Origin of the sequence: Arthrobacter jinronghuae, assembly GCF_025244825.1 — a bacterium.
GTDB classification, from domain to species: domain Bacteria; phylum Actinomycetota; class Actinomycetes; order Actinomycetales; family Micrococcaceae; genus Arthrobacter_B; species Arthrobacter_B jinronghuae.
In genome coordinates, this window is record NZ_CP104263.1 from 57,522 (window position 1) to 282,533 (window position 225,012).

The 225,012-nt window shown below is 65.3% G+C and carries 218 protein-coding genes, 5 tRNA genes, 4 rRNA genes, 1 other RNA gene and 1 riboswitch (1 of these 229 cut by a window edge); of the genes, 128 read left to right on the top strand and 100 right to left on the bottom strand.

The window, feature by feature from the left end; genetic code table 11:
• The first annotated feature begins 5 nt into the window (after positions 1 to 5).
• The 4 genes from N2K98_RS00285 to N2K98_RS00300 all read left to right on the top strand — a co-directional run bounded on the left by N2K98_RS00285 (position 6) and on the right by N2K98_RS00300 (position 3,227).
• Positions 6 to 764: an alpha/beta hydrolase family protein gene (locus N2K98_RS00285; protein ID WP_255864450.1), complete on the top strand. Its 759-nt coding sequence runs from the start codon at positions 6 to 8 to the stop codon at positions 762 to 764.
• 34 nt (positions 765 to 798) lie between these two features.
• Positions 799 to 1,713 (top strand): carbohydrate kinase family protein, encoded by a 915-nt coding sequence (locus tag N2K98_RS00290; protein ID WP_255864448.1) that lies wholly within the window; start codon positions 799 to 801, stop codon positions 1,711 to 1,713.
• Positions 1,714 to 1,761: 48 nt separating this feature from the next.
• Positions 1,762 to 2,298, top strand: a complete 537-nt coding sequence (locus N2K98_RS00295; protein ID WP_255864447.1) for a YbhB/YbcL family Raf kinase inhibitor-like protein — start codon at positions 1,762 to 1,764, stop codon at positions 2,296 to 2,298.
• A 77-nt stretch (positions 2,299 to 2,375) separates the two neighbouring features.
• On the top strand, positions 2,376 to 3,227 hold the full coding sequence (locus N2K98_RS00300; RefSeq protein WP_255796275.1) for an HAD family hydrolase: 852 nt from the start codon (positions 2,376 to 2,378) through the stop codon (positions 3,225 to 3,227).
• Here the strand turns inward: N2K98_RS00300 and N2K98_RS00305 are convergent.
• The 3 genes from N2K98_RS00305 to N2K98_RS00315 are packed head-to-tail and all read right to left on the bottom strand — an operon-like array spanning position 3,148 to position 7,773.
• Positions 3,148 to 3,927, bottom strand: a complete 780-nt coding sequence (locus N2K98_RS00305; protein WP_255796274.1) for a phosphatase PAP2 family protein — start codon at positions 3,925 to 3,927, stop codon at positions 3,148 to 3,150. The genes N2K98_RS00300 and N2K98_RS00305 overlap by 80 nt on opposite strands.
• On the bottom strand, positions 3,924 to 5,222 hold the full coding sequence (locus N2K98_RS00310; RefSeq protein WP_255864837.1) for an alpha/beta hydrolase: 1,299 nt from the start codon (positions 5,220 to 5,222) through the stop codon (positions 3,924 to 3,926). The genes N2K98_RS00305 and N2K98_RS00310 overlap by 4 nt, the downstream gene beginning before the upstream one ends.
• A gap of 16 nt (positions 5,223 to 5,238) precedes the next feature.
• Positions 5,239 to 7,773 carry a bifunctional lysylphosphatidylglycerol flippase/synthetase MprF gene (locus N2K98_RS00315; protein WP_255864446.1) on the bottom strand — a complete coding sequence of 845 codons (2,535 nt, stop codon included), beginning with the start codon at positions 7,771 to 7,773 and terminating at the stop codon, positions 5,239 to 5,241.
• A gap of 125 nt (positions 7,774 to 7,898) precedes the next feature.
• Here N2K98_RS00315 and N2K98_RS00320 point away from each other — a divergent pair, with 125 nt between their 5' ends.
• Both N2K98_RS00320 and N2K98_RS00325 read left to right on the top strand, forming a co-directional pair.
• Positions 7,899 to 8,708, top strand: a complete 810-nt coding sequence (locus tag N2K98_RS00320; protein ID WP_407079861.1) for a glycerophosphodiester phosphodiesterase family protein — start codon at positions 7,899 to 7,901, stop codon at positions 8,706 to 8,708.
• Between the two features lie 46 nt (positions 8,709 to 8,754).
• Positions 8,755 to 9,864, top strand: a complete 1,110-nt coding sequence (locus N2K98_RS00325) for a glycerate kinase (protein WP_255864444.1) — start codon at positions 8,755 to 8,757, stop codon at positions 9,862 to 9,864.
• An 18-nt stretch (positions 9,865 to 9,882) separates the two neighbouring features.
• On the opposite strand, the gene N2K98_RS00330 is transcribed toward N2K98_RS00325, so the two are convergent.
• Positions 9,883 to 11,196, bottom strand: coding sequence for a uracil-xanthine permease family protein (locus tag N2K98_RS00330; RefSeq protein ID WP_255796269.1), 1,314 nt, complete (start codon positions 11,194 to 11,196; stop codon positions 9,883 to 9,885).
• Between the two features lie 142 nt (positions 11,197 to 11,338).
• On the opposite strand from N2K98_RS00330, the gene N2K98_RS00335 reads away from it, so the two are divergent.
• Both N2K98_RS00335 and N2K98_RS00340 read left to right on the top strand, forming a co-directional pair.
• Complete coding sequence (locus tag N2K98_RS00335) at positions 11,339 to 12,211, top strand: SDR family NAD(P)-dependent oxidoreductase (protein WP_255796268.1); 873 nt, start codon at positions 11,339 to 11,341, stop codon at positions 12,209 to 12,211.
• Positions 12,208 to 13,644 (top strand): aldehyde dehydrogenase family protein, encoded by a 1,437-nt coding sequence (locus N2K98_RS00340; protein WP_255796267.1) that lies wholly within the window; start codon positions 12,208 to 12,210, stop codon positions 13,642 to 13,644. The genes N2K98_RS00335 and N2K98_RS00340 overlap by 4 nt, the downstream gene beginning before the upstream one ends.
• A 78-nt stretch (positions 13,645 to 13,722) precedes the next feature.
• On the opposite strand, the gene pgm is transcribed toward N2K98_RS00340, so the two are convergent.
• The 4 genes from pgm to N2K98_RS00360 form a co-directional block, all read right to left on the bottom strand.
• Complete coding sequence (gene pgm, locus N2K98_RS00345; protein ID WP_255864443.1) at positions 13,723 to 15,354, bottom strand: phosphoglucomutase (alpha-D-glucose-1,6-bisphosphate-dependent); 1,632 nt, start codon at positions 15,352 to 15,354, stop codon at positions 13,723 to 13,725.
• A 56-nt stretch (positions 15,355 to 15,410) separates the two neighbouring features.
• Positions 15,411 to 15,614, bottom strand: coding sequence for a hypothetical protein (locus N2K98_RS00350; protein WP_255796265.1), 204 nt, complete (start codon positions 15,612 to 15,614; stop codon positions 15,411 to 15,413).
• A 71-nt stretch (positions 15,615 to 15,685) separates the two neighbouring features.
• Positions 15,686 to 16,891 carry a cobalamin-independent methionine synthase II family protein gene (locus N2K98_RS00355; RefSeq protein WP_255864442.1) on the bottom strand — a complete coding sequence of 402 codons (1,206 nt, stop codon included), beginning with the start codon at positions 16,889 to 16,891 and terminating at the stop codon, positions 15,686 to 15,688.
• Between the two features lie 19 nt (positions 16,892 to 16,910).
• Positions 16,911 to 17,034: riboswitch (SAM riboswitch) on the bottom strand.
• Between the two features lie 122 nt (positions 17,035 to 17,156).
• Complete coding sequence (locus N2K98_RS00360) at positions 17,157 to 18,626, bottom strand: peptide MFS transporter (protein WP_255796263.1); 1,470 nt, start codon at positions 18,624 to 18,626, stop codon at positions 17,157 to 17,159.
• A gap of 203 nt (positions 18,627 to 18,829) precedes the next feature.
• On the opposite strand from N2K98_RS00360, the gene N2K98_RS00365 reads away from it, so the two are divergent.
• On the top strand, positions 18,830 to 19,822 hold the full coding sequence (locus N2K98_RS00365; protein WP_255864441.1) for an MsnO8 family LLM class oxidoreductase: 993 nt from the start codon (positions 18,830 to 18,832) through the stop codon (positions 19,820 to 19,822).
• A 1-nt stretch (position 19,823) separates the two neighbouring features.
• Here the strand turns inward: N2K98_RS00365 and N2K98_RS00370 are convergent, their stop codons facing one another.
• Complete coding sequence (locus N2K98_RS00370; protein ID WP_255864440.1) at positions 19,824 to 21,224, bottom strand: amidase; 1,401 nt, start codon at positions 21,222 to 21,224, stop codon at positions 19,824 to 19,826.
• Between the two features lie 151 nt (positions 21,225 to 21,375).
• Between N2K98_RS00370 and N2K98_RS00375 the strand changes: the two genes are divergently transcribed.
• The 4 genes from N2K98_RS00375 to N2K98_RS00390 all read left to right on the top strand — a co-directional run bounded on the left by N2K98_RS00375 (position 21,376) and on the right by N2K98_RS00390 (position 24,057).
• Positions 21,376 to 21,702, top strand: a complete 327-nt coding sequence (locus N2K98_RS00375) for a rhodanese-like domain-containing protein (protein ID WP_227920571.1) — start codon at positions 21,376 to 21,378, stop codon at positions 21,700 to 21,702.
• Complete coding sequence (gene pheA, locus N2K98_RS00380; RefSeq protein ID WP_255796260.1) at positions 21,699 to 22,679, top strand: prephenate dehydratase; 981 nt, start codon at positions 21,699 to 21,701, stop codon at positions 22,677 to 22,679. Before N2K98_RS00375 ends, pheA begins: the two co-directional genes overlap by 4 nt.
• Positions 22,680 to 22,729: 50 nt before the next feature.
• Positions 22,730 to 23,704, top strand: a complete 975-nt coding sequence (locus N2K98_RS00385; RefSeq protein ID WP_255864439.1) for a DNA topoisomerase IB — start codon at positions 22,730 to 22,732, stop codon at positions 23,702 to 23,704.
• A 95-nt stretch (positions 23,705 to 23,799) separates the two neighbouring features.
• Positions 23,800 to 24,057, top strand: coding sequence for a hypothetical protein (locus N2K98_RS00390; protein WP_260553820.1), 258 nt, complete (start codon positions 23,800 to 23,802; stop codon positions 24,055 to 24,057).
• A gap of 46 nt (positions 24,058 to 24,103) precedes the next feature.
• On the opposite strand, the gene N2K98_RS00395 is transcribed toward N2K98_RS00390, so the two are convergent.
• A complete protein-coding gene (locus N2K98_RS00395) occupies positions 24,104 to 25,177 on the bottom strand; it encodes a diacylglycerol/lipid kinase family protein (RefSeq protein WP_255864438.1) in 1,074 nt (357 codons plus the stop codon).
• Between the two features lie 67 nt (positions 25,178 to 25,244).
• On the opposite strand from N2K98_RS00395, the gene serS reads away from it, so the two are divergent.
• A complete protein-coding gene (gene serS / locus N2K98_RS00400) occupies positions 25,245 to 26,519 on the top strand; it encodes a serine--tRNA ligase (protein WP_255796256.1) in 1,275 nt (424 codons plus the stop codon).
• Positions 26,520 to 26,661: 142 nt separating this feature from the next.
• On the top strand, positions 26,662 to 27,510 hold the full coding sequence (locus tag N2K98_RS00405; RefSeq protein ID WP_255796255.1) for an HAD family hydrolase: 849 nt from the start codon (positions 26,662 to 26,664) through the stop codon (positions 27,508 to 27,510).
• Position 27,511: 1 nt separating this feature from the next.
• On the opposite strand, the gene N2K98_RS00410 is transcribed toward N2K98_RS00405, so the two are convergent.
• Positions 27,512 to 28,147 (bottom strand): hypothetical protein, encoded by a 636-nt coding sequence (locus tag N2K98_RS00410; protein WP_255864437.1) that lies wholly within the window; start codon positions 28,145 to 28,147, stop codon positions 27,512 to 27,514.
• 84 nt (positions 28,148 to 28,231) lie between these two features.
• On the opposite strand from N2K98_RS00410, the gene N2K98_RS00415 reads away from it, so the two are divergent.
• Positions 28,232 to 28,444 (top strand): hypothetical protein, encoded by a 213-nt coding sequence (locus N2K98_RS00415; RefSeq protein WP_255864436.1) that lies wholly within the window; start codon positions 28,232 to 28,234, stop codon positions 28,442 to 28,444.
• 80 nt (positions 28,445 to 28,524) lie between these two features.
• Here the strand turns inward: N2K98_RS00415 and N2K98_RS00420 are convergent, their stop codons facing one another.
• Entirely contained in the window at positions 28,525 to 29,070 is a 546-nt protein-coding gene (locus tag N2K98_RS00420) for an inorganic diphosphatase (RefSeq protein ID WP_255796740.1), read from the bottom strand.
• Positions 29,071 to 29,288: 218 nt separating this feature from the next.
• Here N2K98_RS00420 and dacB point away from each other — a divergent pair, with 218 nt between their 5' ends.
• From dacB to dhaM, 23 genes are all read left to right on the top strand, one after another.
• The gene (gene dacB / locus N2K98_RS00425) at positions 29,289 to 30,716 is read left to right on the top strand and encodes a D-alanyl-D-alanine carboxypeptidase/D-alanyl-D-alanine endopeptidase (RefSeq protein WP_255864435.1); all 1,428 of its coding nucleotides are present in this window, start codon (positions 29,289 to 29,291) and stop codon (positions 30,714 to 30,716) included.
• Between the two features lie 67 nt (positions 30,717 to 30,783).
• A complete protein-coding gene (locus tag N2K98_RS00430; RefSeq protein WP_255864434.1) occupies positions 30,784 to 31,968 on the top strand; it encodes a zinc-dependent metalloprotease in 1,185 nt (394 codons plus the stop codon).
• A 6-nt stretch (positions 31,969 to 31,974) separates the two neighbouring features.
• Positions 31,975 to 33,114, top strand: coding sequence for a tRNA lysidine(34) synthetase TilS (gene tilS, locus N2K98_RS00435; protein ID WP_407080000.1), 1,140 nt, complete (start codon positions 31,975 to 31,977; stop codon positions 33,112 to 33,114).
• A gap of 37 nt (positions 33,115 to 33,151) precedes the next feature.
• Positions 33,152 to 33,703: a hypoxanthine phosphoribosyltransferase gene (hpt, locus tag N2K98_RS00440; protein WP_227920598.1), complete on the top strand. Its 552-nt coding sequence runs from the start codon at positions 33,152 to 33,154 to the stop codon at positions 33,701 to 33,703.
• Positions 33,704 to 33,891: 188 nt separating this feature from the next.
• Positions 33,892 to 35,976 (top strand): ATP-dependent zinc metalloprotease FtsH, encoded by a 2,085-nt coding sequence (ftsH, locus tag N2K98_RS00445; RefSeq protein WP_255864433.1) that lies wholly within the window; start codon positions 33,892 to 33,894, stop codon positions 35,974 to 35,976.
• Positions 35,977 to 36,045: 69 nt separating this feature from the next.
• Complete coding sequence (folE, locus tag N2K98_RS00450; protein WP_255796249.1) at positions 36,046 to 36,660, top strand: GTP cyclohydrolase I FolE; 615 nt, start codon at positions 36,046 to 36,048, stop codon at positions 36,658 to 36,660.
• 7 nt (positions 36,661 to 36,667) lie between these two features.
• Positions 36,668 to 37,573 (top strand): dihydropteroate synthase, encoded by a 906-nt coding sequence (gene folP / locus N2K98_RS00455; RefSeq protein WP_255864432.1) that lies wholly within the window; start codon positions 36,668 to 36,670, stop codon positions 37,571 to 37,573.
• Between the two features lie 4 nt (positions 37,574 to 37,577).
• On the top strand, positions 37,578 to 37,973 hold the full coding sequence (gene folB / locus N2K98_RS00460; RefSeq protein WP_255796247.1) for a dihydroneopterin aldolase: 396 nt from the start codon (positions 37,578 to 37,580) through the stop codon (positions 37,971 to 37,973).
• The gene (folK, locus tag N2K98_RS00465) at positions 37,970 to 38,461 is read left to right on the top strand and encodes a 2-amino-4-hydroxy-6-hydroxymethyldihydropteridine diphosphokinase (protein WP_255864431.1); all 492 of its coding nucleotides are present in this window, start codon (positions 37,970 to 37,972) and stop codon (positions 38,459 to 38,461) included. Before folB ends, folK begins: the two co-directional genes overlap by 4 nt.
• A 4-nt stretch (positions 38,462 to 38,465) precedes the next feature.
• Entirely contained in the window at positions 38,466 to 39,002 is a 537-nt protein-coding gene (locus N2K98_RS00470; RefSeq protein ID WP_255864430.1) for a DUF3180 domain-containing protein, read from the top strand.
• A complete protein-coding gene (locus tag N2K98_RS00475) occupies positions 38,995 to 39,507 on the top strand; it encodes a PH domain-containing protein (RefSeq protein ID WP_229951393.1) in 513 nt (170 codons plus the stop codon). Before N2K98_RS00470 ends, N2K98_RS00475 begins: the two co-directional genes overlap by 8 nt.
• Positions 39,504 to 41,225, top strand: coding sequence for a PH domain-containing protein (locus tag N2K98_RS00480; protein ID WP_255864429.1), 1,722 nt, complete (start codon positions 39,504 to 39,506; stop codon positions 41,223 to 41,225). Before N2K98_RS00475 ends, N2K98_RS00480 begins: the two co-directional genes overlap by 4 nt.
• Positions 41,212 to 42,132 carry a Rossmann-like and DUF2520 domain-containing protein gene (locus N2K98_RS00485; protein ID WP_255796243.1) on the top strand — a complete coding sequence of 307 codons (921 nt, stop codon included), beginning with the start codon at positions 41,212 to 41,214 and terminating at the stop codon, positions 42,130 to 42,132. Before N2K98_RS00480 ends, N2K98_RS00485 begins: the two co-directional genes overlap by 14 nt.
• A 47-nt stretch (positions 42,133 to 42,179) precedes the next feature.
• Positions 42,180 to 43,079: a pantoate--beta-alanine ligase gene (gene panC, locus N2K98_RS00490; protein ID WP_255864428.1), complete on the top strand. Its 900-nt coding sequence runs from the start codon at positions 42,180 to 42,182 to the stop codon at positions 43,077 to 43,079.
• Positions 43,080 to 43,218: 139 nt separating this feature from the next.
• On the top strand, positions 43,219 to 44,673 hold the full coding sequence (gene lysS, locus N2K98_RS00495; protein WP_255864835.1) for a lysine--tRNA ligase: 1,455 nt from the start codon (positions 43,219 to 43,221) through the stop codon (positions 44,671 to 44,673).
• Between the two features lie 2 nt (positions 44,674 to 44,675).
• Positions 44,676 to 44,858 (top strand): hypothetical protein, encoded by a 183-nt coding sequence (locus N2K98_RS00500; protein ID WP_255796241.1) that lies wholly within the window; start codon positions 44,676 to 44,678, stop codon positions 44,856 to 44,858.
• A gap of 91 nt (positions 44,859 to 44,949) precedes the next feature.
• The gene (locus N2K98_RS00505; RefSeq protein WP_255796240.1) at positions 44,950 to 45,276 is read left to right on the top strand and encodes a histone-like nucleoid-structuring protein Lsr2; all 327 of its coding nucleotides are present in this window, start codon (positions 44,950 to 44,952) and stop codon (positions 45,274 to 45,276) included.
• A 96-nt stretch (positions 45,277 to 45,372) separates the two neighbouring features.
• A complete protein-coding gene (locus N2K98_RS00510; RefSeq protein ID WP_255796239.1) occupies positions 45,373 to 47,880 on the top strand; it encodes an ATP-dependent Clp protease ATP-binding subunit in 2,508 nt (835 codons plus the stop codon).
• Between the two features lie 147 nt (positions 47,881 to 48,027).
• Complete coding sequence (locus tag N2K98_RS00515; protein WP_407080001.1) at positions 48,028 to 48,543, top strand: amino-acid N-acetyltransferase; 516 nt, start codon at positions 48,028 to 48,030, stop codon at positions 48,541 to 48,543.
• A 194-nt stretch (positions 48,544 to 48,737) separates the two neighbouring features.
• Positions 48,738 to 48,914 (top strand): CsbD family protein, encoded by a 177-nt coding sequence (locus N2K98_RS00520; protein WP_227920630.1) that lies wholly within the window; start codon positions 48,738 to 48,740, stop codon positions 48,912 to 48,914.
• A gap of 201 nt (positions 48,915 to 49,115) precedes the next feature.
• Complete coding sequence (gene dhaK / locus N2K98_RS00525; protein ID WP_255864427.1) at positions 49,116 to 50,117, top strand: dihydroxyacetone kinase subunit DhaK; 1,002 nt, start codon at positions 49,116 to 49,118, stop codon at positions 50,115 to 50,117.
• 2 nt (positions 50,118 to 50,119) lie between these two features.
• Entirely contained in the window at positions 50,120 to 50,761 is a 642-nt protein-coding gene (gene dhaL, locus N2K98_RS00530; protein WP_255796236.1) for a dihydroxyacetone kinase subunit DhaL, read from the top strand.
• Positions 50,758 to 51,474 carry a dihydroxyacetone kinase phosphoryl donor subunit DhaM gene (gene dhaM, locus N2K98_RS00535; RefSeq protein ID WP_255864426.1) on the top strand — a complete coding sequence of 239 codons (717 nt, stop codon included), beginning with the start codon at positions 50,758 to 50,760 and terminating at the stop codon, positions 51,472 to 51,474. The genes dhaL and dhaM overlap by 4 nt, the downstream gene beginning before the upstream one ends.
• Before the next feature lie 11 nt (positions 51,475 to 51,485).
• Here the strand turns inward: dhaM and N2K98_RS00540 are convergent, their stop codons facing one another.
• Entirely contained in the window at positions 51,486 to 52,427 is a 942-nt protein-coding gene (locus N2K98_RS00540) for an HhH-GPD family protein (RefSeq protein ID WP_255864425.1), read from the bottom strand.
• Positions 52,428 to 52,524: 97 nt separating this feature from the next.
• On the opposite strand from N2K98_RS00540, the gene N2K98_RS00545 reads away from it, so the two are divergent.
• Complete coding sequence (locus N2K98_RS00545) at positions 52,525 to 53,187, top strand: hypothetical protein (protein ID WP_255864424.1); 663 nt, start codon at positions 52,525 to 52,527, stop codon at positions 53,185 to 53,187.
• A 2-nt stretch (positions 53,188 to 53,189) separates the two neighbouring features.
• On the opposite strand, the gene disA is transcribed toward N2K98_RS00545, so the two are convergent.
• The 3 genes from disA to N2K98_RS00560 all read right to left on the bottom strand — a co-directional run bounded on the left by disA (position 53,190) and on the right by N2K98_RS00560 (position 57,007).
• Complete coding sequence (gene disA, locus N2K98_RS00550; protein WP_255796232.1) at positions 53,190 to 54,266, bottom strand: DNA integrity scanning diadenylate cyclase DisA; 1,077 nt, start codon at positions 54,264 to 54,266, stop codon at positions 53,190 to 53,192.
• Positions 54,267 to 54,464: 198 nt separating this feature from the next.
• Entirely contained in the window at positions 54,465 to 55,832 is a 1,368-nt protein-coding gene (gene radA / locus N2K98_RS00555) for a DNA repair protein RadA (RefSeq protein ID WP_227920644.1), read from the bottom strand.
• A gap of 44 nt (positions 55,833 to 55,876) precedes the next feature.
• Entirely contained in the window at positions 55,877 to 57,007 is a 1,131-nt protein-coding gene (locus N2K98_RS00560; protein ID WP_255796231.1) for an FUSC family protein, read from the bottom strand.
• Between the two features lie 219 nt (positions 57,008 to 57,226).
• Here N2K98_RS00560 and pstS point away from each other — a divergent pair, with 219 nt between their 5' ends.
• The 4 genes from pstS (at position 57,227) to pstB (ending at position 61,311) form a co-directional block, all read left to right on the top strand.
• A complete protein-coding gene (pstS, locus tag N2K98_RS00565; protein WP_255796230.1) occupies positions 57,227 to 58,348 on the top strand; it encodes a phosphate ABC transporter substrate-binding protein PstS in 1,122 nt (373 codons plus the stop codon).
• A 116-nt stretch (positions 58,349 to 58,464) separates the two neighbouring features.
• Positions 58,465 to 59,397, top strand: coding sequence for a phosphate ABC transporter permease subunit PstC (gene pstC / locus N2K98_RS00570; RefSeq protein WP_255864423.1), 933 nt, complete (start codon positions 58,465 to 58,467; stop codon positions 59,395 to 59,397).
• Positions 59,397 to 60,506: a phosphate ABC transporter permease PstA gene (gene pstA, locus N2K98_RS00575; protein WP_255796228.1), complete on the top strand. Its 1,110-nt coding sequence runs from the start codon at positions 59,397 to 59,399 to the stop codon at positions 60,504 to 60,506. Before pstC ends, pstA begins: the two co-directional genes overlap by 1 nt.
• 25 nt (positions 60,507 to 60,531) lie before the next feature.
• Positions 60,532 to 61,311, top strand: coding sequence for a phosphate ABC transporter ATP-binding protein PstB (gene pstB / locus N2K98_RS00580; RefSeq protein ID WP_229951410.1), 780 nt, complete (start codon positions 60,532 to 60,534; stop codon positions 61,309 to 61,311).
• Positions 61,312 to 61,318: 7 nt separating this feature from the next.
• On the opposite strand, the gene N2K98_RS00585 is transcribed toward pstB, so the two are convergent.
• The 3 genes from N2K98_RS00585 to N2K98_RS00595 all read right to left on the bottom strand — a co-directional run bounded on the left by N2K98_RS00585 (position 61,319) and on the right by N2K98_RS00595 (position 63,911).
• Positions 61,319 to 62,329 (bottom strand): inorganic phosphate transporter, encoded by a 1,011-nt coding sequence (locus tag N2K98_RS00585; protein ID WP_255864422.1) that lies wholly within the window; start codon positions 62,327 to 62,329, stop codon positions 61,319 to 61,321.
• 1 nt (position 62,330) lies between these two features.
• Complete coding sequence (locus tag N2K98_RS00590) at positions 62,331 to 62,894, bottom strand: DUF47 domain-containing protein (protein WP_257794248.1); 564 nt, start codon at positions 62,892 to 62,894, stop codon at positions 62,331 to 62,333.
• A gap of 375 nt (positions 62,895 to 63,269) precedes the next feature.
• A complete protein-coding gene (locus N2K98_RS00595; RefSeq protein WP_229951413.1) occupies positions 63,270 to 63,911 on the bottom strand; it encodes a hypothetical protein in 642 nt (213 codons plus the stop codon).
• A 150-nt stretch (positions 63,912 to 64,061) separates the two neighbouring features.
• Between N2K98_RS00595 and N2K98_RS00600 the strand changes: the two genes are divergently transcribed.
• Positions 64,062 to 64,134, top strand: a tRNA-Lys gene (locus N2K98_RS00600).
• 67 nt (positions 64,135 to 64,201) lie between these two features.
• Here the strand turns inward: N2K98_RS00600 and N2K98_RS17250 are convergent.
• Together N2K98_RS17250 and N2K98_RS00610 are read right to left on the bottom strand one after the other, a co-directional pair.
• Positions 64,202 to 64,573, bottom strand: a complete 372-nt coding sequence (locus N2K98_RS17250; RefSeq protein ID WP_370646343.1) for a CDGSH iron-sulfur domain-containing protein — start codon at positions 64,571 to 64,573, stop codon at positions 64,202 to 64,204.
• The gene (locus N2K98_RS00610; protein ID WP_255864421.1) at positions 64,570 to 65,655 is read right to left on the bottom strand and encodes an iron-containing redox enzyme family protein; all 1,086 of its coding nucleotides are present in this window, start codon (positions 65,653 to 65,655) and stop codon (positions 64,570 to 64,572) included. Before N2K98_RS00610 ends, N2K98_RS17250 begins: the two co-directional genes overlap by 4 nt.
• Positions 65,656 to 65,871: 216 nt before the next feature.
• Here N2K98_RS00610 and N2K98_RS00615 point away from each other — a divergent pair, with 216 nt between their 5' ends.
• From N2K98_RS00615 to N2K98_RS00630, 4 genes are all read left to right on the top strand, one after another.
• Complete coding sequence (locus tag N2K98_RS00615; protein WP_255864420.1) at positions 65,872 to 66,435, top strand: hypothetical protein; 564 nt, start codon at positions 65,872 to 65,874, stop codon at positions 66,433 to 66,435.
• 45 nt (positions 66,436 to 66,480) lie between these two features.
• Positions 66,481 to 66,780 (top strand): GNAT family N-acetyltransferase, encoded by a 300-nt coding sequence (locus N2K98_RS00620; protein ID WP_255796223.1) that lies wholly within the window; start codon positions 66,481 to 66,483, stop codon positions 66,778 to 66,780.
• Positions 66,781 to 66,911: 131 nt separating this feature from the next.
• The gene (locus tag N2K98_RS00625; RefSeq protein WP_255864419.1) at positions 66,912 to 67,637 is read left to right on the top strand and encodes a hypothetical protein; all 726 of its coding nucleotides are present in this window, start codon (positions 66,912 to 66,914) and stop codon (positions 67,635 to 67,637) included.
• Positions 67,634 to 68,371 (top strand): hypothetical protein, encoded by a 738-nt coding sequence (locus tag N2K98_RS00630; protein ID WP_255864418.1) that lies wholly within the window; start codon positions 67,634 to 67,636, stop codon positions 68,369 to 68,371. The genes N2K98_RS00625 and N2K98_RS00630 overlap by 4 nt, the downstream gene beginning before the upstream one ends.
• A 207-nt stretch (positions 68,372 to 68,578) precedes the next feature.
• Here the strand turns inward: N2K98_RS00630 and N2K98_RS00635 are convergent, their stop codons facing one another.
• The 4 genes from N2K98_RS00635 to N2K98_RS00650 are packed head-to-tail and all read right to left on the bottom strand — an operon-like array spanning position 68,579 to position 73,879.
• Positions 68,579 to 68,857, bottom strand: coding sequence for an HPr family phosphocarrier protein (locus N2K98_RS00635; RefSeq protein ID WP_229951419.1), 279 nt, complete (start codon positions 68,855 to 68,857; stop codon positions 68,579 to 68,581).
• Between the two features lie 51 nt (positions 68,858 to 68,908).
• Positions 68,909 to 70,609, bottom strand: a complete 1,701-nt coding sequence (gene ptsP, locus N2K98_RS00640) for a phosphoenolpyruvate--protein phosphotransferase (RefSeq protein ID WP_255796737.1) — start codon at positions 70,607 to 70,609, stop codon at positions 68,909 to 68,911.
• A 31-nt stretch (positions 70,610 to 70,640) separates the two neighbouring features.
• Positions 70,641 to 72,830: a PTS fructose transporter subunit IIABC gene (locus tag N2K98_RS00645; protein ID WP_255864417.1), complete on the bottom strand. Its 2,190-nt coding sequence runs from the start codon at positions 72,828 to 72,830 to the stop codon at positions 70,641 to 70,643.
• Positions 72,830 to 73,879, bottom strand: a complete 1,050-nt coding sequence (locus tag N2K98_RS00650; RefSeq protein ID WP_255864416.1) for a 1-phosphofructokinase family hexose kinase — start codon at positions 73,877 to 73,879, stop codon at positions 72,830 to 72,832. The genes N2K98_RS00645 and N2K98_RS00650 overlap by 1 nt, the downstream gene beginning before the upstream one ends.
• 244 nt (positions 73,880 to 74,123) lie before the next feature.
• Between N2K98_RS00650 and N2K98_RS00655 the strand changes: the two genes are divergently transcribed.
• The 3 genes from N2K98_RS00655 (at position 74,124) to N2K98_RS00665 (ending at position 76,106) form a co-directional block, all read left to right on the top strand.
• Positions 74,124 to 74,756 (top strand): alpha/beta hydrolase, encoded by a 633-nt coding sequence (locus N2K98_RS00655; RefSeq protein WP_255864415.1) that lies wholly within the window; start codon positions 74,124 to 74,126, stop codon positions 74,754 to 74,756.
• A 170-nt stretch (positions 74,757 to 74,926) separates the two neighbouring features.
• Positions 74,927 to 75,196, top strand: coding sequence for a GlsB/YeaQ/YmgE family stress response membrane protein (locus tag N2K98_RS00660; RefSeq protein WP_255864414.1), 270 nt, complete (start codon positions 74,927 to 74,929; stop codon positions 75,194 to 75,196).
• Between the two features lie 157 nt (positions 75,197 to 75,353).
• Entirely contained in the window at positions 75,354 to 76,106 is a 753-nt protein-coding gene (locus N2K98_RS00665) for a hypothetical protein (protein WP_407079864.1), read from the top strand.
• An 89-nt stretch (positions 76,107 to 76,195) separates the two neighbouring features.
• Here N2K98_RS00665 and N2K98_RS00670 read toward each other — a convergent pair whose 3' ends face one another.
• A complete protein-coding gene (locus N2K98_RS00670; protein ID WP_255864832.1) occupies positions 76,196 to 77,401 on the bottom strand; it encodes a DUF445 domain-containing protein in 1,206 nt (401 codons plus the stop codon).
• 229 nt (positions 77,402 to 77,630) lie between these two features.
• Between N2K98_RS00670 and N2K98_RS00675 the strand changes: the two genes are divergently transcribed.
• Genes N2K98_RS00675 through N2K98_RS00685 form a run of 3 tightly spaced genes read left to right on the top strand, consistent with a single transcriptional unit; the run spans position 77,631 to position 80,404 of the window.
• Positions 77,631 to 79,490 carry a glycoside hydrolase family 15 protein gene (locus N2K98_RS00675; protein ID WP_255864413.1) on the top strand — a complete coding sequence of 620 codons (1,860 nt, stop codon included), beginning with the start codon at positions 77,631 to 77,633 and terminating at the stop codon, positions 79,488 to 79,490.
• Entirely contained in the window at positions 79,487 to 79,882 is a 396-nt protein-coding gene (locus N2K98_RS00680; protein WP_255796216.1) for a DoxX family protein, read from the top strand. The genes N2K98_RS00675 and N2K98_RS00680 overlap by 4 nt, the downstream gene beginning before the upstream one ends.
• Positions 79,883 to 79,885: 3 nt before the next feature.
• A complete protein-coding gene (locus N2K98_RS00685) occupies positions 79,886 to 80,404 on the top strand; it encodes a metallophosphoesterase family protein (RefSeq protein WP_255864412.1) in 519 nt (172 codons plus the stop codon).
• 7 nt (positions 80,405 to 80,411) lie between these two features.
• On the opposite strand, the gene N2K98_RS00690 is transcribed toward N2K98_RS00685, so the two are convergent.
• The 5 genes from N2K98_RS00690 to pta all read right to left on the bottom strand — a co-directional run bounded on the left by N2K98_RS00690 (position 80,412) and on the right by pta (position 87,136).
• The gene (locus tag N2K98_RS00690) at positions 80,412 to 81,758 is read right to left on the bottom strand and encodes an MFS transporter (protein WP_255864411.1); all 1,347 of its coding nucleotides are present in this window, start codon (positions 81,756 to 81,758) and stop codon (positions 80,412 to 80,414) included.
• A gap of 238 nt (positions 81,759 to 81,996) precedes the next feature.
• Entirely contained in the window at positions 81,997 to 83,184 is a 1,188-nt protein-coding gene (locus N2K98_RS00695; protein ID WP_255796213.1) for a zinc-dependent alcohol dehydrogenase, read from the bottom strand.
• Between the two features lie 140 nt (positions 83,185 to 83,324).
• Positions 83,325 to 83,798 (bottom strand): hypothetical protein, encoded by a 474-nt coding sequence (locus N2K98_RS00700; RefSeq protein WP_255864410.1) that lies wholly within the window; start codon positions 83,796 to 83,798, stop codon positions 83,325 to 83,327.
• Positions 83,799 to 83,917: 119 nt separating this feature from the next.
• On the bottom strand, positions 83,918 to 85,063 hold the full coding sequence (locus tag N2K98_RS00705) for an acetate/propionate family kinase (protein WP_255864409.1): 1,146 nt from the start codon (positions 85,061 to 85,063) through the stop codon (positions 83,918 to 83,920).
• Positions 85,064 to 87,136 (bottom strand): phosphate acetyltransferase, encoded by a 2,073-nt coding sequence (gene pta, locus N2K98_RS00710; protein ID WP_255796210.1) that lies wholly within the window; start codon positions 87,134 to 87,136, stop codon positions 85,064 to 85,066. It lies immediately after the preceding gene.
• Between the two features lie 245 nt (positions 87,137 to 87,381).
• On the opposite strand from pta, the gene N2K98_RS00715 reads away from it, so the two are divergent.
• The 6 genes from N2K98_RS00715 to N2K98_RS00740 all read left to right on the top strand — a co-directional run bounded on the left by N2K98_RS00715 (position 87,382) and on the right by N2K98_RS00740 (position 93,824).
• The gene (locus N2K98_RS00715) at positions 87,382 to 88,896 is read left to right on the top strand and encodes an amino acid permease (RefSeq protein WP_255864408.1); all 1,515 of its coding nucleotides are present in this window, start codon (positions 87,382 to 87,384) and stop codon (positions 88,894 to 88,896) included.
• A gap of 97 nt (positions 88,897 to 88,993) precedes the next feature.
• Positions 88,994 to 89,338 (top strand): thiamine-binding protein, encoded by a 345-nt coding sequence (locus N2K98_RS00720; RefSeq protein ID WP_255796208.1) that lies wholly within the window; start codon positions 88,994 to 88,996, stop codon positions 89,336 to 89,338.
• A gap of 41 nt (positions 89,339 to 89,379) precedes the next feature.
• Complete coding sequence (locus N2K98_RS00725; protein ID WP_255864407.1) at positions 89,380 to 90,030, top strand: O-methyltransferase; 651 nt, start codon at positions 89,380 to 89,382, stop codon at positions 90,028 to 90,030.
• A gap of 46 nt (positions 90,031 to 90,076) precedes the next feature.
• Positions 90,077 to 90,589 (top strand): GNAT family N-acetyltransferase, encoded by a 513-nt coding sequence (locus N2K98_RS00730; protein ID WP_255796206.1) that lies wholly within the window; start codon positions 90,077 to 90,079, stop codon positions 90,587 to 90,589.
• Positions 90,589 to 91,458: a spermidine synthase gene (locus tag N2K98_RS00735; protein ID WP_255864406.1), complete on the top strand. Its 870-nt coding sequence runs from the start codon at positions 90,589 to 90,591 to the stop codon at positions 91,456 to 91,458. Before N2K98_RS00730 ends, N2K98_RS00735 begins: the two co-directional genes overlap by 1 nt.
• 152 nt (positions 91,459 to 91,610) lie before the next feature.
• The gene (locus N2K98_RS00740; protein ID WP_255864405.1) at positions 91,611 to 93,824 is read left to right on the top strand and encodes a catalase; all 2,214 of its coding nucleotides are present in this window, start codon (positions 91,611 to 91,613) and stop codon (positions 93,822 to 93,824) included.
• A 99-nt stretch (positions 93,825 to 93,923) separates the two neighbouring features.
• Here N2K98_RS00740 and N2K98_RS00745 read toward each other — a convergent pair whose 3' ends face one another.
• On the bottom strand, positions 93,924 to 95,354 hold the full coding sequence (locus N2K98_RS00745) for an NCS2 family permease (RefSeq protein WP_255864404.1): 1,431 nt from the start codon (positions 95,352 to 95,354) through the stop codon (positions 93,924 to 93,926).
• Positions 95,355 to 95,464: 110 nt separating this feature from the next.
• Here N2K98_RS00745 and N2K98_RS00750 point away from each other — a divergent pair, with 110 nt between their 5' ends.
• Positions 95,465 to 96,061 (top strand): copper resistance CopC family protein, encoded by a 597-nt coding sequence (locus N2K98_RS00750; RefSeq protein ID WP_255864403.1) that lies wholly within the window; start codon positions 95,465 to 95,467, stop codon positions 96,059 to 96,061.
• Positions 96,062 to 96,064: 3 nt separating this feature from the next.
• On the opposite strand, the gene N2K98_RS00755 is transcribed toward N2K98_RS00750, so the two are convergent.
• Positions 96,065 to 96,706, bottom strand: coding sequence for an NAD(P)/FAD-dependent oxidoreductase (locus N2K98_RS00755; protein WP_255864402.1), 642 nt, complete (start codon positions 96,704 to 96,706; stop codon positions 96,065 to 96,067).
• Between the two features lie 168 nt (positions 96,707 to 96,874).
• On the opposite strand from N2K98_RS00755, the gene N2K98_RS00760 reads away from it, so the two are divergent.
• Complete coding sequence (locus tag N2K98_RS00760) at positions 96,875 to 97,879, top strand: universal stress protein (RefSeq protein WP_255796200.1); 1,005 nt, start codon at positions 96,875 to 96,877, stop codon at positions 97,877 to 97,879.
• A 15-nt stretch (positions 97,880 to 97,894) separates the two neighbouring features.
• Here the strand turns inward: N2K98_RS00760 and N2K98_RS00765 are convergent, their stop codons facing one another.
• Together N2K98_RS00765 and N2K98_RS00770 are read right to left on the bottom strand one after the other, a co-directional pair.
• Complete coding sequence (locus N2K98_RS00765; RefSeq protein ID WP_255796199.1) at positions 97,895 to 98,824, bottom strand: cation diffusion facilitator family transporter; 930 nt, start codon at positions 98,822 to 98,824, stop codon at positions 97,895 to 97,897.
• A gap of 9 nt (positions 98,825 to 98,833) precedes the next feature.
• The gene (locus N2K98_RS00770; RefSeq protein WP_229951535.1) at positions 98,834 to 99,193 is read right to left on the bottom strand and encodes a metallopeptidase family protein; all 360 of its coding nucleotides are present in this window, start codon (positions 99,191 to 99,193) and stop codon (positions 98,834 to 98,836) included.
• Between the two features lie 145 nt (positions 99,194 to 99,338).
• Here N2K98_RS00770 and N2K98_RS00775 point away from each other — a divergent pair.
• The 8 genes from N2K98_RS00775 (at position 99,339) to N2K98_RS00810 (ending at position 102,156) form a co-directional block, all read left to right on the top strand.
• Positions 99,339 to 99,411: transfer RNA gene (locus N2K98_RS00775), tRNA-Glu, on the top strand.
• Positions 99,412 to 99,470: 59 nt separating this feature from the next.
• Positions 99,471 to 99,544, top strand: a tRNA-Asp gene (locus N2K98_RS00780).
• A 56-nt stretch (positions 99,545 to 99,600) separates the two neighbouring features.
• Positions 99,601 to 99,676, top strand: a tRNA-Phe gene (locus N2K98_RS00785).
• Positions 99,677 to 99,827: 151 nt separating this feature from the next.
• A complete protein-coding gene (locus tag N2K98_RS00790) occupies positions 99,828 to 100,322 on the top strand; it encodes an Asp23/Gls24 family envelope stress response protein (RefSeq protein ID WP_255864401.1) in 495 nt (164 codons plus the stop codon).
• Between the two features lie 64 nt (positions 100,323 to 100,386).
• Positions 100,387 to 100,578 carry a DUF2273 domain-containing protein gene (locus tag N2K98_RS00795; RefSeq protein ID WP_229951443.1) on the top strand — a complete coding sequence of 64 codons (192 nt, stop codon included), beginning with the start codon at positions 100,387 to 100,389 and terminating at the stop codon, positions 100,576 to 100,578.
• Between the two features lie 11 nt (positions 100,579 to 100,589).
• The gene (locus N2K98_RS00800) at positions 100,590 to 100,964 is read left to right on the top strand and encodes a hypothetical protein (protein WP_255796734.1); all 375 of its coding nucleotides are present in this window, start codon (positions 100,590 to 100,592) and stop codon (positions 100,962 to 100,964) included.
• Positions 100,961 to 101,548, top strand: coding sequence for an Asp23/Gls24 family envelope stress response protein (locus N2K98_RS00805; RefSeq protein WP_255796197.1), 588 nt, complete (start codon positions 100,961 to 100,963; stop codon positions 101,546 to 101,548). The genes N2K98_RS00800 and N2K98_RS00805 overlap by 4 nt, the downstream gene beginning before the upstream one ends.
• Positions 101,545 to 102,156 (top strand): hypothetical protein, encoded by a 612-nt coding sequence (locus N2K98_RS00810; RefSeq protein ID WP_255864400.1) that lies wholly within the window; start codon positions 101,545 to 101,547, stop codon positions 102,154 to 102,156. The genes N2K98_RS00805 and N2K98_RS00810 overlap by 4 nt, the downstream gene beginning before the upstream one ends.
• Positions 102,157 to 102,161: 5 nt before the next feature.
• On the opposite strand, the gene N2K98_RS00815 is transcribed toward N2K98_RS00810, so the two are convergent.
• From N2K98_RS00815 to nadE, 3 genes are all read right to left on the bottom strand, one after another.
• Complete coding sequence (locus N2K98_RS00815; protein ID WP_255796195.1) at positions 102,162 to 103,016, bottom strand: hypothetical protein; 855 nt, start codon at positions 103,014 to 103,016, stop codon at positions 102,162 to 102,164.
• Positions 103,017 to 103,018: 2 nt separating this feature from the next.
• Positions 103,019 to 103,822, bottom strand: a complete 804-nt coding sequence (locus tag N2K98_RS00820) for an exodeoxyribonuclease III (RefSeq protein WP_255796194.1) — start codon at positions 103,820 to 103,822, stop codon at positions 103,019 to 103,021.
• 114 nt (positions 103,823 to 103,936) lie between these two features.
• Positions 103,937 to 104,758 carry an ammonia-dependent NAD(+) synthetase gene (gene nadE / locus N2K98_RS00825; protein ID WP_255864399.1) on the bottom strand — a complete coding sequence of 274 codons (822 nt, stop codon included), beginning with the start codon at positions 104,756 to 104,758 and terminating at the stop codon, positions 103,937 to 103,939.
• Between the two features lie 143 nt (positions 104,759 to 104,901).
• On the opposite strand from nadE, the gene pyrE reads away from it, so the two are divergent.
• Together pyrE and N2K98_RS00835 are read left to right on the top strand one after the other, a co-directional pair.
• Positions 104,902 to 105,471: an orotate phosphoribosyltransferase gene (gene pyrE, locus N2K98_RS00830; RefSeq protein WP_255796192.1), complete on the top strand. Its 570-nt coding sequence runs from the start codon at positions 104,902 to 104,904 to the stop codon at positions 105,469 to 105,471.
• Between the two features lie 28 nt (positions 105,472 to 105,499).
• Positions 105,500 to 106,510, top strand: coding sequence for a thioesterase domain-containing protein (locus tag N2K98_RS00835; RefSeq protein WP_255864397.1), 1,011 nt, complete (start codon positions 105,500 to 105,502; stop codon positions 106,508 to 106,510).
• A gap of 28 nt (positions 106,511 to 106,538) precedes the next feature.
• On the opposite strand, the gene N2K98_RS00840 is transcribed toward N2K98_RS00835, so the two are convergent.
• Positions 106,539 to 107,291 (bottom strand): HAD-IIA family hydrolase, encoded by a 753-nt coding sequence (locus tag N2K98_RS00840; protein ID WP_229951537.1) that lies wholly within the window; start codon positions 107,289 to 107,291, stop codon positions 106,539 to 106,541.
• Between the two features lie 162 nt (positions 107,292 to 107,453).
• On the opposite strand from N2K98_RS00840, the gene N2K98_RS00845 reads away from it, so the two are divergent.
• The 4 genes from N2K98_RS00845 to N2K98_RS00860 all read left to right on the top strand — a co-directional run bounded on the left by N2K98_RS00845 (position 107,454) and on the right by N2K98_RS00860 (position 110,491).
• Complete coding sequence (locus N2K98_RS00845) at positions 107,454 to 108,122, top strand: TrmH family RNA methyltransferase (RefSeq protein WP_227920975.1); 669 nt, start codon at positions 107,454 to 107,456, stop codon at positions 108,120 to 108,122.
• A gap of 124 nt (positions 108,123 to 108,246) precedes the next feature.
• Positions 108,247 to 109,266 carry a class II fructose-bisphosphate aldolase gene (gene fbaA / locus N2K98_RS00850; protein WP_255796190.1) on the top strand — a complete coding sequence of 340 codons (1,020 nt, stop codon included), beginning with the start codon at positions 108,247 to 108,249 and terminating at the stop codon, positions 109,264 to 109,266.
• Entirely contained in the window at positions 109,266 to 109,688 is a 423-nt protein-coding gene (locus tag N2K98_RS00855) for a DUF3151 domain-containing protein (RefSeq protein WP_255864396.1), read from the top strand. The genes fbaA and N2K98_RS00855 overlap by 1 nt, the downstream gene beginning before the upstream one ends.
• A gap of 179 nt (positions 109,689 to 109,867) precedes the next feature.
• A complete protein-coding gene (locus N2K98_RS00860; RefSeq protein ID WP_255864395.1) occupies positions 109,868 to 110,491 on the top strand; it encodes a GyrI-like domain-containing protein in 624 nt (207 codons plus the stop codon).
• Between the two features lies 1 nt (position 110,492).
• Here the strand turns inward: N2K98_RS00860 and N2K98_RS00865 are convergent, their stop codons facing one another.
• From N2K98_RS00865 to N2K98_RS00880, 4 genes are all read right to left on the bottom strand, one after another.
• Entirely contained in the window at positions 110,493 to 111,035 is a 543-nt protein-coding gene (locus tag N2K98_RS00865) for a DUF3592 domain-containing protein (RefSeq protein WP_255864394.1), read from the bottom strand.
• An 89-nt stretch (positions 111,036 to 111,124) separates the two neighbouring features.
• Positions 111,125 to 111,580 (bottom strand): class F sortase, encoded by a 456-nt coding sequence (locus N2K98_RS00870; RefSeq protein ID WP_255864393.1) that lies wholly within the window; start codon positions 111,578 to 111,580, stop codon positions 111,125 to 111,127.
• Positions 111,581 to 111,946: 366 nt separating this feature from the next.
• Complete coding sequence (locus N2K98_RS00875; protein ID WP_255796186.1) at positions 111,947 to 112,417, bottom strand: excalibur calcium-binding domain-containing protein; 471 nt, start codon at positions 112,415 to 112,417, stop codon at positions 111,947 to 111,949.
• 536 nt (positions 112,418 to 112,953) lie between these two features.
• A complete protein-coding gene (locus tag N2K98_RS00880) occupies positions 112,954 to 113,547 on the bottom strand; it encodes a hypothetical protein (RefSeq protein ID WP_255864392.1) in 594 nt (197 codons plus the stop codon).
• Positions 113,548 to 113,766: 219 nt separating this feature from the next.
• On the opposite strand from N2K98_RS00880, the gene N2K98_RS00885 reads away from it, so the two are divergent.
• From N2K98_RS00885 to N2K98_RS00895, 3 genes are all read left to right on the top strand, one after another.
• Positions 113,767 to 115,056, top strand: coding sequence for an adenylosuccinate synthase (locus tag N2K98_RS00885; RefSeq protein WP_229951460.1), 1,290 nt, complete (start codon positions 113,767 to 113,769; stop codon positions 115,054 to 115,056).
• A gap of 129 nt (positions 115,057 to 115,185) precedes the next feature.
• On the top strand, positions 115,186 to 116,511 hold the full coding sequence (locus N2K98_RS00890; protein WP_255864391.1) for an ATP-binding protein: 1,326 nt from the start codon (positions 115,186 to 115,188) through the stop codon (positions 116,509 to 116,511).
• On the top strand, positions 116,508 to 118,289 hold the full coding sequence (locus tag N2K98_RS00895; RefSeq protein WP_255864390.1) for a hypothetical protein: 1,782 nt from the start codon (positions 116,508 to 116,510) through the stop codon (positions 118,287 to 118,289). Before N2K98_RS00890 ends, N2K98_RS00895 begins: the two co-directional genes overlap by 4 nt.
• 10 nt (positions 118,290 to 118,299) lie before the next feature.
• Here the strand turns inward: N2K98_RS00895 and N2K98_RS00900 are convergent, their stop codons facing one another.
• Together N2K98_RS00900 and N2K98_RS00905 are read right to left on the bottom strand one after the other, a co-directional pair.
• The gene (locus tag N2K98_RS00900) at positions 118,300 to 119,295 is read right to left on the bottom strand and encodes a DUF2804 domain-containing protein (RefSeq protein ID WP_255864389.1); all 996 of its coding nucleotides are present in this window, start codon (positions 119,293 to 119,295) and stop codon (positions 118,300 to 118,302) included.
• 53 nt (positions 119,296 to 119,348) lie between these two features.
• Complete coding sequence (locus N2K98_RS00905) at positions 119,349 to 119,834, bottom strand: MarR family winged helix-turn-helix transcriptional regulator (RefSeq protein WP_255864388.1); 486 nt, start codon at positions 119,832 to 119,834, stop codon at positions 119,349 to 119,351.
• Between the two features lie 165 nt (positions 119,835 to 119,999).
• Between N2K98_RS00905 and N2K98_RS00910 the strand changes: the two genes are divergently transcribed.
• From N2K98_RS00910 to N2K98_RS00925, 4 genes are all read left to right on the top strand, one after another.
• A complete protein-coding gene (locus N2K98_RS00910; RefSeq protein WP_255864387.1) occupies positions 120,000 to 120,728 on the top strand; it encodes an alpha/beta fold hydrolase in 729 nt (242 codons plus the stop codon).
• A gap of 128 nt (positions 120,729 to 120,856) precedes the next feature.
• Complete coding sequence (locus N2K98_RS00915) at positions 120,857 to 121,663, top strand: carbon-nitrogen hydrolase family protein (protein WP_255864386.1); 807 nt, start codon at positions 120,857 to 120,859, stop codon at positions 121,661 to 121,663.
• 196 nt (positions 121,664 to 121,859) lie between these two features.
• A complete protein-coding gene (locus tag N2K98_RS00920; RefSeq protein WP_255796178.1) occupies positions 121,860 to 122,420 on the top strand; it encodes an RNA polymerase sigma factor in 561 nt (186 codons plus the stop codon).
• Complete coding sequence (locus tag N2K98_RS00925; RefSeq protein WP_255864385.1) at positions 122,404 to 123,192, top strand: hypothetical protein; 789 nt, start codon at positions 122,404 to 122,406, stop codon at positions 123,190 to 123,192. Before N2K98_RS00920 ends, N2K98_RS00925 begins: the two co-directional genes overlap by 17 nt.
• A 32-nt stretch (positions 123,193 to 123,224) precedes the next feature.
• On the opposite strand, the gene N2K98_RS00930 is transcribed toward N2K98_RS00925, so the two are convergent.
• Both N2K98_RS00930 and N2K98_RS00935 read right to left on the bottom strand, forming a co-directional pair.
• A complete protein-coding gene (locus N2K98_RS00930; RefSeq protein WP_255796176.1) occupies positions 123,225 to 123,731 on the bottom strand; it encodes a CoA-binding protein in 507 nt (168 codons plus the stop codon).
• Positions 123,721 to 125,058, bottom strand: a complete 1,338-nt coding sequence (locus N2K98_RS00935; RefSeq protein ID WP_255864383.1) for an O-acetylhomoserine aminocarboxypropyltransferase/cysteine synthase family protein — start codon at positions 125,056 to 125,058, stop codon at positions 123,721 to 123,723. The genes N2K98_RS00930 and N2K98_RS00935 overlap by 11 nt, the downstream gene beginning before the upstream one ends.
• 125 nt (positions 125,059 to 125,183) lie before the next feature.
• Here N2K98_RS00935 and N2K98_RS00940 point away from each other — a divergent pair, with 125 nt between their 5' ends.
• Positions 125,184 to 125,444 carry a hypothetical protein gene (locus tag N2K98_RS00940; protein WP_255864382.1) on the top strand — a complete coding sequence of 87 codons (261 nt, stop codon included), beginning with the start codon at positions 125,184 to 125,186 and terminating at the stop codon, positions 125,442 to 125,444.
• Here the strand turns inward: N2K98_RS00940 and acs are convergent.
• The 4 genes from acs to N2K98_RS00960 form a co-directional block, all read right to left on the bottom strand.
• Positions 125,441 to 127,414 (bottom strand): acetate--CoA ligase, encoded by a 1,974-nt coding sequence (gene acs, locus N2K98_RS00945; RefSeq protein WP_255864381.1) that lies wholly within the window; start codon positions 127,412 to 127,414, stop codon positions 125,441 to 125,443. The two genes, N2K98_RS00940 and acs, sit on opposite strands and share 4 nt — an antisense overlap.
• Positions 127,390 to 128,241, bottom strand: coding sequence for an ABC transporter permease (locus N2K98_RS00950; protein WP_255796170.1), 852 nt, complete (start codon positions 128,239 to 128,241; stop codon positions 127,390 to 127,392). Before N2K98_RS00950 ends, acs begins: the two co-directional genes overlap by 25 nt.
• Positions 128,238 to 129,287 (bottom strand): aliphatic sulfonate ABC transporter substrate-binding protein, encoded by a 1,050-nt coding sequence (locus N2K98_RS00955; RefSeq protein ID WP_255796169.1) that lies wholly within the window; start codon positions 129,285 to 129,287, stop codon positions 128,238 to 128,240. Before N2K98_RS00955 ends, N2K98_RS00950 begins: the two co-directional genes overlap by 4 nt.
• Before the next feature lie 143 nt (positions 129,288 to 129,430).
• Entirely contained in the window at positions 129,431 to 130,240 is an 810-nt protein-coding gene (locus N2K98_RS00960; RefSeq protein WP_255864380.1) for an ABC transporter ATP-binding protein, read from the bottom strand.
• A gap of 411 nt (positions 130,241 to 130,651) precedes the next feature.
• Between N2K98_RS00960 and N2K98_RS00965 the strand changes: the two genes are divergently transcribed.
• Both N2K98_RS00965 and N2K98_RS00970 read left to right on the top strand, forming a co-directional pair.
• On the top strand, positions 130,652 to 131,269 hold the full coding sequence (locus N2K98_RS00965; protein ID WP_255796166.1) for an alpha/beta fold hydrolase: 618 nt from the start codon (positions 130,652 to 130,654) through the stop codon (positions 131,267 to 131,269).
• A gap of 41 nt (positions 131,270 to 131,310) precedes the next feature.
• The gene (locus tag N2K98_RS00970; RefSeq protein WP_255864379.1) at positions 131,311 to 131,730 is read left to right on the top strand and encodes a CoA-binding protein; all 420 of its coding nucleotides are present in this window, start codon (positions 131,311 to 131,313) and stop codon (positions 131,728 to 131,730) included.
• On the opposite strand, the gene N2K98_RS00975 is transcribed toward N2K98_RS00970, so the two are convergent.
• Entirely contained in the window at positions 131,727 to 132,560 is an 834-nt protein-coding gene (locus tag N2K98_RS00975; RefSeq protein ID WP_255864378.1) for a DUF1206 domain-containing protein, read from the bottom strand. The genes N2K98_RS00970 and N2K98_RS00975 overlap by 4 nt on opposite strands.
• A gap of 118 nt (positions 132,561 to 132,678) precedes the next feature.
• Here N2K98_RS00975 and N2K98_RS00980 point away from each other — a divergent pair, with 118 nt between their 5' ends.
• Positions 132,679 to 133,065: an MmcQ/YjbR family DNA-binding protein gene (locus N2K98_RS00980; RefSeq protein WP_255864377.1), complete on the top strand. Its 387-nt coding sequence runs from the start codon at positions 132,679 to 132,681 to the stop codon at positions 133,063 to 133,065.
• Positions 133,062 to 133,637, top strand: coding sequence for a DUF1990 family protein (locus tag N2K98_RS00985; RefSeq protein ID WP_255864376.1), 576 nt, complete (start codon positions 133,062 to 133,064; stop codon positions 133,635 to 133,637). Before N2K98_RS00980 ends, N2K98_RS00985 begins: the two co-directional genes overlap by 4 nt.
• On the opposite strand, the gene N2K98_RS00990 is transcribed toward N2K98_RS00985, so the two are convergent.
• The 6 genes from N2K98_RS00990 to N2K98_RS01015 all read right to left on the bottom strand — a co-directional run bounded on the left by N2K98_RS00990 (position 133,613) and on the right by N2K98_RS01015 (position 138,350).
• A complete protein-coding gene (locus N2K98_RS00990; protein ID WP_255796159.1) occupies positions 133,613 to 134,146 on the bottom strand; it encodes a GNAT family N-acetyltransferase in 534 nt (177 codons plus the stop codon). The genes N2K98_RS00985 and N2K98_RS00990 overlap by 25 nt on opposite strands.
• Before the next feature lie 65 nt (positions 134,147 to 134,211).
• Complete coding sequence (locus tag N2K98_RS00995) at positions 134,212 to 134,601, bottom strand: hypothetical protein (RefSeq protein ID WP_255796158.1); 390 nt, start codon at positions 134,599 to 134,601, stop codon at positions 134,212 to 134,214.
• Between the two features lie 58 nt (positions 134,602 to 134,659).
• Complete coding sequence (gene purL / locus N2K98_RS01000) at positions 134,660 to 136,969, bottom strand: phosphoribosylformylglycinamidine synthase subunit PurL (protein ID WP_255864375.1); 2,310 nt, start codon at positions 136,967 to 136,969, stop codon at positions 134,660 to 134,662.
• Positions 136,966 to 137,745, bottom strand: coding sequence for a phosphoribosylformylglycinamidine synthase subunit PurQ (gene purQ, locus N2K98_RS01005; RefSeq protein ID WP_407080016.1), 780 nt, complete (start codon positions 137,743 to 137,745; stop codon positions 136,966 to 136,968). The genes purL and purQ overlap by 4 nt, the downstream gene beginning before the upstream one ends.
• On the bottom strand, positions 137,745 to 137,999 hold the full coding sequence (purS, locus tag N2K98_RS01010) for a phosphoribosylformylglycinamidine synthase subunit PurS (protein ID WP_227920839.1): 255 nt from the start codon (positions 137,997 to 137,999) through the stop codon (positions 137,745 to 137,747). The genes purQ and purS overlap by 1 nt, the downstream gene beginning before the upstream one ends.
• A gap of 123 nt (positions 138,000 to 138,122) precedes the next feature.
• Positions 138,123 to 138,350: a hypothetical protein gene (locus N2K98_RS01015; protein WP_255864374.1), complete on the bottom strand. Its 228-nt coding sequence runs from the start codon at positions 138,348 to 138,350 to the stop codon at positions 138,123 to 138,125.
• Between the two features lie 141 nt (positions 138,351 to 138,491).
• Between N2K98_RS01015 and N2K98_RS01020 the strand changes: the two genes are divergently transcribed.
• Both N2K98_RS01020 and N2K98_RS01025 read left to right on the top strand, forming a co-directional pair.
• Positions 138,492 to 138,998 carry a DUF4442 domain-containing protein gene (locus N2K98_RS01020; RefSeq protein ID WP_255796154.1) on the top strand — a complete coding sequence of 169 codons (507 nt, stop codon included), beginning with the start codon at positions 138,492 to 138,494 and terminating at the stop codon, positions 138,996 to 138,998.
• Positions 138,991 to 139,221 carry a hypothetical protein gene (locus N2K98_RS01025; protein WP_255864373.1) on the top strand — a complete coding sequence of 77 codons (231 nt, stop codon included), beginning with the start codon at positions 138,991 to 138,993 and terminating at the stop codon, positions 139,219 to 139,221. Before N2K98_RS01020 ends, N2K98_RS01025 begins: the two co-directional genes overlap by 8 nt.
• Here N2K98_RS01025 and N2K98_RS01030 read toward each other — a convergent pair whose 3' ends face one another.
• From N2K98_RS01030 to N2K98_RS01040, 3 genes are all read right to left on the bottom strand, one after another.
• The gene (locus N2K98_RS01030) at positions 139,222 to 139,752 is read right to left on the bottom strand and encodes a hypothetical protein (RefSeq protein ID WP_260553838.1); all 531 of its coding nucleotides are present in this window, start codon (positions 139,750 to 139,752) and stop codon (positions 139,222 to 139,224) included. It abuts the gene before it with no gap.
• A gap of 79 nt (positions 139,753 to 139,831) precedes the next feature.
• Positions 139,832 to 140,356: an SRPBCC domain-containing protein gene (locus tag N2K98_RS01035; RefSeq protein ID WP_255864371.1), complete on the bottom strand. Its 525-nt coding sequence runs from the start codon at positions 140,354 to 140,356 to the stop codon at positions 139,832 to 139,834.
• Entirely contained in the window at positions 140,299 to 141,276 is a 978-nt protein-coding gene (locus N2K98_RS01040) for a 3-methyladenine DNA glycosylase (protein ID WP_255864830.1), read from the bottom strand. The genes N2K98_RS01035 and N2K98_RS01040 overlap by 58 nt, the downstream gene beginning before the upstream one ends.
• 128 nt (positions 141,277 to 141,404) lie before the next feature.
• Between N2K98_RS01040 and N2K98_RS01045 the strand changes: the two genes are divergently transcribed.
• On the top strand, positions 141,405 to 141,620 hold the full coding sequence (locus N2K98_RS01045) for a hypothetical protein (protein ID WP_229951489.1): 216 nt from the start codon (positions 141,405 to 141,407) through the stop codon (positions 141,618 to 141,620).
• A 74-nt stretch (positions 141,621 to 141,694) separates the two neighbouring features.
• Here N2K98_RS01045 and N2K98_RS01050 read toward each other — a convergent pair whose 3' ends face one another.
• The 4 genes from N2K98_RS01050 to ffs form a co-directional block, all read right to left on the bottom strand.
• Entirely contained in the window at positions 141,695 to 142,981 is a 1,287-nt protein-coding gene (locus tag N2K98_RS01050; RefSeq protein ID WP_255796150.1) for an aspartate kinase, read from the bottom strand.
• 210 nt (positions 142,982 to 143,191) lie between these two features.
• The gene (recR, locus tag N2K98_RS01055) at positions 143,192 to 143,788 is read right to left on the bottom strand and encodes a recombination mediator RecR (RefSeq protein WP_255796148.1); all 597 of its coding nucleotides are present in this window, start codon (positions 143,786 to 143,788) and stop codon (positions 143,192 to 143,194) included.
• 102 nt (positions 143,789 to 143,890) lie between these two features.
• Entirely contained in the window at positions 143,891 to 147,004 is a 3,114-nt protein-coding gene (locus tag N2K98_RS01060; RefSeq protein ID WP_255864370.1) for a DNA polymerase III subunit gamma and tau, read from the bottom strand.
• 78 nt (positions 147,005 to 147,082) lie between these two features.
• Positions 147,083 to 147,178, bottom strand: an RNA gene (ffs, locus tag N2K98_RS01065) — signal recognition particle sRNA small type.
• Positions 147,179 to 147,301: 123 nt separating this feature from the next.
• Between ffs and N2K98_RS01070 the strand changes: the two genes are divergently transcribed.
• From N2K98_RS01070 to N2K98_RS01105, 8 genes are all read left to right on the top strand, one after another.
• Positions 147,302 to 147,463, top strand: a complete 162-nt coding sequence (locus N2K98_RS01070) for a hypothetical protein (RefSeq protein WP_255864369.1) — start codon at positions 147,302 to 147,304, stop codon at positions 147,461 to 147,463.
• On the top strand, positions 147,460 to 148,212 hold the full coding sequence (locus tag N2K98_RS01075; protein WP_255864368.1) for a glucosamine-6-phosphate deaminase: 753 nt from the start codon (positions 147,460 to 147,462) through the stop codon (positions 148,210 to 148,212). Before N2K98_RS01070 ends, N2K98_RS01075 begins: the two co-directional genes overlap by 4 nt.
• A 600-nt stretch (positions 148,213 to 148,812) precedes the next feature.
• A 16S ribosomal RNA gene (locus N2K98_RS01080) occupies positions 148,813 to 150,340 on the top strand.
• A 541-nt stretch (positions 150,341 to 150,881) separates the two neighbouring features.
• Positions 150,882 to 154,016: ribosomal RNA gene (locus N2K98_RS01085) — 23S ribosomal RNA — on the top strand.
• A gap of 265 nt (positions 154,017 to 154,281) precedes the next feature.
• Positions 154,282 to 154,398, top strand: a 5S ribosomal RNA gene (gene rrf / locus N2K98_RS01090).
• A 279-nt stretch (positions 154,399 to 154,677) separates the two neighbouring features.
• A 5S ribosomal RNA gene (rrf, locus tag N2K98_RS01095) occupies positions 154,678 to 154,794 on the top strand.
• Together the 16S, 23S and 5S rRNA genes form the textbook arrangement of a ribosomal RNA operon.
• Before the next feature lie 114 nt (positions 154,795 to 154,908).
• The gene (locus N2K98_RS01100) at positions 154,909 to 155,556 is read left to right on the top strand and encodes a TMEM175 family protein (protein WP_255866539.1); all 648 of its coding nucleotides are present in this window, start codon (positions 154,909 to 154,911) and stop codon (positions 155,554 to 155,556) included.
• A 79-nt stretch (positions 155,557 to 155,635) separates the two neighbouring features.
• Positions 155,636 to 155,723: transfer RNA gene (locus tag N2K98_RS01105), tRNA-Ser, on the top strand.
• Positions 155,724 to 155,777: 54 nt separating this feature from the next.
• Here N2K98_RS01105 and N2K98_RS01110 read toward each other — a convergent pair.
• Complete coding sequence (locus N2K98_RS01110; protein ID WP_255866538.1) at positions 155,778 to 158,252, bottom strand: FtsX-like permease family protein; 2,475 nt, start codon at positions 158,250 to 158,252, stop codon at positions 155,778 to 155,780.
• Position 158,253: 1 nt separating this feature from the next.
• Positions 158,254 to 159,009, bottom strand: a complete 756-nt coding sequence (locus N2K98_RS01115; RefSeq protein ID WP_255866537.1) for an ABC transporter ATP-binding protein — start codon at positions 159,007 to 159,009, stop codon at positions 158,254 to 158,256.
• A 155-nt stretch (positions 159,010 to 159,164) separates the two neighbouring features.
• Between N2K98_RS01115 and N2K98_RS01120 the strand changes: the two genes are divergently transcribed.
• From N2K98_RS01120 to fabF, 5 genes are all read left to right on the top strand, one after another.
• Positions 159,165 to 160,454, top strand: a complete 1,290-nt coding sequence (locus tag N2K98_RS01120) for a sensor histidine kinase (protein ID WP_255866536.1) — start codon at positions 159,165 to 159,167, stop codon at positions 160,452 to 160,454.
• On the top strand, positions 160,442 to 161,086 hold the full coding sequence (locus N2K98_RS01125; protein ID WP_255866535.1) for a response regulator: 645 nt from the start codon (positions 160,442 to 160,444) through the stop codon (positions 161,084 to 161,086). The genes N2K98_RS01120 and N2K98_RS01125 overlap by 13 nt, the downstream gene beginning before the upstream one ends.
• 95 nt (positions 161,087 to 161,181) lie before the next feature.
• Positions 161,182 to 162,021 (top strand): SDR family oxidoreductase, encoded by an 840-nt coding sequence (locus N2K98_RS01130; RefSeq protein ID WP_255866534.1) that lies wholly within the window; start codon positions 161,182 to 161,184, stop codon positions 162,019 to 162,021.
• A 19-nt stretch (positions 162,022 to 162,040) separates the two neighbouring features.
• Positions 162,041 to 163,720: a class I adenylate-forming enzyme family protein gene (locus N2K98_RS01135; RefSeq protein WP_255866533.1), complete on the top strand. Its 1,680-nt coding sequence runs from the start codon at positions 162,041 to 162,043 to the stop codon at positions 163,718 to 163,720.
• A complete protein-coding gene (gene fabF / locus N2K98_RS01140; protein WP_255866532.1) occupies positions 163,721 to 164,953 on the top strand; it encodes a beta-ketoacyl-ACP synthase II in 1,233 nt (410 codons plus the stop codon). It abuts the gene before it with no gap.
• On the opposite strand, the gene N2K98_RS01145 is transcribed toward fabF, so the two are convergent.
• From N2K98_RS01145 to N2K98_RS01155, 3 genes are all read right to left on the bottom strand, one after another.
• Positions 164,950 to 166,257, bottom strand: coding sequence for a hypothetical protein (locus N2K98_RS01145; RefSeq protein ID WP_255866531.1), 1,308 nt, complete (start codon positions 166,255 to 166,257; stop codon positions 164,950 to 164,952). The two genes, fabF and N2K98_RS01145, sit on opposite strands and share 4 nt — an antisense overlap.
• 41 nt (positions 166,258 to 166,298) lie before the next feature.
• Positions 166,299 to 167,363 carry a phosphatase PAP2 family protein gene (locus N2K98_RS01150; RefSeq protein ID WP_255798678.1) on the bottom strand — a complete coding sequence of 355 codons (1,065 nt, stop codon included), beginning with the start codon at positions 167,361 to 167,363 and terminating at the stop codon, positions 166,299 to 166,301.
• A gap of 217 nt (positions 167,364 to 167,580) precedes the next feature.
• Complete coding sequence (locus tag N2K98_RS01155) at positions 167,581 to 168,267, bottom strand: DsbA family protein (protein WP_255866530.1); 687 nt, start codon at positions 168,265 to 168,267, stop codon at positions 167,581 to 167,583.
• Positions 168,268 to 168,466: 199 nt separating this feature from the next.
• Between N2K98_RS01155 and N2K98_RS01160 the strand changes: the two genes are divergently transcribed.
• Complete coding sequence (locus N2K98_RS01160) at positions 168,467 to 169,360, top strand: LysR family transcriptional regulator (RefSeq protein WP_255866529.1); 894 nt, start codon at positions 168,467 to 168,469, stop codon at positions 169,358 to 169,360.
• 2 nt (positions 169,361 to 169,362) lie between these two features.
• On the opposite strand, the gene N2K98_RS01165 is transcribed toward N2K98_RS01160, so the two are convergent.
• The 8 genes from N2K98_RS01165 to N2K98_RS01200 form a co-directional block, all read right to left on the bottom strand.
• Positions 169,363 to 169,956, bottom strand: coding sequence for a GNAT family N-acetyltransferase (locus N2K98_RS01165; protein WP_255866528.1), 594 nt, complete (start codon positions 169,954 to 169,956; stop codon positions 169,363 to 169,365).
• Between the two features lie 32 nt (positions 169,957 to 169,988).
• On the bottom strand, positions 169,989 to 170,702 hold the full coding sequence (locus tag N2K98_RS01170) for a VOC family protein (RefSeq protein WP_255866542.1): 714 nt from the start codon (positions 170,700 to 170,702) through the stop codon (positions 169,989 to 169,991).
• Between the two features lie 300 nt (positions 170,703 to 171,002).
• Entirely contained in the window at positions 171,003 to 172,763 is a 1,761-nt protein-coding gene (locus N2K98_RS01175) for an HNH endonuclease (RefSeq protein WP_255866527.1), read from the bottom strand.
• Positions 172,764 to 173,030: 267 nt separating this feature from the next.
• Positions 173,031 to 173,951, bottom strand: a complete 921-nt coding sequence (locus N2K98_RS01180) for an oxygenase MpaB family protein (RefSeq protein ID WP_255866525.1) — start codon at positions 173,949 to 173,951, stop codon at positions 173,031 to 173,033.
• Positions 173,952 to 174,054: 103 nt separating this feature from the next.
• Entirely contained in the window at positions 174,055 to 174,249 is a 195-nt protein-coding gene (locus N2K98_RS01185) for a hypothetical protein (RefSeq protein ID WP_255866524.1), read from the bottom strand.
• 21 nt (positions 174,250 to 174,270) lie between these two features.
• Complete coding sequence (locus N2K98_RS01190) at positions 174,271 to 177,582, bottom strand: ATP-binding protein (protein WP_255866523.1); 3,312 nt, start codon at positions 177,580 to 177,582, stop codon at positions 174,271 to 174,273.
• Complete coding sequence (locus N2K98_RS01195; RefSeq protein WP_255866522.1) at positions 177,579 to 178,310, bottom strand: DUF4194 domain-containing protein; 732 nt, start codon at positions 178,308 to 178,310, stop codon at positions 177,579 to 177,581. Before N2K98_RS01195 ends, N2K98_RS01190 begins: the two co-directional genes overlap by 4 nt.
• Positions 178,307 to 179,752 (bottom strand): DUF3375 domain-containing protein, encoded by a 1,446-nt coding sequence (locus N2K98_RS01200; protein WP_227924160.1) that lies wholly within the window; start codon positions 179,750 to 179,752, stop codon positions 178,307 to 178,309. Before N2K98_RS01200 ends, N2K98_RS01195 begins: the two co-directional genes overlap by 4 nt.
• Before the next feature lie 451 nt (positions 179,753 to 180,203).
• Here N2K98_RS01200 and N2K98_RS01205 point away from each other — a divergent pair, with 451 nt between their 5' ends.
• The 4 genes from N2K98_RS01205 to N2K98_RS01220 all read left to right on the top strand — a co-directional run bounded on the left by N2K98_RS01205 (position 180,204) and on the right by N2K98_RS01220 (position 186,805).
• Positions 180,204 to 181,088, top strand: coding sequence for a hypothetical protein (locus N2K98_RS01205; RefSeq protein ID WP_255866521.1), 885 nt, complete (start codon positions 180,204 to 180,206; stop codon positions 181,086 to 181,088).
• A 539-nt stretch (positions 181,089 to 181,627) separates the two neighbouring features.
• A complete protein-coding gene (locus tag N2K98_RS01210; protein ID WP_255866520.1) occupies positions 181,628 to 183,403 on the top strand; it encodes a serine/threonine-protein kinase in 1,776 nt (591 codons plus the stop codon).
• Positions 183,404 to 183,691: 288 nt separating this feature from the next.
• Entirely contained in the window at positions 183,692 to 185,410 is a 1,719-nt protein-coding gene (poxB, locus tag N2K98_RS01215; RefSeq protein ID WP_255866519.1) for a ubiquinone-dependent pyruvate dehydrogenase, read from the top strand.
• An 852-nt stretch (positions 185,411 to 186,262) separates the two neighbouring features.
• The gene (locus N2K98_RS01220) at positions 186,263 to 186,805 is read left to right on the top strand and encodes a hypothetical protein (RefSeq protein ID WP_255866518.1); all 543 of its coding nucleotides are present in this window, start codon (positions 186,263 to 186,265) and stop codon (positions 186,803 to 186,805) included.
• Between the two features lie 152 nt (positions 186,806 to 186,957).
• Here N2K98_RS01220 and N2K98_RS01225 read toward each other — a convergent pair whose 3' ends face one another.
• Together N2K98_RS01225 and argE are read right to left on the bottom strand one after the other, a co-directional pair.
• Positions 186,958 to 188,232 carry an MFS transporter gene (locus N2K98_RS01225; protein WP_255866517.1) on the bottom strand — a complete coding sequence of 425 codons (1,275 nt, stop codon included), beginning with the start codon at positions 188,230 to 188,232 and terminating at the stop codon, positions 186,958 to 186,960.
• 33 nt (positions 188,233 to 188,265) lie between these two features.
• On the bottom strand, positions 188,266 to 189,438 hold the full coding sequence (argE, locus tag N2K98_RS01230; RefSeq protein WP_255866516.1) for an acetylornithine deacetylase: 1,173 nt from the start codon (positions 189,436 to 189,438) through the stop codon (positions 188,266 to 188,268).
• Between the two features lie 223 nt (positions 189,439 to 189,661).
• Here argE and N2K98_RS01235 point away from each other — a divergent pair, with 223 nt between their 5' ends.
• Entirely contained in the window at positions 189,662 to 190,144 is a 483-nt protein-coding gene (locus tag N2K98_RS01235) for a GNAT family N-acetyltransferase (protein ID WP_255866515.1), read from the top strand.
• 84 nt (positions 190,145 to 190,228) lie between these two features.
• Here the strand turns inward: N2K98_RS01235 and N2K98_RS01240 are convergent, their stop codons facing one another.
• Positions 190,229 to 190,588 carry a universal stress protein gene (locus N2K98_RS01240; protein ID WP_255798696.1) on the bottom strand — a complete coding sequence of 120 codons (360 nt, stop codon included), beginning with the start codon at positions 190,586 to 190,588 and terminating at the stop codon, positions 190,229 to 190,231.
• A 263-nt stretch (positions 190,589 to 190,851) separates the two neighbouring features.
• On the opposite strand from N2K98_RS01240, the gene N2K98_RS01245 reads away from it, so the two are divergent.
• From N2K98_RS01245 to N2K98_RS01255, 3 genes are read left to right on the top strand one after another with little or no spacing between them, the layout of a single operon-like run.
• The gene (locus tag N2K98_RS01245) at positions 190,852 to 191,808 is read left to right on the top strand and encodes a tripartite tricarboxylate transporter substrate binding protein (RefSeq protein WP_255866541.1); all 957 of its coding nucleotides are present in this window, start codon (positions 190,852 to 190,854) and stop codon (positions 191,806 to 191,808) included.
• Complete coding sequence (locus N2K98_RS01250) at positions 191,808 to 192,383, top strand: tripartite tricarboxylate transporter TctB family protein (protein ID WP_255866514.1); 576 nt, start codon at positions 191,808 to 191,810, stop codon at positions 192,381 to 192,383. The genes N2K98_RS01245 and N2K98_RS01250 overlap by 1 nt, the downstream gene beginning before the upstream one ends.
• A gap of 1 nt (position 192,384) precedes the next feature.
• Positions 192,385 to 193,890 (top strand): tripartite tricarboxylate transporter permease, encoded by a 1,506-nt coding sequence (locus N2K98_RS01255; RefSeq protein WP_255798698.1) that lies wholly within the window; start codon positions 192,385 to 192,387, stop codon positions 193,888 to 193,890.
• 77 nt (positions 193,891 to 193,967) lie between these two features.
• Here the strand turns inward: N2K98_RS01255 and N2K98_RS01260 are convergent, their stop codons facing one another.
• Genes N2K98_RS01260 through N2K98_RS01270 form a run of 3 tightly spaced genes read right to left on the bottom strand, consistent with a single transcriptional unit; the run spans position 193,968 to position 196,045 of the window.
• Positions 193,968 to 194,735, bottom strand: a complete 768-nt coding sequence (locus N2K98_RS01260; RefSeq protein ID WP_255866513.1) for an SCO1664 family protein — start codon at positions 194,733 to 194,735, stop codon at positions 193,968 to 193,970.
• On the bottom strand, positions 194,735 to 195,295 hold the full coding sequence (locus N2K98_RS01265; protein ID WP_255866512.1) for a DUF3090 family protein: 561 nt from the start codon (positions 195,293 to 195,295) through the stop codon (positions 194,735 to 194,737). Before N2K98_RS01265 ends, N2K98_RS01260 begins: the two co-directional genes overlap by 1 nt.
• Before the next feature lie 15 nt (positions 195,296 to 195,310).
• Positions 195,311 to 196,045, bottom strand: a complete 735-nt coding sequence (locus N2K98_RS01270) for an MSMEG_4193 family putative phosphomutase (protein WP_260553858.1) — start codon at positions 196,043 to 196,045, stop codon at positions 195,311 to 195,313.
• Positions 196,046 to 196,126: 81 nt separating this feature from the next.
• Here N2K98_RS01270 and N2K98_RS01275 point away from each other — a divergent pair, with 81 nt between their 5' ends.
• On the top strand, positions 196,127 to 196,468 hold the full coding sequence (locus N2K98_RS01275) for a PadR family transcriptional regulator (RefSeq protein WP_255866510.1): 342 nt from the start codon (positions 196,127 to 196,129) through the stop codon (positions 196,466 to 196,468).
• Complete coding sequence (locus tag N2K98_RS01280; RefSeq protein WP_255866509.1) at positions 196,465 to 196,944, top strand: HAAS signaling domain-containing protein; 480 nt, start codon at positions 196,465 to 196,467, stop codon at positions 196,942 to 196,944. Before N2K98_RS01275 ends, N2K98_RS01280 begins: the two co-directional genes overlap by 4 nt.
• A 30-nt stretch (positions 196,945 to 196,974) precedes the next feature.
• Here the strand turns inward: N2K98_RS01280 and N2K98_RS01285 are convergent, their stop codons facing one another.
• Together N2K98_RS01285 and N2K98_RS01290 are read right to left on the bottom strand one after the other, a co-directional pair.
• On the bottom strand, positions 196,975 to 197,259 hold the full coding sequence (locus N2K98_RS01285) for a hypothetical protein (RefSeq protein WP_255866508.1): 285 nt from the start codon (positions 197,257 to 197,259) through the stop codon (positions 196,975 to 196,977).
• 139 nt (positions 197,260 to 197,398) lie between these two features.
• Complete coding sequence (locus N2K98_RS01290) at positions 197,399 to 198,235, bottom strand: MerR family transcriptional regulator (protein WP_255866507.1); 837 nt, start codon at positions 198,233 to 198,235, stop codon at positions 197,399 to 197,401.
• 163 nt (positions 198,236 to 198,398) lie between these two features.
• Here N2K98_RS01290 and N2K98_RS01295 point away from each other — a divergent pair, with 163 nt between their 5' ends.
• Positions 198,399 to 198,821 (top strand): nucleoside 2-deoxyribosyltransferase, encoded by a 423-nt coding sequence (locus N2K98_RS01295; protein WP_255866506.1) that lies wholly within the window; start codon positions 198,399 to 198,401, stop codon positions 198,819 to 198,821.
• A 55-nt stretch (positions 198,822 to 198,876) separates the two neighbouring features.
• Here the strand turns inward: N2K98_RS01295 and N2K98_RS01300 are convergent, their stop codons facing one another.
• Positions 198,877 to 199,290, bottom strand: a complete 414-nt coding sequence (locus tag N2K98_RS01300; protein ID WP_255866505.1) for a VOC family protein — start codon at positions 199,288 to 199,290, stop codon at positions 198,877 to 198,879.
• A gap of 53 nt (positions 199,291 to 199,343) precedes the next feature.
• A complete protein-coding gene (locus tag N2K98_RS01305) occupies positions 199,344 to 200,306 on the bottom strand; it encodes a DMT family transporter (protein ID WP_255866504.1) in 963 nt (320 codons plus the stop codon).
• Positions 200,307 to 200,378: 72 nt separating this feature from the next.
• Here N2K98_RS01305 and N2K98_RS01310 point away from each other — a divergent pair, with 72 nt between their 5' ends.
• Both N2K98_RS01310 and N2K98_RS01315 read left to right on the top strand, forming a co-directional pair.
• The gene (locus N2K98_RS01310; protein ID WP_255866503.1) at positions 200,379 to 201,335 is read left to right on the top strand and encodes a LysR family transcriptional regulator; all 957 of its coding nucleotides are present in this window, start codon (positions 200,379 to 200,381) and stop codon (positions 201,333 to 201,335) included.
• A 91-nt stretch (positions 201,336 to 201,426) separates the two neighbouring features.
• On the top strand, positions 201,427 to 202,770 hold the full coding sequence (locus tag N2K98_RS01315; protein WP_255866502.1) for an APC family permease: 1,344 nt from the start codon (positions 201,427 to 201,429) through the stop codon (positions 202,768 to 202,770).
• A 33-nt stretch (positions 202,771 to 202,803) separates the two neighbouring features.
• On the opposite strand, the gene N2K98_RS01320 is transcribed toward N2K98_RS01315, so the two are convergent.
• The gene (locus tag N2K98_RS01320) at positions 202,804 to 203,736 is read right to left on the bottom strand and encodes a DUF3500 domain-containing protein (protein WP_255866501.1); all 933 of its coding nucleotides are present in this window, start codon (positions 203,734 to 203,736) and stop codon (positions 202,804 to 202,806) included.
• Entirely contained in the window at positions 203,733 to 203,987 is a 255-nt protein-coding gene (locus N2K98_RS01325; RefSeq protein WP_255866500.1) for a hypothetical protein, read from the bottom strand. Before N2K98_RS01325 ends, N2K98_RS01320 begins: the two co-directional genes overlap by 4 nt.
• Positions 203,988 to 204,294: 307 nt before the next feature.
• Between N2K98_RS01325 and N2K98_RS01330 the strand changes: the two genes are divergently transcribed.
• Both N2K98_RS01330 and N2K98_RS01335 read left to right on the top strand, forming a co-directional pair.
• On the top strand, positions 204,295 to 205,395 hold the full coding sequence (locus tag N2K98_RS01330; protein WP_255798713.1) for a fatty acid desaturase family protein: 1,101 nt from the start codon (positions 204,295 to 204,297) through the stop codon (positions 205,393 to 205,395).
• A gap of 117 nt (positions 205,396 to 205,512) precedes the next feature.
• A complete protein-coding gene (locus N2K98_RS01335) occupies positions 205,513 to 206,076 on the top strand; it encodes a GrpB family protein (RefSeq protein WP_255866499.1) in 564 nt (187 codons plus the stop codon).
• A 28-nt stretch (positions 206,077 to 206,104) separates the two neighbouring features.
• Here N2K98_RS01335 and N2K98_RS01340 read toward each other — a convergent pair whose 3' ends face one another.
• From N2K98_RS01340 to N2K98_RS01355, 4 genes are all read right to left on the bottom strand, one after another.
• On the bottom strand, positions 206,105 to 206,692 hold the full coding sequence (locus N2K98_RS01340) for a DUF3060 domain-containing protein (protein WP_255866498.1): 588 nt from the start codon (positions 206,690 to 206,692) through the stop codon (positions 206,105 to 206,107).
• A 161-nt stretch (positions 206,693 to 206,853) separates the two neighbouring features.
• Positions 206,854 to 207,681, bottom strand: coding sequence for an SDR family oxidoreductase (locus N2K98_RS01345; RefSeq protein ID WP_255866497.1), 828 nt, complete (start codon positions 207,679 to 207,681; stop codon positions 206,854 to 206,856).
• A 1-nt stretch (position 207,682) separates the two neighbouring features.
• Positions 207,683 to 209,068, bottom strand: a complete 1,386-nt coding sequence (locus tag N2K98_RS01350; protein WP_255866496.1) for a flavin-containing monooxygenase — start codon at positions 209,066 to 209,068, stop codon at positions 207,683 to 207,685.
• Positions 209,069 to 209,180: 112 nt separating this feature from the next.
• Entirely contained in the window at positions 209,181 to 209,960 is a 780-nt protein-coding gene (locus N2K98_RS01355; RefSeq protein ID WP_255866495.1) for a hypothetical protein, read from the bottom strand.
• Positions 209,961 to 210,195: 235 nt separating this feature from the next.
• Here N2K98_RS01355 and N2K98_RS01360 point away from each other — a divergent pair, with 235 nt between their 5' ends.
• Positions 210,196 to 211,032 carry a PhzF family phenazine biosynthesis protein gene (locus tag N2K98_RS01360; RefSeq protein WP_255866494.1) on the top strand — a complete coding sequence of 279 codons (837 nt, stop codon included), beginning with the start codon at positions 210,196 to 210,198 and terminating at the stop codon, positions 211,030 to 211,032.
• A gap of 403 nt (positions 211,033 to 211,435) precedes the next feature.
• Here the strand turns inward: N2K98_RS01360 and N2K98_RS01365 are convergent, their stop codons facing one another.
• On the bottom strand, positions 211,436 to 212,485 hold the full coding sequence (locus N2K98_RS01365) for a LacI family DNA-binding transcriptional regulator (protein ID WP_308219849.1): 1,050 nt from the start codon (positions 212,483 to 212,485) through the stop codon (positions 211,436 to 211,438).
• Positions 212,486 to 212,697: 212 nt separating this feature from the next.
• Here N2K98_RS01365 and N2K98_RS01370 point away from each other — a divergent pair, with 212 nt between their 5' ends.
• The 5 genes from N2K98_RS01370 to N2K98_RS01390 all read left to right on the top strand — a co-directional run bounded on the left by N2K98_RS01370 (position 212,698) and on the right by N2K98_RS01390 (position 217,399).
• A complete protein-coding gene (locus N2K98_RS01370; RefSeq protein WP_255866492.1) occupies positions 212,698 to 213,558 on the top strand; it encodes an ABC transporter substrate-binding protein in 861 nt (286 codons plus the stop codon).
• A gap of 94 nt (positions 213,559 to 213,652) precedes the next feature.
• Positions 213,653 to 214,441, top strand: a complete 789-nt coding sequence (locus tag N2K98_RS01375; RefSeq protein WP_255866491.1) for an amino acid ABC transporter permease — start codon at positions 213,653 to 213,655, stop codon at positions 214,439 to 214,441.
• Entirely contained in the window at positions 214,438 to 215,205 is a 768-nt protein-coding gene (locus tag N2K98_RS01380) for an amino acid ABC transporter ATP-binding protein (protein WP_255866490.1), read from the top strand. The genes N2K98_RS01375 and N2K98_RS01380 overlap by 4 nt, the downstream gene beginning before the upstream one ends.
• Positions 215,205 to 216,287 carry a Gfo/Idh/MocA family protein gene (locus N2K98_RS01385; protein ID WP_255866489.1) on the top strand — a complete coding sequence of 361 codons (1,083 nt, stop codon included), beginning with the start codon at positions 215,205 to 215,207 and terminating at the stop codon, positions 216,285 to 216,287. Before N2K98_RS01380 ends, N2K98_RS01385 begins: the two co-directional genes overlap by 1 nt.
• Positions 216,284 to 217,399, top strand: a complete 1,116-nt coding sequence (locus N2K98_RS01390; protein ID WP_255866488.1) for an NAD(P)/FAD-dependent oxidoreductase — start codon at positions 216,284 to 216,286, stop codon at positions 217,397 to 217,399. The genes N2K98_RS01385 and N2K98_RS01390 overlap by 4 nt, the downstream gene beginning before the upstream one ends.
• 432 nt (positions 217,400 to 217,831) lie before the next feature.
• On the opposite strand, the gene N2K98_RS01395 is transcribed toward N2K98_RS01390, so the two are convergent.
• The 3 genes from N2K98_RS01395 to N2K98_RS01405 form a co-directional block, all read right to left on the bottom strand.
• Positions 217,832 to 219,523: an FAD-dependent oxidoreductase gene (locus N2K98_RS01395; RefSeq protein ID WP_255866487.1), complete on the bottom strand. Its 1,692-nt coding sequence runs from the start codon at positions 219,521 to 219,523 to the stop codon at positions 217,832 to 217,834.
• Positions 219,524 to 219,645: 122 nt separating this feature from the next.
• Positions 219,646 to 221,121, bottom strand: coding sequence for an amino acid permease (locus tag N2K98_RS01400; protein ID WP_255866486.1), 1,476 nt, complete (start codon positions 221,119 to 221,121; stop codon positions 219,646 to 219,648).
• A gap of 479 nt (positions 221,122 to 221,600) precedes the next feature.
• Entirely contained in the window at positions 221,601 to 222,293 is a 693-nt protein-coding gene (locus N2K98_RS01405; protein WP_255866485.1) for an SDR family NAD(P)-dependent oxidoreductase, read from the bottom strand.
• 101 nt (positions 222,294 to 222,394) lie between these two features.
• On the opposite strand from N2K98_RS01405, the gene N2K98_RS01410 reads away from it, so the two are divergent.
• Positions 222,395 to 223,312 (top strand): helix-turn-helix transcriptional regulator, encoded by a 918-nt coding sequence (locus N2K98_RS01410; RefSeq protein WP_255866484.1) that lies wholly within the window; start codon positions 222,395 to 222,397, stop codon positions 223,310 to 223,312.
• On the opposite strand, the gene N2K98_RS01415 is transcribed toward N2K98_RS01410, so the two are convergent.
• Both N2K98_RS01415 and murJ read right to left on the bottom strand, forming a co-directional pair.
• Positions 223,285 to 224,358 carry a DNA polymerase IV gene (locus N2K98_RS01415; protein WP_455423606.1) on the bottom strand — a complete coding sequence of 358 codons (1,074 nt, stop codon included), beginning with the start codon at positions 224,356 to 224,358 and terminating at the stop codon, positions 223,285 to 223,287. The genes N2K98_RS01410 and N2K98_RS01415 overlap by 28 nt on opposite strands.
• A 77-nt stretch (positions 224,359 to 224,435) precedes the next feature.
• A protein-coding gene (gene murJ, locus N2K98_RS01420) for a murein biosynthesis integral membrane protein MurJ (RefSeq protein ID WP_255866483.1) crosses the window boundary here: on the bottom strand, positions 224,436 to 225,012 show its 3' portion. Its footprint extends 1,136 nt past the window's final position; 577 of the gene's 1,713 nt are visible here — the last part of the coding sequence; the start codon falls outside the window, past its right edge; the stop codon is at positions 224,436 to 224,438.

Below are 225,012 nucleotides of genomic sequence, written 5' to 3' on the forward strand. Positions count from 1 at the left end.
TCGTCATGCCAGCGCCTGCACTTCGTATCTCCTACGGGCCGCACCCGGACCAGTACGCCGAACTTACCCTTCCGGAAAGGGGTGCCGCGGCGCAGGCGGTGGTGGTCATCATCCACGGCGGATACTGGCGTGCAGCCTATGATGCGGAACTGGGCCGGCCGCTGGCGGCGGACCTGGCCGCCCGCGGGTTTGCCGCCTGGAACCTGGAATACCGCCGGGCCGGCAAAGGCGGCGGCTGGCCGGAAACGTTCGAGGATGTCTGCGCCGGAATCGACGCGCTGGCGCCGGCGGCACGGGAGTACGACGTCGACCTCTCCCGGGTGGTCCTCCTGGGCCACTCGGCCGGCGGCCACCTGGCCGCGCTGGCCGCGGCACGGACCAATCCGCACGTTCTACCGGCCGGCGTCGTCAGTTCCTCCGGAGTCCTGAACCTGGCCGAGGCTTACGAACTGGGCCTGAGCAACGGCGCGGTGCGGAACTTCCTCGGCTGCACGCCGGAAGAGGATCCCCGGCGTTACCGGGATGCGGATCCCATGTGTGCACTGCCGCTGCCGGTTCCGGTCTGGGCGCTGCACGGCGAGGAAGACACTACAGTGCCGCTCAGTTCTTCCAGCAGCTGGGTGGACGCTGCCCGGGCAAGCGGTACAGAGGCGCAGCTGCGCCTCATTCCCGGCGACCACTTCGCGATGATCACCCCCGGCACCCCGGCATGGGACGCCGTCGTCGAGGCGGTCCGTGAGGCGGCCGGAATACCTGTTCCTTAAGGCAACCGGGAGACTGCTCTGTTAGGTTGGCAGTGTGCTTACAGTTATTGGGGAAGCCCTTGTTGATGAAGTAGTCAGCGACACGGCGCCGCGGCGAACACACCCCGGCGGCAGCCCGCTGAATGTAGCTGTGGGCGTGGCGCGGCTGGGCCGGCCCGTGCAGTTTGTGGGCCGCTTCGGTTCGGATAGCTACGGGGCGATGATCGCCGAGCACCTCCGAACCAATTCCGTGCTGACCGCGTTCGAAGCCGATGACCTGCCGACCAGCGTGGCAACGGCCATGCTGGATCCGGTGGGCGGCGCCCGGTACACCTTTGACCTGGAATGGCAGCTTCCAGGCCTGGCGGAGGACCTTCCGGCCCTGCTGGACGGAACCACCATGCTGCACACCGGTTCCATCGCGTCCATGCTCTCGCCCGGTGCGAGCCACGTGCTGCGCGCCGTGGAACAGGCACGGCCCGGCTGCACCATCACCTACGATCCGAACTGCCGGCCGACCATCATCACCGACGTCTCCTACGCCCGTGAACAGGCCGAGAAATTCGTCGCCCTCGCCGACGTCGTCAAGGCCTCCGACGAAGACCTGCAGTGGCTGTATCCGAACGAACCTGCGGAGGAATCCGCCCGGCGCTGGCTCGCTGCGGGCCCGTCGCTGGTAGTGGTCACCCGGGGTTCGAAGGGACCGTGGGCCGTGGCCGCGGCTGGTGAATGCGAAGTCGCCGCGCCCACCGTCAGCGTGGTGGACACCGTGGGTGCCGGGGATTCGTTTATGTCCGCCCTCCTGGTGGGGCTGATGGACCGGGAGCTCGACGGCGGTGCCCGCCGCAGCGAGCTGGCCCGGATCGGCGTCGGCGAACTGCAGGAGCTGCTCTCCTTCGCCGCGCGCGCAGCTGCCGTCACCGTTTCCCGCGCCGGAGCCAACCCGCCCTACCGCCGCGAACTCTCCTGATCCCGCGGCACGCCGCGGCCCCGATGCCAACTACCCGAAAGGAAATCAGTGGAAAGCCGAGACCCGTACGAGGCACTGCCGCAGGTGCCGGAGTTCACCGTCGAGAGTGAAGAATTCGCGAACGGAGGCACGTTCGCACCGGCCCAGTACAGCGCCAAGATGGGCGTAGCCGACGGCAGCGATGCCTCGCCGCAGCTGACCTGGTCCGGTTTCCCGGAACAGACCCGCAGCTTTGCCGTGACGATGTATGACCCGGACGCACCCACCGCCAGCGGCTATTGGCACTGGGCGGCCTTCAACATCCCCGCGTCGGTCACGGGTCTCGCCGCAGATGCCGCCAATACGGGGCAGATGCCCGCCGGCACCGTGCAGTTGGCCAACGACGCCGGATTCCCCGGCTTCGTGGGCGCGGCCCCGCCCGCAGGACACGGACGGCACCGCTACTTCGTGGTGGTCCACGCCGTGGATACGGAGGAACTGGACGTGCCGCCGGACGCCACACCGGCTGCCTTGGGCTTCGCGCTCTTTACCCACACCCTGGCGCGCGCCACGATGATCGGCACCGCGGAAATCCGCGAGGACTAGCGTCCCGCAGGCAGTCCCAGTTGGGGAGGCTGCGCACCGTTCCGGTCCCTGCCAGAGCCGGAAGTAAGCTTGATGGCATGCAGGAACAGCGGCTGCCGGTACGGCTGATAGCAAGTGACTTAGACGGCACCATCGTGGGTGCGGACAACAGCATCAGCGACCGGACCGTGAGGGCTTTCCGTGCCTGCATGGCAGCAGGAATCGACGTCGTCTTCGTGACCGGGCGCCCGCCCCGCTGGCTGGATCCGCTGCGCGAGCGGATCGGACATGTTGGCACCGTGATCTGCTCCAACGGGGCCATCACGTATGACCTGGCCGCCGAGCGGGTCATCTCCACGCAGCTGCTCCCGCTGGAGCAGATGTTCGCCGCCGCGGAGGTCATCCGGGACCTGTTCCCGCGGGCACGTTTCGCGGCGGAGACGGTGGACGGCCTCCATCTGGAGGACGGCTTCGTGGACACCGGATCCGTGGAACTCCTCGGCGGCATAGTGCCCGGACCGCTGCGTGAATCCCTTGCGGGCCAGCCCGGTGTGGCGAAATTCCTCGCCCGGGGAACCGACATCTCCCCGGACGAGTTCCTGCGCCGGGTGGCGCCGGCGGTGGCCGAACTGGTGGAAACCACGCATTCGGCACCGCGGATGCCGCTGCTGGAAATGTCCCTGCCGGGACTGAACAAGGCCGCCACTCTGGCCGGTTACGCCAAGGGGAAGGGCATCAGCGCGGCGGAGACCATAGCTTTCGGCGACATGCCCAACGACATCTCCATGCTGGACTGGGCCGGCCGGGGCTACGCGATGGCAACCGGCCACCCGGATGCCCGCCAGGCGGCGGACTACACGGCACCGGGCTTCACGGACGACGGCGTGGCGGTGATCCTTGAGCGGCTGCTCGATGTTCGGGAAGCCTCCGCAGAAGCTGGTGCGCGGTAATCACCACCGCGAGCCAGGCCGCTCCGAGCGTCCAGGCCACCAGCACATCCGTCAGCCAGTGGTGGCCCAGATAGACCCGGCTCAGGCCCACGGCAAACGTGAAGACCGCTGCCGCCAGCCCTGCGAAGACCTTCGCCCAGCGGTTATGCACGTGCAGGATCACCAGGTAGGCCAGGATCCCCGCGATGACGATCGAGTTCAGGGTGTGTCCGCTCGGAAACGAGGCGGAGGATTCGTACGGCGGAACGGCATCCGCCAGTTCCGGCCGGGTACGCCCGATCAAAGCCTTTCCGGTGACCGTCATGAGCAGGGAACCGGCGGCTGCGGCCGCCGTGAGGATCAGCGGCGTCCAGGAGCGCCAGCGCAGGCACATAACGAGCACCACGAGCCCGGCGATGACGGGCATGCCGATGGTCCCGGCGAGGTTGGTGAAACCGGTGACCGCGGAATCCAGCGCGGGAGTGCGCAGCCCCAGCGCCGCTTCCAGTGCCGGCCGGTCCAGCCCGGCCACGCCGTCCGCGTCGGCGACCGAGTCATAGACCTCCGCGGACACGAGAGTCAGGGCCAATGCCGGCAGGAGGCCGACGGCCAGGATCACCAGCAGGGTCACATGCGGCGAGGTTGCGCGGCTGATTGCATGCAGCAGCCGCCTGAGCGGATTTGCGGCGGGGGAGGGATGTTGTGCGGGGTCCAGGCTCATGGCTCAAGTATGCCAAGCCGGCTGCACAGCCAGTCCAGGTTGTTCTCCAGCCCGGCCCGCCAGACCTGCCAGGAGTGTCCGCCCGGAAGCTCCTGGAACTGCACGTCCGCGCCGGCAGCCCGGGCCGCTTCGTACACCTGCCGGCCTTCCGGCGCGTAGACCTTGTCTTCGCGGCCGACGACGACGATCCCGGCAAGGTCCGGAAACGCCATCCGGTGAAACCGGTCCACGGCATTCTGTTCTGCAAAAGCGGCCTTGTCGCCGCCGAAGTAGGTGTCCAGCAGGGCCTGCTGCCCGTCCGCATCGGTGGGCTGGTTCTCTCCGGCGATATCCAGGAACGTGGGATAGACATCGGGGTGGTTCGCTGCCAGCTGCACTGCGCAGGTGCCGCCGAACGAATACCCCGCGATCGCCCACTGGTGCGCCCCGGACGTCCCGGCCCCGAGCTGCTGCTGCACCCAGGCGGGAAGGTCCCGGGCCAGATAGGTTGCGGAGTCGCTGACGGAAGTGTCCATGCACAGCGGCCAGTCGGGATTGGAAGCGTTGCTCGCATCGGGCATTACGACAACCGGTGCCAGGCCGGCGTGGCGGGCGGCAAAGTCATCCATCATTTCAGCTATGCGGCCGCTGATGAGCCAGTCGTTCGGGGATCCCGGCTGGCCGTGGATCAGGACCAGCACCGGCAGGCTGACGGCACCCGGGTCCGCCAGATAGGCCGGCGGAAGATAGATCAGCGCAGTGTTGGACGCGTACCCCGAGGCGGTAGCGGGGATTTCGTCGCGGTAGACAGTGCCCTCCCCGGGCATGTCCGACGGCGGGGACCAGCTGCTTTCGGAGGCAGCGGGGCGGTCCGCTCCTGCGTCGGCGGGAGCGGGAATGGGATCATCCGTGGCCGTGGGCGGGTTCAGGAGGGATCCAACCGTGGGGTATTGGTTGTAGGCGAGGTTCACCGTGCAGGCCAAACCCAGCAGTATTCCGAGCCCGGCCGCAATGCCCGCTACCCGGCGGGACAACGGGGTGCCTGGAGCTGCCATGAGCCCGGACGCCAACTGAAGCCCCAGGATTGCCAGGGCAGAGTAGAGGTAGAGCGTCCGTGGAAGCGAAGCATTCCACCAATGGAATATAACTTCTGCCAGCACATAAAGCAGTGCGGTGCAGACCGCCGCAACTACTGCGTAGACCAGGATCCGGCGCAGGCCCAGCCGCCTCCCCGCAATCCCGAGCCAGAGAAGCGAAGCCGCGCCCAGTGCCAGAGCGAGGACGGGAAGGATCCCGTCAACCAGGGACAGGGCCATCACGGCCGGGGCGTCCTCATGCGGTACGGTCCACGATCCGGCGGGCCAGCGACAGTCCCTGCCCCAAAGACAGGCCCGGAACATAGGCCCGCGCCAGTGCGTTGGCGATGGCGGGCAGGGACGCCGGGTCTCGGTAGGTCATAAACAACGGCAGGTACTCCGGGGCGAACTTGGCCTTGAAAGCCAGCAGGGACCGGAAGCCGTACACCGGTTTCAGGGTTTCGCCCAGCCGGTCCAGCAGCCGGTCCATCATGGGCTGTCCCTCCCCGGTTCCGTCGTGGTCGTCCGTCTCCCCGTAGGCGCGGGCCAAAGGTGCGCCGGAAAGGCTGAGGAAGGAAAAGCCCTCGTCCTGGAGCGACAGTGCCGCGGACGCGATGAGGAAGTCCATCCCCAACCGGAAGCCGCTGCTGCGCCGGCGCATAAAATCCAGTGTCCAGCCCTCTACCACCCCGTTCCGGTACACCGGGAGCCAGGACGTCACCGCATGCACGGTACCGTCTTCGTCGATGGCCAGCAGGCAGCGCACCTCCGGGTCATCCACTTCTTCCAGCCCGCCCAGGGTAAAGCCCATCTCGGGCATGTTCTTGTCCGCCACCCACTCCTCCGAAATGGCGTGAAGTTGGTCCTTCACGGCCAGCGGTGCCGCGGGATAACGTATCCACTGAGCACGGATGCCCTCCTTGCGGGCATGGTTCATGGCGGTGCGGATGTCCTGGAATCTCTTGCCCTTGAACGCGAGGGAGCCCAGTTGGAGTACGGTTTCCTCGGCCACCTGAAGGGACAAAAAGCCCAGCCTGCTGGTGAGGTCCCGCACCTGGATACCCACGGAGTAGAAACACGCAGTGATGCCGTTTGCGGTGCAGAAAGCCGAGAAGCCCTCGACGGCGCTGCGCACTTCATTCCGGGGTCCCACCGGCTCTCCGACGCTCAGCGCCACTCCGCTATCCATCCGGTAGGCCACATAGGAATTCCCGCTGGGGGAAAACCAGTAGTTGTTGCCCGACCAGAGGGTCATCCAGGCCATGGTGCTGCCGCCGTGGATTCGAAGCAGCGAACGGGCGCGGACCGCATCAGCGGTTGCCGGGCTGTAAGGCGGAACCAGGAAGGAACGCAGCAGCAGGACGCACACCAGGATCCAGAAGGCTACCCCGACGCCTTCATACAGCAGGACCGCCGGCAGGCTCTCCGGCACAATGCCCGGAGCCCGGCTGGTCACCTCGAGGACAGGAAGGAAGCGTCCGGGTAGATCGGCCGTGAGCAGCCCGGGGGTCGCGGCCGGCGAGAAACCGTTCCGGTTCACCAGGCCCACGCCCAGGTAAAGCGCGGCAAGCAAAACGGCCGCCAGGACGGCTGTGCCCGCCAGCCGCCGGTAGGTGCCGGCAGGCGCGGAAACGGTGAAGAGTCCGCGGGTCAAAGCCAGCAGCACCAGCACCGCCAACGGAACGGCCATGGGCAGTACCAGTGCGATGTAACTTCCGGTGCCGGGGGCCAGGGTGCCCGGTTCTTCCCCGGTCAATAGCCGGCCGATCCGCACCGCGGCCAGCACCGTCATAGCCCCCTGCAGCAGCAGTGCGGCCAGCCAGGCGAAGCGGCGCCCGCGTCGAAGTCCGTCGGAAAAAACAGCCAGCAGCACCAGGGGCAGGGTAGCCAGGAAGAATGCGGCCGGGCCGGCACGCAGTTGGACACGCGCGGCGATGCACCGCGCTGAATCCGCCGCTTCACCGCACAGTTGCTCCAGCTCTGCCGGAGTCCTCACCTCCACGTCCGTAAAGAGGTACCGCAGTACCGAAAGCGGTCCCACGGCCTGGCTGCTCAGGGCGCTGATCACCGGGCCCGCGGCGGAAGCCAGCACAACCAGGGCCACCAGCACCCGCGCCTCCCGCCTGCTGCTCACCAGCCTGTGTGGAATCGACGGCCGACGGCCCGCAAGGTAGGGCCCGGCCAGTGCGCCGGCAGTGGCCGCGCCCAGAACCGTCAGAGAGGAGAAGGTTCCTCCGTAGAGCGCCAGCAGTATCAGCAGCGTAAACAGGGTGAGCCGCAGGCGGCGGCGCCACAGGGTCCCGAGCCGGGCGCTGGCAGCAGCGGCCGCGGCGGCCAGGAAGGCCACCGGACCCACGAAGGACTCGGAGACAAGGGCGCGGGACCAGTCGCCGATGGAGGCGCTGGTCAGGTAGGCGAAGCCGGTGGTCAGCAGCAGCCCCGTGACTTGACCGCCGAAACCGGCCAGCAGGAACCGTCCGGTTCCCAGTTGCCGCTCGCCGGGTAACCCGGCCAGCAGCGCCAACAGGGTACCGCCGAGGTAGCCGGTCGGGCCTCCCGCCCAAAAGCAGCACAGGAGCAGGGGTGCCGGATTGCCGGCCACGGTGCTCACGGAAGCAGCCGCCCAGTCCAGCACCGGCCCCTCCGGGCCGCGGAAGAATGTGAACGCCCCCAGGATCCAGAACAAGGCAATAAAGGTGAGGGTGGCGGGAGCCCTGCCGGCACTTCTCAGCAGGCGCCGGAGCGGCCAACGTGCTCCGAAGCGGCGCCACACGGGAAGTTTGTCAGGCACGGTACTGACCTCCACGGAACAAGGCGGCTGCAGGGACTGCTGCCGGTCGAGGTGCTGCCAGTCTAGGCGCGTGCGGTCTGGCGCGGCCCGCCCCCGCACAGTCCGGCCCTTGGTAAGGTACGAATGTGTTGGCTACTTATCCATATTTCCGTGCGCCCCGCGACACCGAAACGGCGCACCCGGAGTCCCCGCCGGCACCCATCGCCCTGGCGCACCGCGGCTTTTCCCCCGACGGCTACGAAAATACGCTCTCGGCATTCCGCGCCGCCGCGGACCTGGGACTGAGCTACCTGGAAACGGATGTGCGCACCAGCCGCGACGGTATCCTGATGGCCTTCCACGACGAAACCGTGGACCGCCTTTCCGGCGGCGTGGTGGGCAAAATCAGCCGGCTCACCCGGAAAGAACTCGACGAGGTACTGGTGGGCGGGGCGGAACGGATCCCCACCTTCGAAGAACTCCTGACCGAGTGGCCCCAAATGCGGCTGAATGTAGACATCAAGGACGCTGCCGGAGCAGCACTGCTTGCGGACCTGATCGAAAAACACTCTGCCCATGACCGTGTCCTAGTGGCGTCCTTCTCGGACGTCCGCCGGCTTAGCGCCCTGCGCCGGTTGGGCCGGCCGGCTGCCAGCTCCGCCGGCAGTGCCCTGACTGCTGCGCTGCGTCTGCTCGCCCCGCTGGGCGTAGCCGCGGTCCTCGCCCGGGCGGGCCGTTTCCAGTGCGTCCAGGTTCCGCTGCGCTTCGGCCCTCTGCGCGTGGTGACGCCGGGTTTTGTCCGCAGCTGCCACCGCGCCGGCATCCAGGTCCACGTCTGGACGGTGAACGACGCGCCCACCATGAACCGGCTGCTGGACCTCGGGGTGGACGGCATCGTTTCGGACCGTTCGGACATTCTCGTGGACGTCCTCAAAGACCGCGGGCAGTGGAGGTAAGGACTACTTGGACGGTCTTGTCCGTCCCTGCTGGCAGGATGAGGGCATGCGTGTAGTTATTGCTCCGGACAAATTCAAAGGATCACTCAGCGCCGCGGAGGCCGCGGCAGCCATGGGTGAAGGTGTGCTGGCGGTCTACCCGGAAGCCAAGGTCACCGCTGTACCGGTGGCGGACGGCGGCGAGGGCACCCTTGACGCTGCACTGATTGCAGGGGCCGAGGCCCGCACCGCCCGGGTCCGGGGACCGCTTGGGCGGGAAATCACCGCCGTATGGGCGCTCAGCGGAGATACTGCCCTGATCGAAACCGCGCGGGCCAGCGGATTGACCCTGCTGGATCCCACACCCGAGACCGCGCTGGCGGCCACCAGCTACGGCAGCGGGCAGCTGATCACTGAGGCACTGGATGCAGGTGCGCGCACGATCATCCTTGGAATCGGCGGCTCGGCCATGACGGACGGCGGGTCCGGCGCCTTGACGGCCCTGGGATTGAAGATCCTCGACGACGCCGGAGCGCCGGTGCCTCCCGGGGGAGCTGCCCTGGCGCAGGCCGTCTCCCTGGACGCTGCCGGCCTGGATCCACGGCTGGCCGGCGTGGACCTGAAGATCGCCGCCGACGTAACGAACCCGCTGCTCGGCCCGGAAGGCACGGTGGCCGTGTTCAGCGGCCAGAAGGGCGCCGACTCCCCGGCGCAGGCGGTCCTCGAGGACGCACTGGGTAACTGGGCAAAACTGCTGAAGTCCGCGACCGGCGTCGACGTCGACATTCCCGGCGCCGGCGCGGCAGGCGGCTTTCCATCCGGGTTCCTGGCGTTCACCGGCGCGTCGCTGAACCCCGGGTTCGAACTGCTCAGCGCGTTCACCGGGCTGGACCTGGCGCTCACACGCTGCGACCTGGTGCTCACGGGCGAAGGCTCCCTGGATGAGCAGTCCCGCTACGGCAAGGCACCCCTGGAGGTGGCGGCCCGGGCCCGGGACGCCGGCATCCCCGTGGTGGCCGTGGCCGGCCGAATCACCCTGACCCCTGACCAGTTGCAGGAGTACGGAATTGTTGCGGCCGTCAGCCTGCTGGACATGGTCCAGCGGCCGCAGGATGCCATGGAACAGGCGGCAAAGTACTTGGCGCGGGCTACGCGCCAGGCACTGGAAGGAGCCTGATCCGGGCCGGCCGGCGGCTCAGCCGAGCCGGCTTGGCTTGGCCCCGGCGTCCTCCTGCGGCTCGTCCGGATCCGTCCCCCGCCAGCGGGCGATCGCCTGCATGCCGTGGTAGGCGATCAAGGTGGCGCCGGTGCCGAGGGCAATACCGCCGAATTCCAGCCCGGCCACTACCCAGGTGAAGTTCGCGATGGCAATGATCAGGCCCAGGCCGGCGGTGGAAAGGTTGATCGGGTTGGAGAAGTTGACCCGGTTATCCACCCAGATACGCACGCCGAGGATGCCGATCATGCCGTAGAGGACGACGCCGGCGCCGCCCAGCACGCCGCCCGGCACCGTGGCGATCATGGCCCCGAATTTCGGGAACAGGCTGAGCAGGATGGCCACGATGCCCGCGACCCAATACGCAGCCGTGGAGTACACGCGGGAGGCCGCCATCACACCGATATTCTCCGCGTAGGTGGTGGTGGCGGAACCGCCGCCGGAACCGGCCAGCATGGTGGCCAGGCCATCGGCCATCAGCGCCCGGCCCGCGTACGGGTCCAGGTCGCGGCCGGTCATCGCGGCAACGGATTTCACATGTCCGATGTTTTCGGCCACCAGTACCAGGACCACCGGAACAAAAAGGCCGATAACGGAGAAGTGGAAGGTGGGGGACATGAATTCGGGCAGCCCGATCCAGGCGGCATCGCCGATGGCCTGGAAATCCACCTCGCCCTGCAGCATGGCCGTGATGTAGCCGGCCACCACGCCAACCAGGATCGACAGCCGGCCCAGGAATCCCTTGAACAGGACCGTGGTCAGCAGGATCACCACCACGGTGACGGTGGCGGTGAGCGGCCCCTGCTCGTAGTTGTCCCGTGCCGAACCGGCCAGGTTGAGGCCGATCAGGGCCACTATGGTGCCGGTGACCACCGGCGGCATCAGGACCTGGATCCAGCGGGTGCCGGCAAGCTGCGCGGCGAGTCCGACCAGGAACAGGACAAAGCCCGCCATGATGATGCCGCCCAGGGCGCCGCCGGGACCGTGCTGGTTGGTGGCCGCTCCGATTGGAGCGATAAAGGCAAAGCTTGAACCCAGATAGCTGGGAACCCGTCCGGCGGTGATGATCAGGAACAGGATGGTCCCGATGCCGGAGAACAGCAGGGTGGTGGCGGGCGGAAAGCCGGTCAGGAGCGGCACGAGGAAGGTCGCGCCGAACATGGCCACCACGTGCTGGGAGCCGATGCTGATGGTCCGCGGCCAGCTCAGGCGTTCCTCGGGGGCAACGTAGCTGCCCGGCCGGATGGTCTTGCCGTCTCCGTGGAGGGTCCAGTCCGTACCGAATCTGCTCATGGTGGTGCCTTCCGGAAGACATGTGTGTGTTGGCTCGATTCTATCCGCCGGGGGATTCCCGGGATGTTACGTTGCATAAGAACAGTGCACGGTGCCGGGCCGGGCCGGGCCTGGACTACAACCGATCGGACGATGGAGCAGCATGAGCATTTCAGTTGCAGGACGCGTAGTTCTCATCACGGGGGCAGCCATGGGCATGGGCCGGCTCTACGCTGAGCGGGCCGTGCGTGAAGGCGCGGCATCAGTGGTGCTGTGGGACCTCAACGCCGAGGCCCTGGAGGACACCGCCGCGCAGCTGCGGGAACTGGGCGCGTCGGCCATCCACCCCTACGCGGTCGATGTTGCCTCCCTGCCGGACATCACGGCCACTGCCGATCAGGTCATCCGCGAGGTAGGTGTGCCGGACATCCTGATCAACAACGCCGGGATTGTGCGCGGCAAGTACTTCTGGGAGCACGCGCCGGAGGCTGACATCGACGCGGTGATGCAGGTCAACACGCTGGCGCCCATGCAGGTCACCCGGGCGTTCCTGCCCGGCATGATCGAGCGGCGCACCCCAGCGCGCATCCTCAACGTGGCTTCGGCCTCGGGAACGCTGTCCGTGCCGAAAATGAGTGTGTACACGGCGTCGAAGTGGGCCGTCATCGGCTGGAGCGACTCCATGCGGCTGGAACTCACCGAATCGGGCAACGGGCACGTTGCCGTAACCACCCTGATCCCCAGCTACATCAAGACCGGAATGTTCGAGGGGGCCAGGGGACCGCTGATGACTCCGTTGATGGAACCGGAATACGTGGTCGACAAGGCCTGGGAGGCGCTCCTCGCCGGGAAGGCGCGGATCCAGCTGCCGTGGACCGTGGCCCTGGGCAGTGCCCTGCGCAATGTGCTGCCCCAACCGGCGTGGGACGTGGTGGCCGGGCGCGTTTTCAAGGTCTACCAGTCCATGGACCACTTCACCGGCCGGAAACCGGCTTCTGCAGACGAAACCTCCCGCAAGGAAAGCACCCAGGCATGAGCGAGATGGTCTCCGCATTCTCCGAATCCTCCAGCGATTCCTCCACCGACGTCGCCGGGTCCCCCGCAGCAGTTCCCGCCGTGCTGGCCAGGGTGCGGGAAACCTACGACTCCGGCCGCACCCGCCCGCTCGCCTGGCGCCGGCAGCAGCTCGAGGGGCTGGTCCGGCTGTTTCACGAGCGGGAACAAGAACTAGCGGACGCGCTGGCCGCTGACCTGGGTAAAAATCCGCTCGAAAGCTACGTCACCGAGCTTTCACTGGTGCGGGCGGAGGCGGAACACGCTCTGAAGCATCTGGAGAAGTGGGCCCGCAGCCGGCGGGTTCCCGTTCCGCTGGGCCTGCAGCCGGCGTCGGCCCGGACCGAACCCCGGCCGCTGGGCGTGGTACTGATCATCGGTCCCTGGAACTATCCCGTGCAGCTGGTCCTGGCGCCGCTGGTCGGTGCCCTCGCCGCAGGCAACGCGGCGGTCCTCAAACCCAGCGAACTGGCCCCGGCGACGTCGGCCGTGCTGGCGGACCTGCTCCCGCGCTACGTGGACCCGGAAGCTGTAGCCGTGGTCGAGGGCGGGCAGGAGGCCAGCACCGCACTGCTGAAGGAGCGTTTCGATTCGATCTTCTTCACCGGCGGGGAGCGGGTGGGGCGGATTGTCCTGCAGGCGGCCGCTGAACACCTGACCCCGGTCACCCTCGAGCTGGGCGGGAAATCCCCGGCCGTGGTGCTGGACGGCAACTGGGCCGCCGTCGCGCGCCGGCTGGTCTTCGGGAAACTGCTCAACGCCGGCCAGACCTGCGTGGCCCCGGACTACGTCTTGGTGACGGAAGCGGCAGCGCCGGCGCTGAAGAAGCAGCTTGTGAAGGCGGTCGCGGAGCAGTTCGGCAAGGATCCGTCCCGAAGCAAGGATCTGGGCCGGATTGTCAATGAACAGCACTGGGAACGGCTGGTGGGGCTGCTGGACAGCGGCACGGTCCTGGCCGGCGGGCGCAGCGACCGCGGCAGCCTGTACCTGGAACCGACCATCCTCACCGACGTAGCCCCGGATTCACCGGTGATGCAGGAGGAAATCTTCGGCCCCATCCTGCCGATCATCGAGGTCCGGGACCTGGCGGAGGCAATGAAATTCATCAATTCCCGTCCGGTTCCGCTGGCCGCCTATCTCTACAGCAACTCCGCGGCGGACCGGAAGACCTTCGAAGAGGGCGTCCGGGCCGGCAGCATCAACCACAACGCCAGCACCGTCCAGCTGGCCGTACCCGGCCTGCCGTTCGGCGGTGCAGGTGCCAGCGGCACCGGGGCGTACCACGGCAAATTCAGCTTCGACACGTTCAGCCAGCTGCGGCCGGTCTTCACCAAGGGCACGCTGCTGGACACCCTCCGGTTCGCGTACCCGCCCTACACTGGGCTGAAGAAGCGGCTCCTGCGCCGGCTGCTGTAAGCGCTGCAGGATAAACAGAAGGGGGTGCACCTGCCGGTGCACCCCCTTCTGTTTACGGCGAACTGTTTACGGCGGAAGCTAGGAAATCACGCCGTCCACGATGGCTTTGGCCTCGGCCTGGACCTGGTGCAGGTGTTCCTCGCCCTTGAAGGACTCAGCGTAGATCTTGTAAACGTCTTCAGTGCCCGAGGGGCGCGCGGCGAACCACGCGTTTTCCGTCGTCACCTTCAGGCCGCCGATGGGCGCTCCGTTGCCCGGTTCCTCGGTCAGGCGCGCAGTGATCTCCTCGCCTGCCAGGGTGGTGGCAGTAACGTCCGACGGCGAGAGCTTGGCCAGCGCAGCCTTCTGCTCGCGGGTGGCGGGTGCGTCCACGCGTGCATATTCCGGATCGCCGAACTGATTGGTCAGTTCGCGGTACCGCTGGGACGGGGTCTTGCCGGTGACGGCCGTCATTTCAGAGGCCAGCAGCGCCAGCAGGATGCCGTCCTTGTCAGTGCTCCAGGGGCGGCCGTCGAGCCGGAGGAAGGATGCGCCGGCTGATTCCTCGCCGCCGAACGCGGTTTCGCCCGAGAGCAGACCCGGCACGAACCACTTGAAGCCCACCGGTACCTCCATGAGGACCCGCCCCAGATCCGCCGTGACGCGGTCGATCATGGAGGAGGAGACAAGGGTCTTGCCCACCATTGCGTCAGCGCTCCAGCCGGAGCGGTTGCGGTACAGGTAGTCAATGGCGGTCGCCAGGTAGTGGTTCGGGTTCATCAGTCCCGCATCCGGCGTGACAATGCCGTGCCGGTCGGCGTCGGCGTCGTTGCCGGTGGCAATGTCGTAGTCCCCGGCCCGGGAAATCAGCGATGCCATGGCGTACGGCGAGGAGCAGTCCATGCGGATCTTCTCGTCCCAGTCCAGCGTCATGAAGGCCCACTGCGGGTCCACGTTGGGATTGACCACGGTCAGGTTCAGTGAGTGCCGTTCCGCGATCGCGCCCCAGTAGTCCACGGAGGCGCCGCCGAGGGGGTCGGCGCCGATGTGGAGCCCGGCGCTGCGGATGGCATCCAGGTCCAGCACCGCGGGCAGGTCTTCCACGTAGTGTGCCAGGAAGTCATAGGTGCCCACCGAATCGGCCAGGCGTGCCTCGCCCAGCGGAATGCGCCGGACCCCGTCCAGGCCGTTCTCCAACAGCTGGTTGGCGCGGTCGGCAATCCAGTTGGTGATGTCCGATCCGGCGGGTCCGCCCGTGGGCGGGTTGTACTTGAAGCCGCCGTCTGCCGGGGGATTGTGCGAAGGGGTGACCACAATGCCGTCAGCCTGTTCCGTGCGCGTGGAATTGTGCACCAGAATGGCATGGCTCACGGCCGGGGTGGGGGTGAACCCGTTGCGTGCATCAATGAGCACATTCACGCCGTTGGCGGCCAGGACCTCCAGCGCGGTGTTCTGTGCCGGTTCGGACAGCGCATGCGTGTCCTTGCCCATGAACAGCGGTCCGGTGATTCCCGCAGACGTGCGGTATTCAACGATGGCCTGGGTGATCGCGGCGATGTGCTGCTCATTGAACGCCCCGTTGAGGGAGGATCCCCGGTGCCCGGAGGTGCCGAACACTACTCGCTGGGCGACATTGGAAGGATCCGGTACGACGTCGTAATAGGCGTCCAGAAGGGCAGTGAGATCTACAAGGTCGGAAGGTTCGGCACGCTGGCCGGCACGATTAGACATACCCCTAAGCATGCCAAAGAAACGGCGCCGGCGGCAGACGCACGCCTGCCCGCCGGTCAGCCCTTCTTTTCCTTGAAGTTCCCGTTGTCAGAGTTCAGGCCCTGCGCGAGGCTTGAGTGCACCTCGGTCCGCGGGTCGGAGTGGTCCTGGCTGCCGCTTCCGTCAGGGACTTCCTTCGAGGTCGACATCAGGTTCTCCACGGCGTTCTCGATCGGGTTCGTGGATTCCGTCTTGGGATCCTTCGCATTCTTGTCAGCCACGATGGCCTCCTCTGCGTTTAGTTACACCGTAAGTACCCTTACGATGCCACTCTATCCACCTGTTCCCTGGCCTACCAGAGCCGGCTGCTGGCCAGCCGGGCGCCTTCTCCCAGGGTCTCCAGCTTCGCCGCCGCGATCTGCGGGTGCACCCGGCCGCCCAGCCCGCAGTCGGTGGACGCAATAACGTTTTCCCGCCCCACCAGTCGGGCAAAGCGCTCGATCCGGTCCGCCACCAGTTCCGGATGTTCCACCACGTTGGTGGCGTGGGAGACCACGCCGGGAATGAGAACCTTCCCGTCCGGCAGCTTGGTATCTTCCCAGACCCGCCACTCGTGCTCATGCCGCACGTTGCCTGCCTCGAAGCTGTAGCCCCCGGCGTTAATCTGCAGCAGGGTGTCCACCAGGTGGCGGAACTCGATGTCCGTAGTGTGCGGCCCGTGCCAGGAACCCCAGCACAGGTGGAAGCGGATCTGTTCCTCAGGCAGCCCGCGCAGGGCGTAGTTCAGGGCCTCGACGCGGATCTGCGTGAACTTGAGGTAGTCGGCCACCGAAGGTTCGGGGTTGATCTGGTCCCAGTTCTCCGCAATGGACGGATCATCGATCTGGACGATCAGCCCGGCGTCCACGATGGCAAGATATTCCTCCCGCATGGCATCCGCGCAGGCGTAGATGAACTCCTCCTCCGTGGCGTAGTACTCGTTGGCAATCCGCGAACAGGAACCGGGGGAGAGCGAGGCGAGGAAACCTTCGGACAAACCTGCCGCGGCCAACCCGGACTTGAGGTTGGCAATGTCGCTGGCCACGGCGTCGTACCCGGTGTACTCCACCGGACCCGTGACCTTGGGGAAGACCTTCTGCGCCCCGGTGGTGATACCGGAGGTCGGGTCGGTGTAGGCATCGGAGAAGCGCTGACGGTCCCGGCGGTCACCGAAACTGGTGAGGACAACATTGCCCGGCTCCGAGCGGTGCGGTTCCATGTCCCAGATCCCGGTCTCGGCAACACTCAGGCCGCCAAGCCGCGCGAACGAATAGGACCACCAGGCCCCGTAGTCGACGTTCGCGGACATCGCATGCCCGTATTCGCCGTCGTTCGGGATATCGATGCCTGCCTGGCGCTGGCGCCGCACCAGGTCAGCGACGGCAGCCTGCAGCAGTTCCGCGTAGCCCCCGGTATCCGCGGGGTCGGTTTCACGGGCCGCGTTCGCGGCGATCAGTTCAGGGGTCCGGGGGAGGGAACCGGCGTGGGTGGTCAAAATGCGGTCAGTGCTTTTGCGCATGGCAGTGATCCTTTAGGAATCGGTGCTCTTGCCCGCACCGGATGCCCAAGAGGCGGTGCAGGCCGCTTCGTCATCCGAACCACCCGCGAAGCATGGGGTTGGTGCACGGCCAAGTCGGAGCTTGGCGGCCGTGTCTCCTGAAGCTGGCACCCATCCTAGCCATGCCGGCGGGGCGCCGCCAAGCAAATGACGCAACATAAAAAGGACGGCGGCACCGGAGAGTTCCGGTGCCGCCGTCCTGGTTGAAGCGCTTGGTGCCCGCCTGCTAGCGCACGCCGCCCATGAGCTTCTTGATCGACGGTGTGGCCGCAGCCAGGGCAATGCCCAGGATGATCGCGGTAACGCCGCTGAAGGTGAAGTAGCTGACTTCGGTTGCCGGGTCGTAGAACTGGGCCAGCCAGCCCGCCAGGGTGGTGCCCAGGGAGACGGACAGGAAGAACAGCGCCACCATCTGGGTCCGGAAGACTTCCGGGGCCAGCTTGGTTGCCACGGACAGGCCGATCGGGGACAGGAACAGTTCAGCGAACGTGAACAGCAGCAGGATCCCGGCCATGGCCAGCAGCGGGGTGCTGTTCGGTGCGCCGCCCGAGAACGGAATGAAGGCCAGGAAGGCGAGGCCCATGACGGCCAGGCCCATGGCGAACTTCAGCGGGGAGGACGGCTGGCGGTCGCCCATCTTGGTCCAGACGCCGGCGAAGACGGCTGCGAAGATGATGATGAAGACCGGGTTGATGGACTGCACCCAGCTCGGCGGCATTTCCCAGCCGAAGATGGTGCGGTTCAGCGAGCTGTCCGCGTACATTGCCACCACCGTGAACTGCTGCTGGAACAAGGCCCAGAAAGCAGCACTGGCAATAAAGAGCGGCATGAAGGAGTACACCCGGCGGCGTTCCACCTGGTTCACCTTCTTGCTGCTGAGGATGATCACGAAGTACGCGACGGAGGCCACGATGGCGAGGATCGCCATAACCACCGCAAGGTTCTTGGCGGTCAGCAGCTCGAAGACAACGGCCAGCACGATGACAACCAAGGCGGCAGCCGCGATGAGGCTGATCTTCATGTACTGCTGCTTCGGCAGCGGGTTGGCTACCTCGTGCGCGGATTCGGGCAGGTTCTTCCGGGTCACCCCGTACTGCACCAGGCCGATGGCCATGCCGATGGCGGCCAGGCCGAAGCCGTAGTGGAACCCGTATTCGGTCCAGGCGAGGCCGGTCAGGATCGGGCCGATCAGGGCGCCGATGTTGATGCCCATGTAGAAGATGGAGAAGCCGGCGTCGCGCCGCTGGTCCTTTTCGTCGTACAGGGTGCCGACGAGCGATGTCGCGTTGGCCTTCACACCGCCGGAGCCCAGGGCGATCAGGATCAGGCCGGCGGCCAGTCCGACGGCGCCCGGCAGGACAGCCAGGGAAATGTGGCCGAGCATGACCAGTGCGGCAGCGTAGAACAGCACTCGTTCGGCGCCGAAGACGCGGTCCGCCAGCCATGCACCGAGGATGGTGGAGAGGTACACGCCACCGCCATAGGCGCCGACCAGGGAGACGGCAATGGCTTCGTCGATGCCGAGGCCGCCGTCGGTGGTGCTGTAGTACATGTAGTACAGCAGGATGCCCTGCATGCCGTAGAAGGAGAATCGCTCCCACAGCTCAACGCTGAAGAGGTTGGCCAACATCCGGGGATGGCCGAAGAAGGTTTTACGCGCTTCTTTTACGCCTGAGGTACTGGGGGTATGGCTCACGAGTTTAATATTCCCACCCTCGGCAGGTGGTCAAGCAGCCAAATCCGAAAGAATCCGCCGGAGACAAGGAAGGTTGCCATCCCTGAGTGCCTAAGATCACAGGCAAAACGGATGCTTTTGCCCGCATTACATGCTTGTGGGCCTGCATGACGGAACGATTTGCGCGACCGGTCCGGAATTCCCTAAGCAGGCAGGGGGTTGGCATGGGTATGCCAAGCCTCAGTGTTCCCGTCTCAATCCTTGACCGCGCAAACTCCCGCGAAGGATTTCCCGAGTCGGATGCGCTTAGTGCCGTGCTTGAACGTGCCGAATCCGCAGACCGGCTGGGGTACCGGCGCTTTTGGGTTGCCGAGCACCACGCCGTGGCCGGGATCGCCGGCTCGGCGCCCGCCGTCCTGATGGCCGCGCTGGCGGCACGCACCCGCAGCATCCGGATCGGCTCCGGCGGTGTGATGCTCCCGAACCACCAGCCGCTGGTCGTAGCCGAGCAGGCAGCGACGCTGCAGGCCCTGTATCCCGGCCGGATCGATCTTGGCCTGGGCCGTTCCCTCGGGTTCACTCCGGCGGTGCGGACGGCACTGCGGGCGGGGCCGGCCGAGGCAGGGGAATTTGAAGCGCAGCTGGCGGAACTGCTCACCTATCTCGACGGCACTGCGCCGATCACCGCCCGCCCGCAGGACAACGGCCGAACGCCGGTGTTTGTGCTTGCCACCGGAGCAGGAGTGGAAATAGCAGCCCGGGCGGGTCTGGGCGTTGTCCTCGGCGGCCCGGCGCTGTTCCGGCAGAACAGCGCCGGGCAGACAGGTGCACTCGAACGCTACCGCTCGGCCTTCCGCCCCTCGGACCGTTTTCCCCGGCCCTACGTGCTTGCGGCGGTCAACGTCGCTGCGGCCGGCACCGAGGAAGGGGCAAGGGAACTGCTGCTGCCCGAGGCGCATGCCCTGGCCGATTCCCGGACCAAGGGGGTGTTTCCCGCCCTGTCAGCAGCGGAAAGCGCCGCCGAACTGTCCGGACGGCGGCAGGACCTGGTCCGCACTACCCTCGAGACCTCCGTCTACGGCACGGTGGAACAAGTGCACGGCAGGCTCGAGGACCTGGTGGCTTCCTCCGGTGCGGACGAGCTGCTCGTGACCGGCGGTGCCTTCGATGCCGAGGGGCAGCGGGAATCCGACCGGCTGCTGGCCGGCCTCTTCTAGGTCAGTACCCCAGCTGGGCTGCCACGGACAGCAGATCCGCCTCGGCGCCGGGCCGCCCGATCAGCTGGACACCCATCGGCAGGCCGGCCGCGGTATCCAGCACCGGAAGGGTAATCGCGGGAAGCCCGCAGACATTGACCATGGACGTGAACGGCGAGTACCGGCACTGCCGGGCATAATCCTCGTCCGCCCGGTCACCAGCGCCGGCGTCGTCGCTGGTGTACCAGCCGAGGGGGCGCGGCGTCATAGCCAGGGTGGGCGTCAGGATCATGTCGTAGCCGCTGTACTGCCGGATGGTCTCGGCCTCAAAGGAACGGAGGACGTCGACGGCGCCCACCAGGTCCGCGGCACTGCGCCGTAGAGCGCGCTGACGCATGACGGCGGCAAGATCGGTCAGCCGTTCTTCCCCGCCCGGTGCCAAGGGGGCGGTGGCCAGACCGGCCGTCCACACCACCTGGAAGGCGTCCGGATACCGTTCGTCATAAACCACGTCCGCGTCCAGCAGATCGTGGCCGGCGCCGGTCAGGGCCGCGATACCGGTTTCGAGCGCCTGCAGTGCCTCGGGATCAAGCCGGATCTCCAACCTGGATTCGAAGGGTGAACGGGTGCTGACGCCGATCCGGAACCTGCCCTCGGCCCGCAGCGCAGCCGCAAGGAACGTTCCGGTGACGGGAGCAGCACTGGTGGCACGGTAATGGGGTTCGGCGACCATCGCGTCCAGCAGCAGTGCCGCATCCGCTGCGTTCCGGGCCAGCGGGCCGGCCACCACGAACTGGCCCAGGTCCTGCTGTCCCGAGCCGGCCGGGATCCTTCCGCGGTTGGGCTTCAGGCCAACCAGGCCGGTAGCCGCCGCAGGGATGCGTACCGAGCCGCCGCCGTCGGTACCCGGAGCAAAGGGGATCAGCCCGGCGGCGACTGCTGCTGCGCTGCCGCCGGAGGATCCCCCGGGGCTGAGCCGCGGATCGCGCGGGTTCCGCGCCGGCGGGCCGACCCGGTTTTCGCTGTAACTGCTGAGTCCGAATTCGGGTACCTGCGTCTTGCCGAGGCTGATCGCACCGGCCCGGCGCAGGACGGCAGGCAGGGGCGCATCCTCCCTGGCTGTCCACGGGTCCAGGGCCGCGCTGCCCATGGTGGTGCGCACGCCCGCCACGTCGGTGAGGTCCTTGTGCGCCAACGGCATTCCGTGCAGCTGTCCCAGCTCTCCGCCCCGGGCGCGGTGTGCGTCCGCAGCCCTCGCCTCGGCGACGGCGAGTTCCGGCGTCGGCGTGAGGAAGGCCCCCAAAGTCGGGTTGAGCTCCTCGATGCGCCGCAGATAGTGGTCGGTGGCTTCCTCCGCGCCGAGCCCGCCGGAGGCCAGGGCGTCCCGGAGTTCGACGGCGGTCATCTCGTGGAGAGCGGGCATCGCGTGCCTTTCGGTGCGGGCGGCGTCCGGGCGTTTATTCTCTCGGACCGCGTCCCACTATAGGCTGGACAAAACGGCACCGTACGGCGGGCCCGGGCGCGCCCGGAAGCGTGGTGCGGAGCTTTCAACCCGTAGGACAGTGAGGGCAGCAATGAGTGAGATGCAGAGTGTAACCGTAGACACCATTCCCGAGGGCGCGAAGATCCTCGACGTGCGGGAAGACTACGAATGGGAGGCCGGCCATGTTGACGGCGCCCTCCACATTCCGCTTGACCGGCTGCCCGAGGCCCTTGATGATCTGGACCCGGACCAGGACCTTGCCGTCATCTGCCGCACCGGCGGCCGAAGCGCCCGGGCCACGCAGTGGCTGGAAGCCAACGGCTACTCGGCCGTCAACGTTAACGGCGGGATGGGTGCCTGGCTTGAGGCGGGGAAGCCCATGGTTTCCGACAACGGGCAGGAACCGACCGTTAAATGACGCATGCCGCCGACACCCAGGCCGCTCCGCACCACCGCGGCCCGCTGGGGGAAACCGTAGTTTACGCCTACCTGGGTCCGGAGGGCACCTTCACGGAGGCTGCTCTGCTGACCATCCCGGGTGCACAGGACGCCGTCCGCATTCCGGCGCCCAGCGTGAACTCCGCACTGGAAATGGTGCGCTCCGGGCAGGCCACGGCTGCCGTGGTGCCGATTGAAAACTCGGTGGAGGGCGGCGTCAGCGCCACCCTCGATGCGCTTTCCGCCGGTGCCTCGCTGCGGATCATGAGGGAAATCCTGGTCCCCATCACGTTTGTCCTGGCGGCGCGTCCGGGGGTGGCCCTGGCGGATATCCGTACAGTTTCCACCCATACCCATGCCTGGGCACAGTGCCGGGAATGGGCCGCAGGAAATATTCCCGAGGCGGAATATTTGCCTGCCTCCTCAACTGCGGCGGCAGCAGTGGAACTCAGCGAGCCGGATCCGTCCTTCGACGCCGCGATCTGCGCACCGCTGGTGGCGCAGCGGCTCGGGCTGGAAGTTCTGCGCGAGGACATCGGCGATGTGCGCGATGCCGTGACCAGGTTCGTGATGATCAGCCTGCCCGGCCTGCTTCCCGAACCGACCGGTTCCGACAAGACCACCCTGGTGGTTCCCCTGCCGGAGGACCACCCCGGCGCCCTGATGGAAATCCTGGACCAGTTTTCCACCCGCGGGGTGAACCTGAGCCGGATCGAGTCCCGTCCCACGGGTATGTTCCTTGGTGATTACTTCTTCAGCATCGACGCTGACGGCCACATTGCGGATGCCCGGATGGCGGATGCATTGAAGGGCCTGCACCGGATCAGCCCGGAACTGCGTTTCCTGGGCTCATATCCGCGCGCGGACCACCGCGAGTCGGAGATACCCCGGCACACCAGTGACGAGGCTTTTCGGGCCGCTGATATTTGGTTCGAGTCCCTGCTGAACGGATACTAGGGCTGGAACCTGCGGCCGAACCGGTCCGCAGCGGGTGAAAGGGACGCATCATGGGCCGTCTGCGGCGAAGCAACTGCGAACATCCCGGTTACTCCCGCCGCCGCTGGGGCAAGGGGTTCAGTTACCGGGACGTCCGCGGCAACGTCATCACCGACCGGACGGTCGTGGCCCGGATCCGTTCGCTGGCCATTCCGCCGGCCTGGACGGATGTCTGGATCAGCCCGTACCCCAACGGCCACATCCAGGCGACGGGAACCGACGCCGCCGGACGTAAGCAGTACATGTACCACCCGCAGTGGCGTGAGATGAAGGACCGGGAGAAATTCGACCGCGCCCTCGCCTTCGCCCAGTCCCTTCCGGCGGCCCGCCGCCTGATCACCAAGCATCTGCGCGCCGAGGGCTGCGGTTCGGAACGTGCCCTGGCGGCAGCCCTGCGGATTGTCGACGCCGGCGCGCTGCGCGTGGGCGGCACCCGCTATGCGGAGGCCAACGGTTCCTACGGCACCACCACCCTGCGGATCGAGCATGTGCGGCTGGACGGAACGGAAGTGCGCTTCGACTTCCCCGGCAAGAGCGGGCAGGAATGGCACACCTCCATCAAGGATGCCGACCTCGCGGCCGCCCTCGAACCGATGCTCCGCCGCCCGGATGCGGACACGGCGCTGGCCTACCTCGGGGCTGACGGTGCCTGGCACAGTGTCGATGCGGCCCAGCTGAACGCCTTCCTGAAGGAAGTCACGGGCGGAGAATTCAGTGCCAAGGACTTCCGCACCTGGCAGGCCACGGTGGTGGCGGCCATGTCCCTGGCCCGGATGGCGCCGGCAGCCGCCACCAATCGGGTGAAGCAGAAGGCCGTGGCGGCCACCGCACGCGACGTGGCGGAGCACTTGGGCAACACCCCGGCGATCGCCCGCAAGTCCTACATCGACCCCCGCGTGGTGGACCGTTTCTTCGACGACCAGGTCATCCCCGTGACGGGGTTCTCCGCTTCGGAGACCGCAACCCGGATGATGCTCGAGGATTAACCGGGTTTCCGCAGGCACCGGCGATAAGTATGCTGATGGAAGGCGCGCGCAGTATTGGCGCACTGGACAACCACCCCAAGAAGGAAGGTGCCGGCATGAGCGAGTACCCCAACGAACAAGAGCAGCTCAAGGACCCGAAGCCCAGCGGTGTTTCCACCAATGACGATAACTACCGCGGCGATGTCGGCGACCAGGGCAACGACATCCGCTTTGCCGAGGAAGAGGCGCTGATCCGCGAGCAGGCCTCCCCCAGCGAGGACGAAGGCAAGTACACCGCCGCAGACGGCGCCAAGACGGATAAGGACCGCGAAGGCGGTTACACCGACTCCGAGGGCACCCAGGACGGCAAGTAACGCCTTCCTGCGAAACGGCGCTGCACCCACCGGTGCGGCGCCGTTTCTATGCCTCCGGCGGCAGGACGGGCGAGGGCGGCACCCGGACCAGCAGGGCGCCGGCGTCCACCTCCACGGTGATGGTGGTGGCGGGTCCGGTCAGGTCGCCGTCGAGCTGCGTCTGGGTGGGTTCCGCGACGGTCACCGTGATTTTCCGGACCCGGTGGTGCCGGATCACCGGGAGGTCCTTGGGGTAGCGCGTCATTACTTTGCCCGCCACCCAGGCCCAGCCCAGGACGCTGCGCGGGCTGATGATGACGACGTCCAGGAGCCCGTCATCCACCACGGCGTCGGGAATGAAATCGATTCCGGCGGGCAGGCGTCCGGTGTTGGCCACCAGCACGCTGTGCACCTTCTGTGACTGCGCCGGACCGTCGTCTATGCTCACGGTCATCCGTGTCCGCCGCCCCGGCAGGAGGCGGACGCCGGCTTCGCTGTAGGCCAGCCAGCCCACGCGCTTCTTGAGCTCATCCCTGGTGGCGGCGATTACCTGGGCATCCAGGCCGATCCCGCCCATCACCAGGAATGCATTGTGGGAACGCCCGCCCGTGGAGGCGTCTTCGAGCACAATGTCGGCCATATCGATCCGCCGCACATCCCCGTGCAGCGAGTTGCGGATGTTTCCCGCCAGGTCCGCCACGGAGATATCCAGGTTCCTGGCAAGGAGGTTGCCGGTGCCCAGCGGGATCAGGCCCAGGGCGGCACCGGAATGCGCGACCGCGCGCGAGACCTCGCGGATGGTGCCGTCGCCGCCCGCGGCGAGGACGACGTCGGCCCCGGACTCCAGTGCCTGCAGCGCCTGCAGGTAGCCCGGGCTGTCCACTGTGGTTTCCAGGATCAGCGGCGGATCCCAGCCTGCGAGCTCGCAGGAAGCCCGCAGCAGCGCCTCGGCGTCGGCAGCAAGCGCCTTGACCGGGTTCACGACCATCGCCACCCGCTGGTGGGCCGCTCCGCGCGGGGCGAACACCGAAGCGTCCGCCGCCGCCCGCCGCCTGCTTCGGGTGCCGGCAATGGCCCAGGTTGCGGCGGAGGCCAACAGGGCGGCGACGAGGACAAGGAGGAGGGTAATTTCAACGGGCATGATGCCTCCCAGAATAGCCGCCGCCCCGCAGGGCAAAGGCCCGGCAGGTTTTGGGTACCCTTGAGACGTGATCGATGTAAATGAGCTCCGCGAAAACCCCGAAAAATTCCGAGCCTCGCAGCGCGCCCGGCTGGCCGACGAGAGCCTTGTGGACGCGATCATTTCCGCTGACGCCTCCCGCCGCGACGCCCGGACCCGCTACGAGACCCTGCGCGCCGAGCAGAACGCCTTCGGCAAGCGTGTCGCCGCCGCCAAGGGTGAAGAGAAGCAGGCCCTGCTGGCCGAGGTGAAGGAACTGGCTGCCGCGGTCAAGGCCGCCGGCGCCGAGGCTGACGCCATCCAGGCCGAATCCGACGCGCTGCTGCGCCGGATCCCGAACCTGGTGTCCGACGGTGTTCCGGTCGGAGGCGAGGACGATTTCGAGGTAGTCAAGACCGTCGGCAAGCCCCGCGACTTCGAGGCCGAGGGCTTCAAGCCCCGCGACCACCTGGAAATCGGCGAGCTGCTCGGCGCCATCGACATGGAACGCGGCGCCAAGGTCTCCGGCTCCCGCTTCTACTTCCTGCGCGGCGTCGGTGCCCGCCTCGAACTGGCACTGCTGAACATGGCGATGGACCAGGCTGTGAAGGCCGGATTCGTCCCGATGATCACCCCCACCCTGGTCCGCCCCGAGACGATGCAGGGTACCGGCTTCGACGTCGCGCACGACGCCGAGATCTACCGCCTGGCCGAAGACGACCTGTACCTCGTGGGCACCTCCGAGGTGCCGCTGGCCGGCTACCACGCAGACGAAATCCTCGAGCTGGACGGCGGCCCCGTCCGCTACGCCGGCTGGTCCTCCTGCTACCGCCGCGAAGCCGGCTCGCACGGCAAGGACACCCGCGGCATCATCCGCGTCCACCAGTTCAACAAAGTGGAAATGTTTGTCTACACCCGGCCGGAGGATGCAGCGGAAGAGCACCAGCGGCTGCTGGCCTGGGAAGAGGAAATGCTGGCCAAGGTCGAACTGCCCTACCGGGTCATCGACACGGCTGCCGGCGACCTGGGCATGTCCGCGGCACGGAAGTTCGACTGCGAGGCCTGGGTTCCCACCCAGAATGCCTACCGCGAGCTGACCTCCACCTCCAACTGCACCACTTTCCAGGCCCGGCGCCTGAACATCCGTGAACGGCAGGCTGAAGGCAAGGGCACCCGTGCCGTGGCCACCCTGAACGGAACGCTGGCCACCACCCGCTGGATCGTCGCCATTCTGGAACACCACCAGAACCCGGACGGCTCCGTTAATGTCCCGGCTGCGCTCCAGCCGTACCTGGGCGGCCTGGAAGTCCTTCCGGTCCTCTAGCTCCATGCAGCGACGGCGGGACCTCGGGCGTTGCCCGGGGTCCCGCCGTCGTTCGCCCGGCCGCGCATCAACCCTGTCCGCCGGTCCGGTCCTGTGGCAGCTGTCCTAGCCGCCTTCCTTGCCCATCTGCTTAGATAAAACGATGACAACTTTGAGTACCGCTGGCATCGAAGACCAGCGAACCCCTGACAAGCGACACCTGGTAGCCCTCGACGTAGACGGAACCCTCGTAGACCATGACGGCCACATGTCCCCGGGCGTGCGCGAGGCCGCCCGAAAGGCCTCGGAAGCAGGTCATCACCTGGTGGTGGCCACCGGCAGGTCTTACGGCGCCGCGCTGCCCATCCTCGAACTCCTGGGTCTGACCAAGGGATACTGCGTCTGCTCCAACGGTGCCGTAACCCTGCGCCTGGATCCCGCCCTCGAAGACGGCTACGAAGTTATGGACCGTGTGGTCTTCGACCCGAAACCGGCACTGGCCGCGCTGCGGGCAAAGCTTCCCACCGCAAAATTCGCCCTGGAGGATGCGGAAGGGCGCTTCCTGTCCACCGAACGGTTCCAGGACGCCAGCTTCGGCGCCGAAGCCCTCGCGGTGGACTTTGAGTCCATGCTGGAGGCACAGGCCGTCCGCGTGGTGGTTTTCAGCACCGACAGCACCGCAGAGGAATTCGGCGAGGCGGTGGAGGCGATCGGCCTGCACGGCGTGACCTATTCCGTGGGCTGGACCGCCTGGCTGGATATCGCAGCGTCCGGCGTCACCAAGGCCAGCGCGCTGGAGCAGGTCCGCCGCCGGCTGGAGGTCGACCCGACGCTGACCATTGGTCTGGGCGACGGCCGCAACGACATCGAGATGCTGGACTGGGCCGCCCGCGGCGTAGCCATGGGACAGGCACCGGACGAGGTCCTGGCAGCAGCATCCGAGGTCACCGGCACGGTCTACGAGGACGGTGCGGCGAGCGTGCTGTCCAGCGTGCTGGACGGCACGGCCTAGCTCACGCCCGGTAGGGGAGCGCTGCCGGCGGAAGCGAGGCCGGACCGTAGACCAGTCCCAGCAGCCGCGCGGCGGCCGGGCGGGTGGCCCATTCTTCACTCCAGTGGGACCGGACCACCGCCTTGCTCACGGCCTGTGCGGTGATTCCCAGTTCCTGGGCCACGAATTTCTGCTGCCCGCGCGCTCCCGGGGTCATGAGGTCCAGCACCTTCCACTCGGCCTCGGAGCGGGCGGCCACAATCAGGCCCAGCAGGCGCAGCACGGCTTCCGCCTCCGCCGCCAGTTCCGCATCCGGCCCCTCCACCGCCAGCGGCACACGGTCGCCGGTGCGCTGGGCGCGCTCCACGGCACGCCGGGAATAGACCAGTCCGTAGCCCCGCGCATCAGCCAGATTCTCCGGGAGGGGAACCTGGAGCTCGCCCACCCCCACGCCCACGTGCCAGCGGCGCTGCCGGATCGCTGTCAGCGCGGCTTCCACCGCGGTGGCCGCATCGGTCAGTACCCCTTGGGCTTCGTCACCGACGGTGCGCTGGAAGGGAACGGCAGCAGGCAGATGCCGAAGGGAGCGGATCAGGTCCGGAACCAGGTCCCCGACCTCCCGGGTGTCCCGCTGGTTGATGGTCAGCACAAAATGCATGGCATCAGCATGTCAGACTCCGGCGGAAAACAACCGAATGCGGTTGTGGCGCGCCCGGGCCGGCACCACGGTAGAGTCGGGCGCATGACCAGCCAGGAGCAAGCACCCCGCCCGGACCGCCGCCCGCTGCTTCCCCTGCTGTTCGGGGCAGGCATCGTCCTCCTGGGCCTGTGGGCGGCATGGCTGACCTCCAGCTGGATTGTCCTTGCCGTTGCCGTGCTGGTGGCGGTGGTCCCGGCCAGGACGCACGCGGGAGACCTGCGCGCATGGGCGCGGCGCAAGGCGGGCGGCAACTGAGATTTGCCGCGTTAAACGCCGACGGCGGCCGCCCCGTAAGGGACGCACCGCCGTCGTACCGGCAGGGCCGGCAGGAAGAACTAGTTGTTGACGGGGTTGGCGTCGACGTCGCGGCCCTGGGCCTCGTCCTCTTCGTGGCCTTCGCCGTGTGCCTGGTAGCGCTCCAGGGAGGCCTTGACCTCGGCTTCGGCGTCCTCGCGGCCGGCCCAGTCAGCGGCTTCGACCCACTTGCCCGGCTCCAGGTCCTTGTACTTCGTGAAGAAGTGCTTGATCTCGTCGAGCAGGAAGTCGGAGACGTCCGAGATGTCCTGGATGTGGTTAAAACGCGGGTCCACGGGAACGCAGAGGACCTTGGCGTCGCCGCCGCCGTCATCAACCATGTTGAACACGCCGATGGGGCGGGATTCCACCAGTACGCCGGGCATCAGGTCGAAGTCCTGGAGCATCACCAGCGCGTCCAGGGGATCGCCGTCCTCGCCGAGGGTGTTCTCGAAGTACCCGTAGTGGGTGGGGTAGGCCATGGACGTGAACAGGACCCGGTCCAGGCGCAGGCGGTGGGTTTCGTGGTCAATTTCGTACTTGACCCGGGATCCCTTGGGGATCTCGATGGTGACGTCGAGCGTCATGGGCGTTTCGGGCATTGCGACTCCTCACTGGCGTGGCCCGCTGAGGAACCACTGGAAAGATTTGGCTGACGATCATGCGCCGGCATGCCCCGCGACCGGAAAGATCGGGGCGGGCACCGGCGTCGGTCTAGTCTTAAAGATATATGTCCTGTGCACAGAACGTGTGCAGGGCCGAAACGGGCCGGGCAAGCCGGCGGAAATGAAAGAGTCGGTGGGACATGTCTCGGATGTTCTCCGGCACTCTGCTGGCCCTGGCCTTCGCAGTGCTGCTGGTCCCGTTGGCCTGCTATGCCCTCCCTCCGGTTGCCCAGTCCCTGACCGAACCCCGGGTGCAGCGCGCCGAGGTGGTTCCCCGCTACCAGCAGGCACCCGTGAAGCTTAAGGACAGCGCACTGGTAACTGCTCCGAAGGCGTCGGATCCGATGCCGGACGTCGAGCAGCTGGCCCGCCTGCTCGACGCCGAACTGGCCGTGGAGGGAAGCGGCACCTTCTCCGCCGTGGTGCAGGACGCGCTCACCGGCACCGTGCTTTATGAGCGCGACGGCGCCACCGGGCTGGCCCCCGCCTCAAGCCTCAAGGTCCTGACCGCCGCAGCGGCGCTGTCCGCGATGGACGGCGACACGCGCTTCCCCACCGCCGCCCTGCCGGGGGAAGACCCGGGCACGGTGGTCCTCCGCGGCGGCGGCGATGTGCTGCTGACCGCTGGGGATTCAGATCCCGAGTCCGTGGCCGGCCACGCCGGGCTGGCCACCCTGGCCGAACAGACCGCCGCGGCGCTTGCCGCAAAGGAAACCGCAGGACCAGTGAAGGTGCTGGTGGATGATTCGCTGTTCACCGGCCCGGCACTCTCGGACGCGTGGGGGGAAGCCGACGTCGCGGCGGGCGAGATCGCCCCGATCCATTCCCTTGCGGTGAGCTCGGCGTGGGCAGAGGAGGGCACCGGGCCGGGACCCCGCGTTGGCGACGCCGCCCTGTCCGCCGGAGAGTCCTACCGCACCGCGCTCGCCGCTGCCCTTGCACCCAAGGGCATCGACGTTGAGCTGTCTGTTGAACGCGGCACCGCTCCGGCAGGCGCTGTTGCCCTCGCCGAGGTCCGCTCCGCACCGCTGGCCGAACAGGTCGACTACATGCTGCTGAACTCGGACAACTACCTGGCGGAGGTGCTGGCCCGGCTCAGTGCGGCAGCCACGGACCGTGAGGCATCCTTTGCCGGCGGAATTGAAACAGTTAAGGCCGAGGTGGCCGCCCTCGGGGTGGATGCCGGAGCAATGGTGCTCGGGGATACCAGCGGCCTGTCCGGCGAAACTTCGGTGTCCGCCGCGCAGCTGACCTCGCTGATGCAGATCCTCCTCACCACTACGGACCCCGATCTGCGCGCCGTCGCCGGCGGACTGCCCGTTGCGGCCCTGAGCGGAACACTGGCCGGGCGGTATGACGAGACAGCCGATTCCGCAGCGGCGGGGATTGTGCGGGCCAAGACGGGAACCCTGCTGGCGGTCACCGCGCTGACCGGGTACGCCGCCGACGCGGATGGCCGGGTACTTGCCTTCACTTTCATAGCCAGCGGCCTGAACGGAAACACCCAGCAGGCACGGGACGCTGTGGATTCCGCGGCAGCCGTGCTGGCCGGATGCGGGTGCCGGTAACACCGGGCAGACGCTCCGTTCCCCCAAGGTGGTGTGGTGCCGGAAGGCAATGTGGTCGAATGGAGCAATGGAGAGCAACGAGCGAAGCCGTCCGACCCCTGTCCCGGCACCTTCCGCCCCTGCAGGGAAAAATACCGACACCCACCCGTCCGCCGGCGGGGCACCGTCGCTGGTGAACTGGGACCTGGCAGCTTCCACCGCAGCGGCCATGGTAGCGCCCGGACCGAAGATGTCCGCCCGCGAGATCCGCGACGCCGTGGCGGACCTGCGGGCCGCCGCTGACGCCTCCGTTGCGCACGTTCACCGCATCACCGGACTGGAAGCGGCCCGGGACCTGCGGGACTCGGACGTGCTGATTGTGGACCGGGCATCCTGGGCCCGAGCCAACTCGCAGAGCTTCTCGGTGCTGATGGGACCGGCCCTGCAGCATCTGGCTGAAACCCGCCCGGAACAGCTGGCCGCCGCCAACACGGCACTGGGCGGAACCATGACCGGCGCGCAGCTGGGCACCATCCTCGCCTTCCTCTCGAGCAAGGTCCTGGGCCAGTACGATCCCTTCGCCGCCCTGGGCGGCGTCGGCAAACCCGGCGGACGCCTGCTGCTGGTGGCCCCGAACATCGTCACGCTGGAACGTGAACTGAACGTGGACCCCGCCGACTTCCGGCTCTGGGTCTGCCTGCACGAGCAGACGCACCGGGTGCAGTTCGCAGCCGCGCCGTGGCTGCGGACCCACATGCTGGAGCAGATCAGCCAGCTCTCCAACGGCATGATGGACAAGGCGCAGACCATTTCCGAGCGGCTGGGCTCCGCCGTGAAGGCGCTGGCAGCACCCAAGGGCGGCGTGGATGCGGACGGCGTGCCGCACAAGTCCGTGGACCTGCTCTCCCTGCTGCAGGATCCGGAGGACAAGGAACGGCTCTCCCACCTGACGGCAGTGATGTCGCTCCTGGAAGGCCACGCAAATGTGGTCATGGACGCCGTGGATGCGAGCATCGTGCCCAGCGTCAAAACCATCCGGCAGCGGTTCAATAACCGCGGCGCCAAGCGCACCTGGATTGACCGCTTCTTCCGCCAGATCATGGGGCTGGATGCCAAGATGCGCCAGTACAGCGACGGCGCGCGCTTTGTCCGTGCCGTCACCGACCAGGTGGGCATGGAAGGCTTTAACCGGGTGTGGGAGCGCCCCGAAAACCTCCCGACCGAAGCGGAGATCCACTCCGCGGACCTATGGATCGCCCGGATGGGACTGTAACAAAACGTGCTCGACGAAAACCTCAACACCTCCGGCTCGGCAGAGGGAACAGCAGCATCTGCCCGACCGGCGCCGCGGGTACGCAAGCGGCTCCTTCCAACGCTGGGGGATGCCCGCAACAGCATCCGTGACACCCTGCGCGACGCCGGCCTGGCCCCGGGCGGAGACCATCCGCCGCTGATTCTGGTTGCCTGCAGCGGCGGCCCCGATTCCCTGGCACTGGCGCTGGCCGCCTCGTTCTTCTCCCGGCGGGGGGACTACCGGGTGGGCGCCGTCGTCGTTGATCACTCCCTGCAGCCGGGCAGTGCCGACGTCGCAGCCGCCGCGCGGGACAAGCTGGAAGGGATGGGCCTGGAACCCGTCCTTGTACGGAAGGTGGAGGTGCCGGCCTCCGGCATGGGACCCGAAGCGGCCGCACGCACTGTCCGTTATGCGGCACTGGACGCCGCAGTCGAGGAACTGGACGCCGACGCCGTCCTGCTGGGCCATACCCTCGACGATCAGGCCGAGCAGGTGCTGCTGGGCCTGATGCGCGGTTCCGGCACCCGGTCCCTCGCCGGCATGCCCGCCGTTCGCGGAAAATACCTGCGGCCTTTCCTGGGCCTGCGCCGGGAACAGACGGTGGAAATCTGCGAGCACGCCGGGCTGGATCCCTGGCACGACCCCAGCAACCAGGATCCTGCGTATGCCCGGTCCCGGGTCCGTACCGAAGTGCTGCCGTTCCTGGAAGAAAAACTGGGCCCCGGCATCGCCGAAGCGCTGTTCCGTTCCTCACGTATCCTCTCCGCCGACGCCGACTATCTCGACGCCGTCGCGGCGCAGGCGTTTGCGGAGCTGCGCGCCTGGGTTCCGGCCGGCAACGAACCGGATTCCGAGGAGCTGCTGCTGCCTGAAGAGCAGCTGCGGAACCTTGCCCCCGCCGTCCGCCAGCGTGTACTGGCCCTCGCCGCGCTTGAACTCGGCGGTGCCCAGCCGAGCTATGAACGCCTCGCGGCGGTCCAGGCGCTGCTGCGGCGCACCGGGTCGGCAGGACCCGTCCAACTGGTGGGGAAAGTCAGCGTGTACCGCCAGCCGCGCGCCAAATCGGTTCACCACGGCGCCCCAAGCTATGGCAATCTTGTTTTTAGGAAAAAGAGCAGCACCTAACATCCAAGCTGCAACACTTCGCACCCGGGAGTCATTCGTGGATTCACACGACGTCCAGTCAGATCTCAAGCACGTTCTCTACACCAAGGAACAGATCCAAACCCGGATCAATGAACTGGCGGCCGAAATTGACCGCGACTATGCCGGCCGCGACGTACTGCTGGTCGGCGTCCTCAAGGGAGCCGTGATGGTGATGGCTGACCTCTCCCGCGCCCTGCACAGCCACGTCACGATGGACTGGATGGCAGTGTCCTCCTACGGCTCCGGCACCCAGTCTTCCGGCGTCGTCCGTATCCTCAAGGACCTTGAGACGGACCTGCTGGGCAAGCATGTGCTGATTGTCGAGGACATTATCGACTCCGGCCTGACGCTCTCCTGGCTGCGCGCCAACCTGGAATCCCGCGGCCCTGCCAGCGTGGAAATCTGCACCCTGCTGCGCAAGCCGGATGCAGCCAAGGTGGAAATCGACGTTAAGTACGTCGGTTATGAAATCCCCAACGAGTTCGTGGTCGGTTTCGGCCTGGACTTTGCAGAGCGGTACCGCAACCTGGACTTCATCGGTACCCTCGCGCCGCACGTTTACGAATAACGGTTCCGGCCCCGTTTCTCCCCGTCCCTGCGAAGGGGACAGTCACGGACGCAATGCTCTACGCCCTGAGGGAACTAATCCCCTCCCCGGACCGTGTTCTTCTGGGGGACGGTGTATAGCTAGTAGGTAAATTCCGCGCATACCAGCGTTGTTGACCAGGAGGGACGGGGCATTAGCCCTGACGTCGAATGAAATCCAAGAACTTCTTCAAGGGCCCGCTCATTTGGATCGCGCTGGCAGTGGCCGCTCTTTTGATCCTCGTGCCGAGCCTTAGTACCACCAGGGCAACGCAGGTGGACACCAAGGAAGGCATAGAGCTTCTCGAGCAGGACAAAGTCTCGCAGGCGAAGATCTATGACGGCGAACAGCGTGTCGACCTGACATTGAATGACAGCGGCGTTGATGACAAGGGCGTCACTGACGTCCAGTTCTACTTCAGCACTGCGCGCGGCGAGGAAATAGTCGAGGCGGTTAACAATTCCGGGGCAAACTACACGGACCAGCCGGTGCAGACCAACTGGTTCACCAGCTTCCTCGGATTGTTCCTGCCGTTCATCATCATCGGCCTGATTTTCTGGTTCCTGATGTCCCGCATGCAGGGCGGCGGCTCGCAGGTCATGAAGTTCGGCAAGTCCAAGGCCAAGCTGACCAACAAGGACATGCCCCAGGTGACCTTCGACGACGTCGCGGGCGCCGACGAAGCCGTCGAGGAACTGCACGAGATCAAGGAATTCCTGCAGGATCCGGGCAAGTTCCAGGCCGTGGGCGCAAAGATCCCCAAGGGTGTGCTGCTCTACGGCCCTCCCGGCACCGGTAAGACCCTGCTGGCCCGCGCCGTCGCCGGCGAGGCCGGTGTGCCGTTCTACTCGATCTCCGGCTCCGACTTCGTTGAAATGTTCGTGGGTGTGGGCGCCTCCCGCGTCCGTGACCTCTTCGAACAGGCCAAGTCCAACGCCCCGGCCATCATTTTCGTGGACGAAATCGACGCCGTCGGGCGCCACCGCGGCGCCGGCGTCGGCGGCGGAAACGACGAACGCGAGCAGACGCTGAACCAGCTGCTGGTGGAAATGGACGGCTTCGACGGCAACACCAACGTCATCCTGATCGCTGCCACCAACCGGCCCGACGTCCTGGACCCGGCACTGCTGCGCCCGGGCCGCTTCGACCGCCAGATCGGTGTCGAGGCCCCCGACATGCAGGGCCGCCTGCACATTCTGCAGGTCCATGCCAAGGGCAAGCCAATGGCTCCCGGCGTGGACCTCGAAACCGTGGCACGGAAGACTCCGGGCTTCACCGGTGCGGACCTGGCCAACGTCCTGAACGAAGCAGCACTGCTGACCGCCCGCTCCAACGCGGACCTTATTGACGACCGCGCACTGGACGAAGCGATTGACCGCGTGATTGCCGGCCCGCAGAAGCGCAGCCGCGTGATGAAGGAACTTGAACGCAAGATCACCGCCTACCACGAAGGCGGACACGCGCTGGTGGCTGCGGCCCTGCGGAACACGGACCCGGTCACCAAGGTGACCATCCTGCCGCGCGGCCGGGCACTCGGCTACACCATGGTCCTGCCGCAGGATGACAAGTACTCGGTGACACGCAACGAGCTCCTGGACCAGCTCGCCTACGCAATGGGTGGCCGCGTCGCGGAGGAAATTGTCTTCCACGACCCTTCCACGGGTGCCTCCAATGACATCGAAAAGGCCACTTCCACGGCCCGCAAGATGGTCACCCAGTACGGCATGAGCGAGCGAATCGGTTCGGTCAAGCTCGGCTCGGGCGGCGGCGAGCCGTTCCTGGGCCGGGACATGAGCCAGGAACGTAACTACTCCGACCAGGTGGCCTACGTGGTCGACGAGGAGGTCCGGCGCCTGCTGGACAACGCGCATGACGAGGCGTACCAGATCCTCACCGAGAACCGCGACGTCCTCGACCGGCTCGCGCTGGAGCTGCTGGAGCGGGAGACGCTGAACCAGGCGGAGATCGCCGAGGTCTTCTCCGATGTGCGCAAGCGCGATGTCCGGGAGGTCTGGCTGTCCAAGCCCACCCGCCCCGTGCACAGCATGCCGCCGGTGGTCTCCCAGAAGGAACGGCGCCAGGCGAAGGAAATCGGTGCCCCGGATCCGGCCTCGGTTGCTCCCCAGGACCAGATTGCCGACGCCGACCTGCCGCAGGACTTCGATGTGTCCAGCAACGGCCTGCCCCAGGGCAGCGGGAACGGCAGCCATCCCGGCCGGAGCGGAAGCAACGGCAGCACGCCCCCCGAGGCGTAGGCCCGGGCGGCCCTGCGGGGCCGCCCGGCATCGCCGGGGAACGAAGTGCCGGCGCGATAGGATCGACCAGTGACGGATTTCGATGATGACCTACTGACCGCCGTAGCGGCAGCGGATTCCCCGGTGGATCGGCCAAGGATTGAACGGGCGGTCCGGGAGATCCTCCTCGCGATCGGGGAGGACCCGGACCGTGACGGTTTACGGGAAACCCCCAGCAGAGTGGCCAAGTCCTACACCGAGATTTTCGCCGGACTGCACCAGAGCCCCTCGGACCTGTTGGCCACCACGTTTGACCTGGACCATGAGGAAATGGTCCTGGTCAAGGACATTCCCTTTTATTCCACCTGCGAGCACCACCTCGTGCCCTTCCACGGCTCCGCGCACATCGGCTACATCCCCTCCCACGAGGGCAAAGTGACCGGACTGTCGAAGCTCGCCCGGCTGGTTGACATCTACGCCCGCCGGCCCCAGGTCCAGGAGCGGTTGACCACCCAGATCGTGGACGCACTGATGACCAATCTTTCCCCCCGCGGTGCCATAGTGGTTATTGAATGCGAGCACCTGTGCATGTCGATGCGCGGGGTACGCAAGCCAGGCGCCAAAACCGTGACCTCGGCGGTGCGCGGCCAGCTGCGCGAGACCGCGACCCGCGCAGAAGCAATGAGCCTGATACTAGGACGATAGGACCACCATGGATTCACTCGCTGCCGCACCCGGCACCGGCCCGGCAACCTCCCCGTTGCCCGTAGTGCGGCCCGCCCGCAGGGCGCGCAAGCTCTCCGACCTTCCCGCCGACCGCACCCTGGTCATGGGCGTCCTGAACGTCACCCCCGATTCCTTCAGTGACGGCGGGCAATTCGCCGATACTGACGCAGCCATCCGTGCGGGGCTGAAGATGCACTACGAAGGCGCAGACATCATCGACGTCGGCGGCGAATCCACCCGGCCTGACTCCGTGCGCATCTCCCCGGAGGAGGAGCAGGCACGGGTCTTGCCCGTGGTCGAGGCCATGGTCCGTGCAGGGGCACTCGTCAGCATCGACACCATGAATGCCGCCACGGCGGAAAAGGCGATTGAAGCCGGCGCCGCGATCATCAATGACGTGTCCGGCACCGAAACCGATCCTCAGATGCCCGGGCTTGTTGCGCGTACGGGGGTCTCCTACATCCTGATGCACAGCCGCGGCAATGTCCGCAGCAATGACCCCAACGCCAGCTACGCCGACGTCGTCGAAGAGGTGGCAGCGGAAATGCTGAAGGTCCGTGACCGGTTCTACGCCGCCGGTGCCGCCCCCGAACAGATCATCCTCGACCCCGGGCTGGGCTTCTCCAAGGACGGCGAACAGAACTGGGAGCTGCTGCGCGGAATCGGCCGTCTCAACGCCTTGGGCCACCGCGTGCTTATCGGTGCATCCCGCAAGCGTTTCCTCGGCTCGCTGCTCACCAGCTACGGGAAGGCGGCCCAGCCGCTGGAACGCGACAACGCCACGGTCGCGGTGTCCGCACTGGCGGCGTCCGCCGGCGCCTGGGCAGTGCGCGTGCACAACGTCCCGGCCAGCCTCGACGCCGTAAAAGTCGCCGCAGCCTGGAAAGGGTAGCCGGATGCTGAGCACGGGAGCTTCCGGACCGGCGCTGAGGGACCGGATCACCCTAAGCGGCATCACTGCCACCGGTTTCCACGGTGTCTTTCCCCACGAGCGGCGGGACGGGCAACCCTTCGTTGTGGATCTGGTCCTGTTCACCGATCTGGGGCCGGCAGCGGCCACGGATGACCTGACGCTGACGGCGCATTACGGCGAGGTTGCCGAACGCGTGGTGCAGATCATCACAGGGGAACCGTTGAACCTGATCGAGGCGCTGGCGGCCCGGATTGCGGACGCCGTCCTTGCTTCCTTCTCCGTCCTTGCCGCAGTCGAGGTCACCGTGCATAAGCCGAAGGCACCGATCACGGTGCAGTTCGGCGATGTTGCGGTCACTATCCACCGGGAGCGCGCATGAGTGCCGTCCATTCCGTCCTTGCCCTCGGAAGCAACCTCGGGGAAAGCCGGGACACTCTCTCCTCAGCGGTAGCGGAGCTGGCCGACCATCCGCAGGTACGGCTGAGCGCCGTTTCCCCCGTAGTCCGCACACGTCCGGTCGGCGGCCCTGAACAGCCTGACTACCTCAACCTCGTGGTGGCGATCGAAACCGACCTCGAACCGCACGCCCTGCTGGCGCACTGCCAGGCCGTCGAGGCACGCCACCACCGCGAACGCATTGTCCGGTGGGGCCCGAGGACCCTCGACGTCGACATCATCACGTACGGGGACCTGCACCTGAATGATGAGGACCTCATCATTCCGCACCCCCGTGCAGCGGCGAGGGCCTTCGTCCTGCAGCCCTGGGCCTGGATGGAACCCGACGCCCGGCTGGATTCGGTGCCCGTGGCCGAGTTGGCCGCCCGTGCCGAGGACCTTCCCGGACTCGAAGTCTTCGAAGGAGAATGAGCTCGTGAGCAGCATCCAATACCGGTGGCTGGCCGTCATCGGCCTCGTTGCCGGCGTTGTGGGCTGGGCCGCGAACTTCTTCCTGTCGGAAAACGGCTATCCAGCACCCGTGTTGAGCTCGGTGGCGCTGGTGGCCATCATCCTGGTGGCCGGTGCCACCCTCTTCCTCGGACTGCGGGTGCGCAGTTGGCGTAACGGCCGGCGGGACCGGAATCTGGATCCCCTTGCGGCCGCCCGTACGGTTGTCCTGGCGCAGGCACTCGCCTACGCCGGCGCCCTGCTGCTTGGCTGGCATGCCGCAATCTTCCTCACCCAGCTGCCCCTGTGGTCGCTGCGGCCGGGCCACGCGGGTACCTGGTCCGCCCTCGCGGTCAGCGTAGGCGGGATCCTGATGATTGCCACGGGGCTTATCGTAGAGCGGTTCTGTAAGCTGCCTCCTGTCGACAAGGACGGCACCGGGCCCGGCTCCGGAGGCGGAGCGGGGAACGGCACGGTGAATGGCACGGGGGATGGTTCGGGGGATGGTGGAGAATATGCCTAGCGAGGCTATTGACCCCTCAGCGGTGCAGTGGCAGCGCGTCTCGCCGAAGTACCTGCGGCTGAGGCTGCTGAGCTGGGGCATTGAAACCGTGATCACGCTGGTGGTGACCGGCCTTCCGCTGGTGCTGCGCCTCACCGGGATCTGGCCCGGGTATCCGGCGTGGCTGGCGTGGGGGCTGCCCATCTTCTTTGCCGTAACCCTGCTGTGGCGCGGACTCCTGCTTCCCCGCCAGGTCCGTGCGATCGGTTACGCCGAGCGCAACGAGGACCTGCTGCTTCGCCGGGGCATCTTCTTCCAGCGCACCCTGGTGGTTCCCTACGGCCGGATGCAGTACGTGGACGTCGCAGTGGGACCCCTGGAACGGGCCTTCGGGCTGTGCACGCTGAAACTCCATACCGCCGCCCCGGGCACCAACGCCGGCATTGCCGGGCTGCCGACCGACGAGGGTGCCCGCCTGCGGGAGCACTTGTCCGCCCGCGGCGAAGCGCAGCTGGCCGGGCTGTGACCGCCGGCGCCGCCCGCGTTCCGGGCGAGGATCCCGGAACCGCCGGCACCGATCCGGCAACCGGGACCGAACCCGAGTGGAAAAGGGTGCACCCGGTCTCCCCGCTGGTCCGCGGTTGGATAGCATTGGCCGCCCTCGCCTATTTCGTGGGCAGGGACCAGGTGGAGTCGTGGTTCTCCGGCGGCGGCATGGACCTGCCCGCAGGCAGGGCGCTGTTCTGGACAGTCCTGGCGCTGGGGATCGCCCTGGTGGTTATTGCCGGCGCCTTCTTCCTGTCCTGGTGGTTTACGCGCTACCAGCTCACCCATGATCACATCCGGGTACGTTCGGGCGTGGTGGTGCGCCGCCAACGCCAGGCCCGGCTGGACCGGGTGCAGGCCATCGACATTGTCCAGCCCTTGCTCGCACGGATTTTCGGGCTGGCCGAACTGCGTTTTGAGGTAGCCGACGCCGGTGAGTCCGCAGTGCGCCTGGCGTTCCTCCGCCTGCCGGACGCACAACAGCTTCGGGCACGGATCCTGAACGACGCCTCCGGTGCCGACGAAAAACAGTCCGACGGCGGCAGCGGCGCCGGTGACGACGCAACGGTGCCTGGCGAACAGCAGGTGCTGGCTCTGTCGGCCAGCCGCGTGATTGCCTCCGTATTGCTGTCCGGGACCACCGTCTTTTTGATGCTGGCCGTCGCGGCAGTAATTGTCCTGACCGCCCTCACGGGCGAGGCCGCGTCCATCGCCGCCATGGTGCCCATCATTTTCGGTTTCGGCAGCGCGTACTGGGGCCTGTTCAGTTCGGGGTTCAACTTCCGCGCCTCCGTGTCACGGGAGGGCATCAGGATTCGCTCCGGACTGCTGGACACCCGCGCGCAGACCGTACCGCCCGGCCGGATCCAGGCCCTGGCCGTTCGGCAGCCGCCGCTTTGGCGGATCACTGGGTGGTATTCGATTTCAGTGAATGTCGCCGGGTACGGAGCGGGTTCCGACGGCGAATCATCGGCGCGTACCCGGCTGCTGCCCGCGGGTACCTCGGAGGAGGTCCTGCGGATGCTGGCCCTGGTTGTGCCCGATCCCGGAACCGAGGATCCGGTGGGGGTGTTCACCGCAGGCATGAACGGGACCGGCCCGGCAGCGGGCTTCACCGTCTCGCCGCGGCGTGCCCGCTGGCTGTCCCCGCTTTCCCGGCGGCGGAACGGCTACCTGGTCACGGAGACCGCCCTCCTGTCCCGGCATGGATTCCTGTGGCGGTCACTTCAGGTGGTTCCGCACAGCAGGACCCAGTCACTCGCCCTGGAACAGGGCCCGGTGGCCCGCCGCCTGCGCCTGGCGGACCTGGTCCTGCACTCCACGCCCGGACCGGTTTCTCCTCGAGTGGTGGAAATCGATGCGGACACCGCCCGGCAACTGCTCCATGAACAGGCGCAGCGTGCCCGGACCGCGCGCCGCCGGGACCTCCCGGAGCAGTGGCTGCGCGGCACCGGCCCTTCCCTGGCAAAGTCCGCACCCGCCGCCACGAACCCGGCCCCAGCCGCCCCGCCGCCCGGCTCTGCCAACCCGCCGCCCGGCTCTGCCAACCCGCCGCCCGGCTCTGCCAACCCGCCGCCCGGCTCTGCCAACCCGCCGCCCGGCTCTGCCAACCCGCCGCCCGGCTCTGCCAACCCGCCGCCCACCCCGGTTAAGCCACCACCCGTCTCCAAGGAGGAGCCTCCCCATGAACACCGCTGATTCAGCCAGCGTCGAAGAACGCCGGCGCCGCGGCCGGCTGGGGGTCGGCGTCATCGGTGCAGGCCGTGTCGGCGCCGTCCTCGGTGCTGCCCTGCGCGCAGCCGAGCACGCCGTCGTCGGGGTTTCCGCGGTGTCCGACGCCAGCCGCGAACGGGCGGAAAACCTGCTTCCCGGAGTGCCGATCCTTGAGATTCCGGACATCGTGGAACGCTCGGAACTGGTCCTGCTCGCCGTTCCGGACGACGCCCTGGGTCCGCTGGTCTCCGGGCTGGCGAAAACCGGCGCCTGGCAGGCAGGGCAGTTGGTAGCCCACACCTCGGGGCGGTTCGGCACGGAAATCCTTGCCCCGGCCCGGGCAGCGGGCGCCATTCCCCTTGCACTGCACCCGGCCATGACCTTCACCGGGATGAGCCTGGACCTGACCCGGCTGGCGGACTGCTCCTTCGGCATCAGCGCCCCCGCCGCCGTCCTGCCGATCGCCCAGGCACTCGTGGTGGAGATGGGCGCCGAACCGGTCGTCATCGACGAAGCGGACCGGGTGCTCTACCACGCGGCCCTCGCCCACGCCTCCAACCACCTGGTCACCCTCGCCTCCCAGTCCACGCAGCTGCTGGCCGGCCTCGGCGTCGAACATCCGGACCGGCTCCTGGGCCCGCTCATGCGCGCGTCGCTGGAAAACGCGCTGGCCTCCGGCGAGGGGGCCCTCACCGGCCCGGTTGCCCGGGGCGACGTCGGCACCGTGTCCGCACATACCCGCGCCCTTGCCGAGGCAGGCACGGAGGACCTCCGCGCCGCCTACGCCGCGCTGTCCGCCGCAACCGCCTCCCGGGCCGTGGACCGCGGACTACTCACTCCCCAGCAGGGCGAAGCCATCCTGGCCGCCCTTCGGGACCCGCAGGAACCCTGAACATCCGAACGACCCCCCCATCGCACGAACCCCATAGAAGGACAGTTTTGAACACCCCCCGCCTCGTCACCACCGCTGCCGAACTGCGCTCCGCCACCGAGGAGCTGCTCGAAAAAGCGGCCGCAGCCAACTCCTCCCGCATTCCCTCCCTCGCACTGGTTCCCACCATGGGCGCCCTGCACGAAGGGCACGCCTCCCTGATGGGCGCCGCCCGGGCGGACAACGACGTCGTCACCGCCTCGGTGTTCGTCAATCCCCTCCAGTTCGACGACCCGGCGGACCTCCAGCGGTACCCCCGCACCCTCGATGCGGACCTGGAGCTTCTGGGCCGCGCCGGGGTGGACCTCGTCTTCGCCCCGTCCGAGGCCGAAATGTACCCCGGTGGAGCGCCGCGGGTCCGCGTGAGCGCCGGCACCATGGGTACCCGCTGGGAGGGTGCCGTCCGCCCGGGACACTTCGACGGCGTGCTGACCGTGGTTGCCAAGCTCTTCCACCTGGCAGCTCCGCGGGTACCGGCGCGCTTCCGGGCGTACTTCGGGCAGAAGGACGCCCAGCAGGTGGCCCTGATCCGGCGGATGGTCTCGGACCTCAACTTCGACGTGGAGGTCACCGGCGTGCCGATTGTCCGGGCGGCGGACGGGCTCGCCGAATCCAGCCGTAACCGCTTCCTCGACGCCGGCCAGCGGCAGGCGGCACTGGTGCTGTCCCGGGCGCTGAACCTGCTGAAGGAACGCGCTGCGGCGGGCCGGCCCCTGGACCTGCCCGACGCCGTCGAGCTCGTCTCGTCGCAGCCCGGAGTGGAACTGGACTACTTCGAGGTGGTGGACCCGCAGACCCTTGAACCGCTCGCTGGAACTGCCGGCGAACCACTGGCCGGAACCGCGCTGGCGCTGCTGGCTGCACGGGTAGGCCCGGTCCGCCTGATCGACAACACCCTGCTGCCGTAGCCAAAGTACCTGTGCTCCGTGCATGCCCGGGGGGCGGGTGCATGGAGCGCAGGAACCGGGAGCGGCGCTTTGCTCTGTAAACTTAATAACCGTGACCACATCTAACCCCGTTCCCGAAGCCGCAGACACCTCCGAACAGATGCGCATCCGTGCCGAGAAGCGTGCGCGGCTCATCGACCGGGGGGATGAGGCCTACCCGGTAGGGGTGGAACGCACCGCCTCCCTCAAGGAAGTACGCGAAAAGTTCGGCCACCTCGAGGCCGACGAAGCCAGCGGCGAGACCGTGGGCGTTACCGGCCGTGTGGTGTTCATCCGCAACACCGGAAAGCTCTGCTTCGCCACCCTGCAGGAAGGCGACGGAACCCGGCTGCAGGCCATGCTGAGCCTCGCCGTTGTCGGCGAGGAATCCCTGGCGGACTGGAAGTCGCTGGTGGACCTGGGCGACATCGTCTTTATCCGCGGAGAGGTTATCTCTTCCCGACGCGGTGAACTCTCGGTGATGGCCCAGTCCTGGTCGATGGCCTCCAAGGCCCTGCGCCCGCTGCCGGTGCTGCACGCCGGACTGAGCGAGGAAACCCGCGTCCGCCAGCGCTACGTGGACCTGATGGTGCGCGACGAAGCGCGGGACATGGTCTACAAGCGCGCGGCAGTCATCCGCGGAGTCCGCGACACCCTGCACGGACACGGCTATGTGGAGGTGGAAACCCCCATGCTGCAGCTGGTGCACGGCGGTGCCGCTGCCCGGCCGTTCGAAACTCACCTGAACGCCTTCGACCAGAAGATGACCCTGCGCATCGCCACGGAGCTGTACCTCAAGCGTGCAGTGGTGGGCGGGATTGAGCGGGTGTTCGAAATCGGGCGCATTTTCCGCAACGAGGGCGTGGACTCCACGCATTCCCCCGAATTCACCACGCTGGAATGCTACGAGGCCTACGCGGACCAGTTTGTGATGGCCGAGCGGATGAAGGAAATCATCCTGCACTGCGCGGACCTCATGGGCAGCCGGAAGATCGAAACCGCTGCCGGCACCATTGACCTGGACGGCGAGTGGCGCTGGCTGAGCGTCTACCCTGGCCTGTCCGAAGCAGTGGGCATGCAGATCACCCCGGATACCGACGCCGCCGTGCTCCGCGATGTTGCGGAAAAGCACGGCGTGAAGGTGGATCCGAAGTGGGACGCGGAAAAGCTGGTTATTGAACTATTCGGCGAAATTGTTGAGCCGACGCTGCTGCAGCCGACCTTCGTGTACGACTACCCGCCCTCGGCGCAGCCGCTCGCCCGTCCGAACCGCGAGGATCCCCGCCTGATCGAGGCCTGGGACCTCATTATCGGCGGCATGGAACGCGGTACGGCATTCTCGGAACTGATTGACCCGGTTATCCAGCGTGAACGCCTCACCGAGCAGTCCCTGCTGGCGGCCGGCGGCGATGACGAGGCCATGGCCCTGGACGAAGACTTCCTGCGGGCACTGGAATATGGTGCCCCTCCGATGGGCGGGATCGGCCTTGGAATTGACCGCCTTGTGATGCTTTTCACGAATACCGGAATCAGGGAAACAATTCTGTTCCCCCTCCTTAAGCCGGAAATGGGTTAGCCATGGAATATGTAGAAGTCCTCCTGCCGTCAATTTGTGTTGCAGCTCTCTTTTATTTCGTGATGCGGGCCCTGCTTAACTCGGACCGGTCGGAGCGGCAGGCCCTTGCCGAGGCAGAACGGGAAGCTGACCAGAGTGTAGACCATGAAGCTTTGGAAAAACCGAGTGAAGAAGAGAATAAATAGCCAAGTACTTTGACGGGGCTTTACCAATTGCGTCATACTCTAAGTGGTCTCATAATTAGTCTTCCCATTTTTAGCTGCTTAGGAGCCTGTCATGGCGCAAAAGGTAAAAATCATTCTCGTGGATGACGTCGACGGTGGAAGTGCGGATGAGACCGTACGGTTTGCCTTGGACGGGTCACAGTACGAGATTGATCTGTCGAAAGACAATGCGAAAACTCTCCGCGATGCATTGAAGCCGTACGTGGATGCCGGCCGCAAGGTCGGAGGCCGCACCGGGCGTCCGCGCGGCACCGGCGCAGCCCGCAGCAACGAGGCTGCACAGATCCGCGAATGGGCCCGCAAGAACGGCTACACCGTTTCCGAGCGCGGCCGCGTAAACAGCGAGATCATCGACGCCTACCGGGCCGCGCAGAGCTAGGCATACCGCCCGCCTCTCACGCCGACGGCGAACAAGCTCCTTAAGCACCCCCGGGGCACGTAGCATCGAATTACGCGTTAGCTAGGAGTGTGCCTCATGTTTGAAAGATTTACCGACCGTGCCCGTCGCGTTGTCGTGCTTGCCCAAGAAGAGGCCCGCATGCTCAACCACAACTACATCGGCACCGAGCATATTTTGCTTGGGCTCATTCATGAGGGTGAAGGTGTCGCTGCTAAGGCCCTTGAATCCCTGGGCATCTCGCTTGGTGCTGTCCGCGAGCAGGTGCAGGAGATCATCGGTCAGGGCCAGCAGGCCCCGACCGGCCACATCCCCTTCACCCCCCGCGCCAAGAAGGTGCTGGAGCTTTCGCTTCGTGAAGCCCTGCAGCTCGGCCATAACTACATCGGCACCGAACACATCCTGCTCGGCCTGATCCGTGAAGGTGAAGGCGTAGCCGCGCAGGTGCTGGTCAAGCTTGGTGCTGACCTGAACCGCGTCCGCCAGCAGGTCATCCAGTTGCTTTCCGGCTACCAGGGCAAAGAGCCCGTCTCCACCGGTGGCCAGCAGCAGGAAGGCCAGCCCGCCGGATCGGTGGTGCTGGACCAGTTCGGCCGCAACCTCACACAGGCCGCGCGTGAATCCAAGCTTGACCCGGTAATCGGGCGCGAGCATGAAATGGAACGCGTGATGCAGGTGCTTTCACGCAGGACCAAGAACAACCCTGTCCTGATCGGCGAGCCCGGCGTCGGCAAGACCGCCGTCGTAGAGGGGCTGGCCCAGGCGATCGTGCGCGGCGACGTGCCCGAGACCCTGAAGGACAAGCAGCTTTACACCTTGGACCTCGGTTCGTTGGTTGCCGGTTCGCGCTACCGCGGTGACTTTGAGGAACGCCTGAAGAAGGTCCTCAAGGAAATCCGCACCCGCGGCGACATCATCCTGTTCATCGACGAGATCCACACCCTCGTGGGTGCGGGTGCCGCCGAAGGTGCCATTGATGCGGCATCGATCCTGAAGCCGATGCTGGCCCGGGGCGAGCTGCAGACCATTGGTGCCACCACTCTGGACGAGTACCGCAAGCACATCGAGAAGGATGCCGCGCTGGAGCGCCGCTTCCAGCCGATCCAGGTTGCCGAGCCTTCGGTGGCACATGCCATCGAGATCCTCAAGGGCCTGCGTGACCGCTACGAAGCGCACCACCGCGTTTCCATCACCGATGCCGCACTGGCCTCCGCAGCGACGCTGGCCGAGCGGTACATCAGCGACCGGTTCCTGCCGGACAAGGCAATCGACCTGATTGACGAGGCCGGCGCCCGCCTGCGGATCCGCCGGATGACGGCCCCGCCGGAGCTGAAGGAAATCGACGAGCGGATTTCGGCGCTGAAGATGGAGAAGGAGTCGGCAATCGACTCCCAGGACTTCGAAGGTGCCGCCTCCCTGCGTGACAAGGAGCAGAAGCTCCAGGATCAGCGCGCGGAGAAGGAACGCCAGTGGAAGTCCGGCGGCCTGGATGACATTGCCGAGGTGGATGAGGAACTCATCGCCGAGGTGCTGGCCAACTCCACCGGCATCCCCGTGGTCAAGCTGAACGAGGAAGAATCCACCCGCCTGCTGCGGATGGAAGACGAACTGCACAAGCGCGTCATCGGCCAGGACCAGGCCATCAAGTCCATCTCGCAGGCCATGCGCCGTACGCGGGCCGGACTGAAAGACCCGAAGCGTCCGGGCGGTTCGTTCATCTTCGCCGGCCCCACCGGCGTCGGCAAGACCGAGCTCGCCAAGGCCCTTGCGGAGTTCCTGTTCGGTGACGAGGACGCCCTCATCACCCTGGACATGTCCGAGTACGCCGAGAAGCACACGGTCTCGCGCCTGTTTGGTGCTCCTCCCGGATACGTGGGCTACGAAGAAGGCGGGCAGCTGACCGAAAAGGTCCGTCGCCGTCCGTTCTCCGTGGTGCTGTTCGACGAAGTGGAGAAGGCCCACTCGGACCTCTTCAACTCGCTGCTGCAGATCCTGGAAGACGGTCGCCTGACCGACGCCCAGGGCCGCATGGTGGACTTCAAGAACACCATCATCATCATGACGACCAACCTTGGTACCAAGGACATCTCCAAGGGCGTCATGACCGGCTTCCAGTCCGGCACGGACACCAAGACCGGTTACGACCGGATGCGGGCACGGGTTACGGAAGAGCTGCGCCAGCACTTCCGCCCCGAGTTCCTCAACCGTGTTGATGACACGGTGGTCTTCCCGCAGCTGACCCAGGAAGAGATTGTCCAGATTGTGGACCTGTTCCTGAACCGTCTGAGCCAGCGCCTGGCCGAGAAGGGCATGACCATCGAGCTCACCCCGGCCGCCAAGGTGCTGCTGGCAACGCGCGGCTACGATCCCGCAATGGGTGCCCGGCCGCTGCGCCGGACCATCCAGCGCGAAATCGAGGACCAGCTCTCCGAGAAGATCCTCTTCGGGGAACTCAAGCCCGGCGAGGCCATCTCGGTGGACGTCGAGGGCGAAGGCGACGAAGCGAAGTTCACATTCGTCGGCAGCGGTGTTCCGAAGGCGATTGAGGAAGCTACCTCGGCAATCGAAGCCGGCGTCAGCGACTAACAGCCGCTCAGTACAACCAATGCACGGGTAAAGGACCCGGCGGGCAGACAGCCCGCCGGGTCCTTTCGCGTTAAACGGCGGCCGTCCGGCGTCGAACGGAGAAACGAAGTTTGGGTGCGGCCGCCCCGACGGTCCTAGACTGGGCCGGTGACTTCCATACCCGCCATCACCATCCGCCGCGCACGCACTTCCGATGTTCCCCGCATCCGCGCCCTCGTTGCGCCGCTGGCCGAGGAGCGGATCCTGGTGGCCAAGGAGGCGGTGGCCTACTACGAGGCGCTGCAGGAATTCCGGGTTGCGGAGGACGCCGACGGGCGGATTGTGGGCTGCGGTGCACTGCACGTGATGTGGGAAGACCTTGCGGAAGTACGCACCCTGGCCGCTGATCCTGCACTGCGGGGCAGTGGAATCGGCCATCTCCTGCTGGAACAGCTTCTCGCTGATGCGGTGGAAATAGGTGTGCGGCGGGTTTTCTGCCTGACCTTTGAAGTGGAGTTTTTCCGCCGGCATGGATTCGCCGTCATGGCCAATCAATCAGCCGTGGATCCGGAGGTTTATTCCGAACTGCTGCGTTCCTCCGATGAGGGCGTTGCCGAGTTCCTGGACCTCGCCCGGGTAAAGCCGAACACCCTGGGAAACACCCGGATGATCCGCTCGTTCTAATCCGGCGGCCGTCCCGGGGCGCGTTCGCAGAGAGAGTAACCGGGAGGGCCGTGCTGGCCTTTTGTCTTCAAAGCTGGATAAGCTCAGGATACTTAGCATCATCAAGGGTCCCGACGGAACGCATCAGTAAACAGTTGCCTAAGCAGCAGCAGTTTCGCGTTTGCACGGGCCACGATCAGAAAGCGGGTTCAGCAATGGGCGCAGATGACAAGATGCAGAACAAGGCCGAAAATCTTGGCGGCAAGGTTAAGGAAGGCGTAGGCAAGGCCACCGGCAATGAGCGCATGGAGGCCGAAGGCCACGGCGACCAGGCCAAGTCGAGCCTGAAGGACGCCGGAGAGAACGTCAAGGACGCTTTCAAGGGCAAGTAAGGCTTTATTAAAGAAGCGGGAGGGGTTCGCCCCTCCCGCTTTTTCATGCCCGGGCGGCTTTTCGATCTAAGGCGCTGTCGGTGCAGCTGGCACGCCGGCACTCTGTTGCACTGCCTGCTGCGCGGGTAGGGTCGTTTGGGGAGAGGGAGCCTTGGCGTGCTCGCGGGGCTCGGCAGTCCGACCGCTAAGGAGCCCGGCGTCATGAAGAAACTCATCAACAATCCCCGCTCGGTGGTGGCCGAATCACTCGAAGGATTCGGGTTGGCCCACCATGACCTGGTCCAGATCCATTTGGACCCGGACTACGTCCTCCGGCGCGACGTTCCGGTACAGGGAAAGGTAGGCCTGGTCTCCGGCGGCGGCAGCGGCCACGAGCCCCTGCACAGCGGCTATGTGGGGCAGGGCATGCTCACGGCCGCCGTTCCGGGGGCCGTGTTCACGTCGCCTACCCCGGACCAGATATTGCCGGCCATCGTGAAGAGCGACTCGGGCTCCGGCGTCCTGCTCGTGGTGAAGAACTACACCGGCGACATCCTGAACTTCGAGACGGCCGCCGAACTTGCCGGCGTCGAAGGCATCGACATCCGCACAGTCGTGGTGAACGACGACGTCGCGGTGGAAGACTCGACCTACACAGCAGGAAGGCGCGGCGTGGCCGGGACCGTGCTGCTGGAGCGGATTGCCGGCGGCGCCGCGGACCGCGGGGATGTCCTTGCCAAGGTGGCGGAGATCGCCGAGCGCGTCAATGCGAACGTCCGGTCCATGGGCGTTGCGCTGGCACCCTGTACGGTGCCGCATGCCGGTGAGCCCAGCTTCACCCTGGCAGAAGACGAGATTGAAATGGGTGTGGGGATCCACGGCGAGCCCGGCCGGCACCGGGTGCCAATGACGACGGCGGATTCCATTACGGACCAGTTGATGGAACCGGTGCTCAGCGATCTCGGGGTCGCCTCCGGAGACCGGGTGCTGCTCTTCGTGAACGGCATGGGCGGCACTCCGCTGAGCGAGTTGTACATTGTGTACCGCCGGGCGGCCCAAATCCTGGCAGACCGAGGTGCCCGGGTGGAGCGTTCCCTGGTGGGCAATTACATCACCGCCCTGGAAATGGAAGGGGCATCAGTGACCGTCCTGCGGCTGGATGATGAACTTACGGACCTCTGGGACTCGCCGGTGAACACACCGGCCCTGCGGTGGGGAGTATAGGCATGGAACTGGACGCAGCCTGGGCAGATCGGTGGATGCGCCTCAGCGCCGCTGCCCTGAGCGGGAACCGCCAGCGGTTGACCACCCTGGACCGGGAGATCGGCGACGCCGACCACGGGGAGAACATGGAACGCGGATTCAGCGCGGTGGTGGAGAAACTGGACGCCGACGGCGTGCCGGAGACACCCGGAGCGGTATTCAAAACGGTCGCCATGACCCTCATGTCGAAGGTGGGCGGCGCCGCCGGGCCGCTGTACGGAACGGCATTCCTGCGTGCCTCCACCGCGGCGGGCAGCGCGTCCGCCCTTGGACCGGCCGAGCTGGTGGCCGTGCTGACGGCCGCCCGGGACGGAATAGTTGCCCGCGGCAAGGCCGAACCCGGAGACAAAACCATGATCGATGCCTGGACCCCCGCAGTGGATGCCGCTGTCACGGCGGAGGCGGCGGGTTCAGGTCCGGTGGAGATCCTGACGGCGGCCGCGAACGCAGCCGACGCCGGGCTGGCCGGCACTGAGCCGCTTGTCGCCCGCAAGGGCCGCGCCAGCTACCTGGGGGAGCGCAGCGCGGGGCACCTCGATCCCGGGGCCGCATCCACGGCGCTGATCCTGCAGGCGGCGGTTTCGGCGGCGGAGACGGCAGCGTGAGCGTCGGCCTGGTGGTGGTTTCGCACAGCCGGAAGCTGGCCGAGGGCGTCTGCGAGCTGGCGGCTCAGATGGCCGCAGACGTTCGGATAGTTCCGGCAGGGGGAACTGACGACGACGGCATCGGCACCAGCCTGGAAAAAATCATGGCCGGTATTGCCGCCACGGACTCCGGCGAGGGCACGGTCCTGCTGACGGACCTTGGCTCCGCAGTGATGACGGCGGAATCGGCGCTGGAATTCCTCGAACCGGAGCAGCAGCAGCGGGTGCTGATGGCCGATGCGCCGTTGGTCGAGGGTACGGTGGCCGCAGCCGTAGCGGCACAGACCGGAAGGAACGTTGCCGAGGTTTCGGCCGCCGCGGAGTCGGCGGGGGCGTCCTACACTCCGGATAGTGCAGCACCCGGCGAAGCCGCCGGAGGCCCGCCTGCCTCCGGGGAGCCGGCGCCCGATGCTGCGGACTCCGCCAGCGGCGCGTGGACCCTGATAAACCCGATGGGCCTGCACGCCCGTCCGGCCTCAGCCGTGGCGCAGGCACTGGCGGACCTGGACGCAGAGATCACCATCAACGGCGTGGACGGCAAATCGGTCATGATGCTTATGACGCTGGGCCTGCGGCCCGGCGAAACGCTCAGTGTCACCGCCACCGGACCAGACGCGGCCAGGGCGGTGGAACTCGTGGCCGAGCAGGTGCGGAACGGGTTCGGAGAAATCTGAGCCTGCGCCGGTCAAAGCGGCAGCGACACTCCGTTGGCGTCTTCTGCCGCCAGCCTGTCCGCGATCAGGCCGGCCAAAGCGCGCTCCATTTGTTCCTGCGGTGCCTGAAGCCGGTGCAGGGTGCCCAGCGGATCCAGTTCGGCGGCCAGCTCCGGGCCGGCCAGATCCACCGGCGCATGGAGCAGCAGTTCCCGGCGGACCGGACCTTCCGCGGAGCGCAGCACCGCCATCATGGCCCCGCGGACCTGGCGGTCCGTTCCGGCCCAGGCCTGGCCCTTCGCTGTGTAATGGGCTTCCGGCCTGCCCGCTGCCACCCAGGCGCAGCGGTCCAATATCGGACACTCCTGGCATCGAGGGCTGCGGGCGGTGCAGACCAGTGCGCCGAGTTCCATGACAGAGGCATTCCAGGCCACGGAGTCACTGGTGTCGAGGGGCAGCAGGGAAGCGGCCAGCCGCATCTCGGCAGCGGTAAGGGACGGTGAGGGCAAGGCGTTCCCGGTTACTGCCCGGGCATGCACCCGGCGGATATTGGTGTCCACCACTGTTTCCCGCCGTCCGAACGCAAACGCAGCGACTGCGGCGGCGGTGTAGTCGCCCACTCCCGGCAACTGCAGCAGCTCCGGATAGGTGGACGGCACCTTGCCGGCGAACTCCTCGACAATGGCCTTCGCTGCCGCATGCAGCCGCAGGGCCCGCCGGGGATAGCCCAGCCTGCCCCAGGCCCGGACGGCTTCCCCGCTGGGCTCCGACGCCAATCCGGCCGGCGTCGGCCAGCGCTGCAGCCATTCAGTCCAGACGGGGAGCACCCGTGCCACCGGCGTCTGCTGGAGCATGATTTCGCTGACCAGGACACCCCAGGGTGTGCGCTCGGCGTCCCGCCAGGGCAGCTCGCGGGCATTGCCGGCGAACCACCGGGTAATCCGGCGGTGCAGGTCTTCCACCTGTGAATCCATGCTGCACTCCCTTGCATATGACCAGCAATACTCTACTAACCGGCGTGGTGCGGCCCGTAATCGCGGTCCTCATCTCTAGCCTTGAACCATGGATGGGATGGGAAGACAGCAGCCGGCCGGACCACGCCCCGGCCCGCGCCGTCCGAGCCCCGCCGTCTACCGCCGGCGGCGGCTGGTTGCAGGCGTCCTCGCGGTGCTGCTCCTGGTGGGGCTCGGGTTCGGGGTCGCCGCCGTGATTGGTGCTTTGACACCGGAGAAACAGACCGTAGCCGACGCCACCGTCCCGTCTCCCGTACTTACTGCCCCGGCTGCCACGCCTGCGGCCGAGACGAAAACGCCGAAGGCTCCGAAACCCGCGGCGACCCCGTCGGAATCCGCCTGCCCCGCAGAGTCCGTGTTGGTTACTGCCGCCACCGATGCCCAGGTCTACCCGGCCGGTGCGGCGCCGGTCCTGGCGCTGACGGTCACAAACACCGGGGAATCCGCCTGTGAGATCAACGTGGGAACTTCGCAGATGGAGTTTTCGGTAGCCAGCGGCTCCGACCGGATCTTCTCCTCCACCGACTGCCAGGACGGCGGCGAGGACTACCTCAAGACGGTGGAGCCGGGCGCGTCGGAGACGGCCAACTTCACCTGGGACCGGAACCGGTCGGCCCCGGGCTGCGCCGCCGTGGCTTCCAACCCGAACCCCGGCTACTACGTGTTCACCGCCAGGCTCGGCGAAGTCACCAGCGAAACGGCTGTTTTCGAACTGGAATAGGCCTACATAAACCGGTCGAGGAGGCTGGTCTCCGCGATCCGGGAGAGACCTTCACGGACGGTCCGGGCGCGCTGCTCGCCGATGCCGTCGACGGTCATCAGGTCATCGATGTTCGCAGCCATCAGGTTCTGCAGGCCGCCGAAGTGGTCCACCAACCGGTTGGATACCGCTGGCGGAACCGACTTGATATTGCTCAGGAGCCGGTAGCCGCGCGGCTGCACCACGGCTTCGAGTGAATCCTGGCCCGGTTGGAAGCCGACCACCGAGGCAATCTTGCCCAGGTCCACCATTTCGGACGAGCTCATGTTCTGCAGCGTGGAGATCTGTTCCTCGATGTTGCGCTTTCCGTCATTCAGATCCGCATAGTCGCGCAGGATCATTTCGCTGCCCGGGCCGAGGCCGGTGGTCAGTTCCTCCAGCTGGAGGGACAGCAGGCGGCCGTCGACCCCGAGTTCGAGGACGTACTGCGAGATTTCCTCGGAAATGCGGCGGACCATTTCCTGGCGCTGCAGCGTGACCGCTACGTCGCGGACCGTCACCATCGCCTCGATTTCCAATGCGGAGAGGGAGTTGGTGACCTGGTCCAGCCGGGCGCGGTAACGCTCCAGGGTTGCCAGTGCCTGGTTGGCACGTGCCAGCACCGGCTCGGATCCTTCCAGCACGTGGCGGAGTCCGCCTACGTAGAGCTGGATGATCCGCATGGACTGGCTGACCGAAATCACGGGGAAGCCGGTCTGGATGGCCACGCGTTCGGCGGTCCTGTGCCGGGTGCCGGATTCATGCGTTTCGATGGTGTGGTCGGGGACCAGCTGCACCGCCGCGCGCAGGATGTTCCTGGCGTCGCGGTCGCAGACGATCGCGCCGTCCATTTTGGCCAGCTCCCGGAGTCTGGTGGGGGAGAAGTCGATGCCGATATCGAACCCGCCGGAGCAGATGCTGTCCACCGCACGGTCAAAGCCGAGGACGATCAGGGCGCCGGTGCGGCCCCGTAGAATGCGCTCGAGTCCGTCGCGGAGCTCGGTCCCGGGTGCGACCCGCGCCAGGGTTGCTTTAAGCGCGTCTTCGGGACTGCGGGCCATGGTCACTTCCTTCCGGCCCGGGGGCCTGGGCGATCTGGGCTGAGGCTTGCCCGTCCCTATACTAGTGGGAGATCGCGGCAGACCATCCAACTCGTGAACCACGGCACGTCCCCGCCCGAGCCCGGCATGTAACCCGCTTCGAACAGCTTCGGTGATGCCGCTCACCGCCGGCTGCCCGGGGCTTCGGAAACGGCAGTGCTAGAAGAGCAGTTCCAGTGCCTCGGCCAACGTGGAGACTTCCCGGACCTTGAAGCCGGAGGGGACGTTCCCCGGTCCGTTCGGGGAAGCCGGAACGACGGCGTGGGTGAAGCCGAGGCGTTCGGCCTCGTTGATCCGCCGCGCAATACCGGGTACCGGACGCACTTCCCCGGCCAGTCCAACCTCACCGAAAGCAATGAGCTGCGCCGGCAGCGGTTTGTTCATCTTCGCCGACGCCACAGCCAGTGCCACCGCCAGGTCCGTGGCCGGCTCGCCCAGTTTTACGCCGCCTACGGTGGAGACGTAACTGTCATCCTTGGCCAGGCTCATGGAGGCCCGCTGCTGCAGGACCGCCAGCAGCATGGCTACCCGGGAGGCGTCAACGCCGCTGGTGGCACGGCGGGCCTGGGCATTTCCGGTTTCAGCGACCAGGGACTGGACCTCGGCGACCAACGGCCGCTTGCCCTCCAGCGTCACGGTGATGCAGGTGCCCGAGACCGGGTCCTTGGTGCGGGAAACGAACAGTCCGCTGGGATCTGCGAGCCCTTCGATGCCGTCTTCGGTCAGGTCGAAGCAGCCTACCTCGTCCGTGGGTCCGTAGCGGTTCTTGACCGCACGCAGCAGCCGCAGCCTCGAGTGCCTGTCGCCGTCGAACTGGCACACCACGTCCACCAGGTGCTCCAGCAGCCGGGGGCCGGCGATGGAACCGTCCTTGGTGACGTGGCCGACCAGCAGGGTGGTCATGTTCCGGGTCTTCGCGGCATTGATCAAAGACGCGGCTACCTCGCGGACCTGGCTGACGCCGCCGGCGCTGCCGTCCACGGCGGTACTGCTCAGGGTCTGGACGGAGTCGACAATGAGCAGCCCGGGGGAGACCTGCTCCACCTGGCCCAGGGCCTGGCTGAGGTCCGTTTCCGCACTGAGATAGAGGTTCTCCGATACGGCGCCGATGCGCTCGGCGCGCAGTTTCACCTGCGCCGTGGATTCCTCCCCGGTGACGTACAGGACGTCGCGGCCCAGGCCGGCGACGCGGGCGGCGACGTCGAGGAGCAGGGTGGACTTACCCACTCCGGGCTCACCGGCCAGCAGGATGACCGCACCGGGCACCAGTCCTCCACCCAGGACGCGGTCCAGTTCACCTACCCCGGTGGCCTGGTACGCGGCGGTGGTCGCGTCTACCTCGCCGATCCGCAGGGCCGGACGGGCAACCACGGCGGCGGCGGTGGTCCGGGCCAGGACTTCGCCGGATTCCTCCACCGTTCCCCAGGCCTGGCACTCGCCGCAGCGTCCAACCCATTTGGCCGTGGTCCAGCCGCATTCCGAGCAGCGGAAGTTGGCGGTCTTGGGCCGTGCAGTCTTTGTTGCCATGGAATCAGGCTATCCCGCGGCACTGACACTTTTTTCCGCGGGGCTCAGACCTCTGAGAGGTAGGTAACCGCCTCTTCGTGGGTGACTCCGGTGGATTCCAGCAGGTCCACCACGAGGGGGCGGAAGAGCATGATGAGCGCGTCGCCCTGCAGGTCCGTGATGCCCAGTGATTTCGGGTGCAGGCGGGTCCCCACCGCCGCCAGCTCGTTGCGGGCCTGGCGAAGGTGTCGGAGCCGGGCGTCCGGGCCCTCACCGCCGCCCAGCGCGCGGGCCAGGACGTCCACGGCATCGGCGGTCTCGTTCAGCACTTCCGACACGTTCTCGATGGCCTCGTCATCCAGCGATGCATGGTTAATGACCGACGTCGTGCGGCGGGCGAAAACCCGGCTGTTGCGGACCGCCAGGTCCAGATAGCCGATGGAGCCGCGCAGATCGCCCAGTTCCGCCAGGTACCGCCGGTAGGCGGGCGAAATCCGGGCGACTTCCCGTGCGTCCCGGACGCTGCGGGCCAGGGTGTCCAGCTGGGGCTGTGTGTTGCGGGCCCGGACCAGGGCATGCCAGGCAATGGTGGAATCGCTCTTGGCGATGGCTTCGGAACACTGCCGCAGCACGGCAGACAGTTCGTGCAGGAGCTCGCGGATGTTGGACTTCGGTTCCCGGCGCGGATCCCGCGGCGCCAGCATGGTCACCACCAGGGCAAAAACACCGCCGACTATGGCGTCCACGCTGCGGGTAAAGACACCGCCGTCCGGGGCTGGCAGGAGTACCACCAGCAGGGACTGCAGCCCCAGCTGAGTGGTGAAAATGACGCCTCGGTCCAAAAAGCGGGCCAGCATCACGGAGAAAAAGAGGACGACGGCGGCCTGGGCCAGGCCGTTGCCCAGCAGGGTGAGCAGGATTTCACCGATGGTGATGCCCAGTGTGCAGCCGATTCCCACCTCCAACACCCGGCGGGTCCGCGGTTCCCGGGAGAACCCCAGCGATATCAGGGCGGCCGTCGCGGCGAACAGCGGGCCCTCGTGTCCGAGCACGTACTCGGCGAAGGCATACGCCCCGACGGCGCAGATGGTCATTTGCAGGGCCGGAACCACGGAATTGCGGCTGCGCTGCAGCCCTACGCGGGCCCGGTTTAGCAGGAAACCCCGGCTTTTGGCGAAGGAGCTGCGTTGGGGCATGGAACCAGTCTAGGGGGAGCTGAGGGCAACCTGTATCCGGCGTTACATTCGGCGGCAAGCGGATGTTCCGCCGCCGCCCGGCCGGCGTTAACTTTCCGTTCACCTTGGTTCGCCACCCTAGGACAGGAACGTGTTGGAGGTTCCACGTGCTCGACTGCTTTCCGCAATCAGCTTCCCGGCGCACCAGTGCCGAACAAACCCCTTGAAAGGGATCCGATGGTGAAGGTTTCGAATTTCGGCCGCACTGCATCCGTTCTAACCGTTTCCGCTGCCGTTGCCCTGGGCCTCGCGGCCTGCGGCACCGACAGTGCGGCGCCGGCCCCGGCCGGTACCGGTGCGGAAAGCTCCGTCACCGGCACGCTTTCCGGTGCCGGTGCGTCCTCCCAGGACGCGGCCATGCAGGCTTGGATTGCGGGCTTTGGCGCCGCCAATCCGCAGGCATCCGTGCAGTATTCACCGGACGGCTCGGGTGCCGGCAGGGAAGCGCTGCTGGCCGGGGGTGTCCAGTTTGCCGGGTCCGATGCCTACCTTGATGAAGAAGAAAGCGTTGCGGCCGCGGAGGTCTGCGGTCCCGACGGCGCCATCCACGTTCCCGTCTACATCTCGCCGATCGCCGTGGCCTTCAATCTTCCCGGCATAACGGACCTGAACCTCGACGCAGCCACCATTGCAGCGATCTTCCGCGGCGAGGTCACCACCTGGAATGACCCGGCCATCACCGCGCAGAACGAAGCAGCGGAGCTGCCGGACACTGCCATCACGGCGGTGCACCGCGGTGACGAATCCGGCACCACCAAGAACTTCACCGAGTACCTGGCCGAAGCAGCACCCGAAAAGTGGACGGATAAGGCATCAGGTGAATGGCCGGCCGGGCTGCCGAACGGGGAAAGCGCCTCCGGCACCGGCGGCGTCATTTCCACGGTGGCCTCCACCGAGGGCGGCATCACCTATGCCGACGCGTCGGCGGCCGGGTCCCTGGGCGAGGTCAGCGTCTTGGTGGGCGATACCTACGTACCGTTCAGTGCCGACGCCGCCGCACTCGCCGTCGAATCGTCCACAGCAGTGACAGGGGAGGGTCGTCCGGAAGCGGATATGGCCATGGACCTGGACCGTGACACGGCGGAGTCGGGTGCCTATCCCGTGGTGCTGGTGAGTTACCACGTGTTCTGCACCAGCTACGAGGACCAGCAGACCGTGGACCTGGTCCGTGCCTTCGGCAACTACGTAGTCAGCGACGAAGGCCAGGCTGCCGCGTCCGACGCCGCGGGCAGCGCGCCGCTCTCCGAGAGCCTCCGGAGCCGGGCCCAAGCGGCACTGGAAACCATCCAGGTGCGTTCCTAGCCCGGCCACTATCCTGTCCTCCCCGGCTCCCTGCAGGGGAGGACAGGGGTCCGCTCCAAGGCGGAGTACCTACACTGATAAAGAGTCTGCACCAACGCATTTCGAAGGGTTGAGCAGTGTCCAGCAAGTCCATAACGGGAGAAGGCGGCGCGGGCCGCGCCGGAGACAAGATCTTCTCCGGCATTACGGTGACAGCCGGCTGCCTGATCCTGTTCGTCCTGTTCTGCGTGGCGGTTTTCCTGATGTGGCAGGCGCTGCCCACGTTCATGGCCGATCCGGCGGACATCTCCGGCGGCGGCGGGTTCGGCCAGTACATCCTGCCGCTGGTCATCGGAACCGTCATTGCGGCACTTATCGCGCTGCTGATCGCCACACCGGTGGGAATCGGCGTCGCCCTGTTTATCTCCCACTATGCCCCGCGGCGGCTCGCGCAGGGACTGGGTTACCTGGTGGACCTGCTCGCCGCCATCCCGTCGGTGGTCTACGGCGCCTGGGGCATGACTGTGCTGGCCCCGGCGCTGGTGGGTCCGTACAACTGGCTGGCTGAAAACGTCGGGTGGATTCCGATTTTCGCCGGTCCGGCCAGCCAGACCGGCAAAACCATGCTCACGGCCGGAATTGTGCTTTCCGTGATGGTGCTGCCGATCATTACCTCCCTTACCCGGGAAATCTTCCTGCAGACGCCAAAGCTGCACGAGGAAGCGGCCCTGGCCATGGGCGCCACCCGCTGGGAAATGATCCGGATGGCTGTTTTCCCGTTCGCCCGTCCCGGCGTCATCAGTGCCGTCATGCTGGGGTTGGGCCGGGCGCTGGGCGAAACCATGGCGGTGGCTTTGGTGCTCTCCTCCGGCGGGCTGATCGCCAGCCTGATCCGGCCGGGGAACCAGACCATCGCCGCCGAGATCGCCCTGAACTTCCCTGAAGCGTTCGGGCTCCGGCTCTCGGAACTGATCGCTGCCGGGCTCGTGCTGTTCCTGATCACGCTGGCGGTCAACGTGGTTGCCCGTTGGATCATCAGCCGCCACAAAGAATTCTCGGGAGCCAACTGATGCTCGATACAACCTCCGCCCTCAGCCGTCCGGGGTCCCTGCTGACCAAGAACAGGCTGCCCCGCTATACGCCCTGGATCGTGCTCGCCGCTGCCTTGATCCTGGGTGCGGCACTGTCCGCGCTCATCGGTTTCTCCGTCACGTCCTTCGCAATCTTCACCGCCGTGCTTTTCGTCATCGGCGGCACGGTTGTCACCTGGGTCGTCGAGGGCAAGCGGCACGCAGTGGACCGCCTCGCCACGAACCTGGTCTGCGGTGCCTTCCTGCTGGCGCTGCTGCCGCTGGTATCGGTGATCTTCACCGTCCTGGTCCGCGGCCTGCCCGGCCTCAGCCCGGACTTCCTGCTCACCTCCATGGGCGGCATGACCGGCGCCGTGGACAACGCCACGGTGGACAACGGGACCGCGGTGCTGGGCGGCGCCTACCACGGCATTGTGGGCACCCTGCTGATCACCTTCTGGGCCACGGTCATCTCGGTGCCCGTGGGGCTGCTGGCCGCTGTCTACCTGGTGGAATACAGCCGTGGCGGAACACTTTCGCGGGCCATAACGTTCTTTGTGGATGTGATGACCGGTATCCCCTCGATTGTGGCGGGCCTGTTTGCCGCCGCGTTCTTCGGGCTCGTCTTCGGACCGGGCACCCGCACCGGCTTCGTTGCCGCCGTCGCCCTCTCCGTGCTGATGATCCCGGTGGTGGTCCGCTCCACCGAGGAAATGCTCAAGATCGTGCCCAACGAACTCCGGGAGGCCTCCTACGCCCTGGGCGTGCGTAAGTGGCGGACCATCCTGAAGGTAGTGGTGCCCACCGCGATTTCCGGCATTGCCTCGGGCGTCACCCTGGCGATTGCCCGCGTGATCGGGGAAACGGCACCGCTGCTGGTCACCGCCGGTTTCGTCAACACCATCAACTTCAACGCGTTTGCGGGCTGGATGAGCACGCTGCCCACCTTTATCTACCGGCAGTTGATGAGCCCCACCTCCCCGACCAATACAGATCCGAGTACCCAGCGGGCCTGGGCGGCCGCACTGATCCTGATCATCATGGTGATGCTGCTGAACCTGGGCGCCCGCCTGATCGCCCGGATCTTCGCCCCCCGGACCTCCCGCTAGCCCTGTAAAGCGATTTAAGGAAACCATGTCCAAGCGCATCGACGTCAAAGACCTGAATGTCTATTACGGCAATTTCCTTGCCGTCCAGGACGTCAACATCAACATTGAACCCCGCTCCGTGACCGCCTTCATCGGCCCCTCGGGCTGCGGCAAGTCCACCTTCCTGCGCACCCTGAACCGGATGCACGAGGTGCTTCCCGGCGCACGTGTCGAAGGTGAAGTGCTGCTGGACGGGGAGAACCTCTACGGCCCCGGCGTTGACCCTGTGACCGTTCGCAGCCACGTGGGCATGGTGTTCCAGCGGCCCAACCCGTTCCCCACCATGTCCATCCGGGACAACGTCCTGGCAGGCGTGAAGCTGAACAACAAGCGCATCTCGAAATCCGACGCCGATGACCTGGTGGAAAAGTCCCTGACCGGCGCCAACCTCTGGAAAGAGGTCCGTGACCGCCTGGACAAGCCCGGCTCCGGGCTCTCCGGCGGCCAGCAACAGCGCCTGTGCATAGCCCGCGCCATAGCGGTGTCCCCGGAGGTGATCCTGATGGACGAGCCGTGCTCCGCCCTGGACCCCATCTCGACGCTGGCCATTGAGGACCTCATCGAGGAACTCAAGAGTGACTACACGGTGGTTATCGTCACGCACAACATGCAGCAGGCGGCGCGGGTGTCGGACAAGACGGCGTTCTTCAACATCGCCGGCACCGGCAAGCCCGGCCGGCTGATCGAATACGCCGATACCCCGGTCATCTTCAGCAACCCCGCCGAGCAGGCCACGGAAGACTACGTTTCCGGACGCTTCGGATAAGCGGTGCCTACAGGAGCGGGCTGAGGGCCAGCAGCAGGATCCCGCCGAGCAGTGCGGTTACGGGCGCCGTGACCAGCCAGGTGACGAGGATTTCCCGCAGCGGGATGAAGCGGACGGTGGAAAAGCGCTGGTTGGTACCGGCGCCGACGATGGCGGACGTCATGGTCTGGGTGCTCGAAAGCGGAATGTGCAGCCAGAGCGCCCCAAGGAACAGCATGGCGGAGCTGACCGCCTGGGCGCTCATGCCCCGCAGCGGGTCCATCCGGACCAGTCGGTACCCCAGCGTGTGCGTGATCCGCCAGCCGCCGAAGAGCGTGCCGCCGGCCAGGGCCAGCGCCGCAAACAGCTGCACCCAGAAGGGAATGCCGGTTTCAACGGTCTGCCCTGCGGCCAGCAGGGCAAGCACCACCACGGCCATGGTCCGCTGCCCGTCCTGGATTCCGTGCCCCAGGGAGAAGGCGGAGGTGAAGACGGACTGCGCTATCCGGTTTCCGGCGTCCCCGCGGCGCGGAGAGCTGTAACGCATCAGCCACGTGGCCGGGAAAACCAGGAGGTAAGCCAGTACAAAGGCGATCACGGGGGACAGCAGCAGCGGCAGGGCTATCTGCTCCCAGATCAGCCGGTAGGACTCGGCTATGTTCTGCCCGCCCACCAGGGTTGAGGCCGCGCCGGAACCCACCAGCCCGCCCACCAGGGCGGAAGTGGATGACGACGGCATCCGCCGCCACCAGGTCCACACGCCCCATCCGCAGGCCGCCAGCAGCCCGGCAATCAGAATGCCGAGGCCCTCGGGTCCGGCCGGAAGATCCACGAACCGGACGGTCAGGGCAACGGCCAGTGTGGTGCTCACCAGCGCACCCAGGAGATTGAAGCCGGCGGCCAGCACAATGGCCACGGTGGGGGTCAGTGCCCGTGTACGAACGGAGGTGGCCACCGAGTTGGAGGCGTCATGGAAGCCGTTGAGGAAGGCATAGGCTCCGGCGAGCAGGACGACGCCGGCCAGGAGGAGGGCCGCCACCCTAGGATTCCCGGACGAGGACGCCGCCCACGAATGTGGCCGCCAGACGCAGTTGCACCGAGGTTCCCGAAAGCTGGTCGGCGAGGTCCCGGTGCCGGGCATAGGCCATGGGCTTGTACTCACGCATCAGTTCCGCCACCCAGATCCGGCGGGACCGCTCGGCCCGCCGGGCCAGCCGAAGCATTTCGATCCAGTACTCTTCCAGGTCCTCCAGCGAAGCGAGCCGGCGCATGGCAGCGGCGGTCAGCTCAGCCTGCCGGCCGATGACTTCCAGCTGCTCGGAAGCCCGCCGGGAAACCCCTGTGAGCTTGTAGAGGGAAATGGTTTCCGCTGAGGCGTCCAGGCACTCCATGGCGGACATCAGGAGCAGGGAAAGCTCATAGAGGTCTTCACGGGGGAGCGGGTTGATGAAGCTGGTCCGCATCTGCGTCATCAGCGCAAAGTGCAGATCGGTGGTTTCGGCATCGATCTGATGCAGCTGCTCGGTGAGACGCTCGAACTCATCCGGCTCGGCCCCGAGGATCTCCGCCAGCACGCCGGTGCCGCGCAGCAGTTGTGACGCCATGCGGGAGAGCAGCTCAAGGCCTGCATTCTCTTGGGGGAAGAGTTGAAGCTTCACGCTGGACGCACATCGGCCGGGGAAGTATCGAGGGTGCTCACAGGCCCAAGAATATCCGATGGCTGGGCTGGAATTGCGGGAAAGCCCGCGAAAGAATCCCGCTGAGAACCAGCTGGGGAAAAGTAACGGTGCCGGACCGGGAGCGCCTCTCGGCGGAAGGCCGCTCGAAGCGGCTCAGAGTTGAAGCCCGGGGGTTCCGCAGTCCGACACCGATTTCAGTTTTCTACGCTCGGCCGGTGATGTCAACACGGCCATGCGGGCCGGGGCGGCACTGTGAGGAGCGCCACCGTGGGCCTTGCCACTGTGCACGGCACGTCATGGCTAGTCGAGCTCTCCGCGCCGCCAGGCGGCTGCCGAGTGCTCCAGGTCCTCGGCCGTGTGTACCAGCTGGCGTGCGTTGCGGGTCAGCAGGGTGGCGCGGTCCCCGTTGGAGGCCTCCGAGGAATCGGCATGATTGGCCTGGCCGAGGGCCACCACACGGCAGAATGCGGCAAAACGCTCCAGTGCGACGTCGAAGTCCCCCTCGAAGGCACCGGAAAGAATGGTGTCCGCCATAGCCCGCACTTCATCCGCCCCCAGGGGCTCGGCTACTCCGGCGACTACCTTGGACACCTGTGCAACGTCTTTGCCTGCCGCGTAGTAGGCGGCGATCCGTTCCGGATTCCGCTGGATGGACGCCCGGAGGGCATACAGGCGCCAGAGGGCGCCGGGCAGGGACCGGGCGGGGCTTTCAGCCCACATCTCGGCCACGGCTTCCACCCCCTGCTGGTCGGTCAGTTCCACGAGCCGGCGGGTGACTTCCGGATCGGTGCTCTCGCGGCCGTGGTGGACCAGCGCCTGGGCGGCGAGATGGGCCGCCTCCGAAACGCGTGCCGGATCGGCACCGCCGGGGAAGTTGGCGAAGTCCACAGGTGCAAGAGGCTTTGGCTTGTGATGGCGCGGCGTTGAATTGGACTCACTCATACTGGAAGAATACTCCGGGATTTACGCGGAATCGAGGCGGTCTCAGGGGTGCCGGGCGGTGCCCCCGGACCGGGGTTTTCCACGATCTGTGTGGTGTGCGATAAAGTGGGACAGTCGGTCCGTGCGCTGTCAAAAGCCACGGCCGGTGGAGCGCCTATAGCTCAGTTGGTAGAGCAACGTCCTTTTAAGTCGTGGGTCGCAGGTTCGAGCCCTGCTGGGCGCACCGAATAAGAATAAGAATGGCTTGCCTTCAGTGAAGGCAAGCCATTCTTATATCCGGCAGCGCCGGGTTACGCTTCTTCCGCCGCCTTGCGCGCCGGTGCCGGAACCGGACGACGGCGGGCGGTATCGAACTTCATCAACTTATGGGTGCCGTCGCAGTACGGCTTGATGGCCGAACCGCCGCACCGGCACAGGGCAACGGTTTCCCGGTCACGGGGTACGGGAACCCCGTCAGGCGTGACAATCTCAAAGTCGCCGCGGACCAGCAGGGGACCGTTGGGGCAGGCCACGATGGAAGCGGGAGCGGCTCCTTCCCGCGTCTTCCACGCGTCGGTCTCCTCCTCCTCCGCCTGGACGTCCGCTTGCTCGGCGTCCGCCTCCGTCAGCGCATCCTGCGTGGCGTCCTCGGCGTCTACCGGGCCGGCTGCCGGAGCCGTCACGAGGTTACTCCGCCGGCCGCAGCCGTTACGGCCGGCGCTGCCGGCCCGCCGTCGTTCACCAGGGGCAGCAGCGCGGACTCGCCTGCCTGCCAGGCATTCAGCTGCTCCTCGCCGAGCAAGGCATCGATGGCCAGTACGGTCGCGGCACCGAAGATGATGTCGGCGAGCAGGTCGGGCTCAGCCTCGGCCAAACCGCCGGCGAGGTCCCTGGCGGCAATCTGTTCGTGCACGGCATCCGCTTCCACGTGTTCGTCGAAGTAGTAGGTGACATCGTCGCTGAAGCCGTGCCGGCGGAACCCGCGGGCGTAGAACGAGTTGGGGATCGAGGACGTCATCTCGAACGCCGCCAGATGCCCCGCAATGGCGCCGCGCAGCCGGCGGTTCAGCCCGAAGAGCGACATGGCGTTGGAGGACGCCAGGGTCAGGGCGGGAACCTGGTCAATGTAGTATCCGTAGCCGGAATCCAGGCCCAGGCCCTCCATGGTGGTGCCGAACAGCTTCGAGTGCATCCGTTCCACTCGCCCGCCGCCGTACTCATCGGCCTGGATTTCGATCAGCGCTGCCTTTGCGCGGCCCACCGGCAGGCGCGGAATGGCCCAGCTGTGCGGATCCGCTTCCTTCAGTTGGTAGACCGAGCGCAGGATCAGGAACTCACGAAGCTGTTCCACGCTGGCCTTGCTGGCGACAAACCGGGAAACGCTGGGGCCGTCGTCGTCGGCTGCCAGACGGAAGAGGGTCTCCGCTACGGCCTCGCTCTCGGGCGCGGGCAGCTCGGGGACGGGCACCGCGCGGCGCAGCACATCCTCGAAGGCCGTCTCCAGCCGTGCCCGCACGCGGATCAGTTCGGGATCCCACTCGGCGGCATCCTCAACTCCGTCCAGTCCGCTGTAATGCAGCTCGTACAGGCAGAACAGGGTCAGCTGGAGGTCTTCATCACGGAGCAGATCCGCAGTGGCAGCCAGTGCTTCGTCCAACAGCAGGTTCAATGAACCGTAGGCGTTGGCGTGACCTGTTCCGCCGCGGTTCCGGAGGAGGTCGATCAAGGTGGCGCTGACAGGCCCTCTCGGGGCGGGAATCTTCATTGCTTTCCTTACAACGCACTACAGGGCGCTTTTCCGGCGGTTTCATGGGGTGGTTGGAACGAATCCAAACCGTCAGCATACTTGGTGCAGCCCCAAGGGGCCCGTTTGCCGGGCGGGGAGGGCCGGCATTGACCTTTGCCGCCGGGTTCGGTGCAATGGAGGCAAGGACGGCCAATACAAAGACGGCCAATATGCAGGAGGGTGGAAATGCCCGGTATGGATCCTTCAACGGTTCTGCCGTTGCTGGTGCTGGCGGCAGTGCTCGTGGCCGGGTCTGCCGGTGTAGACCGGGCGCTTGCTACCCGGGACGGGGAAGGTCTCTTCTGGGTCGGGTTCTCCGCCTTTTTGGGAGTGCTCCTGACCGCCGCTTGGGCCTTGGCTGCCACGTCGGCCGCGTCCGCCGCTGTCGGGGCAGTTGTGGTGGCGGGCAGCATCGCCGCGTCGCTTTGGGTGGGGCGACGGGACCGCCGTCGTCGTCGGAACCGCGAACGCCAACAGCTGAAGGCCGCGGTAAATGCCACCGCCGCCCGGCACCGGGAAGTCCTGGCCCGCTGGAGTGCCTATGAACTGGACCCTTGGCTCGCGGCGGAAAACCCGCAGCTGCTGGACGTACGCACCCCGGAAACGCGGACCTTTATCCGGGCGCTGAAGGTCGCCGAGCAACTGCGCCCCGAAGCGGGCACCGCGGCGGAGGCCGCTGCCTACGCCGAAGCTGTGACCACGCTGGAAGATTCGCTTCGCCGTGCGGAAGCGGCAGCTGACGGCGGGCAGGCGGCCTGACTGCGGGGGCTGGACCGTGGTGGGAATGCGTGGCAGTCTCGGGCCATGACTAGCAAAGACATCAGCTTCACGCGCAATGAGGCGCTGAACCGGTACGAGCTGCGGCTGGACGGCACGCTCGTGGGCATGGCCGATTATCAGGAACAGCCGGACGGCGTTGCTTTGACCCATACGGAGATGGAGCCGGCTTTCCGGCATCAGGGCTACTCGTCACGCCTGGCCCGATATGCCGTGGAGGACATCGTGAGCGGCGGGCGGCGGGTCAAGCCGTACTGCTCCTACATGGCCGCCTACCTCGGCAAGCATCCGGAATACAGCCACCACGTGTCCTGGCCGCAGGAGTAGTCAGGGCGGCAAGCCGGGCGTTAATTGAAGCTGGCTTCCCGCTCTGCATATGGGGGGAACGCAGAAGGGGAAGCCAGTTCCAACAGTATAATTCCATTTGTCCGGGTAAATCCAATCGAGGGGGGCCGAAGATGGCGGTGTCTGCCAAGGCTTTCCAGAATTGGCGCACCGCAGTGGCTCCGGGCGAATCCAACGCGGACGTTTGCCGCCGGACGGGCATCAAGCGCTCCACTCTGGCCCAGCAGGTTGTCCGCGGCAAAGTTGCGGAGATTACCGTGGTCCGGGTAGCCCGGGCGTACGGGAAAAATCCGGTAGAGGCACTTTCTGACTTCGAGGAATACTCCGATCTGCTGGGCGGGCCATGGCGGCCCAGCCCCGCGGAACTCATCAGCCAGGTTTCCTACATCTGCATCCTGCAGATGATCCTGGCCAGGGCCACCCAGACCGGGCCGCCGGAATGCCCGGACCTGGCCAGGCATCCGCACCGGAACGCGATTCGTTCCTGGTTCGAGGCAGTAGACCCGGGGGACCTGCGCCAGCAGCTCAGCGCCAGGACCGGCGTCGCGCCGCAGAATATTTCGGCGCAGCTTTCAGCCGGCCGGCTGGCACCCGAATTGGCTGTGGAGGCCGCGCGGATTGCGGGTGCCTCGCTGCCGGGCGGACTGGTGGCCACCGGCCTGGTCACGCCGGGCGAGGCCGGGTGGCCCCAGAAGGGCCAGCAGGAGGCTCTGGCTGCGCTCACTGATTCGGAACTGCTGTTTCTGGCCCGGGACCGCTTGGACGGGGTGGGAAAGCAACTAAAGAAGTTTGAACACGATGTGGAAAATGATCTAACGCTCTTGGAGAACCTGGGATGAATATAGCCTCTGCCATTCAGTTTGGCGCGCTGGTCGTGGTGGCCGTCTTTACCCTGGTTCGGCTGCCGCTGGCTGTGCAGGGCCGCAATCCCATGCTCTTTTGGGGGCTTGCTGCTACCACTGTCGGAGTGGCCCTGAGCATTCCGTCGATTTACCTGCCTGTGGACGCTTGGCTGGGCGGAGAAAACCATGCAAACCTGATTCTCCGTTATGCCACCTACGGAGTCGTAGCGCTTATTGGCGGCAGTGCTGCTGCAGCCTTCCGGGCTCCCCAGGTACAGAAAATCATTCTGGGGTTGCCGGGACTCGTAGTGCTGGCTGCAACCGTTACAGCCACCACCGTGCTGTTCAGCATGGGAGACATGCCTGTGTCTTCGCCGGGCCTCAACGGCTACATGCACCAGGAGCATATCTGGGCCTACTCGGTGCTGGGACGGATCTATCCGGCTTATATAGCCGCCTGCCTGATCATCCCGGCTTTCCGTGTCGCCGCGACGGCGGGGCGGCCTGCCCTCCTGCGGGTCGGATCGGCACTGATAGGCGTTGCCCTTGCCGAGATCCTGACGTGGTCTGTGCTGTGGGTGACCGGCCGGCAGACCGGCGTTTGGGACTACATCCTTCCGCATTCCTCGGTCATTGTTCTCACAGCGGGGCTCGCTGCCGTGGCTTATTACGGTATCGCCGCAAGAAACAAGCAAAAGCAAAGCTTGCTGACTCCCAACTACACAAGGTGACAATTAGGTAAAGTTGTCCACATTTTCATGTTTGTATGCCAGAATAATGAATATGTAACGTCCGCTGCCTGTGGGGGGTCAGCGTGAAGTTACAACGAAGCCAGCGGCACTGCCGTTGGCTTCGTCATTTCCGGAAGTAGCCGGTGCTGAAAGCAAGGGCGGGACATTCATGGAACGGATGAGTGCCCCGCCTCTTGCCTGGTCTGCCTAGGTCGCATCCAGATCTGTTTCGAGAATCTTTGCCAGTTCCTCCAGGGCCGTTTCCGCACCCTCGCCGTCCGAGCGCAGCACCACCACATCTCCGTGCGACGCGCCCAGGCTCATCAGGGAGAGCATGCTTGAGGCGTCCATTGCCTCTTCGGCCGGGTCCCCTTCCATCGCTATGGTCACGTCAACGGGCTGGGCCGCTGCCGCTTCCGCGAAGATCGATGCCGGCCGGGCATGGAGTCCCACCCGGCTGGCCACTGTGGCTTTGCGCTCTGCCATTTTTGATTCCTTCCGTGGTTTAGCTGCTGGCTTTCGTTCCGCCTTGACCACCTACAGGCCGAGCTCTTCGAGGATGGGCAGCCGGCTGCGGACAATGGTCCGGGCTTCGGCGGCGGAGTGTGCTGCCAGGGCCCGCGCTGACAGCTCCTTGGCCTGCTCCAGGCTCACGGAAGCCAGTACCACCCCCACGCTGGACAGTGCCCGGGGCGTCATCGACAACGTGTTGACTCCCATGCCGGCCAGGACGACGGCGAGTGCGGGGTCAGCGGCTGCCTCACCGCAAACCCCCACGGTCCTGGCGCCGGCCGCCGGTTCCAGGGCCGTAGCCCGGGAGGCACCGGCCACGGTGGCGGAAATCAACTGCAGGACAGCCGGCTGCCACGGGTCGTTCAGTGCTGCCAGCGAACCCAGCTGCCGGTCCGAGGCCATGGTGTACTGCGTCAGGTCATTGGTGCCGAGGCTGGCAAACCGCACCCGCGAAAGGATGGCTTCGGACATAATGGCCGCTGAGGGCACTTCCACCATCACTCCGGGCATGCCAAGTCCGGCTGCCGCGCACATCACGGCGAAGTCGGCGGCTTCCTCTGCGGTGGAGACCATCGGGGCCATCACCCAGACATCGGCAGTGTGGGCTCCGGCAGCCGCGGCGATAGCCTCCAGCTGGCGGGCGAGGACACCGGGGGTGGTCCGGTCGGTCCGGAATCCGCGTACCCCCAGCGCCGGGTTGGGTTCCGTTGCGTCCGTCAGGAACGGGAGCGGCTTATCCGCACCGGCGTCGAGGGTCCGGATCACTACCTTCCGGCCGGGAAATGCTTCGAACACCGCACCGTACGCGGCAACCTGTTCGTCGATGGTGGGTTCGGTGTCCCTGCCGAGGAAACAGAACTCCGTGCGGAGCAACCCGATTCCCTCGGCACCTGCTTCCGCCGCGGCCCGGGCGTCCTTCCCGGAGCCGACGTTCGCCAGCAACGGGACCCTGTGGCCGTCCGAGGTTGTCCCCGTGCCGTTGAATACCGGGAGTGCGGAGCGTGCTGCGTATTTATGCGCGGCCTCCCGTTCCTCTTCCCCGGGTTCCACCACCACGGTGCCGGCAGCGCCGTCGAGAAAGATTTCAGCGCCATCAGGCACCTCGTCCGCGCCGGGCGCTCCGACGACGGCGGGCAGGCCCAGGGAGCGGGCGAGGATTGCCGTGTGGGACTGCGGGCCGCCCTCGCTGGTGACCAGTCCGATCACCATTGCCGGGTCCAACGTTGCCGTATCCGCCGGTGCCAGCTCCACGGCCGTGAGGATAAAGGGGACATCGGAAGCCGGAATCCCCGGAGCCGGCAGTCCGTTCAGCTCGGCGACAATCCGGGCGCGGACATCGAGCACGTCCTGGGTTCGTTCAGCCATGTAGCCGCCGAGGCTCTGGAGCATGGCGGCCACCTCCATGCCCGCTTCCCAGATGGCCCGGTCCGTGGCCATGCCTGCGTTGATGTGTTTGCCCGCCGCTTTGAGCAGCATCGGATCGGAAGCCATCATGGCCGTGGCGTCCAACACGGCTTTCGCGTCGCCCGAGGCGGTTTCCGCCCGGTGCTTGAGGTCCCCCCGAACTGCTTCAGCGGCATCCTTGAGGCGGCTTTTTTCCCCGTCCACGGTGCTGCCCGGTGCGGGTTTCGCCTCGGCATCAGGCTCGGCCACCGGAGGCGGCATCCGGCGTGAGGGGCCGAGGACGCGTCCGGCACTGACTCCGATTCCCTGGATGGTCCGCATCATCTAAGCCTTCCTCTTCATCGACTGTGCGTTAGGCAATTGCTGGTTCCTCCGCCTTTTTCCGGGGCTTTACGTACCGCTTCAAAGCGACATAGACGAAGCCGGTAACTGCTGCTCCTGCCAGTATGGCGACGATGAACATGAGCAGGTTGCCGATGGCGAAGAACACGAAGATACCGCCGTGCGGTGCCTGTGAGGTTACTCCGGTGCCCAGGCAGATCGCACCTGCCACCGCACCGCCCAGCATGGTGGACGGAATGACCCGGAAGAAATCGGAAGCGGCAAACGGGATGGCGCCCTCCGAGATGAAGGCCGCGCCCAGCAGCCACGCCGCCTTTCCGTTCTCGCGCAGCGCCATGCTGAACTGGTTCTTTGCCAGCACAGTGGAGGCAAATGCCATGCCCAGCGGCGGGACCATGCCGGCGGCCATGACCGCTGCCATGATTTCCCACGGCACCTGGTTCTCGAAGCTGCCTTCCCCGAGCCCGGCCACGGCAAACGCGTAGGCCACCTTGTTGATCGGACCACCCAGATCGGAACCCATCATCAGGCCAAGGATGATGCCCAGCCCGATCGCTGCCACCCCGGTGAGGCCGGTCAACCAGTTGTTCAGACCCATGGTCAAGGCAGCTATGGGTCCGCCCAGGACCAGCATCATCAGGCCGGAGGCGATGATCGACGCCAAAAGGGGAATGATGACCACGGGCATCAGCCCCCGCATCCACGACGGAACGTTCCAGCCGCCGATCCACCGGGCCGCGTAGCCGGCCAGCAGGCCGCCGATGATGCCGCCGATGAAGCCGGCATCCATGAACACCGCCACGGCTCCCGCAGTGAAGCCGGGGGCTATGCCGGGTCGGTCAGCCAGGGCATAGGCAATGTAGCCGGCCAGAGCAGGTACCAGGAAGCCCATCGACAGGGAGCCGATTTTCCAGAACACGGCCCCGAGATAGGGGATTACGCCTTCCGGCGGCGGATTCAGGATCGAGGTACCGTCCAGCATCCGGTCGCCGTTGGCGACGTCGTCGACCGACAGGGCGAGCTCATAGCCGCCCAAGAGGAAGCCGAGGGCAATGAGCAGGCCGCCGCCGGCAACAAACGGAATCATGTAGCTGACGCCGGTAAGCAGCGCCCGCTTGAGTTGTCCGCCGAAGCCTTCCCCGCCGGAGCCGGAGCCGCCGTCGTTCTCCTCTCCGCCGCCTCCACCCCCGGACACGCGTCGGGCATTCGGGTCATTGACGGCGTTGAGTGCTTCGTCGATCATCACGCCCGGCTCGTCGATGCCGCGTTTCACCGGTCCGCTGATCAACGGCTTCCCTGCGAAGCGCCCCTTGTCCCGGACATCGACGTCGACGGCAAAGATCACCGCTTCCGCGTTGCGGATCACCGAGGGGTCCAAGGGAGTGGATTTGGCGGAACCCTGCGTTTCGACCTGCAGGTCGACGCCGCGCTCGGCAGCCGCCGCGGCGAGGGAATCGGCGGCCATGTAGGTGTGCGCAATGCCGGTGGGGCATGCGGTGACGGCGACCAGATGCCGGGACCTCGAGGTGTCCGTGTGGGTCGCCCCGGTGCCGCCGGCGGAGGCAGGAGCGTCGGCTCCGTGTCCGCCGTCGGCGGTTCCGCCCGCTTGGCCCCCGTCGCGGGAGCCGGCGTTGCTGCCTCCGTCGCGGGAGCCGGCGTTGCTGCCCACGGCCGTGGCGCCGGTGGCCGTGCCCGCCGCAGCGGCGCCGCCCGAACCGGCAGCGCTTCCGGCGCTCTCAGGTGCGGGGCCGAGCCCGAGGGCTCCGTCGACCAGTTCCACGATCTGTACCGGCGAAGTAGCCGCACGCAGGGAGGCGGTGAAGTCCTTACGGATGAGGGACCGGGCCAGCTTTGCGAGCAGTTGGAGGTGCTCCTGGTCCGCTCCTTCCGGAGCAGCAATGAAAAAGACGATGTCGGCGGGGCCGTCCTTCGCTCCCCAGTCCACAGCGGGACGAATCCGTGCCATGGCGAGCGTCGGTCTGGTGACCGCCGCGGATCGGCAGTGCGGAATCGCAATGCCGCCGGGCACACCGGTGGCGGTCTTCGATTCGCGGCCCATCGCATCCGCATAGAGGTCTTCGTAGCTGGTCGCCCGGCCCGCGGCTACCACTCCCCGGGCCAGATGGGCGATGACAGTGCTCTTGTCCGTGCCTAGATCCTCGTCCAACGTGACCAGGTCCGGCGTAATGAGGTCCGACATCAGCTTTCCTCCTTAGAAGACGACGGCGGAGCGGTGGCGCTCCCGGCGGCCGCGGGCCCCCGCGGGGTACCGCCGCCTGTGCCGTCGAGGGTGGTGACCGTTACCGCTCCGGGATCAGTAGCTGCCACGGCGGGAACAGTGGTTCCGGGAAGGGAGGCCGCAGCAGCCCCGTGGGCCACCGCCTGCCTGAGGCAGTCCGGCGGGGCCGCACCGGCGACCTCGGCCAGCAGGTACCCGGCCAGGGCCGAATCCCCGGCGCCAACCGTCGAGCGGGCCTGCACGGGCGGCCGGGTGGCCAGCCAGCTTCCGGAGGCGGTGACCAGCAGTGCCCCCCTCGCGCCCAGGGTGGCAAGCACGGCGCCGACGCCGCGTTCAATCAGCATCCCCGCCGCCCGCGCCGCCAGCAGGGGGTCCGCTTCCAGTTCCGCTTCGGAGGAGAACCCCGTGGCTTCGGCGAGTTCCTCGGCATTGGGTTTAAGCAGGTCCGGCTCCGCTCCGTGCAGCAGCGCGCCCATGAGGGGCGGTCCGGAGGAGTCGATGGCTATGCGCGGTGCCTGGGCCCCCAGCCGGTCCCTCACAGTGTGGGCCACCGAAGCGTAAAAGTCCGGCGGTACTTCCGGGGGGAGCGACCCGGCCAGCACCAGCCAGGAACCCGGGCCGCTGTCGCCGGCAGTGCAGGCCCCTACCAGGAGGGCGATCAGTGCTTCCTGCTCCACCGGCTTCAGCGGCGGACCGGGAGCATTGATCTTGGTGGTGGTGCCGTCCGGCTCCGTGAGCGTGATGTTGCTGCGCAGCGGCGCCTCGATGGGCAGGTTCAGGTACTCGACTCCGGCCTGCCGCAATCCGGTCATGACCGGATCGGCGTCGGCGCCGGGAAGGACGGCGACGGACCGGACGCCGGAGACGGTCAAGGCCCGGGAGACGTTTACGCCCTTGCCTCCCGGTTCTTCCCCCGCGGCAACGGCACGCTGGACGGCTCCCCGCTCCAGTACGCCGGGAAGCGAAACGGTGCGGTCGAGGCTGGGATTGGCAGTAAGCGTGAGGATCATGAAGGGGATCCGTCCAGGCCGTGCCTGCCAGGGCCGGCCGCTGTAGGGAGTGGAACTGCTGGCCGGTGCGGTTCCCGGTACTTTAGGTGGCTTCTGCTTGGATACATGAACGCCCGCGATCTGTGGCGATGGCCACGTTTATGCGCTGATGCGACTTTACTTTTGCCGCACCACCCGTGGCAATGGCCGCCGGGCGAGGCCGCGCCGACGGCCTGTAAACGGGGTGCGGCGCTACGCTGAACCGATGGAAAACGTAACGTGGTCCGAGCCGGCAGAGCGACGCCGGGGGCGCGAACTGGTGGTCTTTCTGCACGGCTACGGGTCCGGCGAGCAGGCAATGGAGCGGCTCTTCATTGCCCTGCCGGCTTCTGCTGTCGGAGCCGCCGTGCGGGGGCCATTGGACGTGGGCGGAGCCAGCGGATGGTTTCTGCTGGATCCGCTCCTGAACTCGGACACCACCGAAGTCCTGGAATCGGCCCTCTCGCTGCTGGCCTGGCTGGACCGGATCCGGGCGGAATACGGGTTCACCGGAGTCTCTCTGGTGGGATTCTCCCAGGGCATGGCCATGGCGGGCACGCTGCTGCGGCTGAGGCCGCAGGATTTCCGCGCCGTCGTCGGCCTTTCCGGTTTTATTGCCCGCAACGAACTCCTCGCCGCCGCGGAACCGCTGCCCGTCCGGGTGCCGTTCTTCTGGGGGCGGGACCGGCAGGACTGGGTGATTAACGCAGACGCCGTGGATTACACCGCGCAATGGCTTGACGAGAATGCGGCCCTGACGGCGCGGACCTATTCGGGAATGGGGCATTCCATCGGCGCGCGGGAAATCACCGATGTAGCGGTCTTCCTCCGGCGGTACCTTGCCTCCGACACGCCGTGAGGCAGAATAGGCAGAATCGGCACACGCCCGCGGTACCTAACACACACCCAGTTGAAGAGGAATTCCCCTCGGACTACGAGCTAAGGGTGCTGATCAAGTAGGCTGGAGGAAAGCGTGGCCCACAAGGCCGTGCTTCAAATCACTGTCACTCACACAGCAAGGAGAATCAAATGGGTTTCATTGCGTTCCTTATTCTTGGTCTCATCGCAGGTGCAATTGCAAAGATGGTCCTCCCGGGTCGTCAGGGCGGCGGCTGGATCGCCACCCTGGTTCTGGGTGTCATCGGCGCCCTTCTGGGCGGCTGGCTCGGCGGGCTTCTGTTCGACGTTCCGCTCGAGAACTTCTGGTCGATCCAGACCTGGCTCGTTGCAATCGTCGGCGCACTCATCGTTCTGGTGATCTACGGCTTCGTTACCCGCAAGAGCGGCAACCGCGCCTAATTAGCGCGTAAGCGCCGCTGACGCGGCGTTGATTTAGAGGGCGGGGCCCCGGCGGAATCTTCCGCCGGACCCCGCCCTTTGCTTTAGGTAAAACCGTTGGCGTTGAAGTAATACCGTAGGCGTGTAGCCCGTACCGGATTTCCCCAAGGAGAGTTCTGTGAAGCGACGTAAGTTCAATCCCGCAGCCAAACTGGCCGGACGAGCCACTATGGGTGCGGACGGCAAGCCCAAGCCGCAGGTCGTGAAGGCCATCGAGCGTGCCGTCGAAGTGCAGCGGCCTCTGGTGCTGGCGAACATCCGCAGGATGCAGCGCAAGAACCCGTCCGCCAACGCCGCCGAGCTGATCAGCATCCTGGACCGGCACTACCTCAACGCGGTGACCGGCGGCGGCGCAGCCATCGGTGCCACCGCCGTGGTTCCAGGCGTGGGAACCGTCGCGGCACTTGGCCTGTCAGCAGCAGCGACGGTTGGTTTCCTCGAGGCGACAGCCCTGTACGCACAGTCTGTGGCTGAGCTGCACGGAGTCCGGCTGGCCGATCCGGAGAAGTCCCGGACCATGGTCATGGCCATCATGCTGGGCGAGGAAGGGACGTCCATGATGCAGTCCCTTTCCGGCCGCGGAACCGCACAGGCCTGGGGCAGCAGCATGGGCAGCATGCCTTCCGGCCTGATGGGCTCGGTGGGCGGCAGCATCCGCAAGCAGTTCCTCAAGCGGGTTATGGCCAAGCAGGGCACAGCCCTGCTCGGACGTGCCCTGCCGCTGGGTGTGGGCGCCGTCGTCGGCGGCGTGGGCAACCGGGCCATGGGCAAGGGTGTTATCAAGGCGACCCGGGCCGCCTTCGGTGAACCGCCGACGTCGATCCCCGGACAGCTGGCAGGAGAACTGGACCAGCTGGAGAAGTCAGCCTAGGCGCAGCCTCCCCGGAACTGCGAAAGGCCCGCCGGCATGCCGGCGGGCCTTTCCTGGCTAAAGCGTGCCTGCTTACCCGAATACGGGGTTCAGCCGAACACAGCCGTGGCGATGGTGAAGATTGCCAGCCCGGCCAGCGAACCAACCACTGTGCCGTTGATTCGAATGAACTGCAGGTCCTTGCCGACCTGCAGTTCGATCTTCTCCGAGGTTTCCTGCGCATCCCAGTTCTCGACCGTCTCGGTAATGACGGCGGCAATGTCGTTGCTGTACGTGCGGACGAGGTATCCCGCGGCGTCTGCCACGTAACCGTTCACCTTGGCCGCGAGCTCCGGCTCGTTGATCAGCCGCGTGCCGAAGTCCTGCAGTGCGGACTTGAAGTTCCGGGTGAGTTCGCTGTCCGGGTCATCCGCGGCCGTCATCAGCGCGTTCTTGATGGTGGTCCAGGTGGAGGTCATCAACTCGCGCACCCGCGGGTCATCCAGCACCTGCTCCTTCACTGCATCGGCCTTGGCCATGGTCTTGGGATCCTCCTGCAGGTCCCGGGCCACTCCGGTGAGGTAGTTGTCCAATGCCACGCGCAGCTGGTGGTTGGGGTTTTCCTGCACGTCGATCAGGAACCGTTCAGCCTGGATCTGCACGCGGTCGCCGACCAGGTCATCGACGAAGGCGGGAACCCACGACGGCGAACGCTCGGTTACCAGCCGGCCGATCACTTCAGGGTTGGCCAGGACCCAGTCAGCGAGGCTGTCCACAATCAGGTTTACCAGCTGGTGGTGGTGGCCCTCTTCGAAGATCCGCTGGGCCATTTTGCCGGCCGGCGGCCCCCACTGCGGATCCACCACATGGCGGCGGAACATGGATTCCAGGACGTCGCGGACCGCGTCGTCGTCGAGTACCCGCAGGGCCCCGCGGATGGCGGCGGCACCTTCGGTGGCGACGCGTTCGGCCCCCTCCGGCCGGGCCAGCCAGGCGCCTGCCTTCGCAGCGACGTGCATGGAATCGAGCTTGGCCCGGATGATGTCCTCGGCCAGGAAGTTCTGTTCAACGAACTGGCCCAGCGACGCCCCGATCTGGTCCTTCTTCTCGGGGATGATGGCCGTGTGCGGGATCTTCACACCCATCGGATGCTTGAACAGGGCGGTAACCGCGAACCAGTCGGCAAGGGCGCCCACCATGCCGCCCTCCGCTGCTGCGCGGACGTATTCCAGCCACGGGTACCTGTCCTGCAGTGCGAAGGAAAAGAGGAAGATAACGGCCAGGAGGATCAGCAGGCCGGTGGCGAGCATCTTCATGCGCCGCAGGGCATAGGCGCGCTGCTCATCGGTGGGCTGGGCAACCACGCTCACGCGTGCACCTCCTTCACGGAGAAGGACATCTTCGAGGTTGACGCGTGTTCCAATACCGCTCCCTAATCCAGTGCCGGTCCCGCTTGCCGATCCGCCGTAAGGAACCTCCGTGCGGGACCACCCCAATCTAACCAGTGATTGCCGCAGCTGCGCTACGAGCCGAGGACTCGGCACCGTGTGGTTGAGTAGTGCCATGGCATCCCCCATAGAGGATTATGCGCTGGTTTCGGACCTGCATACCGGAGCCCTCATCTCGCGGACCGGCAGCATGGACTGGCTCTGCCTGCCGCGGTTCGATTCGCCGTCGGTGTTCGGTGCGCTACTCGGGAGCAGCGACCACGGCCGGTGGCTGCTGGCCCCGGAAGATGCCGCTGCGACCGTAACGCACCGCGGGTATGTGGAGTCCACCTTCGTGTTGCGGACCCATTGGCAGACGCCCACCGGTGCGGTTCGGGTCACGGATTTCATGCCGGTGAAGGACCGGCGGGCGTCCCTTATCAGGCGGATCGAGGGCCTGAGCGGCAGTGTGGAGATGCGGCAGGAACTGGAAATCCGCTTTGATTACGGCACGGTCATTCCCTGGGTTTTCCGGGGCTGGGACGACGGCGGCGAGCACCTTTCCGCCATAGCCGGCCCCGGTGCCCTGGTCCTGCGCGGGCCGAGCCTGCCGGACGCGGACAACCACCGCCACGTAGGGCGCTTCATCGTCCGGGCGGGAGAATGCGTGGACCTGGACCTCACCTGGTACCCCTCGCACCGGCCGGTGCCGCCCAAAATGGATGTGGACGCCGCCCTGATCAGGACCACCGCCTACTGGCAGGACTGGGACGGACGCTTCCTGCGGGACGTCCCCTATGAGAAGGCGGTGCGGCGTTCCCTGCTGGTCCTGCGTGCCCTGACCCATGAGGACACCGGCGGGATTGTCGCCGCTCCCACCACCTCCCTGCCCGAGGCGGCGGGAGGGGACCGGAACTGGGACTACCGGTACTGCTGGCTGCGGGATGCCGCCCTGACGCTCGAAGCCATGATGACCCACGGCTACCAGGACGAGGCCCTGCAGTGGCGCAGCTGGCTCCTGCGCGCCGTCGCCGGAGATCCGGAGGACCTGCAGATCATGTACGCCGTGGACGGGGGCCGGGAACTGCCCGAGCGGATACTCCCGCAGTTTCCCGGCTATGGCGGAGCCGCACCCGTGCGCATCGGCAACGGGGCGGTGGGGCAGTACCAGGCGGACGTCGTGGGCGAAGTGATGGTGGCCCTGGACCGGCTGCGGGACAGGGGCGTGCCGGAGGACCATTTTTCCTGGCCCCTGCAGCGGGCGCTGCTGACCTTCCTGGAAAGACACCTGGAAGAGCCGGACCGCGGCATCTGGGAGATGCGCGGGACGCCCCGGCACTTCACCCACTCACGGGTGATGATGTGGGCTGCCTTTGACCGGGCCGCCAAGGCCGCAAGGGCCTACGGGCTCGACGGTCCGGTGGAGGTCTGGGAGGGCCTGCGGGACGGGCTGCGCGATGAAGTGATGGAACGAGGCTGGGATCCCGCCCTGAACTCCTTCACCCAGTTCTACGGCAGCGGCACCGTAGATGCTTCCCTGCTCCAGCTGCCGCATGTGGGTTTCGTGGCTTACGACGACGAGAAAATGCTGGGCACGGTTGCCCGGCTGGAGGCGGAGCTGCTCAACGGCTCCGGACTCCTGCTGCGTTACGCCACCGATAGCGGGGTGGACGGACTGGCGGCGGGGGAGAACCCCTTCCTGGCGTGCAGCTTCTGGCTGGTGGAGCAGTACGCCCACACGGGGCGGCTGCCCTCTGCTCGGCGGCTGATGGACCAGTTGGTGGGGTACGCCAACGAGCTTGGGCTGCTCAGTGAGGAATATGATGCAGAAAACAACACCATGGCCGGGAACTTCCCGCAGGCGTTTTCCCACCTGGCCCTGGTCCGTGCAGCCGATGCGATCGCCGTCGCCGTCGCTGCAGCGCCGCCCGCACCATCCCGGCACGCGGCCGTCCCCACAACCGAAGGAACCCGATGAACCGACAGACGCTCTCAGCAGCGGCCATGGCGGCCCTGCTGACCACCAGCGCGGTCAACCACTTCCGCAACCCGCGCTTCTACAACGCGGTGGTTCCGCGCAGCATCAGCACCGATACCGAGGGGAAGTTCGGGCTGCTGACCCGGCGGCAGTGGACGCACGTCAGCGGAGTCATTGAGTTTGCAGCCGCGGCCGGACTGCTGCTGCCGGGCACCCGGCGGCTGGCGGCAACGGGGACGGCGGCCATGTACGTTGCCTTCATCGCGGGGCATATCTCTGCCCTGCAGCGTGCCTTCGGCCCCCGCGGCGGGGACAAAGAGAAACTGATCCACAGTATCCGGCTCCCGCTCCAGCTGCCGTTGATCCTCTGGGCATGGAACCTGCGGAAATAGCGGATGGCCACTCAACTCCTGCTGCTTTCGGATACGCATCTGCCCAAGCGGGCGAAGGTGCTTCCCGAGGTCCTCTGGGCGGACATTGAAGCCGCCGACATTGTGGTGCACGCCGGTGACTGGGTGAACGAGGAGCTGCTCGACCAGCTCGAGTCCCGCTCGCGGCGGCTGATTGCCTGTTACGGCAACAACGACGGCACCGGGCTGCGTAAGCGGCTGCCGCTGGTGGCCCGGGCCGTGGTCGAGGAGGTGCGGCTCGCCGTCGTGCATGAGACAGGTACCGCCGCAAAGCGCGGAGAGCGGATGGACGCCCAGTTCCCGGACACGGACCTGCTGGTCTTCGGCCACAGCCATATCCCGTGGGACTCCGTAACACCTGCGGGGATGCGCCTGCTGAACCCCGGGTCCCCCACGGACCGTCGGCGGCAGCCGTTCTGCACCTATCTGCGGCTGGAAATTGACGGGAAAACAATAATGCCCGATCTCCAGCGGCTTCCACCGCGGGAGATCGGGCGTTCCTAGGGGCAGGTCAGGCCGGGACGGTGTCCTTGCGGAGGGCCGCCGGTGCGGCCGCCTTGCTTCGGCTGGTGCGCAGGCAGGCGATCGCTCCGCCGCCCACAAGCATCGGAACGATGAAGAGGAAGTAAAGGTTGCCGGGTTCCCAGCCGCCGTCAATCAGGGAGCCGGCCACGATCGGGGAGATGATGGCACCTACCCGGCCCATGCCGGTAATGAACCCGACCGCCGTGGCGCGTACATCCGAGGAGTAGTACACGGGACCGATGGAGAACATGCCGGCGATGCCTGCGTTCACCAGGAAGCCCAGGAGGGCCGCCGCCAGCAGGGCCGTGGGCAGTGCGCCGGTGGAGACCGCGTACACGCCGAAGCCGCCTGCGGCGAGGACAAAGAACGTGACCAGGACCCACTTGACGGCGAAGCGGGCGGCGATGAGTCCGAAGACAATGGAACCGATGATCGCGCCGAGGCTGAAGAGCACGCCGGCGTCGATGCCGTCCTGCGCCGTGAAGCCGCTGGCAGCGACCAGCTTGGGCGTCCAGGAGTTCGCGAAGTAGAAGCTGGCCATCAGCATCATGAATGCGATGGACAGGAAGACGGTGGTCGCCGCGTACTTGCCGGAGAACAGGGACTTCCAGCGTGAGCCGACGGTCAGTGCCGTGCCCTTGGGGATGAGGGGCAGTTCGGTGATCTGCGGCTGGTCCAGGCGGGCCAGGATGCGGTTGGTCTTGTCCAGCGCGCCGTCAGGACGCCGGGTCATGAGGTAGTCCAGGGATTCGGGCAGCAGCTTCAGGATGAACGGAATCATGGCCAGCGTGATGATGCCGCCGAAAATGAACGCCGCATGCCAGCTGTAGGCCGCGATCAGGATGCCCGCAATGATGCCGCCCAGCATGCCGCCGATAGGCTGCCCCGCGCTGTAGAAGCTGATGGAGGTGGAACGCCGTTTGGCCGAGGAGTACTCAGAGACGAAGACGTTGAGGCTCGCCTGCATGGTGCCGATGGCCAGGCCGGTGATGAAGCGCAGGACAAAGAGGACTTCGTAGGAGGGAGCGAACGCGGAGGCGAACATGCCCGCGGAAATCACCAGGGCGCAGATCAGGATGGTCTTCTGCCGGCCGATGATGTCAGCCACCTGGGCCACCAGGATGGATCCCACGGCCATGCCGAAGAGGGCCGAGGAGAGCAGCATGCCCAGCTGGGCACCGCTGAGGTCCCAGTGCTCGCTGATCGAATTGGCGCTGAAAGCCATGACCAGGACATCAAAGCCGTCGATCATGTTCAGGGCGACGCAGATGGCGACAATGCCGACCTGCATGCGCTTCATGGGAGCCGCTTCGATGCGTTCCTTGATTTCCATGGGTCTTACCTAACTTGCTCTTGAGGTGGGGGTGCCCGGCCGTGCTGTACGCATACCGAACGCGTGTTCGTTTTTGGAACCTCAATGAGTGTAGGGCCACAGGGGTGTGTGGTGCGAATTACATCTGCGAGCCTTCCCGGCGGGCACTCCGGGCGGGGTGCCCGGGGCGGTTAACCGCAAAAGCCAGGACCCGCACCTTGCGGCGGGTCCTGGCTTTTCAGGGCGGATCCGGTATCCGTTAGTTCTGGATGCCGGGCTGGAAAACAACCTTGATGCAGCCGTCTTCCTTCTGCTGGAACTTCCGGTACAGCTCCGGTGCGTCCTCGAGGCCGGCCTGGTGGGTCACCAGGTTGGTCACGCCCAGCGGGTCGGCCGGATCCTCGACCAGCGGAATCAGGTCATCAACCCAGCGCTTGACGTTGCACTGGCCCATCCGCAGGTTCAGCTGCTTGTCGAACATGTTCATCAGCGGCATCGGGCTGGCCGTGCCGCCGTACACGCCGCTGAGTGAGACCGTTCCGCCGCGGCGGACGGCGTCGAGTGCGCCGTGCAGGGCGGAGAGCCGGTCGGTCCCGGCCGTTTCCATGGCCTTCTGCGCCAGCTTGTCCGGGAGGAGGCCAACCGCAGTCTGCGCAGCCTTGCCGACCGGGGAGCCGTGTGCTTCCATGCCGACGGCATCCACTACGGAATCCGGGCCGCGGCCGTCGGTCATTTCACGCAGCTCGTCGGCTACGTCCTTGTGCAGGTCCAGCACCTCGACGCCGTACTGTGCAGCGAGCTTCCGGCGCTCCTCCTCGGGCTCCACGGCGATGACGCGGTAGCCGAGGTGGGTGCCGATGCGGGCAGCAAACTGGCCAACCGGTCCCAGGCCGTAGACGGCCAGGGTGCCGCCGTCGGGCACGTTGGCGTACTGCACGCCCTGCCAGGCGGTGGGCAGGATGTCGGAGAGGAACAGGTAACGGTGGTCCGGCAGTTCCGAGCCGACCTTGATGGGGCCGTAGTCAGCATGCGGCACGCGCAGGTATTCAGCCTGGCCGCCCGGGACGGAACCGTAGAGCTCCGAGAAGCCGAACAGCTGGGCACCCATTCCCTTTTCGCGGACCTGGGTGACTTCACACTGGGTCTGCAGGCCCTGGCGGCACATGAAACAGCTGCCGCAGGCAATCTGGAAGGGGATGACCACCCGGTCGCCCTTCTTCAGATTGGTGACTGCCGAGCCGACCTCTTCCACGATGCCCATGGACTCATGGCCCAGGATGTCACCCGGCTTCATGTACGGCATCAGCACGCCGTAAAGGTGGAGGTCTGATCCACAGACCGCGGTGGAGGTGACGCGGATGATCGCGTCGGTGGGTTCCTGGATCACCGGATCCGGAACTACCTCGACGCTGACGGACTCTTTACCCTGCCATGTAACTGCTTTCACGTGCGATCCTCCTGCTGGTTGCATTCTGAAGTGCGTTGAAAGAACTAACTCCCATTGTGTCAATTCATAAGCGTACTGACAAAACAGGTGTTTTCTCGGGCAGAATGCCTTCGGCGGGGCGGAAGGGGTTTGCGGGCAGGCTAGGAGGGCCGGGCCGGCAGGCTACGCCACCGCGGAGCGGTTCCGGCGGGTACCGCGGTGTCCCTGGGGGCGGTTTCGCGGGGTCCGGCAAGGACCCGGGTATCCCGGCGCAGGATCATTTCCAGTGCAGTCTCGTTATCCAGTGCTTCCTGGCTCCCCGGGGGAAGGCTGCCGGCGGCTGGATGGCCGGGCAGGGCATCCGGTGGAAGCTGGATGTGCACGCGCAGCTGCAGGTGGGCGGGCGCCGAGCGCTCGACGTCGTCCGCGACCCCGGCAAGCACCTCCAAGGCAGCGGCTTCGATCCGGGCGGTGCGCGTGAGGTTCACGCAGATATCGGCGCCGAGGGTGGCGGTGTGCTGGAGGATGTTCAGCAGGGTCCCGCAGCTGGCGCCTGTGAGTGCTCCGCGGACTTCAATCGAGGCTGCTGCATTCCGCGTATCTATCCGGACCAGGACACGAAGCGGCTTTTCCATGTCTTCTCCACGCCGACAGGTATTCCCGGCCGCTGCTTAACCGGGTCTGCAACCGTACCAACGCGGATGTCCCGCTGTCTGCCGTTCTTTCCTTTTTAGCTGATTTCGGTTGCAAACGCTTAGAACGTAGCAGCGGATTCCGTGTGGCGTTCGACGACGGCGGCGGTCGCCTCCGCAATGGCTTCCTCTTCGTCGGTGGGCACTACGAGGACGGGAATGGCGGAGTCGGGCGTGCTGATCCGCCGGGCCTGCTTGCCGGTTGCAAGGTTGGCTTCGGTGTCGAGCCGGATGCCGAGGGGACCCAGCTGGTCCACCACCAGCTGGCGGAAACTCCAGCCGTTTTCGCCGATCCCCGCAGTGAAAACCACCGCCTGCGCGCCGCCGACGGCCACGTGGTAGCCGCCGATGTACTTGGCCAGCCGGTAGGCGGCCACGGTCAGGGCCAGCCGGGCCTGCTCATTACCGTTGTCGGCCGCTTCCTCGATGCCGCGCATGTCCGACTCGCCGGCCAGGGCCCGCAGCCCGGACTCCCGGTTGAGCAGGTTGTCCAGGGCATCGGCGTCGTACCCCTGGCGGGCCAGGAAAATGAGGATCGACGGGTCAACGTCTCCGCTGCGGGTGCCCATCACCAGGCCCTCCAGCGGGGTGAATCCCATGGACGTGTCGATGCTCCTGCCGCCCTTGATGGCCGCCACCGAGGCTCCGTTGCCCAGATGGGCGATCACGCCGTCGAACTCTGCAGGCTCAATGCCCAGGAACCGTGCAGCGGCCGGTGCCACGTAGGCGTAGCTGGTGCCGTGGAAGCCGTAGCGACGGATGCCGTGGCGCCGGTACAGGCTGTCGGGCAGCGCGTAGCGCCAGGCGTGTTCGGGCAGGGTGCGGTGGAAAGCGGTGTCGAAGACGGCCACCTGCGGGATCTTCGGCCACTTGTCATGGACGGCGCGGATACCCATGGCGCTCGCGGGGTTGTGCAGCGGGGCCAGCGGGCTGAGCCGTTCAATTGAGCGGACAATTTCGTTGTTGACCAGTACGGGTTCGCTGAAGCGTTCCCCGCCGTGCACCACCCGATGCCCCACGGCGTCGATTGTGCGTCCGTCCAGCTCGTCGCGGAGCCGGCTGCTGAGTTCTTCCAGTGCGGAGGCGTGGTCCGGAACCACGTCGCCGATCCGGTCAATGATGCCCTTGGCCAGCAGCTCCTGGGTGTTGGTCTCCCGAACCTGGTACTTCAGCGAAGAGGAACCGGAATTGATGACAAGAACCAGCATTTAATCCTCCTGTGCCTGCACCGCGGTGATGGCTACGGTGTTCACGATGTCCTCAACGGTGCAGCCGCGGCTGAGGTCGTTGACCGGTTTGCGCAGGCCCTGCAGGATCGGGCCCACGGCCACGGCTCCGGCGGACTGCTGGACGGCCTTATAGGTGTTATTTCCGGTATTCAGGTCGGGGAAGATGAACACCGTGGCCTGTCCCGCCACCGAGGAGCCCGGCGCCTTGGAGGCGGCTACGGAGGCGTCGACGGCGGCATCGTACTGGATGGGTCCTTCCACCGGGAGGTCCGGGCGGGCACGGCGGACCAGCTCGGTGGCCTGCCGTACGCGTTCCACCGAGCCACCCGTTCCGGAGGAGCCGGTGGAGTAGGAGAGCATGGCGACCCGCGGCGTGACTCCGAACTGTTCGGCGGTTGCGGCGGAGGCCAAGGCGATGTCCGCCAGCTGCTCGGCGTCCGGGTCCGGGTTTACGGCGCAGTCGCCGTAAACAAGGACGCGGTCTTCCAGCAGCATCAGGAACACCGAGGAGACAATCTTGACGCCTTCCCGGGTCCGGATGAACTCCAGTGCGGGCCGGATGGTGTTGGCAGTGGTGTGGGCTGCGCCGGAGACCATGCCGTCCATCCTGCCCAGCTGCACCATCATGGTGCCGAAATATGCCCCGTGGAGCATACGTTCGTTGGCGTCTTCCAGGGATACGCCCTTGTGCTTACGGAGTGTGGCGTATTCCCTGGCGAATTCTTCGCGCAGGGCACTGGTCGCCGGGTTGATGAGGTTGATGTTGGAAAGGTCAACGCCTTGGCTTGCTGCCAGCTCGCGGATCTGGCCCTCCGGTCCCAGTACCGTCAGGGCACAGACGTCCCGCCGGCTGAGGATCTCCGCCGCCTGCAGCACCCGCAGGTCCAACCCTTCCGGCAGTACGATCCGCTGCCGGCTTGTACGTGCCCGCACGATCAGCTCGTTGAGGAAGCGCAGGGGAGTGGTGGTGGCCGGACGGGGTAGTGCCAGGCGTTCCAGCATCTCTGCCTCATCCACATGTCGAGACCAGGTGCCCAGCGCTGCAGCGACCTTCCGCCGGTTTCCACTGGAAATCTCGCCGCGGACCCGGCTGACCCGGCGAGCGGTGACATAGGTGTCCGTCCCGACTTCAAAGACGGGAAAGGGTGCCGAGGCCAGCAGTCCCAGAATGGCCGGTTCCACGTCGATGCCGCCGGTGAGGATCATGCCGCTGGCGACGGGAAAGTCGGAGGAGAAGGAGGACGCCAGAGTGGCGACCATAACGTCCGCGCGGTCGGCGGGGACGATCACCAGAGTCCCGTCCGAGAGCTGGGGGATGAAATTCCCCACGGTCATGGCGGCCACCTTGACGGCGGAAACGTCGCGTTCAAGGTTGGCGCTGCCGGCCACCTGGCGGGCCTGCAGCGCCGTCTGCACTTCGGCGATCGACGGCTGGGAGATTTCACTCTGTTCGGGAATGACGTAGACCGGCCGGCCGCTCTGTCCGGGCCGGATGGCGGCGGTGATGGCCTCGACGTCGGACGGTGCTGCCCGGTTGACCATCACGGCCAGCAGGTCGCACTTCGCGTCGGCCAATTGGCGGCGGGCCACGTCGACGGCGTCGGCCGTCTCCGCCGCCGTGGTTTCCTGGGCGTTGACGACGGCGAGCACGACAGTGCCCAGGTCATTGGCCAGCCGGGCGTTGAGATCGAACTCCAGGGCGACGTCGTGCCCGGAGAGGTCGGTGCCTTCGACAATGACGACATCGCAGTTCGCGGCAATTTCGCTGTAGACGGCCAGGCAGCGGGCATCGACCTCGCCCCGCTCCCCGGCAACCAGCAGCGCACGCAGCTGTGCCCGGGTGAGGCCGCCGCGGCAGGTGGCCGGACCAAGGTTGAAGCGGCGCTGCATCAGCTCCACCATGGGATCCTGCGCCGGATGGTCGCCCTCGACGATCGGCCGGAAGAAGCCAACCCGGTCTGCATGCCGGCCGAGCATGTCCGCCAGCCCCAGACTGATCAGGGATTTGCCGGATCCGGGCGTCATGGCGCTTACATAGATTCCACGGGCCATAGCTGCTTGTCCGTTCGTTGCCGGGATGAAACCTGGGTTAGCCGCCCCTGACAAGCGAGTGGCGTACGTCATATCCATCCTCCCAAAAGGCTGCGGCACTTGCCAGCCAGAGCCCCGGCGCCGGTTCCCCAGGGGGTGCTTCTTGGACTCGGTTGTCTCAGCATGTGAGACTAAAATAAGAGCCGCACGGCGCTCAGCCTACGATTGATCGGTTAGTTTTTCCCTCAGATAAGGCGAGGATCCACGTGAGTCTCTTCCGTACCAAACCCATCGAGAGTTCCCTTGCGGACGCCGACGAGCCCGGCCGTCGGCTAAAGCGCTCACTCACCACCTGGGACCTCATGATCATGGGCGTCGCGGTGGCCGTAGGCGCCGGTATCTTCTCGGTAGGCGCCCGGGCGGCGGGGCAGTTCTCCGGCCCGGCCGTAACCCTTTCGTTCGTACTGGCGGCAATCACCTGCGCGCTCGCCATTATGTGTTACGCCGAGTTCGCCACGGCCATTCCGGTGGCAGGCTCCGCCTACGTGTTCACCTACGCCACGATGGGCGAGCTGGCCGCCTGGATCATCGGCTGGAACCTCATCCTGGAGCTGTTCACCGCAGCGGCGGTTATTGCAAAGTACTGGGGCATCTACCTCAGCGAGGTTTTTGCACTTATCGGCTGGGATATACCGGCAACGCTGGAACTGGGCGTGATTTCGCTGACCTGGGGCCCGTTCCTGATCGTTGCAGTCTTTACCTTCCTGCTGGTCATGGGCACCAAGCTTTCCGCCCAGGTGAGCAACGTTTTCACCATCATCAAGGTGGGCGTGGTGCTCTTCGTGATCGTCGCCGGTTTCTTCTACGTCAAGGCGGAGAACTACACGCCGTTTATTCCGGATCCGGTCTCCACCGCCACTGATGGAAGCTCCGGGGTCCTTCAGCAGTCCCTGTTCTCCTTCATGACCGGTGCCGCTCCTGCGCAGTACGGATTGTTCGGTGTCTTTGCCGGCGCCGCCATTGTTTTCTTCGCTTTCATCGGATTCGACGTGGTGGCCACCTCTGCCGAAGAGGTCAAGGACCCTGGCAAGACGCTGCCGCGGGGCATCTTCGCCGGCCTGGCCGTGGTCACGCTGCTTTATATCGGCGTCTCCCTGGCCCTGACGGGCATGGTCCCCTACACCGAACTGGCCGCAGCCGAAGACCCCAACCTCGCCACGGCCTTTGCCCTTGTGGGGAACACGGGAGCGGCATCGGTCATCGCCGTCGGATCCCTGATCGGCCTGACCACGGTGATCATGGTGCTGCTGATGGGCCTGGCCCGCGTGGTGCTGGCGATGTCCCGGGACGGCCTGCTGCCCCGCTCGCTCTCCCGGACCAGCGACAAGCACTCGACGCCGGCCCGGCTGCAGATCATCCTCGGTGTCCTGGTTGCGGTGGTGGCAGGGTTCACGCGGGTGGACGTACTCGAGGAAATGATCAACATCGGCACGCTCTCCGCGTTCGTGGTGGTGAGCCTGGGCATCCTCGTGCTGCGGAAGAAGCGTCCGGACCTGCGCCCCGCCTTCCGGGTGCCCTTCGGTCCGGTGATCCCGGTCCTTTCCGCAGTGCTGTGCCTGTACCTGATGACCAACCTTGCAGTTGAGACCTGGATCTACTTCGCGGGCTGGCTGGTTATCGGCTTCCTGCTGTACTTCGCCTACGGCCAGCGGCATTCACGTCTGAACGAGAAGTTCCAGGACGTGGCCGCCGCAGGTGCGAACCAGGACACGGCAGTCTGAGTCCGGCGGGCCGGACGGTCCTCCAGTAAACCTCTAAACCCGCGCCGGCTGGCAGCCTGCGCGGGTTTTTTGGTGCCTGCGGTGGCACACTGGGCAGATGCTTGTAGCTTTTTCCGTCGCTCCCTCCGGTACCGGCCCGCAGACCCCCGCCGCCGGTCCTTCGGCCTCGGTGCACGACGCCGTGGCCGCCGCAGTTCAAATCGTCAGGGAATCCGGCCTGCCGAATTCCACGGACGCCATGTTCACCACCCTGGAGGGTGAGTGGGACGAAGTGATGGATGTAATCCGCCGGGCCACGGAAGCGGTTGGCCAGTATGGCAGCCGGGTTTCGCTGGTGCTCAAGGCGGATATCCGGCCGGGGCACACCGGCGAGTTGACCGGCAAGGTGGAACGGCTGGAAAAGGCACTCGGCGAACTGGACGAGTACAGCGGGCACGCCTAGGCATGCAGCGGCCGGACGCACCGGCGGAACGGGAGCAGGAGATGTCGCAGTGGGAGCAGGTCGAGGAGTACTTCAGCAGCCGGGTGGTGCAGCCGGATGACCAGCTGAAGGCCATTGTCGCCGCGACCGGGGCCGCCGGGCTTCCGCCCATCGAGGTATCCGCCGCGCAGGGAAAGTTCCTGATGCTGCTGGCCCGCATCGCCGGTGCCCGGCGGATACTCGAGATCGGTACCCTGGGCGGGTTCAGTACTGCCTGGCTGGCCCGGGCACTGCCCGACGACGGCGAACTGATCACGTGTGAATACGAACCCCGCCATGCGGAGGTGGCCCGCGCCAATCTTGCCGCGGCCGGGCTTCTGGACCGGGTGACCATTCGGGTAGGCGCAGCCTTGGACACCCTGCCGGATCTTGCCGGCGGGGAGCCGTTCGATCTGTTTTTCATTGACGCAGATAAGGTCAACAACCCCGCCTACCTGGAGTGGGCGGTGAAGCTGTCCCGGCCGGGGAGTGTGATTGTGGTGGACAATGTGGTCCGCGGCGGCAGCGTCCTGGACCCCGGCGGCGACGAAGCGGTGCAGGGCACCCGTGCCGCCGTGGACATTCTTGGCTCGCATCCGCGGCTGGACACCACGGCACTGCAGACAGTAGGGAGCAAGGGGTGGGACGGCTTCGCGCTCGCACTGGTGCTGTGACTGCTCGCCGTCCGGGACGCAGCCTGTGCCGACTTAAGCTGGAGACATGAGCTTTACTATCCGGCGCGCACTCCCCGGCGATGCCGAGGACTTTGTGTCCGTCCATCTGCAGTCCTGGCGGGAGAGTTACGCCCATGTACTGGGGGATGAGGTGTTCCAGCGCCGGGAAGCGGACCGCAGCGCCGCCGTCGAACACCGGCGGGCAGCCCTGGCAGAACAGGCAGTGGACCCGGCCATTCGGAACTGGCTGGCCCATTCGGAAGACGGCCGGCTCCTGGGTTTCGCGTCCGCCGGCCCCGCACGGGACAGCGACGCGGACGTTCCGCTGGAACTGTGGTCCATTTACATTCTGGCTGAAGCGTACGGGAAGGGTGTTGGACAGGCTTTGCTGGAGCACGCCGTCGAAACGGAACCCGCGTATGTCTGGGTGTTGGAGGACAACGCACGCGCCCAGGCGTTCTACCGGCGCAACGGTTTCGCGGCAGACGGAACGTCCAAGGACCTGCCGCAGGTCTGGGCCGGCACCGGCATGGTGGAAATCCGGATGGTGAGGCACTGATGGGACGCAAGCGCCCCGGCAAGGATCCGGTGGACGCCGTGGCGGGCAACGGCCCGGTGGCCGGCACTTATCCGATCGACACGGGAACATGTGAACTGGTTCCGGACTCTTTCAGCCCCGACGGTTGGATCCTGATGGTGAACGGAGTGCACAGTTCGCATATCGACCTTGCCGACCCGCGCCACCTGGACTTTGAATACATGCGCTGGATCGCCGCCCTGGTGGAATCGCGCTGGCGTGCGGATGCCTCGCTGCGTGCCCTGCACCTGGGTGCAGCGGCGTGTTCGCTGGCCCGGTACCTGGCCGCCGTATATCCCGGTGCCCGTCAGGTTGCCGTGGAACTGGACGGCAGGCTGGCGGAGCTGGTCCGCGGGTGGTTTGACCTGCCCCGGGCACCCCTGCTGCGGCTGCGGGTGGGGGAGGCGCGTGCCGTGACTGAAACCCTGCATGAGGACAGCCGCGACCTGGTGATCCGCGATGTCTTTGCCGGCGCCAAGACACCGGTGCCGCTGACGACGGCGGAATTCACCGCGCAGGTGGCCCGGGTGCTCGCTCCGGGCGGCGTCTATGTGGTGAACTGCGGCGACACGCCGGACCTGCGCGGCGCCCGGGCCGAAGCCGCCACCATCTGTGCGGCGTTTGCGTACACCGCGGCGATAGCCGATCCGGCCATGCTGAAGGGCCGTCGTTACGGCAATATCATCCTGGCCGGCAGTGACACCCCGTTTGCGGAGGATCCGTCCCTGCCCCGCGCCCTGCTGGGGGGAGCGGTTCCCGCCCATCTGTGGGCGGACGAAAAGGTGCGCAGCTTTGCTGCCGGTTCCAGGCCCCTCCATGACGACCCTGTCCAGGAAGTGCCGGCGGGATAGGCGGTCCGGACCCGCCGCGTGAAGCGCCACGCGGAGCCGAAGGCTGCCAGCCCGACAGCCTCGGGTTAACAGTCAGCATGCTTACTTCAGTAGGGTGGTGAGGACGGCCGCGGCCTTCGGGCGGCGGTTGGACCAACCACGATGGAGGCTACATGTTCAGCAAGAACACATCCGATCCCGACCCGCTCGTCCCCGGCGCCCCGGCTCCGCAGGCCCCGGAACTGGCCGAACCGACGGAACCCCGCGATCCGCTGCCGCCCAAGCCGGATCAGGACGGACCGGAGACCGTTACCGCTACAGGCGTGGCCACCGGGGCACCGAAATCCTCCACCTCCCAGAGTGGAAAGTTCCTCACCACCGCGCAGGGCGCACGGCTGCGGGACACAGACCACTCCCTGAAGGCCGGCCCCCGCGGCCCCGTGCTGCTGCAGGACCACCACCTCCGTGAAAAGATCACCCACTTCGACCACGAGCGCATTCCCGAGCGCGTGGTCCACGCCCGCGGCGCTGCAGCCCACGGTGTGTTTACGGCCAACGGCGCTGCCGAAGGAGTCACGCAGGCCGGCTTCCTGGCCAAGGGCGTGGAAACCCCCGTCTTTGTTCGCTTCTCCACCGTGCTCGGCTCCCGCGGTTCCGCGGACACCGTCCGGGACACCCGCGGATTCAGCACCAAGTTCTATACCGCCGAGGGCAACTATGACCTGGTCGGCAATAACATTCCGGTGTTCTTTATCCAGGACGCCATCAAGTTCCCCGACGTAATCCACGCCGGGAAGCCGCACCCGGACCGTGAGATTCCGCAGGCCCAGAGCGCCCACGACACCTTCTGGGACTTCGTCTCGCTCCACACCGAAGCGCAGCACCACACCATGTGGAACATGTCCGACCGGGGCATCCCCCGCTCCTACCGCACCATGGAAGGCTTCGGCGTCCACACCTTCCGGCTGATTAACGCCGCCGGTCAAACCACGCTGGTGAAGTTCCACTGGAAGCCCCGCCAGGGCGTGCACTCCCTTGTCTGGGAAGAAGCGCAGATCATTAACGGCATGGATCCGGACTTCCACCGGCGCGACCTCGCAGACGCGATTGAAGCCGGTGCGTTCCCGCAGTGGGATCTGGGTATCCAGGTCTTCCCCGACACCGAAGACGAAATGTTTGAGGGCATCGACCTGCTGGACCCGACCAAGCTCGTCCCCGAGGAACTGGCACCGGTGCAGGTCATCGGCACCATGACCCTGAACGCCAACGTCACGAACTACTTCGCGGAAACCGAACAGGTGGCCTTCCACCCCGGACACCTGGTGCCGGGCATCGACGTCACCAATGACCCGCTGCTGCAGGGCCGGTTGTTCTCCTACATCGATACGCAGCTGACCCGGCTGGGTGGCCCGAACTTCAGCCAGATTCCCATCAACCGCCCGCATGCACCGGTCAACGACATGCTTCGGGACGGGTTCCACCAGAGTGCGGACCATTCCGGCGTGGCGCCGTACCAGCCCAACTCGCTCGACGGCGGCTGCCCCTTTATGGCCGGAGCAGACATGAGTGCCTTCATTGATGTTCCCGTCGAGGTGCCCGCGGCCCGTAAAGTGCGCGAGAATCCCGCCACCTTTGATGACCACTACAGCCAGGCGCGGATGTTCTTCCGTTCCCTGACTCCGGTGGAGCAGGACCACGTAGTCCAGGCCTACACATTTGAACTGGGCAAGTGCTATGAGGAGAACATCCGGCTGCGCCAGCTCCAGTCGCTTGCGAATATCGACAAGCGCCTTGCCGACGACGTGGCCGCCGGCCTGGGCCTCACGGCGCCGGCTCCTGCCCTCGACGTTGCCAACACCGCCCCCAGCCCTGCGCTCAGCCAGCTCGGCGGCTCTTGGCCGGTGGCAGGTCGGGTGGTCGGTGTTGTCGCCGATGAAGCGTCCGATCTTGCCTCGGTTTCCGAGGTCCTGGCTGCTATCCACGCGGAGGGCATGGTTCCGCTGGTTATTGCCCCGCACGGCGGCAAGCTGGGTGCGGAAATCACTGTCCAGCGGACCTACCTGACGGCCCGCTCCACCGAATTCGACGCCGTGATCGTGGCGGCTTCGGGTGCCGCGGCACCGGATGCGGCGGACAGCCTGGATGCCAAGGCGGGCAACCCCGGCGGGCACCCCTCGCTTGACCCGAGGGTCACCCTGCTCCTGGCCGAAGCCTTCCGCCACGCCAAGGCCCTGGGTGCCTGGGGCGATGGAGGTTCGGTTCTTGCGGCTGCCGGCATCCCCGCGGAAACGGCCGGCGTTGTTGTAGGCGGAGCCACCGAGGTTGCGTCCGGCGTTACCGCGCTCCTGGCCAACCACCGGGTGTGGGAGCGTTTTCCAACCGCCTAGCTGACGCGGTTGCCGGTGCCCAAACCGGATAAAACGAGAAGGGATCCGCAGCCGCGGATCCCTTCTTGTTTAGCAGTGCTGGGGGGAATAGCTCCCTGCCTAGATTCCCACAATCTCCCTGATGGGACCTATGCCGAAGAACAGGGCGAATGCCGCTGCCACCACGTACATCAGGGGGTGGACCTCACGGCCCCGGCCCTGGAAGACGCGGATGATGGTGAAGGAGATGAACCCGGCACCCAGGCCGTCAGCGATCGAGTAGGTGAACGGCATCAGCGTGAAGGTGAGGAAGGACGGCAGGGCCAGCCCGATGTCGCTCCAGTCGATCTTGCCCACCTGGGAGACCATCAGGTAGCCCACGACCACTAGGGCAGGGGCCACGGCCTCGAACGGCACCAGGTAGATCAGCGGCGTCAGGAACATGGCCACGATGAACAGCAGGCCGGTCACCACGGAGGCGAGCCCGGTGCGCGCACCTTCGCCGATGCCGGCGCCGGACTCCACGAAAATCTGGTTGGAGGAAACACCGGCACCGCCGCCGGCCACCGCACCTGCGGCATCCACAAGGAGGACGCGCTCCACGCGGGGGATGTTGCCGTCCTTGTCGATGCTGCCGGCCTCGGTGGCGAGGCCCACCATGGTACCCATCGCGTCGAAGAAGATGCTGAGCAGGATCACGAAGACCAGCAGCGAGGCGGCAACTCCGCCCAGGGTCTGGAAGGACCCTACGAGGCTGACATCGCCGATCAGGGAGAGATCCGGAGCAGCCCATTGGGGCATGCTCGGTGTCACCAGCGACCAGCCGGTAGCCACTCCGGCACCCTGGCTGCCCGGATCGGCCAGCCATTCGATAAGGACAGCGAAAGCGGTCGAGGCGACGATGCCGATGAGGATCGCGCCCCGGACCTTGCGGGACATCAGCACGATGGTCAGCAGCAGGCCGAAGACGAACACCAGCGTGGGCCACCCCAGCAACTGGCCGCCGTTGCCCAGGCCCAGCGGAACAGTGGTGCCGGCGGCATCCGGATTGCGCCGGACAAAGCCCGCGTTGACCAGGCCGACCAGCGCTATGAACAGGCCGATACCGACCACGATCGCGGTTTTCAGGCTGGGCGGAACGGCCCGGAAAACGGCGGTACGGAATCCGGTGAGGACCAGGATCACCATCGCCAGGCCCGCGATGACTACCAGGCCCATCACGTCAGGCCAGGTCAATCCGTCGTTGGAGGCAACCGTCACGGCCACAAAGGCGTTGACACCCAATCCTGTGGCAATCGCGAACGGGTGCTTGGCCCAGATGCCCATAATCAGGGTCAGGACGCCTGCCACCAGGGCGGTGCCCGCGGCAATTGCCGGGCCGGGCATGGTGTTGCCCATCGAGTCCTCACCGCCGAGGATCAGGGGGTTAAGGACCACGATGTAACTCATGGCGAAGAAAGTGGCCAGGCCACCGCGCACTTCGGCGGATACGGAGGAACCCCGCTTGGTGATTTCGAAGTAACGGTCCAGCTTTGAACCTTGTTTGAGCATGACGCGTCCTCTGAACTGACCAGTGGGGGGATGGTGAGGGAATCCTGCACTTAGATCTTATCGTTTCGGACATGGCGGTGCCCGGAACGGCGCTCCGTTAGGCTGAAACGGTGACGATTTCTGTGCGCTCTTACCTCTCCCGGTCAGCTTTCGCCCCCGTGGCCGCTGTCTTCCTACTCGCCCTCTGCGCGGTGCTGCTGGTATCTGCTCCGCCCGCCGCGGCGCATGATGAACTGACGGGCAGCACTCCGGGCAGCGGCTCGGTGCTGGATGCGGCTCCGGAATCCGTGGAGCTGACCTTTTCGAGTGTTCCGGCCGCCATCGGCTCCGAGGTACGGGTCCTGGATGAGGAGGGAACAGACTGGGCGCAGGGCCCGGTGCGGATCCTGGACAACACCGCCACCCAGCAGCTCCGCACCGGAGCGCCCGCCGGCAGCTACACGGTTCAGTGGCGCGTGGTGTCCTCTGACGCCCACCCGATCGAGGGGACATTCGGGTTTACGGTGGCAGGCGGCGGCACCGGCACCGGCACCCCCGCTCCGTCTACTGCTGCGCCCCTGCCGCCCGCAGCAAGTCAAAGCCCGGTGCTGAACCAGTCCGACGACGCCGGATCCCCGTGGCCGGTGATCGTGCCGGCAGCGGTGGTGATTCTCGCCGTGGCAGTGCTGATCGCCTTGATCGTGCGCCGGCGGCTGCGCGAGGACTAGCGCTCACCCCTGGGTAGGGGCTTGCGGGGTAGGTGACCCCGCGTCCGCGATTGCCTCACCGGCTGCCTTCGCTTGGCGCATAAGCCCGCGGAGGGACGGCAGCAGGTTTTCGCCGACGCCGACCAGATATACGCCGATTCCACGCAACGCCTCCACTGCTTCCGGTCCGGCGCCCACGCCCAGCGCCCGGGCCAGCTTCCGCAGATCCGATCTGGAGCAACTGGTGAGCACCACATAGTCGGCCAGGAGCAGTTCCCTGCCGGTGCGGATGGCCCATTTGCCGCTGGCAGCCGCCGGCGACGGAAGCAGGCCGGCGGGAGCCGCCAAGGTCATTTCCTGCGCTTCCGAATCCTCCCGGACGTCCAGCCGGTGGCTGGCAGCATAGGCGTGCAGCACGCGCAGCACCTCCAACCGTTCCGGGAACACCTCCGGCTCTGACGCGGCTTCCCTGATGGTGGCTGCGGCCGGTGCCGGTCCGTGGACCACTATCGAGTCCACGCCCTGGCGGCATAGTTCGGTGGCCACCGCCAACCCGCTGAGGCCGCAGCCGATCACCACGGCCCCGGTCAGCTCCGTTGCCGCTTCATCTTGCTTTGTTTCCTCATGCCCGGTGGAACCGGTTTGCGCGTTCGGAGAAGAATCCACGCAGTCGTTCCTTCCGACGGTCTTGGTAACCCTCCCCACAGGCTTCAAGGCGGCACCCTATAGGCACTTGCCCTGCAGCGGTAGCGTGACCGGGCACCCGGCGCGGTACGCTACTGCCAACGACAGCCGGAAGGGGACTTGCCGGTTGGGGACCCGAAGGAGCGGCATATGACTGATTCGACCTGGGGTACAGGGCCCGGCGCTGAGGGGCCTGCGGGCATCGTCGTCGGCGTGGACGGATCCGACCAAAGCATCTGCGCCCTGTTCTGGGCTGCCCGGGAGGCGCGGCGGCGGCAGTGCCCGCTGCACGTAGTGACGGCGTACACGGTGCCCATTTTCGCCGCTTCCTCGATGGACGCCGGCTACACCACGGTTGATGACGCAATGATCCGGGACGGCGCCCAGCAGGTGCTGGATGAAGCCGTGGAGCGGATCAGCCACTACGGGGTTGAAGTAATTCCCCGGGTGGAGACCGGAGATGCGGCCGCAGTCCTGCTGGAGCTTTCCGAAGACGCGGACCTCATGGTCGTGGGTTCACGCGGCCGCGGCGGTTTTGTCGGGCGCCTGCTGGGTTCGGTCTCCAGTGCCCTCCCCGCGCACGCGAAGTGCCCTACCGTCGTGGTGCCGCTGCGGACCGCCGGACGGCTTCCCGACTCGGGAGTGCGGCCCCCGGCAAACTCGCCGGACCCGGATGCCGTGCACCGCGCCGTCGTCGTCGGAGTGGACGGCTCGGAACAGGGCCGCGCCGCATCGCTCGTTGCGGCCGAACAGGCGCGGAGTATGGGCCTGCCGCTGCGTATTCTGTGCGCGCTGCCGCCGTTCACCGGCTCGCTGGCCTGGGTGCCTGCCCCGCTGGACATCGAGGCGCTGCATGCGGAACTGCATGAACAGCTCGACGCCGGCCGGGACTGGCTGCAGAGCCACTTCCCGGGACTGGAAATGACCGTTGAACTGGTTGACGGGTCCCCGGGCGAGATCCTGATTGAACGCACCGCAAAGGTTGAACTCCTGGTGCTGGGCACCCGCGGCCGCGGCGGCTTTGCCGGCATGCTGATGGGGTCCACCAGCCAGAGCGTGCTGCACCACGCCAAGGGTCCGCTGATGGTGGTGCCGGACCACGAGGATCCGAGGCTGCTGGACCGGCCTGACTTCGGCCCCATGGTTGCGGAGTAGCAGCCTCCCGCGTACTTAGGCGTGCTGCTGGCCCTCGTGCACGGCATGGCTGGCGGGCTCCAGCTGGAAGGTGCAGTGCTCGGTGTCGAAATGGCTGCTCAGGCACCTGGTCAGCCGGTCCAGTACGGTGTCCAGGCCGTCCGGAGTGAGGTGCTCCTCCTCCACCACCACGTGTGCGGAGAACACCGGAACGCCGGAGGTGATGGTCCAGATGTGGATGTCGTGCGCGTCGGACACCCCGTCCACAGACACAATGTGGTTGCGGATCATGCCCACGTCCACGCCCTGCGGGGTGGCCTCCAGCAGCACATCGATCACTTCCCGCAGCAGCGACCAGGCCCGCGGGGCAATCATCAGGGCAATCAGGAACGAGGCCCAGGTATCCGCCTGCTGATAGCCGGTGGTCATGATGACGACGGCGGAAACCACCACGGCAGCCGAGCCCAGGAGATCCCCCAGCACTTCCAGGTAGGCGCCTCGCACATTCAGGGATTCCTTGCGTCCGGCATGCAGGACCAGCAGGGAAATGAGGTTGGCCAGGCCGCCGACGACGGCGAACGGCAGCATCAGCCCCGTGTCGACGTCGGGCTCGCTGCCCAGGCGGCGGACCGCCTCGACGAAGATCACTACGGCAATCACGATCAGCAGCACGGCATTGGCCAAGGCGGCCAGGACTTCGGCCCGCTGGTAGCCGTAGGTCCGCCGGTTTGTGGCCGGCCGGGCGGCAATCCAGGCCGCGAACAGCGCAATGGAAACGCCTGCTGCGTCGGAAAGCATGTGGCCGGCGTCGGCAAGCAGCGCCAGCGACCCCGAAAGCAGGGCGCCGGCAACCTGGATCAGGACCACCGAGATGGTGATGAGGAAAACGATCAGGAGGCGCCGCCGGTGCTTACCGGTAGCGGTGACTGTGCCCAGTCCGTGGCTGTGCCCGTGATGTTCACCCATGCTTAAAGGCTAGCCCCAGCCCAGTTCGTGCAGCCGCTCGTCGTCGATGCCGAAGTGATGGGCCACCTCATGGATGACGGTGATGCGGACCTCGTCCACTACTTCCTCCCGGCTGTCGCACATCCGCAGCAAGGGCCCGCGGAACACCACAATCCGGTCCGGCAGGGAACCCGCATCCCACCAGGAATCCCGCTCGGTCAGCGGGGTCCCTTCGTAGACCCCCAGCAGTTCCGTGTCCGGATCTTCGTGCGGGCCCGGCACATACTCGTCCTCAATGAAGACCGCCACGTTGTTCATGGCGCGGGACAGGTCCGCTGGAATGGAGTCGAGGGCGGCTTCCACGCAGGCGTCGAACTCATCCGGATTCATCTCGATTGGCACCCCTCCACTGTAGTGGCGCAGGCCTCACCGGAAGCGTTTTGGATATTCCGGAAATAAGCCCTATAGTTTTAGAGTCCACAACGGAGCGAAACGACTGGTTCACCAGCCGCTTCAATCCATGTGTGTTCTGTTGGCCCCCATCGTCTAGCGGCCTAGGACACCGCCCTTTCACGGCGGCGGCACGGGTTCGAATCCCGTTGGGGGTACTCAGGAGTGGTAAATGAGCCGGTGAGAATCTGGTAGAGTTTACACTCGTGAAATGCAAGGCCCTGTAGCGCAGCTGGTTAGCGCGCCGCCCTGTCACGGCGGAGGTCGCGGGTTCAAGTCCCGTCAGGGTCGCTCAGATTTTCTGAAGCGATTTGGAAGATCTCGGTGATCATCGGTTGATGATGCCAGGCTCTGTAGCTCAGTTGGTAGAGCGTTCGACTGAAAATCGAAAGGTCACCGGATCGACGCCGGTCGGAGCCACCAGCTAAAACCCCGTAGCTGTCTCGCAGGAGACAGGACGGGGTTTTTCTTTTTGACCGTTGTGAGCTGCCCGGCCGGCCCGGCGCGCACGCAGCGCTGACAGCCCGGCTGCTGCGCCCTGCAAAACGTCCGGCTGCCGGGATACGCTGAACCCATGGATGAGCCCCGGAACACATCAGCGAACGCTCCCGTCACTGCGCCACCACTCGCCCCCGCGCCGGCAAGCCCGGCGCACGCCGTGGCCGGTGCCGGTGATGCGGCCGCGATCGGCGGCCGCAATTCCATCAGCGAGCAGGCCGTGGCCAAGGTTGCCGCGATTGCTGCCCGGGCAGTTCCGGGCGTCTTCAACCTCGGCAACAGTTCGGGGCGGGCGCTGGGTGCCGTCCGCGACGCCGTCGGCGGAACGAGCGCCACCTCCGGTGTGCATGTGGAAGTCGGCGAACGGGAAGTTGCCGTCGATATCAGCTTGATCGCCGTCTACGGCAATGCACTGATGGTTGTCGCGAACAATGTCCGTGCCGCGGTCTACGGTGCCGTGGAGAAACTCGTGGGCCTTCGCGTGGTGGAAGTCAACGTGGAAATTTCGGACGTACACCTTCCCACCGATCCAGCCGGTACCGCACCGGTTGGCGGCGCGAAAGCGGTATAGGCTTCATAGCACGTTCCTCGCAGGACGCACCGGGTTATGTGGAGCAGGTATTAAGGCAGGGGAAATGAAACCAACAGTGGTGGGAATGGCAGTCGGGGCCGTATTGGCTTTCGCCGCACTGATATTCGATTTTTGGGGCTTTCTGCTGACCGCCCTGTTCATTGCAGTCGGAGCGCTGCTGGGCCGCGCTGCTGAAGGCAAGATCGACTTCCGCAGCGTTTCCGATGCGCTGACCGGCCGCCGCTCCTCTTCGTGAGCGCCGCCGGGATGACCGCGCCTCCGGCGATCCAGACCGGGGCGGGGCTGGCCGGGCATAACCGGATCAGTACCCAGGCGCTGACCAGCACCGCCAAGGCCGCCGCGTCCGAATACTTCGGCGTGCCGGCACAGCAGGTGCGCGTGCAGTGGACCGATGACCGCGGGCTGCTGGCGCTCTCGGTATCCCTGCCCATCGCCCTGCCACCGCTGCAGGCCCTTACACCGGCCATGCTGCAGCACGCCGGCGGGACAGTCTGGGAGCGCGCACACGCCGCCAAACCGGTCCTGCTCCGACGGGTGGCAGACCTTACCGGGTCCCGTCTTTCCCGTGTCGACATCCGCATCACCGGCGCGCTGCCGGTTGAAGGAAGGCGGGTGCAATGAAGCAGGCGGACCTGGACGTAACCAACAGAATCCTCCGACGGGAAACCCATTCAGCCCGCACTGCCGCATCGGCCTTTGCTGCCGTCCTTGGCATTCTCTTTTTCGCGTACGTGCTGCTGGAATCCGTGCTCCAGGCGCTGGGCCAGGAGGCGTGGCTGATCGATCCGCCTACCTTCGGGCGGTGGCTGGCGGACCTTCCCGCAGGCTCGGACCCGTTGATCCTCGGGTTGTCCGGCGCGCTGATCTTCCTTGCCGGCCTGCTGTTCTTCCTGCCGGCCGTGCTGCCCGGACGCCGCGCCCGTTATGCGCTGCCCAACCCGCGTGCCGCCGTCGTCGTGGACGGCGAAGTCCTGGCCGCGTCGTTGGCCCGGTGCGCCCGGATGCGCGCTGACGTCACGCCGCAGCAGGTGCTCGTCACGGTGGGAAGGACCCTGGTGGAGGTGCAAATCCGCCCGACGTCGGGCACTCCCGTGGATGCCGAGGCGGTGCGGGGTGCAGTGGAGGACGAGTTGCTGCTGACCAAACTGGATCCGCAGCCGGCCGTCCGCGTCCGGGTCGCCGAAGCCGGGGTGATTGGACAGTGAATGCCACACCGCGGGCACTGAACCGTTTCCTGCTTGGGCTTCTTGGGCTCGTGCTGATGTGCATCGGCGCCGGGCTGGTGCTCATTTCCGCCTGGCCTGCTGCGGCACGGGCCTGGCACGGGTTCGCCGCCGATGCCGGGCAGGCCATCGCTGCCACGCTCTCCGCCACGGCACTGCCCGGGGGCGGCGGCAGCTGGATCTGGGTGGCCCTGGCCGTGCTTAGCTTCCTGGGCATCGTGCTGATGGCGGTGTGGATGGCCGGCCAGGGCGGCGGGCGGACGGGAACACTTCTCTCCGAGTACGACGACGACGGCGCCCCCGGCCGGGTCGCGATCAGCGGAACCGTGGCCGAGCAGGCCCTGCGCAGCGCCCTTCAGGAGAACCCGGACGTTGCAGCCTCCGCCGTCAGCACCTACTCCGTGAAGGGGCGCAGCGCCCTGCGCGTGCGGATTACCCCGCGGCAGGGAGCCGCCCCGCACCTGATTGCTGCCGACGCCACAGCCCTGGTGGAAACCCTGGACACCGTCCTCGGACACCAGACACCGGTGCTGCTGAGCCTGGAGGCCGGACGCCGGCTGCGCTTCAACCGCGAGGACCGGGTCCGCTAGGAGTCCTAGGAGGCCCTGGCCAGCTGCCGGATGGGAATCCACCGCGACGCCAGCCGGCGGTACGCGGCCGCAGCGCCGGTCATGTCGCCGTCGGCCAGGGACTCGATTCCCAGCCGCACGTCGGAAGGGGAGTCGTCCGGGAAGACGAGGTCCGCCACCGGGCCGTAGTCCAGTTCCAGCACGGCGTCCGGGTCAAAGACCTCCAGCCAGGCGGTCAGCTCGGCCAGTTCATCCAGCAGGTCCAGTTCCGGAGCGGCTATGGCCAGGGCGGCCGAGGCTGCGCGCGCCCGGTCAATACACTGCAGCACCGGCGCGGAGAGGCGGACGGTCTGGACATGGCCGTCATCCTCCACCACCTCGGTGTGGTCCTCTTCGTGCAGCAGGACAAACCAGCCGAAGGGCACGCCCCAGGTGGCGGAGCGGGTGTGGAGCTTCGCCAGCGAGTCGGCAAAGGAATCCGGATCCAGCCGCGCGGCGTGGGCCTCGCGGGCTACTTCCGGGACCAGCACGTCCACCAGGGGGCCGCGGATGGACTCGCCCAGGGATTCCGCCGCCAGGGAGGTGCGCACGGCCAGCTGGTTGGGGCAGTACAACCGGTTGGTGACCCCTTCCTGCGCCGGATAATGCAGCACCCGGACCAAGTCCGTGGCGTTGTGCGGGAAGGGGTCCGAGACCACCCGGACCAGCCGGCGGACGGCGTCCGTGCGTTCCAGGACCTCGGTTTCATGGCGTCCGCGGGCGCGCTGCTCCATGATTGCCAGCTGCTGGCTGTCATCAAAGGCGTCCAGCGGCTCGTAGACGCGGAGGTAGGAGACAAACGGGAAGGTGCGGTACAGCGACTGCTGCGGATGCCGCGTCACGGCTAGTCCAGTTCCACAATCACGGGTGCGTGGTCCGAAGCGCCCTTGCCCTTGCGTTCTTCCCGGTCGATCACGGCTCCGGTTACGCGCTTGGCCAGGGCCGGGGAGCCCAGGACGAAGTCGATGCGCATGCCCTGGCGCTTGGGGAACCGCAGCTGGGTGTAGTCCCAGTAGGTGTAGACGCCGGGGCCGGGATGGAAGGGCCGGACGACGTCGGTGAACCCGGCGTCAAGGAACTCGTTGAAGGCCTGCCGCTCGGGTTCGGTGATGTGCGTGGCATTCTGGGCGCGGAACCAGTCGATGTCCCACACGTCGTCATCCTGCGGAGCAATGTTCCAGTCGCCCATCAGGGCCAGTTCCAGGGACGGATCCTTGGTGATCCACTCCGCTGCGTGGTCCTTGAGCGTCTTGAGCCACTGCAGCTTGTAGGGCATGTGCGGATCATCCACGGCCCGGCCGTTGGGTACGTACAGGCTCCACACCCGCACGCCGCCGCAGGTGGCACCGATGGCGCGGGCCTCGGCCACCGTGGTTTCTTCGGTTTTGCCGAACATCGGCTGGTCCGGGAAGGTGCGTTCGACGTCGTCGAGCCCCACGCGGGACGCGATCGCGACACCGTTCCACTGGCTCAGCCCGAAGTGGGCCACCTCGTAACCGTTCTTTTCGAACAGTTCCCAGGGGAAATTGTCGTCTTTCGCCTTGGTTTCCTGAATGGCAAGGACGTCGACGTCGGAGCGCTGCAGCCAGGCCTCAATGCGGTCGGCTCGGGCGCGGATGGAGTTCACGTTCCAGGTAGCTATCTTCACACTGCTACGTTACCGAATCCCGTCCGGCTCCACACTGCGCCCCGCACCACAACGGGTAAGCGGGCGGCCGGGATGGACCGCCCGCTTAGGCGGGCTCGGGGTAGGGAAAGGGAGCTATTTCCACCAGGTGTCGGAAACAGTGACGGGTACGGTGCGCTTGTGCCGGGTCATCACAAAGCGTGCCTCGATCTTTTCGGCGTCTTCGGCGGGGGTGTCCCCGCCTTCCAGATAGCCGTCGATGGTGTCGTAGCTCAGGCCCAGCTCGGTTTCATCGGTCTGGCCGGGCTTGTCGTCCAGCAGGTCGGCGGTGGGTGCCTTGCCGATGAGCTTTTCCGGGGCGCCCAGCTCCGTCAGCAGGGCCCGGTTCTGGCGCTTGTCCAGGCCGGAGAGCGGCAGCAGGTCCGCGCCGCCGTCGCCGAACTTCGTGAAGAATCCGGTGACGGATTCGGCGCCGTGGTCGGTGCCGATCACCAGGAGGTTGTGCTGGCCCGCCACTGCATACTGCGCGGTCATGCGCACCCGGGCCTTGATGTTGCCCTTGTTGAAGTCGGTGATTTTCTCGCCGGTCATTTTCACGTATTCGTCTTCGAAGCCGTCCACCGCCGGTCCGACGTTGTAGACCAGGGACTTGGACGGCGCGATGAACTCGAGGGCAGCCTGGGCATCCGCTTCGTCATGCTGGACCCGATACGGCAGCCGCAGGGCAATGAACTGCGCGTCGGTGCCCTCGGCTTTCAGCTCGTCCACGGCCAACTGGGCGAGCTTGCCCGCAAGCGTGGAATCCACGCCGCCGCTGATGCCCAGAACGTACCCCGAGGTATGCGAGGCGTGCAGGTAGTCCTTGAGGAAGTCCACCCGGCGGCGGATTTCCGCGGCCGCATCAATGGTGGGGTGAACTCCCAGTTCGGCAATGATTTCCGCTTGTAGTTTCCGCATGGATCACAGCCTATATCCGTCTGCCGCGCCGTGCCCGGGAAGGGCAGTGCGAGTTGGGCCGCCCCGGGCCCGGATTGACCGGTGTCACGTCGCATAAGGGACCAAAGCCCTGTCCTCCCGTTGCCCGTAGCTAGGATTGAGCCATGACTTCGCCCGCGATCGCCCCGTCCCGCGCCCGGCTGCTCGAACTGATCATGGAGTTGGCGGTGGTGCGCGGCAAAGTGGTGCTTTCCTCCGGCGCCGAGGCGGATTACTACATTGACCTGCGCCGTGTCACGCTGCAGCACGAAGCGTCCGTGCTTGTCGGCGACGTGATGCTGGAACTGCTGGAGCGTGCAGGCATTGAGTTCACCAACGCGGGCGGACTGACCATGGGAGCTGATCCGGTGGGCACCGCCGTGATGCACGCGGCCACCCGCGCCGGCCGGGCCGTGGACGCCTTTGTTGTCCGCAAGGCACAGAAGTCCTACGGCATGGGCCGCCAGGTGGAAGGCCCCGACGTCGCCGGCCGCAACGTGGTGGTCCTGGAGGACACTTCCACCACCGGCGGGTCGGCGCTGACCGCCGTCGAGGGTGTGCGCAACGCCGGCGGCAACGTGGTGGCCGTGGCTGTGATCGTGGACCGGGACACCGGAGCCAAGGAGCGTATCGAGGCCGAGGCCGGCGTTCCCTATCTGTTTGCGTTCGGCAAGGATGAACTCGGCCTCGGATAGCGGCAGCAACCGCCGCGGCACCGGTTCGATGGAACCGGAACCTACCGCTCCCGGGGATCTCCTTCGGACCACGGCAGACCTCCACCGGGTATCCCGACGCCGGTTCCTGGCCGGTTCGCTTGCGGGGATCCTGCTCAGCACCGATCTCGTTGTCACCGACCGCGTCCAGCACTACCGGGAAGAGCTGGAAATCCTGCGGGTGCCCGACGAGGACGCCGAACGGCGGTTTCCCCATGCCATGTGGTTCCTGTTCCCCGGCTACAAGACCAGTTGGGAGGAAACCGCCTGGCTCCTGCGCTCCCTGCGTCCGGCTTTGGCCACGCGGGGACAGCTGGCCGGGATCGGATATTCCAATCTGGGCCTGAAAGTCCCGGCAATCCTTGAGGCTGTGCACGCTTCCATCCGGGAACACTCGCTGACGCGCGTCTACTTTTACGGGCACAGCTTCGGCGGAATGCTGGCGGTACAGGTGGCCGCCGGTCTGGCCGGCCGCGGGGTCGCCGTCGACCTGATTATCCTGGATTCCAGTCCGTCCGGCCGGAATGCAGTCCGCGACCAGACCATGTTCAAGGGAGCGGTGTTCCTGTACGACAACGGCTACCGGATCACCACCGGGCTGCGCGGCGGCTACGAACTGGGGGAGCGCGTACTGCACCGGAACGAACGGTCCTGGCGGACGGTTGCGGAACAAACCCTGGAACAGCTTTCACCGTTGGCTCCGTCCAGCCGGCTCATCCAGTCCCAGGCGTCCTACATCTACCACTTCACGGCTCCCCGGTTCTCCGGATCACTGGGCGGGACAAAGCTGGCATTCATCGGAAATCCGGAGGACGGGACGGTGGACTACGGCGCGGCCCGGGCCGGCTGGGAGACAGCGTTCCCGGCGAACCTGCTGACCAGCTCGCTGGTCACCGAAGGAGCACGTCCCGCCCATGCCAGCCCGCAGTGGAACCCCGCGGTCTATCAGGACATAGTGCTGGAGGTATTGCGGCTCTTCGACCCGCCCGAAGCCGCAGGAGGTCACCGGGCGGAGGAATAACCCCCGCCCGGGCCGGTTCCGGGAGCACTCAGATGGTGTTGATCAGGTCCGCCACGGAGTTCATGATCTGCGTGGGCCGGAACGGATACCGGTTGATGTCCTCGCGCTGGGTGATGCCGCTGAGCACCAGCACGGTGTGCAGTCCCGCCTCGATGCCTGCCACGATGTCGGTGTCCATCCGGTCGCCGATCATGGCGGTGGTTTCGGAGTGGGCGTCGATCTTGCGCATGGCGGACCGGAACATCATCGGGTTCGGCTTGCCGACAATGTAGGGCTCCATCTTGGTGGCCGCCGTGATCAGTGCGGCAATGGCGCCGGTCGCCGGGAGCGGTCCCTCCTGCGAGGGGCCCGTGACGTCCGGGTTGGTGGCGATGAAACGCGCGCCGTCCAGGATGAGCCGGATCGCCTTGGTAATGGTGCCAAAGGAATAGGTGCGGGTCTCGCCCAGCACCACGTAGTCCGGAGCGGTGTCGGTGAGGATCATGCCTGCCTCGTGCAGCGCCGTCGTAAGTCCGGCCTCGCCCACCACAAAGCAGCGTCCGGGAGTGCCGGAGTTCTTCACCTGGTCCTTGAGGAACTCGGCCGTGGCCAGCGCGGACGTCCAGAGGTTTTCTTCCGGGACTTCCAGTCCCGAGGCACGCAGGCGTGCGGCGAGGTCCCGCGGGGTGTAGATGGAATTGTTGGTCAGCACCAGGAACCGCTTGGATGTGGCAACCCAGCGGTCAATGAGCTCAGCGGCACCGGGAATCGGGTGGTTTTCGTGGACCAGGACCCCGTCCATGTCTGTCAGCCAGCATTCAATGTTCTCGTTTTCGCCCACGGTCTCCCATTTCTCGCATACTGCATTTACTGCCTCGACTCACAGGGCACGCACGGCCGGGAACCTGTCCCGGAGGCGCCGGAAGCGGGCGTTGCCAGTCTTTCACCTTAGGCTGGAAGGGTGATAGACAGCCCCGAAGAAGTCAGCGATGACACCGTAGATGAAGCCGCCGCACCGTTGCACCAGGTGGGTGTGGGCCCCTGGGAGGGGCCGTTGCCGGAAGGGGATCACTGGGACCCGGAACTGCTGGCCAACGGGGACGCCCGCAACGTGGTTGACGAATACCGTTACTGGAAGCATGACGCGATTGTGGCGGACCTGGACACCCGGCGGCATCCGTTCCACGTTGCCATCGAGAACTGGCAGCATGATTTCAACATCGGCACCGTGGTGCGCACCGCCAATGCCTTCATGGCCAAGGAAGTGCACATCATCGGACGACGCCGGTGGAACCGCCGCGGTGCCATGGTCACCGACCGTTACCAGCACATCCGCAACCACCCCACCGTTGAGGACTTTGTGCAGTGGGCCCGCAGCGAAGGCCTGCACATCATCGGGATCGACAACTTTCCGGACTCCGTGCCGCTGGAAACCTATGAACTTCCGGAGAACTGCGTGCTGGTCTTCGGGCAGGAGGGCCCCGGCCTAAGCCCTGAAGTCCACGCCGCAGCGGATGCCACCCTGTCCATTGCCCAGTTCGGCTCCACCCGTTCCATCAACGCCGGCTCCGCTGCGGCCATCGCCATGCATGGCTGGATCCGCCGGCACGTCTTCGGCCAGAAGGTGGGCTAAGGACGGGCGCCGGAAGCCGCCGTCGTAATCGGCGGCGGCACCTGATGTCTCGGGGACACTTGTGGCTAGGATGTAAGGAGCCAACGAGGGCTGAAGGCCCTGCCGTATCGACCTTGGAGTCAGCATGCCTATTGCAACCCCGGAGATTTATGCCGAGATGATTGACCGAGCCAAGGCAGGGGGCTTCGCGTATCCGGCAGTCAATGTCACCTCCTCGCAGACGCTCAACGCTGCGCTCGCAGGTTTCGCCGAAGCAGGTTCGGACGGCATTGTGCAGGTGTCCACCGGCGGTGCAGCCTACTGGTCCGGCGCCACCGTGAAGAACATGGTCGCCGGTTCCCTCGCGTTTGCGGCTTACGCCAAGGAAGTGGCCAAGAGCTACAACGTGAACATTGCGCTGCACACCGACCACTGCCCCAAGGACAAGCTGGACGACTTTGTCCTGCCGCTGCTGGCCGCCTCCGAAGCCGCCGTCAAGCGCGGCGAGGATCCGATCTTCAACTCGCACATGTGGGACGGCTCGGCCGAAACCCTGGAAGACAACCTGCGCATCGCGCAGGAGCTGCTGGCCCGCACGGCCGCCGCCAAGATCATCCTCGAGGTCGAGATCGGCACCGTGGGCGGTGAAGAGGACGGCGTGGAAAACGCCATCAATGACAAGCTCTACACCACGGTCCAGGACGGCATGGCCACCATCGAAGCCCTCGGCGACGGCAGCAAGGGCCGCTACATCACTGCCCTGACCTTCGGCAACGTGCACGGCGTGTACAAGCCCGGCGGCGTAAAGCTGCGCCCGGAAATCCTCAAGGAAATCCAGGACTCCGTGGGTGGATCCATCGGCAAGGACCGGCCGTTCGACCTGGTCTTCCACGGCGGCTCGGGTTCCTCCGCCCAGGAGATCGCCGACGCCGTCTCCTACGGCGTCGTGAAGATGAACATCGACACCGACACCCAGTACGCCTACACGCGTCCGGTGGCGGACCACATGCTGCGCAACTACGACGGTGTGCTGAAGGTGGACGGCGAAGTGGGCAACAAGAAGCAGTACGATCCGCGCGTCTGGGGTGCAGCCGCTGAAAAGGGCATGGCCGCCCGCGTGGTGGAAGCAGCACAGAACCTTGGATCGGCAGGTAAGGCACTCTAATGTCAGACGAATTCCGCAAGAACCTCCTCGGCCCGGATGCCACCTACCTGCCGGAGGAGACCGACGTCGTCGCCCGCCTGGAGGCAGGCGACGAACCGGTGGATCTCGCCGCGAAGTTCCCCACCTCCTCGCAGGTGTGGGCCGCGCTCGCGGACGAGGCGTTCGAAGAGGGCCGCAACATCGAGTCCTACGCGTACGCCCGGGTGGGTTACCACCGCGGACTTGATTCCCTGCGCCGTGCCGGCTGGCGCGGCATCGGCCCCATCCCGTGGTCGCACGTGCCCAACCGCGGTTTCCTGCGCTCGCTGTACGCGCTCGGCCGCGCTGCCGCGGCGATCGGCGAGACCGAGGAAGTGGACCGGATCCGGAAGTTCCTCGACGATTCCGATCCGCAGGCCAAGGCAGCCATCGAAGGGCTGTAGGCTCCCGGCTTCATCACAACGACGGCGGTCCCCGGTCTTGCTGGGGGCCGCCGTTTTGGTGCCCGTTGCTTTTTGGTCCGGCCGGTTGCCCCTTCACCGGCCGGGCCTCCCGGTATTCGGGCGCAAACGCCTACGCTGGAAAGCCGCTCGAAAGGTGGCGCTCGAAAGGTGGACGGCGCATGGAAAAGTTCGACCTGAAACGGTCCTATCCGGAACTGTATGCGCCCGGCGGCGGCGACTTTACGCTGGTGGATGTGCCGATCATGCACTACCTGGCCGTGGACGGGCACGGTGACCCCAACACCTCCCCTGAATACACCCGGGCGCTCGAGTGCCTGTATCCGGTGGCGTATTCGCTGAAGTTCGCCTCCAAGGATGAATTGGAGGCGGACTTCACGGTCGGCCCGCTGGAAGGTCTGTGGCGGGCGGAGGATCCGGAGGCCTTTGTCCACCGCGACAAAAGCGCCTGGGACTGGACCATGCTGATTGCCCAGCCGGAGTGGATCACCCCGGAAATGGTGGACGCAGCTGTTGCCTCCGTTGAGGCTAAAAAGAAGCTTCCCGGCCTGGAGCAGGTGCGGCTGCAGACACTTACGGAGGGCTTGGCGGCGCAGATCCTTTTTATCGGGCCCTACGACGCCGAGGGGCCGGTCCTGGCCCGCCTGCACGACTCCTGGATGCCCGAACGTCACCTGACCTTCAACGGCGACCACCACGAGGTGTACCTCAGCGACCCGCGGCGGGCGGCTCCGGAGAAGCTGCGGACGGTGCTGCGCCAACCGGTGCGTAGCACCGCACCGTGATCTAGAGCGGCTTTTCCGCTGGCTTTCGGCGTCTCCTAATTAATCCCCTAATAATGGAGCGCGTACTCACCACCAAGGCGAAGCCACCCCCGGCCAAAAACAGGACTGCCGCCACGGTCATCCAGTCGTACTCGTCACGCCATTCTTCGACAACAGCTTCGGAAGGGTCAGCCGGGTTGTAGAACAGGGTTACCTCTTGGTCCTCAAGTCCCTCGGTTGGTGAATTCCGCACCGTATGGGTGATTGCGACCTCGTCCCCAGCGGAGGGCGAATAAATGATCGACGCGACGGTCTCGTCGGACCCGTACCGTGCTGTTCCGTGCCGTTCCACGTAAGTGCGCGTGACAACGCCCTGAGCGTGCACGCCCTCTGCAAGAAGGCGCCTGTCGTCCCTGACTCCGGCAATGTCCCAGTGGAGGGAAATACCACCGAGTGCCAGACAGATCAGAGCGGCTAAAAACGTCGATGCCTCATGCGGGGCACTCTTGCTCTTATCTTTGGACCTTGATTGGGTGCCGCCGGAACGCATAGTTGGTTTACCCATTGTTTCCCCCTGAAACTCTGCGCCACCGTGCCGGTTCCACGAACGGAGCCGCTGTTACTCCAAGACCCTAGTGCAGCAGCAGGCTGGCATCAGGGGACCATCGCGGCGTACACCACGTAATTGTCATCAAAGTGTCCGGTCTTCGGGTCATAGCCATCGCAGGTAATCATGCGAAGTTCCGGACCGGCGGTATTTCCGTACACCTTGGACGTGGGGAATTCGTCCTTGGGATACTGCTCCCCGCCGCGCACTGTGAAGACCGCTGTGCTGCCGTCCTCCCGGACCACCTCAATGCGGTCACCGGGGGAGAGCCGGCGGAGGCCGGCGAAAATCCCGGGACCGCCTCCCTCGGCATTGACATGCCCCAGCAGCACGGCCGGACCCGTCTCGCCCGGTGTGGGGGAGTGCTCGTACCAGCCCGCAGGCGAACCCGGTTTGCCCGAAGGGACCTGCAGCGCGCCGTCGGCGTCCAGGCCCAGGCGAATAAGTCTGGACGTCGCCCCGATCGAGGGAATGCGCAGCATCGCCGGTGCGGATTCCGGCATTCCCGCGGGCTGGGCATTCGGTGCCGCGGAAGGCGCGGCCGGCAGCGAGGACGACGGCGCGGGCACCGGTGCGGCCGTTACGGGGCTGTCTGGTGTCGGGCTGGTTGGTACGGGGACTGTTGGTGCAGGGACACCTGGGGTAGGAGAGTTCTGTGCCGAGGAGCTTGGGATGGGGGAATCCGGAATGGAGGCAGCGGGAACGGGAGTCGGGACGAACGCTGTTGCCGACGGAGTGCCGCCAATGCTGATCGGCCCGGCGCTGCTGACCCCCGCGAGGAGGAGAAGCGCGGCCGCCGCAGCCGCACCAAGGCTTCTGCGGCGGCCGCCCGGAGTGTTCCTCATGTCGATCCGCTCACCGGAATCCGCTTATTCCTGGCCGGCGAGACGCCGCCGAACCACGAAGGTGCCGCCTGCTGCCGCCGCTAGCACCAGTCCGCCGCCAAGGGCCAAGACTCCTGCGTTGGACTCCTCCGGCTCCTGCGGAATGCCGGTGTTGGCGCCGCCCGAGGGCACCCTGCCTACCTGCGCGGGCATCTGTTCCACATAAGACGGAATCCAGGTCCCGTTGCTGTCCATATGTCCCTGCGGCTGGGGCATGGGCCGGGAGGAGTCCTCACATCCGATGCCGTCCATGTCATTGTCCAGCCAGGCCCCGTAACGGGGATGGGTGGAGGGGATGTTGTAAGCGTCGTCCGCGGCTGCCTCGGTGCAGTTCGCGTACGGCATGGGCTGAGGATCCGGAGGTACCGGCGGCTGCGCGGCCAGCGCCGGTGTTGCCGAAAGGAGCCCGAATCCGGTGATGGCCGTCAATGTGAGGCCAGCTGTCGTCTTTTTCATGTGATTCCCTGCTTCCTGAGTAAAGGAGGGCATCCAGGTGGTGGATGACTCTGAAAGCGTAGGTATCCGGGTAATCGCACCGCTTCCCCCGGGTAGGAAATTGGGCACGGCAGAGCCGAAATAGTTCGCCGGGGCAAAGGTTGCTCTCACGCAACAGCTTTCGTCGGACTGATTCGGACTGATTCGGACTCATACGGGCTGGGATGGCACCGGATGGTGTCGAATCCCGTCAAATTCCTGCGCTTTGTCCTAATCCCTGCAGTTTGTGTCAATCCCCTCGCTGCGCGGCGCAGGGATCCCGACAAAGCGCGGGGATCCGGACAGACCGCGGGGATCCCGCGCAGGATCCCGACAAAGCGTGGGGACCCCGCGCGGGGATCCGGACAGACCGCAGGGATCCCGACAAAGCGCGGGGATCCGGACAGACCGCGGGGATCCCGACAAAGCGCAGGGGCCTATCTACTCAAACTGGAGGAATCCGGCGGGCAGGTTCGGCGTATCTCGCCACAAGACGGCAGGAGCCCCGGCGTACCTGCTCAGGGCTGGATGGTTGTAGTGACGGCGACAATCTGCGGGGCAGCCGGAACGGAACTGAACCCGAATTTCACCGGCGGCTCGACCGGACGCAACCCGCCCAGATCGGAACCGTCCCACGCTGCTGTCGCACCCGTCAGCGTGCGGATGGACCGGACGCCGTAGAACTCCCGCCGCCCGCCGCCGGCTGACCCGGCAGTTCGAACCCCCGGAACCAGCAGACCGGCCACGGGATTGATCAACCGCAGCCACCACGGAGCCACGGCCAGCGGCCCCGGCACGTGTTCCAATACCCGGCCCAGGAAGGTCACCGGCCCCAGCACCGCCTCCAACCGCAGCGGTCCGGCGGCGACCCGGAGCGTCTCCGGGGAAAGGACTGCGTCCACGGGTGCCACCACGGTCCGGTCGAAACTGTAGGTTTCACCGATATACCGGGCCGCCGCGTCGGACGGGGCCAGCAGTGTGCGTACACCGGCGTCGTCCTCGGCCATCACATCGGTGAAGGCGCCCAGCGGGGAATCGAGCCAGTGCCCAACCACGAGCCTCGTGCCGGAGGCAGTGCCCAGCCCTGCAATGTATCCCCGGAATCGGTCCATCCGGCCACGCTACCTGCGAAGCGCCGCAGATGGATGCCCCTGCAGCGCATTCTCGAGTGAGGAACAGCATGATCGGCTAAACTTGGCAGGTAAGAGCCCCGCAAACTTGCGCCGAGGTACGCCGTGAGGCATGACGGTCCAAGTTCAGGGGCGTTCTCATGCACGGTAGCGGATCTGCAACCAAGCAGCTCCGTCCCGTATCTAATGGGGGAGGATCCCATGCCAGCTATTGTCATCGTCGGCGCCCAGTGGGGCGACGAAGGTAAAGGTAAGGCCACCGACCTGCTCGGCGGGCGCGTCGACTACGTCGTCAAACCCAACGGCGGAAACAATGCCGGCCACACCGTCGTCGTCGGCGGTGAAAAATACGAACTCAAGCTGCTGCCCGCAGGCATCCTCAGCCCCAACGCGATTCCGGTGATCGGCAACGGCTGCGTGGTGAACCTTGAGGCACTCTTCGCCGAGATCGACGGCCTCGAATCCCGCGGTGCGGATACGTCCAAGCTCCGGATTTCCGCCAACGCGCACCTGGTGGCCCCGTTCCACCAGGTGATGGACAAGGTCACCGAGCGCTTCCTGGGCAAGCGTGCCATCGGCACCACCGGACGCGGTATCGGCCCGGCCTACATGGACAAGGTGGCCCGGCTGGGTATCCGCGTGCAGGACATTTTCGACGAGTCCATCCTGCGCCAGAAGGTCGAAGGCTCCCTGAAGCAGAAGAACCAGCTGCTGCTGAAGGTCTACAACCGCCGCGACATCGACGCCGAAGAAGTGGTCCAGTACTTCCTCTCCTACGCGGACCGGCTGCGCCCCATGGTCATCGACTCCACCTACGAGCTGAACTCCGCCCTGGACGAGGGCAAGGTCATCCTCATGGAGGGCGGCCAGGCAACCTTCCTGGACGTGGACCACGGCACTTACCCGTTCGTCACGTCCTCCAACCCGACCGCGGGCGGCGCATCCGTGGGCTCGGGTATCGGCCCCACCCGGATCACCCGCTCCGTAGGCATCATCAAGGCCTACACCACCCGCGTCGGTGCCGGTCCGTTCCCCACCGAACTGTTTGATGACATGGGCCTGTACCTGCAGAAGACCGGCGGCGAGTTCGGAGTGAACACCGGCCGTCCGCGCCGCTGCGGCTGGTACGACGCCGTCCTGGCCCGCCACGCTTCCCGCGTCAACGGCTTCACGGACTACTTCGTGACCAAGCTGGACGTGCTGACCGGCATCGAGAAGATCCCGGTGTGCGTGGCGTACGACGTCGACGGCGTCCGGTTCGACGAGATGCCGATGACGCAGACCGACTTCCACCACGCCAAGCCGATCTTCGAGTACTTCGACGGCTGGACCGAGGACATCACCGGGGCCAAGAGCCTCGAGGACCTGCCGGACAACGCCCGGAACTACGTGCTGGCGCTGGAAAAGATGTCCGGCACGCGCTTCTCCGCCATCGGCGTGGGCCCGGACCGCGACCAGACCATCGTGGTGCGGGACCTCATCAACGAGTAGCTTTTCCCGCGGTCAGGGACGGTGCCGGCGACGGCATCGTCCCTGACGCGTTTAACGTCCCGGGAGCCCGGCGTAACACCTGCAGGACAGGTGCGGGGAACCCCTGTGGGGTGAATTAGGATTTTTCCCATGGGGGGAATCAGCGAAGAACTTGTCAGCAGTCTGCAGCGCGCCGTCGAGGCCAACCCGCAGGAAACCACGCTCCGGCTGCACCTGGCCGAGCTGCTGCTGCAGGCGGGCCGGGCCGTGGAAGCACTCGGACAGATCAACGCGGCCCTTGGCCAAGAGCCGGGTAACGCCGCCGCGCTGGCACTGTTAGGCAGGACGGCAGCTGCCCTGAACCCGGGCACTCCGCCCGCCCCCGGGCCGGATCCCGCTCCCGGGCCGGATCCCGCGGCCGCCCCGGGAGAAGCACGGGAGCCGGAGCCGGAGCCGGAGCCGGAAGCGGGAAACAACGACGACGGCGACCGCGGTTTCGACTGGGCTGCGGCAGAGTCTGACCTCGGGGCGGAGCTCCCGCCGCCCTTCGTCGAAACACGGAACGGAGATCCGGGCACGCCGGCGGCCCCGCCGCTGGAACCGTCGGCCCCGGCGGTGACCCTCGCCGACGTCGGCGGACTGCGTGACGTGAAGCAACGCCTGCACGAATCCTTCCTGCAGCCGATGAAACACGCGGAAATAGCCAAGGCATTCGGCAAGTCGCTGCGCGGCGGCCTGCTGCTGTACGGACCTCCGGGGTGCGGCAAGACCTTCCTGGCCCGGGCCGTCGCCGGGGAACTCGGTGCCTCGTTCATCAACGTCACGATGACGGATGTGCTGGATGCCTACGTGGGCGGCACGGAGCGGAACCTGCACGAGGTCTTCACTGAGGCCCGCCGCCGGTCCCCGGCCGTGCTGTTCCTCGACGAGGTGGACGCGCTGGGTATGCGGCGCAGCAGCCTGACCGGCGGCTCCGCCTGGCTGCGGCAGATGGTCAACCAGATGCTGCTCGAAATGGACTCCACCTCCGGGGAAAACGACGGCCTCTACATCCTCGCTGCGACGAACCACCCGTGGGACCTGGACGACGCATTGCTGCGCCCCGGACGCCTGGACCGGATGGTCCTGGTCAGCCCGCCGGACCCGGAGGCCCGGGATGCCATCCTGCGCTACCACCTATCCAACCGGCCGATCGCCGGCATCGACATCCCCGCCATTGTCCACCGCACCGAAGGCTTTTCAGGGGCCGATCTGGAACACATCTGCGTCACTGCTGCCGAAAAGGCCATGACCGTGTCGATCGCGGACGGAGAGCTGCGGCCCATCGGGATGGACCACATTGAAGATGCGCTGGCGGAGGTCAACGCGTCCACCCGGACGTGGCTGGAACAGTCCCGCAACGTTGTTCGGTTCGCCAACCGGGACGGCCGCTACAACGACCTCGCCGAGTACCTGCGCTCGCGGAAGATGCTGTGAGCCCACTGCTGCACCGGGAGGCCATCCGCGCGCGGGTCGAGGTGCTGGCCTCTTCCGGCCGGAAAGCCGATGCCCTGGCCCTGCTGCAGGAGCAGGCTCCCCACCATCTGGACGAACCGTGGCTCCACGCGGATCTGGCCCAGCTGTACGTCAGCCTGGAACGCTACGCGGAGGGCGAGCAGGCCGCCCGCCAAAGTCTGTCCCTTGACCCGGAGGGGCGGGAGGCGCTGCTTCTGCTCGCCATTGCCCAGCAGGAGCTGGAACGTTCGGCGGAAGCCAGGGATACGGCCGCGACCGCCGTCGCGCTCTACCCCGACGACGCCGTCGCGCACCGGATTGCCGCGGCCGTCTATGTAGGCTCCGACGACGAGGCGGACCGGAAACAGGGTTGGGCGCACATCCAGCGCGCGTTGGAACTGAATCCGCACGATCCCGAGCAGTACGTGGTTGCCGTTTATGCCAATACAGCGGTCAGCGGTCCCGTCGCGCTGAGTCGGCGGTTCCTGGAAGAGGGGCTCTCGCTCGATCCCGGAAACCGTCAGCTGATTCTGGCCAGCGCGGCCCTCCAGGAATCCCCGGCCGGGATCGACCCCGCCGCCCTCGTGTCGTCGCTCCTGGCGGTCAATCCGCAGGACCGGGTAGCCCTCGACTCTCTGCGCGGTGAGTTCTTCCGGCGGCTCACCAGCCTCGCCTTTATCCCGTGGCTGCAGGTTCTGGTGTTCGGTTTCCTGGCCACGTCCCTGGCCAATCAGGGAAACATCGCCTTCGTGGCCCTGGTCCTGGTGGTCCTGTTCGGGGCGGTGGCTTTTGTGCAGCGGCTGCGGCACGGACATCGCTACGCGCTGGGCCTGGATGGTGTCCGTATTGATGACAAACGGGGGATGGCGGGAGCAGCCGCGGCACTGGCAGCTCTGGCCGGTGCCGGCTTCGCATCCCGCTGGCTGACGCCGGATGCCGCAGCGAGCGCCGTCCTCGCCCTGGTCCTGGCGGGTGTGCTGCTGGCTGTTGCCGGCGTCCGGCTGCTGCTGCATCTGCGGCGTTTTCCGCCCGGATACGCTATTGACCTCCTCCGTGGGAACCGGCGTGCGGGAGGCGGGGCGGCTGCCGCCTTCGCGGCCTTCGGTGCCGCCACCGCGGGCACCCTGTGGACTGCGGGGGACAGCAGCGGTGCGGCCGGAGGGTTCCTGTTGCTGGCCGCGGTCATTATGGCGGCTGCCGCCGTCCATCTGCTGGAAGGAGCCGAGCGGGAAACCGTGCCGAAATGGCGAGCCGACGGTTTCGAGGACTATCGGGAATGGCGGATCAAGATAGGCCTCCGTCCGTTCTGGTACCTGGTTGTCGGCGTTGTCCTGGGTTTCCTCCCGCTCCCTTCCGATCCGCTCGGCGCCAACCCGCTGACCGGCGTGATGGCGGTTGCTGCCGGCGGGTTCGTCCTGGTCCGCGGCATCTACACGACCGCCCTGCTGCTTGCCGCCCCGGACGAGCACCGCGAGGCGGGTCAGCGCCTGGCCATCCGTGCCGAAGGCGCAGGGACCCGGGTCCTGATTCCCGGGAACGTGGTTGTTACCGCCGTGCTGCTGGTTCCCCTGGCCCTGGTGGGCCTCGGTGCGGGCATGCTGTTCACCGGGTCCGGTCCCTCCGTCTGGGTGGACTCCGTCGATCTGCCGCAGGCACCGGACTTTCTCCGCGGCGGGGACACCCCGGAAATCCCGGACGTCCCGGGGCTCACGCCCGAACCGGCCCCCACCTGGCGCGTCCCGGGCCCTGAAGACCACTGACCGGCCCGGGCTACCAGCGGTTCCGGGCCTCCTCGATCCAGCCGCCCAGCCCGTCCAGGGAATACTCGGTGCCGTCCGGGGTGCGCGCGGTTCCGGTCCAGGTGCCGAAAGCCTGCCAGGTCCGGGCACTGATCACGACGGCGTTGGTCACCGCGGTGCGGCGGTGGAAGGGGGTCAGGGTGGCATCGATCCACGGTCCGTGCACCCGCCAGGCCGACGCCGGATCGGCGAGATCGTACGCAAACTCCAGTTCGCCGTCGTAGTGGTGCAGCCGCCCGTCCACTATCAGGGCGTTCTCCGTAGCCGGCGTGCCGGCGGTCCACTTCCCTCCGATCTGCAGGCCCAGCCGGGTGCCGTCCACCGTGCCCGAGCCCACGCCCCAGTTCCAGCGCTGCGAGTACGGCCAGCGCCCGCGGCCGCGGTCCAGCACCGCAAAGGAATCCGCTCCGCCTACCGGATACGTCCGTCCATCCACGGTGACGGTGCCGGAAACCCGGCGGGCCACGTCCTTGAGGGTGTACTGGTAACGGCTCGCTGACCACGGCACCACCACCCCGAGGACGTCTCCGTCCGCTTCAGCGAACAGGTCCGCCGAGATCCGGGAAGACGAGGCCTGCAGGCGGGTGCCGCCGTCGGCGTCGTGGAAACGCAGGCCGGCACCGCCGAAGGCTCCAAACGCTGTCAGCGGCGGCAGCGTATCCGGCAGGGAGACGTCCGCGTAGGAGGGCAGGATCTTCAGCGGATCCAGGCTGGTCTCCTTGCCCGTGCCGCGTTCGAACACGTACAGCTGCAGGGTGGAGGCGTAATCCAGGTGGGCAATGGTCAGGCCGACGGCAAGCTCGGGGGTAAGGATGCCCCAGTACTCCCAGCGCTTGGTCCGCCACCCGCCCTTGGCGCCCGAGGGAACCACGGGACGGTGCAGGGCGCTGCGGGCAAAGCCCACGGCTGCCGGATTCAGCACCCCGGCAGCCGAGCCGAGGTCAACGGGGGCGGTGATTTCATCCATGTGGCCCAAGTCTAGGGGGCGCGAGCGGTCCGCCTTGCCGCCGCAGCCTTGGTCTATCGGTTGCCGGCACGCCGCCGGGTTGCATCCAGAATGTCCTGGAGAGTCCACATTGCTGCTTCGAAGTGTTGCTCTCCCGCGTATGTTCCCCACAGGTGTTCCAATTCACGGACTTTGTCCGAAGCTTCGCTGAGCATCTGCAGACCCCGCGGGGTTGGCAGGATCAGTTTTGCCCGCGCGTCAGCGGGGTCGGGAACGCGCATCAGGTATCCCAGAGCCTGCAGCTCATTCACCAGTTCCGACGTGGCGGCGAGGCTGAGCTGTGCCCTTGCGGCGAGGGCCGTCAGACGGATGCCCTTTGTGCCGATATTGCCGGTGATCTGCAGGTGGGCGGGGCGGAGATCCCCGTATCCGCGCAGGTCTGCCTCTTCCAGCAGTTCACGCCGGAATTCGGCCAGGAGCCGGACTAGGAGCTGGCCGACGGGGAGCCGCCTCCGAGCGGAATTTTCGGTAGCGGAATCTCTTGACGGCGGCAGTGACATGGTGGAGAGTCTATGCCATAAGCTTCGGAATCCGAAGCATTCTAAGGGTTCATCTTAGGAGGCGTCATGGATACGAAAACAACGTCGACCGTGGTCCCTACAGCCGTAGGACCCCTCAGAATCCGCCGGATCGGCGCGGGTCCACCGACGTTCCTTTGGCACAGCATGTTCGTTGATTCGGAGACTTTTGCCTCCGTCACGCAGGAGCTCGGGCGCGGGCGTGAGCTCTTCCTGGTGGACGGTCCAGGGCATGGAGACAGTCCAGGCCCCCGACGGCTCTATTCATTGCAGGACTGCGCGGCAGCGGCGGTGCAGGTGATGGACGCCCTTCAGGTTGCCGCCCCGGTTGATTGGGTGGGTAACGCGTGGGGCGGACACATGGGCATACTCCTGGCAGATAGCTCTCCGGCCCGCATCAGGACCTTGGTGACCATCGGAACGCCGGCCTATCCGCTGTCCGGGGCCGATCGCCGGAAGACCGCACTCCTGGTCCCGCTGTACCGGATTGTGGGCCCGCGGCCACTCAGCAAAGTTGTGGTGGACGCGCTGGTTGGGCAGGGAGCCGCCAAGAGCGCGCCTTCTGCTGCATCCGTTGTTGCCGCCGCCTTTCAACGCGGCGACAGGCAGGGAAAATACTGGGCCATGCGCTCGCTGATGCTCCGCCGTCCGGATCTTCGCCCGGTCCTGCCGCGGCTGCAGGTGCCAACTCTGATGATGTCCGGCCGGGATGATCCCATGAACGACGTCGGTGAGGCGGAACGGGCGGCCCGTTCCATGCCTGCCGGTCGGTTCGTTCCTGTGACGGGCGGTGGACACGTCGCGCCGCTGCTCGTGGCTCCGGATGAGGTCACCCGGACCATCCTGGAGTTCTGGGCCGCTCAGGACGGCGGATAGCCTCCGGGCTTGGTGCGGCCGCTGCACTGGCCCAGTCACCGATCTGCCGCTTCACGGAGGATCCTGCAGAACAACGCTGACCTGCTCTAGGCTGGGGACAAGCGAGCCCGAAACGAAGGTGGTCGAAAGTGTTAGTCAGCGTCGGTCAGTTCAGCCCCTCCGGTGAGGTCCGGGAGAACCTGGACACCATGCGTTCCCTGGCCGGCAAGGCCCGCGCCGAGGGCTCGGAGCTGATCATTTTCCCCGAAGAATCCATGTTCAGCATCGGCAAGGTGGAAGGATCGCTGGCCGCCGCCGTCGACGCCTCCTGGACCACCTTCGTCTCCCAGCTGTCCCTGCTCGCCGCCGAGCTGGAAATCGCGGTGATCGCCGGCGGCTACGAGTCCAGCGGCGAGGAACGGCCGTTCAACACCCTGGTCCTCATCGATTCCACCGGACGGATTGTGGACACGTACCGCAAGCTTCACCTCTACGACGCGTTTTCCTACGCCGAATCGACCCGGATCAAACCGGGCGACGGCGGCGTGAAGGTTATGCAGGTAGGGGACCTCCGGGTGGGGGTCATGACCTGCTATGACCTGCGCTTCCCGGAACTGGCACGGGCGCTCGCCGACCTCGACGCGGATTTGCTGGCTGTGCCGGCGGCCTGGTTCAAGGGTGAGCACAAGATCGACCACTGGGAAACCCTGCTCAAGGCGCGTGCCATTGAAAACACGCTGTGGGTTGCCGCGGCGGGAACCTCCAGCCGGCATACCGTGGGCCACTCCGCCATTTTGGACCCCATGGGAGTGCCGCAGGCCGCGCTGGAGGACGAGCGTGAGGCCGTAGTGACGGCGGACGTCACCCGCCAGCGGATCGACGACGTACGGCAGTTCCTGCCGGTGTTGAGGAACCGCCGCTTTGCCGGAAATGCGCGGATTGTGGAGGCGCACTAGGTCTGGGCCGCCCTGCCGAAAAAATTTCCCAGGAGCTGCGTAACCTTTTCGTACCCGTCCGCGATTACCTGTTTGTAACGGCCGCGCCGAGGCTTATCCCCCCAACGAGCATCGGTGCGGCCGTTGCACGCATGTCTACGGCAGTGGACGCGGTAGCATTTGGACCACTCCCGCTTCCCAGGAAAGTGAATCCGCCGTGCCTGCACCGCTTACTGAGCAAACGCTCCGTGATGCGCGTGCCCGAAAACCGGCGGCTTTGCGGGAAATCTACGACGACTTCGCGCCCGGCATTCTCGGCTACCTCCGCTCCAAGGGGTGCGATGACCCCGAAGCGCTCACGCAGGAAGTCTTCCTGACGCTGTTCTCCAAACTGGACACGCTTAAGGGAGGGCTCCGCGGGGCCCGTACCTTCGCTTTCTCCGTTGCCCACGCCCGTATGGTGGACGACGTCCGACGGCGCGAGCGCGAGCCGGTAATGGCCGTGTTCGATCCGGAGCTGGACCGCCGTGAAGCCGAATCCGCGGAAGAAAGCGTGCTCGGCGCCGTTGCGGGAGCCGAGCACCTGCTGGAAGGGCTCACGCAGCAGCAACAGGAAGTCCTGCTGCTGCGCGTGGTGGCCGATCTTTCCATTGAAGAATCGGCGAAGATCATGGGGCGCAGTGCCGGTGCGGTCAAGCAGCTCCAGCGCCGCGCACTGGGTGTACTCAAGAACCAACTCGAACGGAAGGAGGTACCGGACAATGAACGAGCATCCTGAAGGGCAGGACAAGCTCTATGTCCGCGGCCTCCTGGCGGAAGCCGGCGTCGAGGAGTCTCCCGAACTGGTTGAACAGCTGCTCGCCCTGCGCATGCAGTCCCGTGTTCCTGCGCCGGAACCCGACGAAGAGCTGGCTGCCCTTTTCGCCGGCAACCCCGTGCCGCTTCGCCCCAGGGTTCGGCGCGGCCGCGGCATCATCCTCGGCGCTGCCCTGATCGGGGCCATGGGCGTCGGTGCCGGCGGCGTCGCGGCCAACCCTGACTTCCTGATTCGAGCGGATCCGAGGCCCGAAGTCACCTTCACTCCGGAAGCGCCCACGCTGCAACGGTCCGAGCCCGCTGCCCCGGAGGCGGTTCCGGATCCGCTGCCCGCTGCCGCCGTTCCGGCGGCGGAGCCCGCGCCGACTGCGGCAGCCGTCCCTGTACCCGCACCCGTCCCGGAGCCCGAGCCGGAGCCGGAGCAGGCACCGGCTCCGGCTATCCTCCCTGCCCCGGGTGTGAAGCCGGGCAACCCTCCCCTTCCGGTCATCGGGGGCGGCCACGGGATTGTTCCGGACCCGCCTCGCGGCGATGACCTTCATGAGGGTGCCAACGCCGGCGGCCGGGCCGCCAACGGAGCGGGAGCGAATCTGGCCGGTGACCGTGAATCCTCGCGCCAGGACTCGCGCTCGGGTTCGCGCCAGGACTCGGACGCAGGGTCGGATAAAGACAAAGGCCGGGGCAACGGCGGGGCCGGCTCCCCCGGCCGCGGTTCGCCCCACCGGGACCGGTAGGCCCGGCCGCGCAAAACCCCGCTGCCCGGCTGCTAAGCCGTCAGCTGCCGCTTGGAGGAGATCACCCCGGTGTTAAAACCGGCCAGGTTCAGGCCGCCGTGGAAGCGGGCATGCTCGATCTTCACGCAGCGGTCCATCACCACGCTCAGTCCTGACGCTTCGGCCTGCCGGGCAACCTCTTCATGCCACGACCCCAGCTGGAGCCAGAGGGTCCCGGCCCCTGCAGCTTTCGTCTCCGCCAGCACCGCCGGCAGGTCCTCGTGCCGGCGGAACACGTCCACGATGTCCGGGGCCTCGGGCAGGTCCGCCAGCGAGGCATACACCGGTCGGCCCAGGATCTCCTTCGCCGTCGGGTTCACGAAATACACCCGGTACCGCGAGGAAGAGAGTAGATACGTGGCGACGAAGTAGGACGCACGCGAGGGCTTGTCCGAGGCCCCGACAATGGCGATCGACTCGGCCGAGCGCAGCAGCGCAAGCCGCTCCGGCGCCGTCGGGCCGGTCCAGGTGCGTTGCCGGGCAGTGGTGTCAGCGGACATGGGCAATCTCCTCCTCAACAGACGGAACGGTGGTGGGCGCAGCCCCGGTGGCCGCCGTCAGCGCGGAATCCAGGTCCCAGAGAATGTCATCCAGGTCCTCCAGACCCACCGAAATGCGGATCAGGTCCTCGGGAACGCCGGCGCTGATGAGCTGGTCGGGCGACAGCTGCTGGTGCGTGGTGGACCCCGGATGGATCACCAGCGTGCGGGAGTCACCCACGTTGGCCAGGTGGGAGGCAAGCTGCAGGGACTCGATGAAGGTCTGCCCCGCCGCCCGTCCGCCCCGGACCCCGAAGCTGAAGACCGAGCCGGGCCCCTTGGGCAGGTACTTCCGCGCCCGCCCATAATGCGGATGCGACGGCAGCCCGGCGTAGCTGACCCAGGACACCCGCGGATCCGCTTCGAGCCATTCGGCCACCGCCTGTGCGTTGCGAAGGTGTTCGTCCATGCGCTGGGCCAGCGTCTCCACACCCTGCAGCAGCGCAAACGCCGACGTTGCACTCAGCGCGGGGCCGATGTCACGCAGCTGCTCGGAGCGCAGCTTGGTCAGGAACCCGTATTCGCCGAAGTTCCCCCACCAAGAGATGTTGCCGTAGCTGGGTACCGGTTCGGTCATGGCCGGGAACTTTCCGTTGCCCCAGTCGAACCGGCCGCTTTCGACGACGACGCCGCCGAGGGTGGTGCCGTGTCCGCCCAGGAACTTCGTGGCGGAATGGATAACGATGTCCGCGCCGTGCGCGAACGGCTGGACCAGATACGGGGTGCTCAAGGTGGCGTCCAGGATCAGCGGCACACCGGCGTCGTGAGCCACCCGGGCCAACGCCTCGATATCGGTGACTTCGCCGCTGGGATTGGCGACGACCTCGGCGTACACGGCCTTGGTGTTCTCCTGCACCGCCGCGGCATAGTCCGCCGGATCGGTGCCCGGGACAAACGTGGTGTCGATCCCGAACCGGCGCAGGGTCACGTCCAGCTGCGTGAGCGTGCCGCCGTAAAGCTGGGCGGACGCCACGATGTGGTCCCCGGCGGAGCAGAGGGCGGCGAAGGTGATGAATTCGGCGGACATGCCCGACGCCGTCGCCACCGCTCCGATGCCTCCCTCCAGGGCGGCAATGCGCTCTTCGAACGCGGCGACGGTGGGGTTGCCGATCCGCGAGTAGATGTTGCCGTACTTCTGCAGGGAGAACAGATTGGCGGCGTCGGCGGTGTCCTTGAAGACGAAGGACGTCGACTGGTAGATGGGGACGGCGCGGGCGCCGTGCAGGGCGTCGGGGGTGCCGCCGGCGTGCAGGGCACGCGTGCGGAAACCGAACTGATGTTCACTCATGGGCAGAGTGGTCCTTCCTCGGGTGATGCCGGGCGGATCGGGGAGCTTCCCGTTGTGGTTTGGTGCCGGTGTGGGCTTAGGTTGCAGGTAGGGGCGCGTGCGCCGCGGGCACTCAGGAGGTCGGAGTGGACGAATACGTGATTGTTGTCGAGACGGGCTACAAGATGGCCTCGGCCGCGCACCGGGTGACCTTCACCGAAGCGATGGGCAGGCGGGAGGCCACCGGGGTGTTCCTCGACCTGATCGAGGGTCGGCGCGAGGACCTGCTGCCGTCCCGGACGGACAGCTACATCCTTGAGGTTTCGCCCACCGAATTCCTGCAGGTCCACCAGGCCATGGGCGGAGCCGTGGTGCTGGACCGAGTCACGCTGACGCGCAGACACTAGCCCTCCCGCCGGCGCCGGAGTTCGGCGGAGATCTGCGTGATGCAGGGTTCGTTCTGGAGGCTGCTGGTATCGCCCAGCGGGGTCCCCTCGAACAGCTGGGCCAGTAGGCGGCGGAGGATCTTCCCGGACCGGGTCTTGGGCACGTCGCGGACAACAACGACGGCGGCGGGCCGGGCGATTGGTCCGATCTCCCGGCCCACGTGCGCCCGGAGGTGCTCGGCGGCCGCGTCCGGGTCCGCGCCCGCCGCAAGCACCACAAACGCGACGACAGCATGTCCGGTGCGGGGATCGGCGACCGCGCAGACACCGGCTTCCACCACCCAGGGATGAGAGACCAGTGCCGATTCGATTTCAATGGTGGACAGCCGGTGCCCGGACACGTTCAGCACGTCGTCCACCCGGCCCAGGATCCAGGTGTCGCCGTCGCCGTCGTACCGCGCGCCGTCACCGGCCAGGAACCAGCCCTGCTGTGCGTACTGCCGCCAATAGGAGTCGAGGTAGCGCCGCGGGTCGCCCCAGACCGTGCGGGCCATGGCCGGGCCTGGCCGGTCCACCACTATGTAGCCCTGGATGTCCGGCGGCACCCGATTGCCGTCCGCGTCCACGATCCGGGTGCCGACGCCGGGCAGCGCCCGGGCCGCGCAGCCGGGCTTGAACACGGTGTCAGTAGGCCGCGGGGAGAGGATGGCCGCACCCGTTTCGGACTGCCACCAGGTATCGAGCACCGGCACCTCGCCCCGGCCGAGTTCGCGGCGGAGCCAGCGCCAGGCCTCCGGGTTAACGGCCTCGCCCACGGTGCCGAGCAGGCGGATGGAGGAGAGGTCATAGACGTCCGGGATGCCGTTCGGGAACCAGCCCATCAGGGACCGCACCAGGGTGGGGGCGGTGTAGTAGCTGGTCACGCCGTAGCGTTCGATGATCTCCAGATGCCGGCCCGGATGCGGGGTGTCCGGGGTGCCTTCGAAGATCACCTGCGTGGCACCGTTCGCGAGCGGTCCGTAGATCTCATAGGTGTGGGCGGTGACCCAGGCCAGATCGGCGGTGCACCAGTGCACGTCCGCGCTCCGCTGTGCGGGATCGGGATGGCTGAAGAGGTACGCGTAGCTCTCCGCCGCCTGGGTCAGGTAGCCGCCGGTGGTGTGGACCAGGCCCTTCGGCCGGCCGGTGGTGCCGGAGGTGTACATGATGAACAGCGGCGCCTCCGCGTCGAACGCGGCGGGAGTATGCACGTCCGACGCCGTCTCCACCGTTTCGTGCCACCACACGTCACGGCCGTCCACCCAGGTGACCGGGGAGCCGGTGCGGCGGACCACCAGCACGTGTTCAACGGTGGCCGCCCCGGCGACGGCGGTATCCGCGTTGTCCTTGACCGGCACGGCCTTGCCGCGGCGGTACTGGCCGTCCGTGGTGACCAGCAGCTTGGCGCCGGTGTCCCGGACGCGGAACTTCAGCGCTTCGGCGGAGAACCCGCCGAACACCAGCGAGTGCACGGCACCGATCCGGGCGCAGGCCAGGGTGATCACGATGGTTTCCACCAGCACGGGCAGATAGATCACCACCCGGTCGCCGGCCCCGATGCCCAGGTCCTGCAGGGCGTTCGCGGCACGGCTGACCTCGCGGAGCAGCTCGTTGTAGGTGAGGGTGCGCCGGTCGCCGGGCTCGCCTTCGAAATGCAGGGCCACCCGGTTCCCGCGGCCGGCCGCCACATGCCGGTCCACGCAGTTCACCGCCGCGTTCAACCGGCCGCCGGCGAACCATTCGATGGCAGGAACGGTGTACTCGGCGTCGGCCTCCGGGATGTCCGGTCCGCTGAGCCGCTGGGGTTTTTCAAAGGTGTGGGCCGTGTGCCACGGCGTTTCCCACTCGAGGCGGCGGGCAGCGGATTCCCAGAACGCAATGCGTTCGCTTTCCGTGGCCGGCTCCGGCAGTGTGGCGGAGACTGCGGTCAGGCCCATTTCTTCACCGCCCATTTCTCCGCGATGCCCAGCAGGGCATCGGTGGCCTTGCCGAAGACGGCGAGCGTGATGATGGCCAGGAACATCCGGTCCGTCCGGCCGTTGTTCTGCGAATCCATCAGCAGGAACCCCAACCCCATCGAGGACGCAATCAGTTCGGCCGCGACCAGGAACAGCCAGGACTGGGCCAGCGCGAGCCGCAGGCCGGAGCAGACCGCCGGCACCACGGCCGGCAGCTGGACGGTGGTCAGCAGCTTCACCCCGCGCAGTCCGAAGGCCCGGGCCGCCTCCACCAGGTTCCGGTCCACATGGCGCAGGGCCAGGGCAACCGTGGTGAAAACGGGGAAAAACGCGCCGATGGTGATCAGCGTGATTTTGGAGTCCTCACCGATCTTCATCCACAGGATCAACAGGGGCACCCAGGCCAGGGACGGCACCGCCCGCAGGGCTCCGATCACCGGGCCCAGCAGGGCATCGGCCAACCGGGACAGGCCGAGCAGTGCGCCCAGGACCAGCCCCAGCGCCGAGCCGATGGCGAAACCGGTGAGCACCCGCTGGGTGGAGATCGCGATATGGGTGCCGAGCTGGCCGCGCTGCACCAGATCAGCTGCGGCGTTGTACACCGCTCCGGGGGAGGGCAGCTGCACTGCGCTGAAGACTCCGGCAGTGGAGGTGAGCTGCCAGGCGGCGAGCAGCAACACGGGGACGAGAAGTCCTAAGCCGAGCCGTGCAAGCCGCTGATCCAGCCAGCCGCCGGCTCTCCCGGCGGGTGCCTTCAAGGTGCCGCGGGCCGGCGTCCCGCCGGTCCGGGTCGCAGCGGCGGAAGATGCCGGGGCGCTCATGAGGACGCTCCGAGGGCATCCGGATCCGCGTTCTGCACATAGGAGTCGTCCAGAAGGCTGTCCAGGGCGTCGTCGACCTGCTCCTGGCTGGCCACGTCGCCGGTCTCCACCAGCGTGGGGCCGATCTTCGCCAGGACACTGCGCTGGGCCTCGCCGGGTGCCGGGTCAACGTCCAGGTTGCTGCGCTCCAGAATCACCGTTTTGGCGACTGCGGGGTCCAGTCCGGCCACATCGGCCAGGATCTGCGCGGTTTCGTCCGGGTTTTCCGCGGCCCAGGCACGGGCCTTTTCATAGGCGTTGACCACGGCCTGCGCCTGCTCGGGGTCCTCCGCCAGGAAGGATTCGTTGGCGGCCAGGAGCCCGTAGGTATTGAAGTCCAGGTTGCGGTACGCCAGCCGGGCGCCGTTCTGCTCGGCGTCGGCCATGATCGGATCCAGCCCGGCCCATGCATCGACGGCCCCGTTGTCCAGCGCAGCCCGGCCGTCAGCGTGCTGCAGCTGCTCCACGGTGACATCCGAGAGGCTCAGGCCCGCCTCCTCCAACGCCTGGACCAGGAAGAAGTACGGGTCTGTACCCTTTGTTGCGGCTACGGACCTGCCCGCCAGATCCGCCACCGAGGTGATGTCGGAGTCGGCGCCGACCACCAGGGCGGCCCATTCCGGCTGGGAGAACACATCGATGGCCTTGATCGGGGAACCGTTGGCCCGGTTCAGCAGAGCCGCCGAGCCCGCGGTGGAACCCACATCGATGGCACCGGAGCGGAGGTTCTCATTGGCCTTGTTGGAGCCGGCGGACTGGACCCATTCCACCGTGACTCCCTCCTCGGCCAGGGAGTCCTCCAGCCAGCCCTGGTCCTTGATGATCAGGCTCAGCGGGTTGTAGGTAGCGAAATCGAGGGTCAGGGTGCCGCCGTCGGCGTCTTGGACGGCGGACGCACCGGTGGAGTCTTCTCCGGCGACGCACCCGGTGAGGGCAAGGGCGGCGACGGCGGTGGCTGCGGCGAGCGTGCGGGCGGTGCGGTTCTGGAGTGGAGAACGGCTGTTCATGGGAATCGATTCCTTAGGGAGGCGAGGCCTGCGCCGGGTACGCGAAAGCGTCCGGCTGCGGCCGTAAGCGGGTAACACGGGATAGCTCCGCCCCGGAAAGGGGCAGGAGCGGGCCGGGAGAGCTCCCGGGTGGGGATGGGGGTCTAGTGGCGCTCGACGCCGAGAAGGGCGAGGAGCTCGCCGCGCATTCGGGCCAGTTCCGCCGAGGCCCGGTCACGGGGCCGGGCGCCGGGAACGGTGACAACCTCGGTGATGGTGGCACCGGGGGCGCCGTCCTGGCTGCCGAGGACAATGATGCGGTCCGCCAGCTGCAGGGCTTCATCCACGTCGTGGGTCACCAACAGTACCGTGGCGGGCGCTGCCCGGTGCAGGGCGAGCAGCAGGTCCTGCATCTTCAGCCGGGTCAGTGCGTCGAGGGCACCAAAGGGTTCATCCAGGAGCAGGACGCCGGGTTCCCGGGCCAGCGCCCGGGCCAGGGAGGTCCGCTGGGCCATGCCCCCGGACACCGCCCGCGGCCGGTGCTTGGCGAAGGCGGACAGTCCCACCAGGTCCAGGAGCTCGGCAACCTTGGCCTTCCCCCGGCTGGCGCTCGCGGACTTGGGCAGACCGATCGCAATATTGGCCTGCAGCGTCTGCCACGGCAGCAGCCGCGGTTCCTGGAAGGCGACGGCGCAGCGGTCGTCTATCCCGCTGACGGACTTGCCGTCGATCAGGATGCTGCCGTCAGTGGGCAGGTCCAGGCCGGCGGCGGCCCGCAGCAGGGTGGACTTGCCGCAGCCGCTCGGGCCCAGGATGGCCAGCACCTCGCCGGGCCGGACCTCGAAAGTGATGTCCCGAAGGACTACATGTTCGTTCGGTCCGGAGCCGAAGCTGCGGCCGAGCCCGGCGAACTTTACCGGCAGGGCCGCACTGGGTCCTGTGCCGGACGTGGAAGAGGGCAGTACTGCAGTCATAGAAACACTCCATCGATCCTGGCAGTAGCACCCTACGGAAGGTGTCCTGAGCCGGGATAACGGCTTCCTGCGACACCAGCCTCGTTATTGCCGCAGTTCAAGGAGGAAATGCGGCAACCAGGGTTGCTGCGGCTTCATCGATCCAGGTCTCTCAGCCGCTCGGGATGGTCAAGCACTACTAAACGCCGGATCGGCGGATCCGACAAGTCCCGGCAGGTTGCCCGCGTTCACATAAAGAAATGTTCGACGCCGCGTCGCCGGTCCATCGTCTGCGGCACTTCGATGCACCTGCCGCCTGCGGGCATTGACCTCGCGCGCCGTCGGCTCCTAATTTTGGAGAAGGGTGCGGTTGGGGCGAGCACCCTTTAGCTCTCCAGCATCTTCCTACCCCCCAACCAGCAGGAGCCGGCCATGGAATCAGCTTCGGGTGCCTCCGGAATCGTGATGTCCGCCGATGGAACGCCCATTGCGTGGTCCCGGCGGGGCAGCGGCCCTCCGCTGGCGATCGTCGGACCCCTGCTGGCGCACCGCAGCAGTCCCGCGACGGTGGTCCTGGCGGATGCCCTCTCGAAAAACCATACGGTCTACACCTATGACCGCCGGGGCATCGGCGAAAGCGGCATGGGCGAGGAATACACGGCGGAGTCGGACGTCGATGACCTGCTCGCCGTCCTTCAGGTAGCCGGGGGATCAACTGACCTTTACGGCTTTGATGAAGGCGCGTTCCTGGCGCTGAGGGCCGCGGAGGAATCCACGGTGGTCAGCCGGGTGGTCGCGCTGGAACCAACCCTGTCCCTCGCTGACGGGGAGGACGAACTGATGGTCCTGCAGACCGAGATCGAGGGCCTCAGCGGCGTCAGCATCCCCGTTCTCGTTATGGCCGGCAGCAGCAGCGGCGACGATACCCAGGACCTGGCGCGGCAAACCGCCGAGGCCTTGGACTCCGGGGAGTTCCTGCTGGTGGAATCGGATACCCGCGGTATTCCTGATGCGGCCCTGACCGACGCCATCGAGTCTTTCCTGGCCTAAGCTGGATGCCTATCACCGGCTCCGGGGCAAAGGAAGAAACTGTGGCACACGCTAACGACCCAGCGGCAATCGAACGGCTGCTCCGGAACAAGGGGGCCCGGTGGGCGATCGTGGGCTTGTCCAATAACCCGCTCCGCCCCGCCGTCGGCGTCTCACGCTTTATCCAGGACCAGCTGGGCATGGAGATCATCCCGGTGAGCCTGAAGGGCGATGACGTGCACGGCAACAAGGGATACCGCCGGCTCAGTGAAATCCCGGGAAGCATCGACGTAGTGGATTGCTTCGTGAATTCCGCCCGGGTGGGCGACATTGTGGACCAGGCCATCGAAGTGGGCGCCAAGGCGGTCTGGATGCAGCTCGGCGTGGTGGACGAAGCGGCAGCCGCGCGTGCGGCGGCGGCAGGGCTCGACGTCGTGATGGACGCCTGCCCGGTCATCGAAGCACCGCGCCTCGGGCTCTAGAGTTTGGCGAACCGAGCGCGGATGATCCCCATGTACAGCCCGTAGAGCATCAGCCCGACCCCCACCGCGGCCAGCGCCACCACGCCGAAGGGCTGGTCCCGCAGCGTATGCAGCGCGCCGTCGAGACCGGTGGACTCCTCCGGGTCCGCCTGCACGGCGGCCAGGGTGAGCAGCACCCCCAGGATGCCAAGCGACACTCCCTTGGCGATAAAGCCGGCCACGCCGGTGATGTCCACGGCCTTTGCCCAGAGTCCGCCGGGGACGCCGGTGAGGTTCCGGCGGAAGCGGCGTGTGGCTCCCTTGAAAATGAAGTAGCCGCCGATTCCCACCACCACCAGCCCGGTGAGTCCAAGAATCCATTGGCCCGCTGGTACCGCCAGCAGGCGGGCGGTCCAGCTGACCGAGGAAGAGCTGCCGTTATTGCTTCCGCGGCCCAGGGCAAACGAAGCGAAAACGGTTCCGATGGCCCCGTAAACGAGAACCTGCCCGGCGTTGCTGGCCCGGTCCTTCCACAGCTCCTTGTCCTTCAGCTGCTGTCCGGCAAAGAAGATGCGGGTGAGCTGGAACAGTGCCAGGGCGTAGCAGCCGAGGAAGCAGAACCAGACCAGCGCGTACCCGGCGGGCTGTTCGGCCACAGCAGCTACGGCACCGCTGGTGTCCGCATTGCCGGACCCTCCGGCGTTGATCTGCAAGGCGATCAGGCCAATGACAATGTGCACTATCCCGCTTGCCACATAGCCCACCCGGGCGAACCGCTCGAAGGTCCTGGAACCGGCGGCGCGCTCCGCAGCCTGGCTGACGGGGCCGCTACTGCGGTTGATCTGCTTCAAACCGTTTTATCCTTCGCTCTGCTGCCGGCACGCCCGCAGTAATCTACCTGTTCCTCCCATCCTGTCACCCATGGGCTGTGCAGTGCCGTTGCGCGGACGGCAGCGCTAGGCTTTTCCCATGGATGCGGGTGAGCTTAGACGGTTGTGCCTGTCCCTGCCCGGGGCGTTCGAAGACTTCCCCTTCGGGCCGGAGTCCTCGGTGTTCAAGGTGGGGGCCGCCGCTGGCAAAGCGAAGATGTTCGCTCTGACGGAGCTTGCCGGTGAACCCCTGATGATCAGCCTGAAGTGCGAACCGGAGCTGGCGCTTCAGCTACGCGCCGCCCATCCGGAAATCACCGGCGCCTGGCACATGAACAAGACGCACTGGAATCAGGTGGAAGTTGCCTCCGGCCTGCCGCGGGACATGATCCGGGACCTGGTCGAGGACTCCTATGACCTGGTGGTGGCCTCGCTGCCGCGAAAGGACCGGGAATCACTCGCTTGGAAGGGCCTGGCGGAGGGATGAGGCACAACACCGGTTTCACCTACGCTGAGCAGGGGCTAACCGAGCGGCCCTATCCGGCACCCATGACGGACCGCTGGCCCGCGGGTTACCGGCTGGTGCTGCGCAAGGCAGAACTGGAAGTGGCCGATTCGCAGGCCGGGTTTCTCCGCCTCGCCAACGGGCTGCTGGACTGGGACCTGCACCGCCGGGCGGGGCTGTATGTGGCACCCGGCACGCCGCGCGCCGCCCCGGGTGTGGACATGGCATCGGGCGTGGGGGTCTGGCGGGTGCGCTACTACGCTCCCTGCCGCGTGATCTGGGCTGCTGAAGCGGCGCTGGACGACGACGGCGCGCCGGTCCGCGGACAGCGCAGCGGGTTTGGCTACGGCACCCTGCCAGGACACCCGGAGCGCGGTGAAGAAGGTTTTTACGCCGAACTCGACGAAGCCGGCCGGCTGTACTTCCGGGTTGCTGCCTACAGCCGCCCGGGCAACCGGCTGGTGGGTGCCGTCAACATGGTCAACACCCGCGTCCAGCAGTTTTACACCAACCGGTATTTCGCCGCAGCCTACCGGCTGGCCTCCGGGAGCTGATCCCGCCGGAGGGCGAACTGCAGGGTGAGTTCGCTTTCCTCCACCGGCATGAAGCCCGCGCTCAACAGCAGGGATTGGGACGCGTCATTGCCCGGTTCCGTGTAGGCGATGATGGTGTCCACCTCCGGGTGGGTGAGCGCAAACCGTGCCAGGGCCACCAACGCTTCAGTGGCGTAGCCCTGCCCCTGGCATGAGGGAACCACGCTGTAGCTGACTTCCACCGTGCCCTCATCGGGGACGCCGGCAAAGCCGATGGTTCCCACCACCAGCGCGGTCGAAAGTTCCCGGATCAGGCGCGTGCCGAACGACGCAGCGGGACCGAGCAATCCGGCCTCGAAGAACTGGCGGGCGGCGTCGTAGTCGGTGGGCTGGGGGAAGTCCTCCGCCCAGTCCGGGCGTCGCGTCTGGATGATGAGGGCGTCCACTTCGGCCACGGTCATCAGGTCCAGCGACAGGCGCTGCGTGGGAATGCCGGCCTCCGCGGCCAGGTTCTCGGGGATTATGCTCACGAGCTAATTTTGCACGTACTTTCGGGTTTTGCTTCATTCGGCTCACCCGGACCCGGAGGGCACTACTAGGTTTGGCGCCCAACAGGTACGAAGAGCATCCGGAACGAGTTCGCCAGAAGGAGTCCGAATAGCCCGGTGGACGTCGTGGGCTGCTGGAGCAGCAGCAGCGAAATGATGAGCATTACTGCGCACAGTACCGCGATCGCCCCCATGAACTTCACCCGTCCCCGGTCCGCAGTCAGCACTTGTTCCGCTCCCCGGCTGCGGGCCCCCGCCAGCAACCACACCCCGATGCCTGCTGCCAGCAGCCCGGCCGCAACGGTGAGACCGGCCGTCAGCCGGTCATCCCCGCTGAACAAATACGGCAGGTTCAAAATCAGTGGGACGGCGCCCGCCGCCAGACTTAGTACTCCGCCAACCTGGCGGACCTGCTGCGTTCGGTTGATCTTGTCCATGCCTGAGGAGCCTACACGGGCCCGGCGGAGTCCGCGGGCCCGTGCTGGTGCTGCCGGCTTAGCCGAAGTGCTTCGGCAGGGTGCCTTCGTGAGCCGCCTTCAACTCATCGAGGGGCAGGGTGAAGTTGCTCTGGAAGTCCAGGGCGCCGATCTCGGTGTCCACCACGCCGATCCGGGCATGAGCGAAACCGCGCGCCGAGCACATGTCCTTGAACCGGACTTCCTCGCTGCGGGCCACCGCGACGACGGCGCGGGCCTGGGACTCGGAGAACAGCAGGGTGAACAGGTCCACTCCGTCGCGTTCGCAGACTTCGCCAAGGCCGATCCGCGCACCGACGCCGAAGCGCAGGGCCATTTCGGACAGCGCGGCGGCGAGGCCGCCCTCGGAGAGGTCATGCGCGGCGTCGATCATGCCGTCGCGGGAGGCATTGACCAGCAGTTCCCCGAGCAGTTTCTCCGCCTGCAGGTCCACCTTGGGCGGCTGCCCGCCCAGATGGCCGCGCAGATTCGCGTATTCGGAGCCGTCCAGCTCGTCCTGCGTGGTGCCCATCAGGTAAATGGCCTGGCCGTCCTGCCGCCAGCCCGACGGCGTCCGGCGGGCGACGTCGTCGAACACGCCCAGCACGCCCACCACAGGGGTGGGATGGATGGCGACGCCGCCGGTCTGGTTGTAGAGCGAAACGTTGCCGCCGGTGACGGGCACGCCGAGTTCGCGGCAGCCGTCGGCCAGCCCGCGCACGGACTCGGCGAACTGCCACATGACCTCCGGGTCCTCCGGGGAACCGAAGTTCAGGCAGTCGGTGACCGCCAACGGCTTTGCGCCGGCGGTGGACACGTTGCGGTAGGACTCGGCCAGGGCCAGCTTCGCGCCCTCGTACGGATTCAGGTAGGAGTAGCGGCCGTTGGCATCGGTGGAAATGGCGACGCCCAGGCCAGTGGTTTCATCCACGCGGACCACACCGGCGTCATCCGGTATGGCCAGGGCGGTGTTGCCCTGCACATAGCGGTCGTACTGGTTGGTGACCCAGGACTTGTCGCACATGTTCGGCGAGGCCATCAGCTCCAGGATGGCGTCCTTGACTGCGGCGCTGCCGAAGGGCCGTTCAGCGTTGAAGGAGTTGGCTTCGATGCTGTCCTGCGCGGCCGGACGCGCCATGGGCCGCTGGTACACCGGGCCCTCGTGCGCCACTGTGCGCGGATCGACGTCGACAATGGTTTCGCCGTCCCAGTCGATGATCAGCCGGCCGGTGCCGGTGACTTCGCCGAGCCAGGAGTACTCCACGTTCCACTTGTCCATGATCGCCTCGAACGCTTCCACGTTCTCCGGGGTCACCACGGCCATCATGCGTTCCTGTGACTCGGACATCAGGATCTCGCCGGGCGTCAGGGTGGGGTCGCGCAGCAGCACGTTCGTCAGCTCCACGTGCATGCCGCCGTCGCCGTTGGAGGCGAGCTCCGACGTCGCGCAGGAAATACCGGCCGCCCCCAGGTCCTGGATGCCCTCCACCACGGAGGACTTGAACAGTTCCAGGCAGCACTCGATGAGCACCTTCTCCGCGAAGGGATCGCCCACCTGGACGGCGGGGCGCTTGGAGGGTTTGTCCGCGTCGAAGGATTCGGAGGCCAGCACGGAGGCGCCGCCGATGCCGTCGCCGCCGGTGCGGGCGCCGAAGAGCACCACCTTGTTGCCGGCGCCGGAGGCGTTGGCCAGCCGGATGTCCTCGTGGCGCATTACGCCCACGGCCAGGGCGTTGACCAGCGGGTTGCCCTGGTAGACGGAGTCGAAGACCAGTTCCCCGCCGATGTTTGGCAGCCCCAGGGAGTTGCCGTAGCCGCCGATGCCGGACACGATGCCGTGCACCAGGCGGGCGGTGTCCGGGTGGTCGATGGCGCCGAAGCGCAGCGGATCCATCACGGCCACCGGGCGGGCACCCATGGAGATGATGTCGCGGACAATGCCGCCGACGCCGGTGGCGGCACCCTGGTAGGGCTCCACGAAGGACGGGTGGTTGTGGGATTCGACCTTGAAGGTCACGGCCCAGCCCTCACCGATGTCCACCACGCCGGCGTTCTCGCCGATCCCCACCAGCAGGTGTTCCTTCATTTTGTCGGTGACCTTGTCCCCGAACTGCTTCAAATGCACCTTGGAGGACTTGTAGGAGCAGTGCTCGGACCACATCACCGAGTACATCGCCAGTTCCGCCGCGGTGGGGCGGCGGCCCAGGATCTCCACGACCCGGTTGAACTCGTCTTCCTTCAGGCCGAGCTCGGCCCAGGGCAGCTCCGTGTCCGGGGTGGCAGCGGCGTGCACAACGGTGTCGATGCGGAACTTCTTCTGCTCAGCGGCAGCACTGGGGGAAACGGTCATGACTTGCCTCCGGCAACGAGCGAGTTGAGTACAGAGCTGAAGATGCGCAGCCCGTCGGTGCCGTAGCCCAGGCCGACCTCGCCGTAGGCGGAGGAATCCGGGCCGAAGCCGGGTTCGACGGCGTGTTCAGGGTGGGGCATCAACCCGACGACGTTTCTTGCAGCGTTGGAAATGCCGGCGATGCCGCGGCGGGACCCGTTGGGGTTCTCACCCTCGTAGCGGAAGACCACCCGGCCTTCGCCCTCCAGTTCGTCCAGCGTTTTCTCATCCGCGACGTACTGGCCGTCCTGGTTCTTCAGCGGAACGACCATTCCGGCACCCAGCTCGTAGGCGTTGGTCCAGGCGGTGCTGTTGTTTTCCACGCGCAGCAGCTGGTCAGCGCAGGAGAATTTCAGGTGGTTGTTCTTGATCATGGAACCCGGCAGCAGGTGTGCCTCGGTGAGGATCTGGAAGCCGTTGCAGATGCCCAGCACGGGCATGCCGCCGGCGGCGGCGTCCACTACCTTTTCCATGAGCGGTGCGAAGCGGGCAATGGCCCCGGCGCGCAGGTAGTCCCCGTAGGAGAACCCTCCGGGGATGATCACCGCGTCCACGGACTGCAGATTCGCTTCGGCATGCCAGAGCCCGACGGCGGTGCCGCCGGCGATGGTCACGGCGCGCGCGGCGTCGCGGTCATCCAGGGTGCCGGGGAAGGTGATGATACCTACCCGGACGGCGCGGAGCGCGTCGTTTTCGGGGGCGACGGAAAAGTCGCCGATCAGGGGAGTACTCAAGATCAGGCCTCCGGGATTACTTCAACGCGGGTGACGTCTTCGATCACGGGATTGGACAGCAGCGTCGCGGCGGCGGTGCGGGCCTGCTCCAGGATTTCGGGGGTGACGTCTCCGTCAACGGTGAGCTCGAAGCGCTTGCCCTGGCGGACTCCGGCGAAGCCGGTCAGTCCCAGGCGGGGCAGCGCGCCTGCAATGGCCTTGCCCTGCGGATCGAGGATTTCAGGCTTGGGCATAACATCAACAACGATCCGGGGCATCCGGCAGCTCCTCTAGACGAGATGGGTGGCCGCGGACCTTGCCGTCTCACGCTGATTCAGCGCTCCGCGAGCTTGCACTTGCCATTCTACCGGCGTTACCTGCGTTACGGTGACTGGTCGGACCTAGGCCGGAATCTCCAACTGGAAGCCGCAGGCGCAGCGGAGCACAGTGGTTTCCAGCTGAACATCCACCGGTTCCTCCGGCATGGACTCCACGCTGATCGGTTCGAAGATGGAGCGTTGCCGGTTGTCCCGGGGCTGCATGGGTTCGCCGCAATGCATGTATTCCGCGTCATCGGACTCCAGGAGCCCGCGTGCCCAGAGGTATTGGTCCTTTGCTTCTATGGACATTTCTACGCTTTCAGTCGGGTCCGGCACTCCGTTGTCCGGAAAAATACTAAGCATGCTTATTCAATAATAGGCCATCCATGCCGGGTTAGCTATCGCAGGTCTTCCTGTGGCGTGGATTACCTTCCGGTTAGAGTGGGGGCCGTGAGACTCCTACAAGCAAGCCCCGCCACCGTCCGCCGGCTAATGAACGTGTGGCCGCCCTTTGCCTTTACCGGCATTCGGATCACCCGACTGGACCCTGAATATCTGGGTGTCTCCGTGCGGCTGCGGTCCTACTGGTGGAACAAGAACGTGGCCGGCGTGCATTTCGGCGGCTCACTGTTCGCCATGACGGACCCGTTCTGGATGATGATGCTGCTCCACCACCTCGGCCGTGACCACGTTGTCTGGGACCGTGCCGCGGAGATTGAGTTCCTGAAGCCGGGAAAGGGCGAGGTGCGGGCCGAGTTTGTCCTGGATCCGGCCGACGTCGAACGCCTGCGCAAGCTGGCCGCGGGCGGGGAGAAGGTCCTCGAATGGTTCTCGGTGGACGTGACCGACAGCAGCGGCGACGTGGTTGCCCGGATACGCAAGCAGGTTCATGTGCGGCGCAAACGGGAACGGCCCGGCGTGCCGGAGCCCAGCGGAACGGCGGCGGCCCATGGATGAGGATGCCAACCCGAGCATCCCGGCGGTCGACACCGTCCTGGTTTCCGGCATCGCTGCAGCGCTGCTGCTTTTACTGGTGTGGGCCATCATCCGCTTGGCCCGCTCGAGCGCAGTCACTGCCGGGGAGCGGTTCGGGCTGCTTCTCTTCTGCCTGATATTCCCCGTGCTCGGGCCAATCTGCACTTTGGTGATCCTGGCCCGGCGGGAACGCGTGCGCCGGTAGCTAGAGGGAACCGTCCGCAGGTCCCAGCAGGGCGGTAAGCCGTTCCCAGCGCGAAATCTGGCAGCCGTCCGTCAGCGAGAAGCTTGTGTCCACGGCCTCGCCGTTAACCATGCCGGTGACGTGTGCACGCTGCATTCCGCGGATCTCCTGGGTACACATCAAGCCCGCCGCCGGCTCCGCTAGGGCGGCTGCCCCCTGGTCGGCGAGCACGGCACAGGCCCCGGCAGGATCCGGTACGGTCGACCCTTCCCGCGGCTCGGCGCCGTCGCACTGCAGCGTCCAGGTGCTGCTCGGCGTCGTCCCGTCCGCACTGAACTCGACGGTCAGCGAAACCGGTGCCTCCGCGGTGGTGCCGCCGGTGCCGCCGGTCCCGGGAAGGGGGGTCGGGGAGCCGATCGGTCTAGGCGAACCGACGGGCGAGGTCGGCGCCGTCGTTGACTCATTGGGGGAGTCGGTCGATTCCGGGGACTCCGGAGAACGGCCGGAACCGCCCCCGCAGGCTGCCAACAGAAGGGCGGTGCACAGCAGCATGGGGACTAACGCGGTTCCTCGAATGTTGCGCACTGTACGGCCTCCATCGGTAGCGGAGCCACCAGCCTAGCCAACTCTGTCAAGCAGGGTCGGGCGAATCAGCGGCAGCCTCTGCCTGCGCCGCGAAGTAGGCTTCCTGGCTTGGGAAGTAGTCCTTGAAGTCCGGCGCCGGTCCGCCGCTTCGGGCAGCCATCAAGTGATCCAGATAGTATTCCCAGCCCGGCCCGATGCTGGAAACGGCCTGCGGATCCTCCAAATGGTGGATAAAATCCAGTGCGGTGCCGGCCGGTTCGTTCCGGAGGCGGATCTCCAGGTCCCAGCCGCCGTATTCATCCTCGACCAGCAGGCGCAGAAGTTCCGGGGAGACACACTCCGCTATCCGGACCCTGCTCCAGGGCAGGCCCTCTTCGAAGAGCAGCTGCAGATCGACGGTGCCTCCCCTGACGGGGCTCCTTTCCCAGCGGCCGAACCACTGGGCCGTCTGGTCGGGGTTGGTGAAGCTGGGCCACACGGCCGCAGCCGGTTCGGGAAAGCCGCGGTGAAGAATCAGGTCGTAGGACTCGGTTCCGGTGCGGATAACCCGGCCGGTCGGTTCTGGCTGCACAGCTGTCCTCCAAAGGGTTCCAGCAGGCCCAGGATGCGAGCCCGCAACTGCTGCGATTCCTCGGCGAAGCCGCGTTGTGCGGCTGCGTACTGCGCCCGGCCTGCCGGAGTTTCCACCGCAATCGGGGTGTAACCCCAGTCGGCCAGGTCATAGGGTGAGGCACACATATCCATTTCGCGGATGCGCCAGGACAGTTCGAAGGCGTCCATAACCACCTCGCTGGGAAGCAGCGGCACCAGTTTGTAGGCCCATTTGTACAGGTCCATGTTGGCGTGCAGGCAGCCGGGCTGTTCCAGGTCCCGCTGGTTCTCGCGGGTGGGTGTGAGCTCGTTCAGGGGCACTGCTTCCGGTGTGTAGAACCGGAAGGCATCGAAGTGGGTGCAGCGGATCCGGCTGCGCTCCACCAGTTCATCCGTCCCGTCGGCACCCAGCCGCAGCTGCAGGTAATCGTGCCGGATGCCGTTGTCCTCCGACTTGTAGGCCATGGCCCACTCGTGCATGCCGAAGCATCCCAGTACCGGCCTCCGCGCGGCCGTGCGGGACAGCAGCATGGTGGTGAATCCGAGGGCGTCCCCGCGCACCGCGGCGAACCCCTCGGTATCCACAGTGACGGCGGGTGTTTCGGCGTCGATCCCCGCGGCGTCCCGTTCCGTTTCCGTCAGCGTCCGGTAGAACTTCCACCCGGTGCGTTCGAGTGCGGACGGACCGGTGAGAATGACGCCGGCGCCCGGGTGCCAGCGCAGCAGCTGGCCGGGTTTCTGGGAGTAGTAGGTGAAGAGGAAGTCCTCCACCGGGTGCTTCCGCCCGGCCGAGCGCCGTGCGAGGAATCCTTCGGTGAAGGGCCGGACGCGTTCTTCGTGCGCAGACTGCCGCGGCAGCCATTGGTCCTCGCTGAGGACGGTGGGGTGGGCGGAAGCAATCACCGTTCCATTATCGCGCCACGCGGTACGCCCGTCATCCGTTGGTTCAGGCAGGGCTTGGTTGACGGAAAATACCAACCCGATCGTTAGTACGATAGGAGCGGCAATGCCCGTCGGAAAGGTGCAGCATGGTTGAGAAGGAAAGCTTTGTAACCCGGTTCATGCGGACCACGGGCAAGGTGCGGCTGATCTTCGGACCCGCGCAGCAGGGGTCGTTGGACCATCCGATGACGGAGGAGAACCAGGCCCTGCTCAAGGCGCAGCAGGCGCAGGAGAAGGCGATGTGGGAAACCGTGACCCGGGCTGACGGCAGCAGCTACATCGTCTCGCGCAAGCCCGAATAGGCTCCCGATACGCGTAGAGGCCGGCACCGTGTGGGTGCCGGCCTTTTTACTGCCAGATTTTTTCCTAAGCTGCCCTAGCGCCCGGTGCCGCCGTACACAGTGGCCTCGCTGTCGCCGTCGAGCCCGAACGCCGCATGGACCGCGCGTACTGCGCTGTCCAGCAGCTTGGCGCTGGTGACCACGGAGATGCGGATCTCGGAGGTGGAGATCATGTCGATGTTCACCCCGGCATGGTGCAGGGCCTCGAAGAAGCGGTGCGAGACGCCCGGGTTGGACCGCATGCCGGCGCCGATGAGGGAGAGCTTGCCGATCTGCTCGTCGTAGTCGATGGAGTCGAAGCCGACTTCGGCCTTCGCGGCGTTCAGCGCGTCGATGGCTTCCTTGCCGTCGATGATGGGCAGCGTGAAGGAGATGTCTGTCCGGCCCGAACCCTGCGTGGAAACGTTCTGCACGATCATGTCGATGTTGGAGTTGGCGCCCGCCACGATGCCGAAGATCTCCGCGGCCTTGCCGGGGATGTCCGGAACACCCACCACGGTTACCTTGGCTTCGGAACGGTCATGGGCGACGCCGGAGATGATGGGCTGTTCCAAGGGTTCTCCCTCTTGAATCTTGATTTTGTCATCGGGGCTGGGCAGCACCCAGGTTCCCTCGTGTGAGCTGAAGGATGAGCGGACGTGCAGGGGAACGCCGAAGCGGCGGGCGTATTCCACGCAGCGCAGGTGCAGGATCTTGGCTCCGGAAGCAGCCAATTCGAGCATTTCCTCGCTGGAAATCTTCTCGATCTTCTGGGCGCTCGAAACCACCCGCGGATCGGCGGTGTACACGCCGTCGACGTCGGTGTAGATCTCGCAGACATCGGCCTCGAGAGCCGCGGCCAGGGCCACCGCCGTGGTGTCCGAACCGCCCCGGCCAAGGGTCGTGATGTCGTGGCTGTCCTGGCTGACGCCCTGGAAACCGGCAACGATGGCGATGTCGCCCCGCTCGATGGCGGTCTTGATGCGGTGCGGGGACACATCGATGATCCGGGCCTTGCCGTGGATCGCATCGGTGATCATGCCGGCCTGGCTGCCGGTAAAGGACTGTGCGGAGCCGCCGAGCTGGTTGATGGCCATGGCCAGCAGCGCCATCGAGATGCGCTCCCCGGCGCTGAGCAGCATGTCCATTTCACGGGCGTTGTTCAGCGTGGTGATCTGGCCGGCCAGATCCAGCAGTTCGTCGGTGCTGTCACCCATAGCGGAGACCACGACCACCACTTCGTTTCCGGCTGCATGGGTATCCACCACGCGCTTGGCTACGCGCTTGATGCCTTCGGCGTCCGCGACTGAGGAACCGCCGAATTTCTGCACTATCAGGCTCATGCGTACACTTTCTCAAGTTTCGTTGTGGGTGCTGGCGCCCGGCATCTTCGACGCGGCTTCGAACTCTTCTCCTCGGAAAGCGGGCGGTACTAGCGGCTTTCGTCGGTCCAGAAAGTCTATCGCCGCCGTCGGGAAGACCCGAAATACCTACACGTAACCTGCTGCCACAGGCGAGTCGTGGACGGCGCCGCGCCTTGGGGAACCCCGAGCTTAGGACATGCTCCGACGGCCTTCAAAGGCGCGGCCCAGGGTGATCTCGTCCGCATATTCGAGGTCTCCGCCCACGGGCAGGCCGGAAGCCAGGCGCGTGACCTTGATGCCCAGGGTCTTGAGCATCCGCACCAGATAGGTGGCGGTGGCTTCACCCTCGAGGTTCGGGTCGGTGGCAATGATGATTTCGGAGATCTGCTCATCCGACAGCCGGCTGAGCAGCTCCCGGATGCGCAGCTGGTCCGGACCGATGCCGGCAATCGGATTAATGGCGCCGCCCAGCACGTGGTAGCGGCCTCGGAAGGACCGCGTACGCTCCACCGCAATCACGTCCTTGGACTCTTCGACCACGCAGATCATGGTCGGGTCCCGCCGCGGGTCCCTGCAGATGCTGCAGGTTTCCTGCTCAGTGACGTTGCCGCAGACACTGCAGAACTTCACCCGGTCCTTGACCGTGACAATGGCGGTGGCCAGCTTCTTCATGTCATCGGGATCGGATTCGAGGATGTGGAACGCGATGCGCTGGGCGGACTTGGGCCCGACGCCGGGAAGACGGCCTAGTTCATCGATGAGTTCCTGAACGGCACCTTCGTACACGTAACCTTCTCTGCTGGGTTGAACTGCGTTTATAGCTGGGTGTTACCGGTTTTCCGCATGATGCGGCTCGGATCTGGCATGCCGGGCGTGATCCGGCGCTGGTCAGCGGCCGTCCAGGCTGCGTTCCTCAATCAGGCGTCCGCCCAGAATCCGTTCGATCGCCTTACGCCCCACCAGACCGGAATCCTCAAGCGTGATGTCATCCGCGCTGGGAACATCTTCGACGTAGGTCGAGTCTACTGGGCGGCTCCCCCTGACGGGGGATCCGCCGCCGCGCTGGGCAGCTTCATTGAGGAGCTTCTGATAGCGGCTCAGCGGCTGGTTGGGAGCGCCGCCGGCGGGAGCCGCGGGGGCCGTCGTCGTCGGTGGAACGGATGTCCGTACGTTCGGTGCCGCTGCGCTCCGATCTTGACCCGGAGCCGTTGTGGTTCCGGGCCGTGAGGTCAAGCCGGTGGCTGCGGCCGACGCCGGCACCCCTGCTCGGGGGCTGCCTGCGGGTACGGACGGTGCTGCCTGACTGCTGCCGTTCCGGGTATCCGGCGCGGAGTTTCCGCCTGCCGGACGCGTGGTGGACCCGGTGCCGGCCCAGTCAGTGCTTGCCCACTCGGAGTCCGAAAGGTGTCCGCCGGAATACACGTCCACAGGTGCCTCTGCGGTTTCCCAGGCGTTGCTTTCCGGCGCATCGTTGAACGGGTCGCTGGGCTCGTCCGGCCAGGGCTCATCCGACGGGCTATTCCTGCCGGGCCGCCCTGCGGTTCGTGGGCCTGTAGTTTTCGTTCCGCTGCCGTTGGAGCTGCCGGCGTTGGAACTGCCGGAGCGGCGCCGGAGGGCAACCGCAGCCGCGTTGACCGGTGCGCCGACTGCCGGTCCGGGCACCCGTGCGCCCGGTGCCGCCGCTTCGTTGGGGGAAACCGTTTCGGCCGGGGCAACGGACGCGGGTGCTGCGACCGGCGCTGCAACGGCCTGCACCTGCGGTGACGGAACTTCCCGGTTAGCTGGCTTCGCCGGCCCCGGTGTGGAAGCAGTCGCCGGGACTGACGCTGAGGCTGACGCCGAGTCTGCACGCGAATCCTGGGCATTGGAAGCCGGTCCGGCCACCTTGGTGGTCCCGGTGGCCGGAGTCGCGGCGGACCCGGCGCTTCGCCCATCTGGCACCGGCCCTTGAGCTGGCTGTGCCGGAGCCGGTTGCGCCTGGGCTGGCTGTGCCTGAACTACCGGTGCCTTGGCGGCCGGTGCGGATGCCGGCGCTTGCCGGCTATCGGCTTTTGGGCCCGACTCACCCGCTGACGCCGAGCTGTCATGGATCGGATTGATCTGGCAGTCCAGCGCCAGGACCTGATGGATCGCCTTGCGCAGGTTCTCCAAATGGTCGGGGCGGTTGAAGTTGGTGGCAGCGCCGGGGTTGGTGAAGGCAAGTTCAAGTACCTTGCCGTCAAAGGCGCGCGGGCTGGAGTTCTTGCTGACGTTCAGCCAGGTGGCACGGCGGATGCTGGTCAGGGCATCCATGATCTCCGGCCAGGCACGGCGGATCATTTCGATCTGGCCGCTTCCGCCGGCGGGAGCCGAACCGGGGCCGCCGGCCGGAGCCTGCCGCTGCTGAGGCTGCGCAGGCTGAGTCGGTGCCTGCTGCGACGGCTGTGCCGGCGTCGGCTGGGACACCGGCTGGGACGGCGCAGGCTGCGACTGCGCCGGCTGGGACGGTCCGCTGGCGGCAGGGCGGGAACCGTTGGATCCCGCTGCGGGCGCAGAGCTTGAAGCGGAAGTGGCATCCGCAGAAGGTGTCTGCGCCGGGGTGGACCACGTGCCGCCCCAGTCCAGGGAACTTCCGGCAGGCTTGTTGTCCTGGCTGGAGGCTGCCGGCGCGGCAGGGGCTGCCGCTGCTGCATTCGGGGCGGGTGTTGCCGCAAAGTCGATTCCGCGCGGAGATGACGGAGCTTCGTCCACTGCAGGCGCGGAAGTACCGGCCTGCGAAGCCGTGGGCGCGGCTGCGGGAATGGTGTTCACCGGAGACGCTGCAGCTGCGGCGCGGCCCATTGCCTCGGTGGGATCGCCTGCATAGCTGAGCCGGCGCTCCAGACGGTCCACGCGGGCGGCCGTCCCGCGTTCGGCCTGGTCTGCGGCCGGAAGCAGGATGCGGGCGCAAAGCAGTTCGAGGTGCAGCCGCGGTGACGTGGCACCGGTCATCTCGGTCAAGGCAGTGTTGGTGATGTCTGCGGCGCGGGACAGTTCACTGCTGCCCAGCTGCGTGGCCTGGGTCTGCATCCGGTTGATCTGGTCTTCCGGCATGCCGCGGAGCACAGTGGATGCGCTGTCCGGCATGGCGTTGACGATAATCAGGTCCCGGAAGCGTTCCAGCAGGTCTTCGACGAACCGGCGGGGATCCTGGCCGGTCTGAATGACACGGTCCACGGCGCGGAACACGGTAGCTGCGTCTGCGGCGGCAACTGCGTCGACGACGTCGTCGAGCAGTGACACGGGGGTGTAACCCAGCAGCGAGACGGCCAGTTCGTAGTCCAGGCCGTCGGGACCGGCACCGGCCATGAGCTGGTCAAGGACGGAAAGGGTGTCACGCACGGACCCGCCGCCGGCGCGGATGACCAGGGAGAGGACGCCCGGGGCGACCGCTACGTTCTCCTGCGCGCAGAGCTTCTCGAGATAAGCCAGCAGCGGCTCCGGCGGAACGAGGCGGAAGGGGTAGTGGTGCGTGCGGGACCGGATGGTTCCAATAACCTTGTCCGGCTCCGTGGTGGCGAAGATGAACTTGATGTGTTCCGGCGGCTCTTCCACGATCTTCAGCAGGGCGTTGAAGCCGGCGGACGTGACCATGTGGGCCTCGTCGATGATGAAGATCTTGTAGCGGTCCCGGACCGGGGCGAAGGTGGCGCGCTCCCGGAGGTCGCGGGCGTCGTCGACGCCGCCGTGGCTGGCTGCGTCAATTTCGATAACGTCGAGGCTGCCGGAACCGTTGCGGGCCAGCTCAACGCAGCTGTCGCACTTGCCGCAGGGGACCGGGGTGGGCCCCTCGGCGCAGTTCAGGCAGCGGGCAAGAATGCGCGCAGAGGTGGTTTTGCCGCAGCCGCGCGGGCCGGAGAAGAGGTACGCGTGGTTCACGCGGTTCTTTTGCAGGGCCGCCATCAGCGGCTCCGTGACGTGCTCCTGGCCGATCACGTCTGCGAAACTCTCGGGACGGTAGCGGCGGTAAAGGGCTGTACTCACAGATAGAAGCCTATCGGTTGGCACTGACGGTTTTTCCTCCGGCGGCAGGCACGGTGGAAACTCCACTTCCTCAAAAAAATTAAAGACCCCCCATGCACCTGCCAGAGCCCGCTTACCCTTGCTACCTTCCGGTCCTGGGGGAGTTCACAGGATGACACCACATGAGGGGCCGGGAACCAGTCTACCCGAAAATTCCGGGCCTCGACTCGCGGCGGATTCCGGGTGGATTTCCGGGACGCGGAGCCATCTTCCGGCTGCGGAGCCATACTGGAAAACCCGCCGGATCAGGAGTGCAGCATGCAGAAGCGCCGTTCCCCGGCTACGCAGGTCAAGGCTGCCGCCCGGACACTCATCGCCGCTCTTCCCGGGTTGCCGTACCGGGTGCCGGAGCGCTCCCCGAGTTCCGCACTGTTTCCCGCCCGCTATCTGGCCGGCGATTTTCCCAGGGTGCCGCGTTGAGTCTCGCCCTATATACAGTGCCCGACGCCGCCGGGCTGGGCGCGCTTGGCGCCTCCTTTATAGAGGTGCTGGTTCGCGACCGCGCGGATGCGGTACTCGGGCTGGCCACGGGGTCCTCGCCCCTGCCGGTGTACCGGGCGCTGGCGGAGCATGAACTGGACCTGTCCCGCCTACGGGCGTTTGCCCTGGATGAGTATGTTGGACTGCCGGCCGGCAGCAACCAGTCCTATGCCGCCGTCATAGACCGGGAGGTCACGCGCCCGCTTGGATTGGACCCGGATTGTGTGGCCGTACCGGACGGTAGCGCGGAGGACCCCGCGGAAGCAGCCGAAGCATTCGAGCGCCGGCTGGAAAGTGCCGGGGGAGTGGACCTTCAGCTGCTGGGAATCGGGCATAACGGCCATTTGGCCTTCAATGAGCCGGGCTCACCCTTGGACTCCCGTACCCGCGTGCAGCGTCTGTCCGAAACCACGCGGAGGGCCAACGCCCGCTTCTTCCCTTCTATAGGGGAGGTTCCACAGTTCTGTATTACCCAGGGGCTGGGGACCATCCGGCGTGCCAAGCACCTGCTGCTATTGGTCCGGGGCGGGGAAAAGTCAGGAATCCTGAAGCGGGCGCTGACCGGGCCGGTGGGTGTTGATTGCCCGGCCTCCATCCTCCAGCTGCATCCGCGGGTCACTGTTATCTCGGATGAGGCGGCTGCCTCCGGGCTACAGGGGCTCGAAGAAGCCCTGTTGCCGCCCGTATAGTTCGGGGAGTGCTGCTGAAATCGGCGCCGCGCAGTTGTTCGACGCTGCGCCCTCGGCTCAGCAAAAACGACGCCGGAATCGGGGCGCAGAATGCGTGTCGGGAGTCACCCCGAATCCGATTTGCTGCGGAGGCCAATTCTGTGTAAAGTTTTCTAAGTCGCCGCGGCCGGGACGCTGGAAAAGCGCCCGAGCATGGCGGCCAAACCCCAACAAAAAACAGAGTCCAACCAGTGCGCGCCCTTTGCAGGGCCGGTGGGAAAGACTCCGTTGGATGCTGGGTCCGGAACGGCGAAAAACGCTTTTCACGGGGTCCCGACAAGGGAAACCGCGAATTGCAAATAACGCCGGAATGGAATAAGATATAAAACATTGCAGCGAAGAAGAAAAGGAAAACATTGTTTTCCCGAGTATTTTCGGATTGCGTCTGTTGTTTGAGAACTCAATAGTGTGCCAAGTTTATTGATACCAATTTATTTTGATTGGTTGAACAGGCCGTTCCGCCCACCCCGTGGGTAAGGGACGGTTTTTTTAGCCGGTTTCGAATTTAGTGCAGTGCCTGCAGCCAATTTTCCTTGGCTTCGGTGCTGTGTCTGTAACACATTTACGGAGAGTTTGATCCTGGCTCAGGATGAACGCTGGCGGCGTGCTTAACACATGCAAGTCGAACGATGACTTCTGTGCTTGCACAGAATGATTAGTGGCGAACGGGTGAGTAACACGTGAGTAACCTGCCCCTGACTTCGGGATAAGCCTGGGAAACCGGGTCTAATACCGGATACAACGGACCACCGCATGGCGGTCCGTGGAAAGCTTTATGCGGTTTTGGATGGACTCGCGGCCTATCAGCTTGTTGGTTGGGGTAATGGCCCACCAAGGCGACGACGGGTAGCCGGCCTGAGAGGGTGACCGGCCACACTGGGACTGAGACACGGCCCAGACTCCTACGGGAGGCAGCAGTGGGGAATATTGCACAATGGGCGGAAGCCTGATGCAGCGACGCCGCGTGAGGGACGAATGCCTTCGGGTTGTAAACCTCTTTCAGCAGGGAAGAAGCGAAAGTGACGGTACCTGCAGAAGAAGCGCCGGCTAACTACGTGCCAGCAGCCGCGGTAATACGTAGGGCGCAAGCGTTATCCGGAATTATTGGGCGTAAAGAGCTCGTAGGCGGTTTGTCGCGTCTGCTGTGAAAGCCCGGGGCTCAACCCCGGGTCTGCAGTGGGTACGGGCAGACTAGAGTGATGTAGGGGAGACTGGAATTCCTGGTGTAGCGGTGAAATGCGCAGATATCAGGAGGAACACCGATGGCGAAGGCAGGTCTCTGGGCATTAACTGACGCTGAGGAGCGAAAGCATGGGGAGCGAACAGGATTAGATACCCTGGTAGTCCATGCCGTAAACGTTGGGCACTAGGTGTGGGGGACATTCCACGTTTTCCGCGCCGTAGCTAACGCATTAAGTGCCCCGCCTGGGGAGTACGGCCGCAAGGCTAAAACTCAAAGGAATTGACGGGGGCCCGCACAAGCGGCGGAGCATGCGGATTAATTCGATGCAACGCGAAGAACCTTACCAAGGCTTGACATGAACCGGAAAGGCCTGGAAACAGGTCCCCCACTTGTGGCCGGTTTACAGGTGGTGCATGGTTGTCGTCAGCTCGTGTCGTGAGATGTTGGGTTAAGTCCCGCAACGAGCGCAACCCTCGTTCTATGTTGCCAGCGCGTTATGGCGGGGACTCATAGGAGACTGCCGGGGTCAACTCGGAGGAAGGTGGGGACGACGTCAAATCATCATGCCCCTTATGTCTTGGGCTTCACGCATGCTACAATGGCCGGTACAAAGGGTTGCGATACTGTGAGGTGGAGCTAATCCCAAAAAGCCGGTCTCAGTTCGGATTGAGGTCTGCAACTCGACCTCATGAAGTTGGAGTCGCTAGTAATCGCAGATCAGCAACGCTGCGGTGAATACGTTCCCGGGCCTTGTACACACCGCCCGTCAAGTCACGAAAGTTGGTAACACCCGAAGCCGGTGGCCTAACCCCTTGTGGGAGGGAGCCGTCGAAGGTGGGACCGGCGATTGGGACTAAGTCGTAACAAGGTAGCCGTACCGGAAGGTGCGGCTGGATCACCTCCTTTCTAAGGAGCACCTCGAAGACCATGTCCGTCCACAGTGTCGGATGTGTGCTTTGCAGGAGATGCCCATATCGGAGACATCTGTTCTCCGGTGGGTGCTCAAGGGTGGAATATCAATGGATAGGCGCCGGCATGCCGGCTGCGGGGATCAGTACGTTCCCTCCTTCGGGAGGGTTCCTGGAACATCCCGTGCAGTCCTGGTAGGTCCGGTTCGTCGTTTGGCACACTGTTGGGTCCTGAAGCAACAGGCACCCCGGTTCTTCCTGTCCCGTTTGCGCGGGGCCGGAGGGTACGGGTTGTGTGGTTTGTTTCTGTTTGTTCCTGCGCAGGCCGGAACCGTACACGGGTGGTCTTCCCTTCGGGGCGGGCTGCGGGTGCGGGGAGGGGTGTGACGGGGTTGTTGTTTGAGAACTACATAGTGGACGCGAGCATCTTAAAATATTAAGTGCAATTTCAGAAAAACCTGGTGGATCCGGGTGCCCCGTCAAAAGGGTGCCTGGGGAGACCGTGGTTTTCTCGATAGCGATAATAAATTGATCTTTGTGGTCAAGTTTTTAAGGGCACACGGTGGATGCCTTGGCATCAGGAGCCGAAGAAGGACGTAGGAATCTGCGATAAGCCTGGGGGAGTTGATAACCGAACTTTGATCCCAGGATGTCCGAATGGGGAAACCCCGCCCGGCGCGCGAGTGACCGGGTGACCCGCATCTGAACACATAGGGTGCGTGGAGGGAACGTGGGGAAGTGAAACATCTCAGTACCCACAGGAAGAGAAAACAACAGTGATTCCGTTAGTAGTGGCGAGCGAACGCGGAAGAGGCTAAACCAGTGGTGTGTGATAGCCGGCGGGCGTTGCATCACTGGGGTTGCGGGACTTTCCGTACCGATTCTGCCGGATCGGTGAAGTGAGTGCAGATGTATAGGTGAACCGGTTTGAAAGCCGGGCCGTAGAGGGTGTTAGCCCCGTAACCGGAATGCATGCTGCCGCTTGGAGAGGATCCCAAGTAGCACGGGGCCCGAGAAATCCCGTGCGAATCTGCCAGGACCACCTGGTAAGCCTAAATACTCCCTGATGACCGATAGCGGACAAGTACCGTGAGGGAAAGGTGAAAAGTACCCCGGGAGGGGAGTGAAATAGTACCTGAAACCGTGTGCCTACAAACCGTTGGAGCAGCTCTGATTGCTGTGACAGCGTGCCTTTTGAAGAATGAGCCTGCGAGTTAGTGTTACGTCGCGAGGTTAACCCGTGAGGGGAAGCCGTAGCGAAAGCGAGTCTGAATAGGGCGATGCAGTGGCGTGATCTAGACCCGAAGCGGAGTGATCTACCCATGGCCAGGTTGAAGCGACGGTAAGACGTCGTGGAGGACCGAACCCACTTCAGTTGAAAATGGAGGGGATGAGCTGTGGGTAGGGGTGAAAGGCCAATCAAACTCCGTGATAGCTGGTTCTCCCCGAAATGCATTTAGGTGCAGCGTTGCGTGTTTCTTACCGGAGGTAGAGCTACTGGATGGCTAATGGGCCCTACAAGGTTACTGACGTCAGCCAAACTCCGAATGCCGGTAAGTGAGAGCGCAGCAGTGAGACTGTGGGGGATAAGCTTCATAGTCGAGAGGGAAACAGCCCAGACCACCAACTAAGGCCCCTAAGCGTGTGCTAAGTGGGAAAGGATGTGGAGTTGCCCAGACAACCAGGAGGTTGGCTTAGAAGCAGCCACCCTTGAAAGAGTGCGTAATAGCTCACTGGTCAAGTGATTCCGCGCCGACAATGTAGCGGGGCTCAAGTACACCGCCGAAGTTGTGGATTTCAGATATAGATAAGCCTTCGTGGTTCAGTCGTCTGGAGTGGTAGGGGAGCGTCGTGTGGGCAGTGAAGCTGCGGTGTAAACCAGTGGTGGAGCCTACACGAGTGAGAATGCAGGCATGAGTAGCGAAAGACGGGTGAGAAACCCGTCCGCCGAATGATCAAGGGTTCCAGGGTCAAGCTAATCTGCCCTGGGTAAGTCGGGACCTAAGGCGAGGCCGACAGGCGTAGTCGATGGACAACGGGTTGATATTCCCGTACCGGCGAAGAACCGCCCATACCAAGCAGGGGACACTAACCGTCCGGAGCCTGCCCGATCACCCTTGTGGTGTGAGGGTTTTGGCCGAGCACGGGACCTGATCCTGGGAGGTAAGCGTATTAACAGGTGTGACGCAGGAAGGTAGCCGGGCCAGGCGATGGTAGACCTGGTCTAAGGATGTAGGGTCCGTGATAGGTAAATCCGTCACGGTGTCTTTGATGACGCACCTGAGATCCGACGGGACCCCCTCACGGGGGGATCCGGTGATCCTATGCTGCCTAGAAAAGCATCGGCGCGAGGTTCCAGCCGCCCGTACCCCAAACCGACACAGGTGATCAGGTAGAGAATACTAAGGCGATCGAGAGAATTATGGTTAAGGAACTCGGCAAAATGCCCCCGTAACTTCGGGAGAAGGGGGGCCCCAACCTTGATGGACACTTGCTGTCCGGAGGGGATCGGGGCCGCAGAGACCAGGGGGAAGCGACTGTTTACTAAAAACACAGGTCCGTGCGAAGTCGCAAGACGATGTATACGGACTGACTCCTGCCCGGTGCTGGAAGGTTAAGAGGACCGGTTAGCCCTTACGGGCGAAGCTGGGAATTTAAGCCCCAGTAAACGGCGGTGGTAACTATAACCATCCTAAGGTAGCGAAATTCCTTGTCGGGTAAGTTCCGACCTGCACGAATGGAGTAACGACTTCCCCGCTGTCTCAACCATAAACTCGGCGAAATTGCAGTACGAGTAAAGATGCTCGTTACGCGCAGCAGGACGGAAAGACCCCGAGACCTTTACTATAGTTTGGTATTGGTGTTCGGTGTGGCTTGTGTAGGATAGGTGGGAGACTGTGAGACCCGGACGCCAGTTCGGGTGGAGTCATCGTTGAAATACCACTCTGGTCATACTGGATATCTAACTTCGGCCCGTAATCCGGGTCAGGGACAGTGCCTGATGGGTAGTTTAACTGGGGCGGTTGCCTCCTAAAGAGTAACGGAGGCGCCCAAAGGTTCCCTCAGCCTGGTTGGCAATCAGGTGTCGAGTGTAAGTGCACAAGGGAGCTTGACTGTGAGAGAGACATCTCGAGCAGGGACGAAAGTCGGGACTAGTGATCCGGCGGTACATTGTGGAATGGCCGTCGCTCAACGGATAAAAGGTACCTCGGGGATAACAGGCTGATCTTGCCCAAGAGTCCATATCGACGGCATGGTTTGGCACCTCGATGTCGGCTCGTCGCATCCTGGGGCTGGAGTAGGTCCCAAGGGTTGGGCTGTTCGCCCATTAAAGCGGTACGCGAGCTGGGTTTAGAACGTCGTGAGACAGTTCGGTCCCTATCCGCTGCGCGCGCAGGAAATTTGAGAAGGGCTGTCCTTAGTACGAGAGGACCGGGACGGACGAACCTCTGGTGTGTCAGTTGTACTGCCAAGTGCACCGCTGATTAGCTACGTTCGGATGGGATAACCGCTGAAAGCATCTAAGCGGGAAGCCCGCTTCGAGATGAGATTTCCATACACCTTGTGTGTGAGAGGCCCCCAGCCAGACCACTGGGTTGATAGGCCGGATGTGGAAGCGGGGACTAAAGACCCGTGAAGCTGACCGGTACTAATAGGCCGATAACTTACACCACACCAGCACCTGGACGGACACGACTTCAAACGGTCCGTCAAAGTATAGAGGGTGTTGTAGATCATGCTGCTTGCGTCCACTATGTGGTTCCCGGACAACAACCGTTGGTTGCTGTGCCTGGAACACCGAACCATTGCCCCTTGTCCAGGGGGCGGGTTCATATTTTTACCGCACTGCCCGGCACCCCTCTTTTGTGGGGTGGTTCCGGGGGAGTGTTGTAACCATTGTTTTCCCCTCCCGCCTTTGGTGGGTGCGGGTAGAAGGGTTACGGCGGTCATAGCGTGGGGGAAACGCCCGGTCCCATTCCGAACCCGGAAGCTAAGACCCACAGCGCCGATGGTACTGCATCCGGGAGGATGTGGGAGAGTAGGTCACCGCCGGACAATATTTGAAGAGGTTGAGCCCGTACCAGTGTTGGTACGGGCTCTCCTTGTTTAAGCCCCGGTTCAGCAGCCCCCCACAGAACCTGCTGGCTGCCCACCGGCAACGGCCGCAGGTGGGACCAGGTCAGACACTGTGTTTATTCCGACACTTTAGGCCAAGTCCGGTTGGCCCGCGGTGGTCAAAACCGCCTGGAAGTCGCGGTAAGCTTAAAGAGCAGAACCCGAAAGGGCAGTCTGTAACCAAAGATTTCCTGCCGCATTAGCCGGCAGGGCTAGGGTTACGGCGGTCATAGCGTGGGGGAAACGCCCGGTCCCATTCCGAACCCGGAAGCTAAGACCCACAGCGCCGATGGTACTGCATCCGGGAGGATGTGGGAGAGTAGGTCACCGCCGGACATACGTTGGAATAAGGATCCGCACAAGGATGTGCGGATCCTTATTTGCTTAACTGCACCTTTCGCCCCGCTTTCCGGGCTCGACCCCCTGCCGAATGTGCGCAAGCATGGTCCCGTGGCCGGCGAAAACAGCAGCAGCAAGGGCTTTGCCCGAGTAAATTCCGGTCCGGACCTGGACCGCACCATGTTCTTCAGCGACGCCGTCTTCGCTATCGCCATGACGCTGCTGGCCGTGGATATCCGGGTTCCCCAGGTGCCGGCCAGCGAGCTTGGGGCGGCCGTGGCTGCCCAGCTTCCGGAGTTCGGCGCTTACGTCCTGTCCTTTGTGGTGACCGCCGCCTATTGGCTGAGCCATCACCGGCTCTTCCGGCTGCTGAAGGGATTTACCGGCCGGCTGCAGCAGCTGAACCTGGTGCTGCTGATGTTCGTCGCGCTGCTGGGGTACGCCACCGACATGCTGGCGTTCTATGGAGACCAGCAGCTCGGCGTCGTGATTTATGCGGCGGCCCTGGGGCTTATCGGCACCGCCAATACCGGGCTCTGGATCTATTGCAGCCGCGTGGGCCTTTTCCGGGATGACGTCGATCCGCGGCTTCCGGCGTTCGCGCAGGTCCGTGCCCCGGTCACCCCAGCGGTTTTCCTGGCCTCGATTCCCATTGCCATCCTGTGGAGTCCGCAGGCGGCCACCTGGTCTTGGCTGGGAATTATCGTTATCAATGCCTTGCTCCACGGCCTCGGCCGCAAACGAACCAGCTCGGCCTAAGCTGCCCGCCAATGGGGCCGATTCGTTGGTTTGGCCCTGTGTCGGGTAGTCTTATATCTGCTTCTACGGGAGCAAGCCTGGAGGATTCGCCTAGCGGCCTATGGCGCACGCCTGGAACGCGTGTTGGGTTAACGCCCTCGGGGGTTCAAATCCCCCATCCTCCGCCAGGACAAAGAAATACCCCGGTCTTCGGACCGGGGTATTTCTTTTTGCCCAAACAGCTACCGTTCGGCCCGCAGTGCGGCACGTGTGGCTACCGCAATGGAGCCCAGGCCGAGCGCCGCCGTCGCACCGGCGAGGCCGAGGTATACGGCCGGGACGATCGTGGGCAGCGGCAGCCCCGAGACGCTCACGGCGATCCCCATCAGCGGCGGCAGGGCCAGGACGGTGCCGATGACGACGGCGGCTGCGACTATCAGCAGGGACTCGGCCCCCATCATCCGCCTGAGCTGGGTATCCGACGCACCCAGGGTCCGCAGCAGCAGCATCTCCGGCCGGCGCTTAGCCGTCGCCATCACCAGGGTGTTGACCACGGAGACGGCAAGGTACCCAAGCAGGACCAGCATCGCGATCACCGAAACCCACGAGTCGGCATTCCGTTCCGCGGCTCCGGCCGCCCCGAGCTCCTCCTTATCCAGCAGCGTCAGCCCCAGCCCGCTAACAGCCGAAGCCAGGTCTCCCGCGTCGGTATCGGCCGCCATGCTGACCAGCAGGTAGTCGTTCAGCCCCGTGGTGGTGTGGCTTCGCAGCGTCTCGTTCGCCACCGCCACATCCCCGAATCCCAGCCCTCGTTCGTAGGTGGCGACGACGACGGCGGTCGCCTCGGTTCCGTCCCCGTAGTAGAAGTCGAAGTCCTCGCCCACGCCCGTGCCGGATTCCCGGGCCAGGTCCACGCTCAGCGCCACGGTATCGGTGTCCGCCAAGCGGTCCAGGGACCCTTCGTTTACATCCAGGTCCAAGGTTCCGTTCAGGTCCTCAGAGGCCAGGCCCTGAATGGCGTAGGGCTGCACACCGTCTTCCATCCCAGCGAAACCGGCCTTGGCAAGTACTGCGGAACGGGCCACCGGCGAGGTGGACTCCACCCCGGGAAGCTCAGCCACCTCGTCTGCGAGCTCCTCGGACACTCCGGACCCCGGAGCATGAACCAGATACCCGGCCACTACCCCGTCCCGGGACTGCCGCTCGGCTTCCGTTGCCACTGTGGTCGGCATAAAGAACTGCACGGATCCGAGTGCAATGGCCAAGGCGAGTGGAATGATTCCCGAGGCCAGGCGCCGCGGGAAAGCGCTGGCGTTGGCTTCCGCGAGGGCCAGCGACGCGGAGGGGCTGCGGCGGACCAGCGGCTGCACCAGTTTTAAGGCGCCCGTCACCAGCCATGGTCCCAGCAGGCCCGCGCCGATCATCAGGAGCAGGATGCTCGAGGCTGCCGCCGCCAGGCCCGCAGTGCCCGGGACGGCAATCGGTACCAAGGCCGCAACGAGACCCGCGGCGAGCAGCGAGAGACCGGTGATGACGCGTCCGCGGCCCAGCCGGGAAGCCTCCGTCGCGGAGTCCCGCAGGGCAGCCGTCGGCGCCGCACGGACCGTGCCCCGCGCCGAGACGAGAGAGGCTCCCACCGCCGCGGTAATGCTGATGGCTACGGCGGCCAGGGCCGGCAGCGGGCTGTACGCCAGGACGAAGGTTTCCGGAAGCACGCCGCCGGCAACGAACTGGTTGCCCAGGAACCAGGCCAGCAGGAAACCGGGTGCCGCGCCCAGCACTGCGGCAGCGCTGGAAACCAGCAGGACTTCACGCATCACGATGCCCAGGGTCTGGTTCGCTCCGGCCCCCACCGCCCGCAGCATCGCGAATTCCCGGCGCCGCGCCATGATGGACAAGGACAGGGTCCCTGCGGTCACGAAGACCGCGGTCATCACGGCCACGCCCGCCAGCGACCCGCTGAGCAGCAGCAGCGTGGAGCGGGCGGCGGACCCGCCGAGATTCTCCACGTCTCCGCGGCGGTCCCCGGTGTACCCGACGACGTCGGCCACCTGCGCCTCGATGTCGGCGGAGAGTTGTTCCGGGCGGACGCCGGATTCGGCGATCACGCCTACTGTGGCCACCGTGTCGCCGTGCGGCCACAGGGCCTGAGCTCCGACGGTGCTCAGGAAAGCGGCAGGACCGGTGTCCACTCCAGACTCGGGAGCGGCGACGCCGGACACCGTGTACTCGGTTGGCTCCCCGCCGTGGGTGAGGGTGAGCGAGGTTCCCGGAGCAGCCCCGAAGGATTCATCCACCACCACTTCGGTGGCCCGCTCGGGAGCTTCCCCGGAGGTCAGTGTGTAGGGAGTCAGGGCCGCCGAGTCCCAGGCAGCGGCGGAAACCGTCGTACCGTCGGTGGTGGCCAGGGGAAGCTCAATGCTGCCCACGGCGCGTTCGACGCCGGGGACGGCCGCTATTTCGTCAACAACTTCGGCGGGAAGCAGGACACGCTCGGCGAAGGGGGCGTCCATGTCCTCGACCACGGGATGTGCCTGCGGCGCACCCACTACGACGTCGGCCCCCTGCAGGCGCTGCGGGGCAATGCCGCCGCGGGTTCCGGACTCGATGAGGACACCCATCGCGGTGATGAGCGCGGCGCACAGGAACACGGCTACAAAGACCCCGGCGAATCCGCCGCGGTGGTGCCGGATGGATGCTCTGGCAAGGGAAAACATATTAGCGCTCCCCGAGGTTGGCCATGTGTTCGCTGACGTCGTGGGCGGTGGCGCCGGTCATGCTGCCGTCCAGGCGCCCGTCCGCAAGGAAAATGACGGTGTCTGCGTGCCCGGCCGCCACCGGATCGTGGGTCACCATAATCACCGTCTGTCCCAGCACGGAAACGGTATGCCGCAGCAGGTCCAGCACCTGGCGTGCAGTACCGGAGTCCAGGGCGCCGGTGGGTTCGTCCGCAAAGACGGCGTCCGGGCGGGTGATCAGGGCCCGGGCGATGGCCGCCCGCTGCTGCTGGCCGCCGGAGAGCTCCTGCGGCTTCCGCTCACCCAGGCCGGACAGCCCGACGGCTTCCAGCACGTAGTCCAGCCAGACCTTGTCCGTTCCTCGTCCGGCCAGCAGCAGCGGCAGCGTCACGTTCCGCGCGACGGTCAGCTGGGGGAGCAGGTTGTAGGACTGGAACACAAAACCGACGTGGTCCCGGCGGAAGCGGGTCAGGGCCTTGCTGTGGAGCTTCGAGATTTCGGTGGTGCCCAGCAGCACCCGGCCGCTGTCGGGGGCGTCCAATCCTGCCGCGCACTGCAGCAGCGTGCTTTTGCCGGAACCCGAAGGTCCCATGATGGCGGTGAAGGTGCCGGCCGGAACGGCCAGGGACACATCGCGCAGGGCCGGCACGGTGGTGTTGCCGGATCGGTAGCTCTTGGACACGCCCTGCAGCTGCAGGGCTGCGGGGCCGGAGAATTCGGCGGCGTCGGTGAACATGGGGTCATCCTTTGGTCGAAGGTGCGGGTTTGTGCGGCACTTGCTGACTTCGACGCTACGGATTCCGGAAACGGGATCCGATACAGCCAATAGCCCGGTTTGGGGTATAGCTGGCTATACCGACAGGGGGAAAGGGGTCGGGCATAATTCAACGGGTGAGACTTCCCAGCCGTGCCAAAACCCGTCTCCGGGACGCGGCCTTCCTTGTGCGCGAAGGCTGGTATTGGTTGGCGTCCCTGACCGTGCTGGTAACCGGTATTGCGCTGCTGCCCTTCGTGGCCCTGGGAGTGGGCCTGTACGCGGTCCCTACCCTCCTGGACCTCCTGAACCGGCTGGCCGCGAGGGCGCAGGCCCGTTCGGCGGCGTTCTCCTCCGCTGTCATTCCCTTTGACCGGCGCCGCCTCGCCGGCAGGTATTCGTTCACCGAGTTGGCCGCCCTGCTGAGCGCTCCGGAAACGAAGCGGGACCTGTCCTGGCTGCTCTTCCACTGCGCCTTTGCCGTACTGGCAGCGGCGCTGGCCCTCGCGCTTCCTTTCGGTGCCGTGCTCTATGTTGCGGCGGCGCCCCTGTGGCAGCTGTTCCCGCCGGACGCACCGCTGGAACTGACCATCTTCGTCCGCAGCTGGGGCGATGCCCTCTTGATGATGCTGCTGGGACTCCTATACGCCGTCGGCGCGTGGGTGCTGCTGCCCTGGCTGGCACGGCGGTTCAGCGAGGCGACCCTGGGGATCCTTTCCCCGCGCCGGTATGCGGACCTGGCCCGCCGGATCTCCGACCTCTCGGCGGCCCGGGCCAGCGCCCTCGCCGCCCACGCGGCGGAGCTGCGCCGGATTGAACGCGAACTGCACGACGGCGCGCAGAACCGGCTGGTCGGCGTCGTGATGATGCTGGGGCTGGCCCAGCGTGCGGCCGAAACCGATCCGGCGGCCGCCGTACCGTTCATCGGACGGGCGCAGGATGCCGCGTCCGAAGCACTCGCCGGGCTGCGCGCCGCGGTGCACGACATTTATCCGCCGGTCCTGGACGAACTCGGCCTGGGCGGTGCGGCCTCGGCCCTGACCAGCCGCTCGCCCATACCCACCTCCCTAGAGGTGGACGGTTTGCTGCGCGCCCCGGCAGCGGTGGAATCGGCGGCGTATTTTGTCCTCGCCGAAGCCCTGACCAATGCTGCGAAACACTCCGGCGCCTCCCGGATCGACGTGGTCCTCCGTACTGAATCAACGGCGCGGGAGGATGTTTTGGTGATCCTGGTGAACGACGACGGCCGGGGCGGCGCGACCGTGTCACCGACCGCCGGCGCGCAGGCTACGGCCGAGACCAACGGCTCCGGCACCGGCCTGGCCGGAATTGCCCGGCGTGCAGCCGCCTTTGGCGGCAGGCTGGTACTGAACAGCCCCGACGGCGGACCGACAAACCTGAGAGTGGAGCTGCCATGCGCCTTCTAATTGCCGAAGATGATGCCCTGCTGCGGGCCGGACTGGAGCTGCTGCTTCGAGGAGAAGGCTTCGACGTGGTGGGCTCCTGGGACAACGCCGATGACCTGCTCGCGGCCTTCGAACCCGGCAGCGCCGACGGCGCCGTGCTGGACGTCCGGATGCCGCCGACCTTCACCAACGAGGGGCTGCGCGCCGCCCTGGAACTGAGATCCCGGGTCCCCGATTTCCCGGTGCTCGTCCTCTCCGCCTATGTGGAAGACCGTTACGCCAGCCGCCTGCTGGGCTCCGGCGCCCAGGGCGTGGGCTACCTGCTGAAGGAGAGGGTCGGCAACGTCGGCGAATTCGTGGATGGACTGCGGCGCGTGGCTGCGGGCGGCACCGTCATGGATCCGGAGGTCATCGCCCAGTTGTTCAGCCGGCGCAGCAACCAGGACCCCATCCGGTCGCTGACCCCTCGTGAGTTCGAAGTGCTGGGGCTGGTGGCCGAAGGGCTGGGCAACACCGCCATTGCCTCGGCCATTTCCGTCTCCGAAACCGCGGTCAGCAAACACATTGGCAACATTTTCGCGAAGCTCGGGCTGGCCCAGTCGGACAGCGGACACCGCAGGGTGCTGGCGACTCTCGCGTACCTCCGCTCCTGACCGGCGGGTGCCGCTTGTTTCGTCCCGGGTCTTGTTTCCCGGACGGCACCGGTGACAAGGTGTGATGCACTACAGCCGGGCGCAGGAGGACACACGTGGAACAGGGCGGCGGAAAGGTAGCGCTGGTCACCGGTGCTTCGCGCGGAATCGGCCGGCGTGTGGCGGAGCGGCTCGCGGCGCAGGGGACCGCCGTCGTCGTTAGTTACCGCCGGAATGCCGAACTCGCCAAGGAAGTGGTCACCCAGCTGCAGGAACTGGGCGGCAGCGGCATCGCGGTGCAGGCGGACGTGGAGAATCCCGAAGACATTGTCCGGCTCTTCGACGCCGCGGCGGACGAATACGGCCGGTTGGACTACTTCATTAACAACGCCGCTGCTGCTGCCTTCAAGAACGTGGTGGACCTGAAAACCCATCACCTGGACCGTGCCTACGCGGTGAATGTCCGGCCGTTTGTCCTCGGTGCGCAGGAGGCGGTGAAACTGATGGACGACGGCGGCCGGATAGTCGCGCTCACCAGTTACGGCAGTACCCGGGCCTTCCCGACCTATGCCGCCCTCGGCTCCTATAAGGCGGCCGTGGAGTCCTTTGTCCGGTTCATGGCGGTGGAATTCGGTCCCTACGGCATCAACGTCAACGCCGTGAACGGCGGGCTGATCGATTCCGATTCGCTGGACTACTTCTACTCCATGGACGGCATGGCGCCGATGGACAGCGTCATCTCCCGCCTCCCCAAACGCCGGCCCGGCACCGTGGATGAAATGGCAGCCGCGGTGGAGTTCCTGCTCTCCGCGGGCGCCGAGTACATCACCGGCCAGGTCCTCGCGGTCGACGGCGGACTCTCGGTCATTGCCCCGCCGTTCCATTCCGACGCGTCCGGCCCGCCGGTCGCCCTGCCGAACCGGCCCACCCGGCCCACCCGGGGCGGCAGCCGGTAAGAACTGAAAGGAAGCATCAGTGAGCTACGATCCCGCCCGCTACCGGAACTACTTCGAACATTCCCTGACCTACGCGGCCGGCTTCTCGCGCAATGTCGCCCGGTATGCGGACCGCGTTGCGCTCACCGATCCGCCGACCGGCCGGGAATGGACCTACGCCCAGCTGGGCGACGCCGTGAACTCCGTAGCGCGTGCCCTGGCCGAGCGCGGCGTGGGGCGCGGAGACCGGGTGCTGTACCAGCTCTACAACGGCATCGAGTTCGCGCTGCTGTATCTGGCGACCCAGCGCCTGGGCGCGGTCAGCGTGCCGGTGAATTACCGGCTGGCGCCTGCGGAGACCGCGCACATCCTGCGGGACAGCGATCCGGCGGTGTTCGTTGTCGACGCCGAGCATACCGAAACGGCTGCGCAGGCGCTGGAGCTGGCCGGGGTATCGCCGGTGGTCCTGGTGGCGGGCGGCAGCGAGGCCGGGCACTGGGGGATGGGATCGGGGCAGCTGGGGCAGGACTTCGACGCCGCCGTCGACGCCGCGTCCGGGGACCTGCCGGACCTCCCCGCGGACTTCTCCACCTTCGAGGAAAGCACCCGCTTCTACACTTCGGGCACCACGGGCATGCCGAAGGGGGTGCCGCTGCCGTCCATCGCCGAGCTGATGAGCGCGCACGACGTCATCATGCACTTTCCGCTCAGCCCGTCCGACCGCACCCTGAACATGACCCCGTGGTTCCACCGCGGCGGCCTGCACTCGGGCGGGCCCAACCCGGTGTTTTACATCGGCGGGTCCGTGGTCCCGCTGCGCAGCTTTAACCCGGCCACGGTGCTGGACTGGGTGGGGGAGCAGGGGCTGACGTATCTGATCGGTGCGCCGACCACGCTGGAGATGATCGCCGTCGAGCAGGAAAAGCACCCGCGGAACCTGGAGACGCTGCGCGGCATCGTCACCATGGGCGCACCGCTGGACCGCGCCGCCGCCATCCGGTACCAGGAGCTGCTGACGCCCCGGATCTTCAACGGCTACGGAACCACCGAGGGCTTCTGGAACACGTTCCTGCGGCCCGAGGACCTCCCCGCCCATGCCGGCAGTGCCGGGCGCGCCTGCACGGACGACGACGTCGCCGTCGTCCGCGTGTTTGAAGGCCGCCGCGGGCAGCCGCACGAACTGGCCGCCCGGGACGGCAGCGAAATCGGCGAGGTGATCATGCGCTCGCCGAAATCCGGGTTCAGCTATGCCAACCTGCCGCAGGTCGAGGAGGAGAAGTTCCACGACGGGTGGCTTTACCCCGGGGACATGGCCACCTGGGACGCCGAAGGCTACCTGACCATCATGGGCCGCACCGATGACATGATCATTTCCGGCGGGGAGAACATCCACCCCGTGCAGGTGGAAGCAGCGCTCGCGGACCACCCCGGCGTCCTCGAATCCGTGGTGGTGGGAGTGCCGGATGACCGGTGGGGCCAGCGCGTGGTGGCGTACGTGGTGCGCCGGGACACGGAGCTCGACGCCGACGGGCTGGATGCGTTCTGCCTGGCGCATCCCGGGCTGGCCGATTTCAAGCGGCCCCGGGGCTACCGCTTTGTCGACGAAGTGCCGATGACCGCGACCGGAAAGAAAATGCATTACAAGGTGGCGGATTCCGCGGCGCAGGACTGGCTGGACGGCCGGATGCACGTGCCGGCGCCGGTCCGGAAGGCGGACTAGATGGACGAGCGCGTGGTCATCACCGGGATGGGGGCGGTGACGCCGCTCGGCGGTTCCTGGGGTGAAACCTGGGCGGGGCTGAAGGACGGACGCAGCGGCATCGACAAGATCACCGCCTTCGACGCCTCCGAGTTCCCCACCCGGATTGCCGGGGAAGTGAAGAACTTCGATCCGGCGCAGTACCTGCCGGTCAAGCGGCTGCGCCGGTCCTCGCGGGCTTCCCACCTGGCGGTGGCGGCCTCACGCGAGGCGGTGGCCGACGCCGGACTGGGAGTCACGCTGGAAGACACGGACGCGGCGGTAATCATCAACAGTGCTGTCTCCGGGTATCCGGAAATCCAGTCCGCCACGGAAATTTTCCACCGTGACGGTCTGCGCCCCATCAGTCCCAGCTTCGTGGCGTCGTCGTTGACGAACATGCCGGCCTGCGAAGTGGCCATCGATTTGGCGGTCCACGGGCCCGTGAACGCCAGCGCTCTGGCCTGCGCCAGCGGCACCCAGGCACTGCTCGAGGCACGCCGCACCCTGCTGGCCGGCGACGCTGACGTGGCGGTGGCAGGCGGAACCGATGCGGCCATCACGTCAGTGATGTTCGCCGGGCTCAGCGCCATGCGCGGGTTGTCCCGGAACAATGATTCGCCGCAGGAAGCCAGCCGTCCCTTCGATGCGGACCGGGACGGTTTTGTCTTTGCCGAAGGAGCGGTGGTGTGCGTGCTGGAACTGCTCAGCCATGCCCGTGCCCGCGGTGCCGAGGTGTATGCGGAGGTGCTGGGCGGCGCACTGACGTCCGACGCCTTCCATATTGTTGCCCCGGATCCCGGTGGGCAGTACGCGGCCCAAGCGATCTGCCGCACCCTGGACCGGTCCCGGCTGAATCCGGAGGACGTTGATCTGATCTGTGCCCACGGAACCTCCACCCAGGCCAATGACCGGACCGAAACCAGAGCCCTGCACACCGCCTTCGGCGAGCACGCGCCGTCGCTTGCAGTCACGGCACCCAAGTCCATGACCGGACACCTTATCGGCGCTGCGGGCACTCTCGGATCCCTGCTCTGCGTCATGGCTATCCGAGAGGGCGTCATTCCGCCCACTCTGAATTACAACACTCCCGATCCGGAGTGCGACCTCGACTACGTTCCGGGAACGGCCCGGGAAGCTTCCGTCCACTATGCGCTTACCAACGCGTTCGGTTTCGGCGGCCAAAACGCGGTGGCGGCTTTCGGTCCTGTCTAAGTGCAGTAGTAGTCGACCCCGGCCGCGTAGGCCTCCGGATAGAACTCCATGGCCAGGTCATAGGTGGCTTCACTCCACTCATTCCCGATGCTCCTGGCCGAGTCCATGTAGTCCGGACTGAAGTCAGGTTCCAGGCGAGAGTTCCAGATATTCCGCTTTATCCGTGACGAATGCAGCCAGCCGTCCGGTTCGTCGGTACACGTGGCCTTCCAGTACGCTTCGAGATCTTCATAGACCTTGCCCACAGCCAACCTTCTGCCGTTGTCCCGTGCCGCTTCGTCGAGAACCCACTCGAGGTACTGCTGGGCATGTTCCCGTACGGCAGGGTCCTTGATCTGGTCAATATTGTCCTGAATGTACGCTGCCTGATCGCGGTAGTTGCTGACGGCCTCTTCCCCGATCCGGTCCAGATAGGCCTGGACTTCCGGAGAAGACATCACGGGACTGTTCCAGAAGGCCTCATAGTCATCTTCGAGCAGCTGGCCCTCTGAATTGGGGCGCGTCCTGACGGGGTTCAGCAGCAAATTGGCCTCATGGGTAGTTGAATCCAGAAGTTCCATATCGCCCGAATGGCTGCTCTCCGGCGGCGGTGGAAATTTGCAGAAGTGGGGAAGCGCGGCCTCGAAGGCATCCGGGTAGACCTTGCCCACCAGAGCGGTTGCCTCTGCCTCCTGATCCCCGATTGCCTGAAGCGACAGGACCTGGGGGTCAGTGGTAATCCAGTTTCGAATGGGATGCCCGTCGTCCGCGTACATGACGTGAACCAAGTCGCTGCGGTGGCAGGTCTCTCTGGACAGCTGTGCCAGGTCCTCATAAACCACCCGCTTGGCGGCCTGGACCGTCCCGTGCGAGAGGAACTCGGCCACTTTGTCCACCGCGGCATGGGCATTGGCCCGTTTGTCCGCGTCACTGATATCGGCCACCCTGCTGTAGGTGTACTCCATGTTCTCCTGGAGGCCCGCCTCCCATCCCTCGTTGATGAGGTCCAGCAGGGCGAGGGTGTCCGGGGTGTTCAAGGCGGGTTCAGCCCAGAAGGCCGCGTAGTCCTCCTCACTGATATCTGCGGGGAGCGGGTCCGAGACGTCATGCAGGTCAGTGTGGGCCCCAACGACAATGCGGCCTTCCCTCAGGGAATCTTCCGCGGCCTGGGTATACGTCAAGTACTCAACCCACAGATAGGCAGCGACAAGGGTGGCGACCACAAAGAGGCTCACGAGGGTTACGACGATCATCCTCAGCCGCTTGGGCCCGCGCTTCCGGGGAGGCGTGAGATAGTCGGGCAGCACGATTGGATGTTCGGTCATCGTGCTGCCTCTCAGTAGGGGGTGGTTCCCGCTGAGGAAGCCTACCGCACGGCCGAGGCAAGCTCCGGTTCGACGTCGGGCGTTGCTTCCTTCTCTGCCTGTCCGGCCCCCACAGCCTTCGCGGCCAGCCACACGGAGACGGCGCCGAGGGCAAGTCCGGCGACCACGTCCAGGACGTAGTGCCAGCCGAAGTAGACCGTGGCCAGGGTCGTCAGGACCACGTAGATCCACATAATCCATTGGGCCACTTTGGGCAGGCGGGTCAGGTGCGCCACCAGTGCTGCAGTGAAGACGATGGATGTGTGCAGGGACGCAAAGGCTGCAATGCCGTGCACGTTGTCCGTGGCAAACGGATCAGCCAGCACTTCGATCCGGTTTTCATACAGGCTGTCCTGCAGGCCGGAGACTGCGGTTTCCGGCAGGTCGGCAAACGGGGCGGCGTCGTAGTAGACCGGGCCCATGGACGGCAGGGCGTAGTAGCTGACGGTGCCGAGGATCCAGTTGAAGGACAGGGCCGTGGCATACCAGGCGCCGCGCTGCAGGTTGTTGGACCACACCAGCGCCGCGGCGAGGGAGACCGGAACGAAGACCATAAAAAGCATGTAGACGCCGGAGAGCAGATCCGCGCTGAAACCGGTACCCAGCAGGTTATGCAGGACGTCGCCGGGATAGTTTCCGCCGGCCAGCCATTTGTCCGAGTCCTCCAGCATGGGGTCCGTGAGGTGTTCCTGCAGGAAGGGCAGGAAGCTCTTGAGGTTCCGGTAGGACATGTACGCGAGGTAGAAGGTGATCAGTCCCGCCACGGCTACGGCCAGGCGGGGTCCGGACCAGCGCGTCCGCAGCACGTGGGACGTGGCGGCTCCCGCGCCGCCCAGTTCGCGGCGTCGGGCGAGTACCCGGGGCACGACGTCGGCGGCGATCATGAGCAGCACAATCAGCGGCAGACGGATGTAGCTGGGTCCCAGGAAGCCGTCAGGATCACGGATGGGAAGGTCGCCCCATACGGCCGTAGCGACCATCAACACGGTGAAGGCTACGGAGATGGTCAGGGGGACGCCGAAGAGGCGGCGCCAGGCAGGGCGGACGGAGCCGGCTTCGATAGTCATGAGATATTTTTATCCCACAATTGTCATAAACCTGTTATCGAGGGACCCCCACCCTCAGTATGCTTTCGATCACGCGGACGGCCTGTTTCTGCCGTCGTCGCGGCCGGAAGCCTGGCCGGAAGCCGGCGCTGGTAGCTGCCCGGTGGCCTCCGGCGGCAGGCCGGACCGCTACCGCTGGGCGGACAGTCCGGCCTGGTCCGGGTGCGGGATGCAGTCCCTACTTGTTCAGGGCAGCGTCCAGCTGTTCCTGGATGGCGCCGTAGTCAACGGAGTCCAGCTCCAGCATCTCGTTGTCGAGGATCAGCGAGGGGGTGCCGCGAAGCTGGAGGTCCTGGGCGTCCTCCAAGTCGCGGGCCACCCGGTCCTTAATGGCGTCCGACGTGTAATCGGCCTGGAACTTCTCCGTGTCCAGACCCAGGTCCTCGGCGTAGGAGAGGAAGAGGTCGTCGACGTCGCTCTGGTTCTTCCAGTCCTCCTGGTGCTCGAAGACGGACGCAGCCATTTCCTCCAGGGCGCCCTGTTCTGCTGCGGCTTCCACAGCACGGGCAGCCGGCGCTGCGTTCTGATGCTTGGGCAGCGGGTAGTTCCGCACGAGGATGCGGACTTCATCCCCGTAGTCGTTCTTGGCCTGCTGAATCAGCGTGTCCATCTGGGCGCAGTAGGGGCACTGGTAGTCGGTAAACAGCACCAGGGTGGCTTTGGGGTCTGCGGGGTCGGTGATTGCCCTTGCATCCGCAGGAGCCACCTGGTCGATGCGGTCAGCGGGGATGGAGGTTTCCGCCGACGGGCTTGCTTCTGCCGTGGCGGTGTCTCCCGACGATCCGGAATCCGACGCCGCACAGGAGACCAAGGTGCCGACTGCGAGCAGCCAGGCAATCAGCAGGGCGAGGATGCTCTTGCGCATAGTTCCTTCCAGTGAAGTATCAGGGTTCGCGGTTCGGCGCGCTCTGCGGGCCTCCAACGGCGTTCCGCTCGTTAGACGATGGCTGCCACGGGGCGATGTCCACCCGTGAGGCCCAGGCTGCGCCCACTATTTTCGATGCTCCCACCGGATCGGACCGTCCGGTAGCCTGCAATTCGGCATGGGTTTATATGCTTTTGATATGGCTCAGGCGTGGCCGAACCTTTCGGTGCTGGAACTGTTCGTTGCCGTAGTGGACGAGGGCAGCGTGGCTTCCGGGGCGCGGAAACTGGGTATGGCCCAGTCCAATGCGAGCCGGTCTATTGCCGAGTTGGAAGCGGATTTGAAGACTCCCCTGCTTGAACGCAGCCCTCGCGGTTCGGCACCTACAGCGGCCGGAGTCCTGCTGGCGGACTCGGCTCGGGAACTGTTGGAGGCGGCGCGACGCTTCAACAGTGTGGTGCGTGCCGGCCGAAGCGGAGAGGCCATGGAACTCCGTGTGGGTGCCAGTCTCACCATCGCGGACATGCTGTTGCCGGCCTGGGTTGCCGAGCTGAAGCGCCGGCTGCCGCAGGCCCGCATTGATGTGCGGGTGGAGAACTCGGCGCAGGTCATCGAGGAGGTGCAGCGCGGCACCCTCCAGCTGGGGTTTGTGGAAACTCCGAATCTGCCGGTGCGGCTGAACGCCCTGGTGGTCCGGGAGGACGAGCTGGTGGTGGTTGTTGGTCCGGATCACGAATGGGCCAACCGGACCCGGATCGGTTTGCAGGAACTGGCGGAAACCCCTCTGGTGGTTCGGGAACCCGGGTCTGGTACCCGCGAAGCGCTGCAGGAAGTCCTTTCCGGGTACGACGTCGTCGAGCCGGCCCAGGTACTCAGCAGCAATGCTGCGGTGCGGGTTGCTGTTGCTGCCGGAGCCGGCCCGGCCGTGTTGAGCGAACTGGTGGTTCGCGACCAGCTTGCCAGCGGGGAGCTGCTGCGGGTTCCTTTCGAAGGAGAGGGAATCAGCCGACCCCTCACGGCCATCTGGTCCGGCCCACGGCGGTTGACCGGAGTCGCGGCCGAGCTGGTGGCGGTGGCTGCCGGGAGGGCGTAGGTTCAACCCTGCGTCAGCCGCAGGGCCGGTTGAACGGTCTTGCGCATCACTGTCTTGTTCTTGCCGATGTGGCGTTCGAACGTGAATCCCGCCTTCTCGAACATGGCCCGTGTGCCGTTGTGAAGGAACGAGGACGATGTTCTCTTGCCCGGGGTGAGTTCGTTGGGGAATGAGACCACCTCGCCTCCGCCTGCCTGTGCGATCAGTTCGAGCGCACCGTCCAGTGCCTCCCGTGCCACGCCGGAACGGCGGTGGTCGCGGTCGACGAAGAAGCAGGTGATGCGCCACGGCGCCGGCTGGGTCTCGCCGGCGTCGTACTGCTTGCGGTGGTAGATCCCCGGCAGTTCGCCCGGACTGCCGTACTGGCACCATGCGATCGCGTTGTCGCCGTCGAAAACGAGTGCCGCGTGTGCTGCGCCTTCCGCCACAAGTCGCTGCTTGAAGGTCGGCCCGTCGTACTCGCTTTTGACGGTGTCCTCCGTGTCGCCGTGGAAATACGAGCAATAGCACCCGCCCCAGACCCCGTTGTGTTTCTGCGCGAGTGCAAGCCACGCCGGAAACGTTGCCGGAGTGAGCGGCTGAATTACGTGCGGCATCGCCATGTCCGTCCTGTCATGTGTTCAAGAGGTCAGGATGTTTCCTTCGATGCCGGCGTCTCGGCAATGCACAGGACCGCTCTATTGCCGTCCTGGTCGGCGATCACGGTGAGTGACGGTGAACCGCTGTCATCCACGACGGTTCCTCCTGCGGCGACGGCAGCGATGATTCGCTGCTCGGCCACCTCGGGCGCCACATAAACCTCGATGTGGAACCGTTGATTCACGGTCTTGAGCTCGTCCGCGTCTCCGAACCACAGGTTTGGTATCCGCCCCGTGGCATCCCGGATCTCGTCGCTGGGCGACCCGTGGCCCTGGGCGTCTGCGTTGCCTGTCAGCAGGGCTGCCCACACCGGGGCAATCGTTGCTGAGCGGGCCGTGTCGAGGCCGAGTTCGAGGACGCTGACCGAGGCCGGGTCGGCGTCGAGCTGGTGGTCAGCGGCGATCTCGGTGATCAGCCTCGCGAGGTCGACATCCTGCTGGGTGACCCATTCGACGACGTGTTTGACGCCTTTGCCATCGCGGTAGATGGCGTCTGCGCTGACCAATTTGAGGTCGACGTACCCGGTGCCGATCGACACGCTGGGGTGGTGTCCGAGCGTATCGCCCGCCTCACCTACCGCTGTCACGAACCGTGCTCCGGTGCCGAAGTCATCGACCAGGTAGCGGGCGTGCAGCCCTTGGGCCAACTTGCGCCAATCGGTCAGCTTGGCCGCGGCGATCGCCTCACCCGACAGCATGTCCATGTTCCGACGCCCGATCCGGGATTCAGCTGCAGCGTTTGAGCTCGTCATTTTTGAGCGCCTCCTGTACGTGTGCGAACAGTAAATCCGACGTCGAATGCATCTACAAGGAAAATCGGTCTCGGGCTCATTGGGGGAGTTCCACCATTACGCTCTTACTGCGAAGGTGCCCGCCTTACTGCGAAGGTGCCCGCCTTACTGCGAAGGTGCCCGCACGACGACGGAGATCGCGGAGGTGTTCACGCCGCAGGCTCTGCTGTGCACCGTGCCGTTCAACCTGCCCCTGCACGGACCGCGGCGTGACTAGAACGGCGGTGCCTGTTCCTGCGGCGCCGATTCCTGCAGAGGTTCCCTCTGCTCATGCTCTGCTCGGAGGTTCGGCGCCGGATCCGGTGTCCCCAGGTCCAAGTACGGCTCGGTGCGGTAAGTACGTCCGGTCGGCGAAGTCCACTCGATTACCCCGGGTTCGGGCTGGCACGCTTTCCAGAAGCCCAGGGTCTTGAACCGATGGTGCCGTCGGCAGAGGTGTTCCAGGTTTCCATGGTCGGTGGGACCTCCGCGGGCCCAGTCGACGGTGTGGTCAATGTCCGCGTTCACGGTGCTGACCCGGCAACCGGGGAACCGACAGGTTCCATCCCTCGCTCGGAGCCAGCGGCGGAGCCCTGCCGGGACTTTTCGACGCCGTCCCACGCCGAGGATTTCACCTGTCTGCGGGTTTTGGGCGAGCCCAGTCCAGCCGACGGCGTTCCGGGCTAGCCGTCGAGCCGCTTCTGCGCTGATAGGTCCGTAGCCGTGTAGTTCGGCGGGTTGTTCGTCTGCGCCGAAGAGGGTTTCGGCGTTGATCAGGACCATGATTTCCGCGCGCGGGACAATCCCTTCGTCTGGGCCAGACTCGTCTCCGAGGCGCTCACCGCCGGAAAACCTCACGTCGCTGTCGTTCCCGGTGACTACTCCTGGGTGTTTGGAGCCGCCGCCTTGCTCGCTGTCGCCACTTCCGCCGTCGTGCCTACCTCCGCGGTTGGCTCCGGTCCCGCGCCGGGTTCCGGTCGCGGCGAAAAGTCTGCCGCCCATCAGCAGCTGCGCGAGAATGTCTGCGCGCAGTTGGTCCGTGCTCCGGGAATCCCCGGCCGCCTGCTCACCGCGGGCTGCCGTGCTGAGCGCCGTGTAAATCTGCTGAGCTTCGGCGGCTCGCAGGTGGGCGGACAGGCAGGACATTCCGTCCTCCTCCCGGTCCAGAGTGACCTTGCGCTGCTCGAAAGCTGACTGGTGTTGTTTGCTGACAGTGTCCGGAAACTTCCTTTCACGCAGCCGGCGGGCCTTACAGGAGAACTGGGACCGGGTTTGGCCGGGTGCTGCTGCCAGCAAGTCACCCTCAAATTCCGGTAGTGCACCCGCTGGCACGTTTTGGCACTGGTCCAGCACCACCTGCGCGTGCTGGTAACTCAGCTGTCCTTCTTCCAAGGCGGTCAGGGTGGCGGTATGGGTGCTGCACAAGTTGAGCGCCTCGCTCATCATGCGCTGAGCGGTGACCTGCGGAATGTTCAAAATAGCTGCACATTCTGACGCTGCCTGACTGAACGCTATCCCGGGCTCGAGCCGCCCCGAAGCGGCGTGGAAGTCCTCCCGGAAGATCTCTTCCATGCGGTTCAGCAGGCGGACCTGCAGCGCCTGCACCCAGGACATCAAATGCGCCATCCGGGACAGGGCATCGCCCACCATCTGCTCGTCAAAGGCTTCAAGGTTCTGCAGCGCCAGTGTCCCGGTAAAGCCGTCCGGATACACAGGGCTTCCGATAGGAGTGGAACCATCGGCGGCTGGCTCAGCTGGCTCAGCTGGCTCGGCAGGCTCTGCAGGTGCGGCCTCAGCGTCGTTCTCGGGAGTGTCAGCAGAAGTAGAGGTATCCGCGTCAGCGGCGTAGGCAGGCTCAGCGGCAAGTTCCGCCCGGTAAACCGACACGGTGCAGGGCGGGCGCGGCGGCTCGGCCCCGCTAGCCTGCCCATCAGGCTGCTGGTTCTCACTGCCTGGCTCTTCGGTTATCCGTTCGGTGTTTCCGAGCTGATCCATACCTCAGGATTTCATCTGGCACTGACATTTCAGGCCCAAAAACAGGCCGAAAACGGAGCTCCGGGAAACTTCAAATACCCGTCTTTCGAACGCAACTACCTGCCTGAACAAACGGCAAGACCGGGTGCTCCGAAGACAACCTCCGGCCCACTGGAGACGCTTGGAACTCGCCGTAGGAAGGCTGGTTCTTGCATGAGCGCGACGACGGCAAGGACGACGTCGGCCCGGCAGGCCTACCACGTGGCTCCTATGACTGCCCGGCAGACCCTACTGTGCGGAGGAAAGCCGCTCGATTCGCTCGCGTGCAGACCGTTCGCTGGGTCCCTGCGGACCGAGCCCAAGCCGGATAACACCCAAAACAAGTTTCACGGGAAACTTCATTGGCACCGGAACCGGACCCAAGTGCGGAGCCCGCAGCCCCAACATCTCCCTGTGCTTCGGCTCCAGGCTGGCCACAGCTCCGGCAAACAACACCCGGTACCCGATCCGCTGGTTTCCCGGCAGGGGAGGACGGCGAAGGAACCCCAACGCCTCCCGCACATAGTCGCTGTTGCGCAGTTGGGTATCGTAGCCGGCCATCTGCTTCCGCAGATCGGCTTCGGAACGCGGCGGATCCGGAATACCCATCAACTCACCCGCCACCGCCCACTCCGCCACATAGGCATCCGGTCCGCCCGGAATGGGACCGCCGTAACGCTGGTGCGAGGAGAGGAACGCGTCGGCGAAGGCCAGATGCACCCAGCGGGCAATCTCGGGATCATTGGCTGAATACGGCCGCACCGCGCCGTCGGCGTCTACATAAGTGCCGTGCACACGTTCATGCAGCCGCAGCACCCAGTCGGAGCCCGCCTTGGCAGCGGCCGTGTCCCCGTAGGTGACGGTGAAGATCCACCGGATGGTCCCGGCGAGCCGACCCAGCGGATCGTCCTTGTAGTCGGAGAAGTCGTGGACCCCGGCCATCGCCCCGGGATGCAGCGCCTGGAGCAGCAGGGCCCGGATGCCGGCGATGATGGGCGTCATGGACCCGTGCACCGCCCAGACCGCGGACTCGGGACCGAAGTGGCCGACGTCGTCGCCCTCCGCCAGCTCAAGCTCCCACTGCGGGATCTCGGCGGCGTTGTTGCTGAATGTGCCGATCAGCTGGCGGCGCCAGGACGCGATCGCCCGGGGAGGAGAAAAAACGCTCATCTTCCCCAGTGTCCATCCGTCCGGACCGCTTGCCTAGTGCCCCTAGTGCCCCTTGTGACCGCCCGGTGTTCGGTACTGCCGGCCCGCAGGATACGCCCGCAGGCTAAAGATGCGGGCCGTGGTCCGGTCCTCCCTCACGCTGGTGCCGCTGGAAGGCCAGCACCGGGGCCGCTGCGAAGAACAGCAGCGCAGCGAGCCACAAAATGCCCGCAATGTTCCCCAGCGGCCCCATCGTGGCAAGAAGAATGCAGGCAACGCCGGCTAGCATCACGGCGTTTACCGTGTACTTGTCTTTCATGTTATTACCTTTCATACACGCCTAGCGCAGCAGGATGTCCACCGACCGTGAGTTGCCCATGGCCCGTTCCATCACGCCGGAACGGTTGGTGACGTCGTCGCGCAGGATTTCCGTGACCGAGCCCAGGAACCGGGAGAGGTCCACCTTGTCCTCCGGCGCCGCGAGCAGCAGCTGGAAGCCGAACTCGTGCAGCGCGTTGATGGACGCCTCGGCAAAGGACAGGGACGACTTAACAAACGCCTCGTCCATCATCACGGTTCCGTAGGTGCTGAAGCCCTGGGACACAATGCCCAGCTGGTAGGCCAGAGCCGAGGCCATGATGAACGCGGTGAACCGCTGGCCCTCGCCGCCGGACATCAGCGACGCCTGCAGGTTGGTGTAGGTGTGCCCGCTGGCAAGGCGGTGGGTGCAGGTGATGGTCACGTGCGAGCGGACATCGAGCACCTCGGCCCGCCAGCGCTTCTCCTCGGGATCCTTCAGCCGGTCCACCAGGCCCTCGAGCGCAGCGTACCGGGCGTCCATGTCCGCCCTATCCTGCCGCGAGCCCATCATGGGCAGCGCGTTCTTCAGTTCGGTGCGGAACTTGTGTGCGGCGTCCGGAACGGTGGTGGCGACCTCGATCTCCAGGTGGCTGCCGGCAGAGTATTCCACCCGGCGGAGCACGGAGTTCAGCGGCAGCAGGCGCGAGGAGATGCTGCGGCGTTCCTCATCAAGGAGCTGCAGCAGGTCGCTGAACCGCTCGTAGGTGCGGTTGTTGAAGTACTCGCGGAACTCGGCTTCGCGCTGCGGCAGGCCCTCGGAAATGATGTCCTCGAAGCGGTCCTCGTACGCACCGGCGGACTCCACCGACGTGCCGAAGTCCGAACCCCACTTGTCGCTGAACGTCTCGAACGTGCGTTCCAGCTTCGCACGGGTTTCCAACAGGGTCTTTTCCAGCCGGGCCTGCTCGGTGATCAGGGACCGTTCCACCTCGCCGGCGGCCTCCTTCAGCCGGGCCGGGTCGGTCAGTTCCCCGAAGGGTTCGAACAGTTCGGCCAGCGCGGAACGGAGTCCCTCGGACAGCGCTTCGGGTGCCTTCGCCGAGAGCGCGGTGCGGCGTTCGACGGCGGCGGCCAGGTCGGCGTCGAGCCTCGCGGCGTCGCCCTTGAGCACGCCGACCTTCTCGGTGGCTGCGGTGAGGTCCAGTTCGGCGGTGTCGAGCTCGAAGCGGATCTGCTCCAGATCGGCGTTCGCATCCCGAGCGGATTCGAGCCGGTCATTGGCGACGGCGACGGCGGCCCGTGCGGCGTCGGCCGACAGGTCCTCCCAGGTCCGCTCATCGGCAGCGATGGCGCGCACGGCGGCGAGCCGGCGGACCAGCTCGTCCTGTTCCTGCGCATGCTGCCGGGAGAGGTTATCCGCTTCCTCGAAGACGCCGCGCAGGGCCAGCAGCTCGTTGCCGAGCGCCGCGACGGTGTCCTTGTTGTCAAAGCCCAGGACGTTGTCCGAGGCCTTGGTGTGCCGGTCATCCTTTTCGGTGGTGCTGCGGTTGCGCTTGACCGCACCGCCGAGGCTCACGCCCTTGGCGACGTCGGCCAGCCCGGCCGGGTCCTCGACGCAGACGAAGTCGTAGTGCGCGGTGATCTTGTGCCGGACCCACTCGCCCATTTCCGAGTGGTGGGTGAGCAGCTTGGTGATCAGGTCATCGGGGCCAGGCTCGGTGGGGCCGTCCACGGGAACGGAGACGTCGATGCAGCGGACGTAGCCGTGCATGTCGTTCTCGCTGAGATAGCGGGTGACGGCGGCCATGTGCTCGCCGGGCACCAGCAGCGCGGTGGCGAGGGAACGCAGGGTACGCTCGGCGGCCGGGCGCCACTGGGCGTGCTCGTTGGGTAGGTCGATGAGTTCGCCGGCGAACGGCATGTCCGCTTCGTCGATGCCGGTGGCGGCGCAGATCCGGGTCCGCTGGTCCAGGGAATCCTGGCGGATGTTGGAGGTGCGGCGGCGGAAGGAGCCGATCTCGTTTTCCAGCTTCGCGATCTGCCCCTTGAGGGACCACGCCTCGCCGTGCGCGTTGCTGCTGCGCTCGCGGGCGGCGTCGAGCTCGGTGCCGAGCGACTTCACCAGCTCCGCGGCGCGGCTGCGGGCGGTGACCAGACCGGCGGGGGAGAAGTCGACGTCGATCCCCGCGGCGGCGAGCTCGTCCTTGGCGGCGTTTTCCACGGTTTCCCGGGAACGCAGCTGCGCGGACGCAGCCGCGAGTTCGCGTTCCAGAGTGGCGATGGCTCCGCCGCCCTCTTCGGTGTACCGGGTGCTGAGCGCGTCGCGCTGGTCTTTCAGCGTTGCCCGGCGGGTTTCGGCGGCGGAGAGTTCGGAGCGGGCTTCGGTTGCGGCCTGCTCCAGCTTCTCGGCGGTGCGCTGGGCGCCTTCGAGGGCCAGGCGCTGCCGGTAGGCGGGCAGGCCTTCCTTGGCCAGGGCGCGGTTGTGCGCCAGGGCGTCGGCGGCTTCGCGGTAGCGGGTGTGCAGCTCGGGAACGGACTGCAGGTGGTCGCGCTGCTGGCGGGCGCGTTCGAGCTGGCGGCGGATGCTGCGCAGGTGGCTGAAGTCCTCCACGGCCTCTTCGGCGGCGGTGAGGGTGCGCGGGGTGTCCAGCACGTGGTTGCGGAAGAAGTCATTGACCGTGCCGCCCAGGCCCTTGCCGGTCTGCAGGATGCGCAGCAGGTTGAAGGCCTTCTCGTCCTCCACACCCAGAGCGTGGCGGTAGCGTTCGGCGAACATCTTGTGCGAATCGAACACGGCCGCACCGGGCAGCAGGGTTTCCAGGCTTCCCTTGGTGAAGCGGCCGCGCATGCCGGCCTGCAGGGCCTGAAGGTCCAGCGGGCGGTTGTGCACCAGGTAGTAGCGGCCCAGGTTGTGCTCGGTGCCGGTGGCGGGAAGGTCCATAACCACGGAGAGGCTGGTGATCTGTCCCAGACCGTTGTCGAAGGTCAGGCAGACCGCGGACCAGGTGGCGCCGGGGCGCTGGTAGGCGGTGCCCGCGCCGTCGTCGGCTCCCTGGGTGCCCAGGCGTCCGCGCATGTAGGAGAACGCGTTGCGCTTTTCCTCGGCGTTGGTGCCGGAGTTGTTCTGCGCGGCCTCGTTCATCCGCGGGCGGGCGTCCATGACCTGGAGCATGGCGTCGAAGATGGTGGATTTGCCCACGCCGGAGTCGCCGGTGAGCAGCGTGCCGGCACGGTCCACCTTGATGGTGTGCGCGCCGTCGAAGGTGCCCCAGTTGACGATCTGCACGGAGGCGAGCCGGTTCTGGCCGGGGTTGATCAGGTCTCCCATGGGGAGGGTGGTTTCGATGCTCATGCCGGCTCCTCGCCGTCGTTCAGGGTGTCACTGGGGATGCCGTCGGGATCCTCCCCCGAGAGGGTCTGCATAAAGGTGATGATGTCGCCGATCTGGCTGTACGGCAGGGCCAGCGGCAGGGCGTTGGAAATGACCCAGACGTTGTCCAGCTCGGTGGGAAGCAGCAGCCGGCGGTCCTGCACGAGCTTGCGGATGGCGGCGTCGGCCAGGTCCTCCACGGACTTCGCGTCGCGCTGCCCCGGATCCACGTAGCCCTCGAGCACCTCGACGATGTCCTGCCGGGCGATCGTGGCCTCGTTCCCGGTGCCGGTGTGGCGGTCCAGGATCAGCCGCATCCGCAGCAGCAGCAGGGTTTCCTCACGGGTCATTTCGCGCTGGCGCTGCAGGGCGGAGGTGTGCGGCTCGGCCATTTCCACCGGGCGCAGCAGGGCGACCTTGCGGTCCTCGTCGATGACCAGGGTGAGGAAAAGTTCGCTCAGCCGGACGCGCAGCTGCTCCTGGTTGTCCACCACGGTCTCGTACACGTTGTCCGAGGAGTTCGCGTCCAGGTACGGGCCGCGCAGCAGCCGGATGAGAGCCTGGCGCAGCTTCAGCGGCAGGGTGCCGGTGTCGCCGGGGAACAGTTCCGGGCCGTCGACGAGGAGATCGCGCGGGGCGGGCTCGTCGTGCTCTTCTTCAAGCTCCGGCTCGAATTCCTCCGGCGTGGAGGACATGGTGGTCTCGCTCATTTTTCTGGGGCTTTCGCGACGGCGACGGCGGGCAGCAGCGCGGTGCGCTCGCTGCCGTCGATCTGGGTAAAGGTGACGGATTCAAGGGTGTCCCCAGCGGCGCTACCGCCGGCGAGCAGGGCACGGATGCTGTTCAGATGCCGGTGTTCGGGCGGCAGCTGCTCGAACACCTGGGCCACGGTGGCGCTGGTGCGGGTCGCCGTCGCCCGGGAGACGGCGTCGGCCAGTACCCGCCGGTCCGCACGCGGGGTGCGGACCGAGCGGTGGATGTCCGCCTCGGTGAACTGCGGCGGTTCGGGCAGGGTGCGCGGGGCGGCGTGGTCTTCGGGGTTGTAGACCCGGACCATGCTGAGGGATTCGAAGCCCGAGCCGTGCAGCTGCGGTGCGGGTACGACGGCGGCCCGGCGGCGCCCGCGCGGAGCCTTGTGGATCGCGGTTTCGGCGGCGCGGATGAGCTGGCGCAGCTGGACGGATTCGCGGTACTCGTCGCTCTGAACGTAGGTGTGCATGGATTCGGAGAGCCGGCCGTAGATCCGGTGGATTTCCGTGGCCTGGTCCCGCATGTCGCTGATCAGCCGGTACAGGCTCTGCCGGTCTTCGGGGCTCATGTCGTCGGCGAAGTCCCGTTCCAGTACCTCCGCGATGGCGGCGCGGAAGCGGGCCTGCTGGTCGGCGTCGTTCAGGAAGGCGGTGAAGCCCTCGTAGGTGCGGCCTTCGGCGGTGCTGCGCAGCTTCTTGTCCGCTTCAAGGATTTCGCCCATGGTCAGGCCCTTGGCGGCGTTGGATTCCACCATTTCCTGGCGCAGGTCATGCAGCATCTTTTCCAGGCCGTCGCGCATCCGTTTGAAGTCGGCGGGCAGCGCGGCGGCCAGGTCGAGGATGTCGCGGGCGGCTTCGACGGCGGTGTCGTCCGGCAGAGGCGGGGGAGCCTCGCCGGATTCCAGGGCACGGATCATTTCCTCGCGGCGGGCGACCTCTTCTTTAAGGACGGCGATGCGGGCGGCCGGGTCCGGGTTGGATTCCTGCGCGAGGTTCTCCACCCGGTCCAGCAGGGTGGCCAGGCGGGAGGAGTTCAGGGACGTCTTGTCGCTGGTGTAGCCGTCCAGGTAGGAGAGGAAGCGGGCGGAGGATTCGGTGAGTTCGTAGACGAACTTTCCGTCCGCGCGGGGGCGGGCCAGGAAGCGGCGGGCCACCCAGTCATCGGCGTAGTTCCGTCCGGTCCAGTCCTCGCGCAGCTGCACGCCGTCCATGCGGAGGCGGTTCAGGAAGGAGTCGGTCATGGCGTGGAAGTCGTCCAGCGGAACCCGGGGCCGGGTGCGGGTGAAGGCCTCGCGGAAGAGTGCCGGGACCCAGGCATTGGCGTTGGTCAGTTTCCAGCCGGGGGAGGCCTGGAGCCGCTGCAGTTCGGCCCAGCGGGCAACGGCGTTCTCGATGAAGGACATTCTGCGCTTTCCGCCCGTGCGGTGGGGAAAAACGGGCCTCCTCGATTTTAGCCGGGTGGGAGGGTTGGGTGGGTCAGGGGCGGGGGCAGGGCATGTCAGAGGCCTCCCAGGATCAAGGAGGGGGCGCTGATAGGTGTCATGTGCACTGTTTATCGGCACTCCTTAGCGGTAAACAGACTGAACCTAACAGGCAATGATCTCAGCAACCGTTAGACCAAATTGAGATTATAAGGAATTTGGGTGGTGGGCCGAGCAGGAACGGGAGGCGGCATGAAGGCCGGAAGCTCGCCCGAATATGGATTTCCCTAGTAATCCTTGCCATATGCAGGTAAGTAAGCGCCCGCAGGGGGGAGGGGGATATGAGATATGAGACCCATATCGCCCCAACGGCGTAATCTCCTCGCTTAGAAATGGTATGGCCTGCTCATCGGATGGATAGTACATTTAGGGGATGCGAGAGGTGCGCGTGGATCGATATAAGGAGTGGGCGGGTGAGCTGCTGCCGGTCGCCCAAGAAGTTCTTGAAAGATGGCAGCCAGAACTGGCCTCTGATGCCCGAAGCGACGTTCTTCCATCTGTTGCTCATTCGATCTGCATCACCCATACTGAGCGACTTCGCGCAGCTACAACCCTCCTCGAATCCGGTCTAGGGAACCATGCTGCGCCCTTCGTCAGAATCGCTTATGAGGAAAACATCTGGATCCACTATCTCGCCTCAATAGACGATCCCCGGTTAAGAAACGATCTGCTCTACCGTTTGGCGGGAATGAACAAAATGCAGCGAGTAAGTACGCAGCGCGATTTTTTTGGTCCTGCTGAAGCAAACGCTACGGGATTCTTGCCCGCCGCACACGATGAGCTGGCACCGCAAGTTGAGCAAAACCTGGTCCTCTTCGAAGAGCTAGCCAGCAAACTGAACTGGCCATCCCAAAGGCAGCGAGGTGGCCCCGGGCGACTCCCGAAAATTGCATGGTTGGCCAACAGGCGCTTCGGAGAAAAACATCCAGTGCACGGTTTTCTTGCTGAATGTTCCTCGCAGTACGTTCACTTCAGTGCGTACCAAGTCACACGAGGAGTTAAACGTGGCCCTGATGGGCGTGCTCAGTATAGCGACCCTTTCCAGCGGGGCATTGACGCGGGCTTCGCAATGGGATGGATGGTTGAACTCTTGATTGATTGCTTCCTACAAGCTCGTTTGTGGGTATCCCCGAATATAGATTTCCAAGGTGAATGGCTCGTCCATTGGCCCACGCAGATGAAACGCATCCGTAGCGATCTCCATGCCTACGGCCTTCCTGCGTTGATTTACGCAGCAGATCTAGTCAAACCCGAATAACCACGAACGGGGACTTGTCCGACAAGCACCCCATGTCCTCGTGAAGGAGGCGACCGGCCACCCGGGTCCTCCGGAATGGAATCTGGACCATGTGGCGTCGTCCCGCTCACCCGACGACGTAGATGGGTGGTCCCGGTTTTCGGTTCAGTCAGGTTTCTCGGGGAAGGGGGCATGCCCATTGGCGGTTGATAGCGGTCCGTTGCCGTTGCGCCATCAACACGGGCGGAGCACCAGCTTGGTCTGTCTCGATAATGCGGCTGGCTAAACGACGAGCAAAGCCCCCGGTTGCAGTCTGCCTTCGAACAGAGGCCCGGCGCACTGCGTGGAGCTGGCAACCATTCCGATGAACGTGGCCCGGTGTCGCGCTCGGCGAGGGGCAGGACTCCTCGCTGTGCACGGAAGCCATCGTATTCCTGGTTCCTTTTTTCGTCCTGCAACCCGGCTGTGTAGGCGTCGAGGTGGTGTTCACGCTGGTCCTGCCTGCGGCAGTCGGTTGCTGAGTGTGTCGATCTGCTTGTAATTTCATTACTCTGGTCATCATGAAAAAAGGGACGATCCTCAAAATCAATAGTGTCTCCTACGTAGTCGAATCACTGCTCGGAGAAGGCGGGGCGGGCAGGGTCTATAAGGTCCGCTCTTCAGCGGACGGCAAAGAATACGCTCTCAAGCAAATTGAGAAGGATGGTAAGCGAACAGATCGCATCGAGAGATTCCGCCGGGAAATCACGTTCGGTATGGAAGCGAGCAACGACCACGTTGTGCAGATCCACGCAAAGTTCGAAGACGCGCAGTGCTTTTACTACACCATGGACCTGTATCCGAAGAACCTGCGCGACATTTTTGCGGAGGAATCGGACTATCGGGTGCTTCTCGACTACCTCATCCAGCTCTGCGATGGTCTCGCCTATGTGCATGACAAAGGAATTGTGCACCGGGACATCAAGCCTGAGAACATCCTCATCGATACTGACAACCGACGTCTGGTTCTGGCAGATTTCGGGATCGCTCATTTCAAGGATTCAATGCTGACCAAGAAAAGTGAACTCTTGGCTAATCGCAACTATCAGGCGCCAGAGCAAATGGTGAAGAAGGACGCAAGAGGCATTGGGAAGCCAGCGGACATTTTCGCACTTGGACTCATCATCACCGAAGCCTTCACGAAGCAAAACGCTCGCGGGTCGCGGCATCGGCGTGTAGGTGATGTTCACCCATTTTTGTCCAACCTCGACCTGCTCGTCGAGAGATTGATGCTTCAGGATGAGACACAACGCATCACGATTCAAGCCGCTCGGGACTACCTCAACCTGATTCGCAATCAAGTCAACACACGAATCGAAGAGATCGTGGAAGAATTACAGGTGAACGACGTGCCGTCCAGTGGCAGCATACCGAAAATGGAACCAGTCCTCGAGCAGGCCAGTGTGGATGTTCTGTCTGCTAAGTACATATTCGAGCGAACCAGCGACGAGGAACTTTCTCGTTATAACCCGAACTATCACTGCGAAATCAGCTACCGCGTGAGTGATGAGCTATACAATGCCTGTGTTCAATCACGGTTGTACGCGATGTGTAAAGCAAAATTCGAGTATGAAGCTAACGGCACGTGGCACAAATCGCACCTGAAGCAATTAGATTCGCCCCTCAAGGAGCAGCTCCAAAAAGACTTTGAGGTCATGCAGGGACGGTACCCGGTGGCGAATAATTCTCTCTGGGAAGGGTTGCCGCGTATGACCGCTCACTACTTTCGCTTCTGTAAGGACTACCACTGCAAAGAAATTATTGAAGATGCCAAACGAGCGCTCTCGTTGGGCCCAGGATCGTTGCATCACAACCTCGTGAATGTCCCGATTCTCTGGCTCACTCAGAGCCTGAGAGGCTATCTCAATACCGACTTTTTCGAAAGTTCTCCACGGAACCTTCGAGAAATCGAATTCGAACACCACGTGAACGTCGTCTGGGAGGGAACATACCCAGATGACTCCGACCGAATAACTGTAGGCCTCGACCTCTTCGATCCCCTTGATAAGACACAAAGCATCATTCCGATACTTGAAGCGCTCCAAGCCAAATGGAATGTCTCGTATGCGAAGCAAAACGACGGCAATTACTCTATCTACTTCAATTCTCCCAGTGAGTACGCGGATTTCAGCATGCAAGCACTCGCCGTTGCGGCTCAGGACTACGTCTTCGAAGGAGACGTAGTCGATCTACTCCGAACCGATGATAAGTATGACGATCTTGTTGCGGTTACCTGGGGGGCGACCTTTGACATTCCCAACACGCTGGCCAAAGTCTTAGGACTCCGCGATATATAGGAAGGTCCAGAGCTTCCGGTCCGACACTCTCTGTGTTTGATAAGGATCCGAGTGCCGGAGGGCACACGAGGGACGTACCGTTAAGGGGGGGCAGGTGGGCCCGTCGTCGGGTCCCAGTCCTGGCCTATCGCGCCAGTGTTCCTGCGCGGCGTCGGCGTCGTTACTACCCGCGAGCTCCTAGGGAGTGCTCGCGGGAGCGTAGAGCCCAGCACCCGCCACCCCTCTGGCCCCACCCGATCCCGCCGCCTAGACTGACGGCCATCCGAGTGCGCCGACCTGAGGAGCAGCATGCCCACGATCGCCGAGACCGTCGTCCACAACCTCGCCGCCAACGGGATCCAGCGGATCTGGGGAGTTCCCGGCGATTCCCTGAACGCGGTGACCGAGGCGATCCGCCGGGAGAAGGGCATCGAGTGGATGCTCACCCGGCATGAGGAGGAGGCCGCGTTCGCTGCCGCCGGGGAGGCGGCGCTGACGGGCGAGCTCGCGGTGTGCGCGGGCAGCTGCGGCCCCGGAAACATGCACCTCATCAACGGGCTCTACGACGCGCACCGAAGCCGGGTGCCCGTGCTCGCGATCGCATCGCACATTCCGAGCGACGAGATCGGCAGCCAGTACTTCCAGGAGACCCGACCCACCGAGCTGTTCCGCGACTGCACGGTCTTCTGCGAAATGGTCCTGAGCCCTGAGCAGATGCCGCGCCTGCTGGAGATCGCCATGCGCACGGCCATCGAGAAGAGGGGCGTCGCCGTGCTCGTGATGGCGGGCGACACCGCGCTTGAAGACGCCGCGGACGAACGCGTCTTCACGGTCCGCCGCACCGACCCGGTCATCGTGCCCTCCCCGGTGGAGTTGCAGGAGGCAGCGACCACCCTGAACGCCTGTGGAAAGGTGACGATCCTCGCGGGCGCCGGCGTGGAGGGGGCACGCGAGGAGGTCCTCGCCCTCGCCGACGCCCTTGGCGCGCCGATTGTGCATGCCCTCCGCGGCAAGGAATTCATCGAACACGACAACCCGTTCGACGTCGGCATGACCGGGCTCCTGGGCTTCGCGTCCGGATACCGGGCGATGGAGGACTGCGACGCGCTGCTGATGCTCGGCACCGACTTCCCGTACCAGCAGTTCTACCCGAAGAAGGCGAAGATCCTGCAGGTCGACCTCCGGGGCGAGCAGCTCGGCCGCCGCGTGCCGCTCACCCAGGGCCTGGTCGGCGGGGTGCGCGCGACGGCGTCGGCGCTGCTGCCGCTGCTCGAGCGGAAGTCGAACCGCACCCACCTCGAGAAGTCCCTTGACCACTACCGCCGCACCCGCGCGCAGCTCGACGACCTCGAGAAGCAAGGCCCGGGCACCATCCATCCGCAGCACTTGGCCCACCTGATCGACGAGCTCGCCGCCGACGACGCGGTCTTCCTGCCCGACGTCGGCACTCCCGTCATCTGGGCGTCCCGGCACCTGCACATCGGCGCGCGACGGCGCCTGATCGGCTCCTTTTGGCACGGCACTATGGCGGCGGCGACCCCGCTGGGTCTTGGCGCCCAGGCGGTGGACCGGAACCGGCAGGTGGTGGTCCTCGCGGGCGACGGCGGCCTGGCGATGATGCTCGGTGAGCTGCTGACAGCGGTGCAGCATCGGCTGCCGATTAAGATCGTGGTGTTCGACAACGCGGCGCTCAGCTTCGTCGAGGTGGAGATGAAGGCGGCGGGCATCGTCAACTTCGGGACCGGGCTCGAGAACCCGGACTTCGGTGCGGTCGCACAGGCGGTGGGGATGCACGGCGAGAGCGTTAAGCGTCCGGAGGGCCTCGAGGGCGCCCTGCGCCGCGCGTTCGCGTACGACGGCCCCGCGCTTGTCTCAGTCGCGGTGGAGCGGCAGGAGCTCTCCATGCCGCCGAAGATCGACGCGAAACAGGCCACGGGCTTTGCGGTCTACGCGATGCGCACGGTGCTAGCCGGCAACGGCCGCGAACTCATCGACCTGGCAAAGGCCAACGCGCGGCAGCTGCTCTAGTCGGCACCGTGCATGGAAGGTATTGAATCAAGTTGATCGTGTAATGGAAGTGACAGGATAATTGGATATCAGGACACGTTATCTCTGGTTATTGCAGTTCGGTGACCTCTATTGCCGGGAAGTTGGTGGTGTCCCGGAAGTTGTTGCTAGATTTAAAAGTAGAACAAAGATTTGAAAACCACTGCGAACCGCTGTGTGGCCACATGTGACTGACTGGCTGTTCCTACAGTCGAAGTCGAGTCCTCCCGCCCTCACCTAGTAAATCCCTCAGTTGTTCGTTCAAGCGCAGCAGGCCCTCACGGGGCCTTTTTTTATACCCAAATCAGGAAGGAACCACCATGTCCACTCTCTTTGCAGGCCCTGTCGACAGTGCCTACCGTCGGCCCGTCACACGATCAAAAGTAGGCACCAGAGTCAATAGCGGGGATCTGTTCGAAGTAATCATGGACTCAGTAGCTACGCGGCTGGCGAGTCGTCGGTTGTTCTCAGTGCTCACCATCAACGAACTCAACGGACAGATTGTCCGTGCGGAAAGAACCGTCATCACTGCGGATCTTAAGTCCTCACTCATCGCTGTCTGGAAGGCTCTGTTAGGGGTAGCCGAGAGGCCTACAACCAGTCATTGGCGGGCTCGACGACGACACACTCCTGGCTATGAGGAAGTTCTGACGCGTATCGACCAGCGGTGTACCTTCCACGCCACAACGATGAAGTTCCAATACTTCGGAAAACACCCCGGATCAATGGAGGAGGCATACCTCCCCCCGGTAACAATCAGCTACACGAAATTCCAGCCCCGCCTTCGCCAAGGTGAGGGCTTTTTGTTTAAACGCCTATGAAAGGACCCGCCTCATGCCTTCCTCATCCCTTCCCTCAGACCCCGCTCTGTTCCTCTGGGCGTCCCACCTCGCCCGCGCCGCCGGCGATGTTGATTCCTCCCGGCTAAGTCGGGGCATTGCCACGGTCTGGCCCCTCATCGAGCAGTACATCGACAGTTATCGTCGCGGTAAAGCTCTCCCGATAATGACCATGCTCAGCATCCTGGAAATCTGCCGTTCCGGTCCGGAAACTCCACCCTTTTGCGACGGACGCGCCAAACTACTTAAGGTCTGGGAATGCCTGGGTAACTTGAATGGTGTCCGCGGAACTCCACTGTCTGTTCTTACGGGCCGAGTAGAGCTGATTCTTGCGCTCAATGACCTGCTCATCATTGATGAGACGCCGCCCAACGTGGAAATCTACATCACCGTCTTGGACGCAGAGTTGGCGGCTATGCACTGGGCGCTTCTGGATCTGCTGCCCGTGGATTGTGCACTCCAGGTTCAACAGATCGATGAAGATTGGCGGGCGTCAGCCATGGAAGAGCCCATAGATGAGATGCCGGAGGGCTGGTAATAATGACATCCTGTTCCCAAACCGCGTTGAGGACGGCGGCAGCGCGTAGGAGCCGCGCGGGTGAGGGAGCCGGCGTCGCAAAGGCCCCACTCCGCTGCTAAATGACAGAGAGTGGGGCCTTCGTAGGACTGGAGTCTGCTGACGCTGAGTCCTTACGGCTGCTTGTAACGCGTCCGCGCGAAGAACAGGCCGACCAGGGAAATCACGGCGATGGCCATGTAGTACAAGCCCGGTGCGCTCAGTGACCCGGTGACATCCAGCAGCCAGGTCAGCACCAGCGGCGCAATACCGCCCAGCAGCGTCACCCCCACGTTATAGGTGATGGCCAGTCCGGTTCCTCGAATTGCTGCCGGGAACATCGAGGAGAGCAGGGCCGGAAGCGGTCCAAAGTAGAACGCCATAATGACACCAAGCAAGCCTATGACGAGCACTAGTGTTGGAACCGTTGGGTTGGTGACCATGAGCTGGAACAGCGGCCAGGCAAGGAGCAGCGCACCGAGTGCCGCATAGGTCATAACTTTGGCGGGTCCCACCCGGTCCGCCAGATGACCAACAAACGGCACACCCACGAGGGTGATAAGACCGGCGACCACGCCGCCAAGGAATGCCGCGGTTGCCGGGATTCCCAGGTTCGTCACAGCGAACGTCGGCATGTAGAGAATCATGTAGACGGAGATGGTCGCAACACCAACGGCAGCCGAAGCGGCAAGCAGGCGCCCGTAGTGATTCACGAGCAGTGCCTTAACCGGAGAGGACACCTTTTCCCCGTGAACGAAATCCTCGGTTTCGGAGAGCTTGGCGCGGATGTAGAGTCCTACCGGGCCAATGAGCAGGCCGACGATAAACGGCACACGCCAGCCCCAGCTGTTCAGTGCCTCTTCGGAGAGTCCCTCGGTCAGCGCGAAGCCAAAGCCTGAGGCCAGCACCATCGCGGCGCCCTGGCTTGCCACCTGCCAAGAGGCATAGAACGCTTTCTTATGCGGTGCCGTTTCAATCAGAAATGCAGTTGCCGTGCCGAATTCGCCGCCCGCGGAGAATCCCTGGATGAGGCGCGAGAGCAGGATGATGACCCCGCCCCACATGCCCACCATTGCGTAGGTGGGTGCCAGCGCCATGATCAGCGTCCCGACCATCATCAGCAGCAGGGTCAGTGACAGGGCATTCTTGCGTCCCTTGCGGTCTGCGTAACTACCCAGCACCATGCCGCCCAGGGGGCGGACGACGTAGGAAATCGCAAAAGTGGCAAAGGTCAGGATCAGTGCGAACGTCGGGTCCGAATCCGGGTAGAAGTTCTTCGCAATGACGGTTGCGAAGGTTGCGTAGACGATGATGTCGAACCATTCGAGGGCGGCACCAATCGAACTACTAATCACCGCCTTCTTGGCGTCTTGAAATTGCTTCGGCGTTATCGTCGTTGGTGCGCTCATGAGGTGCTCCTGGTGGGCGTAAGTGTTGGCAGGCTAGGCGGTGAGGGCTTTCACAAGGTTGTCGATGAATGATTCGCACTCGGCGATCTGTTCCAGGGCGATGAATTCATCAGGTGCATGCGCCTGGGCAATGTCGCCGGGGCCGCAGACAACCGTGGGAATGCCCGCGTTGAAGAACAACCCCGCCTCGGTGCCGTAGGTTGCCTTATCCGGGCTCGGCGTTCCGCCGAGGTCGGCCGCCAAGGAGACTATCGAGGCCTCGGCGGGGGTATCGAGCCCGGGGGTCTGGGCCAGCACTGTGAATTCGACGCGTGCTTCGGGGTTTTGGGCCTTCATGAGCGCTTCAATGCACAGTGCTTCGGCGCGGAAGCTTTCGATGAGCGCTACCGGGTCATCGGCACCGATGGAGCGGAATTCAAAGTGAAGCGTGCATAGCGCCGGAATGGTGTTTACCGCGATACCGCCCTGGATCTGGTTCACCGTGGTGGTGGTGTAAGGGACGATGTAGGCTTCATCGGCGGCGCCGGTGCTGGCGAATTCCCTGGCTTTGGCATTAACAAATGCCGCAAAGTCGGCGGCCGCGGAAATCGCGTTGACGCCCAGAGTGGTCAGTGAGGAATGTGCCGCAATTCCGTGAAAATCTACCTTGATGACATTGACCGATTTGTGCCCGCGCACCACACGCATGGAGGTGGGCTCTCCAACGATGGCGCCGCGCGGCTTCAGGCCGTCGGCGGTGATAGCCGCTACCAGGTCAACCGCTCCGATGCAGCCGACTTCCTCATCGTAGGAGAAGGCTAGGTGGATAGGTTCACTGAGTTTGGCCTCGACCATTGAGTCGAGTTTGGCCATCACCACGCCGATAAACGATTTCATGTCGCAGGCGCCACGGGCATAAAGCTTGTCGTCGCGTATCTCAGGGGTGAACGGATCGGAGCTCCAATCCTGTCCGTCAACCGGAACAACATCGGTGTGCCCGGAGAGCACAATGCCGCCGGTCCGCGTGCCATCGCCTGCGGGAATGGTTGCCAGCAGATTTGCCTTCTGCCCGGTTGCATCGTGGATGAGCTTTGATTCGATGCCCAGAGCACTGAGGCGTTCACCCACGTAGCCGAGCAGCGGAAGATTGCTGTCCCGGCTGACCGTATCGAAATTAATCAGTTTCGTAATTTCTTCAAGCGTTGCATCGCTCGGTGTAGGTGACATATTTACTCCTAGTATTCATCGAGACAGCCGCCAAGGTATCCGCATTTTCGGCGGACGGCTAGCCGCGAGTCTGTCACTGGGGGCCTTTCTTGTCACACTGTTGCGGCCTCGTGACGTCATACCGTGCCTCAATGTGGCCGGAGTTCGTTTCCGCTGTTAAATGGCAGCACAATCAGTTCCATGGACGCCCCGGAAACGATCGCCTACCCCCTGGAGTGAGCGAATGACAATTGAATTACGTGTGATGCCGGCCGAACGATTCGCCGCGTGGCTCGAGGAATCGCGCCGCGGCTACGAGCAATCACGCATCGAGTCAGGAGAGTCCACCGAAGTGGCGGCGCAGAAAGCGCGGGCGGGGTTCGCGGCGTCGTTCCCGGACGGGCAGATCGCGCCGGGCCAGCTCGTTTACGACGTCGTCGCCCTCGATGGCAACGGAGCGTCCACGGTCGTCGGGTATCTCTGGATCTCGCAAACCGGGGATAGGGCAGACGCGTGGTGGGTTTCGGATATCGAGATCCACGAAGATTACCGGGGCAAGGGCTACGGCCGTGCCGCAATGCAGCTGGCGGAGGGTGCCGCCGCCAAACAGGGTGCTGCGACGCTGGGCCTCAATGTGTTCGGCTACAACACCGTGGCCCATGACCTGTATGAGTCCCTGGGCTATGAGACCGTCTCCACGCAAATGCGTAAGCCGGTAGGGCAATGAAACACCCACCCAGGGCACTGGCCGCCGGCGGACGCTGAGTACGGCGGCTGTCGCCGTGTCCCGGCGTCTCGCCGTCGTCCTTCCTTAGGACTGAGGGGTTTTAACCGCAATCACCGGAGCATTGGCCTCCAGCAGGATCTGCTGCGCTGTGCTGCCGAGCAGGAACTTGCCCACCTTGCTGCGGTGCCTCACTCCGATCACCACGGCCGAGGCGCCCACCTCTTCGGCGGCGTCGAGGAAATCCCCCACGGCGTCGCGGTCACGGGCATCCGGCAGCCGGAAGGTGACCGGAACGCCCTGAAGCTCGGGGCCCTCAGGGTCGAGCTGAGTGCCCTCGAGGTTGAAAACCACCAGGTCTTCCTGACGGCGTCGGGCTTCTTCGAGCGAGGCGGCTAGTGCAGCTTCGCCCTCGGGGGTGCTGGTGCGGGCAACAATGACGGTCATAAGTACTCCGAGGTAGGAGGGGATTGTCCTTCAGGTTCTCCACGCCAAGTAGAAAAAGCAAAACCTTCGCAATTTATTAAGCGCGGCGGCCAAGCCGACTCCCTCAATATGACTCAGATCACTTAGGGTCATTAGGTGGTCGGCTCAACGCTGAGTACCGGCCAGCTTTTATGTCTCTACCACCCCCACTAAGGACAGTTGATTTCGTGAGTTCATCACCAGATCGAGCCGGGTCCGGCGCACGTCGCAAGCATCCGGTCTTTATGGCCGTCTATGGCATCGTGGCTGCTGCCACGATCGGCCTGGCCACCTTCGTTTCCATCCAGTCCGCATCCGGCGGTTCGGACATTCGCGCAAATCTCACCCTGATTGCCCCCGCAGGTGCCGGCGGAGGCTGGGACATGTTCATGCGCGAGCAGCAGCAGGCCATGCGCGCCAACGGCCTGGTGAACAACACGCAGGTAGTGAACATCCCCGGGGCAGCCGGCACCATCGGCCTCGGCCAGCTCTCCACCATGTCCGGGCAGGCAAACAACCTGATGGTCACCGGCGCGGGGCTGGTCGCCGGCGTAGCGCAGCTGGACTCCGCGGTTACGCACGACGACGTGCGGCCCATCGCGCGGGTGGTGGAGGAGTACGACGTCGTCGTGGTTCCGGCCAGCTCCCCATACAAGACCCTCGACGACCTGGTGCAGGCCTGGAAAGCCGACCCGGCGGCGATTGCATGGACCGGCGGCGGCACCTTTGACCAATTGGTCATGACCGAACTCGCCCTCGCTGCCGGAGTGGATCCCTCCGACACCACGTACATTCCGAAATCCGGCGGCGGCGAGGCGGCCCAGGCACTCATCACGGACACCGCCAAAGCTGCCACGTCCGGTTACAAGGATGTGGAAGACCAGATTGACTCCGGGCGCCTGCGCGCACTCGGACTGGCCGCCCCGCAGCGGCTGGACGGCGTCGATATCCCCACCTTGACCGAGCAGGGCTACGACGTGGATCTGGCCAATTGGCGGGCCATACTGGCTCCTCCGGGAATCACGGATGAGGAATTCGCGGAGCTTAGGACCCTGGTGGAGGAAACCATCGCGACTCCTGAGTGGCGGGACGCCGTGGAGCGCAACAAATGGGTCGATGTGTACCTCTCCGGAGACGAGTTCGATGAGTTCATGATCTCCGAGCAGCAGCGTATCGGCGAACTCGTGAAGGAGATCGGCTGATGAGTAATCCAGTGCCCCCGCCCACCGGCATGGCGGAGACGCAGCGGCCCCAACCAGCCGGCACGCCAGACGCCACGCCAGCCGTCCGGACCTCATGGCGGGACGGCCGCAGCGGGCTGCTTCTCTCGCTGCTCATGGTGCTCTTCAGCACCTATCTGCTGATCGGCATCCTGACGATGGACGTGGGGGAGGGCACGGACTTCCCCGGCCCGAAATTCTTCCCCGGCATCCTGATGGTCGCCGGATACGTCCTGGCCGTTCTGCTGGCGCTGCACTACCTGCGCTCGCCGGAACATCCCACCGAGACTTCCGCACGGACGTATCGAACCTTCACGGACTGGTCGGCAGTCCTCTGGTCGGCCGGAGGCTTCCTGCTGTTTGCCCTGACTCTGGAAACCCTAGGCTGGATTATCGCCGCCGCCATGCTGTTCTGGTTCGTCGCCAAGGGCTTCGGCAGCCGCCGCCCGCTGTTCGACGTCTCTTTCGCCCTGCTGATCAGCAGCGCAATCTATCTGGCATTCTCGGTCGGCCTGGGACTGAACCTCCCCTCCGGCATTCTTGGAGGCAGTTTCTGACATGGATTCACTCAACCTCTTGGCGGAAGGCTTCTCTTCCGCCCTGACCCCAATGAACCTGCTGTGGGTACTTGTCGGCTGCCTGCTGGGCACCGCCGTCGGTGTCCTGCCGGGACTGGGCTCTTCGATGGCAGTGGCCTTGCTGCTGCCCATCACTTTTGCCCTCGATCCGACTGCCGCGTTCATCATGTTCGCCGGCGTGTACTTCGGCGGCATGTTCGGCGACTCCACCATGGCCATCCTCATGAACACTCCGGGGCAGGCTTCGGCCATCGCGTCCACGTTCGAGGGGCACAAAATGGCCAAGGACGGGAGGGCCCCCCAAGCGCTGGCCACCGCGGCCATCGGCGCGTTCATCGGCGGCATGGTCGCATCTGTCCTTGTCGTCTTCCTCGCTCCGGCCCTGGCGGATTTCTCAGCGAACTTCGGCCCCGCCGAGTTCTTCGCGCTGGCTTTATTCGCTTTCGTCGCCACGTCCTCCGTGGTGTCGGACTCAGTGGTGAAGGGCCTCGCGGCGCTGGTGATCGGCCTGGGTATCGCCACGGTGGGCATCGACCCGTTCTCGGGTGCGGAACGCTTCAGCTTCGGTGCGCCCCAGATGTTCGACGGCATCTCCCTGATTACCGTGACCGTAGCCATCCTGGCCCTGGGCGAGGTATTCCATATCGCCTCCCGGATCCGCCGCGATCCGACCGGCCAGCAAATCAGCTCCGCCGGCCGCCCTTTCCTCTCCCGTGCCGAGCTCAAAGAGGCAGCCCCGGCCTGGGCCCGGGGCACCGCCATCGGACTGCCCTTCGGTGTTATCCCGGCCGGCGGGTCCGAGATTCCGACCTTCATCTCCTACGACGTGGAGCGGCGCATTGACCGGCGCCGCAAACAGCCGAAGTTCGGCAAAGGCGCCATCCGCGGCTTGGCCGCTCCGGAGGCCGCCGGCAACGCCACCACAGGCACCGCGATGGGAGCTTTGCTGGCGCTGGGCCTGCCGGTTTCGGCGACCGCCGCGATCATGCTCGCCGCGTTCCAGCAGTACGGGCTGCAGCCGGGACCGCTGCTCTTCGACCGATCGCCTGATTTGGTGTGGGCGCTGCTGGCAAGCTTCTTCATCGCGATGATCGTGCTGCTCATCGTCAACCTGCCCTTCGCCGGGCTGTGGGCCAAGCTGCTGCTGATCCCGGCCCCGTACCTATACGCCGGGATTACCGTCTTCTGCGGTCTGGGCGTTTACGCCACCTCCGGGGCGGTGTTCGATCTGCTGATGCTGCTCGGGCTCGGCCTGGTCGGCTTCCTCATGCGTCGTCACGGGATGCCCCTGGCCCCCTTGATGATCGGTGTTGTGCTGGGCCCGTTGGCGGAAACGAGCATGCGCGATGCCCTGCTCTCATCCAACGGTGACTACTCCGTGTTTGTGACCGGGCCCATCCCGCTGGTGCTCTACGCCCTGCTCCTCATAGTGCTGGCGGTGACCTTGCGATCCAAGATCGTGAACAGGACCCGGCAGGACGTGTAGTTCCCGCCTGTTTCAGACCAGCCCGTGCGGGGCCCTGCCGACAGGCGGGGCCCCTCACGGGTTTGTGCAACGAAATCTTAGAACAGCGGCCATGGCACCGCAGGCATGTCACCGCTCGGAGCGGGAAACACCCCAGCCGAGCGCAGCCGGACGCAGCGCGCGGCAAACGCCTCAATCTCTTCAGCAGTGAGCAGCTTCGCCAGCTGCGAGCCCAGCTCACCATCCAGCCCTTCAAGCACCCGGTCAATGCCCGCCAGTTCCTCGGCGCTCAGCTCGTCGCCGATCCAACCCCACAGCACGGTCCGCAGCTTGTGCTCGCTGTGGAAGGTCAGCCCGTGGTCCACGCCGTACCGGTGCCCATCGCCCATGGGGAGGATGTGGTCGCCCTTGCGGTCGGCATTGTTGACCAGGACATCGAACACGGCCATCCGCCGCAGCGCCGGAGTGTCCTCATGAATCAAGGAAACGATCCCCCCGCTCTCATCCTGCCCCTGGAGGACCTCTTTCCACCCGGTGTCCGGAACGTCCTCCTCCGGCACCAGGTCCACCGCGGTCTGCTCCGGGTCGGTCTCCTGCCAGAGCTGGACCATGCCTTCACCGAAGCGGCCGTCACGCAGCCAGGTGCGCGGCACGATATTCCAGCCCAGCACCTCCGACACCAGGTAGGCGGCGACCTCGCGGTGCGCCAGGCACCCCTCGGGAAAGTCCCAGAGCGGTTTCTCGCCGGCGATCGGTTTGTAGACCACGGCGGCGTCGCCGATGCTGCCCAGGAAGGTGGCGTTCGACGCTGTCGTGAGCCGCCCGGTGAGCGTCAGCTCGGCGGTCACGAGGTCGGGCGCGGGCATCAGGCCTCGGGGAAGGTGCAGGTGTGCCCGTCGGCGTCGATCGGCTGGCCGCAGATCACGCAGATCGGACGCCCGGCGCCTACCACTTCCCGAGTGCGCTTGGCGAAGGCCCGAGCCGTGCCGACCGGCATCCGCACCCGCAGCACCTCTTCGGCGTCGTCGGTCTCGTCGTCGTCCTCCTCGAGGAAGCCGTCGTCGTCCTCATCCACCTCGTCGAGGGGGTAGGCCTCGATGACGACCTGCGCCGTCGTCGGATCCCAGCCCAGGCTCATCACGCCGGCGCGGAACTGTTCCTGAACCGCCTCGAGATCGTCATTGTCGACGAGCTCCAGGGGAGTGCTCGCGGGAACGTGGAAGGGGTTGCCGTCGACGGTCATCAGCTGGTCGAGGATCTCGTCGATCTTCTCGGCGAGCTGGGCCGACTGCAGCTTCTCCAGGGCAATGCTGACAATCTGCTTGCCGGTGCGCACCTGCAGGTAGAACGTGCGCTGGCCCGGAACGCCGACAGTGCCGACGACGACGCGGTCCGGCCAGTCGAAATCGTGAACGGTTGTAGGCATGGAACTACTCTAGGCTCATCGGGCCGGCGGCGCCGCGTGACCTGCACCACCGCCGACCGGTGCGTCGGCCGACGTCGGGCTGGCGGCCAGCCCGACGTCGGCCGACGTCGGGCTGGCCGCCAGCCAGGACAGGTCCCCGGCGTCGGTGTTGGTCGCGAGGACGGTGGGGCGTCCCGTGCCGTAGTGCACGATCGACACGGAGGCCGGACCCACGTTGATGCGCTGGAACATATCGAGGTGCATGCCGAGCGCGTCGGCGAGGACCGACTTGATGATGTCGCCGTGGCTCACCGCCACCCACACGGCCCCCGGCCCGTGCTCGGCCTCGAAGGCTGCATCATGGCGCCGGATCGCCGCCACGGAGCGGGCCTGCATCGCGGCCATGGACTCGCCGCCGGGAAAGGTGACGGCGGAGGGCTGCGACTGCACCGTCGCCCACAGCTTCTCCTTCGCGAGCTCCTCCAGCGTGCGGCCCTGCCAGGAGCCGTAATCGCACTCGGTGAGGTCGGCGTCGACCGGCGCATGCGGGGTGCCCGACTGGCGGTTGAGGATGAACTGGGCGGTCTGCCGGCAGCGCTCGAGGGGACTGGACACTACGCCGACCACGGGCACGACGGCGAGCCGGTCGCCGGTCGCGGCGGCCTGGTCGCGGCCCACCTGGTCGAGTTCGACGCCGGGGGTCCGGCCGGCCAGCACTCCGGAGGCGTTCGCGGTGGTGCGGCCGTGCCGCACGAGGATTACTGTTGCCATCTCCCCAGAGTAGTCACGTCGGCGACGGCGGCGGGAACAAGGGGGTTGCTTGCATTACAACCTACCGGTAGCCTGCATTGCATGGCACCTTCCCCCGAATCGGTTTTGACGCAACTCCGCAAGGGCACCGTGGACTACTGTGTTCTCGCTTGTCTGCGCTCCGGGGCCGCGTACGGACTGGAGATCGCCGAGCGCCTCGGGGAGCGGAAAGTCCTGTTCGCCAGCGGAGGCACGCTGTATCCACTGCTTTCACGGCTACGGCAACAGGGGTGGGTAACCACAACGCTGGAGCCATCCCCGGTCGGACCTCCCCGCCGCTATTACCACCTCACCGATGAGGGTGAGAACGCCCTGAAGGTCTTTACCGAGACCTGGCACCTGTTCGCCGCGGACGTCACGACCATGATCAAGGAGACCCCATGAACACCACCGAACCGATGCCTGCACTTCTGGAGGCTTACTTCGCCGACCTCGACCGCGCCCTGATCGGCGCCGATCCTCGGGAGCGCGCTGAAACGGTCCAAGCGATGCGCGAGGATGCGGCCGAGATGCTCGCTCAGGAGGGTGCTTCGGAGAAGACTGCTGAACGTATCGTCGTCGAATTCGGGCCCGTGGAGCAGGTGGCTGCCGCCGCCACGCCGGCTCCCGCGCCAGGACCCGGTCCGACGCGTTCCTGGGCCGACATCTGGCTGCTCGTTGGCTCCATTGCGGGCTTCGTGTATTGGATGCTCCCGTTCATTGCCATCGCGATGCTCATCTGGGCGGTCTTGCGGATGAGGCGCAATACCGGAAACCGGATTCTGCAGCGGGTGGCTCTGTGGGTGTCCATTGCGGCGGTCGCGTTCTCCGTGGGGCTGTTCATCATGCATTCCGTATCGTCCCTTTTGGGGATGAGCTGACACGAACACCGACCGCCGTTCGAGGGTCCTCTAGAGCGAATCGGAAGCAGATTCCGTCGTCGTCGTTGCTTCTTCGCTCGCCTCGGCATGGCGGATAACCAGGGAGGTCGTGATCAGTAGGGCGGAGAGCAACACGCAAAGCACCAGCAAGATCAGGTAAACGAGCGATATCAGCACGGCTGCAGGTGCTGATTCCCAGAGCATGGGGATCAGGCCGACGCTCCGGCTATCTCCGATGCCGAAGTTCCTGTTGATGAATGAACCCAGAACAATTAGAACGACGGCGGCGAGACCGAGCCGGGTTCCGAACCTCATCGTTGATTTGGCCAGCGTTGGCCCGGACATCTCGCTCCTAGGGGTTGGCCGGAGGTTCGTGCAACAAACTGCATTTGCTTTGAGTATGGGTGCAGTCTGCAGCGGTATCAATGCTGAACACGGATACACCTCGGGGGGATTATGCGAGGTTGCCTGGGTCAACCGCCAGGACGAGCTCCACGTGGTCCTGCCCGAGGACGTAACGGAATCGGCTGAAATCCGGCACCAGTTCCTGCTCCACAAGGGTTCTCGTCAGGTATTCGACCGCCGCAGCGTAAGCCGCCATCGTGGGCACTGCGGGTAGGGCCACGCTGAACTCCCGGCGGCCGGGGAGGTGCAGGACGGCGGCGTTGCCGGGAAGCGGGTGTAGGGCACCGGCTGCGCGAAGGTCCACGGCGACAATCCAGTCCGGCCCCTGAGGCGTCTTTGCTTTCTCCTTGTCCGCGGCGGTCTCGAGCGCGTACTGGCACCAGGGCGGCCCGGCGACCTCCACGCCGGCGTCCACGAGTTCGCGCCGCAGTGCCTCCGCTGCCGTACGGACCCGCTTTGGCAGCATCACGCCGTCCGATGCGGCTGTTTCACCCGGCACCTGGCGGATTACCGCCGCAGCCGTGGGTCTGTCCCGGACCTCGGCCCGCGGCCACCCCGTGGCGAGTTGCCAGGCCTGGGCCATTGCACTGTCCTGCCGGCTTCGTTCACGCGTCAATTCGGTCTGATGATCGGTGAGGATTTCGGGCAGCAGATCGGGATTGGCCAGTATGGTCCGGATCTCACTGATGCTCACCGCTGCCCGGCGCAGGGCCATGATCAGCAGAGCGTGGTGCGTCTGGTCGAAGGTGTAGCCGCGGTACCCGGTTTCCTCGTCGATCTGGGTTGGTTCCAGAAGGCCCTGACGGTGGTAGTAGCGCAGGGTCTGCGCCGGGAGTCCGGTCATCTGGGCGAAATCGCCGATAGAGAGAAGGGGTCGCTGGGTCATGGAATCAACCATGAGGCCTCTAGTAGGTAGAAGGTCAAACTGGACGCCTCCCGCCGATGTGTGAGCGGCATCGCTACGTGGCTGCTGCGGACAGATAGGGGCATTTATGAGTGCCGGCTCAGTAAGGAACAATGGCCGCAGTTCCAATCAGGAGGGAGAAGCTTTGAAAAGGTTCTATGTTGCGTCGAGCTTCAGGAATATCGCCAATGTCCGGTACGTCGCGCAAACCCTGGAAAGCAAGGGCTACGTCAACACGTACGACTGGACGCAGAACGCGTCAGCACGCAATGCGGGGACAGTCACCCTCGACGATCTGCGCTCTATCGGGCAGCAGGAGAGGGATGCAGTGATGCGAGCCGACGTCGTCGTTATCCTGCTTCCGGGCGGGAAGGGCACGCATGTTGAGCTTGGCATCGCAATCGCTCAAGGCAGAAGGACAATCCTGCATTCCGCGGACGGGGACATCAATAACCCCGAGACCACCAGCACGTTCTACCACCTACCCGAGGTGGAGAAGTGCCACGGAACGCTGGACGACCTCCTGGCCGTGATCGTCGGCCGGGAAGTGCCCGTTGCCTCGGCCTGACTCGTTTCTGTCGCGGTGAGGGATCCTTCTACGGACAGCGGACGTCATGCTCGCTTCAGGCTACGAAGATGCAGAACGGATGACCGGCCGGATCGGCGTAAACGTACAACGGCTCGTTCGGGTCGTCCGTACGGTCGAAGCGGAGCTCTGCCCCCAACGCCAACGCCCTGGAGTGATGATGCTCGAGTGTCTCCCGGTCAGGAACTGTCAGGTCGAGGTGCATCTGCATCGGCACATCAGGCAGCGGCCATGTTGTCCGCTTCAAATGATCAACGTGCTGAAAAGCAAGCTTGCGGTCGCCCTGTCCATCAGTGAGAACGAGCCAATCGACGTCGTCAGGCATGCCCTCACCCACGGGCTCATCTCCTGGCCGGTACTGGAGCCCGAGCAGGTGGCGGTAGAACTCAGCCAGTCCTCGCACGTCAGTAGTGTCGAGAACCGTGTGAAGGACCTGAGGGAATACGCTCATGGGCCGAGACTAACGATCATCAAGGTTCCCTGGCCAGCCTTCGCCACACCACATCAAGCCGCCGGCATCGGTGCTTCCCGGTGGCGTGTTTCGGATCGTAGTCCCAGATAGGTGCCGGTAATGATGAGTGCGGCACCGAGGATGCCCAGAAGCGTGAGGGTTTCCCGGCCGATAGTGGTTCCGATAAGAACGGCCCAGATGGGTTCGGTTCCCATCAGGAGGCTAACCCGGGATGCGGATGTTTGTTGAATGGCCCAGGTCTGGATGAGGAAAGCGAACACGCTGCACGCCAGCCCAAGGTAGAGCACGCCCATCCATTCGCCCGCATCGAAGCTGTGCACTGCCTGAAGCACACCTTGGTAATCGGCGCAGGTATAGACGACGGCGCAGACCGCGCTTTGGGCCAGGGTCAAATTCAGCGCGCTGTAACCTCGGCCCCGGGTAAGGGCGGAGACCGCGGTGACGTGGATGGAGCGGACGACGGCTGCGGCCAGCACGAGCATGTCCCCAAGAGTCGGTGCAGCGAATCCGTCGCCGGAGACAAGAAGGCACACGCCCACGACAGCGATGACGCCCGCGATGAATACCGTGCGCGGCACCCGTACCCGGAAGGCAACGCTTTCAGTGAGTGGGGTGAAAACAACGACGAGACTGATGATCAGCCCGGCGTTCGTCGCGCTGGTGCCGGCGATCCCGTGGGTTTCGAGGATGAGTACCGCGGCCTGGGTGAGACCCAGGACGACGCCGACTATGAGTTCGCGGCGCACGGCCCGGCGGCGTTTCCAGATCAGCCAGATCAAGGCCAATGCCAGCGTGGTGATGAGAAAACGCAGCGAGAGGATGACGGTGACGCCGACCGTGTCGGTGAGGGTTTTGGCTGCAAGGTAGCTGCTGCCCCACGCGATAGCGACCAGGAGCAGGAACAGGTCCACCCTGCGCGCAGCGACACGTGAGGAGAGCGGGCGACGTCGTTCGTCGCGTATGGGAGGGGCGGGAGTGGGGCGTGGGGAGGGCACCCCGCAAGTCTTATGGCAATGTACCCGTAAGACGAGAGGGCATTTGATGAACTAATGGTTTAGATTCCCCTTATGGATCTCCACCAGTTGCGGTTGCTTAGGGAGTTGGGCGAGCGGGGAAGCCTTGCCGCCGTCGCCCGCGCGCTCCATGTCTCTCCGTCAGCCGTGTCGCAGCAACTCACGGCGTTGCAGCGTCGAGTCGAGGTTCCTCTGACCGAACGACGGGGACGGAATCTTGTCCTGACCGGTGCCGGTCAGGCCTTGGCCCGAGCTGCTGTCGATATCAGCGTTGCCATGCGCTCCGCTGAGCAGGCCGTCAGCCACTATCTCCAAGACCCCCGCGCGACGGTGAGCCTCTGCGCGTTCAACAGTGCGGGCCTGACCTACTTCGGCCCCCTGCTCCAGGCCCTATCCGATGAGGGCAGCCCGCGGCTGATCTGCTCCGACCGGGATGTGGGACAGGAAGAATTCCCATCCCTGACCGCGGATTACGACCTGGTCATCGCGCACCGCCTCGAGCACAGCACGCCGTGGCCCGAAACCATCACCGTCCTGCCGCTGGTGCGCGAGCCCCTGGACGTCGCCATGTCAGAACAACACCGGCTCGCCAACGCATCAAGCGTCAGCATCGCCGACCTCATCGATGAAGAATGGGTGTCCGTTCAGGACGGATTTCCGCTCATGCCTGCTCTGCAGGCGATTGCCGTTCACGCCGGCCAACCCCTCAACGTCACTCACCGGATCAACGAGTTCTTCATCGCGGCCGCGATCGTATCCGCCGGACCTGCCATCGCACTGATGCCCCGCCACACCGCCTCCCCGCCGCCTGGCAGCGGAATTGTTCTCAAACCAATCCGCGATCTACCGCTGGCCAGGCGCGTTGATGTCCTCTGCCGTCCAGAAGCCCTCCACAGGACCGCAGTCCAACAGGTCGTCACCGCTCTCCAGCGGAATACGTCTTCTGCCCAACCCTCGGTTTTAGCCGCTGACGTCCGCTGTGGGATGGGTCAGCGGGACGCGAGCCGGTAAATAGTGCTCGACTACTTGCCTCAACGCTTTTGGTGCAGCGGATTTCGCCAAAGTAGTTGCGCAGGGACGACAAACAGAATCCAATAGCCCCATGACGAAGGAACCCGGCACGGCCACATCAGACACACAGCCCGGGCTGAAGCGGGCAATCGGCGTGCCGCTGCTGTTCGCATTTATCGTGGGCGACACCCTTGGTGCCGGCATCTACACCCTCGTGGGTACCATGGCCGCCGACGTCGGTGGCGCGATCTGGATACCCCTCCTCATCGCACTGGTCGTCGCGCTACTTACTGCCGCGACATACGCGGAACTGATCACCAAGTACCCGCACGCCGGAGGAGCCGCCCGCTACGCCGACCGGGCTTTTGGCATCCCCTACGTGTCATTCCTCGTCGGATTCCTGATGATGGCCTCAGGAATCACCACAGCCGCTGCCCTCGCGAACGCCTTCGCGGGCGATTACCTCACCGCACTCATTGACGTGCCGTCCGCCCCCGCAGCGGTCGCGTTCATCATCTTGCTGACCTTGATCAACCTTCGCGGCGTCCGGGAGTCCCTCGCCGCGAACCTCGTAGCTTCTGTCATCGAGGTATCCGGCCTCGTCCTCGTCATCGTCGTGGCCGCCATCGTCCTCGCCTCCGGCAACGGGGAACCCGCCCGGCTTCTCGAGTTCGCGCCGGACGTACCGCCGTTCCAGGGCGCCTTCGCCGCATCGATCGTCGCGTTTTTCTCTTTCCTGGGCTTCGAGGCGGCAGCAAACATGGCCGAGGAAGTACGTAACCCATCCAAGGCCTACCCTCGCGCACTGTTCGGTGCTATCTGCACCGCTGGGGTCGTCTACCTCCTCATCGCTCTCGGTGCGGTCATTGTTATGCCCCCGGCCGAACTGGCCGATTCCACGGGACCTCTGCTCGACGTCGTCGCCGCCAGCGGCATCGGAATCCCGCCCGGACTATTCAGCATCATCGCCCTGATCGCCATTGCCAACGGAGCACTGCTGTTCATGGTCATGGCCAGCCGTGTCGGCTACGGATTGGCAGAAGCAGAACTGCTCCCTCACGCCTTCGCTCGGGTGCTGCCAGGCCGTCGCACTCCCTGGGTCTCCATTGTTGTGGTTGCCGGACTGACGATCGTCCTTACCCTCCTCGGAAATGTCGCCACATTGGCCGAAACCACCGTGCTGCTCCTACTCCTGGTGTTCCTTTCTGCCAACGTCAGCGTCCTCGTCCTCAAAAAGGACAAAGTGGACCACGACCACTTCTCAGCCCCACGATTTCTGCCGATTCTCGCGATCATTGCGAGCATCGCACTCCTCACACAACAAAGCGGGATCGTCTGGCTCGGCGCCGCCGCCTACGCAGTGGTCGGATCCTTGTTGTTCCTCGCTGCCAAGGCCGGACGTAAACGCCAGGAACGCGTGAACGCTAGTAGCTAACCCGCGGCACACCCACTACTGGGGGTCGAGAGGCTAGTTCGAGGGCGGGCCGCCGTTGGGCGGGGTGCCGCCGCCGGGTGGTCCGCCGGCGGGACCGCTGCCGCCGCCCATACCGGAGGCCGTTTGCTGCGTCACGCTGTTGGCATAGTCGTTCGTGGGGTCGCGGTAGATGGTGTGGACGTGTCCCCAGCCGGAGGTGGACACTCCGTCGACATCTGCGCCTGCCGAGCCCTGCTGCGCCTGGAAGGCGACATAAACGTTCGGCCCAGAGATCGAGAACGAGATTCCGTCCCCGGAGCTCATGTCGTATGTGGTCTCACCGGACCACGCGATGACGGTGTCATCGAGTGTGGCTTCGATCTTCGCCCGGGAGCCGGCTGTGGTCTGCTCGTCAGCCATGCCGGACCAGTTCGCGGTGAGATCGAGGAGCAACTGCTTCTGCGCGTCGGTCAGATCGGCGCCGGTGAGGCCGGCTCCGGCGTCGAAATCACAGGCATCGCCAGGTGCACACATGCTGACGTCGCCCGACGTGAGCGTCGCCTGCTGTTCCCCCGTCAAGCTGTCAAAGAATGCGAACGCATCGGTGTAGATGCCGTCGAACGGCCGCACTTCATTGCCGTCGGCGTCGGTGTAAACGGCAGGCTGCACACCGAGGTGGGTGGGAGCGAACGTGATCGCGTCCGTCGCGCCGTCGAGGGTCGCGTTGATACCGAGGTGGTGGCCGCCGAACTGCACTTCGAAGGCGCCGGTGTCAGACGGGTCGCCGAAGAAGGCGATGTAGTACTGGCCGAGGGACTGCTCGGTGCTGCTGCTGTTCTGCTGCAGGTACTCGTCGCCACCCATAATTCCGGACACCGTGTCGTACGCCTCGTCGCTAAGCAGTGCCTGCAGGACCGCCAATGCTGCGGTCTTCTGCTCATCGGTCAGGTCGGCGAGATTCAGGCCGGCACGCTGGACGAATGTCACGGGAAAGTTTGACCAGGACGTCGTCTTCGTCGCGTCGTCGTCGCCGACGTCATTTTCGGGTCCGCGGCCGTGCTGCTGCTCGAATCACTCGCAGCAGAGGGGGATGCCGTGCCGGAGGTGGAAGCGACGTCGGCCGCGCAGCCGGTCAGGGCGAGGCCGCCTGCCAGGAGGAGCGAGACGGCCCGCAGGGCGCGCCGTCGTACCAACGACGACGCCGCGGGCAGGGTATCGGTGGTTCTGGATGACCTCATGTGAACACAGTAGAAAAAGCGCCTTGCCGTTCGCTTCCTAGTTGCTGAGAGCCTTCTGAAACCGTGTGTCGAGTATCCGGAAACGGGCCGGCTTACGCGTCAACACGGCTCAGCGTTCCGCCCCCTAGTGAAAGGGAGAAGACGTCTTCCATATACGATAAGCAGACTTAGCTTTGACGGCGGCCAGCCGGAAATGCATACAGCAGCGGACCTGCACCCCGGCCAAACGGGGCGGACCCGGTGCAGTTCGTTAATATGACATGGACTACGTCCGCCGATATGAAAGTGAATTATGGAAGACGCCGTTATGACGGGTACCAGTGTGGATTCGAGTGGAGAAGGCAAACACCGGCCAGCTGGCCCGGCCCGCCAGCGGCACCTCAGCGACTTCACGGCTTTGACCCGGCAGATCCAGGAAGCCGGGTATATGCGCCGGAACTACGGCTACTACTGGGCCAAGCTGATCGGGGTAACCCTGATTGGTCTGGTGCTGGCCCTGGCTTTCATCCTGCTGGGGGACACCTGGTGGCAGATGGTGACCGCGGTGGTGCTGGCGTTGCTGATGACGCAGATCGCGTTCCTGGGGCACGACGCCGCACACCGGCAGATCTTCGTGTCGCCGAAGTGGAATGAGTGGGTCTCGCTGATCGTGGTTAATCTCTTTGCCGGCATGGGCCTTGGCTGGTGGAATTCAAAACACAGCAAGCATCATGCTGCACCGAACAAGATCGGCACGGACCCGGACATCGCCCCCGGCGTCCTGGCCTTCACCCCCGAGGCGGCCGAAGCGCGAAAGAACCGTTTCACGCGCTGGCTTGCCACCAAACAGGGTTACTTTTTCTTCCCGCTGCTCCTGCTCGAGGGCGTCAACCTGCATGTGCAGGGCATTAAACGGGTGCTGGGACGGGGCCGGATCAAGCGGCGGTGGGTGGAACTTAGCTTCATCACTGTGCGCCTGGTCAGTTACGTGGCGCTGGTCTTCGCCGTGCTTTCACCGGGCAAGGGAGCAGCATTCATCGGCGTCCAGCTCGCCGTCTTCGGGCTGTATATGGGTATTTCCTTCGCCCCGAACCACATCGGCATGCCGATCGCGCCCCGGGAAGCGGGCATCGATTTCCTGCGCCGCCAGGTCTTGATGAGCCGTAACATCACCGGCGGCCGGTGGGTGGATACCTTTATGGGAGGTCTGAACTTCCAGGTGGAGCACCACCTGTTTCCCTCCATGTCCCGCCCGAATCTGCGAAAAGTTGCCCCGCTGGTCCGCCAGTACTGTGACCAGCTGGGGGTGCGGTACACCGAAACCGGGTTTGGCCAGTCCCTGAAGGACGTCACCGCCTATATCAACAGGGTGGGCCGCGGCGGCGTCGATACGTGGGCATGCCCGCTGGCCAGCACGCATCGCGTGTAGTTCGTAAACCCTGCCGCGCCTACGCGCGGGCCGGCGTCGCCTCTGCCTGGGAAACCAGGCTCCGTACTGCGACGGCGGCCCGCGGGGCAGCGGACGCCCTGCAAGAATGTTCCGGTGATGAAAAGCCGAAAACCGCGACGACCGGACGTGACGACGCTGGAGCTGATCGGGGGGCCCGAGCGACTCGAACTTCACCTCCACAGCTACGACGACCGGTGGCCGGCAATTTATCTCACTCACCGTCACCGCATTGAGGGTGCCATCGGGACAGCGAACGCCGGGATCGAGCACATCGGCTCGACGTCGGTTCCAGGACTGGCAGCGAAGCCGATCATTGACATCGTGGTTGCGGTAGAGGACATCACCGCCGAAGAGGACTACCTCGATCCGCTCATCGCCGCCGGATACGAACTGCGGGTACGCGAACCGGGACATCGCCTCGGACGCACACCAGCCCGTGACGTGCACGTGCACCTGTACGGGCGAGACGATCCTGCCGTGGACGAATACCTCATCCTGCGCGACCACCTGCGGGCAAATGCGGATGACCGCGCCCTCTATGCGAGCACTAAGAGAGCGCTGCTCAGCAGGCAGTGGGACGATATGAACGACTACGCCGACGCCAAAACCGACGTCATCCTGGCGATCAAGGCACGGGCAAGAGCAGCTCGCGGAGGCTAATCAGATAAACAGGTGGCCATGCTCGTGTTCATCCGGCCGAGACGGAGTTCGTACCCTCGGTTTCGATCAAGGGGTCCCCTGAGGTGTAGGTGACGGTGTTGTTCTCTCCTTCGACGTCGATGTCACCGGTCTCCTCGACGCCGACAGAGTTCGCAGTTCCGTCCACATCGATGTCGGGCACATTGCTGAGGGTGGCTGAATTATTGTTGCCCTCAATGTCGAGGCTTTCCGCGTCCTCGCCGCTGACTGAGTTGTTATTGCCCCGGATGTCGATGTCTTCACATTGACCAGTGGTCCGCACCGTGGAGCCATTTGTCTCGACGTCGATGTCCCCGCCGCCGGAGCAGGTAATGCTGACGCTGGTGTTCGCTTCAGTGATTTTATGTTCTTGCCCCCGGCTCAGGGTGATCGTCGCAGCGGAGGAGCCTGAGGCCGTTGATGCGCTTGGGTCTGTCCCGGAGGCCGTGGCCGTGCTCTCCGGTGTTCCGACGCTGGTTGATGATGGGGTTCCGGTTTCCTCGGGTGTCGGCGCCGGGTCGGCAGAGCATCCGGCGATGAGTGCCAGGCCCGCAACGGCGGTGATCACGGGGGCGGTGATGCGGGAGCTTCGGTACATGCGGGTCTCCTCAGCTAGGCGGGGCTGGGTGTTGTATCGGCCTGCCCGGAGAGAAAGCTGCAGCTGCCCGAGCAATTCCTCAATTGGGGCTCTTCCGTTTGCCTGTTAATCATCCAGCATCTTGCACCGGATGGCCACGCAACTCCGCAGAACGCTGGGGGTCAGGCAGCTGGCCGCCGGGTGAGACGCTCGGTGATGAGCCGGTTGGCCCAGTTCGGAGTCATCTGGGAGAGCATGACTAGGAAGCGTGCCTGCGGTCCGACGGCGTGGTGGACGTTGCGGGGCCACTTCGGGTTGCGGCGGGACCTGATGCTGCGTTCCACGGCGGCGACAGCAGCTGCGGCAACGTCGGTTTCGTTCAGCCGCACGCCGAGCGACGTGATTGCTCCGATACTGACGCCCTTAACCATCCCGGTGTTGACGAACAGCGGCCACAGATCGAGCACGGCAATGCCATGCTCCGCCCATTCCAGTTCCAGTGCCTCGGTCAGGCCGCGGACCGCGAACTTCGTGGCGCCATAGGTGGCAAGATCGGGCTGCCCGTAAATGGCTGAGGCGGATCCCAGATTGAGCAGCACCGGCCTGTCAGCGTTCTTCAGGTACGGGAACGCGGTATGCGCACCGTTGATGGTGCCGAGAACGTTGACGTCCACGAGCGCCCGGTGCCGTTCAAGGTCTGTATCAACGAACGGCCCGGCAGCCAGCAGCCCGGCGTTGTTGATCAGAAGGTCCAAATGGTCCTCGCCAACGGAGGCCAGGGCGTCGCGCCACTGCTGGGCGTCCCGGACATCGAGTGTTCCCGTGACCACCGTGGTGCCATGCTCGGCAGCGATGTCCTTAAGTTCGGCGAGGCCCTGGCTTTCGATGTCGAAGGCGCCGACTTTCCATCCATTGCGCAACAGCCGGGCCGCGGTGGCGTGCCCGATACCGCGGGCGGCGCCGGTGACGACGGCGACGCGGCGCGAGTGCTGCTCAGTGTTCCCGGCCATGTCAGGCCCCCACACGGTCGGTTGCGGCCTGGGCAGCGGTTCTGCGCCGCGCTCCGGCATCGCGCTCCCTGCGCAGGGCACGCATGTAATCGACGAAATCCACCTGGATGGTGTGCCGCTTGCTGGCGACGTACCTTTTGGTGATCGCCTTGCGGTGGCGGTCGATCTCGGCGTCCATCGTGGCCCGCTCGGGCAGAACGTAACGGCCCTGGAGATGGTCGGCGGCGAGCTCGGACTGCCGCTCGGCGATCGGCATCACCGCACCGAGCGGTTGAACCAGTCCGATGAAGTACAGCCCCGGCACCGTCGGGTGGAACATCCGCTGGTAGAGCCGGATCTCGTTATCTCCGGAGGGGTCGAGGAAGCCGGCGTCAAAGAACGGGAACGAGATCTTGTAGCCGGTGCAGTAGATCACTAGGTCGGCCGCGACGCGGGTGCCGTCGGTGAAGACTGCGCTGTCACCGTCGAAACGCTGGATGTTGGGCTTCGGGACCACGTCACCGTGGGCCAGCCGGTCGAGTATCCGGCTGGAGACGGTCGGGTGGGCCTGGGCGAACTTGTGGTCGGGTTCCTGAAGGCCGTAACGCGACATTGGGCCGGTGGCGGCGCGCATGACCACGCGGGCGACACCCCAGCGGACCCGGGACGGGATCTTCTCGTGCGCTCCGATCTCGTCGAAGGGCTTGCCGAAGACGTACTTGGGAATGATGTGCACGCCCCGACGGTGGGAGAGGTAGGTCTCGGCCGCGTGGTAGCTGGCATCTGTACAGATATCCATGGCCGAGTTGCCCATGCCGAGCACCACGATCCGCTTGCCGGTGAGCTGTTGCTCGTCCGTGTAGTCGTGGGAGTGCATCTGCTCACCGGTGAAACCTTCGGCGCCGGGGAAGGCCGGCTCCGGCATGCGGGGGTCCCAGTGGTGGCCGTTGGCCACTATGACCGAGCCGTAGCGCCGGGTCTCCGCGGTGCTCAGCCGAACCTCGAAGCCGCCGCCGGGCAGGGGGCGCACGTGCTCCACCCCGGTGTTGAAGGTGATCTTGTCCCGGAACCCGAAGTGCTCGACGTAGGCGTCGAAGTACGCCGCAACCTGGTCGTGGCGGGCGAAATTGGGCAGGTCCGCGCGCATGGGAAAGTCGCTGAACTCCATCCGGCTGCGCGAGGTGTTGATGTGCAGGGACTTGTAGGCCGCGGACACTCCGTTGCTGTTGCCCCATACCCAGTTGCCGCCGACCCGGTCCGAGAGTTCAAAGCAATCGAAGGCAAGTCCCCGTTCGTGGAGAACTTTGGACGCAGTGATTCCGGAGCAGCCCGCGCCGATGACGCATACGCGCTCGCGCTCGCTGCTGCCGAGCTCGTCGGTGGGTGCTGTGCTGTGGACTGTCGTCATTGGCGCTCCAAGCAGGTGGATGTAGGCCGGGCATTACTGTGACTTACGTCACTGTAGACTTACCCGGCCGCGCCAAGCGTTAGCAACACCCCGGCAGGCGGCGTCGTGCTGGCTACTTAATCCCGAAGTCGAAGCCGCCCTGACGGTGCCCGAACCGCTCCCGAAGGAAGTTGCCCGTGTTGGTCAGCTCCGCAGAGGTGCGGCGGTGACGGCTGGCGTGCAGCGTCTCGGCCTGTCCGGCAAGGAGCTGCAGCTGCTCGGCCAGTTCCTCGTTGGGGGTCCTTCCGCTCGCCTGTTTGGTCTCCAGCATCCTCGGCGGGATGGCCACGTAATTCTGGAGGACACTCGGCAGGTAGTCACGCACGGTGGCGGACAGTTCGTACTCAAATTGGGGATCGCCCAGCGGCTGGCGCGTTTCGGCGTCGATCACGGCGTCCAGCGTCTGGCAGGTTTCCAGAATGCTGACGTAGGCCTCGGACGGAAGGCGGCTCCTGTTTCGTTTGGCGAGGGCGGCAGACCAGGCCAAATCGGAGGACAGGTCCTCCGGCGGCGTTGTCGCTGTCCCGGGCTGGGCCGGGGCGCCGGCCTGCTGGGGCATAACCTGCGGTCCCCGGGTCCTGGGGTGCAGCCACAGGTCCCGGAGCATGTAGGACCGCATGCCCGCTACGGCTATGAGCCCGAGAACCACGAAGAACGAGAGGATGAACTGCGCTGCGTTCCCGGGCAGGGCGACGGCCGCCAGGACGAGCGCAACGTATAGGCCACCCTCAAGGATCACTTTCCAGTTACTCCTGCGTACCCCGATCATCAGCACCAGGAGTGGCATAAAAGGAAAGAAGAGGAGCGCGACGGTGACTTTGAAGATGTTCCCCACGGTAAGGCGAGACATCATGATCCTCTCGTGAATGGATAGTGGCGGAGCTGCAGCCAACTACGCCAGATTACAACTCCACTCTGGTTGTCGGCTGTGGACTCCGATCCCGGTTTAGGCTGCCAGCAAAAGCAGATGTTCTACCGCTATATAACCGTCCTGGCAGACTTTGAATTCCCGGAGGTCTGAACACCAGGACGGATTGGCGCGGGCCTCAGCGCCAGGCCCGCCGGAGGCATCTTGTTACAGTGGCGCCATGAAAGTCCGTCCCTACAGCGAAGTTGATGTCTTCTCCTCTGAGCCGTATCGGGGCAATGCCTTGGCGGTGGTTCACGAGGCCGACGGCTTGAGCGTCGAAGAGATGCAGCGGTTCGCCACCTGGACAAACCTCTCGGAGACGACGTTCCTCCTGCCACCAACCACACCGGAGGCTGACTACCGGGTGCGGATCTTCACCACCAAGGAAGAACTGCCTTTCGCCGGCCATCCAACCCTTGGAACCGCCAAAGCCTGGCTGGACGCCGGGGGATCGCCAAGGCCCGACGGAACGGTCATCCAGGAATGCGCGGCAGGGCTGATAACGATCCGCGTAGCGGAGGATCAGCTGGCCTTCGCGGCACCGCCGCTCACCCGCTACGAACCCGTGGACGAGCCGCTCATACGCCGGATAACGGGAATCTTGGGGATTCCGCGGGAGAACATCCTTGATGCGTCGTGGCTGGTTAATGGTCCTCGATGGATTGGGATTCGGCTTTCCTCTGCACAGGAAGTCTTGAGCCTGCAGCCCGATCCGGGCAAGGCCGGCGATCTGGAAATCGGTGTGGTGGGGCCCTATGGGCCCATGGAGGAAACCCAGTTCGAGGTGCGTGCCTTCGTCGGAGGCGACCCCGTCTGGGAAGACCCCGTGACCGGCAGCCTGAACGCGGGGCTGGCACGCTGGCTGACCGACACAGCTGTGGCGTCCGCGCCCTACACCGCTTCACAGGGAACGGTTCTTGGACGGCGGGGACGGGTGCACATCAGTCTCAGCGAGGGGAAAATCTGGGTTGGCGGACAGGTCACGGGCTGCATCGGGGGGACGGTCCGGCTGTAGGGTGTGGGCTACCGCCATCGGATCGTCAGCCAGTCTCGCCGCTACGGCTGGACCGCATAGCAGTTTGTCGAATCGCGAGACTGGCCTTACAGCGGAAGTCGCCGCGACTTAGCCGATCGTGGAGAGAGTGCAGCCCGGACGCTTTCAAAATGCCTAACCTACGCGGCGCGCCACCGGTGTACGAGTTCAGCTGTGAACATTTGCCGTACAAAATGCATGGCTGCCGGAGCCTGACTTTGGGAACAAGACTTGAGGGGTTGGGGAAGGAGTGGGCGCAGGAATTATTGTCGGACCGTGTGATCGCCGTGTGTCTTGAGGTGCGCAGCTCGGTCATTTTTTGCTGCAGTTGCCGGAATGAATGGTTCGCTGGCAGCGGGTGTTTTTGTGGATCGCCTCTCTTTTGTCATGCCCCCTCTGTCACCTTTTTTGGCGATCCTATCGATCCGCGCAGCAGCAGTTCTGAGTGGAAGACCAGAGTCTCCGGCATTACCGGGCGCCCCAAGATGTGCGCCAGTAAAGTCTTCGCGGCCGCTGCCCCGATTTCGTATACAGGTTGGGCAACTACTGTGATCGGTGGTGTCATGAGGAGGGCCCAAGGCATGTCGTCGTACATCATGAAAGACACGTCGTCGGGGATTCTCATTTCGAGCTGCTGAATAGTATGCAGTACCTCGAGTGCGATGAGGCTATCAGACGCGATTATTGCCGTGGCCGGGTCTGGGCACAGCAGCAGCTCTTCGACAATCTCCCGGATGGGCTGGGGCTTGCCCGCACTCAACCTGATCAGATCATTCGGAGCCGACATGCCGGCTGTATGGAACGCCCTACGCATTCCGGCCAGGCGCTCAGACACCGGGTTGAGACCAAGGCCCATCCCCTGACCAGAGGACCAACTCCCGACGTCAAGCGACGAGACGTACCCGATGCGGGTGTGCCCACTATCGATCAGGTGGGTGACGGCTGTGAAAGATATGTCGTCCATCTTCGCCATGACGGCGTCCACGCCAAGGTCCGGAATTTGGCGGTCGAGCAACACGAGGGGACGGCCGGAATCGACGGCGTCGCGAAGGTGTCCGACCGAGAGGTGGGAAGCCGGTGCCACAATCATGCCATCGACTCGTTTGTCTAGCAGAACCCGTACAGCTTCGGCTTCAGCAGCGACGTCTTCCCCGGTGTTGATCAGGATTACGTCAAAACCCTCAGTCTTAGCGGTATCCGAGATTCCTCTCATAGCCAGACTGAAGAAGGGATTCTCGATGTCTCCCACTACAACACCGAGTGTATTTGATCTGCCGGTATTCATGCTCCTTGCCAACTCATTCGGCCGGTACTCCAAAGCAGCCGCGGCGGCCAAGACGCGGGAGCGCACCTCCTCGCTGACCGCGCCATAAGCACCCAGTGCCCGCGCTGCTTGGGCCTTCGAAACCCTCGCTTCGCGTGCAACGTCTGCCACCGTCACGTCTCTACGACGGGAGGACGAACTACTCATTGTGACCTTTCAGAGGGGGTTGACCCTAAAGAAATTCCTGTGTAGATTCCTCAGCAACCCGAATGTGAGTCCGGTCTCATTCTAACCCATTGAGACCGGACTCAGTAACTCTTTATTCGAACATCTTCCGCGCCGCACAGACACCGCCGAGGTGTCGTCATCGATTGGACGAAGTAGTGAAAAAGACATCCCGCTTTCGCACAATAGTCGTTTCTGCGACTACCACATTGACCGCATTACTGGTTCTCACCGGATGCGGGTCATCGTCCTCGGAGGCGGCATCGGAGAACCCTTATGGCCTGGTCGAGCCCGGCACCATCCGTGTCGCGAGTTTGGGTGATTCGAAGCCTTACACCTTCACGGATGCCTCCGGCGACTTCACCGGGTTCGACGTTGAATTGTTCAAAGATGTTGCCGGTCGTATGGGCATAGAAGACGTGGTCTTCACTGGTCAGGACTTCTCCGGTTTGTTGTCAGCCGTCGCCAATGGACAGTTCGACGTGGGGGTTGCGGCGATCGGAATCACAGATGAGCGCAAGCAGACAGTCGATTTCTCCGATGGCTACCTTGCTGGCTACCTCACGGTCATTACAACTAAGGATTCTGGCATCAAGGACGAGGAGACTCTCGCCGGTCACCGGTTGGGTGTTGTGCAGGGGACCTTGCAGGAAGCCTACGCGGTGAAGAACTTCACCGAGACGGACCTCGTCCGTTTTCCGGATAACAACTCCGCGATAGCTGCCGTCAATGGAGGATCGGTGGACGCACACTTCCTCGATTATGAGGCAGCAAAGGATTACATGGGGAAATTCGGTCTGGTTTCAGCAGCGGATATCCCGTCTTTTGATGCTCCAGCCGGCTTCGCAATCGCCAAGGGTAATCCTGTGTTGAAGGAGGCTCTTGACGAAGGTTTAGCGGAGGCAATGGAGGACGGCACGTGGAAGGAGCTCTACCAAAAGTGGTTCCCTGGCTCCCCAATGCCCGAGCAGTACTTGCCGTCGGCTGAGCAAACCTCCGAGCCGACGCCGAGCAACTAGTCCGGTTCTGTTCCCCGGAAATGGCCGGGAACATCATTCAGGGGTGTGGGCGCGAGCCGGCCCGCTCCACGGCTACAAACATTGAGAGCTTGACATGGACTTTCTCGACAATCTGATCAAGACCTTCCTCGACTTCGAGGCGATGCTCGCTGTCCTGCCGCAGCTGTTGCGGGTGGGTTTGGCTAACACGCTAATCATTTCTGCTGCAGCCACTGTGATTGGGGTGGTGTTGGGGATGGTCCTAGCCGTGATGGGAATCTCGACGTCGCGGTGGCTGCGTCTTCCTGCCCGGATTTACACTGACCTTTTCCGAGGACTTCCTGCCATCCTCACGATCCTGCTCATTGGCCAGGGCTTCGCGAGGGTCAGCCAGCAGATTTTTGGACCCTCACCATATCCGCTGGGCATCATCGCCTTGAGTCTCATTGCCAGTGCATACATTGGCGAGATCTTCCGCGCCGGTATCCAGAGTGTGGAAAAGGGGCAGCTAGAGGCCTGCCGCGCCCTCGGGATGGGCTACGCCAAGGCCATGGCGCTAGTGGTCATTCCCCAGGGAATCAGACGTGTTCTTCCCGCGCTCGTGAACCAGTTCATCGCGATTGTGAAGGATTCATCGCTGGTGTATTTCTTGGGACTTTTGGTTTCCGAACGTGAGCTCTTCCGCGTCGGCCAAGACGCGGCGGTGCTGACGGGAAATCTGTCGCCGCTAGTTATGGCCGGGGTGTTCTACCTGATCATCACCGTCCCCTTGACCCATTTGGTTAACTACTTCGACGCCCGGTTCCGCAGTGGAAGGCGCCGTCCTTCTGCCCCAAGCAGCGGATTGAACGAAGTGAAAGAACTTGATGCGGTCACACCCCACGTCACAGGGAGCAACACATGAGCACCTCCGCGAACGTCTCCTCCGATCTCCTCACCTTTCGGGGCTCAAGCCTGGAGATTAAGGACCTCACGATGGCCTTCGGCGACATCCACGTCCTGCGCGGGGTCAGTCTCTCCATCGCCCCGGGAACCACAACCTGCATCATCGGGCCGTCCGGTTCCGGGAAATCCACCTTGCTGCGAGGCATCAATCGTTTGCACGAACCATCAAGCGGGGACGTGTTGCTTGACGGCGAAAGCACTCTTAACCTCAACCCCGATGTCCTGCGAAGCCGTATCGGCATGGTTTTCCAGCATTTCAACCTTTTCCCCGACCACACGTCGCTCGAGAACGTTGCCTTGGCGCTGCGCAGCGTCAAGGGGATGTCGAAGGCCGAAGCGAGGGAACGCGCTAGCCGCCGGCTTGCTGAAGTCGGCCTCGCGGAGCGCGCTGATCACCGTCCACGGGACCTCTCTGGAGGTCAGCAACAGCGTGTCGCGATTGCACGCGCATTGGCTATGGAACCGGAGGTGATGCTCTTTGACGAAGCTACCTCGGCACTCGATCCCGAACTCGTTAAAGGTGTCTTGACCTTGATGGCTGGCCTCTGCGAACGGGGCATGACCATGGCCGTGGTTACCCATGAGATGGGCTTCGCCCGCAGAGTCGCCGATCAAGTGGTCTTTATGGACGAAGGCGAAGTCGTCGAAGTCGGCACGCCCGCAGACCTGTTCGATAACCCCCAAAGTGAGCGCCTGCAAAGATTCCTCTCGGAAGTCCTCTAATGACGGTTCCCAGCCCCATACGCACTGCTGTGCTCGGATTCGGTGTATCAGGCAAGGTATTTCATGCTCCCCTTATTCAGGCAGACCCACACTACTCGCTCGATGCTATCGTCACCGCCAACCCCGTTCGCGTCGCCACCGCGGCCAAGAAATATCCACGCACACGAATCATCAACACTGCCTCAGATCTGTTTGCGGCTGTCGACTCCGGTGACCTCGACCTGGATTTGGTTGTTCTGGGAACGCCGCCTGGCACCCATGTCGAACTGGCCGAGGCAGCATTCGCCCGAGGACTGAACGTCGTCGTCGATAAACCCTTTGTACCGACCAGCGATGAGGGAGAGGTGCTCATTAACCGCGCCGCCGAATCCGGAGTGGTGCTCACCGTCTTCCAAAATCGTCGCTGGGACGCGGACTACCTGACGCTCAAGAAGCTCCTTCGAGAAGGCGCCTTAGGAGAGGTCCGCTCCTTTGAATCCAGATTCGAGTGGTGGAAGCCCGAAGGGTTCGGAAACTGGCGAGACCGGGCCACTCTAGCCGAGGGCGGAGGGATCCTCCATGACCTCGGGACGCACCTTATCGACCAAGTCATCGAACTCTTTGGCCCCGTAGTCGAAAGCTACGGCGAAACGGTGACACATTCCCCGAACAATAGCGCTGACCAGGATTGCTTCGTTTCGCTGCTGCACCAGTCAGGCGTTCGGTCCCGGCTCTGGATGAACGGCCTAGCAGCGCAAGTCGGGCCGAGGTTCCACCTTCTGGGCACCACTACCGCTTATACCAAGTGGGGGCTGGACGGGCAGGAAGCTGCGCTCGAGTCCGGCGTGCTGCCCACCGATGATCATTACGGTGCGGAACCCGAAAATCGGTGGGGTCTGCTCGGCGTTGATAATGCCACAACCGCCGTCCCATCGGAACGTGGTTGTTACCCCTTGTTTTATGCCCAGCTTGCCGCAGCGCTACGTGACGGGGCTTCACTCCCGGTGGATCCCGCGGAATCCGTCACAGTCCTGCGGGTCATCGAGAAAATCATGGCGTCGGCTGACCTGCCGTCCCATACTCAGAAAGAGAGCTACCTATGACATCCTCTCCATCCCGCGTGGCAGTTATCGGCGGTGGCATCCTCGGAGTCTCCACTGCTGTGCACCTACTCCGGGGCGGCGCCTCCGTCATCCTTGTGACCGAAGCCGACCTAGCCAGCGGCGCCTCTGGACGATCCCTGTCATGGTTGAATTCAGCCGGCCAACGCACCAACCCCTACCACAAGATTCGCGTCGCAGGCATTGACCGGTACCGCACACTCTTTGCCTCTGACCCGACCCGGGAATGGCTCCACTTTGACGGCGGCCTCCACTGGGCCGGTGATGGAGATGCCGAAACAACCAAAGCACGCCATGCTTATGAAAAAGCCCACGGCTACGATTCGAAACTCGTTAACGCACACACCGTGGGTGAATACACGACAGGAATCAACTCCGGATCCGTGCCCACGACGGCGATCTTCAATCCCGGCGAGGGCTGGGTCAGCCTTCCGCACCTGATTGATTTCCTCATGGAGGAATTCAAAAACCGGGGCGGCCAGCTGATCACTCACGCGGGGAAGACATCCGTCCAGGTGGCCGACGGACGAGCAATCGGAGTGACAACATCCCATGGTGAGCACTACCCCGCCGATGCAGTGTTAGTTGCATGTGGCCAGCAGACTCCTGCCGTGGTCAAGGAGCTCGGAGTGGACATCCCTGACGCCTCACCGGTATCGATGCTTGTCATCACCGAGCCCGTCACCCAGAAAGTGCGGCCAGTCATGAACACCCCCCGCGTTGCACTGAGGCCGAACCCCGGCAACACCCTTGCGCTCGACCATGACTGGTATGAGGAAAGCATTACCGAGAATGTGGACGGCACCTACACGATTGCGGAAGCAATTGTGCAGCAGCTCGTGGATGAAGCTGCGGCACTCCTCGAAGGAAAACCGGCTTTGAAGCCCGCGTCGTGGAAGCTGGGACGTAAACCCATCCCAGGAGATGGTGAACCTGTCTTTGGCGAGCTGCAGGAAGTCCCCGGATGCTTCGTCGCCTTCAGTCACTCCGGTGCAACTATAGGGCTGATCGCGGGAGAGCTCCTGGCCGAAGAAATTCTGACCGATCAAAAGCACCCGATGCTCGCGACCTTCCGGCCCGAGCGCTTCCAGTAACAGGACCATCTTCAACAATTCAACGAAAGCTCCGGGCTGGGGTATTTGAGCCCAGCCCGGAGGGTGGACCTTCCTCTGGCATGCCTCTAGGGGCGGACTTACTTTGCAACACCAAAATGTCTTCTTGCTTCTTCTCGATCACCACGGCATTGCCGTTTGCGGTCACTGCAAACAGGTGCAGGAGAATCAGTGTGCCCCCCGTGCTGCCTGCAGTCTCGGGATCCAGGGTCGGATAGTCGAAGTGCACTCCGATCACGGCGTTGCACCCGAGCGCGTACGCACTTCTCTAAGGCGTTTTGCCTGATGTGGGACAGCCCAGCCAGCAAGTCGGCGCCCACATCTTTGCTCCCGCTGCTGAACCAGCCGTGGGAGTCCATCGACACTGCGCCGTCACCCGAAATACAGCTGGAGTACCTTGTGATGTTGTGGCTCTCAAAGTGAAGCCCGAGGTGATGAGTGTGTGCGGACGAGGGGACTAGCCGGGTCGCCAAGGGCCCGATGCACGGACGCGACGGCGCTTGACCCTTCGCCGACCGCTGCCGCGATGCGCTTCATAGAGCCGTGACGGACGTCGCCTGCTGCAAAAACGCCTGGCGTGGAGGTTTCAAAGGGCATAGGTTCGCGGCCCAGCGGCTGCCACTGATCCAGGGCCTGGATGGCGATGTCGGTTCCGGTGCGGATGAAGCCCGCAGTGTCCCTGTCCAGGGTGGGCAGCCAGGCGCTGGCAGGGTCGGCTCCGATGAAGCAGAACAGGCCGCGCGCATCCACCGAACCGGCGGTATCGATGCGGACCGAATCCAGGGCGGAGCCACCGTCCAATCCGATGATGTTCGATTCGGTATGGATACGGATCCGGGGATCCTCCCGCAGGCGGTCCACGAGGTAGGAGGACATCCGCGCACCAACCTCGGTTCCCCGCACCACCAGATGGACCTGGCATCCATGGGATGCGAGATAGAGCGCCGCCTGGCCGGCCGAGTTCGCCCCGCCGACCACAACCACCGGGTGGCCTGCGACTTGGCGCACCTCGAGGCTGGTGGCGGCGTAATAGATGCCGCGTCCCTCGAAGTCCTCCCACCCCTGCACGCCGAGACTCCGGTAGGCGGCCCCGGACGTAATCAAGGCGGTGCGGGTATGGAGGGTGGCGCCGTCGCCCAGCGTGAGCCTGAGGCCATCAGTCATAGTCTCGAGAGACACCGCATCGCAGGGCGCCCAGATCCTCACGCCGAACTTGATCGCCTGCAGTGTGGCTTGGCGGATGAGGTCTCCGCCGGCAACTCCAAAGGGAAAACCAAGGAAGTTCTCGATTCGAGAGGTCGACGCCGCCTGGCCGCCGGGCGCAACGGCGTCGAGCACCACCGTGCTCAGCCCTTCGGAAGCTGCGTAGATGGCCGCCGCGAGCCCGGCAGGTCCGCCGCCAACGACGAGCAGGTCCGTCGCGCCCTCGTGGTGGGGCTGGTAACTCAACCCGAGCCGCTCGGCGATAGTCCCCGGCGTCGCACGCTTTATCAGCTTGCCCTGGATCAGCGCTGCCGGCAGATCATCGGCTGCGATGCCGTGGCCGTCGAGGGCACCCATGCCGTCCGGCGGGACGACGAAGACGGTATGAATCAAATCCAGACGCTCAGCGAAGCGTCGAAGAGCCAGCAGCCCGCTCGACGCTTCCGTCCCGACGAACTTGAGCGTCATGGCTGCCGGGCCCCGACGAAGCGCTTCACGGCGTTCCCAGAGAGTATGCAGAACAATTCCGCCCAGATCGTCGTCCTGGTTCATGACCAGCCGCAGGTCCTCGCGGGCCAGGCGCCGGATCCGGCCGGACTCCTTCACCCGCGCCGATAGGAGTGCGGACTGTCCGTTGAGCAGCCCGAGCTCGCCGGCGAACGAGCGTGGCCCCAGCGTGCTGAGAACGGTTTCTTCATCCCACCACAGCGGGTCGCGGACCATTTCAATGGCCCCCGATTCCACGAGGATCATTGGATAGTTCAAATCCCCTGCGCGGAAGACATAGTCGCCGGCGTTGACGTCGGTTGGCGCGGCCATGCCGAGGAGTCTCTCCCACTGGGAGTCGGAGAGACGAGGCGCGTCACCGGTCCGCGGGGCGGGGTGCTCACTGACATCCGTCATGTTGATCCTTCCGCAGGGATGATGCTCATCCGGAGAAACGCGGAGCTGGGAGGTGGATTGAGGATGCAGTGAGATTACCCGATTGGACCCGGAAATGGATGCCCCCGCCGGAACGTCAGACGCTACGACCCGGCGTCGCCGTCCCGGACCGCCGCGAGTTCCAGGACACGGTCGCGGCAGAGCCGCCAGCCGAGCATCAGCGCGGGGATGATGACCACCAGGGAAGCGATGGTCCAGGTGCCAACGGGCGAATCGAAGGCCATCAGGATCAGCACGGCGAGAAGGAACACGAGCGTGATCCAGCCGGTCACGGGAGCGCCGGGCATCCGGAATGCGGGACGTTCCAGCTCGCCGCGCTTGGCCCGCTTGGCCAGCTCCATCTGGCACAGGACAATCATGGCCCAGGTGCTGATGATGCCCAGCGACGCAACGTTCAGGACAATTTCGAAGGCGTCTGCGGGCACCACGGCGTTGAGGACGACGCCGAGGAGGGCCACCACGGCGGTCAGGGCGATACCGCCGTACGGGACACCGGCCTTGTTCATCCGTCCCGCGAACTTCGGGGCGGAGCCGGCCACGGACATGGAACGCATGATGCGGCCGGTGGAGTACAGGCCGGCGTTGAGCGAGGACAGCGCCGCGGTGAGGACCACCAGGTTCATGATCGCGTCCACGCCGCCGACGCCGATGGAACCGAAGAAGGTCACGAACGGGCTTTCGCCGGCGTGGTAGGCGTTGTAGGGCAGCAGCAGCGAGAGCAGGACCAGGGTGCCGACGTAGAACACGGCAATGCGCACAACCACCGTGTTGATGGCCCGCGGCATGATCTTCTCCGGGTGCTCGGTCTCGCCCGCAGCGGTGCCGATGAGCTCGATCGAGGCGTAGGCAAACACCACGCCCTGCATTACGACGACGGCGGGCAGCAGCCCGTTCGGGAACAGGCCGCCGTTGCCGGAGACGAGGCTGAAGCCAACCTCCTGGCCGGCCACGGGCGTACCGAAGATCACGAAGCAGATGCCCACAATTAGGAAGGCCACCAGGGCCACTACCTTGATCAGCGCGAACCAGAATTCAAGTTCGCCGAACACCTTGACGCTGACGAGGTTCAGGCCCAGTACCAGGATCAGGGCGGCCAGGGCCCAGGTCCACTGAGGTACGTCCGCGATGGGCGGCCAGTACTTCCGGAAGAAGTTCATGTACAGCGCGACGGCGGTGATGTCCACAATTGCGGTCATGGCCCAGTTCAGCCAGTACAGCCAGCCGGACACAAAGGCGGCCTTCTCACCGAAGAACTCGCGGGCGTAGGAGACGAACGAGCCGGTGGTGGGCCGGTGCATCACCAGTTCGCCCAGGGCCCGCAGGATCAGGAAGGCGAAGAAACCGCAGACGGCGTAGCTGATGACCAACGACGGCCCGGCCGTGGCCAGCCGGCCGCCGGCACCCATGAACAGACCGGTACCGATGGCCCCGCCAATGGCAATCATTTGCACCTGGCGGGGCTTGAGGCCCTTCTGGTAACCCGCGTCCTCGTGCTCGATACTGGTTTCGGCTGTGCGGTCGGGAGCCTTTTGCTCCGGGCTGGCCGCTTGCTGTGTCATTGGTGGTTGTCCTTTTATCTATTTGAGCCGGCGGGGTTATCGCCGGGGTTGCAAACCGCAGCGGCAGGCGTTGAAGGGCGTTGGCGTGCGCTTACTCATGCTCTCTGGTTGTTCGGGGCTCTAACAAATTCACCCGTAGACTATGGCGCCGGTCGCATCGCAGCGTCAAAAACGGAAGCATGGTGAGTATTTGCCACAAGGGCGTTTACGGGGCGGACCCTGTCCGGGTGGGTGTAGAACCCAGCACAGGAGGATGAGGGCCGGCTCCAGGGTGCCGCGCCCGTCGAAGCAGCTCGTTTGACGAGAATGAGACCCCAATACCCTGATGGCCTGCGGACGTAGATGGACCCGAACCCCGCAGGCAATCAGCTGGCCGAGCGGGTGCTGAGGAAACCACGGCCCCGCCCGCGGGCTGCCCGGCCCCATGGGAACCGGGCCGGGCAGATTGTGAGGGACAGGGCGGGCAGAATTGCGGAGCACTAGAAGGGGGCGGTACCGGACCTGTCGATGAACGTGCCGGTGGGGCCGGAGCCGCCACGGGTGGCCAGCTCCACGATGGCGTCCGTTCCCTCGCGTATTGTCTGGGTGCCCTGCCGCCCGTTGAAATCAGTGGCGGTGTAGCCGGGGTCCGCAGCATTGATGCGGAGCTCCGGGAACGCCTTGGCGTATTGCACGGTCAGCATGGTGACGGCGGACTTGGAAGAGGTGTAGAGCGGCATCACCACGGTGGACTCGACGCGCTCCGGGTCGCGCGCAAAGCCGAAGGAGCCCACTCCGCTGGTGACGTTCACAACCGTTCCCTCGGCGGACTCGCGCAGGAGCGGCAGGAAAGCGTGCATCACGCGGACAATGCCCACCACATTGGTGCCGTACACCGCCTCTGCGTCCGCTGCCGTCAGGTCCTCCGCCGGGGCGTAGGGTCCGGGAATGCCTGCGTTGTTGACCAGGACGTCCAAGCCGCCGGCAGCTGCCACGGTCTTGGCTGCGGCCTCCACAGAGGACTCATCGGTGACATCGAGCTGGACGAACGTGCCGCCGAGTGCTTCGGCCGCTTCCCGCCCGCGGATTTCATCGCGCGCCCCCATCCAGACGGTATGCCCGGCCTCGAGGAGACGGCGTGCTGTTTCATAACCCAGGCCTTTGTTGGCGCCGGTAATCAGTGTTGTTGTCATGGCTTTAGTCTTGGCCCGCTGCGGACTGATGTCGTGGCACGGGCCAGCATATGGACTGTCAGGGCCACCCAGAACCGGTTTGCGGCTGGCAGACTCTCTCCATGCAGGATTCTGATTTGGGTGCCATTCTCCGTTCCTGGCGTGACCGCCTGCAGCCGGCGGACGCGGGCCTGCCCGTCTACGGGTTCAGACGGGCGCCGGGGCTGAAGCGGGAGGAGCTGGCCCAGCTGGCAGGTGTCAGTGTTGATTACCTGGTGCGCCTTGAGCAGGGCCGTGCCCGCCGGCCCTCCGCCCAGGTGGCGGCGGCACTGGCACGTGCGCTGCAGCTGAGCGACGCCGAACGCTCCCATCTCTTCGAGATTTCCGGGCTGCTTCCGCCCGGGCCCGGAGAAGTTCCGACGCATATCCCGCCCAGCGTGCAGCGGCTGGTGGCGCGGCTTGGTGAAGTACCGGTGGCCGTATTCACTGCCGCCTGGGACCTGCTCTCCTTCAGTCCGCTGTGGGCGGCGCTTCTCGGGGAGCCCGCCCCGCCCGACAAGGGCCGTCCCAATCTCCTGCGCTCGCACTTTGCCGGGAGAACGCTGGGTAGCAGCGGAATCCGGATCATCTGTCCGGAGGGCAGCCTGGAGATCTTTGAAGCCTCCCTGGTGTCGGACCTGCGCCGTGCTTACGGACGGTACCCGCATGACCACAGGGTGCAGGAGCTGATTGCTGATCTGACTGCGTCCAGTGAGCGTTTCCGTGCACTGTGGGACAGCGGAACCGTCAGCGAGCACCAGTCCGAAATGAAAGTGGTGCAGAACGCCGTCGTCGGGGATGTGGAGCTGGACTGCGACATTTTCACCGTGGCCGGCACGGACCTGCACATTGTCGCCTACACCGCCGCCGCCGGATCCGAAGCGGCAGGGAAACTCGATTTCCTGCGCGTCTCGGCTGTCGCGGCCACCCGCTGGGTGCGTGACCGCTCCTTGCCCGACTGCGGTGCGGCCCCTCACCATCCGCCGCGCGTAGGCGTGTGACCCTTCCTGGCGTCGTCGGGCATCGCCATTTCGGCCCGCAGTCCCAGCAGCCGGATCGGGCGGCCGGGTTCGATGGCCCCGGAGAGATCCAGGGCCCGGGCCAGGACGTCCTCCCGGTCGAAGGTCTCGGGGATCTTCTTCGCATGCGTCTTCGTGGTGAACGGCGCGTACCTGACCTTGAGGGTCAGCCCGATCACCGGCCGCCCTTCGGCCGCCACGTCCTTCAGGACCTGCGTGGTCAGCTCGCGGACGGCGTCGTTCACCTGGGCCGGCTCGGTGAGGTCCTGCTGGAAGGTGGTTTCCCGGCTGTGCCCGCGGGCCACCCACGGGGTGTCGTCCACAACGCTGCTGCCGTCCCCGCGCCCGAGTTCGTTGTACCAGGGGCCCATCTTCGGCCCGAACTCCGGAACCAGCGTCTGCGGATCGGCCGCGGCGAGCTCGGCAACAGTATTAATCCCCAGCTTCGCCAGCCGGCCGGAGATCTTGCTCCCGACACCCCACAGCTCCTTGGTGGGCCGCTCGCCCATGAAATCAAGCCAGTTCGCGGTGGTGAGGCGGAAGACGCCGGCGGGCTTGCCGAAGTCCGTGGCGTTTTTGGCACGGATCAGGGTGTCGCCGATGCCCACGCTGCAGTGCAGCTGCGTGCGTTCCAGGACGTCGGCCTGGAGCTGCCGGGCGTAGGCTTCCGGATCCTCCGTCTCCACCCCCACGAAGGCCTCATCCCAGCCCAGGACCTGCACGACGGCGCCGGGCTGGGCGCGCAGGGTAGCCATCACCGCGTCCGACGCCTCGAGATAGGCCTCGGCATCGACGGGCAGGAAGACGGCGTCGGGAACTTTCCGGGCCGCGATCCGCAGGGGCATCCCGGACCCGACGCCGAACGCCCGGGCCTCGTAGGACGCGGTGGACACCACGGCGCGCTCGGTGGGGTCGCCGCGGCCGCCCACAATGATCGGCTTGCCGGCAAGTTCGGGCCGCCGGAGCACTTCGAAGGCGGCGATGAACTGGTCGAGATCGACATGCAGCACCCAGGGGATAGCGTTCACGCGACCAGTGTGCCCTACGCAACGCAGAGGCGCACTGGCTTCCGCGCCGATCCGGTCGCCGGGCGGGGCAGCGACTGTCAGCTACGGCCCCGGACCAGCGCCTGCAGCGACCCGGCAAGCTGGCCCAACTCGGCCACCCGAAGCAGTTTCAGCATGCCCAGATACACGGCACCCATCACAACACCGCCGACGGCGAGCACCACAACGGCGTGGAACTTGGACTGCCAAAGGTACCCGCCGGCGTCGTACCCGCCGAACGCCCAGGACACGGCCGTCCCGGCGAGGGCGGCGACAATGCCCGCAACCGCGAACCGGACATGCGCATCGAAGATGTGCCCGGCACCGTAGGGGCCAATCGCCCGCGTGAGGAAGACATGACTGACGACGACGGCGATCACGTTGCCGAGGGAATAGGCGACGGCGAGCGTCGGCACAATGAACCGGGGATCAAGCACGCCCGCAATGACGGCGAGAACCACCCCCACTCCGGACAGGACCAGTTGGATTTTCAGCGGCGTCTTCACGTCCTCGCCGGCATAGAACACCCGGCCGAGAAGGAAGTTGGCGCTCAAAAACGGGGCTCCTACGGCGAGGATGGCGATGATGATTCCGTTGAGGGCAGCGGCCCCGGGCGATTCGCTGAAGAGCATTCCT

Coding starts and splice junctions, on each gene's coding strand:
- N2K98_RS01410 (WP_255866484.1), top strand. CDS start 222,395: ATGCAGGATTCTGATTTGGGTGCCATTCTCCGTTCCTGGCGTGACCGC.
- N2K98_RS01025 (WP_255864373.1), top strand. CDS start 138,991: ATGGATGAGGATGCCAACCCGAGCATCCCGGCGGTCGACACCGTCCTG.
- N2K98_RS00935 (WP_255864383.1), bottom strand. CDS start 125,058: ATGAGTGAACATCAGTTCGGTTTCCGCACGCGTGCCCTGCACGCCGGC.
- N2K98_RS00770 (WP_229951535.1), bottom strand. CDS start 99,193: ATGAATCCGGATGAGTTCGACGCCTGCGTGGAAGCCGCCCTCGACTCC.
- N2K98_RS00760 (WP_255796200.1), top strand. CDS start 96,875: ATGACTGATTCGACCTGGGGTACAGGGCCCGGCGCTGAGGGGCCTGCG.
- N2K98_RS00475 (WP_229951393.1), top strand. CDS start 38,995: ATGCCTAGCGAGGCTATTGACCCCTCAGCGGTGCAGTGGCAGCGCGTC.
- N2K98_RS01285 (WP_255866508.1), bottom strand. CDS start 197,259: ATGAGGTTCGGAACCCGGCTCGGTCTCGCCGCCGTCGTTCTAATTGTT.
- pstB (WP_229951410.1), top strand. CDS start 60,532: ATGTCCAAGCGCATCGACGTCAAAGACCTGAATGTCTATTACGGCAAT.
- N2K98_RS01210 (WP_255866520.1), top strand. CDS start 181,628: ATGAAAAAAGGGACGATCCTCAAAATCAATAGTGTCTCCTACGTAGTC.
- N2K98_RS00395 (WP_255864438.1), bottom strand. CDS start 25,177: ATGCCCGTTGAAATTACCCTCCTCCTTGTCCTCGTCGCCGCCCTGTTG.
- N2K98_RS00905 (WP_255864388.1), bottom strand. CDS start 119,834: ATGTCACTGCCGCCGTCAAGAGATTCCGCTACCGAAAATTCCGCTCGG.
- N2K98_RS00520 (WP_227920630.1), top strand. CDS start 48,738: ATGGGCGCAGATGACAAGATGCAGAACAAGGCCGAAAATCTTGGCGGC.
- N2K98_RS01110 (WP_255866538.1), bottom strand. CDS start 158,252: ATGTTTTCCCTTGCCAGAGCATCCATCCGGCACCACCGCGGCGGATTC.
- purL (WP_255864375.1), bottom strand. CDS start 136,969: ATGACCGTTTCCCCCAGTGCTGCCGCTGAGCAGAAGAAGTTCCGCATC.
- N2K98_RS01315 (WP_255866502.1), top strand. CDS start 201,427: ATGACGAAGGAACCCGGCACGGCCACATCAGACACACAGCCCGGGCTG.
- N2K98_RS00960 (WP_255864380.1), bottom strand. CDS start 130,240: ATGACTGCAGTACTGCCCTCTTCCACGTCCGGCACAGGACCCAGTGCG.
- N2K98_RS00625 (WP_255864419.1), top strand. CDS start 66,912: ATGGCGGTGTCTGCCAAGGCTTTCCAGAATTGGCGCACCGCAGTGGCT.
- N2K98_RS00690 (WP_255864411.1), bottom strand. CDS start 81,758: ATGGAAATCAAGGAACGCATCGAAGCGGCTCCCATGAAGCGCATGCAG.
- N2K98_RS00660 (WP_255864414.1), top strand. CDS start 74,927: ATGGGTTTCATTGCGTTCCTTATTCTTGGTCTCATCGCAGGTGCAATT.
- purS (WP_227920839.1), bottom strand. CDS start 137,999: ATGCCCCGGATCGTTGTTGATGTTATGCCCAAGCCTGAAATCCTCGAT.
- N2K98_RS00700 (WP_255864410.1), bottom strand. CDS start 83,798: ATGGAAAAGCCGCTTCGTGTCCTGGTCCGGATAGATACGCGGAATGCA.
- N2K98_RS01355 (WP_255866495.1), bottom strand. CDS start 209,960: ATGATGTCTCGCCTTACCGTGGGGAACATCTTCAAAGTCACCGTCGCG.
- N2K98_RS00885 (WP_229951460.1), top strand. CDS start 113,767: ATGCCAGCTATTGTCATCGTCGGCGCCCAGTGGGGCGACGAAGGTAAA.
- nadE (WP_255864399.1), bottom strand. CDS start 104,758: ATGCGGAAACTACAAGCGGAAATCATTGCCGAACTGGGAGTTCACCCC.
- N2K98_RS00355 (WP_255864442.1), bottom strand. CDS start 16,891: ATGCGCAAAAGCACTGACCGCATTTTGACCACCCACGCCGGTTCCCTC.
- N2K98_RS00305 (WP_255796274.1), bottom strand. CDS start 3,927: ATGAGCCTGGACCCCGCACAACATCCCTCCCCCGCCGCAAATCCGCTC.
- N2K98_RS00765 (WP_255796199.1), bottom strand. CDS start 98,824: ATGGGTGAACATCACGGGCACAGCCACGGACTGGGCACAGTCACCGCT.
- N2K98_RS01325 (WP_255866500.1), bottom strand. CDS start 203,987: ATGAGGTCATCCAGAACCACCGATACCCTGCCCGCGGCGTCGTCGTTG.
- N2K98_RS00985 (WP_255864376.1), top strand. CDS start 133,062: ATGAGGCACAACACCGGTTTCACCTACGCTGAGCAGGGGCTAACCGAG.
- N2K98_RS01180 (WP_255866525.1), bottom strand. CDS start 173,951: ATGAGCGTTTTTTCTCCTCCCCGGGCGATCGCGTCCTGGCGCCGCCAG.
- N2K98_RS00610 (WP_255864421.1), bottom strand. CDS start 65,655: ATGAAGATTCCCGCCCCGAGAGGGCCTGTCAGCGCCACCTTGATCGAC.
- N2K98_RS00655 (WP_255864415.1), top strand. CDS start 74,124: ATGGAAAACGTAACGTGGTCCGAGCCGGCAGAGCGACGCCGGGGGCGC.
- N2K98_RS00800 (WP_255796734.1), top strand. CDS start 100,590: ATGACCGCGCCTCCGGCGATCCAGACCGGGGCGGGGCTGGCCGGGCAT.
- N2K98_RS00725 (WP_255864407.1), top strand. CDS start 89,380: ATGTCGCAGTGGGAGCAGGTCGAGGAGTACTTCAGCAGCCGGGTGGTG.
- N2K98_RS01165 (WP_255866528.1), bottom strand. CDS start 169,956: ATGCCGCACGTAATTCAGCCGCTCACTCCGGCAACGTTTCCGGCGTGG.
- N2K98_RS00370 (WP_255864440.1), bottom strand. CDS start 21,224: ATGCCCGCTCTCCACGAGATGACCGCCGTCGAACTCCGGGACGCCCTG.
- N2K98_RS01115 (WP_255866537.1), bottom strand. CDS start 159,009: ATGTTCACCGACGCCGCCGAATTCTCCGGCCCCGCAGCCCTGCAGCTG.
- N2K98_RS00900 (WP_255864389.1), bottom strand. CDS start 119,295: ATGGATGAAATCACCGCCCCCGTTGACCTCGGCTCGGCTGCCGGGGTG.
- N2K98_RS01245 (WP_255866541.1), top strand. CDS start 190,852: ATGGCCGTCTATGGCATCGTGGCTGCTGCCACGATCGGCCTGGCCACC.
- N2K98_RS00335 (WP_255796268.1), top strand. CDS start 11,339: ATGAGCATTTCAGTTGCAGGACGCGTAGTTCTCATCACGGGGGCAGCC.
- ptsP (WP_255796737.1), bottom strand. CDS start 70,609: ATGCGGACCATCCAGGGAATCGGAGTCAGTGCCGGACGCGTCCTCGGC.
- N2K98_RS01030 (WP_260553838.1), bottom strand. CDS start 139,752: ATGCTGCTGTGCACCGCCCTTCTGTTGGCAGCCTGCGGGGGCGGTTCC.
- N2K98_RS00375 (WP_227920571.1), top strand. CDS start 21,376: ATGAGTGAGATGCAGAGTGTAACCGTAGACACCATTCCCGAGGGCGCG.
- pheA (WP_255796260.1), top strand. CDS start 21,699: ATGACGCATGCCGCCGACACCCAGGCCGCTCCGCACCACCGCGGCCCG.
- N2K98_RS00385 (WP_255864439.1), top strand. CDS start 22,730: ATGGGCCGTCTGCGGCGAAGCAACTGCGAACATCCCGGTTACTCCCGC.
- N2K98_RS01220 (WP_255866518.1), top strand. CDS start 186,263: ATGCCTTCCTCATCCCTTCCCTCAGACCCCGCTCTGTTCCTCTGGGCG.
- N2K98_RS00330 (WP_255796269.1), bottom strand. CDS start 11,196: ATGAGCAGATTCGGTACGGACTGGACCCTCCACGGAGACGGCAAGACC.
- N2K98_RS01155 (WP_255866530.1), bottom strand. CDS start 168,267: ATGCGCAAGAGCATCCTCGCCCTGCTGATTGCCTGGCTGCTCGCAGTC.
- N2K98_RS00365 (WP_255864441.1), top strand. CDS start 18,830: ATGGGTATGCCAAGCCTCAGTGTTCCCGTCTCAATCCTTGACCGCGCA.
- N2K98_RS01045 (WP_229951489.1), top strand. CDS start 141,405: ATGGTTGAGAAGGAAAGCTTTGTAACCCGGTTCATGCGGACCACGGGC.
- N2K98_RS00510 (WP_255796239.1), top strand. CDS start 45,373: ATGTTTGAAAGATTTACCGACCGTGCCCGTCGCGTTGTCGTGCTTGCC.
- N2K98_RS01405 (WP_255866485.1), bottom strand. CDS start 222,293: ATGACAACAACACTGATTACCGGCGCCAACAAAGGCCTGGGTTATGAA.
- N2K98_RS00500 (WP_255796241.1), top strand. CDS start 44,676: ATGGAATATGTAGAAGTCCTCCTGCCGTCAATTTGTGTTGCAGCTCTC.
- N2K98_RS01360 (WP_255866494.1), top strand. CDS start 210,196: ATGAAAGTCCGTCCCTACAGCGAAGTTGATGTCTTCTCCTCTGAGCCG.
- folK (WP_255864431.1), top strand. CDS start 37,970: ATGAGTGCCGTCCATTCCGTCCTTGCCCTCGGAAGCAACCTCGGGGAA.
- N2K98_RS01400 (WP_255866486.1), bottom strand. CDS start 221,121: ATGACACAGCAAGCGGCCAGCCCGGAGCAAAAGGCTCCCGACCGCACA.
- N2K98_RS00855 (WP_255864396.1), top strand. CDS start 109,266: ATGTCAGACGAATTCCGCAAGAACCTCCTCGGCCCGGATGCCACCTAC.
- N2K98_RS00595 (WP_229951413.1), bottom strand. CDS start 63,911: ATGAGTGAGTCCAATTCAACGCCGCGCCATCACAAGCCAAAGCCTCTT.
- N2K98_RS01235 (WP_255866515.1), top strand. CDS start 189,662: ATGACAATTGAATTACGTGTGATGCCGGCCGAACGATTCGCCGCGTGG.
- ftsH (WP_255864433.1), top strand. CDS start 33,892: ATGAAATCCAAGAACTTCTTCAAGGGCCCGCTCATTTGGATCGCGCTG.
- N2K98_RS00325 (WP_255864444.1), top strand. CDS start 8,755: ATGCGTGTAGTTATTGCTCCGGACAAATTCAAAGGATCACTCAGCGCC.
- N2K98_RS01255 (WP_255798698.1), top strand. CDS start 192,385: ATGGATTCACTCAACCTCTTGGCGGAAGGCTTCTCTTCCGCCCTGACC.
- N2K98_RS01390 (WP_255866488.1), top strand. CDS start 216,284: ATGACATCCTCTCCATCCCGCGTGGCAGTTATCGGCGGTGGCATCCTC.
- N2K98_RS01270 (WP_260553858.1), bottom strand. CDS start 196,045: ATGGCAACAGTAATCCTCGTGCGGCACGGCCGCACCACCGCGAACGCC.
- N2K98_RS01205 (WP_255866521.1), top strand. CDS start 180,204: ATGCGAGAGGTGCGCGTGGATCGATATAAGGAGTGGGCGGGTGAGCTG.
- N2K98_RS00965 (WP_255796166.1), top strand. CDS start 130,652: ATGGAATCAGCTTCGGGTGCCTCCGGAATCGTGATGTCCGCCGATGGA.
- N2K98_RS00410 (WP_255864437.1), bottom strand. CDS start 28,147: ATGCATTTTGTGCTGACCATCAACCAGCGGGACACCCGGGAGGTCGGG.
- N2K98_RS00415 (WP_255864436.1), top strand. CDS start 28,232: ATGACCAGCCAGGAGCAAGCACCCCGCCCGGACCGCCGCCCGCTGCTT.
- N2K98_RS00790 (WP_255864401.1), top strand. CDS start 99,828: ATGGATGAGCCCCGGAACACATCAGCGAACGCTCCCGTCACTGCGCCA.
- N2K98_RS00805 (WP_255796197.1), top strand. CDS start 100,961: ATGAAGCAGGCGGACCTGGACGTAACCAACAGAATCCTCCGACGGGAA.
- N2K98_RS01375 (WP_255866491.1), top strand. CDS start 213,653: ATGGACTTTCTCGACAATCTGATCAAGACCTTCCTCGACTTCGAGGCG.
- N2K98_RS00560 (WP_255796231.1), bottom strand. CDS start 57,007: ATGCCCCAACGCAGCTCCTTCGCCAAAAGCCGGGGTTTCCTGCTAAAC.
- N2K98_RS00340 (WP_255796267.1), top strand. CDS start 12,208: ATGAGCGAGATGGTCTCCGCATTCTCCGAATCCTCCAGCGATTCCTCC.
- dacB (WP_255864435.1), top strand. CDS start 29,289: ATGTCTCGGATGTTCTCCGGCACTCTGCTGGCCCTGGCCTTCGCAGTG.
- N2K98_RS01195 (WP_255866522.1), bottom strand. CDS start 178,310: ATGAGCGAGACCACCATGTCCTCCACGCCGGAGGAATTCGAGCCGGAG.
- N2K98_RS00930 (WP_255796176.1), bottom strand. CDS start 123,731: ATGTCCGCTGACACCACTGCCCGGCAACGCACCTGGACCGGCCCGACG.
- N2K98_RS00880 (WP_255864392.1), bottom strand. CDS start 113,547: ATGGACCGATTCCGGGGATACATTGCAGGGCTGGGCACTGCCTCCGGC.
- N2K98_RS01340 (WP_255866498.1), bottom strand. CDS start 206,692: ATGTACCGAAGCTCCCGCATCACCGCCCCCGTGATCACCGCCGTTGCG.
- N2K98_RS00390 (WP_260553820.1), top strand. CDS start 23,800: ATGAGCGAGTACCCCAACGAACAAGAGCAGCTCAAGGACCCGAAGCCC.
- N2K98_RS00835 (WP_255864397.1), top strand. CDS start 105,500: ATGGAACCGGAACCTACCGCTCCCGGGGATCTCCTTCGGACCACGGCA.
- N2K98_RS01280 (WP_255866509.1), top strand. CDS start 196,465: ATGAACACCACCGAACCGATGCCTGCACTTCTGGAGGCTTACTTCGCC.
- folB (WP_255796247.1), top strand. CDS start 37,578: ATGCTGAGCACGGGAGCTTCCGGACCGGCGCTGAGGGACCGGATCACC.
- N2K98_RS00650 (WP_255864416.1), bottom strand. CDS start 73,879: ATGATCCTCACGCTTACTGCCAATCCCAGCCTCGACCGCACCGTTTCG.
- fbaA (WP_255796190.1), top strand. CDS start 108,247: ATGCCTATTGCAACCCCGGAGATTTATGCCGAGATGATTGACCGAGCC.
- disA (WP_255796232.1), bottom strand. CDS start 54,266: ATGGCCCGCAGTCCCGAAGACGCGCTTAAAGCAACCCTGGCGCGGGTC.
- N2K98_RS00635 (WP_229951419.1), bottom strand. CDS start 68,857: ATGGCAGAGCGCAAAGCCACAGTGGCCAGCCGGGTGGGACTCCATGCC.
- poxB (WP_255866519.1), top strand. CDS start 183,692: ATGCCCACGATCGCCGAGACCGTCGTCCACAACCTCGCCGCCAACGGG.
- pta (WP_255796210.1), bottom strand. CDS start 87,136: ATGGCCCGTGGAATCTATGTAAGCGCCATGACGCCCGGATCCGGCAAA.
- N2K98_RS01240 (WP_255798696.1), bottom strand. CDS start 190,588: ATGACCGTCATTGTTGCCCGCACCAGCACCCCCGAGGGCGAAGCTGCA.
- N2K98_RS01385 (WP_255866489.1), top strand. CDS start 215,205: ATGACGGTTCCCAGCCCCATACGCACTGCTGTGCTCGGATTCGGTGTA.
- folP (WP_255864432.1), top strand. CDS start 36,668: ATGGATTCACTCGCTGCCGCACCCGGCACCGGCCCGGCAACCTCCCCG.
- N2K98_RS01395 (WP_255866487.1), bottom strand. CDS start 219,523: ATGACGGATGTCAGTGAGCACCCCGCCCCGCGGACCGGTGACGCGCCT.
- N2K98_RS00890 (WP_255864391.1), top strand. CDS start 115,186: ATGGGGGGAATCAGCGAAGAACTTGTCAGCAGTCTGCAGCGCGCCGTC.
- N2K98_RS01265 (WP_255866512.1), bottom strand. CDS start 195,295: ATGCCTACAACCGTTCACGATTTCGACTGGCCGGACCGCGTCGTCGTC.
- N2K98_RS00865 (WP_255864394.1), bottom strand. CDS start 111,035: ATGGGTAAACCAACTATGCGTTCCGGCGGCACCCAATCAAGGTCCAAA.
- N2K98_RS01185 (WP_255866524.1), bottom strand. CDS start 174,249: ATGAAAGACAAGTACACGGTAAACGCCGTGATGCTAGCCGGCGTTGCC.
- N2K98_RS01380 (WP_255866490.1), top strand. CDS start 214,438: ATGAGCACCTCCGCGAACGTCTCCTCCGATCTCCTCACCTTTCGGGGC.
- N2K98_RS01250 (WP_255866514.1), top strand. CDS start 191,808: ATGAGTAATCCAGTGCCCCCGCCCACCGGCATGGCGGAGACGCAGCGG.
- N2K98_RS00620 (WP_255796223.1), top strand. CDS start 66,481: ATGACTAGCAAAGACATCAGCTTCACGCGCAATGAGGCGCTGAACCGG.
- N2K98_RS00505 (WP_255796240.1), top strand. CDS start 44,950: ATGGCGCAAAAGGTAAAAATCATTCTCGTGGATGACGTCGACGGTGGA.
- N2K98_RS01200 (WP_227924160.1), bottom strand. CDS start 179,752: ATGTCCTTCATCGAGAACGCCGTTGCCCGCTGGGCCGAACTGCAGCGG.
- N2K98_RS01300 (WP_255866505.1), bottom strand. CDS start 199,290: ATGAGCGTATTCCCTCAGGTCCTTCACACGGTTCTCGACACTACTGAC.
- N2K98_RS01150 (WP_255798678.1), bottom strand. CDS start 167,363: ATGACTATCGAAGCCGGCTCCGTCCGCCCTGCCTGGCGCCGCCTCTTC.
- argE (WP_255866516.1), bottom strand. CDS start 189,438: ATGTCACCTACACCGAGCGATGCAACGCTTGAAGAAATTACGAAACTG.
- N2K98_RS00545 (WP_255864424.1), top strand. CDS start 52,525: ATGGGAAGACAGCAGCCGGCCGGACCACGCCCCGGCCCGCGCCGTCCG.
- dhaL (WP_255796236.1), top strand. CDS start 50,120: ATGGAACTGGACGCAGCCTGGGCAGATCGGTGGATGCGCCTCAGCGCC.
- N2K98_RS01070 (WP_255864369.1), top strand. CDS start 147,302: ATGCAGAAGCGCCGTTCCCCGGCTACGCAGGTCAAGGCTGCCGCCCGG.
- N2K98_RS01175 (WP_255866527.1), bottom strand. CDS start 172,763: ATGGATCAGCTCGGAAACACCGAACGGATAACCGAAGAGCCAGGCAGT.
- N2K98_RS00420 (WP_255796740.1), bottom strand. CDS start 29,070: ATGACGCTCGACGTCACCATCGAGATCCCCAAGGGATCCCGGGTCAAG.
- dhaK (WP_255864427.1), top strand. CDS start 49,116: ATGAAGAAACTCATCAACAATCCCCGCTCGGTGGTGGCCGAATCACTC.
- N2K98_RS01275 (WP_255866510.1), top strand. CDS start 196,127: ATGGCACCTTCCCCCGAATCGGTTTTGACGCAACTCCGCAAGGGCACC.
- acs (WP_255864381.1), bottom strand. CDS start 127,414: ATGGGCGGTGAAGAAATGGGCCTGACCGCAGTCTCCGCCACACTGCCG.
- N2K98_RS01260 (WP_255866513.1), bottom strand. CDS start 194,735: ATGCCCGCGCCCGACCTCGTGACCGCCGAGCTGACGCTCACCGGGCGG.
- N2K98_RS00680 (WP_255796216.1), top strand. CDS start 79,487: ATGAACCGACAGACGCTCTCAGCAGCGGCCATGGCGGCCCTGCTGACC.
- pstA (WP_255796228.1), top strand. CDS start 59,397: ATGCTCGATACAACCTCCGCCCTCAGCCGTCCGGGGTCCCTGCTGACC.
- N2K98_RS00685 (WP_255864412.1), top strand. CDS start 79,886: ATGGCCACTCAACTCCTGCTGCTTTCGGATACGCATCTGCCCAAGCGG.
- N2K98_RS01160 (WP_255866529.1), top strand. CDS start 168,467: ATGGCTCAGGCGTGGCCGAACCTTTCGGTGCTGGAACTGTTCGTTGCC.
- N2K98_RS00485 (WP_255796243.1), top strand. CDS start 41,212: ATGAACACCGCTGATTCAGCCAGCGTCGAAGAACGCCGGCGCCGCGGC.
- N2K98_RS00705 (WP_255864409.1), bottom strand. CDS start 85,063: ATGCTGGTTCTTGTCATCAATTCCGGTTCCTCTTCGCTGAAGTACCAG.
- pgm (WP_255864443.1), bottom strand. CDS start 15,354: ATGTCTAATCGTGCCGGCCAGCGTGCCGAACCTTCCGACCTTGTAGAT.
- N2K98_RS01310 (WP_255866503.1), top strand. CDS start 200,379: ATGGATCTCCACCAGTTGCGGTTGCTTAGGGAGTTGGGCGAGCGGGGA.
- N2K98_RS00860 (WP_255864395.1), top strand. CDS start 109,868: ATGGAAAAGTTCGACCTGAAACGGTCCTATCCGGAACTGTATGCGCCC.
- N2K98_RS00590 (WP_257794248.1), bottom strand. CDS start 62,894: ATGGCGTCACAACTGCTGCGCGGCACCGGCGTGCTGGCGGAGATCCTC.
- N2K98_RS00955 (WP_255796169.1), bottom strand. CDS start 129,287: ATGAACAGCCGTTCTCCACTCCAGAACCGCACCGCCCGCACGCTCGCC.
- N2K98_RS00285 (WP_255864450.1), top strand. CDS start 6: ATGCCAGCGCCTGCACTTCGTATCTCCTACGGGCCGCACCCGGACCAG.
- N2K98_RS00950 (WP_255796170.1), bottom strand. CDS start 128,241: ATGAGCGCCCCGGCATCTTCCGCCGCTGCGACCCGGACCGGCGGGACG.
- radA (WP_227920644.1), bottom strand. CDS start 55,832: ATGGCAACAAAGACTGCACGGCCCAAGACCGCCAACTTCCGCTGCTCG.
- N2K98_RS00735 (WP_255864406.1), top strand. CDS start 90,589: ATGGGACGCAAGCGCCCCGGCAAGGATCCGGTGGACGCCGTGGCGGGC.
- N2K98_RS00310 (WP_255864837.1), bottom strand. CDS start 5,222: ATGGCCCTGTCCCTGGTTGACGGGATCCTTCCCGTCCTCGCTCTGGCA.
- N2K98_RS00995 (WP_255796158.1), bottom strand. CDS start 134,601: ATGGACAAGATCAACCGAACGCAGCAGGTCCGCCAGGTTGGCGGAGTA.
- N2K98_RS00540 (WP_255864425.1), bottom strand. CDS start 52,427: ATGGATTCACAGGTGGAAGACCTGCACCGCCGGATTACCCGGTGGTTC.
- N2K98_RS00615 (WP_255864420.1), top strand. CDS start 65,872: ATGGATCCTTCAACGGTTCTGCCGTTGCTGGTGCTGGCGGCAGTGCTC.
- N2K98_RS00840 (WP_229951537.1), bottom strand. CDS start 107,291: ATGGACGGGGTCCTGGTCCACGAAAACCACCCGATTCCCGGTGCCGCT.
- N2K98_RS01170 (WP_255866542.1), bottom strand. CDS start 170,702: ATGGACATGCTGTCGGGTGAGGCGATCGCCGCGGCCAAGCTGACCGAT.
- N2K98_RS00430 (WP_255864434.1), top strand. CDS start 30,784: ATGGAGAGCAACGAGCGAAGCCGTCCGACCCCTGTCCCGGCACCTTCC.
- fabF (WP_255866532.1), top strand. CDS start 163,721: ATGGACGAGCGCGTGGTCATCACCGGGATGGGGGCGGTGACGCCGCTC.
- N2K98_RS00670 (WP_255864832.1), bottom strand. CDS start 77,401: ATGAAGATGCTCGCCACCGGCCTGCTGATCCTCCTGGCCGTTATCTTC.
- N2K98_RS00630 (WP_255864418.1), top strand. CDS start 67,634: ATGAATATAGCCTCTGCCATTCAGTTTGGCGCGCTGGTCGTGGTGGCC.
- N2K98_RS00795 (WP_229951443.1), top strand. CDS start 100,387: ATGAAACCAACAGTGGTGGGAATGGCAGTCGGGGCCGTATTGGCTTTC.
- N2K98_RS00740 (WP_255864405.1), top strand. CDS start 91,611: ATGTTCAGCAAGAACACATCCGATCCCGACCCGCTCGTCCCCGGCGCC.
- N2K98_RS01345 (WP_255866497.1), bottom strand. CDS start 207,681: ATGGCCGGGAACACTGAGCAGCACTCGCGCCGCGTCGCCGTCGTCACC.
- N2K98_RS01350 (WP_255866496.1), bottom strand. CDS start 209,068: ATGACGACAGTCCACAGCACAGCACCCACCGACGAGCTCGGCAGCAGC.
- N2K98_RS01290 (WP_255866507.1), bottom strand. CDS start 198,235: ATGACCCAGCGACCCCTTCTCTCTATCGGCGATTTCGCCCAGATGACC.
- N2K98_RS00870 (WP_255864393.1), bottom strand. CDS start 111,580: ATGCCGGAATCCGCACCGGCGATGCTGCGCATTCCCTCGATCGGGGCG.
- N2K98_RS01190 (WP_255866523.1), bottom strand. CDS start 177,582: ATGAGCATCGAAACCACCCTCCCCATGGGAGACCTGATCAACCCCGGC.
- N2K98_RS00910 (WP_255864387.1), top strand. CDS start 120,000: ATGTTCGTTGATTCGGAGACTTTTGCCTCCGTCACGCAGGAGCTCGGG.
- N2K98_RS01015 (WP_255864374.1), bottom strand. CDS start 138,350: ATGTCCATAGAAGCAAAGGACCAATACCTCTGGGCACGCGGGCTCCTG.
- pyrE (WP_255796192.1), top strand. CDS start 104,902: ATGACTTCGCCCGCGATCGCCCCGTCCCGCGCCCGGCTGCTCGAACTG.
- N2K98_RS00925 (WP_255864385.1), top strand. CDS start 122,404: ATGAACGAGCATCCTGAAGGGCAGGACAAGCTCTATGTCCGCGGCCTC.
- N2K98_RS00645 (WP_255864417.1), bottom strand. CDS start 72,830: ATGTCGGACCTCATTACGCCGGACCTGGTCACGTTGGACGAGGATCTA.
- N2K98_RS01145 (WP_255866531.1), bottom strand. CDS start 166,257: ATGACCGAACATCCAATCGTGCTGCCCGACTATCTCACGCCTCCCCGG.
- N2K98_RS01125 (WP_255866535.1), top strand. CDS start 160,442: ATGCGCCTTCTAATTGCCGAAGATGATGCCCTGCTGCGGGCCGGACTG.
- lysS (WP_255864835.1), top strand. CDS start 43,219: ATGCGCATCCGTGCCGAGAAGCGTGCGCGGCTCATCGACCGGGGGGAT.
- N2K98_RS01335 (WP_255866499.1), top strand. CDS start 205,513: ATGAAAAGCCGAAAACCGCGACGACCGGACGTGACGACGCTGGAGCTG.
- N2K98_RS00875 (WP_255796186.1), bottom strand. CDS start 112,417: ATGAAAAAGACGACAGCTGGCCTCACATTGACGGCCATCACCGGATTC.
- N2K98_RS01225 (WP_255866517.1), bottom strand. CDS start 188,232: ATGAGCGCACCAACGACGATAACGCCGAAGCAATTTCAAGACGCCAAG.
- N2K98_RS00745 (WP_255864404.1), bottom strand. CDS start 95,354: ATGCTCAAACAAGGTTCAAAGCTGGACCGTTACTTCGAAATCACCAAG.
- N2K98_RS00405 (WP_255796255.1), top strand. CDS start 26,662: ATGACAACTTTGAGTACCGCTGGCATCGAAGACCAGCGAACCCCTGAC.
- N2K98_RS01330 (WP_255798713.1), top strand. CDS start 204,295: ATGACGGGTACCAGTGTGGATTCGAGTGGAGAAGGCAAACACCGGCCA.
- N2K98_RS00980 (WP_255864377.1), top strand. CDS start 132,679: ATGGATGCGGGTGAGCTTAGACGGTTGTGCCTGTCCCTGCCCGGGGCG.
- N2K98_RS00300 (WP_255796275.1), top strand. CDS start 2,376: ATGCAGGAACAGCGGCTGCCGGTACGGCTGATAGCAAGTGACTTAGAC.
- N2K98_RS01050 (WP_255796150.1), bottom strand. CDS start 142,981: ATGAGCCTGATAGTGCAGAAATTCGGCGGTTCCTCAGTCGCGGACGCC.
- N2K98_RS00730 (WP_255796206.1), top strand. CDS start 90,077: ATGAGCTTTACTATCCGGCGCGCACTCCCCGGCGATGCCGAGGACTTT.
- N2K98_RS00720 (WP_255796208.1), top strand. CDS start 88,994: ATGCTTGTAGCTTTTTCCGTCGCTCCCTCCGGTACCGGCCCGCAGACC.